The sequence below is a fragment of the Tengunoibacter tsumagoiensis genome, from assembly GCF_003967535.1.
Taxonomy (GTDB): domain Bacteria; phylum Chloroflexota; class Ktedonobacteria; order Ktedonobacterales; family Ktedonobacteraceae; genus Tengunoibacter; species Tengunoibacter tsumagoiensis.
On record NZ_BIFR01000002.1, the window covers coordinates 57,672 to 288,357 of the forward strand.

Annotated in this window: 143 protein-coding genes and 3 CRISPR repeat arrays (2 of these 146 only partly in view); of the genes, 91 read left to right on the forward strand and 52 right to left on the reverse strand. The window is 48.4% G+C overall.

Features of this window, described 5'->3' with window-relative positions:
• From EL628_RS21305 to EL628_RS21320, 4 genes are all read left to right on the forward strand, one after another.
• Window positions 1-1,857, forward strand: partial view of a DUF1720 domain-containing protein gene (locus EL628_RS21305; protein ID WP_126582034.1) — the 3' portion only. The gene continues 258 nt to the left of window position 1, outside the view; the window shows 1,857 of its 2,115 coding nt (coding positions 259-2,115); its start codon lies beyond the left edge, outside the window; it ends in the stop codon at window positions 1,855-1,857.
• A 431-nt stretch (window positions 1,858-2,288) separates the two neighbouring features.
• Window positions 2,289-2,582: a hypothetical protein gene (locus tag EL628_RS21310; RefSeq protein WP_126582035.1), complete on the forward strand. Its 294-nt coding sequence runs from the start codon at window positions 2,289-2,291 to the stop codon at window positions 2,580-2,582.
• Window positions 2,583-2,978: 396 nt separating this feature from the next.
• Entirely contained in the window at window positions 2,979-3,737 is a 759-nt protein-coding gene (locus EL628_RS21315) for a ParA family protein (protein ID WP_126582036.1), read from the forward strand.
• Window positions 3,721-4,479 (forward strand): hypothetical protein, encoded by a 759-nt coding sequence (locus tag EL628_RS21320; protein WP_126582037.1) that lies wholly within the window; start codon window positions 3,721-3,723, stop codon window positions 4,477-4,479. The genes EL628_RS21315 and EL628_RS21320 overlap by 17 nt, the downstream gene beginning before the upstream one ends.
• A gap of 351 nt (window positions 4,480-4,830) precedes the next feature.
• On the opposite strand, the gene EL628_RS21325 is transcribed toward EL628_RS21320, so the two are convergent.
• From EL628_RS21325 to EL628_RS21340, 4 genes are all read right to left on the reverse strand, one after another.
• Window positions 4,831-5,220, reverse strand: coding sequence for a DUF4180 domain-containing protein (locus EL628_RS21325; RefSeq protein ID WP_126582038.1), 390 nt, complete (start codon window positions 5,218-5,220; stop codon window positions 4,831-4,833).
• Window positions 5,221-5,236: 16 nt separating this feature from the next.
• The gene (locus tag EL628_RS21330) at window positions 5,237-5,839 is read right to left on the reverse strand and encodes a PadR family transcriptional regulator (protein ID WP_218028975.1); all 603 of its coding nucleotides are present in this window, start codon (window positions 5,837-5,839) and stop codon (window positions 5,237-5,239) included.
• Between the two features lie 5,245 nt (window positions 5,840-11,084).
• Complete coding sequence (locus EL628_RS21335) at window positions 11,085-11,318, reverse strand: hypothetical protein (protein WP_126582039.1); 234 nt, start codon at window positions 11,316-11,318, stop codon at window positions 11,085-11,087.
• Between the two features lie 155 nt (window positions 11,319-11,473).
• Window positions 11,474-13,117, reverse strand: a complete 1,644-nt coding sequence (locus EL628_RS21340) for a serine/threonine-protein kinase (RefSeq protein ID WP_126582040.1) — start codon at window positions 13,115-13,117, stop codon at window positions 11,474-11,476.
• Window positions 13,118-13,380: 263 nt separating this feature from the next.
• Here EL628_RS21340 and EL628_RS21345 point away from each other — a divergent pair, with 263 nt between their 5' ends.
• The 5 genes from EL628_RS21345 to EL628_RS21365 all read left to right on the forward strand — a co-directional run bounded on the left by EL628_RS21345 (window position 13,381) and on the right by EL628_RS21365 (window position 20,412).
• Window positions 13,381-13,989 (forward strand): DUF1003 domain-containing protein, encoded by a 609-nt coding sequence (locus EL628_RS21345; RefSeq protein WP_126582041.1) that lies wholly within the window; start codon window positions 13,381-13,383, stop codon window positions 13,987-13,989.
• A 177-nt stretch (window positions 13,990-14,166) separates the two neighbouring features.
• Window positions 14,167-14,412 carry a hypothetical protein gene (locus EL628_RS21350; RefSeq protein ID WP_126582042.1) on the forward strand — a complete coding sequence of 82 codons (246 nt, stop codon included), beginning with the start codon at window positions 14,167-14,169 and terminating at the stop codon, window positions 14,410-14,412.
• Between the two features lie 141 nt (window positions 14,413-14,553).
• Complete coding sequence (locus EL628_RS21355) at window positions 14,554-15,396, forward strand: YwqG family protein (RefSeq protein WP_161975658.1); 843 nt, start codon at window positions 14,554-14,556, stop codon at window positions 15,394-15,396.
• 109 nt (window positions 15,397-15,505) lie between these two features.
• Window positions 15,506-16,081, forward strand: coding sequence for an HNH endonuclease (locus EL628_RS21360; RefSeq protein WP_126582044.1), 576 nt, complete (start codon window positions 15,506-15,508; stop codon window positions 16,079-16,081).
• A gap of 704 nt (window positions 16,082-16,785) precedes the next feature.
• A complete protein-coding gene (locus EL628_RS21365; protein WP_161975659.1) occupies window positions 16,786-20,412 on the forward strand; it encodes an ATP-binding protein in 3,627 nt (1,208 codons plus the stop codon).
• A 27-nt stretch (window positions 20,413-20,439) separates the two neighbouring features.
• On the opposite strand, the gene EL628_RS21370 is transcribed toward EL628_RS21365, so the two are convergent.
• On the reverse strand, window positions 20,440-21,369 hold the full coding sequence (locus tag EL628_RS21370; RefSeq protein WP_126582046.1) for a VOC family protein: 930 nt from the start codon (window positions 21,367-21,369) through the stop codon (window positions 20,440-20,442).
• A 310-nt stretch (window positions 21,370-21,679) separates the two neighbouring features.
• Here EL628_RS21370 and EL628_RS21375 point away from each other — a divergent pair, with 310 nt between their 5' ends.
• Window positions 21,680-22,312: a GerMN domain-containing protein gene (locus tag EL628_RS21375; protein WP_126582047.1), complete on the forward strand. Its 633-nt coding sequence runs from the start codon at window positions 21,680-21,682 to the stop codon at window positions 22,310-22,312.
• A gap of 88 nt (window positions 22,313-22,400) precedes the next feature.
• Here the strand turns inward: EL628_RS21375 and EL628_RS21380 are convergent, their stop codons facing one another.
• Window positions 22,401-23,552 (reverse strand): AI-2E family transporter, encoded by a 1,152-nt coding sequence (locus tag EL628_RS21380; RefSeq protein WP_126582048.1) that lies wholly within the window; start codon window positions 23,550-23,552, stop codon window positions 22,401-22,403.
• Between the two features lie 141 nt (window positions 23,553-23,693).
• Window positions 23,694-24,833 carry a hypothetical protein gene (locus EL628_RS21385; RefSeq protein WP_126582049.1) on the reverse strand — a complete coding sequence of 380 codons (1,140 nt, stop codon included), beginning with the start codon at window positions 24,831-24,833 and terminating at the stop codon, window positions 23,694-23,696.
• Between the two features lie 421 nt (window positions 24,834-25,254).
• Here EL628_RS21385 and EL628_RS21390 point away from each other — a divergent pair, with 421 nt between their 5' ends.
• Complete coding sequence (locus tag EL628_RS21390; RefSeq protein WP_126582050.1) at window positions 25,255-26,154, forward strand: PrsW family intramembrane metalloprotease; 900 nt, start codon at window positions 25,255-25,257, stop codon at window positions 26,152-26,154.
• A gap of 639 nt (window positions 26,155-26,793) precedes the next feature.
• The gene (locus EL628_RS21395; RefSeq protein ID WP_126577820.1) at window positions 26,794-27,933 is read left to right on the forward strand and encodes an IS110 family RNA-guided transposase; all 1,140 of its coding nucleotides are present in this window, start codon (window positions 26,794-26,796) and stop codon (window positions 27,931-27,933) included.
• A gap of 364 nt (window positions 27,934-28,297) precedes the next feature.
• Here the strand turns inward: EL628_RS21395 and EL628_RS21400 are convergent, their stop codons facing one another.
• The 5 genes from EL628_RS21400 to EL628_RS30860 form a co-directional block, all read right to left on the reverse strand.
• Window positions 28,298-29,635, reverse strand: coding sequence for an IS4 family transposase (locus EL628_RS21400; RefSeq protein ID WP_126582051.1), 1,338 nt, complete (start codon window positions 29,633-29,635; stop codon window positions 28,298-28,300).
• A 290-nt stretch (window positions 29,636-29,925) separates the two neighbouring features.
• On the reverse strand, window positions 29,926-31,377 hold the full coding sequence (gene gltX, locus EL628_RS21405; protein WP_218028976.1) for a glutamate--tRNA ligase: 1,452 nt from the start codon (window positions 31,375-31,377) through the stop codon (window positions 29,926-29,928).
• A 154-nt stretch (window positions 31,378-31,531) separates the two neighbouring features.
• On the reverse strand, window positions 31,532-31,750 hold the full coding sequence (locus tag EL628_RS21410) for a hypothetical protein (protein ID WP_126582052.1): 219 nt from the start codon (window positions 31,748-31,750) through the stop codon (window positions 31,532-31,534).
• Between the two features lie 112 nt (window positions 31,751-31,862).
• A complete protein-coding gene (locus tag EL628_RS21415; protein ID WP_126582053.1) occupies window positions 31,863-33,794 on the reverse strand; it encodes an NHL repeat-containing protein in 1,932 nt (643 codons plus the stop codon).
• A 315-nt stretch (window positions 33,795-34,109) separates the two neighbouring features.
• On the reverse strand, window positions 34,110-35,501 hold the full coding sequence (locus EL628_RS30860; RefSeq protein ID WP_126582054.1) for a collagen-like domain-containing protein: 1,392 nt from the start codon (window positions 35,499-35,501) through the stop codon (window positions 34,110-34,112).
• Between the two features lie 571 nt (window positions 35,502-36,072).
• Here EL628_RS30860 and EL628_RS21425 point away from each other — a divergent pair.
• From EL628_RS21425 to EL628_RS21440, 4 genes are all read left to right on the forward strand, one after another.
• Window positions 36,073-37,614, forward strand: coding sequence for a PAS domain-containing sensor histidine kinase (locus tag EL628_RS21425; RefSeq protein WP_126582055.1), 1,542 nt, complete (start codon window positions 36,073-36,075; stop codon window positions 37,612-37,614).
• A gap of 66 nt (window positions 37,615-37,680) precedes the next feature.
• Window positions 37,681-38,037, forward strand: coding sequence for a response regulator (locus tag EL628_RS21430; protein WP_126582056.1), 357 nt, complete (start codon window positions 37,681-37,683; stop codon window positions 38,035-38,037).
• Between the two features lie 493 nt (window positions 38,038-38,530).
• The gene (locus EL628_RS21435; protein ID WP_126582057.1) at window positions 38,531-38,836 is read left to right on the forward strand and encodes a hypothetical protein; all 306 of its coding nucleotides are present in this window, start codon (window positions 38,531-38,533) and stop codon (window positions 38,834-38,836) included.
• Window positions 38,837-38,914: 78 nt separating this feature from the next.
• On the forward strand, window positions 38,915-39,727 hold the full coding sequence (locus tag EL628_RS21440; RefSeq protein ID WP_126582058.1) for a hypothetical protein: 813 nt from the start codon (window positions 38,915-38,917) through the stop codon (window positions 39,725-39,727).
• Between the two features lie 10 nt (window positions 39,728-39,737).
• On the opposite strand, the gene EL628_RS21445 is transcribed toward EL628_RS21440, so the two are convergent.
• From EL628_RS21445 to EL628_RS21455, 3 genes are all read right to left on the reverse strand, one after another.
• Window positions 39,738-41,108, reverse strand: coding sequence for a hypothetical protein (locus EL628_RS21445; RefSeq protein WP_126582059.1), 1,371 nt, complete (start codon window positions 41,106-41,108; stop codon window positions 39,738-39,740).
• A 30-nt stretch (window positions 41,109-41,138) separates the two neighbouring features.
• Window positions 41,139-41,672, reverse strand: coding sequence for a hypothetical protein (locus EL628_RS21450; RefSeq protein WP_126582060.1), 534 nt, complete (start codon window positions 41,670-41,672; stop codon window positions 41,139-41,141).
• Window positions 41,673-42,485: 813 nt separating this feature from the next.
• Complete coding sequence (locus EL628_RS21455; RefSeq protein ID WP_126582061.1) at window positions 42,486-44,015, reverse strand: sialidase family protein; 1,530 nt, start codon at window positions 44,013-44,015, stop codon at window positions 42,486-42,488.
• A gap of 435 nt (window positions 44,016-44,450) precedes the next feature.
• Between EL628_RS21455 and EL628_RS21460 the strand changes: the two genes are divergently transcribed.
• The 5 genes from EL628_RS21460 (at window position 44,451) to EL628_RS21480 (ending at window position 51,698) form a co-directional block, all read left to right on the forward strand.
• Complete coding sequence (locus tag EL628_RS21460) at window positions 44,451-46,439, forward strand: NAD(+) synthase (RefSeq protein WP_126582062.1); 1,989 nt, start codon at window positions 44,451-44,453, stop codon at window positions 46,437-46,439.
• A gap of 778 nt (window positions 46,440-47,217) precedes the next feature.
• A complete protein-coding gene (locus EL628_RS21465) occupies window positions 47,218-47,460 on the forward strand; it encodes a hypothetical protein (RefSeq protein ID WP_126582063.1) in 243 nt (80 codons plus the stop codon).
• A 280-nt stretch (window positions 47,461-47,740) separates the two neighbouring features.
• Window positions 47,741-48,559, forward strand: coding sequence for an ABC transporter ATP-binding protein (locus EL628_RS21470; RefSeq protein ID WP_245994355.1), 819 nt, complete (start codon window positions 47,741-47,743; stop codon window positions 48,557-48,559).
• Window positions 48,560-48,575: 16 nt separating this feature from the next.
• Entirely contained in the window at window positions 48,576-49,844 is a 1,269-nt protein-coding gene (locus EL628_RS21475; RefSeq protein WP_245994358.1) for an ABC transporter permease, read from the forward strand.
• A 345-nt stretch (window positions 49,845-50,189) separates the two neighbouring features.
• Window positions 50,190-51,698: a glycoside hydrolase family 30 protein gene (locus tag EL628_RS21480; protein ID WP_245994543.1), complete on the forward strand. Its 1,509-nt coding sequence runs from the start codon at window positions 50,190-50,192 to the stop codon at window positions 51,696-51,698.
• 141 nt (window positions 51,699-51,839) lie between these two features.
• On the opposite strand, the gene EL628_RS21485 is transcribed toward EL628_RS21480, so the two are convergent.
• The 4 genes from EL628_RS21485 to EL628_RS30865 form a co-directional block, all read right to left on the reverse strand.
• Window positions 51,840-53,111: an acyltransferase family protein gene (locus EL628_RS21485; protein WP_126582065.1), complete on the reverse strand. Its 1,272-nt coding sequence runs from the start codon at window positions 53,109-53,111 to the stop codon at window positions 51,840-51,842.
• 3 nt (window positions 53,112-53,114) lie between these two features.
• A complete protein-coding gene (locus EL628_RS21490) occupies window positions 53,115-54,752 on the reverse strand; it encodes a glycosyltransferase family 2 protein (RefSeq protein ID WP_218028977.1) in 1,638 nt (545 codons plus the stop codon).
• 562 nt (window positions 54,753-55,314) lie between these two features.
• Window positions 55,315-56,025 carry a S1 family peptidase gene (locus EL628_RS21495; RefSeq protein WP_126582067.1) on the reverse strand — a complete coding sequence of 237 codons (711 nt, stop codon included), beginning with the start codon at window positions 56,023-56,025 and terminating at the stop codon, window positions 55,315-55,317.
• Window positions 56,026-56,507: 482 nt separating this feature from the next.
• Window positions 56,508-59,159, reverse strand: a complete 2,652-nt coding sequence (locus EL628_RS30865) for a LuxR C-terminal-related transcriptional regulator (protein WP_126582068.1) — start codon at window positions 59,157-59,159, stop codon at window positions 56,508-56,510.
• 272 nt (window positions 59,160-59,431) lie between these two features.
• Here EL628_RS30865 and EL628_RS21505 point away from each other — a divergent pair, with 272 nt between their 5' ends.
• The 8 genes from EL628_RS21505 to EL628_RS21540 all read left to right on the forward strand — a co-directional run bounded on the left by EL628_RS21505 (window position 59,432) and on the right by EL628_RS21540 (window position 73,461).
• A complete protein-coding gene (locus EL628_RS21505; protein ID WP_126582069.1) occupies window positions 59,432-60,067 on the forward strand; it encodes a TMEM175 family protein in 636 nt (211 codons plus the stop codon).
• A gap of 390 nt (window positions 60,068-60,457) precedes the next feature.
• Entirely contained in the window at window positions 60,458-62,551 is a 2,094-nt protein-coding gene (locus EL628_RS21510) for a serine/threonine-protein kinase (RefSeq protein WP_174719973.1), read from the forward strand.
• A 38-nt stretch (window positions 62,552-62,589) separates the two neighbouring features.
• Window positions 62,590-63,954 carry a protein kinase domain-containing protein gene (locus EL628_RS21515; protein WP_126582070.1) on the forward strand — a complete coding sequence of 455 codons (1,365 nt, stop codon included), beginning with the start codon at window positions 62,590-62,592 and terminating at the stop codon, window positions 63,952-63,954.
• A 16-nt stretch (window positions 63,955-63,970) separates the two neighbouring features.
• Complete coding sequence (locus EL628_RS21520; RefSeq protein WP_126582071.1) at window positions 63,971-65,545, forward strand: AAA family ATPase; 1,575 nt, start codon at window positions 63,971-63,973, stop codon at window positions 65,543-65,545.
• Window positions 65,542-66,423 carry an HNH endonuclease family protein gene (locus tag EL628_RS21525; RefSeq protein ID WP_126582072.1) on the forward strand — a complete coding sequence of 294 codons (882 nt, stop codon included), beginning with the start codon at window positions 65,542-65,544 and terminating at the stop codon, window positions 66,421-66,423. The genes EL628_RS21520 and EL628_RS21525 overlap by 4 nt, the downstream gene beginning before the upstream one ends.
• A 486-nt stretch (window positions 66,424-66,909) precedes the next feature.
• A complete protein-coding gene (locus tag EL628_RS21530) occupies window positions 66,910-68,406 on the forward strand; it encodes a hypothetical protein (protein ID WP_126582073.1) in 1,497 nt (498 codons plus the stop codon).
• Window positions 68,403-71,435, forward strand: coding sequence for an HD domain-containing protein (locus EL628_RS21535; RefSeq protein ID WP_126582074.1), 3,033 nt, complete (start codon window positions 68,403-68,405; stop codon window positions 71,433-71,435). The genes EL628_RS21530 and EL628_RS21535 overlap by 4 nt, the downstream gene beginning before the upstream one ends.
• Window positions 71,428-73,461 (forward strand): CHAT domain-containing protein, encoded by a 2,034-nt coding sequence (locus EL628_RS21540; protein ID WP_126582075.1) that lies wholly within the window; start codon window positions 71,428-71,430, stop codon window positions 73,459-73,461. Before EL628_RS21535 ends, EL628_RS21540 begins: the two co-directional genes overlap by 8 nt.
• An 84-nt stretch (window positions 73,462-73,545) precedes the next feature.
• Here EL628_RS21540 and EL628_RS21545 read toward each other — a convergent pair whose 3' ends face one another.
• From EL628_RS21545 to EL628_RS21555, 3 genes are all read right to left on the reverse strand, one after another.
• On the reverse strand, window positions 73,546-74,631 hold the full coding sequence (locus EL628_RS21545; protein ID WP_126582076.1) for a hypothetical protein: 1,086 nt from the start codon (window positions 74,629-74,631) through the stop codon (window positions 73,546-73,548).
• A gap of 467 nt (window positions 74,632-75,098) precedes the next feature.
• Window positions 75,099-76,049, reverse strand: a complete 951-nt coding sequence (locus EL628_RS21550) for a serine hydrolase domain-containing protein (protein WP_161975660.1) — start codon at window positions 76,047-76,049, stop codon at window positions 75,099-75,101.
• A 278-nt stretch (window positions 76,050-76,327) separates the two neighbouring features.
• Window positions 76,328-76,534, reverse strand: a complete 207-nt coding sequence (locus EL628_RS21555) for a hypothetical protein (RefSeq protein ID WP_126582078.1) — start codon at window positions 76,532-76,534, stop codon at window positions 76,328-76,330.
• 212 nt (window positions 76,535-76,746) lie between these two features.
• Between EL628_RS21555 and EL628_RS21560 the strand changes: the two genes are divergently transcribed.
• On the forward strand, window positions 76,747-76,932 hold the full coding sequence (locus EL628_RS21560) for a hypothetical protein (RefSeq protein WP_126582079.1): 186 nt from the start codon (window positions 76,747-76,749) through the stop codon (window positions 76,930-76,932).
• A gap of 133 nt (window positions 76,933-77,065) precedes the next feature.
• Here EL628_RS21560 and EL628_RS21565 read toward each other — a convergent pair whose 3' ends face one another.
• Window positions 77,066-78,529 (reverse strand): condensation domain-containing protein, encoded by a 1,464-nt coding sequence (locus EL628_RS21565; protein ID WP_126582080.1) that lies wholly within the window; start codon window positions 78,527-78,529, stop codon window positions 77,066-77,068.
• 696 nt (window positions 78,530-79,225) lie between these two features.
• Between EL628_RS21565 and EL628_RS21570 the strand changes: the two genes are divergently transcribed.
• From EL628_RS21570 to EL628_RS21585, 4 genes are all read left to right on the forward strand, one after another.
• Window positions 79,226-82,585, forward strand: a complete 3,360-nt coding sequence (locus EL628_RS21570) for an AfsR/SARP family transcriptional regulator (protein WP_126582081.1) — start codon at window positions 79,226-79,228, stop codon at window positions 82,583-82,585.
• Between the two features lie 216 nt (window positions 82,586-82,801).
• Window positions 82,802-83,317: a transcription termination/antitermination protein NusG gene (nusG, locus tag EL628_RS21575; RefSeq protein ID WP_126582082.1), complete on the forward strand. Its 516-nt coding sequence runs from the start codon at window positions 82,802-82,804 to the stop codon at window positions 83,315-83,317.
• Window positions 83,318-83,693: 376 nt separating this feature from the next.
• Window positions 83,694-93,479: a non-ribosomal peptide synthetase gene (locus tag EL628_RS21580; RefSeq protein WP_126582083.1), complete on the forward strand. Its 9,786-nt coding sequence runs from the start codon at window positions 83,694-83,696 to the stop codon at window positions 93,477-93,479.
• A 30-nt stretch (window positions 93,480-93,509) separates the two neighbouring features.
• Window positions 93,510-100,064, forward strand: a complete 6,555-nt coding sequence (locus tag EL628_RS21585) for a non-ribosomal peptide synthetase (RefSeq protein ID WP_126582084.1) — start codon at window positions 93,510-93,512, stop codon at window positions 100,062-100,064.
• A gap of 81 nt (window positions 100,065-100,145) precedes the next feature.
• Here EL628_RS21585 and sbnA (EL628_RS21590) read toward each other — a convergent pair whose 3' ends face one another.
• Window positions 100,146-101,192 carry a 2,3-diaminopropionate biosynthesis protein SbnA gene (gene sbnA, locus EL628_RS21590; protein ID WP_126582085.1) on the reverse strand — a complete coding sequence of 349 codons (1,047 nt, stop codon included), beginning with the start codon at window positions 101,190-101,192 and terminating at the stop codon, window positions 100,146-100,148.
• Between the two features lie 692 nt (window positions 101,193-101,884).
• Between sbnA (EL628_RS21590) and EL628_RS21595 the strand changes: the two genes are divergently transcribed.
• Window positions 101,885-102,787 carry a DUF4097 family beta strand repeat-containing protein gene (locus EL628_RS21595; RefSeq protein WP_126582086.1) on the forward strand — a complete coding sequence of 301 codons (903 nt, stop codon included), beginning with the start codon at window positions 101,885-101,887 and terminating at the stop codon, window positions 102,785-102,787.
• Between the two features lie 152 nt (window positions 102,788-102,939).
• Here the strand turns inward: EL628_RS21595 and EL628_RS21600 are convergent, their stop codons facing one another.
• From EL628_RS21600 to EL628_RS21610, 3 genes are all read right to left on the reverse strand, one after another.
• The gene (locus tag EL628_RS21600; RefSeq protein ID WP_126582087.1) at window positions 102,940-103,530 is read right to left on the reverse strand and encodes a LuxR C-terminal-related transcriptional regulator; all 591 of its coding nucleotides are present in this window, start codon (window positions 103,528-103,530) and stop codon (window positions 102,940-102,942) included.
• 258 nt (window positions 103,531-103,788) lie between these two features.
• Window positions 103,789-106,908 carry an efflux RND transporter permease subunit gene (locus tag EL628_RS21605; protein ID WP_126582088.1) on the reverse strand — a complete coding sequence of 1,040 codons (3,120 nt, stop codon included), beginning with the start codon at window positions 106,906-106,908 and terminating at the stop codon, window positions 103,789-103,791.
• A gap of 177 nt (window positions 106,909-107,085) precedes the next feature.
• On the reverse strand, window positions 107,086-108,294 hold the full coding sequence (locus EL628_RS21610; RefSeq protein ID WP_126582089.1) for an ornithine cyclodeaminase family protein: 1,209 nt from the start codon (window positions 108,292-108,294) through the stop codon (window positions 107,086-107,088).
• A 467-nt stretch (window positions 108,295-108,761) separates the two neighbouring features.
• Here EL628_RS21610 and EL628_RS21615 point away from each other — a divergent pair, with 467 nt between their 5' ends.
• From EL628_RS21615 to EL628_RS21635, 5 genes are all read left to right on the forward strand, one after another.
• On the forward strand, window positions 108,762-108,992 hold the full coding sequence (locus tag EL628_RS21615; RefSeq protein WP_126582090.1) for an MbtH family protein: 231 nt from the start codon (window positions 108,762-108,764) through the stop codon (window positions 108,990-108,992).
• Window positions 108,993-109,024: 32 nt separating this feature from the next.
• Complete coding sequence (locus EL628_RS21620; RefSeq protein WP_126582091.1) at window positions 109,025-109,342, forward strand: MbtH domain protein; 318 nt, start codon at window positions 109,025-109,027, stop codon at window positions 109,340-109,342.
• Between the two features lie 48 nt (window positions 109,343-109,390).
• The gene (locus EL628_RS21625) at window positions 109,391-110,731 is read left to right on the forward strand and encodes an MFS transporter (RefSeq protein WP_126582092.1); all 1,341 of its coding nucleotides are present in this window, start codon (window positions 109,391-109,393) and stop codon (window positions 110,729-110,731) included.
• Window positions 110,732-110,810: 79 nt separating this feature from the next.
• Complete coding sequence (locus EL628_RS21630) at window positions 110,811-112,058, forward strand: acyl-CoA dehydrogenase family protein (RefSeq protein ID WP_126582093.1); 1,248 nt, start codon at window positions 110,811-110,813, stop codon at window positions 112,056-112,058.
• Between the two features lie 83 nt (window positions 112,059-112,141).
• Window positions 112,142-117,460 carry a non-ribosomal peptide synthetase gene (locus EL628_RS21635; RefSeq protein ID WP_126582094.1) on the forward strand — a complete coding sequence of 1,773 codons (5,319 nt, stop codon included), beginning with the start codon at window positions 112,142-112,144 and terminating at the stop codon, window positions 117,458-117,460.
• A 96-nt stretch (window positions 117,461-117,556) separates the two neighbouring features.
• Here the strand turns inward: EL628_RS21635 and EL628_RS21640 are convergent, their stop codons facing one another.
• Window positions 117,557-118,381: a class I SAM-dependent methyltransferase gene (locus tag EL628_RS21640; protein ID WP_161975661.1), complete on the reverse strand. Its 825-nt coding sequence runs from the start codon at window positions 118,379-118,381 to the stop codon at window positions 117,557-117,559.
• A gap of 346 nt (window positions 118,382-118,727) precedes the next feature.
• Between EL628_RS21640 and EL628_RS21645 the strand changes: the two genes are divergently transcribed.
• Window positions 118,728-119,072 (forward strand): NUDIX domain-containing protein, encoded by a 345-nt coding sequence (locus EL628_RS21645; RefSeq protein ID WP_281276583.1) that lies wholly within the window; start codon window positions 118,728-118,730, stop codon window positions 119,070-119,072.
• A gap of 93 nt (window positions 119,073-119,165) precedes the next feature.
• Here EL628_RS21645 and EL628_RS21650 read toward each other — a convergent pair whose 3' ends face one another.
• Window positions 119,166-120,173, reverse strand: a complete 1,008-nt coding sequence (locus EL628_RS21650) for a phosphotransferase enzyme family protein (protein ID WP_126582096.1) — start codon at window positions 120,171-120,173, stop codon at window positions 119,166-119,168.
• 568 nt (window positions 120,174-120,741) lie between these two features.
• Window positions 120,742-121,212, reverse strand: a complete 471-nt coding sequence (locus EL628_RS21655) for an SRPBCC family protein (protein WP_126582097.1) — start codon at window positions 121,210-121,212, stop codon at window positions 120,742-120,744.
• 210 nt (window positions 121,213-121,422) lie between these two features.
• Between EL628_RS21655 and EL628_RS21660 the strand changes: the two genes are divergently transcribed.
• The 4 genes from EL628_RS21660 to pdxR all read left to right on the forward strand — a co-directional run bounded on the left by EL628_RS21660 (window position 121,423) and on the right by pdxR (window position 126,814).
• Window positions 121,423-122,043, forward strand: a complete 621-nt coding sequence (locus EL628_RS21660) for a PadR family transcriptional regulator (RefSeq protein WP_161975662.1) — start codon at window positions 121,423-121,425, stop codon at window positions 122,041-122,043.
• Window positions 122,044-122,843: 800 nt separating this feature from the next.
• Window positions 122,844-123,560 (forward strand): helix-turn-helix domain-containing protein, encoded by a 717-nt coding sequence (locus EL628_RS21665; RefSeq protein ID WP_126582099.1) that lies wholly within the window; start codon window positions 122,844-122,846, stop codon window positions 123,558-123,560.
• 43 nt (window positions 123,561-123,603) lie between these two features.
• Window positions 123,604-124,410, forward strand: a complete 807-nt coding sequence (locus tag EL628_RS21670; RefSeq protein WP_126582100.1) for an alpha/beta fold hydrolase — start codon at window positions 123,604-123,606, stop codon at window positions 124,408-124,410.
• Between the two features lie 898 nt (window positions 124,411-125,308).
• Window positions 125,309-126,814: a MocR-like pyridoxine biosynthesis transcription factor PdxR gene (gene pdxR, locus EL628_RS21675; protein ID WP_126582101.1), complete on the forward strand. Its 1,506-nt coding sequence runs from the start codon at window positions 125,309-125,311 to the stop codon at window positions 126,812-126,814.
• Between the two features lie 26 nt (window positions 126,815-126,840).
• On the opposite strand, the gene EL628_RS21680 is transcribed toward pdxR, so the two are convergent.
• From EL628_RS21680 to EL628_RS21690, 3 genes are all read right to left on the reverse strand, one after another.
• On the reverse strand, window positions 126,841-127,224 hold the full coding sequence (locus tag EL628_RS21680; protein ID WP_126582102.1) for a nuclear transport factor 2 family protein: 384 nt from the start codon (window positions 127,222-127,224) through the stop codon (window positions 126,841-126,843).
• Window positions 127,225-127,271: 47 nt separating this feature from the next.
• Entirely contained in the window at window positions 127,272-128,162 is an 891-nt protein-coding gene (locus EL628_RS21685; protein WP_126583581.1) for an ABC transporter substrate-binding protein, read from the reverse strand.
• 146 nt (window positions 128,163-128,308) lie between these two features.
• Entirely contained in the window at window positions 128,309-129,064 is a 756-nt protein-coding gene (locus EL628_RS21690; protein WP_126582103.1) for an SDR family NAD(P)-dependent oxidoreductase, read from the reverse strand.
• A gap of 347 nt (window positions 129,065-129,411) precedes the next feature.
• On the opposite strand from EL628_RS21690, the gene EL628_RS21695 reads away from it, so the two are divergent.
• The 3 genes from EL628_RS21695 (at window position 129,412) to EL628_RS21705 (ending at window position 135,660) form a co-directional block, all read left to right on the forward strand.
• The gene (locus EL628_RS21695; RefSeq protein WP_126582104.1) at window positions 129,412-130,014 is read left to right on the forward strand and encodes a hypothetical protein; all 603 of its coding nucleotides are present in this window, start codon (window positions 129,412-129,414) and stop codon (window positions 130,012-130,014) included.
• Between the two features lie 220 nt (window positions 130,015-130,234).
• Window positions 130,235-130,645, forward strand: a complete 411-nt coding sequence (locus EL628_RS21700) for a hypothetical protein (RefSeq protein WP_126582105.1) — start codon at window positions 130,235-130,237, stop codon at window positions 130,643-130,645.
• A gap of 2 nt (window positions 130,646-130,647) precedes the next feature.
• Window positions 130,648-135,660 carry a HEAT repeat domain-containing protein gene (locus EL628_RS21705; protein ID WP_126582106.1) on the forward strand — a complete coding sequence of 1,671 codons (5,013 nt, stop codon included), beginning with the start codon at window positions 130,648-130,650 and terminating at the stop codon, window positions 135,658-135,660.
• A gap of 98 nt (window positions 135,661-135,758) precedes the next feature.
• On the opposite strand, the gene EL628_RS21710 is transcribed toward EL628_RS21705, so the two are convergent.
• Window positions 135,759-136,220: a MarR family winged helix-turn-helix transcriptional regulator gene (locus tag EL628_RS21710; protein WP_126582107.1), complete on the reverse strand. Its 462-nt coding sequence runs from the start codon at window positions 136,218-136,220 to the stop codon at window positions 135,759-135,761.
• Between the two features lie 568 nt (window positions 136,221-136,788).
• On the opposite strand from EL628_RS21710, the gene EL628_RS21715 reads away from it, so the two are divergent.
• Both EL628_RS21715 and EL628_RS21720 read left to right on the forward strand, forming a co-directional pair.
• Window positions 136,789-137,343 carry a dihydrofolate reductase family protein gene (locus EL628_RS21715; RefSeq protein WP_126582108.1) on the forward strand — a complete coding sequence of 185 codons (555 nt, stop codon included), beginning with the start codon at window positions 136,789-136,791 and terminating at the stop codon, window positions 137,341-137,343.
• Window positions 137,344-137,987: 644 nt separating this feature from the next.
• Window positions 137,988-139,361: an ABC transporter ATP-binding protein gene (locus tag EL628_RS21720; protein WP_161975663.1), complete on the forward strand. Its 1,374-nt coding sequence runs from the start codon at window positions 137,988-137,990 to the stop codon at window positions 139,359-139,361.
• A 68-nt stretch (window positions 139,362-139,429) separates the two neighbouring features.
• Here the strand turns inward: EL628_RS21720 and fes are convergent, their stop codons facing one another.
• Window positions 139,430-140,707, reverse strand: a complete 1,278-nt coding sequence (gene fes, locus EL628_RS21725; RefSeq protein WP_126582110.1) for an enterochelin esterase — start codon at window positions 140,705-140,707, stop codon at window positions 139,430-139,432.
• A 924-nt stretch (window positions 140,708-141,631) separates the two neighbouring features.
• The gene (locus EL628_RS21730) at window positions 141,632-142,183 is read right to left on the reverse strand and encodes a peptidase inhibitor family I36 protein (protein WP_126582111.1); all 552 of its coding nucleotides are present in this window, start codon (window positions 142,181-142,183) and stop codon (window positions 141,632-141,634) included.
• A 419-nt stretch (window positions 142,184-142,602) separates the two neighbouring features.
• Here EL628_RS21730 and EL628_RS21735 point away from each other — a divergent pair, with 419 nt between their 5' ends.
• From EL628_RS21735 to EL628_RS21770, 8 genes are all read left to right on the forward strand, one after another.
• Complete coding sequence (locus EL628_RS21735; protein WP_126582112.1) at window positions 142,603-143,481, forward strand: phosphotransferase family protein; 879 nt, start codon at window positions 142,603-142,605, stop codon at window positions 143,479-143,481.
• Between the two features lie 30 nt (window positions 143,482-143,511).
• Window positions 143,512-144,111 (forward strand): NUDIX hydrolase, encoded by a 600-nt coding sequence (locus tag EL628_RS21740; protein ID WP_126582113.1) that lies wholly within the window; start codon window positions 143,512-143,514, stop codon window positions 144,109-144,111.
• Window positions 144,112-144,407: 296 nt separating this feature from the next.
• Window positions 144,408-144,998 (forward strand): GNAT family N-acetyltransferase, encoded by a 591-nt coding sequence (locus EL628_RS21745; protein WP_161975664.1) that lies wholly within the window; start codon window positions 144,408-144,410, stop codon window positions 144,996-144,998.
• A gap of 9 nt (window positions 144,999-145,007) precedes the next feature.
• Complete coding sequence (locus tag EL628_RS21750) at window positions 145,008-145,310, forward strand: hypothetical protein (RefSeq protein ID WP_126582115.1); 303 nt, start codon at window positions 145,008-145,010, stop codon at window positions 145,308-145,310.
• A gap of 272 nt (window positions 145,311-145,582) precedes the next feature.
• Window positions 145,583-146,023 carry a hypothetical protein gene (locus EL628_RS21755; RefSeq protein ID WP_126582116.1) on the forward strand — a complete coding sequence of 147 codons (441 nt, stop codon included), beginning with the start codon at window positions 145,583-145,585 and terminating at the stop codon, window positions 146,021-146,023.
• 462 nt (window positions 146,024-146,485) lie between these two features.
• Entirely contained in the window at window positions 146,486-147,001 is a 516-nt protein-coding gene (locus EL628_RS21760; RefSeq protein WP_126582117.1) for a P-loop NTPase family protein, read from the forward strand.
• A 44-nt stretch (window positions 147,002-147,045) separates the two neighbouring features.
• Window positions 147,046-147,546, forward strand: a complete 501-nt coding sequence (locus EL628_RS21765) for a GNAT family N-acetyltransferase (RefSeq protein ID WP_161975665.1) — start codon at window positions 147,046-147,048, stop codon at window positions 147,544-147,546.
• 291 nt (window positions 147,547-147,837) lie between these two features.
• On the forward strand, window positions 147,838-148,458 hold the full coding sequence (locus EL628_RS21770; RefSeq protein WP_126582119.1) for a histidine phosphatase family protein: 621 nt from the start codon (window positions 147,838-147,840) through the stop codon (window positions 148,456-148,458).
• 18 nt (window positions 148,459-148,476) lie between these two features.
• Here the strand turns inward: EL628_RS21770 and EL628_RS21775 are convergent, their stop codons facing one another.
• On the reverse strand, window positions 148,477-149,094 hold the full coding sequence (locus EL628_RS21775) for a hypothetical protein (RefSeq protein WP_126582120.1): 618 nt from the start codon (window positions 149,092-149,094) through the stop codon (window positions 148,477-148,479).
• Between the two features lie 4,316 nt (window positions 149,095-153,410).
• Entirely contained in the window at window positions 153,411-155,186 is a 1,776-nt protein-coding gene (locus tag EL628_RS21780) for an SAVED domain-containing protein (protein WP_126582121.1), read from the reverse strand.
• 74 nt (window positions 155,187-155,260) lie between these two features.
• Window positions 155,261-156,328: a CRISPR direct-repeat array (repeat unit 37 nt; unit sequence CTTACAGTATCCTAAAACGGATCGAAACCTCTCCAAC).
• A gap of 593 nt (window positions 156,329-156,921) precedes the next feature.
• On the opposite strand from EL628_RS21780, the gene cas10 reads away from it, so the two are divergent.
• The 7 genes from cas10 to EL628_RS21815 all read left to right on the forward strand — a co-directional run bounded on the left by cas10 (window position 156,922) and on the right by EL628_RS21815 (window position 165,192).
• On the forward strand, window positions 156,922-158,907 hold the full coding sequence (cas10, locus tag EL628_RS21785) for a type III-B CRISPR-associated protein Cas10/Cmr2 (protein WP_126582122.1): 1,986 nt from the start codon (window positions 156,922-156,924) through the stop codon (window positions 158,905-158,907).
• Window positions 158,907-160,085: a type III-B CRISPR module-associated protein Cmr3 gene (locus tag EL628_RS21790; RefSeq protein ID WP_126582123.1), complete on the forward strand. Its 1,179-nt coding sequence runs from the start codon at window positions 158,907-158,909 to the stop codon at window positions 160,083-160,085. Before cas10 ends, EL628_RS21790 begins: the two co-directional genes overlap by 1 nt.
• A 14-nt stretch (window positions 160,086-160,099) precedes the next feature.
• Window positions 160,100-161,467, forward strand: a complete 1,368-nt coding sequence (cmr1, locus tag EL628_RS21795) for a type III-B CRISPR module RAMP protein Cmr1 (protein ID WP_161975666.1) — start codon at window positions 160,100-160,102, stop codon at window positions 161,465-161,467.
• Window positions 161,468-161,486: 19 nt separating this feature from the next.
• Window positions 161,487-162,389: a type III-B CRISPR module RAMP protein Cmr4 gene (cmr4, locus tag EL628_RS21800; protein ID WP_126582125.1), complete on the forward strand. Its 903-nt coding sequence runs from the start codon at window positions 161,487-161,489 to the stop codon at window positions 162,387-162,389.
• Window positions 162,389-162,781 carry a type III-B CRISPR module-associated protein Cmr5 gene (locus EL628_RS21805; protein ID WP_126582126.1) on the forward strand — a complete coding sequence of 131 codons (393 nt, stop codon included), beginning with the start codon at window positions 162,389-162,391 and terminating at the stop codon, window positions 162,779-162,781. The genes cmr4 and EL628_RS21805 overlap by 1 nt, the downstream gene beginning before the upstream one ends.
• Complete coding sequence (gene cmr6, locus EL628_RS21810; RefSeq protein ID WP_126582127.1) at window positions 162,781-163,608, forward strand: type III-B CRISPR module RAMP protein Cmr6; 828 nt, start codon at window positions 162,781-162,783, stop codon at window positions 163,606-163,608. Before EL628_RS21805 ends, cmr6 begins: the two co-directional genes overlap by 1 nt.
• An 84-nt stretch (window positions 163,609-163,692) precedes the next feature.
• On the forward strand, window positions 163,693-165,192 hold the full coding sequence (locus tag EL628_RS21815) for an SAVED domain-containing protein (protein WP_126582128.1): 1,500 nt from the start codon (window positions 163,693-163,695) through the stop codon (window positions 165,190-165,192).
• 535 nt (window positions 165,193-165,727) lie between these two features.
• On the opposite strand, the gene EL628_RS21820 is transcribed toward EL628_RS21815, so the two are convergent.
• Window positions 165,728-167,077 carry a hypothetical protein gene (locus EL628_RS21820; RefSeq protein WP_126582129.1) on the reverse strand — a complete coding sequence of 450 codons (1,350 nt, stop codon included), beginning with the start codon at window positions 167,075-167,077 and terminating at the stop codon, window positions 165,728-165,730.
• Between the two features lie 166 nt (window positions 167,078-167,243).
• Window positions 167,244-168,095: direct repeats of the CRISPR family, unit length 37 nt; unit sequence CTTGCAATATCCTAAAACGGATCGAAGCCTCTCCAAC.
• A 636-nt stretch (window positions 168,096-168,731) separates the two neighbouring features.
• Window positions 168,732-169,878: direct repeats of the CRISPR family, unit length 37 nt.
• A gap of 945 nt (window positions 169,879-170,823) precedes the next feature.
• Between EL628_RS21820 and EL628_RS21825 the strand changes: the two genes are divergently transcribed.
• From EL628_RS21825 to EL628_RS21835, 3 genes are all read left to right on the forward strand, one after another.
• Window positions 170,824-171,072: a hypothetical protein gene (locus EL628_RS21825; RefSeq protein WP_126582130.1), complete on the forward strand. Its 249-nt coding sequence runs from the start codon at window positions 170,824-170,826 to the stop codon at window positions 171,070-171,072.
• 66 nt (window positions 171,073-171,138) lie between these two features.
• Complete coding sequence (locus tag EL628_RS21830; RefSeq protein ID WP_126582131.1) at window positions 171,139-172,473, forward strand: PP2C family protein-serine/threonine phosphatase; 1,335 nt, start codon at window positions 171,139-171,141, stop codon at window positions 172,471-172,473.
• Between the two features lie 299 nt (window positions 172,474-172,772).
• Window positions 172,773-173,429, forward strand: coding sequence for a carboxylesterase family protein (locus EL628_RS21835; protein WP_126582132.1), 657 nt, complete (start codon window positions 172,773-172,775; stop codon window positions 173,427-173,429).
• Window positions 173,430-173,743: 314 nt separating this feature from the next.
• Here EL628_RS21835 and EL628_RS21840 read toward each other — a convergent pair whose 3' ends face one another.
• Window positions 173,744-174,730 carry a sigma-70 family RNA polymerase sigma factor gene (locus tag EL628_RS21840; RefSeq protein WP_126582133.1) on the reverse strand — a complete coding sequence of 329 codons (987 nt, stop codon included), beginning with the start codon at window positions 174,728-174,730 and terminating at the stop codon, window positions 173,744-173,746.
• 686 nt (window positions 174,731-175,416) lie between these two features.
• Between EL628_RS21840 and EL628_RS21845 the strand changes: the two genes are divergently transcribed.
• The 4 genes from EL628_RS21845 (at window position 175,417) to EL628_RS21860 (ending at window position 184,454) form a co-directional block, all read left to right on the forward strand.
• Window positions 175,417-178,167 carry an AAA family ATPase gene (locus EL628_RS21845; RefSeq protein ID WP_126582134.1) on the forward strand — a complete coding sequence of 917 codons (2,751 nt, stop codon included), beginning with the start codon at window positions 175,417-175,419 and terminating at the stop codon, window positions 178,165-178,167.
• Window positions 178,157-180,592 carry a hypothetical protein gene (locus EL628_RS21850; protein ID WP_126582135.1) on the forward strand — a complete coding sequence of 812 codons (2,436 nt, stop codon included), beginning with the start codon at window positions 178,157-178,159 and terminating at the stop codon, window positions 180,590-180,592. Before EL628_RS21845 ends, EL628_RS21850 begins: the two co-directional genes overlap by 11 nt.
• 131 nt (window positions 180,593-180,723) lie before the next feature.
• Complete coding sequence (locus tag EL628_RS21855; protein ID WP_161975667.1) at window positions 180,724-182,943, forward strand: ABC transporter substrate-binding protein; 2,220 nt, start codon at window positions 180,724-180,726, stop codon at window positions 182,941-182,943.
• Between the two features lie 203 nt (window positions 182,944-183,146).
• Window positions 183,147-184,454 carry a pentapeptide repeat-containing protein gene (locus EL628_RS21860; RefSeq protein ID WP_126582137.1) on the forward strand — a complete coding sequence of 436 codons (1,308 nt, stop codon included), beginning with the start codon at window positions 183,147-183,149 and terminating at the stop codon, window positions 184,452-184,454.
• 7 nt (window positions 184,455-184,461) lie between these two features.
• On the opposite strand, the gene EL628_RS21865 is transcribed toward EL628_RS21860, so the two are convergent.
• The 4 genes from EL628_RS21865 to EL628_RS21880 form a co-directional block, all read right to left on the reverse strand.
• A complete protein-coding gene (locus EL628_RS21865) occupies window positions 184,462-185,268 on the reverse strand; it encodes a HEAT repeat domain-containing protein (protein WP_126582138.1) in 807 nt (268 codons plus the stop codon).
• Window positions 185,269-185,335: 67 nt separating this feature from the next.
• Complete coding sequence (locus EL628_RS21870) at window positions 185,336-186,352, reverse strand: polymorphic toxin type 34 domain-containing protein (RefSeq protein ID WP_161975668.1); 1,017 nt, start codon at window positions 186,350-186,352, stop codon at window positions 185,336-185,338.
• A 31-nt stretch (window positions 186,353-186,383) separates the two neighbouring features.
• Window positions 186,384-186,716, reverse strand: coding sequence for a hypothetical protein (locus EL628_RS21875; RefSeq protein WP_126582140.1), 333 nt, complete (start codon window positions 186,714-186,716; stop codon window positions 186,384-186,386).
• Between the two features lie 354 nt (window positions 186,717-187,070).
• On the reverse strand, window positions 187,071-188,237 hold the full coding sequence (locus EL628_RS21880) for an MFS transporter (protein ID WP_161975669.1): 1,167 nt from the start codon (window positions 188,235-188,237) through the stop codon (window positions 187,071-187,073).
• 199 nt (window positions 188,238-188,436) lie between these two features.
• Here EL628_RS21880 and EL628_RS21885 point away from each other — a divergent pair, with 199 nt between their 5' ends.
• A complete protein-coding gene (locus tag EL628_RS21885; protein ID WP_126582142.1) occupies window positions 188,437-189,300 on the forward strand; it encodes a helix-turn-helix transcriptional regulator in 864 nt (287 codons plus the stop codon).
• A 33-nt stretch (window positions 189,301-189,333) separates the two neighbouring features.
• Here the strand turns inward: EL628_RS21885 and EL628_RS21890 are convergent, their stop codons facing one another.
• Window positions 189,334-189,801 (reverse strand): hypothetical protein, encoded by a 468-nt coding sequence (locus EL628_RS21890; protein ID WP_126582143.1) that lies wholly within the window; start codon window positions 189,799-189,801, stop codon window positions 189,334-189,336.
• A 691-nt stretch (window positions 189,802-190,492) separates the two neighbouring features.
• Here EL628_RS21890 and EL628_RS21895 point away from each other — a divergent pair.
• From EL628_RS21895 to EL628_RS21905, 3 genes are all read left to right on the forward strand, one after another.
• Entirely contained in the window at window positions 190,493-192,301 is a 1,809-nt protein-coding gene (locus EL628_RS21895) for an McrB family protein (RefSeq protein WP_126582144.1), read from the forward strand.
• Window positions 192,276-193,982, forward strand: coding sequence for a DUF2357 domain-containing protein (locus tag EL628_RS21900; protein ID WP_126582145.1), 1,707 nt, complete (start codon window positions 192,276-192,278; stop codon window positions 193,980-193,982). Before EL628_RS21895 ends, EL628_RS21900 begins: the two co-directional genes overlap by 26 nt.
• 486 nt (window positions 193,983-194,468) lie before the next feature.
• On the forward strand, window positions 194,469-194,720 hold the full coding sequence (locus EL628_RS21905) for a hypothetical protein (protein WP_126582146.1): 252 nt from the start codon (window positions 194,469-194,471) through the stop codon (window positions 194,718-194,720).
• 54 nt (window positions 194,721-194,774) lie between these two features.
• Here the strand turns inward: EL628_RS21905 and EL628_RS21910 are convergent, their stop codons facing one another.
• Window positions 194,775-195,992 (reverse strand): MFS transporter, encoded by a 1,218-nt coding sequence (locus tag EL628_RS21910; protein ID WP_126582147.1) that lies wholly within the window; start codon window positions 195,990-195,992, stop codon window positions 194,775-194,777.
• A 53-nt stretch (window positions 195,993-196,045) separates the two neighbouring features.
• Window positions 196,046-197,308: a hypothetical protein gene (locus EL628_RS21915; RefSeq protein ID WP_126582148.1), complete on the reverse strand. Its 1,263-nt coding sequence runs from the start codon at window positions 197,306-197,308 to the stop codon at window positions 196,046-196,048.
• A 237-nt stretch (window positions 197,309-197,545) separates the two neighbouring features.
• Between EL628_RS21915 and EL628_RS21920 the strand changes: the two genes are divergently transcribed.
• From EL628_RS21920 to EL628_RS21930, 3 genes are all read left to right on the forward strand, one after another.
• Window positions 197,546-197,764 carry a hypothetical protein gene (locus EL628_RS21920; protein WP_126582149.1) on the forward strand — a complete coding sequence of 73 codons (219 nt, stop codon included), beginning with the start codon at window positions 197,546-197,548 and terminating at the stop codon, window positions 197,762-197,764.
• Window positions 197,765-197,905: 141 nt separating this feature from the next.
• Entirely contained in the window at window positions 197,906-198,229 is a 324-nt protein-coding gene (locus tag EL628_RS21925) for a hypothetical protein (RefSeq protein ID WP_126582150.1), read from the forward strand.
• 179 nt (window positions 198,230-198,408) lie between these two features.
• Window positions 198,409-199,356 carry an alpha/beta hydrolase gene (locus EL628_RS21930; protein WP_126582151.1) on the forward strand — a complete coding sequence of 316 codons (948 nt, stop codon included), beginning with the start codon at window positions 198,409-198,411 and terminating at the stop codon, window positions 199,354-199,356.
• A 119-nt stretch (window positions 199,357-199,475) separates the two neighbouring features.
• Here the strand turns inward: EL628_RS21930 and EL628_RS21935 are convergent, their stop codons facing one another.
• A complete protein-coding gene (locus EL628_RS21935; protein ID WP_161975670.1) occupies window positions 199,476-200,219 on the reverse strand; it encodes a 4'-phosphopantetheinyl transferase family protein in 744 nt (247 codons plus the stop codon).
• Between the two features lie 299 nt (window positions 200,220-200,518).
• A complete protein-coding gene (locus EL628_RS21940) occupies window positions 200,519-201,343 on the reverse strand; it encodes an FkbM family methyltransferase (protein WP_126582153.1) in 825 nt (274 codons plus the stop codon).
• 528 nt (window positions 201,344-201,871) lie between these two features.
• Here EL628_RS21940 and EL628_RS21945 point away from each other — a divergent pair.
• From EL628_RS21945 to EL628_RS21960, 4 genes are all read left to right on the forward strand, one after another.
• Window positions 201,872-203,464 carry a DMT family transporter gene (locus EL628_RS21945; protein ID WP_126582154.1) on the forward strand — a complete coding sequence of 531 codons (1,593 nt, stop codon included), beginning with the start codon at window positions 201,872-201,874 and terminating at the stop codon, window positions 203,462-203,464.
• Entirely contained in the window at window positions 203,461-205,722 is a 2,262-nt protein-coding gene (locus EL628_RS21950) for a hypothetical protein (protein ID WP_126582155.1), read from the forward strand. The genes EL628_RS21945 and EL628_RS21950 overlap by 4 nt, the downstream gene beginning before the upstream one ends.
• Window positions 205,723-205,882: 160 nt before the next feature.
• On the forward strand, window positions 205,883-206,716 hold the full coding sequence (locus tag EL628_RS21955) for a hypothetical protein (RefSeq protein WP_126582156.1): 834 nt from the start codon (window positions 205,883-205,885) through the stop codon (window positions 206,714-206,716).
• A gap of 90 nt (window positions 206,717-206,806) precedes the next feature.
• Window positions 206,807-208,438: a PP2C family protein-serine/threonine phosphatase gene (locus EL628_RS21960; protein ID WP_126582157.1), complete on the forward strand. Its 1,632-nt coding sequence runs from the start codon at window positions 206,807-206,809 to the stop codon at window positions 208,436-208,438.
• A 130-nt stretch (window positions 208,439-208,568) separates the two neighbouring features.
• On the opposite strand, the gene EL628_RS21965 is transcribed toward EL628_RS21960, so the two are convergent.
• Window positions 208,569-209,591 (reverse strand): LacI family DNA-binding transcriptional regulator, encoded by a 1,023-nt coding sequence (locus EL628_RS21965; RefSeq protein WP_126582158.1) that lies wholly within the window; start codon window positions 209,589-209,591, stop codon window positions 208,569-208,571.
• A gap of 243 nt (window positions 209,592-209,834) precedes the next feature.
• Between EL628_RS21965 and EL628_RS21970 the strand changes: the two genes are divergently transcribed.
• The 5 genes from EL628_RS21970 (at window position 209,835) to EL628_RS21990 (ending at window position 216,656) form a co-directional block, all read left to right on the forward strand.
• Window positions 209,835-211,697 (forward strand): glycoside hydrolase family 30 protein, encoded by a 1,863-nt coding sequence (locus tag EL628_RS21970; protein ID WP_161975671.1) that lies wholly within the window; start codon window positions 209,835-209,837, stop codon window positions 211,695-211,697.
• A gap of 148 nt (window positions 211,698-211,845) precedes the next feature.
• A complete protein-coding gene (locus tag EL628_RS21975; RefSeq protein ID WP_126582160.1) occupies window positions 211,846-213,105 on the forward strand; it encodes an extracellular solute-binding protein in 1,260 nt (419 codons plus the stop codon).
• 159 nt (window positions 213,106-213,264) lie between these two features.
• Window positions 213,265-214,245, forward strand: a complete 981-nt coding sequence (locus EL628_RS21980) for a carbohydrate ABC transporter permease (RefSeq protein ID WP_126582161.1) — start codon at window positions 213,265-213,267, stop codon at window positions 214,243-214,245.
• Window positions 214,245-215,162, forward strand: coding sequence for a sugar ABC transporter permease (locus tag EL628_RS21985; RefSeq protein WP_245994366.1), 918 nt, complete (start codon window positions 214,245-214,247; stop codon window positions 215,160-215,162). The genes EL628_RS21980 and EL628_RS21985 overlap by 1 nt, the downstream gene beginning before the upstream one ends.
• 84 nt (window positions 215,163-215,246) lie before the next feature.
• The gene (locus EL628_RS21990) at window positions 215,247-216,656 is read left to right on the forward strand and encodes an ADP-ribosylglycohydrolase family protein (RefSeq protein WP_126582162.1); all 1,410 of its coding nucleotides are present in this window, start codon (window positions 215,247-215,249) and stop codon (window positions 216,654-216,656) included.
• A gap of 219 nt (window positions 216,657-216,875) precedes the next feature.
• Here EL628_RS21990 and EL628_RS21995 read toward each other — a convergent pair whose 3' ends face one another.
• A complete protein-coding gene (locus EL628_RS21995) occupies window positions 216,876-217,340 on the reverse strand; it encodes an MGMT family protein (RefSeq protein WP_126582163.1) in 465 nt (154 codons plus the stop codon).
• Window positions 217,341-217,798: 458 nt separating this feature from the next.
• On the reverse strand, window positions 217,799-218,749 hold the full coding sequence (sbnA, locus tag EL628_RS22000; protein WP_126582164.1) for a 2,3-diaminopropionate biosynthesis protein SbnA: 951 nt from the start codon (window positions 218,747-218,749) through the stop codon (window positions 217,799-217,801).
• A gap of 371 nt (window positions 218,750-219,120) precedes the next feature.
• Here sbnA (EL628_RS22000) and EL628_RS22005 point away from each other — a divergent pair, with 371 nt between their 5' ends.
• The 3 genes in view from EL628_RS22005 to EL628_RS22015 are tightly spaced (at most 57 nt apart) and all read left to right on the forward strand, a layout consistent with a single transcriptional unit that may run on beyond the window.
• Window positions 219,121-220,383, forward strand: coding sequence for an MFS transporter (locus EL628_RS22005; protein ID WP_126582165.1), 1,263 nt, complete (start codon window positions 219,121-219,123; stop codon window positions 220,381-220,383).
• Between the two features lie 57 nt (window positions 220,384-220,440).
• Entirely contained in the window at window positions 220,441-225,528 is a 5,088-nt protein-coding gene (locus EL628_RS22010; protein WP_126582166.1) for a non-ribosomal peptide synthetase, read from the forward strand.
• A 6-nt stretch (window positions 225,529-225,534) separates the two neighbouring features.
• Window positions 225,535-230,686 carry the 5' portion of a non-ribosomal peptide synthetase gene (locus EL628_RS22015; protein ID WP_126582167.1) on the forward strand. Its footprint extends 1,085 nt past the window's final position, so 5,152 of the gene's 6,237 nt are visible here — the first part of the coding sequence; the start codon lies at window positions 225,535-225,537; the stop codon falls past the right edge of the window.

Here is a 230,686-nt window from a genome sequence, read left to right on the forward strand (position 1 = left end):
AATGTATTGCCAGGTATGACACAATTAGGCTCACATGTGGCAGTAATTAATGTTCGAACAGTTCGTGATCTAGCGGCAAAAATTAATTGGGGTTATGATACCACCCACAAGTACGAGGTTATTTTTTGTGCCCTCAACTTTCTGCATAAACGCCGCGATAAAAAGCAGCTCCAGCTTATCTTCCCTATCGAGCACTATGTAGCGCCAGAGAGCCTGGATGAACTGGACCGATTAATTGCCCATAGCCGCCCTAAAGTTCAGCAGTTTGCAAAACGAGTCCGAGAGCGTCTCCTGCTTACCACTGTGTTGGGGCAGCCATCCGATAAACAAACCTATGGGGTGATTGAAAAACAAACAAGTGATGAAGCTGTACTGCTCAAAAAATTATTGGCTGTCCTGCAATCTGAAGGTATCAGCCCAATCCATGGGCAACGAATCGCCTTAAAGATCAGCAGTGAAATTTTGAGCCAGATCTTGTCACCAGGCCAGAGAGAGGTTCCTACGAATAAACCGGCTCATCAATTATCCTCGCCAAGGCAGGGGCATACTACATGGTCTAGAAACGCTGTAAACGCCCCTACCTCAACCATCCGTCAAATAAGACAGAAACAGCATTCCCAATACCTTCAGCCCCAAGTAACAGGCTACGAGTCTACTCAGCCCCAAGTAACAGGCTACGAGTCTACTCAGCCCCAAGTAACAGGCTACGAGTCTACTCAGCCCCAAACAACAGGCTATGAGTCTACTCAGCCCCAAACAACAGGCTATGAGTCTACTCAGCCCCAAACAACAGGCTACGAGTCTACTCAGCCTCAAGCAACAGGCTATGAGTCTACTCAGCCTCAAGCAGCAGACTATGAGTCTACTTATTCGCCATTCAACGAAAACCAGAGGACCTACTCACTGAACTATGCTACTGGATGTACGATTGGTGAAATTTACAATAAAACAGCACATCGAGATGACAGCCCGGAAACAATTCTTGAGCGCGCCAAAAGAAATAACATTTCGGCTCTGGGACTAGAAATTCTCAGAAAATCATTACAGAGAAATGCCGAATATAAAAAACGTGAGGAGCATTGCACCCCCAGAAGAGAAAAATCATCTCCTCATCAAGAACAATACGAGATACTGCCCTATACCCAGGAAGAACAAGTCTACCCAAAAAATGGCCGGGTAGACCAGAACATTCGACGAAGATACTCAATAGCGCGGCAAGAAGACTTTTCTCATCCAACATTTGAACCAAACATAGACCAGATGCCAGAAAGTCTCCCCTACCAACCACAACAGGAAGACTTTTTGACCGCTCAACCAGTATGTGTAGACAGTGTAGACTTTAGCGTGCAAAAAGTCTCCCCTATCGACGCAGTCATCCAGGAGTACCAGGATCAAGAGCGAAAAAAGTATACTTCTCGTGTACCAAAAACGGTAGACTCATTCTCTGAGTATCCAGAATTACGTAACGTAACGTATAATAATACAATTAAAAATATTATATACACATTACATCAAAACGTTACGTTACGTAAAGAAACACTAGGCACTTTTTTTTCCATCATCTTTGATCACGAATTCACCCAAACCAAATGGTATGACGACTGTATCACCCAGTCTACCGCCGAAGTACTAACACAAGTCTTTCTGGAAATCTTAATCAGCCTGCATGAAAAAAGCGCGAGAACAATCCGCAAACCAGGAGGAATGTTTATCAAGCGTTGCAAAGAATACTCGAAATGTCCCCCAGTCAAACATCCAAAGTTAGACCAGTATGCAGAAATGACCTATAACGATCTTATCAGCTTGCTTGAAGATCATTTCTTGTTCCATTCGGACCAACGCTTGCTTCAAGCATAACAGATTAAAAATCTGAAAAAAGCAGAAGAAGCCAGACAGAATTCTTGTGCATCATAGCAATAAAAAACGGAGAAATCAGAAAGCGCTGAGAAGCACGAGAGAGGCCCTGAAAGACCATGAGCAATGTCATTTATCAGGTTAAAGGTCTCAAGCCATCAGAAAGCCCTTAAAAAGCCATTTTGAGCCAATTAATTGCGAGAATCTTCCGCAAAAATTGCAAATTGCACAAAACGGCTGCACAAAGCATACAATCAGGTGAAACAAAAAGAGAACCCAATGAAAGTTAGCTTCTCTTGTGTATTTTGTTCAAAGAGAAATTGCACAAGACTAGAAAAACCGTACGGTTCTCATGGAGAACCACGACAAGAACACAAACCAGAAATAAAATAGATCAAGCCATTTATTATTGCAATCGTTGAAAGGAACACTGTATGCGTACAAGCGATCAAGTAGCAGCATTAGAACCATTTGAAAACATGTTAGTCGTCTCCGAAGTTGCAACATTTCTGGGAGTAAAGCCGGGGCGAATTCACGCCATGATTGAAGATGGTAGCCTGCTTTCACGTTATGCAACCCTACAAGAGACAGCGCAGCTCCTGGCAAGCGGACGAATTAAGGGCGTGCCAGGAAGCGGTATCCGCCTTATCCCCCATTATGCAGCAGCCTTAGCCGCAGATCGCAGAAAGAGAGGCTGGCCAAAAGGGTTAGCCAGGAAGAAAGCTTGAAATCAACGTATACGTGTACGTATACATCTACGTATACGTTTTGATTAACATATGTGTACGTAAACGTATACATCTACGTATACGTTGATTTTTGAGGCCAAAAAGTAGTGGATTTGAGCTCAAATTGTGTTACAATGCAAGTAGACGCGCGTTCTTTATTAAGAGAGGGGCAGGAAAGGTGGGTAAGAAAGAAGTGAAGAAGAATTGTACCTGCGCGGAAGAGCTTGACTGTTGAGTTAATTTACACTTTATTTTTGCACTTTCATTAAGCTTCTATATAAGGAACGGAAAGTACAGAAAGGAGGGGGGAGCTATACTCATAGTCACCTCATTAAGAGTAAGTAGAGTTGACAAAGATATTAGTGAGATAGAGAAGGAACGGAGAAAAACAAAGTAATGAGAGTATTTGCACTTTGTAATAACAAAGGCGGGGTAACAAAAACAACGACTACGGTTAATCTTGGGTATGGACTGGCACGTGCAGGTCGGCGTGTCCTTATTGTGGATACTGATGCTCAGAGCAATAGTACCTATAGCCTTTTGGGGAATCTCGATCAGGAGCATACTCTATTTGACGTACTGATCCACGGTATGAAAATGGCCGATGTTATTCTTCCAACGAAGCAACCAGGTTTATTCGTTGCTCCAAGTTCAATTAATTTAAGCGCTGCCGATCTATTGATGGCCTCTGCACCAGGTCGTGAACGAAAACTAACACGAGCACTATCCCAGATAAAAGATTTTGATTATGTACTTATTGACACTCCTCCTAACCTGGGAGTATTGACAGTCAACGCATTTATCGCCTGCACTGATGTCATTATCCCGATTGCCCTTACCACTTATGCACTTATTGGTATTAGCATTTTAGAGACAACAATGGAAGAGCTGCGGGAGAACCTGGACGTTTCCCTTCCTATCTTTGGAGTGGTGGCTAATCTGGATGACCACACACGACTCAGCAATGATGTACTGAGTGCAGTCCGCCATCATTTTGGAAATCTTGTATTTGACACCGTTGTGCCACGCAACATTAAAGTAGAAGAGGCACACAATCAGATCGCCTGTCTCTTTGATTATGCACCAAACAGTACAGGAGCCCAGGCTTATCTAAAACTTGTGAAGGAGGTATTGGATCGTGCCGAAGGAAGCTAAGAAATTTATTAACCCATTACTCCGACCCAGTCATGATCCAGAGGCCCGGACAGAGAAGATTATACAAACAGAAAAGAACAACGAAGCTGAAAAAGCCGCTCTCGATGTTGAGCGGCCCAGATCACGTGAGCAAGTGGTTGAGCAGCCGATTATTGCTCAGCCAGAGCCGCCAGTAGAGGCAGTTGTAGAAGAGATCATTCAAAGAAAAGAAGATCAGGCTCCCCCTACTTTATTGGTTGATACTCCCGCGCCTTATACGGTCAAAAAGCAGATGCAAGAGACCACTTTCCTTGAAGAGCGGCCATATTCACTACCAGAGTCAGGCGAGCAAGTTGTACCATCAAAGTCGCGACCAACATACCGGGCTACTCCACGCCAGACAGCCAAAGGAGCTGGTCCCGTTCAAGAGTCAACTCCTAAAAAGAGCTCAGGCAAAGAGGTCGCCAGCATATCTGCGCCTTTAGCCGAGGAACCACACTCAACAGAAAACTTTCAGGCCATAGTTGAAGAAAAAACGAATCCTCTGGTCACTGTTAATCAAGAGGAAGAAGACAATGGCTCTGACACCTCACGTCGTAAGCGTGGAGCTGCAACCTTTGAAAACACCCACGAGCGTGTAACCCTCTGGATTGATAAAAGTCTGAAGCAAAGTTTTGACGACCTGGCATATGAGCACCATCTCTCCAAAGCCTCTCTCCTCAACGAAGCCATTAGCGATCTTTTATTGAAATATGATCGTTAAGCCCAAAAGCCATGATATGAGTGGAGATAGGTCTCTATCTCCACCAATCAGGGGCCAGCACTTATCTATGGGGACATGTTCTGATGGAGGGAGGGGCAGTCTCTCTATTCAGGTTATATAATACGATTTTCAACGTATGATCTCTAAGAGATCTGACTTCCTGACTCTCATCCTCTATATAATTTCTTCTCTTCAGTGTTTCTGAGATAGCCTCGTAGACGAGGCATTGACAGACAAGCTGACGTTTGGGAAAGTAAGCAGCGGTGACACCACTTGCTTTCTCAAACATTAGCTTGATGCATATCCAGTGCTGCTTAATTATTTACCATATAATGACAGGATGTCATTACGCTATGAAAGAAGGCCACGCTGGTACATGAGCTTCAGCCGTCCGTCGAGCTCTTGAAGAGCGGTCAGAAACCACACCTGGATACCATGATTTGTTTCATACACAAAAGCTTTGAGTGCGCGGCTCTCAGCCACGTGCCTGGAGATATCGCCCAGGACCACAAGACGCAGTCTATACGTCACAAATTTCTGAATGACATGACCGGCCAGACCAGTCTTAAGTTGAAAGAAATCGTCTTCAAGCCGTTCTACTGGAACAATAATCCACTCAACACCCTGCGACATGGCTTCGCCAATCAGATCCAGGAAATCACGTTCGTTTTTTAGTTTCTCTCCGTCTGGAGTAAGAACAAGAAACTGCACACTTTGAATCGTGGTAAGCGTGTCAGACATTACACCTCCTCTGGTTTTACATTCCATTGTTACTCAGATCTCCAGCCTGATCGTGGCAAGAGCGGACCTCCTTCTGTTTTCTCTTTATGCTTACCAGCTCTTCGCGCACCTTCTGGATCCATTGCAATTCTTTCTCATAAAACGAGATCCAATTTTCAGAAATCATCTTCCAGAGAGCAGTTTCGCGCAGCGTTCTCTGAGGTGAGTCTGTACGAAGGACTTGCTCTCGGAACACCAGCAAATGAATCCGCACTTGCTCTTCATAGGTTTGAAGTAAGGCATCTACCTCCTCATCTGTGAGTTGATTAGCCCAGGCAAGTTGAAGGAGAAAAGCATTCTTCTGGAGAGGCGCTTCTGGTGTCGAAAGAACCCAACTTTTGAGAGTAGCTAAGCCCTTTTCGGTAATAGTATAAATTTTGCGAGAAGGACGTGCCTCCTGAGGCTGAACCTCGACAGAGACCAGGCCCTCTTTATGGAGCTCAACAAGCGGCGTGTATATTTGATTGCTGTTTCCTGACCAGGACAGAATTGCCGACTCTGCAAACAATTGTTTGAGCTCATATCCAGTCAGTGCTCGCCAGCTCAAGAAGCCAAGAAGAGCATATTTAATCGACATCATATGGCATGCCCCACAAAACCACTCTCCTTGAGACAGAATAGGTTAACAGTAATATAGGTTACTACTAACCTATATTACTGTTATATAATCCACCTGTCAACCCCACCATAGCATCCCACCCTTCCACAATCCAGGCAAAAAATTCCACAGGATCATACCCCCTACCCTTCTTCATTGAGAGCTACTATTTTGCCATAACCAGATCAGCGCCCCAACTCATCCTCATTCTCCTGAGATAAACGAAAGGCATTATGATCCAGAACCACACATTTCGCAGCCTCACCCCTTCCCCATCAAAGCAGCCAATCCATCCATTACAGATGTACCTCAGGCCCACGAACCGGCGACATGAATACAAGAAAGCATAGATAACTAAACATATTCATAAGAGCGGCCAAACACCTAAGCGAAACCCCTGAATATAACACACGTACCACAAAGTGAACGAAACCCAAATCTCACCCCACACAACTACACGTTTACGTACACATATGCACCAGACATATAACTGAAAACCCATCAGAGCAAAAAAAACCGCAAACCCACAACAGACGTTTACGTAAACATCCCATAATGAATTGATTAACAGCGTAAACGCGGAAACTAAAAAAAGCAACACGTAAACGTAAACGTAAACGCCTTATAACACCATCTCTTGGCCAGCATAATTACCCACCTCCCTTCAACTAAATGAATAGTACGTAGCGTATATAGTGAACCGCAATAGACGTAACCATAAACAGTTCAGCGAGCCTGGATTAAAAGCTTAAGTATCCTAATTACTTAATGAAGAGAACGTAGACGTAAACGTAAACGTCCACCTGTTTTATGCGAACCTCTCCTTGCATAATTTAGCAATAACGTTTACGTAAACGGAAAATGTAGAAAATTGAAAACGTAAACGTATTTCACTCAAAAAGCGTATACGTATACATACATTGAAAGCAGAGATATCTCCATACACTCTGGTCAAGGCACGTACACATACTTTCACAATAACCCGAGAACGTAGACGTAAACGTCCACGTTCAAACAAACAACATAACATCGATTATAATACGTACACGTATATGTATACGTAAACGTCCACATGAAAGAGGAATGAGAGGTAAATTAATATTGCGCAAATAGAGACCACTCTATAAACGTCTCCATATCCCGAACTAAGAAGTTAAAACACACACATTAGAAGAAAAAAAACAGAGATGGAACCCGTATACGTACACGGAGCAGGAACAGAGATGGAACCCGTATACGTACACGGAGCAGGAACAGAGATGGAACCCGTATACGTTTACTTAAAGATAACCAGCTTTACGTACACGTATACGTAAACTAATATTAAATAGAAAACGAACCCGTTTACGTATACGGGCCCGGAACTGATGCAACTATGTTTACGTACACGTAATATGAACGAAGTTCTAGTAACGATCACACAGGTATACATGACCTGCGCTGAGAATGATCTCGTCTATGTAACGTATGCGTGATTAGAATAGAGATGGAATCTGTATACGTAAACAGATGCCTGATCAAGAACACTCTCCTAAACCTAAATGGATGCTGAACTAAAAATAACTATGTGTACGTCTACGGAATACGGATTGAGACTGAAATGTGTACGTAAACGTATATTCTGGTAATGATCATATCCGTAGACGTATACGTATATTGAATAGAGGAAGAACCCGTGTACGTATACGGATTCTGAACTGATGTAGTTACGTACACGTACACAGATTTTTAGTAACGTTTGTATCCGTATACGTAAACATGATCTGAGCTGCGACTAATCTCGTGTACGTAAACGTGTTTGTGATAGAAAACTATTCTGTAGATGTACACGGAATATGAATTGAGCCTGAAACGTGTACGTAAACATGATCTTAACTGAGAAAAAATACGTATACGTATACGTATACGTTTGTGTCCAGGAGATAATCAGGTATACGTAAACGTGATTATGAATGAAGATGTATATGTAAACGTGACTAAGTCTGAAAATAAAGACGTAAACGTAAACTGAGCCAAAGATAAAGAGGTAGACGTAAACGTTCTCCCAATACAGGTATGTAAACGGTACCTGAACTGATGTAATTACGTGTACGTACACGACACTGACTTCTAATAACGATTATACTCGTATACGTAAACATGATCTGACCTGTGACTAATCTCGTGTACGTAAACGTGCTCGGAATAGAGAACAACTCCGTATACGTACACGGAATATGGATTGAGAGTGCAACGTGTACGTAAACATGATCTGAGCCGAGAACGAATTCGTGTACGTCTACGTATACAGTTGTTCCCGAGAATTAGCCAGGTGTACGTAAACGGAACATGAGCTAAAGATCACTATGTATACGTAAACGTATTTTTAATAAAGAACAACTCTGTATACGTAAACGGAATATGGATTGAGAGTGCAACGTGTACGTATACGTATGAGTAGTCGAGACCTAATCTCGTGTACGTACACGTAATTATGAATGAAGAACAACCCTGTGTACGTACACGTATGTTCTAGTAACGATCATACCCGTAGACGTACACGTATGTTGAATAGAGAATGAGCTCGTGTATGTATACGTGTACGTAAAGCTAGTGCCGATGATATCCGTATACGTAAACATGATCTGAGATGCACATAACCTCGTATACGTAAACGTAATCTGAGTTGAGAACAAATATGTGTACGTAAACGGAACCTGAGCTAAAGATCACTCCGTGTACGTATACGAAGTTCTAGCAACGTTTATATCCGTGTACGTAAACGTGTTTTTAATAAAGAACAACCCTTGTATACGTACACTGAATATGGATTGAGAATGAAACGTGTACGTATACGTATGAGTAGTCGAAGGCTAATCTCGTATACGTACACGTAATTATGAACGAAGAATAACCCCGTGTACGTATACGGAACTTGAGCTAAAGATCACTATGTGTACGTAAACGTATTTTCTGTAATAATCATACACGTTTACGTACACGTCGATTCAGTAAATAGCTGGAAATTTTACGTGTACGTAAACATATTTCTCAATAACAATCATATCCGTACACGTAAACGTGAACCGAGCTAATGTGAATACGTGTACGGATATAATCTGCTTTGCTTATAACCTCGTGTACGTAAACGTGCTTGCGATAGAGAACAAATCTGTATACGTAAACGGAATATAGCTTGAGACTGGAACGTATACGTATACATGATCTGAGCTAAGAACAAACGTATACGTACACATTCGTTCCCTGAGAATTAGCCAGGTGTACGTATACGTTCTCCCAATATAAGATAACTATGTATACGTAAACGGAAACTGAGTTAAAGATACGTAGAGGTGTACGTAAACGTATGTTTCTGGTAATGATCATACCCGTAGACGTAAACGTGATCTGAGTTGTAAATAATTTCGTATACGTATACGTGCTTGTAATAAAGAACGAATCCGTGTACGTATACGGGACCTGAATGCAGAACAAAATATGTGTACGTAAACGGAATATGGATCGAGGCTGGAATGTATACGTTTACGTGGATTCAATAAATAGCTGGAACGTGTACGTATACATAATCTGGGCTGAAAACAAATGTGCGTACGTCTACGTACACGTTTGTGGTTGAGAATTAGTCAGGTGTACGTAAACTTTCTCCCAATACAGAATAACTACGTAGACGTAAACGGAGTCTGAATCAAAGATCAGGATGTGTACGTAAACGTGATTATGAAGAAGAACAAATCCGTGTACGTCTACGTGATTATGAAGAAGAACAAATCCGTGTACGTCTACGTAGGTTCGATAAATAACAAAAATGCATACGTATACGTTCTGCTCAGACAAAATAATTTCGTATACGTAAACGGACGCCATCCTGATAATGAATCTGTGCCCGTGTACGTATACGGAACTTTAAGCAAGGTGAAATATGTATACGTACACGTATGACTGGTCACGATTACATTACGTGTACGTAAACGAGATAGGAGTTGAAGATAACAACGTGTACGTCTACGTAGTTGTTAAATGAAAGTCTAATCTGTGTACGTAAACGTGCTTTTAATAGAAAACCAATCTGTATACGTATACATAGGTTCAATGAATGGCAAAAACGTGTACGTAAACGGAACCTGGACGAAGATGAAATATGTATACGTATACGGATTCGGATTACTGCTGATAACCAGTCTCGTAAACGTAAACGTGACTTGAGTTAAAGATGCTCAGGTGTACGTAAACGTATTACTAGCGATGATCATCCTGTATACGTAAACGGAAGCTGAAGGGAAGAGGATCCAGGTATACGTAAACGTATCTCTCGTAGTGATCGGGCTTGTGTACATATACAAGTCCTGATTATAGAATGTATACGTAAACGTGGTTTGAACGGAAGTTGGCATAGTGAAAACCTGCTGCAAGTTGTTGTGGTTTGAACCTGCATGGTGAGGCGGTTTTTTTTCTGGCTTTAGCTCTTGCTTCAATAGGGAACAATCCTGCATATGTAAAGAGGGTCTGTTCTGTTAATGCAGGAGTATCCGTGTACGTAAACGGATACTCATTGGAGAAGCAGTACGTGTACGTAAACGTATTTTTAGCAATGATCATACTTGCGTATGTACACGGAAATTGAGCTGAGAATGAATCCGTATACGTAAATGTTGTTCCAATAAATAGTGAAGGTGTGTACGTAAACGTGATATGGGCTGAAAAAGTTCTGTGTACGTAAACGTGATTTGAATAAAAGTACTTATCTGCAGATGGGGGACTGATGAATAAACTTGTAAATGGAGATATGCCTTTGGCGATGAATGAGCCTGTGTATGGATACGGATGTTGAATTGGGAATGAATGAGGAAATATGTTTTCCAACGAATAGTCAATATGTATACGTAAACGTTTTTTCATTATTATTATCCGTAGACGTAAAACGTAATCTGGACTGAGCGTGATCTGCACTTTTGTGGGCAGGATGAATGGGTGGATCAGGCTATCTCGTTTTCAGATTGAGAATGGCTGATCTCGTCTGAAGATGCATAATGTGGCTTGAACTAGCTGGTTATCTTGAATGGTGGCTATCGCTGCGCCGATCCAACGAGAGAGCTGGTCCAGGTAAGCTGTTGAGTTGCTCTGATGTGGAATAAAGCTCTGCAACATTAACTTGTCCAATGTGTGATTGAGGGGTCTCTGTTGCAGCTTTTTTTGAGAGAGGGTACTTGCAAGAGAGGGGAGGGGGAGATCAGTTGGCGCTATTAAAAAGCAGAGGTGCATGAAAGGTGGGGGAGATAGTAGAGCGCATATCAGCTCTACTATCTTTCTTATAGTTACTATGTGCTTTAATAGCGATAGTGATGATGATGATGGTGTCGATGATGATGATATCGATGGCGTGGGCGAGCAGCGAATAAAGGGCGTAGAGCCCATAGGCCCATGGGTGGACGCGATCGATAATAAGGTCGACGACGAAAGCCACGTAACAACATATTTGGGATGCTCAGGATTGCGGCCATTACGAATAGAAAGCCTATAAAAAGGAAGAAAATCATTTCTCTTCTCCTGCATTGTGTGTGAATAGATAGTCTCGGTATTCTATTTATATCAACGCATGTCAGAAGAGAATATCAAATCTTACCCTTTATTCTTTGCGACTGCGATCCAGCGCCCTGAAATGGCTCCCTGATTATGGGGATCTAGTCTGAGTGCTCGGTCATAGGAGTCAATGGCTTCTGCAAATTTGCCGAGCCGGGTATAGTTATTCCCTTTTTCGACATAGAGAGAGATGTTATGTGGATCGAGCAGAATTGCCAGATCAAAGGCTTCATTTGCCTCTTTGTAACGTTTTAGCCAGCTCAGGTTATAGCCTTTGACAATTTGAGCCTGGATATGCTGAGGTTGAAGCTGTAGGGCTTTTTCACAGGCAACCAGTGATTCTTTAAATCTATGAAGTTCGTTCAGGCTATCGGCTTTCCAGTAGTATGCATCGGCAAAATCTGGTGCTAAGTTGATCACGTGCTCAAAGATCCCGAGAGCCTCCTGGTGTTCTTTAAGGCGATGGAGCAGCTTACCCTTTTCAAAATGAGCTGTGATATGGTTAGGCTCTAAACGTAATGCCTGATCAAGGGCTGCCAGTGCTTCAGAATAACGTTTAAGCTCTATGAAATTATAGCTTTGCGCCAGATAGACTTTGATATAATAAGGATCAATCAGTAAGATCTGCTCACAGATCTCCAATGACTCCTCATAGCGCTGCAATTCATAGAGGGCGTCGCTTTTCCAGTAGTAGGCTTCGATCGATTGCGGATCAATACGGATCGCCTGTTCAAAGGGAAAGAGAGACTCTTCGTAGCGTTGTTGTTGATAAAGAACTTTACCTTCTTCAAGCCAGAGCTCTTTTGGTTTTTGAGGCACAATTGATGGTGTCTCGATCACTCTTTTGGGTTTTTGCAGGGCTGCTATGAAGGCTGCAACATCTTCGTGTCGATCCCGCCTCTCTTTAGCAATCGCTTTCAGGATCGCCTGATTGGCATAATCTGGTATGAGTGGATTGATCTGCTGTGGCGGAACTGGCTCTTCTGTGGCATGTTTAAAGCCGAGCGCAATAAAATCGGGGGCACTAAAAGGTGGCTTACCAGTTGCCAGCTCATAAGCGATGCAACCGAGTGAATACTGATCACTTTCACGGCTAATTGAGCCACGAAATTGTTCGGGCGACATATAGAGTGGGGTCCCGGCTACAGTGGTATATTTGATACTACCAGTTGAGAGAACAGTGGCGATACCAAAGTCTGCCAGCACTGCTGTATGCGTATCTGTAAAGAGAATATTATCTGGTTTTAGATCGCGGTGAATAATTTTTTGTTGATGTGCATGTTGAAGAGCCTGGCCCACCTGCGTCAAAATATTCTCTGCCAGATCCCAGGGAAGCGTACGTCCAGTAATCTTTTTTAAGCGTTCTCGCAAAGAGCCATGGGCAGCATAAATAGCGAGAAGGTAGGGATACTCAGCCCCGAAGCCTACCTGTGTAAATCCAACGTCCAGGAGTGATAAAATATAAGGGTGACGCAATTGTTCCAGGAATTGGGCTTCCTGGATAAATTGTTGCCGTTCCTGTTCAGAACCTAAGAAGGTATGTAGAATTTTGATGGCGACTGTCCGCTCGGTTAAAATATGATGTTGGGCCCGATAAACCGTCCCAAAGCCGCCTGTTGCAATCTTCGCAACAATCTTATAATTGCCTATCTCTTTCCCAATAATTCCCTGCTCAGTCGCCATAGTATCCTTCTCTCAGCCTAAAATGGACTCATAGCTTTGCCTACTCTAGTATAGCGTTAATAAGCAGGGGTAGCAAGCGGATTGGCGGCAAATCGGGACATTTGAGCGAATTTTTGTCAAATCTCTTCCTTCACCAGTGGAGCCATTTCTCTCTTCTTAACATTGGTTCCCTCTGAAAATGAAGCCTAAAGAGCCTTTTTTGCGTATTCATCTCAGTGAGGTTCCTGGTTACGTGCGTATTGAGAGTGAGGTTTATTTTTACGATGCCAAAGAGTAGACGAAAAAGTGCCCCTTTACAGAAAAAATATAATCAACAGATTGAACAACAGATTGCTGCTATCGCTGATCCCGTCAATCAGAATATCGAGACAATTGCTCGTATTCACCATCAGATGGAGAGTGAGATTGATCATCATCAGCGCACAATTGAAAAAATTACTGCTCTTTTGAGTCGTCCAGCTTTTCTTTATTTTATTATTGTCGTCATGGTCAGCTGGATAATGGCTAATCTCCTGTTGATTTATGTTGGCCTTCATGCGTTTGATCCTGAGCCGTTTACCTGGCTATTGGAGACGATTAATATTGGCTCCTTCTTGCTCACTACCGTTGTGCTGATTACTCAGAATCGGCAGGGGAAAGTAGCGGAACAAAGACGCCATCTCGATCTGCAATTTTCAATGTTGATTGAGCAGAAAGTCACAAAGATTCTTACCATGCTAGAAGAGTTACGCGATGATCTCCCACAAGTAGAGTCGCGCTTAGATCCAGAAGTTGAAGCTATGAAGCATCCCGTTGATCCACATCAGGTTTTGAATTCTCTCGACCAGATGCTCAAAGAAGATCTTCTTGATGATGAAGAGAATGTTCTGTGATGTCTGGCCTGCTCTCCAGGATCTCTTCAGACAAGATCCTGTCTGAAGTTTATACAATTGCGTGCACCAGAGACAACGGTTGAAATGTTCGGGCATTTTTCTTTTCCATCTTATTCCTTCTGTTGCGTTTTTGTGTTAAAGTACTACCATAGTGAGACAGAAAGGGAGAGCTTCTCTATGCGTTGGGAATATTGCCATCTACGCGATATGGGAAATGATGAGATTGTCTATGTGCTCTATCGCACCCATAATCCGAAGGTGAAACGTATCACTGAACATGATAATCAGACCTGGCAAACGCTGATTGCCGCGTTGGGCGAATTAGGCTGGGAGGCCATTAATATTGCGCTTGATGCTGAAGGGTATCGTACCTGGTTCTTTAAACGTCCTATCCAGCCAGACAATAATTACCTCACCATTTAGTCTGCATTACGGCGTTTAACTGGTTAGTTGGATCATTGATTGCTCTAGCTTATTGGTTGGGATTATTCACAACAATATCTGTGCTGTGTGGATCTATGTTGTGGATTGATGCGTGTTACAAATAAAGTGGCGGAGGTCATCATGGACAAAGCAGGTCTTATCACAGCTCTTACCAATAATGGTTTGACACAGCTAGAGCAGTATAGTCAGCAGATTAGTCGGAGCTCGCTTCGAATCTCGACAGCTTCAACTTCGTCGTTGAAGATTGGCAGTTCGCGTCTTGGTGGGCAGCCAGATCTGCCTCCTGGAACAGATTGGCCGCAATGGCAAGGCAGGCCACAGTCCTTTATTGCGCAACTTCAACTTAGCGATCTGCCTCATATAGCTGACACCTTTCTCCCTTCAACGGGAATGCTCTGGTTCTTCTATGATTCACAGCAGCAAGCGTTTGGTGATAAACCAACTGACCGGGGAGCCTGGCAAGTGTTATTTGCTAAGGACACGCCAGCAACCCTACGGCCAGCTCCAGTTCCAGACACATTGGCCAAACAAGGGCAGTTTAAGGCCAGAGCTTTGACTTTTTCTCCTGAACTGACACTGTCGGCGCAGCCACAGCTTGAAGTGCCTGGACTCTCCTGGACAGATACTGATCAGAAGCGATACGATACAGTATTTGCTCAGTTTCAGGATGAGGCTGGTCAGGCGGCCCCTCGTCATCGCATATCTGGTTTTCCAGATACGATTCAAGATGATATGCGTCTTCAATGTCAGATGATGACCCATGGAGTTACTGATAGTGCTTCTCCACAAGTCGCAGAGCTCCAACGTCATGCAAATGATTGGCAGTTGCTGTTACAGGTCGATACTGATGAGCAGATAGGCATGCGGTGGGGCAGTAGTGGCATGCTTTACTATTGGCTACCAGTGGATGCTTTACGAAAGCAGCAATTTGACCAGACCTGGTTGGTAGTGCAATCCGAGTAGACGTTCATGAAAAGTTTTCACGATTCAACATGAAAATAGAGTATTCAGAAGAGTAGTAAGCAGGCACGATGCAAATTATACCCTTTGATAAGGGACATTGGAGAAAACTATGCGTAAAAATTTCTATGTATTGGCATTTATGTTCTTATTATTGTGTAGCCTGTCAGCCTGTAGCTCAAGTACAGGAGGCTTGTCTGGCGGAACGGGCTCGAACGGAACAGGCTCTGGTGGCTCTACTTCCTCTGGTAGTACGCCTAGTTTTGGTACTCAGAGCAAGACTTCAGGTTGTCAGATCAATGGTCCATTACAAGATACGGCCTGTACTCCAGGTGCCATTTTTTCTGATGCCACAGTAAATCAGATCTGCAAATCGGGTTACTCCAGTTCTGTACGTAATGTGCCAACCAGTGAAAAGAATCAGGTATATGCTGAGTATGGCATTACACATCATAACGCGGGTGAGTATGAGGTTGATCATTTAGTTAGCCTGGAACTGGGAGGCTCAAATGACATTTCTAACCTCTGGCCTGAGCCTGCCAGTCCTACCCCAGGCTTTCATGAAAAGGACAAAGTAGAGAATTACCTCCATGATCAAGTCTGCAATGGTTCAATGAGCTTAAAGGATGCTCAAATCAAAATTGCAACTAATTGGATTGATGTCTATAATAGCATGCCCAATAAATAAGCATGCGTACACATCCTTTTGAAGAGATCACAACGTGATCGTGATAAAAGGATAAACATCAGGTTTTATCAACCATAAAGATAGCTCATCTCTTAAACGTGTTATAAGAGATGAGCTATCTTTATGGTATTCTTGGGTTTAGAAGTATTTCTAGTTATGAAAGAGGTTATTTTAAAGAGTTGAGATGGTTCTTGTATATTTTTCTTGTTCTATAGTACTTTATGTGTAATGCTATTGGCTATTTCGCAAAAGAGGAGTAGTATTCTTAGTAGGGGAGACAAGCAGACAATTACTGCTTTATACACTAGCTCTCGTAAATTTTATGCACGTATGGGGATTTAAAATTCTTTAATCTATTTTGTGAAATGGACTTCTTTGAATTGTTCATCATCATTTTTTTATAGGGTTGGGCCCCTGGGGACTATCATTATCTCTGTCTTTTATAACATGCTCTTCAGAAATTGAGGATTGTTAAATAATGTGGTATTTTCATACCATAATAGATATTACTATGTTCGATTCTCTTGGTAAAGAACGTATTTAAGGAAGCCTTTGTTGTCGGTTGTAAGAAGCGCCTGCTTTTATCATCGCGATTGTACCGATTGTACGTGCGAGCCTTCTTTGATCCAGCAGTAGATATCTTTCATTAGCACGAGAGACGACAGCATGAGAGACGACGGATTGTCATGACAGGAGATGGGACTATGTCACTAAAATCTACTTCAGGTAGCTCTTCGGATGCCGAGCTGCCTCTTGTTCGTGTTGTTTCGCTGGGACCGTTTTGCATGCTACGTCGTCAGGATCAACAATGGAAAATTGTGACCGAGGCTGGCTGGAAGCAACGTGCTGTGCGTTCTCTTCTGGCTTATCTTCTCTGTTGCCCCGAACGGAGGGCCTCGTTGTCACAGGTGAAAGCGGCTCTATGGCCGAAATTGGATGAAGAGAGTGCTACACATCATTTGAATAAAGCTATTCGCTCTCTGGGGAAGGTGCTTAGCCGTTCGACTATTACCCTTCAGCCATTGCAGGTGATCAATGAAGAGCTGTTGTTAGCAGATCAACAGGTGATCTTTGTTGATGCTGACGAATTTGAAGCTCAGGCGGAACTGCTACTGTTATCTTCTCTTCCAGGTGAAGCGGTTACAACTGACCAACTTCAGCAACGTGAACAGGCTTTACAGGCAGTGGATGCCCTCTATGGAGGGAATTTTTTGCCTGAGGAGCACGATGTTGCGTGGGTTCTACCACGTCGACATTCTCTTCGCTATCTCTGGAGCGATATTGTCTTAGAGTTGGCTGAAATCGCTCTTCTTCAACAAGCTCCCACGCGTGCTATTGCTCTCTTAGATCGCTTACTCTCAAGTGATCCTACGAATGAGCTTGCGGTGCAGCAGTTGCTGGTGGTGTTGGCTACGCAAAAACGGCGCGGCGAGGCGTTGCGGGCGTACAAACAATTTGCCAAAGTCCTTCAACGTACACAGGATCTTAAGCCGACTAATCAAACACGTGAGCTGTATGAATGTGTCCATCAAGGGCTTCCTCTGCCCGTTTTTTCGCCTAAGCGTACTTCACATGTTGTCTTTAGTGAGAAAGAAAGCACTTCTCATAGTCATAGCAGGGTTCTGTCAGAAATTGCCCCTTCTGATCATGCTTTGATCAGTTTTCCTCGCAGTCTGCCAGCGGAAATTACGGGACGTGTTCACCTGGGACCTCTGGTTGGTCGTGAGCAGGAGCTGGCGGCTTTGCGCAAGATGGTCATAGACGTTGAAGAACAGGGGCGTCTCCTGGCGGTCGGGACTCATGAGAAAATTGCGCCATTGGAGACACAGCGCCGCCCTCAATGTGTAATGGTGGTTGGCGATGCAGGTATGGGGAAGACACGTCTGGCTGAAGAGATGTCACTAGAGGCTCGCGAGCGCGGCTGGGGTGTAATTGTGAGCCGATTATATATGCAGGAGAGCGGCGTCCCTTATCGACTATGGACTGAAGTGTTGCGCAAAAGTTTGGAGAGTGATTCTGGCCTTTTCTCTATCTCTGATCCTGCTTTACTCCAGCCGCTGGTGGCACTCTTACCAGAATTGCGTGAGTACACTTCTCAGCATCTCTTTGCACAGCCTCTTCCCACGTATATTTTGACTCCTGATCAGGAGCAGTTGCGCTTGTGGGAGGCGATTGCTAATCTGCTGAAAGCTGTCTCTGAGCAGTCGCCACTATTAATTCTCCTCGACGATATTCAATGGGCTGATAATAGTAGCCATGAGCTGCTTGGTTATCTGGCTCGCCATCTTCATGGTTACCCGGTTCTCTTTCTGTGTACATTGCGTGATACTGAGCTTACTAAACACCCTCCTCATCCATTACTGAAATTAATTTATCATATGCAGCGCGAGCATACGATCCAATCACTCCGTCTTGAGCCGCTTTCAAGTGAACAGATTGCTTTATTGGTCTCACGTGTCTCTCCTCTTCCTGAAGCAACGATTAAACATATTCAGGATTATGCAGCAGGCAATCCTATGTTTGCAGAGGAATTTGCTCGTTTAGGGACGCCTGGTGGCATGCCTAAGACCATTGCCGATGTGTTAAAGCGGCGTATTAATAAGTTAAGTGCAGAGTGTCAAAAGTTATTGGAGAAAGCGTCGGTCCTGGGAGGATCTTTTGAGCTTCCAGTTATTTGTTCTATGGAGACTGAACACGAGCAGGTTGATGAGGAGGAGGTACAGGATCTTCTCGATGAGGCAATTCAGGCCAGTCTGATGACTGATGAGGGGACTGGAACACGCATTACGTATCGCTTTGGTCATCCTTTGCTCGTGAGCCATCTCTATGAGAATATCTCGGCGTTTCGACGTGCTCGCCTGCACCAACGAGCTGCGGATGTATTGCATGTTGTCCATCAGGGTCGTGAGGAGGAGGTGGCCGCTACCATTGCCAATCATCTGATTAAAGCTGGAGCTGATCCTAAGACGATTGCTCATTATGCTGAGCTTGCAGGCAATCGTGCATATTCAGTCTTTGCTTTTCCTGAGGCTCAGGATCAGTATCGTCTGGCTGTTGAGTACCTGGATAAGGCCGATGTTTCTTCAGAACAGGCTCATATCGCTGCCTTATTAGAGCGCCTTGCGGCCTGTACGATGATCCGTGGACATTTTGCCGATGGGCGCAAGCTCTATGAACGCGTCTTAGATCTGCGGAGACGCCTCCCAACTGTTCGCCCTCAGTATGAGGCTCAAGTGCAGGCCTTGCTCTGGGCTGAGATTGGACTGGCCAGCCGATATATCGGTGATATTCAATCCGCCCGCGAGGCTTGCGAAAAAGGGGAACAGGTTTTGCTGGCTTCTGAGGTCTCTGGTGGGCCATCCTGGGCACGTTTATATTATTTGCGTAGTAATCTCTCTAAACAGGCTGGCCTGTATGATGAGGCTTTGCAGATGGCTCAACTGGCTCTGAATCTTTTAGAGCAGCCGCAAGATCGTACTGGCGTCGTGGATGATCGGTCTGGCTCAACTATTCGGGCAACTCCTATTCAGCAGATGCTGGCTGGAGATCCGATTCACTCTGGCCGTATCCATCGTTTAATGGGCACAATTGCTCATTCTTTGGGGCAGCTAAGTATGATGCTTACTCACCAAAAATTGGCTCTCGCTGTTTTTGAGCGCTATGGTGAACAACGGCAGATTGCCCACCTCTCTTGTGATATGGGATATATTTTGTTGAAGAAGGCTGAGTATGAGCAGGCTCAACAGGCTTTGCAACGCTCGTATACTCTCGCCGAAAGCATCGGAGATGGGCCGTTGCTGGCCTTACTCTGTAGTAACTGGGGCGAGCTGGCTGCTGCGCGTGGCGATTATCCTGAGGCTGCTCGTTGGTATCGGCGCGCTCTGGAGATGAATGAAGAAGATCGGGAGTATATTAGTCTCTGGAATGCGAATCTGGCCCTGGTTCTTCAACGCTTAGGTCAGACGCAGGATGCTGCACGTTGTATACGAACTGCCTGGAAGGTTGGCCGCGATCTGGATAGTGTTCCTTGTGTGAGCCGGGCTTTAGTTACCTTAGGGATGGTACGTGTCATGCGTGCAGCCGCCTTGAAAGGACGCCCTCACCTGTTGGAGCGAGCAAGGGCGAATATTAAGCGCGCTTTTCAATTGGGCAATATTGAGCCTGATATACGCTTACGAGGGGCGCTTTCTCTTGCTCAATGTAGTCTCCTTGAAGGAAAAATTGAAGAAGCGCGTATTGCTTTACTGCAAGTGATCGCTGATGCTCAGCAACATGAAATGATGCAAGTTGTTGCATCAGCTCAACAATTGCTGGAACAGGTCACAGAATAGTGCCCGTTATCTTCTCTATGCGCAGCCTCAAAATGAGCTGCTGATAATCTTTTGGAGCTCCTGGCTGTCTACGAGCGGTTGAGCTGTGACGATAATGGTGTTTTTCCAGGGGTCGCTGACTGTGATCCCTGTTCCATTACGGGTGAAGGCTGTCTGTGCGGCTCGAAGCCGCTCTTCAAGTTGCGCTAATGCTTGCTCGTCTGGAACTGTGAGCGTAAAAAGGCGTAGGCCAGTTGCATGTGCTGGTGCTGGTGAGGCTCCACGCGATTGCCAGGTGTTGAGTCCAAGATGATGGTGATAGCCCCCTGCCGAGACAAATAAAGCTCCATGCCACCGTTGCATCAGGCTGAAGCCTAGAATTGTACAATAAAATGTTTCGGCCTGGTTGAGTTCGGCTATTTGTAGATGCATATGGCCAATATCTGTCCCCTCGGGGAGGCCATGCCAGTCTAATTGCTCGCTTCTGCCTGCGGCTAAAATACCGTTGGCATCTAAGTGCTCACTGCCCATCTGTACTCCGCCCTCATTCGATCTGGGCCAGGTGGCTCGCGGTCGATCTCTATAGATCTCCAGGCCATTTCCTTCTGGATCGGAGAGATACAGGGCTTCACTGACCAGGTGGTCGGATGCGCCCCCAAGTGGATATCCTGTATCAATGAAATGTTGAAGCATGTAGCCCAGGTTGGCTCGTGTAGGAACGCGAATGGCGATATGGTAGAGCCCTGTTGTAGGTAATGGTCGAGGAAAGGCCTCTGGATCTTGGGTTAGGATGATCAGTGGGGTCTTGCCAGCTCCTAAGATAACGCTCTGCTCTGTCCGGGCTAAAATGTTGCACCCGATAATGGTGGTATAAAATTCTACTTGTTTGGTCAGATCGGCTACGGTAAGCGTTGCCAGGCCGATCAGCGTGTTGTCAGGAAGAAGTGATGTGTTCTGTGTATTGGCCGCTTGTTCCATGGTGATCCTCGATGCTGTTTGTTGGCTAAAAATTTCTCATGTGCTGTCTTTAGAGTACTCTCTTAGCTTACTTTTGTCAAGTTACTATCTTTAAGTAGGTGAGCAATCAGGCCTGAATGTCTTCAATTGCTTCCTGATGGGGGGTTGGGATAATGCATGAGTTTGACAAACTATTAAACACGAGTATATGCTTTAAAAAGCTACAATTTTAGAGAAAAAATATACTTCTTTGCGTTTATCATAATGATGAGGGTTTGTGAACAGGACAGATAACTATGCGCCTGTTTATTATTGAGGAGGAGGATATGATATGGAAGGTGAGGAGTTCGTGTATAGAGCTGGAGCAAGCTGTCGTTGGAATGGTGTTTGTTTTGCCTCTGTCTTGGCCATGTTGCTAAGTCTTTTTTTATTGAGTGGTTGTAATGCTGACCCGGCAGGGGCGACTGCTGGAACTCCTCTGCTTACTCAGACTGTTCAAGTTACATCTCCAACGCAAGCCGCTGGAGGCATTTCTGTAAAGATCTACTTTTCTAAAATTAATAGCCCGGATCTCACAACTGTTTTTCCTGTTAATCGTGTTTCTCCAGATAATGGTGTTGCTACTTTCTCGCTTCAACAATTGATCATTGGTCCTACCAGTGCAGAGAAAAATGCAGGCTATGTTTCACAACTTCATGAATCGATTACAGGCAATTCTACTTGTACTAACCATGTTGATTTCCTGTTAAGCTTGAATAAGAAAGGCACTATTGATCAACAAGGGACTACGACGGTCAAGTTCTGCCGTGTTTTGTCGTCGGCTGGTATTGGCACAGATGCTCGTATGCAGGCCGAGATTACAAAGACGCTGACACAATTTAGCACGATTCAGAAGGTTGTGATTTTGACTGTAGATGGGCATTGTTTGGGCGATGAAAGCGGTCTGGATCGCTGTCTTCAATAGGTTCGTTCTCTCAGGAAGATAAGACGGCTTCGGCCCATTATTCCAGCCGGGCAGAAAAAGCGACTGAAGCCGTCTTCTCAGAGTGTGTTTACGATTGAGATGTTCCTAAGGATTGATCGACTATACTTTCAACCTTTGTCTCAGCATTTTCTAGCTCAATCGGTTCAAAGTGCTCTGGATGGTTAGAGTGCCAGTTGATCCAGAGTGCAATGATAAATGCTTGAATCACACCGGCAACCGGAGAGGCAAAAAGTGCTCCCCAGATACCAAAGAGCTCAGAGCCAGCTACCAGAGCTGCCAGCGAGACAATCGGATGAAGCCCTATTGCTTTTCCAACAATACGTGGTCCGATAACATCACCCTCAAGCACATGCATCACGACAAAGTAGATAAGGACCAGTACAGCAATAAGCCAGCCCTGGGTGAGGGCAATAAGAACACAGATTGCTCCCGAGATGAGGGTTCCTAGCACGGGAATAAACTCCAGTACAAAGGCCAGGACTCCGAGCAGGACCGCATATGGGACATGAAAAGCGAACATGCCACCACCTACCAGGACTCCCACAAGCACTGCAAGTAAGAATTGCCCACGGATATAACCACCAACCACGCGTTGGATTGTGTCGATGAGAAAATCGATACGCGCCAGTTGGGGGGCATTTTGACGCAACCAGTTCGATACATGCAAACCGTCAATGAGCAGATAGATACTGAGTACGGCAACCAGGACAATATCGAGTACAGTGTCGAAGGCTCCTTTTAAAAAGGGGACAGCCGTGTTGGCTCCTCCTTCGAGCGAGTTTGTTAACTGGGTACGAACTGAAGCAATCTGCTGAGATGAGACTCCCCAGGAGTTCAGCCTTTGCTCGATTGGTGAAACCTGACTTCCCTTGCCCGGTGTGAGCAGATTCTGGATCGTATGTGACAGTGCTCCAACTTGATCAATTGCTGTGTTGATGATGATGTAGACTAAAAAGCTAATCGCGCCAAGCACAAGCAGATACATGATCAAGATGGCCAGGAAGCGCGGCATGAAGCGTTGCAATAGTTTGACGGCTGGTGCAAGCGCATAAGCCAGCAGGGCTGCAATCACCAGTATCAAGATGGTTCGCACGATGTGGGCTGCTCCCCAAAGGATGACAAAGGCTACGGCAATCCATGCCAGTATGGCGATAGGCATATCCCGTCGCCGGGCCCATTTGGTTGTAGCTGTCTCTGGGCGAGGAAGAGATGAATACATAGGCTTATTGTTCCCTTGCTTTTGTCACAGTGCATAAGAGTGCTTGCCAAAAACTATTCTTTTGAGAGGACGTTAAAAAATGGAGGAATGTTTCAGAATTATTCTCATCCCAGGCTTCTAGATGGCGTTTTCTTATCATGGTTAGTACGTGTGGTCTGATGAAGAAGTTTCATTACTGTTGATTGAGACAATCTGATCGTATCGTCCGATTTTACATTGTAGAGCTATTCTCTGTTTATGAGCGAAGCGGAGCATCCGTATGTTTATCTTGCCAGTGGAGATAAATGTAGAGACCATTGCGAGCGCCTCTTCAGGGGTAGCGAAGCCCACATCATGCGCTTTTTCAAAATAGACTTCTTCAATGTCTTTGAATTTTAGACCACCTGACCATCCTTTTTCCTTTGTTTCAAGCAACTGAATGTAGGCTTTGTTGAGATTGATAAAGCGAGCCTTTCTGGCTTGATAGAGCTCTCCCTGACTGGTCTGTTTCTGCCATATAAAGTCACTATCATTCACCCGCAGAGGTGGTTTCGTGGTTGCTATAGGTGCCATCTGGTTTCTAATGGCAATGACATCCTGCGTTTGCAATTTCTCCATCTGCTGTGCAAGATTTGCTCTATTTACGCTTTCAGTGCAGAATGAAAATAGTGTCTCCAGTGCCAGCTCTGGTGTGCGAAAGGCTTGATCTATCTCCTGTTCAAATATGGCTATCTTTCCATCTAGAAATTTTAGAGCCGTTTTCCAACCGTTCCAGTATTTATGAGAAAGGAAGAGTTCAGCGGTGATCTCTCCCATCTGTCTTTTTGTCCATGATCGATAGGTTGCCTCTGCCTTTGAGTGGCGATAGAGTGTAAAAATAATTTCGTTCACTTCCAGAATGACTGGTGAGAAATATTTGTCGGGATCAATGGTTGCAGGTCTGGGAGGAACGTTACTGAACGTGGTCGAATTTTGTCCGTTATGACGCATCTCTTCAAACATGCTGCTTACTTGATGGCGATTGGATAGGAAATCTTCAATGGCCAGATGAGCTATCTCTGGTGTGGGAAAGAGTGTGTCATGGTCAAGATGAAGTTGAATCTTGAAGCGGTCATTCAGACGAAGAGCTCCCCACCAGCCCTTGTCTGGAACCTGTTCTAGAAAGAGATCAATAGTTATCTCGTCAATCGTGCGTGAGGCTGATGCTTGATACAATACATAATCAGTACCACGTGCAATCTCATTAAAGAGAAGATCATTGACCTGCAATTGCGATGCATCGTTATTGGCGTCCTTATTCATTGATACTTGAAGTCCTTTCTCTTTCATACGTGCTATTCTGGAGAATGTTTAGCGAATGTCTCAATTTTTGCTCTTTGTTGTAGGGCCAAATACCCTACTATTAGTATATGATATAAATTTCGTAAAAAAGGTTTTAACATCACTAATTATGGATAGCAGAGTTACCTTCTCTTTTCTAGAAACGTATCAGATCTAGTTTAGCTGAAAGGGGAGAGCATTCATTATTTGAGACAGGTAGTGTGTTGTTTTCTGCCTTGCTCTCCTGAGTTGATTCTGTTTGCGATTCCCCTTTTTCTGCTTACTGTTCGTCGTAGGAAAGTAAGGAGCAAGAACCAGTATATATCAGCAAGCACAGACTGGTTCTTGATTTTGAAGCAGAACAATCAGCGCGAGAACTGATCGATTAGAGGGGAGATGTGCAATGGATGAGAATACGTTGGCACCACAGCCTCGGTATATGGCTCATGGCCAGCGGGGCTGCCTTTCAACTTTGTTGCTTGGTATTGTCCTGTTTGTGGCAACAACCATTGTGTTGATTGCTACGGGAAATCCCAACATGTTTCCAACGGTGATTATGATTGGCAATTTCCTCGTTCCGATTGTATTTGTAGTGTTCCTCTATGATCATCAGCATCTGAGTTCGTTGAGTCCGGAGACAATTGGGCGTAGCTTTGCGGTTGGTGGTATTCTGGGTGTACTTGGGGCCTCAATCCTTGAAACCATTTTGTTGCCGCGACCCTCCTCTCCAGATCAGGGTCTGACTCTATCAACGGCCTTATTAGTGGGATTGATTGAAGAAGGTTGTAAGATCCTGGCCGTCATCGTTCTGGCCAGGAAAATGCAGCCGCGATCACAGATTGATGGACTGTTACTGGGAGCAGCCGTAGGGATGGGCTTTGCGGCTTTAGAGAGCACTGGCTATGCCTTTACTGCGTTTCTTGCGAGCGAGGGGCATCTAACGGCCTCGCTTTTTTCAACGATTCTGCGTGGACTACTGGCCCCCTTTGGTCATGGAACCTGGACGGCTATTATCGCGGCGGTCCTGTTTCGTCAGAGTAAGGGGGGACACTTTCGCATCAACCTGCCAGTTATTCTCACCTATCTGTTTGTCTCGCTGTTGCATGGCCTCTGGGATGGTTTTCCACTCTTCCTCTTTCCATTTACCATCGACATCTCTGGCGTGGATATCCCGCTTGCAACTGTCATCATTGGCATATTCGGCGTCCTCGTCCTGACTGCACTGTATCAGCGTGCTATTCGACAGCGACAGCGCATCAACACGGAACAACTACCAACGCTGACTCCTTTGCCCGATATGTAGTGCCGTTATTCACAACCTGAGGATTTATTCTCCATACTAATTGTGGAGCTCCAAGATGTCTGCCTCACCATAGCATCATTGCCCATTTCCCGTTGTCCAATTGAGCAATGGAGGGGCTCACCGAGCGGAGTGGGAGCAGTGGAAAGAGACAAGCGACTTTCCCTACTTAACATAGATCTATATGCGAAATGGAGCAAGATACGACAATACAAGTAGGGAAGGTAGCTTGTCTCCTTCCTAAATTTCCCGTTCCGCCATGCCAGCCCCTCCATAACATCATTGCCCGTTTTCCGTTGTCCCATTGTCCATGGAGGGGTTCACCGAGTGGAGTGGGAGCAGAGGAAAGAGACAAGCGACTTTCCCTTGTATCTTAACAACAAGGAAGGTTTCTTGTATGCTAGAAAGAAGAAGAAAGATCAGTTCAGCACTCAGTGAAGACGAACTTTCCCTTGTTGGCTTTGACCACGTTCAGTAGATCGTTCTCCTAAGTGCTGTTTCCAGACGTCGAGTTCCAACGGTATCAAGGAGCCTTCCCCCACCAGTTGCCCACTGCAAGGAAGAGCCCGCATACAAGGGTGACACCGAGTCGGGACAACTGATCTTGTGAACAGAGTATATCAGAAACAAGGAGGTCTTCCTATGGCGTATCCTCTGCAATCCACCCTGCTTCCTCTTGGTGCGGATGTGTCCAAGCTCACCATCGATCTGCATCTGGGGACCGAAAAAGGCCGTCGTTTCCACAAGCGCATCGCCAATACCCTCTCCGGTTTTCAAGAAGCGCAGCAGTGGCTTGTTGAGCAAGGGGCTCTTCAGGTTCACGTCTGTGCGGAAGCCACCGGAACCTACTCTGATGCCTTTGCGACCTTTATGGATGCTCAAGGCCATCGCATGAGCGTGGTCGCTCCACATAAAATGCACGCATTTCGCAAAAGTGAAGGACAACTGGCCAAAACGGACCCGTTGGATGCCCGCCTTTTAGCGTTGTATGCCGCTCAAAAACAGCCCCCTGCCTGGCATCCTCTTGATGATCTTCATATCCAATTGAAACTGAGCCTGGAGCGGCTCGATCAATTGGAAGGCCTCAAGCAACAGGAGGTGAATCGCCTGGAAAATCAGCGGCTTTCGCCTGCCCTCCGCGAGCAGATTCAAGCGCTGATCGCCTTCGTCGAGCACCAAAAAGAACAGGCGAATGCTCATATGCGCGATCTGTTGAAGCAGATCGCGCAGCAGCAACGCCAGACATCTGAGGAGGCGTTGTCTGCATCCGAGCGGACTACGACCACCCCACCCCCCGCAAAAGAGGAGCCCCTGGTACTGGGGCACAAGAAAGCGGTGGGCCTCGCGTGTGTCGATCATTTTCAGGAGATCAAAGGGATCGGACTGTTGACCGCCGTGCGCATGTACAGCCTGTTGAAGACGATGCAAGAGGTTCATTCAGCGGCTCAGCTGGCTGCCTACATTGGGGTGGTGCCTCATGCTGCCACCTCGGGCACCTCTGTCAGAGGCAAAGCTCAACGGCGAGGAGGCAATGCCAAAGCGCGCAGCTGGCTCTACATGTCGGCGCTCAATAGCAAACGATTTGATCCTGATATGCGGGAGTGGGCGCAGCAACTGCAAGCTCGAGGGTTGTGTCAGAAACAGATTCTGGTCGCAGTCATGCACAAACTGGTGCGTATTCTCTTTGCGCTCTACACGACCGGCCAGCGCTATGATGCGAGAAAAGCCTGGCCGACCCATGGGAGCAAAGATGCGTCATCGGTGATGTCACAGGTGGCCTAACAGCTCGATCCAGGCACATCGTTCCTCGTATTGCTCAACAAGAGCGTCGTGGTTTTCGACGCTCTTGCACATCGGTGTGGGCTCCAGCAGGCCTGTTTTTCTTTCGTTTCTGAGGCAGGCAATGGTCAACCGAAGCCGCAGCTGGTGTCAAGGGAAAACGCAGTGGCCTTGACGCCAGTTGCGGGCTTCGGTTAGGCTTTCAGCCTGTCAGAAACGAAGGAAAAACAGGTCAACAAGAAAAATTGGTCACGTTTCCTCTTGACAATCAAGACGGTATCTACTTAACATAGATCTATATGCGAAATGGAGCAAGATACGACAATACAAGTAGGGAAGGTAGCTTGTCTCACTGACTCCAACTAATTCAAGAATCTTGTTTCTTTTTGCGGGGAAAATTGCCAGCAGCCTTATGCGCATAGCGCGGTTTGCGTTGCCGTGGAAGATCGTCGGGAGGATCACACAGCTCTTCCACGGGAACGTGAAAGAGCTCACGGCGGCTGCGCGTGCTCGAACGAAGGATCTTCATCGCGCTACCCTGGGACAGCACAACGTCAATGGGATCGTATCCCTCTGCAAGCCATCGTGGAACATGACGAACCAGGAGTTCGAGGGACACATCAAACACATCAACATCCGCTTTCTCGGCAATATGCATCTGATACGCATGGAAAAATTGTGCCAGGAGGGCCGTCGCCCAGATTTGGAGCTGGATCACCTCCCATTTCGCGCTCCAGATCCATTTGAGTCCTAAATAATCTTTGAGCAGACGAAAGGCGCATTCGATGTCCCAACGGCGATCGTAGAGCCTGGCAATCTGTGCCACAGAGAGCTGACGAGCATCAGTGACATTGGTGAGGTACTCATACTGTTGGCCTCGATACCAATAGCGCACCAATCGAGCGGTATATCTGGCTTGATCTGCACGAAAGGCTCCGACCTGAACGAGGGCATCGACGATGCCATTGCGATCGTAGATCACGTGCAAAACCTTGTAACTCATGTTTTTCTTGACCCGTCCAATCCACCAGAGGCGGCGGGTCGTCAATTCATCAAACCACTCAAAGCCATTGTAGCCCCGATCGAAGAGGATGAGGGCTCCTGCGGGAATGCCACTGATGAGATCAAAAGCGGCACGTCGGCAATCGGCTACGGTATTGAACACATCGATTCGTTTCCATTGTTGCCGACGGACATCGAAGAGCGCCCCAATGCGGCCAGCCAGCAAGCGTCGATCGCCGATGGGAACCTGTCGCAACTCCGCAATCCAGCGTTTTCTGGGATCCAGCGTACTTTCATCGAGGGCAAAGACATCATTGGCAAACGGAGCCAGGCTGAGATCGGCGCGAAGGTTCATCCGCTCACACAGCCATGCGCTCATATGCTCGAAAAACGCGCGAAAATGCGCATGCGTGTTCTGCGCCAACCGTTTGTAGATCGCCTGGTCGGAGACGCGGACCGGGGGCAAAGTTCCCACGCCGGAAAAGCTGAGGAGTCGCCAGAGGTCCAATTGGGAATTCCAGCCGCGTAGCATGCAGATCAAGATACCAAGGAAGAGAAAGGAGGAAGAAAGGCGTTGTGGTCGACCACGCCTCTTTCCCGGCACCACCAGATCCCGGCTCGCCTCGATCAACAAGGTTTCCAGGGTTTGGGTTGGCTCTGACGACTTGACAAGCTCACGACCAGATGGTGTATCATACAACATAAGAAGGATGTCCTTTCGAGTTGAGATTTTTATTCGGATTGTCCTTCTTTTTTTCCTTTTTGGCAACCGCTCTAGGACCCATGGGGGGCTCCAGAGGACCCATGATCAAGTGCGAAGGATCGGCTTCCCAGGCCTCTCCGTGAATTAGTTGGAGTCACTGTAGCTTGTCTCCTTCCACATCTCGACATTCCACCATGCCAGCCCCACCATAGCATCATTGCCCATTTTCCATGTTCCAATTGAGCAATGGAGGAGTCCAATAGGGAACCCCTCATTGCTCTTTAAGCAAGCTATAGCTTCGTTAATCTGTTCTCTACTTTCTGGTAGCCTAGAAGGTATATTGATTCGAACAGTGGTGGGCTGACGGTACGGCCCGAGATAGCGAATCGTAATGCTAACAATGCTTTTCCAGCCTTCAACTGAGATGCTGGCTCATGTAACAGACCGCGTACTGCCTGTTCGATACTGGGTACATTCCAGTCGACCTTCTTGAGAACTGTAGCAACTCGGTGTAGAAACTCTCTGTGCTCGATAGTAAGAAGATTCTGCATTGCCTGCTCATCATAAATGACCTCTTGAAAGCAGAAGTCTACATATGATGGTATCTCAGCCAGTGTACGTACACGTTCTTGTACCTGAGCCATCAGCTCGACAAACCAGGACCAGCGCGTACGGATCTCCTCTTCAGTAGTGAGATTTGCCTGTATAAGAAAAGGTAGTGCTAACTCTGCGAACTCTTCTTGCGTTTTATGGCGCAGGTAGACGCCGTTCATCCACTTCAGTTTCTCCTCATCAAAAACAGCGGCAGCTCGACTTACCTCGCTGATGTCAAACTCATGTATGATCTCTTCACGTGTTAAGAGATCTCGCCCCTCACCTTCAGGCGTCCATCCTAAAAGCGCGAGATAGTTAAAAAGTGCCTCGGGCAGAATACCTTGTTTACGATAAGAGGTTACTGAGAGATCTCCTTTGCGCTTAGAAGCTTTTTTGCGCTCAACGGTTAGCAAGTTGGCGCAATGAGCAAATTGAGGTGGCTCAAGTGAAAGTGCTTGATAAATGAGTAGCTGTATAGGTGTATTAGAGATATGATCCTCTCCACGTATAACATGCGTAATCTCCATACTTGCGTCGTCAACAACGACTGCGAAGTTATAGAGTGGCATGCCAGTTGGCCGTATAAGGACTGGATCGCTAATAACATTGGATGAGAATTCAATATGTCCGCGAATCAGATCGTCATAAGCAATGATCTGATTCTCTGGCACCATTAACCGCCAACAAGGAATCCGTCCACTGATCTCTTTGCTCTCTCGCTCACTCTGAGAAAGATTGAGGCATTTGCGTGAGTATTTGTAGGGTATTTTGGCTTGATTGGCATGTCTGCGCTCCTCTTCTAACTCCTCGGATGTGCAGTAACAGGGATAGATCATCTGACGTGTTTTCAAACGCTCAAAGTACTCTTGATAGAGCTCCATCCTCTGGGTTTGCTTGTATGGGCCAGACGGACCACCGATGTCAGGCCCCTCCTGCCAGTCCAGGCCCAGCCAGCGCATTTCGTTGATCACCGTCTGCTCATGTCGAAGCTCTGAACGTTGTACATCAGTATCTTCCAATCGCAGGATAAATGTTGCTCCTTGCTTACGAGCCCAGAGCCAGTTAAAGAGCATTGTATGAGCAGTTCCCACATGAATAGGTCCTGTTGGACTGGGGGCGATGCGCAGGCGCATATGGTTGAATGCCATGCTTCAACTCCTTTATATGCTTCCTTTATTATCTTTGCGGAAGTCATATGATGTTTTTGGTATAGAGGCACAATCAGATAGGCGGCAAAGGCTATAGTGAGCGTGCATGCCATTTTTGATCTGATATGTTCATCGGGAAGGACGTTTGTGGAGGTTAGATATCTGGGGAGAGAGATTCAATCCACCAGGAGAGACCGGCTGCATTATCGTGCCTGAGCACAGTGCTGCTTGTGGCGGTTATCTCTCCTGGTGCTTGCCCTCCGGGCACCGCAATCCTGGTGCGGCGTATATGGTTATCAAGAGCACAATACAGCACCCGGTTAGAGATAGAAAAATCCTCTTTTGTGAGAAGAGTGCTGTTGGCGAATCGCACGTTATTGTAGCTCCTGAATAAAAAGGCAGAGACTTAAAAGTTGTATCTATGTTTTATCTATGTTGTATCTATAAGGAATATACTGTAAACCAGGCCAGATTGTCAAGCACTTTTATTGCCCTTTAATAAGCGTTTCAGTAAAAGTACTTGTATAGGTGCCTGAGGCTGTTCCCTGCGGAACCGTCAGTGAGAATGTCGTTGTAATGGTGATATCTCCTGTGCCTGTTCCGCCAGCAGCGTTGTAGTACGTGCTGGCTACAGGTGCTGTAGAGGCAGCGGGCACGGTAATAGGATAGGTGATGCTGTTCGTGGGAACAGTACACGTTTGACCGCTCGTACAGGCGGCACTAACGCCAGTAATCTTTGTTGCAGTTGTTGGCAAGGTTTTTCCATCCGTAGTCGTGAACTGCGTTGAGGTAATAGTGACATGCCAGCCTACCCCTGATTGGGTCGTGTCATTGACCTTAAAGATGTGCTGGGCCACAATTGTGCTTGTCGCCCCTGTTAAAGTAAATGAGAAGGTTGGATTCGAGAGGGGCGTGAAAAGCAATGGACCAATAATGGTAAAGGCATTGGTGTTAGCTGTTCCTACACTGGGATTGGTCGCGGATAAAATATATCCAGTACTGCCCTTATCGATTGAAAGATTTGAGAAGGTGGCCACACCATTGACAGCATTAACGGCTGTCGGGCCACTAAGCGTCGCGCCGGTAGCACCTGTTCCACTCTTAATTGCCAACGTTACTGGTCCTGTAAAATCTGTATAGATACCACCTGAGCCAATATCAATCAGACTGAAGGCGGCGCTAAAAGATGCATTCACCAGCGAGCTGGCTGGCGGCTGAGTATAGACTGCAAGACCTGTCTGGAATTTAAGGACACGATTGTTATTGCTGTCTGCTACATAGAGGGTGCCATCCTGATAAAATGCGCTTCCTATCGGTTGATTCAGACTGGCTGCACTGATGCCTCCATTGTTGGCAGTGCCAGTTGTAAAACTCCCTCCCTGGCCAAACACACGGGTTGCTATGGTGCTATTCGGAGGATAAAAGAGGACACGGTTGTTGCCAATATCGACAAGATAGACGTCATAACTGCTGTCAATATGCACTTCATATGGCTGGCTGAGACTGCTTGCAGTGATACCTCCGTTGTTGGCAGTGCCAGTTGTAAAGTTTCCTCCTTGACCGAAGACACGGGTAGCTGTGGTACTGGTAGATGGATAGTAGAGCATGCGATTATTACTAACATCGCTGATATAGACATTCCCTGAACCATCAACGCCAACACTGACAGGCAGGCTAAGACTATTGGCGCTGATGCCACCATTGTTAGCAAGGTTGGTGATGAAGCTGCCATTCTGGCCATAGACACGCGTGGCGGTTGTGCTGCCAGAGGGATAGAACAGGACACGGTTGTTGCTGCCATCGGCAATGTACAGGTTGTTGCTACTGTCAACGGCTACTCCAACGGGAGAATTAAGGCTGTTGGCGCTGATAAGGCCGTTGTTAGCAAGGTTGGTGATGAAACTGCCATTCTGGCCGTAGACACGCGTGGCGGTTGTGCTTCCAGCAGTATAATAGAGGACGCGATTATTGGCGCTATCTACAATATAGAGCCCACCATTGGAGTCAAGGATCATACCTTTGGGTCCGCTTAAGCTATTGGCACTAACGCCGCCGTTATTGGCAATATTAGTGGTGAAGCTGCCATTCTGACCATAGACGCGCGTGGCAGTTGTGCTGCCAGCAATATAATAGAGAACGCGGTTGTTGCTAAAATCAGAGATATAAAGGTTGCCATTACTGTCGTTGACAACACGTCTGGGCGAATTCAGGCTGCTGGCAGTGATGCCACCATTATTGGCTGTGCTGGCAGTAAAACTTCCACCCTGACCATAAACAGTAACTGCTACAGGGTTAAGTGTAATTGCATGAGTTGTATGGACCGGCTGTAAAACCAGTACAGTAGATGTAAAAATAAATAGAAAGATTAGACGAAAAATAATGCCCTTTATCCATAGGTGTGGCGCTCTGCTCTTCATCACCCTGTTCCTTCTCCCAACCCCTCATCTATAAGCTCTGATGCGTTTTATATTGTGTGAGGTTATGTATATGATATATGCCTTACTGATAGTATAAATCATAGTGTCTAATATATGTTTCATTTTTCATTATTCGCATGGTTAATAGTATGTTTCTTATAATGGAATGTGGCTCTGGTAATAGCAGATTGTTTTATGAGATAGTATGGAATAGGTGGGAATTAGCATCAATAAAACAAAAAAAGTTTTGGCTTCGGTGAGGTCCCATTAGAGAAGGGGCTCACCGAAGCCAAAACTTTTTCTGTCAAGCAGGCCTTATGGTTGTGGCTCGAAAACCAGAGAGGATTTCTGATCTGCCGTCATAGAGGCACCAGGCTGGACCGTTGCCGCTGGAATCTGCCCCGTAGTTGGTGCAAGAGTGCAGACGACCGAAACTGATCCACCACCAGCATTGATTGTGACTGAATCGGTAAGTGGGAGTGTCTGGAAGCCGAACACGCTTCCTCCTGGTGTTGGTGAGCTACCTATCGCTGTAGCTAATTTTGTCCCACCATCTGCAGAGCCATTGACAAATTGGTACTGACAGGTTACCTGACCATGAGGAGTAAGGAATTGAATTGGTACAATCGCGTTGACAACAAAGTTGCCAGCAGGCAATGGCAGAGTGAAGACCGTTGTTGGGTGCGTCGTAAATCTACCCTCATCTTTAGTTGGAGGCATTAATACAATGGCCATGCTCGTAACTGTATCAAAGCCATTGCTTACTCCTGGTTCACCCTGAGGACCTTGCGGACCTTGCGGACCTTGCGGACCTTGCGGACCAGTATCCCCCTTAGGACCCTGCGGGCCTTGAGGACCTGTGTCACCCGGATCACCCTTAGGACCCTGAGGACCAGTATCACCTTTGGGGCCCTGAGGGCCAGTCAACCCTTGCGGACCCTGAGGACCGGTATCACCCTTAGGCCCCTGGGGACCAGCAGGGCCTTGAGGACCAGTATCCCCCTTAGGCCCCTGAGGGCCAGTCAACCCTTGCGGGCCCTGAGGACCAGTCAATCCTTGTGGACCCTGAGGACCAGTCAATCCTTGTGGACCCTGAGGACCAGTCAACCCCTGCGGGCCCTGGGGACCGGTATCACCTTTAGGCCCTTGAGGACCAGCAGGACCCTGAGGGCCAGTTAACCCTTGCGGACCTTGAGGACCAGTATCCCCCTTAGGACCTTGAGGGCCAGTTAACCCTTGCGGACCTTGAGGACCAGTATCCCCCTTAGGACCTTGAGGACCAGTATCTCCCTTAGGACCTTGAGGACCAGTATCCCCCTTAGGACCCTGAGGACCAGTATCCCCCTTAGGCCCTTGTGGGCCTTGAGGACCTTGAGGACCGGTATCCCCCTTAGGCCCTTGTAGACCTTGAGGACCTTGAGGACCTTGAGGTCCCTGAGGACCCGGGAACCCTCGCGGTCCACGTGGGCCTCTTTGATTGTTAGAATGATTATTGTGATCAGAATGATTATTATGCGTAAAATGCTTATAACTGTATGATTCTAACTGGGTACTATAGCCATTATTACATCCCTGATCAAAGTAATAGCAATTAACAACCGTACCTGACTTCGCGTGTGTACTTGCTTCAACTCCAGTAGTTAGAAGCGCGGAACTTCCTAAAAAGCAGATTGCTAGAGAAATTCCTACGTTAATTGGCTTCAACATAGAATGTTTTACTCCATTTTTGCTTACTTCAAAAGCAACCCATGATTCCAGGGATTACTTTATCATGACCAACACTGCTATCCATTTGTCTCTCAGGAACCAGCCTATTGCTGTGAAAGGTTTTTACTGTGAAGATTTTTACCTGTTGTCTTCACAATGTATGTTATCGGTGAGGTTAAGGAATACATTATAGTGAATGGAATACAATTTGGCTATATAGTGTATAGGAATATGTAGATTATTTATGGATTTAATTGTTGGAATATGGGAAATTATAAATTGCAAAAAAAATATAATTTCGACTATATCGTGGATAGTGTAAGGAAAGACTGATCCTGTAGAATCCACTCCGATTGTTGCGTTCATTTAACTATAGTAGGGTAATTATCCCCATTGGGATTAACAAGTTATCCCTTATTGGAGGACCTCTTCCTGAATATGAAGCTATTTTCAAGCGTTCAGACTGTATCCCTGGGTATATTAAAAGTGTATAATGACAGGTATCGGGGTAAGCTGTGCCACTTACTTCTGCATAGGTATTGGATGAGTGTAAAATGGAGAGCTTCTTAGGATGGGTCAGGATGGTTTGTCACACGCTGAAAAACAGTGCTATGAAGAGGAGCTAAGAGCTCTCAAGCAAGAGTTAGAGACAGAAAAGCGTAAGTTAGCTGATATATTTGAGCAGGCCCCTGCATTTATAGCCGTACTACGTGGGCCAGATCATGTCTTTGAGATGGTGAATGGCTCATATTACAAACTGGTTGGGCATCGAAATATTATTGGCAAATCGGTGTTTGAGGCATTGCCAGAGGTTCGTGGTCAGGGATATATTGAAATCCTTGATAACGTACTTACAACGGGCAGACCTTTTATTGGCAATGAGATGAAAATTGGCTTACAACGATCGCCGGGTGCAATCACTGAAGAGCGTTATCTGAATTTTGTCTATGAACCGCTGCGTGATGTACATACTAATCCAGTAGGGATTGTCGCACATGGCTATGATATCACAGATCAGGTTATTGCAAGGCAAAAAGCTGAACAACTGGCACTACAACTAGAACAGCAGGCCCAGCTTTTTGATGTTACGCTCTCTGCCCTCAAAGATTTTGTCTATACCTTTGATACTTCAGGGAGATTTACCTATTCAAATAATGCATTGCTAGAATTATTAGGGCTCTCACTGGATGAGATCATTGGCAAAACTTTTCATGAGCTACCTTACCCCGTAGAACTTGCGACGCTGCTTCAGAGTCAGATTGAACAGGTCGCTCTGACTGGCAAGACTGTGACTGATGAAACGTCATATACCAGCCCCATGGGCGTACAGGGATATTATGAGTATATTTTTGTACCCATTTTTGATTCCAATAAGAATGTGGTCCTGGTTGCTGGCTCAACCCGCGATATTACTGTCCGTAAGCAGCTTGAGACCCAAAAAGATGATTTTATGAGCATTGTTAGCCACGAGCTTAAAACGCCTGTGACTAGCATTAAGGCATTTACTCAGGTCCTGCAGAATCGTTTTGCTCGGGCTGGCGATGAAAGATCCAGTGCTCTGTTGGGAAAAATGGATTCACAATTGAATAAATTAACCTCTCTTATTGGCGATCTGCTGGATGTAACGAAGATTGAGGGCGGAAAACTTCAATTTAATGAAGATTTTTTTCTTTTTGATGAACTGGTTGATGAGGTTGTTGAAGAGGTCCAGCGAACGACCAGTAATCATGTGATAGAGAAACAAGGAGCCACGGAGAGGGTAGTCTATGGCGATAGAGATCGTATTGAGCAGGTTATCGTGAATCTTTTGACCAATGCTATCAAGTATTCTCCCCATTCTGATAAAATTATTGTGAAAAGCTTTCTAGAGCAGGGTTTTATTGCGTTTAGTGTGCAGGATTTTGGCGTGGGCATTCCATATGAAAGACAACAACAGGTCTTCGAACGTTTTTATCGCGTGAGTGGGAATGAAACTATTCCAGGAATTGGTCTTGGATTATATATCTCAGCAGAAATTATCAGGCGTCAGGGTGGAACTATTGAAGTGGTGAGTGAAGAGGGCAAAGGATCGACATTCTGTTTCAAAATACCTATGCACCACGATACTCATTGATAACACATGATCATCTTGACGATGAATTTTGTCTTGAAGGTACTCTGAAAGGATTTTTTCTACCATATGAAGAATAAGGTTTTAGTGGCTGATGATGATACAGGCATTTTGGAAGCAATGCAGATGATTCTCGAAGATGCTGGCTATGAGGTGATCACTGCCCGCGATGGGCTCACTGTCCAGAATATGCAGCATAATCTACCAGATATACTTCTTTTAGATGTGTGGATGTCTGGCATGGATGGGACAGATATCTGTCGCTATTTGAAAAGTCAGGCTCAGACAAAACATATTCCCATTATTTTATGCTCTGCTAATAAAGATACACAGAAGCTAGCTAGAGAATGTGGCGCAGATGATTTTCTTGCTAAGCCCTTTGAAATGATGGATCTTCTCGATAAAGTGGAAAAATATGCTCGTTGATAGAGCCGAAAAATCAAACTATTTCTATTCTCTCCCGTTAAACCTCAAGACAGGGAGCTTCTCAGCTTTATTGAGAATAAGGTAACTCTTCATAAAAATAAATTTGTAATAGGCATTGCATTTTTATTGAAAATAATATATACTATATAGGCAGCACAAGATTTTTGTGGCTGTGTTCTTCAAAGCATGTCTTTTCTACTTCATAGCGCTCAGGTTATATCTCCATCAAAAGTTCACCTTTTGATAGAGGCATATCTCCTCCCCTGCTTTTCCTACCAGTCTTGCTTCGTTTTACTCTCCTGAAAAGGGCAAACGATCTGTAGTTTTGGCGCTCCTTCATTCTGTTTTCCCATTTTTAGTCTGCTTGATAGGCAGAAAATAGGAAATGGAAAAGAGGCAATATAAGGCTTTAGATGGTGTGTAGGATGATATTCTTCCCTTTTCTGTTTTAAAGAGAAGGCCATTTATTCGCATATAGAAATAGAGGACTTCCATGGAGAAACAAAGTATCCTGATCAGTCAGGCTAACGCCTTACAAAAAGCGCGTCTTGAGACTGCAATCCTGTTGCCTCCTCCCAATCGTCTGATTCGCCCACTCATTATGGGTGGCTTAATTGAGCTTGTGACAATTGTTACTTTGATGCTTCTTAGCTCGTCAGCTCGATTTAGTGTCTTTAGCTTTGTTTTAGGGATAATTGGTATCCTGATACCTCTTCTGCTGACTGCCAGAAGTTTCTGGATTATGACAAAAGATGAGGAACATTCGCTGGATATGATGCAAGAGCAGGATAAGCTATAGTATCTTTAGCCTTGCCATTGTATAAGTATTGTGTTGCAGGGCTTTTATGTAGTGGATAGTTTTGAGAGGATGACAGAGATGGAAAAAATTAGTGATAGAACAGTGAAAGCCGATAGCCATGATGAGGGTTCATTTTCGGTACAGTTGAGCGAGCAGTGGTTGTTGGAAAGAACGTATCATGCACAGTTGCTAAATGGGGACCAGCTTTCTACGGTCAATTTTACGAATGCGATGAGATTGCTTACTGATAGCACTGTTCCTCCTTCGCAGCAATCGGCAAGATCACGATTGCCAGAGCATACTCCACAGTATAAGAACAACACTTTTGTTGTGCCCATCTCTACCTGGCAGGAGATCACTCAGGACGAGGCCAATGCTGATTATCAGCAGGGAAAGCCAGTCTTGCTCTATGGAGAACATACATGGAAACACGGCCAGGAGCTGGTTGGAACCTGGCGAGCGAATCGAAATATGAGCCTGCTCATTGATGGCGATACCATATTTCCGTCAGAGGCGACTTCTGGGGTTGAATATGGAGTCTGTTATCTGGATACCAGACGTGGAACCTTTTCAAATATCGCATGGAAGAAATGGTTTTCGTTAGAGTCTGCTCTGCTCTCCCGGCATGATGACCAGTCAATTGTTTTCTTGCGCCCTCTGGTAGAATTCCCCTTTACGACCCATTATACGATCATTTCAGATGGATATAGCTCTGAGTATCCTGGTCATAGCGAAGCTGTTCAGGGATTTGTGGCCTCTCCTTCGCAAGCAATAGGTAGTGGTTCCTACTTCTGCTATTATCACGATGTTGCCTGTTCAGACGGTACCTATCGGCTCGAATTTTTGGGGCCACATATGGATGATCCCGGCTATCTGCGCCATTCAGATTGAGTGACTCTCCTTAATAATGGGTTTCGCCTGTTTGCATATTGCGAGAGACGTCCTCGAGTACATTCTTTATACAGGTGAGTACTTTATTCCCGTAAGATGGCCGGTGTGTTTCCTTGACAAGAGGTATACATTGCTGATGCCAGTTTTGGAGCTCTGTATGATACTGGTGCAGGGCACCTGTTGTTAACCGATCGAGGTAGATAGGTGGTCCTGGCTCCTCGCCTCCTAATGGTTCGAAGTCAAATTCACCCAGGGGCTGTTCAATCTTTGAGAAGTAGAGTCGCTCTAATGCAAACAATGCCTGTACCAGGCCCGTCTGGACTCCTGCTGTTCGAGGTTGAAAGAGCTCTTCCACAATTGGAGGTAAGGCTTCTTCAGGCGTCATGGCAGGATTTTTGAGCATGCTGCCAATGTATTTTGTCATCATCTCGTATTGAGGGTTTACGAGCGGTCCTGCAAAAAATTCATAGGCACTTCCACCATCGGAGGCCAGAGCTGTAATATGCTTACCCGCGATCTCAGCATGAGGTAAAAACCAGCGTAGACGATCCCAGCGTTGTGGAGGAACAATGACGGTGCCCCCCAGAGAGCCAAAGCTGCTATTGAGCGTCTGGATAAGCTGTCTGCGAATAGGGTGGGCGCTGGCAATGGATTGATCTGTTACGTCGGTGATGTAATCTAATGCCTGGCTCATTTTCTGAAGATGTGGAATATCCCCTTCTTCTTTAAATGACATGCCCCAACCACTGACCGAGATCGTCATCTGAGGCCATCTAGTGCGAATATAGGTGGCAAATTCGTTATTGAGGGCTGCATGATATGCCATCTCTCCCAGTTCGCGACAGTTGGGACATGCGCAGCGTCCTTGATCGGCAGATTGCAATTGAAAGCCATCGATCTCAAATTCGCCGATAAAATCGATGATCTTGCGCTGCCATTCCCTGGCAACCTCAGTGCTATAGCACATGACAACGCCATTGTCCTCAAGATACTGGCCCCAGCAGAATCTCCCATTGTTCTTTGCCACTTCAGGATGGTTCCGAATAATCTCTTCAAATCCCCAACTGTAGAGCCCAAGCCCTGCGAGCACACGAACGTCGTGCTTATGAGCCTCCTCTAGCAGCTCTCTAATGGCATTTCGACGTTCTTCGGTGATTGACTGTTTAAGTTCAGGGTTCCAGTTATGATTGATGAACAGACCCCAGATGCAGATTGTATCAAAGCCCGATGTTTTCATCACTGGAAAGAGCTCACGATAATCTTGCATCGTCTGTTCATCTATATCAATAATCGGCCATCGTTTTCCTGTGCGAGGGATACTGGAGATATCATTGATCCAACCTAATAAGACTTTGTGGCGAAAAGGAGAAGACGTTGTCATATCAAGCACATTCCTCAGTGGGCACAATTATTACACAGATGCTGAAGCACTGGCTGCCGCCGCATCTCGTCTCTCAACCACAATATTATACAGCCCCAGTACAAGAAGCAAAGATAGCTCTTGTATCTGTCCTGCCTGTGAGTCGAATATGACTTCTATTTTGCGCGAGAAACTATGTGCCGAGAATTGTACATATGATGTGTTGCCAGCGGCATCTGTCCAGGCTTTTTGTGTGCCCCAGAAATTGCTCTTTCTCCATCTGAATGTACGACCATTGGAAAAGACGAGATTACCGCTTGTTCCTGTCCATGTGCGTTGATAGGTAGCTATAAGCGGACCTCGCTCCATCGCGTAGATTGCAATTTTTTTCCCAGACCAGCCCTCTTTTTTTATAAAGAGCGTCCCTTCAGGAACGGTTGCATTCGCTTTTGACGACCAGTTGCTCATATCCAGGCTTGCAAGTGGGACCGCCTCTGGCCCGATCAGGTCGTAGCGTGTTTTTAATATGGCAGTGGGGGTCCATGTGAGTGTTTGACCAACAAGGTAACTTAAAGAAGAAGTCATTGGTTTACTCTCCATTTTCGTGTAGTCGTAGTTGGGCATTCCTTAAAATGATGAACTGGTTATTAACTAGGATATGTTGCTCTACTCAAGAATAGTGGTATTCTCTGCTGATATTGTATATGTTGTTGCTCACTGTCGCTTGCATATAATTTTTATTAATCTATCTGGTAAGGACGGATACTTCTGATATTTATCCAATGTCCATTGAAAATTGAGGTTTGGTGGAGTTCTGGTGTTGTGGGAGGTGTTGTATTTGGGTTAGGAGATGACTGCCTGGCTCGTTCCTCATGTTAGCTCTTGCCACCCCGTGATGTGAGCTCCTCCATGGCTCAATTGGAAATGGAAATGGGCAAAGGATGCTATGGAGGGGCTGGCATGGCGGAATGTCGAGATGTGGAAGGAGACAAGCAACCTTCCCTACTTGTCTTATTGTATAATGCTCTATTTTGTATAAAAAAACTGTAAAGTAGGGAAAGTCGCTTGTCTCTTTCCTCTGCTGCCACTCCGCTCTGTTCACCCCTCCATGACAGAATTGGAAACGGAAAACAGGAAAGGAAGCGATGGTGGGGCTGGCATGACAGAACGGGACAATTGTGGAAGGAGACAAGCAACCTTCCCTACTTGTCTTGTTATTTATCACATGAAAATAGATATTATGCACCACAAAGTAGGGAAAGTCGCTTGTCTCTTTCCTATATTGCCATCCCGTAATGTGAGCCCTCCATAGCTCAATGGGACAGAGCGCTATGGAGGGCTGCCATGGCAGAGCTTCGCGATTAGGAAGGCGAATAATCTGGCAAATGGTGTACTTAGTTAGTTGGCCTGGTACTGCATTTTTGCCGAAGTACCTTTTTGGACTGCTTGTAAGAGCGTGGTCGCAGGGGGGGTAGCGAGTACTTCACTGGGTATTGATCCTCCGCTGACACACGTGCTGGCACCATACATGGATTGATGAAATGTCTGACCCGTATGAGCGCGAGAGACTGGAATGACGGTTACCGCGAAGTTGGCAGCAATTGAAGTAGAGATGTAATCGCCAGTCATCGCGCCAATGTCGGTCTGTGCCCAGTCTGTGGTAACCATTGGACCTGCCAGGGTCTGGTGCTGGCTCCAGGTTGAGCCGCCATTGGTTGAGTTAGCCGTTCCAACATAGACCTGACATGTAGCGGCACTACAGCCAGCATTGGCCCAGTAATAATACGTTACGGCGAGATGTGCATGATCTCCCTTTGTCGTACTGTCTACAGCGAGACCAGCCGTAAGATGTTCTACGTTGCTTCCAATTGCATCGAGAGGGATGCGCTGCAATGGTGTCCAGCTTAGCCCATCGGTACTGGTGGTCATGACAATGTCATCTGTCTTACACTGAGCCTCAAAGTAGCAGCCAGCCCAGGCAACATAGACTTTGCCTGCCTGATCAATTTCTGCTGAAGGTAAGGACCCTCCTCGATAAAATGAGGCGACTGTTGTGGAATAGGTCAGTGGGGCAATTCGTTGCTGATCGGTCCAACTTGCGCCTCCGTTCGTTGAACGATAGGTGTAGATTCCTTCAACGCCGTTCAAGTCAAAGCCGTAGAGGGGAACAATGACAGTACCATCAGGCTGTACGACTGGCTGCCCACCTTGAGCATAGAATGTCTGGTTGTTCAGGTTTTGTGGTGTGGACCAGGTAAGTCCCCCATCATCGGAGTAGCTCATGAATGTTAACCATGGTGTGCTGGCTCCATCGTCCCATTGCGCATAACAGCGACCAAAGAAAGGGCTGGTTGGATGCTGGTCACACACGATCCAGTCTTTGTCGAAGTTCTGAGTGGAGCTGCTGGCTGCGACAGTAACTGGCTTGCTCCAGGTTAAAGCATTGGAGGAGCGGCTAACGATGACCGCGGTACTTCCTACGACTCCATCAAACGTCGTTTTGGCACCCAGTGAAGAGATGAGCCAGGTATGATGTGCGAGATCGTAGGCGACTACGGCATCACTGGCACGTGCATAGGGTCCGCCATCGTTTATGGTGATCCCCTTTAATGAGCCACCAGTCCAGCTCAATCCGGCATCAAATGAGGTTGACCAGCTGATCCCTGAGGCTCCTCCTCCACTGACAAAACGTCCACTTTGGAAGGCTGAAACGACCGTTGAGCCAACAGAGAATGTATCTGGTTCGACCTGCGTCTGATGTTGAGAGTCGCTGTTCTTATAAGGGTCAGCGCTCACCTGCTTTACAAAGAGGGATGCAGCCTGAGCACGTACCTGTTGCTGATTCAAGAAGGTGAAGGTGATGGTAAGAACTATTGTCAGTAGTAAGAGAGGGAGATTATCCCGACGTAGGAGACGACAAAGCTTCATGCTGTTATCCTTTTTTATTCAAACGTTAAATGTGCATACATGCAATATCTGGGAACGTAGCACGTCGTTATAGCGTGGCCTCTTAAACCACTCTTGTTAGTTTAATCGTTTTTCTCTGTTCTTTACCTCGGTTGGGGGAAAAAAGAGTACTAATTGCCTTTTTTTTGCACTGCTCGCATTGCAATTGTGGAGAATAGTGCTTGATTGATCGGGTAAATAAGCATATGCGATAGTCTGTCGGGATGGCTCCTGAATATTGAAAGAATGGTGGCTTGCTGGTGCTCCTTTGCGGGTGCTCCCCTGCTATGATATAGTGAAAGCCTACCAATAAGTTCATCATCCACTGATGTGCCAGGCCGATGCTGCTCGCAGCCAGTCAGTTGCACAGGATCAGATAAGTGTTATCAGGGCACATGAAGAGAGAAGAGGGAAAGCGTGAGTCAGGAAGAATTCTCCCCTGGAACTCTAGGTTTTCTGCGTGTTGCAGTTGTTGTACCAGATTTGCAGGTTGCCAATATTCGTCATAATACACAGGTGATTAGCGAGGCTCTACGCCAGGCTGCTTCTCATGGTAGCCGTCTTGTTCTGTTTCCGGAACTGAGTCTTACCAGCTATAGCTGCGGAGATCTATTCTATCAGAGAGCTCTTCAGCAGCAGGCAAGTCAGGCACTGCTCGAAATTGCCCGAGCGGCTGGAGATGCTAATGTGGCTGCTGTGGTTGGTCTGCCTTTAGAAGTAGGGGGCAGGCTCTATAATTGTGCTGCCTTTGTCAGTGAGTATGCAGTGCAGGGTATTGTGCCAAAGACGTATCTCCCCAGTACCAACGAATATTATGAAGAGCGCTGGTTTAGTTCAACGCGAGATTGTCCGCCGGGTCTGAACACTGTCTCTATTGCAGGGCAGGCAATTCCTTTTGGCGCTGACCTCCTGTTCACTGCCAGGAACCTTCCAGGTTGTACGATGGGTATTGAGATCTGTGAGGATCTATGGGCAGTTGAGCCGCCAAGTGGTAGTATGGCGCTGGCTGGTGCGACGGTCCTGCTCAATCCGTCGGCGAGCGATGAAATACTAGGGAAAGCGGAATATCGCAGAGCATTGGTGCAGCAGCAATCGGCACGTTGTCTGGCTGCCTACCTCTTTGCGGGCGCGGGGCCCGGCGAATCGACTACGGACATCGTCTTCTCTGGACCAGCTTTTATCTGCGAGAATGGACATATGCTGGCAGAGACTGAGCGACTCCACTTCGAGACTCAGATAGCAACTGCCGACATTGATGTCCAGCGCTTAAATCATGAGCGTTTACGCAATAGTAGCTTCTCCTCAGCTCGACCCAGACAGACCTATCGGACCATTCAGATAGACCTGCCGACTCCCAATACATCATCTGAATCATATAAACTGCTTCGTTCAGATCTCTCGCCAACTCCTTTTGTGCCCGCCAATCAGGCTCAACGGGCTAAGAACTGTCAGGAGATTTTTCATCTCCAGGCCGTTGGATTAGCCAGGCGGCTCAAACATACAGGCTCTACCCATGTGACGCTGGGGCTGTCAGGAGGATTGGATTCCACGCTGGCCTTGCTTGTTACGCAACAGGCTTTCGATCTCCTTTCGCTGCCTCGAGAGGGCATTGTTGCCATTACCATGCCTGGTTTTGGGACCACGAGCCGCACCTTGAATAACTCAGAGCGTCTGGCAGCTTCACTGGGTATTACCCTGAGGCAGGTCCCTATCCGCGAAGCCGTCTTGCAGCACTTTCATGATATTGGGCATGATGAGCACCTGCACGATATTACCTATGAGAACGCGCAGGCCCGTGAGCGCACGCAGATCTTGATGGATATAGCCAATCAAGTGAATGGCTTTATGGTTGGAACAGGCGATCTTTCAGAGCTTGCGCTGGGCTGGTGCACCTATAACGCTGACCATATGTCGATGTATCATGTTAATTCAGGTGTTCCCAAGACACTGGTGCGTTATCTGATTGAATGGTCTGCTGATAGTGTCTATACAGGCGAGACTGCTGAGGTCTTACGTGATATCAGTGCGACGCCGATTAGCCCGGAACTCTTGCCACTGGGTGAGAACGATGTACTTGTCCAGGAGACTGAGGCAACCATCGGACCCTATGTGCTGCATGATTTCTTTCTCTTCTATGCAGTGCGTCATGCCTTCTCGCCACGCAAGATCTTCTGGCTGGCATGTCAGGTTTTTGAGCACCACCATACGCCCGCAGAGATCTTGCGCTGGTTACGCATGTTCTATCGGCGCTTCTTCGCTTCTCAATTTAAGCGTTCGGCGATGCCTGATGGTCCAAAAATCGGTTCAGTGGCGCTCTCTCCCAGAGGCGATTGGCGGATGCCCAGTGATGCCAGTAGTGCCCTCTGGCTGCAAGAGTTGGATGAACTGGAGGATGCCCAGAGATAACGCAGCTCCTCCTTTCCAGTTCCACCATAGCTCAATGGGAAACGAGACATGATGTTATAGAGCGGCTGGCATGGCGGAGCTCCACCATTAGGAAGGAGACGTCCTACTTGTTTTGTCGTATCGTGTTCAATTTCAAGCATAAAACACTGTCAAGTAGGGAAAGCCGCTTGTCTCTTTCCTCAGTTCCCACTCCGCTCTGTGGGCCCCTCCATAGCTCAATGGGAAACGGGAAAAATGGGACATGATGTCATGGAGGGGCTGGCATTGCGGAGCTTCACATTTAGGAAGGAGACGTCCTACTTGTATTATCATATATTGCTCTATTTCACATATAAAAAACTGTCAAGTAGGGAAAGCCGCTTGTCTCTTTCCTCAGCTCCCACTCCGCTCTGGCGGCCCCTCCATAGCTGAATGGGAAACGGAAAATGGGACATGATGTCATGGAGGGGCTGACATGGTGGAACTCCACCATTAGGAAGGAGACGTCCTACTTTTATTATCGCATATTGCTCTATTTCACATATAAAAAACTGTCAAGTAGGGAAAGCCGCTTGTCTCTTTCCTCTGTTCCCACTCCGCTCTGTGAGCCCCTCCATAGCCCAATGAGAAACTGGAAACAATGTGATGGGTAGGCTCACATGGTGGAACATCACAATGGAGTCCGTAAGACATATGAGGGTCCTGCTCGCTTGCATATAAAGTGAAAGCTCTGGCATAATATGAATGAGATTGATCATCTCCTCTACAATATGCAACCCCGTCGGGTAAGGAGCCTCACATGTACAAAGACACCCCTAAATTTCGCTTATTTATCTATCGCCAATTTAGCCATGAATACGGAGAATTAATCTCTGATGGAGAGTATGCGATTAATGAGAGGGTGACGTTCGCTGATGGTCGGGCTAAAGGGGTGGTAGCCTGGAAGTATTTGAAACAAGATTGTGAGCTTGTTTATGTGCTTGAAGACTACTCTGGCTGTCACTTTGAGGTTACTGCTCGTGAGATCATCAGCAAAGCTTAGGTATCGGGCGGCTTCTTCATGCCTGGATTGAGAACCATTGAAGGCTCCTCTTTTGAAAAAGAGGAGCTTTTTTTCATCCTTGCCTACAGGCTTATCTATTAGTATGCAGATGAGCATCTTCCTCTCAAAAGGCAACGATATGTTAGCGCTGTTTCTTTAAATAGTAGTGCAATCTCTTGCTGATGAGCAGGTTTGAGATTTTTAAACTTGCTGCGTATACTAGAGTAGCGTTATATAAAGATAAACTTAAATGCGAAAACACTAGAAGGATAATAAAATTATGCAAGAGCCTCTTTTAACAAAGCCGCCAAAGGGTGAGGTCGCTGCTGAACCAAAAGATGGTGGCAATATGGTTGATGCACAGCATCTTGTCAAGACTTTTGGGAAACTGGAAGTGGTCAAGGATCTCTCTTTTACAATTAGCAAAGGTGAGATCTTCGGCTTGCTGGGCCCAAATGGAGCCGGGAAAAGTACCACCATTAATATGCTTTGTGGCTATCTTGAGCCAACCTCTGGCGATACGCTGATTAATGGGCAATCGATTACGCGAGAGCCGCGCAAGGTCAAGCGGATGATTGGAGTTGTGCCCCAGGAGATAGCTCTTTACACTGAACTCAATTCTTTAGAGAATCTGGATTTCTTTGGGAGCATCTATGGGCTCTCTGCTCAAGAACGGAAGGAGCGATCGGAGGAGCTCCTGCATTTCGTCGGGCTCTACGATCGTCGTAAAGATCCAGTGAAGAAGTTTTCGGGTGGAATGCAGCGACGTATCAATATGGCTATTGCCCTCATCCATCAACCAACCTTTCTGATGCTGGATGAGCCCACGGTTGGCGTTGATCCACAATCTCGTGAGCGTATCTTCGATATGATTGAGCAGCTTCGTACTCAGGGAACAACAATCCTGTATACAACTCACTATATGGAAGAGGCCGAGCGACTCTGTAACCATATTGCGATTATGGATGAGGGACAGATTATTGCCTCCGGGACATTGGAGCAGTTGCTTGCTCTGCGTGACCAGAATCGCGAAGTGCAGCGCCCCCATGGTCTCCAGGAATTATTTATTCAACTCACCGGCAAAACATTGCGTGATTAATCAGTTTGAGAGGACAATGATGAAGGCACTCTGGTATATTGCGAAAAAAGATCTCTTACAAATTATTAAAGATAGAAACGGCCTGATCTTTATGCTGGTGGTTCCTCTGATACTTATCTCGGTCGTGGGGTTCGCCTTGAGTAGCTTCTCGAGCGATAGTGGTAGCCATATTCAGATTCAGGTAGCATTGAATAATCAGGAGACCGCGCAGGATGCATTTATTGGGAAGAGTATTGCCAATGCTCTTAAGATTGATACGAAACAACTGACAATTACAGTGCATACCTATCAGACGGCAGATCAGGTGACCGATCGCGTCTCAGCCGCTAACGATGCCGCCAATGTAGGTATTGTGATCCCTTCAGACGCCAGCCAGACCTTGATTAAGGATATTCAGCAGAACACGACTCCGAAGAACCTTGTCCAATTTTATGCTTTGCCCAATACTACTGATCTGCGTGTTACTGTGGTGCAAAATATTGTCAATAAAGTTGTGCAGTCACAGTTAGCTGGTAGTGCAGGGGTGAGCCAGGTCTATCAGGTCTGTCAGCAAGCAGGTAACCATTGTGCTCAAAATACGATTGATACAGCCGCTATTAGCAGTGCAATTGCAGCCGCTAATACAGAGGCCGATCAGACCGTTGAAACATTGGCTGCTGGTCATGCGACTAAAGTTGGGCCATTTGACCAGACCCTGCCAGGTTATGCAGTCTTCTTCGCTCTCTTTGGGCTGAATGCTGTGGCTGCAACGATCTTGCAAGAGAAAGAGGAAGGGACGTTCCGTCGGTTGTTAATTGCTCCGATCCAGAAATATGCTTTGCTGGGTGGCAAAATGCTGGCGCAATTTATTATGACGATGGCGCAGTTATCGATTATCTTTATCGTTGGCTACTTCATTTTTAAAGTCAATATTCATGACTGGCTGTCGGTTATTCTGCTCTTGATCGGTACGAGCTTTGCTGCGACTGGTCTTGGTATGCTACTGGTCTCGTTGGTCCGGACACGTTCTCAAGTTAGTTCGCTGGTGAGTCTGGTTGTTCTGATTACCTCCGCCATTGGTGGCGCCTGGTGGCCACTCTATCTGGAGCCGACCTGGTTACAGCAACTGGCCAAAGTTGGTATTACAGCCTGGGCCATGGAGGGATTGAATGGCTCTATGCTCCTTGGTAAAAGCTTTATTGAGATCCTGCCTGATGTTCTAGGCCTGCTGGTCTATGGTCTGATCTGTTTTGCCATTGCGTTACGACTTTTCCGTTTCCAACAGAAAACAGCCGTAGTGAAGTAATTGGGAGGCGTATCCCTTCAGGACTTCAAACGAGGTCTTTTGTTCTCGACAATCCACCTCAACGAAATCTGGTAATGAGGCCTCTGCTTCACTTTTAACAAGTTCACCAGAAGGGCTTTGTCATTCTCGCCGCAGAAGCCATGGCCTCTGCGGCGAGAATGACAAAGCCCTGCCAGAAAGGGGGGGGTGTTTGACTTCGGAGATGAATCTAGGTACAATAACTCCACGAAATGGTAGAAAGACCTTTACAGTTTTTTGCTGTGATCTACCGCTGAGCTGAAGACCCAGCGGCAGCTTCTTCTAAATCTTCTAGAAGCTTACTCTGAGGAGAATATTGTGCCCAACATGTTCAAACGGTTTATCAGCGTGACTGTTCCACCTGTCATCTTTGTATTGATAATTATATATATATTTACTTTGAATACACCGCCCCCGCCAGCTGTGTTAGCCTCCAATTCCCCTTCATTCCAATTGCGGGGGACTCCAACTGCCCAGGTTGTCTATCCAAATGTGGCTATTACATTGACGACCACCGATCAACAAAATCGTTTGTCTTCCCAACCTGCGGGCAAATTTAGTGATGCCAGTAAATTCCCCCCACAGACATTTATCGAGATCAATGATCAGAAGAGGTACCAACAGATCCTTGGTTTTGGTGCATCTCTGACAAGCTCTAGTGCATGGGAGCTCGAGCATGGACTGAATCAGCAGCAGCGCGATGCAGTGATGCAGCAATTCTTTGATCCAACTAATGGCATTGGGATTAATCTATTACGTCAATCAGTCGGTATTTCAGATCAAGGGGCTCCTGGTCAGACCTGTTCCTATGACGATAATGGCGGACGGCCAGATGATGCCTCCCTCTCTCATTTCTCAATCCAGACTGATGTTTCCCTCCATATGATTGAACTTCTTCAGCAGGCGATGTCCTATAATCCTCAGTTGCAGATTATTGCAGCTCCCTGGTGTATTCCACATTGGATGCGGGCTACTATCGATGGGTACAGTACGCTTAATCCCGCATACTATCAGCTATACGCTCAATATCTGGCGAAATTTATTCAGGCCTATAAGTCACAAACGCCCTCAATTCCGATCTGGGGCATTATCCCACAGAATGAGCCGCTCTATAGCTATGCAAATTTTGGCGATAATATGACAGCCGCCCAACAGAGCAATTTTATTACCACTGCCCTCGGACCAACTCTGGCTCAGCAGAATCTCAATACGCAAATTCTTATCTATGATCACAACTGGGATCATCCCGAATATGCCGAACAGGTGCTGGCGAGCTCCGCTGCGCCATTTGTAGAAGGTACCTCCTGGCACAAATATGCAGGGGATGTCAGTGCTCAGACGACTGTTCACAATATGTTTCCAAACAAGAAAACTTTCTTTACGGAAGATTCGCCTCCAACGTTTGATAACGATTGGAATGCCTATATGCCTGAGGCTGCAAACCGCATTCTTGATATTCTGGATAATTGGTCTGAGTCTTATATTCAATGGACGCTTGTCTCAAATACAAAATTTGGCCCGGGCCTCTGTAATCAATGTGGCGCGGATGTCTATGTTGATCCTAATACTGGTGCCGTCACTTATTCTCTGGCGTATTATATCCTTGGTCAATTCAGTAAGTTCGTGAAGCCGCAAGCATATCGCATCGATTCAACTGATCAGGGCAATGGTCATGTGAGAAGTGCAGCGTTTGAAAACCCTGATAATTCTATCGCTGTGGTTGTTTATAACGATAGCTCAGCCTCACAAACCTTCGCCCTCAACTGGCGAGGAGAGACGTTTACCTATGATCTCCCCTCCAATGGTCTGGCCACCCTTACCTGGCCCGCCAATTAAGAAAAGTGTTCAGGCAGCATCTCTACACAGATCAATGAGCTCTCAAAAAGAGCAAGTGTAGCGATGCTGCCTGACTGCATATTCAGCGAACGACTTGGATAGTGTTTCCACTAAAAGGCAACCATTATGGGGATTGTACCGTTAAGCTTCAATGTATCTTGGAGAGAGCCGCCCTTCGTGTGAGAAAATATGGCTTAAGAAGCTAACCGGATATTCAACAATCCAGTAACTTACTGAGGCAACCAGTATGAGCATCAGTATAAACGCCAACAATCCTACTGCGAACACAACTGGCGAAGATGCAACAAAATAGTGCCCTAGCCAGCTAAACAATGGCTCATACCACATGAACAGACCATAGGAGATGGCTCCTATATATTCAATGATCCTGCTTACGTGCGTCTTGCGTCTTGGGAACCGTGACAGATTGGCCCAGCCAACGACGATGAAACAGAGGAATAGCGCAATGACTCCCCACATACTCTGATTAAAGAGGAGATTTTCAATCGCTCCCGTGACCGAATATTCACTTAAATAATAGGTACTACCAGCTAAGCCAATCGCTGTAATGAGTGAGATAAATCCTAGCAAGAGATGTCTTTTTCCTCCTTCTGCGACAGCGATCACAATGGCGAGCAATAATCCCAGGCCAAAGCTATCAAGCCATGGAAAGCTATAAAACAGAACAGGATTTGTGATTGGCGTATAGGCAGTTCCCACCAACCAGACTTTATAGAGTAGCCCGAGAGCGATGCAGAGACAACTTACGCTAAGCATGGCGATAATGCGGACTGCCCGCTGATGTGGGGCTTTACATAGAAGATGGATGAGCGATACAAAGCAAGCGAGCATGATAGATAACCAGACCTCTACCGAGATCACCCAGGCTGGCCCGATGGTCTGATAGATATCCTTTGCATCAAAGATCTGAATAAACGTTAAGTGCTCAAGAAGGTCCAGCCACTGATAAGACGCGCCGTTGCCGCGTAAATGAGTAATCCAGACAATGATTACGGCAATATAATAGACTGGCAGCAGACGAATGATGCGGCGGGTCAGAAATGTTCGTGTTGAATAATGTCTTTGTCGCTGTAAAATCGCACGTGCAAAAGGGAGGAAAGAGATGGCCCCATCCAGGACAAAAAACAGCGCTATACTATTCTGAATGCTGAAGAGTGCTGTTTCTATGTGATTGTTGAATAGCAAATGATGATTAATGAATGTTGCTTGATAATAGCAGTAGCCACAGATCATAACTATTGTCACCAGCGTTCGATAAAACTCGAGCTTCCTGGTGGGATCATCTGGCTCGATTGCTCTGTGGCGCATTGTGTTTACTGCGATCATGCGAGCGGCAGTAACTTTAGCCGTGATGGATCGAATTGCGGGAAAAGCGTCAGTGGCATTCGTCATGAGTTAGTTCCCTTTCGCTTGTGGTGCGGATGTGCGTGGAGTCACTTTCCACTCGCGCTCACCGAATGCCTCTTTAAGATGTGCTACACGTGAAATATGATTTTTCCAGGCAGTAAAGAAAAGAAGAGAATAGAGTCCATAGGATATAAACCAGCTTCGATGTTGTTTGATGTCGGGCGCGGCTGCAATATAGGCCAGTAGTATCTGGACCGGTCCTACACATAAGGTAATAAAACTGCTGAACAGAAATGGAGGATAGAACCACTCAATCGTGCCATGCAGGGCCTGAAAGGTCAGAATTGGAATAATCTGGATGGATAGCCACATGTAGAGCTCGCGCCAGAAGAGCAGATGGATCATGCCTAACTTCTGTTTGATCGAAAGGTATGGTGAGCGCAAGGCCGGGATAAAGTGCTTCAATGAGACCTGGAACCAGCCCTGAGCCCAGCGCATTCGCTGATTCCATAAGGCTCCCAGCGTCTCTGGTGCCAGCTCGCGAGAGATAATCATTGGATCATATGCGATCTTATATCCCTGCTGTACAACACGCAACGATGAGTCGATATCTTCCGTTAACATAGAGTGTCGCATACCCGTCTGGCGCAACAATCCTGTTCGCCAATAGCCATTCGATCCACCAAAGACCCCAAAGCCATGCATGCGCGTTCGCCCCGGATGCCCCAATGCATAGATAACTTCGAAATCGACGGCAACCAATCTTGCAACCCAGGAACTCTCACCATTGCGAATGACACAATGTCCCTGTACGACATCGTATCCTTGTGTCAACCAGCGCCAGGCTCGTGTAAAAGAATTGGGTGCGGGATGATGGTCCGCGTCAAATACTCCGACAAAATCTCCCGTCACATCATCGAGGGCTCGATTCACATTCTGAGCTTTAGATGTACTATTCTGCACGCGGAGAAGATGGAGCCGGGAGTCTCTTTGCGCAATGGCCTGGAGCTCGTATTCAACAGGCATATCGCGCGGGGTATTATACGCCAGAATAAGCTGAAATGGCGCAGGATAATGAATCGTATTTAAGATTACATTAACCGTCTCTACAATAGTTGCGGCCTCATTCGGAAGGTATGCAGCAATGATAGCGCTTGCAGGTGGATAAGCCATCACAGGCTCTAAGGGAGGATTATCGATCCGGAGTGCAACCAGTGCCTCTACTCCAATGAGGTAGGCGGTTCCCAGAAGCGAGAGCATCACGATAAAATACATAATATGTGAGATATCAATGCCATATAATGCAAGCGTGTAATAGATGGCAAAAGGAATTGCAAATGCCAGAATAGGTGGCAGTGCCGCCCTCAGAAGATTGATGATTGGCGATGGTTTTTTTGCCTTCTCGGGCGCTGTAGCCTCGACCTGCTTGATGAGAGGCGTTGAGGCACGCACCATTTCAATTCCTGGAGCGATAGTCTGATTTTGCCTTAGTGCATTATTCTGAAATTTGATATAGCCAACCGGCGGAGCATAATACGGTATTCTTGGATTTGCAGCCGTTGGCTGTTGTGACACCTCTATGGGGTGGGTCTCCACTCCCTGTGTTCTGGCTACTGCATCTTGCTGCTGAATGGGGTTGGCCTGCGTTTTCTCTTGTTGCGAGCTGTTTAAGAGGGGTGGCCTCATAAACTGTCTTCCGTTAGGCATGCTTATACAACCATCTTCTCTATAGCATATGTTGTTGTATGCTAAAAAGTACAGATAAAGTGAAAATCTCTTCAGCTCGAAAGTGGAAGGTGGCTTCATTGTCAGAAGAGTATATATGCAGCAGCATCGTGCATAAATTTTATTGGCAGTTTAAATAGGTCGTAGGCTGAAAAGAATCATCTATCAAGAGAAACTCTCTGAACCTCAGGTTCAGGATTTCATCTTTTCATCATTTGTAGCTACCCCTGCCTTCAGGCATAGGGAGGAGCTACATAGTGCCCGAAGGCAGCGCATTAAGGTGTAGGGTACTATATATTATTAATTAATAGCCCTTAATGAGAGTATAATTCCTTTTCCATTTTTGTCAATAAGAGTAGCCATTATCGTGTACTATCTCTTGCCATTTTCCCCACCTTACTCGTATAAATTCCTCTAGTGTGATCTTATAAAGTAGTCTATTCTATGATTATTAGAAAGAGCGGCACTTCAGCCGCTCTAATCAGAAGTATATTTTAGAAGGTAGCCTTGTCTCAGGGCTCGCTTAGTGTGGAAGATTACAGGTCGATTGTATCCATGTAATGAAGCGTGAGATGCGCGTGTAGTGTTCGACGCACCCATAAAGACCTATGGGTCTGTGCCCGGTCTTTTGCCAGGAGCTTATCCCTGCCAGGAGGAAATGCCCTTGTTTTTTAATAAATGCTGGTCCACCGCTGTCGCCTCGTCCAGCTACTCCTTCCAGGAATGTACCGTCTGGAGGCTCATCAAAACGAAATTTTAGCCAGTAAGCATCAGCCTCATCGATAATGTTGGTCGCTTTACGCAGGGATCTATCGGTGCTCCGTGCTCCTCGTAATCCGTTTCCAGATTCTCCAGATCCTAATAACAGGACCTCTTGCCCCTGCTCATCTGAATCCTCATAGAGCCCAAATGGAGCGATATTTTCTACTGCAGTTTCTAACTCAACAAGGGCTAGATCCACTATATTGTGCTCGTCGTCTTCATCTCCTGACAGCCATTCAGGGTCGTAGTCTGGATGAATAATGATGCGTGCAATAGGATAGCGTTTTCCAGCTAACCCAATACTGATGGGTCTGTCTGGTGGGATCACCTGGACAACATGCGCTGCTGTAAGTAACCATTTCGGGGCAATGAGTGTTGCTCCTCCATGCCCACGAAAGAAACTGGTGATGGCTGGCCATTGCGTTTCATCGACCAGCGAATCTCGTTCAGAGCGATCATGTCGGATAATCATTTAATCGATTCCTTTCTTTGCATCTCTCTTGATTATTATAAATTATAATGCATTTTATTTCAATTCAGGTAGAAATGTTTTTCATCAGGTGGAGAGGGCGTTTGCTCCGGACGTGCAAAAGACTTGAGTGGCAGATGGTGAATATTGTCAGGTTAATCGGTGAAGCGTGAGATGCGAGTTATAAAGGTCCTGAAGATCTGGATTAGAGATCGCTTCTGTCGTTTGTGCACTTCAGTGAGGCGATGGTGTTCCAGGGCTTCCTCGATTCTCTGATCATGGATGATTTTTAAGCCTGTGTAAGAAGATGGCCACATACGAAAATCCCTTCTTCTGGTCGCTATGGGTTTGAGCCAGCGTGATTGTTTATCTCGCTGGCCTCGTTTGCTTATGCCATAAGAGTAGCTGATAAGCGGGGGTAGTGTGATCTCCCAAAAGTGGTATTCTCTTCTGTGGATGGTGGTATCTTGTGGAAAGGGAGAGATCTACAGGATTTTGAAGCGGGCCGCCTGGGCCAGGGCCTGTGTGCGGCTGCCCACGCCCAATTTGCCGTAGATGTTACGTGTATGAACTTTGACGGTTCCTGTGCTTAGAACAAGCCGTTGAGCGATCTCACGGTTGGAAAGTCCTCGGGCAATTAAGCGTAGCACTTCTAGCTCTCGCTCGCTCAATGGTTCAAGTAATGTGGTGTGTGGTGTGTGTGCTTCTTTGCCCAGGATGAGTCTGATTGTGTTTCTCAGGTCCTGTGTACTCCCACATTCCCAGGCGATCTGATAGGCCTCTTCGCCAAGCTGGTTGGTTAGATCTACACGTAGACGTGAGATTTTTGGCCAGTGATGGAGCCATCCACTGATCCAGGCTGGTTGTTGGAAGGCCAGTCCCAGTAGCTCGATAGCCATCACCAGTCTGCCCTCATTCGCTAAAGCCAGAGCTTCTATCGCCAGGCAGACTGTCGCCGCAGCGGGATCGTCGGGTCGTTCATGACAGAGTGCAATAGACCTTTGTCTGGCCGACTGATAGTCTGCCAGCCCACAGTCGGCGATTGCCTGTCCCCAGCCCCAACGTGGTGTGCCAGTTTCGTCGTCACTGCCAAAGAATGGTTCCAGTGACATGGCCTGGCCGGTTCTGGCCAGCCTTGCACCTTCTGCATAGGCTTCATTTTTCACGCAGAGCAGAAAGGCCAGGATATCTGCTGAGGATGTGACGCCATCGAGGTTGTTTGTTTCATTGGCGAGGTTGTGCATACGTTCGGCCAGTGTTAGAGCTTTTTGCAGTTCGCCTTTTAAGAGCGTTGCCATACTCAGATTGAATAGAGCGACAAGGATGCCTTTGATGCTGCCAATTTTGTACATTAATGCAAGCGCTTCTTGTGTATAACGCTCGTAGACTTCATAATCTTGCTGCTCAAGTGCAACGTTCGATAGGTTGAGGGTGATCCAGGCGAGGCCGTTGCTATCTCCAATCTCGCGTCGCAGGTCCAGGCTTTGCTGAAGCATTGCTTGATCTGAATGGTGCTCTTCGCTGATGGGCGCTTCACAGGCCAGCCAGGCCAGGACGTCTGCCTGGTAAAAACGATCTCCCAGGGACTCAAAGATAGCCAGGCATTCCTGAAAGAGCATGGCAGCTCTGGTCGGGGTATGGGGACGTTCGCCCTTTGCCTCCCAGATGGCGAGAAGACCCGATACGAACAGGCAGAATCCCACCTCTTCCTGGTTCTGTTGTGTACGTGATACGGTCAGGCAGGTTTCAATCTCTGCTCGCAGATCGTATTCGATGCGCAGGCTTCCCAGCAAAATCAGCCGCGCCAGCCGCGCCTGAATGCGACATACTATGGCGAGCTGTTCCTGAGTGGGGGATGTGGGAAACTGCTCAATTGCTGCCTGGAGTAAGGCTACGATTTCGTGATACCGCCCACGCATATCGGCGAACAGGTGCAAACTCTCTACTGCCTGGGAAAGTGCTACAAACTGTCTCTGCTGAATAGCCAGTTGCCAGGCGTGACGTATATTCTCAAAATTTGCTGCAATGGTGTCCAGGGCCTGGATCTGCTGGTGCGTTTTGATATTCTGCTCAAGCTGTGAGAGTAGCCCGAGATAGTAATCGATATATGCTCTCTGCACTGCCTCTGTCTGACCAATCTCATCCAGTTGTTCGGCACCATATTGTCGTAGCAGTTCATGAATGTCGTAGTGTCCCGCAGCATTCAAACGCAGCATTGATTGGTCGATCAATCCAGCCAGTGTGTGTAGTGATGCTCTCGTGATAGCTTGCGCTGCCTCGCGACTAAATTCACCACGAAAGATCGATACCTTACGGAAGACATCACGTTCGTCTTCGCTCAGGAGCTGCCAGGAGTGACTGAAGACCAGGCGGATATTGTGATGTCTTTCCGACAGGTTGCGCGAACGAGTTGCCAGAATATCTAGATTATGTTGAATCTCCCAGGCAATAGCGGATGGCTGAAGTGTCTTTAGCCAGCCTGCGGCCAGTTCAATGGCCAGAGGCATCCCTTCTACCAACCGGCAGATCTCCAGCACACCTTTTTTATCTGTGGCTAGCTCAAACTTCCCGTGAATCCGATGGGCTCGATCCAGAAATAACTGTACTGCACTATATTCTTCAATCCGCTGGTCATCCGCATGTTCGGGATAGGTAAGACCAGAGACCTGTCGAACCCATTCTTCCTGAATATTGAGGGATTCGCGAGAGGTGGCGAGGATCTTTAGTCCAGTGGTAACTGCTAACATATCAGAAAGAAGCCCCACTCCATCCAGAAGGTGCTCAAAGTTATCCAGCACCAGTAAGATACGTTGAGCCTGCTTTTCGCGAAGATAGGTCAGAAACTGCTCGCGTGGACTGCGGGTATCCTGCGCAAATTGAAATGGGGTAGTTTCGACAATGGCGGGCAATATCTCATCGGCATGATTTAAGGAAGCAAGTGGTACAAAAAAGATCCCATCAGGGAATGATGCACGTTGCTGTAAAGCAACTTCCTGGGCCAGCCGTGTTTTGCCGATTCCCCCTGGCCCAACAAGCGTCACAAGCCTGCAAACTGGATCATCTAGCAGCTCGCTCATCTCGTTCATTTCTTGCAAGCGGCCAAGAAATGGGGTCGGGGTCACTGTAAAATGGTGCATCTTTATTATCCTGATAGTGTTTGTGATTATCTCCTCCCAGTATACGACATCAAGCGTTTTTCTACAGTAGCTGAGATCACAGATATCCTCGATATCTTTTCTGTCTGCTTTTTGATACTATTTAATGACGGTTATATGTAGTGTATATGATGCTGTCTGAAGATATTAATTAATGTTAGCCAACACCTGCAACCTCAAATGTGATTATGCGTACCAATAGATGTATTACCAATAGATGTATACTGAAGGTAGTGACATGATGAGGTTAATATATGATCGAAGAGCGGCATGAAGGAAGCGATGAGAAAGAAACAGGCAGGATTGAAGCATTTAGTGATGGTGTATTTGCGGTGGCGATTACCCTTCTGATTTTTAATGTACAGGTTCCGATTCTGGACAATCCTTATACATCCGAGCACCTTGTGCGATTACTAGTATTGCGCTGGCCTTCCTATCTTGCATTCTTTATCAGTTTCGCTACGATACTGATTATGTGGATTAGCCATCACAACATGTTCAAGCTTATTTATAAGTCTGACATGCTTTTTCTACTTGCCAATGGTTTTCTGCTCTTACTGGTCACTTTCGTGCCATTTCCAACACAATTAATTGCAATCTATCTCACTACCCCAGTAGCCGGGGTGGCCTGTGCCATCTATGCAGGTCTCTTTACGATTATTAATCTTGCCTATAATCTGCTCTGGTGGCGAGCTGTAAGTCGGCACCGTCTTCTTAAAGCACATGTTCCGCCAGCATTGATCAGGACACGTAGCCGCAATTATTTATTGGGCGTTCCCTGTTATCTGCTCGCTCTGCTTTTTGCTTTCTGGAATCCTGCTGTAAGCATGGGTATCTGTTCTATCCTCTGGCTGTTCTGGGCCATCACCAACTTTGAGCCCAGGGCATAGGCTGCAAGCATATGCAAGCCTATTTTCAATGTATACGTGAAAGGCTTCATCAGTTCAGAATAAAGACTTCTCTTTTGACTTAGAGCATACTTCTTCTTTTATAGTGACGGAAAGTCATCTGGCCATACTATGGCCAAAACGGCTAGAAGCACAGGTAATTATACAGTTACCCTGGCAATAAGATATAATAGGAGAAAATAGAGTTACGAGATCCTTTCCGTAAAAGAGGGGATTAGTGATAGGGAGCCAGCCTTAAAAATTTTTCACCAGAGCCGGGCTTCTTCTACTATTGAGCCTGGGACTTATGGCTATTTATATTGAGCCTGGGACTTACGGCTATTTAGCGACTGCATCATCGGACTTCAGGCCACGCCTTTCGGGAGGAAAAGCATGAAGAATAACAATAGCTGGATACGATCTCTCTTCGGCCTTAAAACTACCAGGCAAGCTAAGTTGCCAGCACAGGCTACAGCAGCACCACCAACCGCTTCAAATCTTTCGAAGATCCGTTCAATGAACGTTAGAGATACTGGGCCTGCCATCTGGAAGATTGGTGATATTATCCTGAGTGAGTACGAGGTGACTGGCATAGTGGGCGAAGGTGGCATGGGCATCGTCTACAAAGTCTACCATCGGCCCTGGCGTATGGTTATGGCGGTGAAGAGTCCCCGGCCAGAGATTTTTTCCAGGCGTGGAGGCAAAGAGAACTTTATTCATGAAGCAGAGACGTGGGTGAATCTGAGTGCATATCCTCACCTTGTCCGCTGTTATGCTGTGCATATGCTGGGTGGTATCCCACGTGTCTTTGCCGAATATGTTGAGGGTGGGAGCCTTGCCGATTGGATTCGCCAGAGGCGATTGTATGCAGGTGGGCCAGATCAGGTTCTGGAGCGCATACTGGATATCTCCATCCAGTTTGCCTGGGGTCTGCACTTTGCTCATGAACAGGGGCTGGTGCATCAAGACATCAAACCGGCCAATGTGATGTTGACACCGGAAGGGCTCGCCAAAGTGACAGATTTTGGATTGGCAAAGGCAAGGATCATAGCAGGTGAAGAGCAACAGGTATCGGATGGTAAGAGTGGGCAGAGCATTCTGGTCAGTTCGGGAGGCATGACTCTGGCTTATTGCTCTCCAGAGCAAGCGGCAGGGCAGGCTCTTAGCCGCAAGACAGATATCTGGAGTTGGGGGCTGTCTGTGCTCGAAATGTTTACAGGGGAGGTGACGTGGACAATAGGGATCGCTGCACAGGAAGTGTTGTCGGACTATGAAGGGCTGGACCCTGCCATTCCAAAGCTGCCTGATGATGTTATCAATCTGCTTCAGAAGTGTTTTCAACCTCTACCAGATGACCGTCCTGCAACGATGCTGGAGGTAGCAAAGGAACTGCAATTGATCTATGCTCGTACCCTGGGACGATCTTACTCGCGTATCAGGCCCGAGCCAGCTGCAGTTCAAGTCTCTTCTCTCATTAATCAGGGCTATTCGCTGCTTCAGTTGGGACGGCCAGAAGAGGCAAGAATTTTTTATGAGAAGGCCATTCGCCTTGATCCCAATTCTGCTGATGCTTACTATAATCTTGGAGGAGCCCTTCAAGAGCTTGGGCAGCTAGAAGGTGCGCTGGATGCGTATAGGGAGGCGATCCGTCTGAAGCCTGATGATGTCGAAGCGTATAATCACCAGGGAAATGTACTTGGACAGCTTGGAAGATCAGAAGAGGCACTGCTTTCCTTTGAGCAAGCGATTCGTCTTGGCCCCACCTATGGTTCTGCTTACTATAATCGAGGAATTGTGCTTGAACAGCTTGGACGCCTACAAGAAGCCCTCTCTTCTTTTGAGCAAGCGATTCGTCTGGATGCCAATTTTACTACATTTGCTCCTATCTATCTTCGCAAAGGTCTTGTTCTCAGAGCGTCAGGAAAACCAGCAGAAGCGCTGAGTGCTGTTGAGAAGGCCATCAAGCTTGATTTTACTACTGCGGATGCTCACTATATGCGAGGGAGTCTGCTAAGAGAGTTCGGGCGGTTGGCAGAGGCGCTGATCTCCCTTGAACAGGCTATTCGCCTTAATCCAAAATTGGCGCTTGCATATTATCAGAAAGGTCTTGCATTGGCTGCATCGGGACGTTTCAAAGAGGCCCTGACTGCCTTCGAACAGACCATTCGCCTTGATCCCACCTCTGTTCCTGCCCACTTTAATCGTGGGAATGTTCTTTTAGAATTGGGACAGCTCAAAGAAGCACTCAGCGCTTATGAGCAAACTCTCCGCTTGAGTCCCGACCATGCCAGGGCCTGGACCAATAAAGGCGCGACACTGGCAAAGCTAGGACGATTGGACGAGGCACTGGTTGCCCTTGAGCAGGCGAGCTGTCTTAATCCTAAGGATGCCCTGACGTATATGAACAAAGGGAGCGTGCTCATGCAGCTTGGACGAAGAGGGGAGGCCATGGCCGCTCTTGCACTGGCCGCTCGCCTTCAATCCTGATCGAGCTTTCAATAGAAGAGAAGGAGCCTGTAGACTCTATGCCAGCCAGACTGACGTTGACGATAACCCAGGGGCCAGATATGGGCAAGCTCTTTGTGTTTGATGAACATGATACCTTGCTGTTTGGACGTCGTGCCGATTGTCATATCTGTCTTCCTGATGATAAAACGCTTTCGCGCCATCATTTTCTTCTGGAGGTCAATCCGCCTGATGCGCGGATTCGCGACCTTGGCAGCTTGTATGGAACTTATGTGAATGGACAGAAGTATGGGGGGCGAGAAAAGCATGAGACACCTACAGAAGGTGCCAGAAGGCAGTATCCTCAGGTCGATCTCCATGATGGGGATAGTATCAAAGTAGGCCAGACCGTCTTCAAGATCACTGTGGAGACGGCGACGCTTCCTGCCCAGGAAGTACAGGAAGTACGTTGTCAGCGCTGTGGAAAGAAAGGCCCGGCCCCGGCCAGCTCTGCTGATACCCTTTGTGAACAATGTCGCCAACCAACTGAGCAAGATCCCCTGCCTTTTTTGTTGACACTGCTGCCTCCTTTATCGCAACAGAATCAACAAGGACATCGCCTGCTACAGTATGAAATGGGGAGGCAACTTGGGGCAGGAGGAATGGGAGCGGTCTACCTGGCACTCCATAAGTCTACACGTGAGCAGGTGGCTGTGAAAGTAATGCTCTCTAAAGTGCGCGTGCATGAGAAGGCACGTCGACAATTTTTTCGTGAAATTTCTCTGACCAGTGCATTAGAGCATCCACATATTGTACAGTTTCTGGGGAGTGGAGCTGAAGGGGATCTCTTCTATTTTTTGCTAGAATACTGTACAGGCGGCAGTATGGCTGATCTCATGAAACGGCGCGGTGGCCGCATCCCCATTGACGAGGCTATGCCACTTCTGCTCCAAACGCTGATGGGATTGACCTTCATCCATGAGCGGGGCTTTATCCATCGCGATCTCAAGCCTCATAATATCCTGCTTTCCGGTCAAGAAGGACAATGCATTGCCAAACTCTCTGACCTGGGACTTGCCAAGAGTTTTGTGCAGGCGGGCTTTAGTGGGATGACCGTTACAGGCGGCTTTGCGGGCTCTTTTCCGTTTATGCCACGCGAGCAAGTGATCAATTTCAAACGCGTCAAGCCTGTCAGCGATGTCTGGGCTATGGGGGCTACCTGCTACTTTCTCCTGACTGGAGCCTATCCACGCAATCATCAGCCGGGACAAGATCCACTCATAGCCATTCTACAAGAGGAGAGCGTGCCTATCCGCAAACGCTTTCCCTACATTCCCTCAGGTGTAGCCGAAGTACTTGATCGTTCGCTGGCAACCAGAGAGAGTGAACGTTATCAGACGGCAGGAGAAATGTATCAAGCTCTTTCGGATGTATGGAAAATATGAAATGTAGAGAAAATAGATGCAGTTAGAACAGTTGACCATCGCCCATTATAAAAATTTACATAATTTCACCATCGACTTTCGGCAAAAATCGCAGACAATGGTTCTGATTGGACAGAATGGGGCTGGAAAATCGACGCTCCTTGAGGCACTTATCTTTATTTTCCGCAATCTGGACCTTGGGGAACAGCCTCCATTTAAGTACTCATTGGCCTATTATTGTCAGGGATCTTACATCCAGATTGTAGCTGACCCGAATGAGGCCAGGTTATATAGGATACATATCACTGTTGATGGACAGCCCATAACCTATAAGCGGTTTTATCTTGCAAGCGAGCCACGTTATCTTCCACGCTACGTGTTTGGCTATTACTCTGGCCTGAACGATCATATGTTGAATCTCTTCGATAAGCATCATGAGCGCTTCTATGGCGAGATCGTGCGGGGACTTGAGCATCCCAGCCATCCGCTTATTTATGCCCAGGCCGCATATCGACAGTTCTCTCTCCTCTCCTTCTTTATTGAGCAGGATCAACAATGTATTGATTTTCTAGAGCGCCATCTCGGCATTCTAGAGTTAGAATCGGTATCATTTCTGATTGCAGAGCCCAGTTGGAAAAGTCAGGAAGGCGATAGGCGTTTCTGGAATGCTCGTGGTGCAGTACAGAAGGCACTCAGTTATTTGTATGATGCCGCTGAAGAACCGGTACAGAAAAAAGTGAAGATTCGGCTGGATCATCGAACCGTCATAAGGCGTGATTGCCTTTCCCTTGAGCTACAAAATCAGCAGCGTTTGCAGCGTTTTTATAGCTTTTATCAGAGCCCACAAGCGTTTTTTCATGCCCTCACCTGCATCGAGATGTCAGGTATGCTGGTCGAAGTGAGCGTCCATGTGCGGGTCCGTAATGCTGATGGTTCGGTCGCTTCACGGAGTCTGAGTGAAGGGGAGCAGCAGCTTTTGATGGTGCTTGGCCTCTTGCGTTTTACGCGAGACGAGGAGACGCTCTTCTTGCTGGATGAGCCGGATACACATCTCAATCCAGTCTGGAGCATTCAATATCTTGATCTCATTGAGCAGATGGTTGGCCCACATCATAGTAGCCAGCTTCTCATGTCCACGCATAATCCTCTCTTTATCTCGAGCCTGGATCGCTCACAGGTACGGATTATGAGCCGGAATCCTACAACGCAGAGGATTGAAGCCAGTGAGCCCATGGAGAATCCACGCGGCATGGGTGTTGCGTCCATTCTTACCAGCGACCTCTTTGGGCTACGCTCTACACTTGATCCTCCGACTCAACAACTGGTGGATCAGCGGCGCGAATTAGCGTTGAAGGCAGCTCTAACGGGAGAGAAGTTGAGCCAGGAGGAACGACAGCAGCTTACAGCCTTGAATCAACAATTACAGGACCTTGATTTTAGCATTACCACCTATGATCCGCTCTATCAGCATTATGTTCGCGAGATGACCAGACGTGAGGAGCCACCAATCAGACAGAGCATACAGCTAACTGATGAGCAGCGTCAGCGCCAGAAGGACCTGACGCGCCAGGTCCTGCGCGAACTCCGAGAGAAGAAGGAACCTCGAGCGTGAGATATATCAATCAGCAAAGTATTACCCTTCCACCCGATTGGTCGATGAAAGCAACTCGTGCGCTCAACAAGGCTCGGGACCTTTCCTGTAGCGAGCGAAAGGATTTCATCAAAAGGAGCAATAGTATCTGGAAGGAGCTAAAAGACGAGTTGCTCGCCTGCTCTCATGGCAAATGCTGGTACTGTGAATCCTCTATCTCAGCCACCTCTTCCGGCGATATTGATCATTTTCGACCGAAGAACGAAGTGGAAGAAGCCCCTGATCATGGCGGCTACTGGTGGCTTGCCTTTGACTGGCGCAATTTTCGCTATTCCTGTGAGCATTGTAATCGCATCAACATTGATTCCAGCACAAAAGTCAAAGGTGGGAAGACCAGCCATTTTCCACTCTGTGACGAACAGACACGCTGCTGTACCGAGAGTTCTCTCGATGAGGAAGAGCCCATGCTGCTCGATCCAACCGTCAGCAGAGATCCCCTCTTATTGACCTTCGATATGATGGGCATGGCCTGTCCAGCTCGTAGCCCCGAGCAGAACGTAAAAGAGTATCAACGAGCACGATGTTCAATTGAGATCTATCACTTTAATCGCGTCCACCTGAAAAACCGACGCAAATTTCAGATCTGTGACAGAATCCAGCAATTGATTGTAGCTGGCGATGAATTGTATCAGTATTACGCCATAGAACCCACACAAGCAACCTATAAAAGCTTTCAACGGATCTGTGAAACCCTTCTAGAAATGATTGATCCAGTGGCTGAATACTCGTCTGCTGCTCGGGCTATCTTGTATATGTACAGTGATGACGAGCATCAATGGATACAGGACATTCTTGAAATGGATGAAACGCTCCATTGCAGCAGCTCTGCGAGCGAATGATTTCATGTAGACATAGATCAGCAGCAGTGAGTGTACTTATCAGTAATAATGGATTGACAAAATGAAATATGCATTCTATCATTTTAAGTGTGAGCATGGAGTAAGAATGCTTTATATTTTATTTTTATAAGAATTGTGAGCTTATATACATCTGATAATTGCGTAGTAAATAGAGAGGGTTTTCGGTCTATTTGTAGTGAGCGAACAGGAATATACATGGTGCATTTCTATACAGGAGTGTTGTGAGAAGACAGTGGGGAACGCAAAAATGGCTGCATTGCTGCAGCCACAAATGTCTGAGGGGAGAGGAAATAGTATGCGATCCAAAGTTTGAGAAAAGTTCATAAATGTTTTCTGACTTTGTGCTTTACTCCCCAGCTTCTAATGAGAATGATACGATAATCTCCTGAGAATGTCAATCCTGATCTACTGTTGAAAAGCTTTGTTTTTTCATAAAATAGTGAATGAGAGTGAGTGAAGACCTTCATGCAGGATGAACGGCAGACATGTACTGTCTATGTTGACTACGAAAATCTTGTTGAGTCATTATCCCATCGTCATTCCTTTGATATTGCGACGCTGCTGAATCTTGTTTTACAGCGAGCACGTCAGGATTTTCGCATTCAACGCATCAATATCTTTGGCAATTGGGCCCTCTATAATCTTCCTGAGCAGATTGATCGAACGGGGATTGTCTATCGTTTTGGTGGCGATCCGGGAGGAGATGCTGCGCCAGAGATTGAGAAGAGTATTCAGGATGTGAGCGTAAGCAAGGAGGGGCCTCAGGCCTACCTGCTTATTAGCGGGCAGGCACACTATGCCAAAATTTTGAAGCTGTTGCAGCAAAGGCAGAAGATAAGTATCTTATGGACGCTTGAGCCTCTCAATAAGCCGGATCGCACGTTGTGTAGTGATTATGAACCCCTTTCTCTTCCTTCCTCGCTCCAGACCTCCAAATGGACACGATTGCTATTGCTCCAGGGCCTTGTTCTGGTTGCTGCCCGTCTGACCACGCCAATCTCTCTTCCAGATCTTGTGGCCAGTCTCTCTCTCTATCCCTCGTTCATTGAGATGATTGATGTCTTGCTGCCACTTGCCTTTCGTGAGCATATCTTATTGGTTAGCGAGGATCAGGACCCATTGGAGGGCACACAGGTGAGCCTGAATACTCAGCATATCATCGTCCAGGAAGCTTTGCTTATTGAGCAACGTATCCTGAATACGGCATGGATTTTGCAGGCGAAGCAAGGATGGGTTGCCTTCTCGGTCATGGAAAGAGCTATCAGCACATACTCTTTATTGAGGAATGAGCAGAGACATCGCCATCAGTGGCTTGAGCTTCTGATTGAAGAAGGGCGTCTGCTTTCAGAGAAGCGCTATCGCGAGGGGCGTGCAACGACTGCGCTCTCAGTGGGCCCCGTCTCGGAGGAGATAAGCGTGACGCACGAGCAGAATATGACAACGTTGATCTGTGTTGTGGACGCAGTGGCTCGCCGCAGACAGAGAGGTTGGATCTCTGCTACACAACTGTATCGCGACCTTGGCCTGCATATGACTCATGCCGAGGCTCGGCATATTTTTGAACAAGCGACGGCCCGCCAATTTCTACAGCTGCGGACACGACCAGGCAATCGTGATCCAGATAGCGAGGTCACAACTGTTCAACTCGATCTACAGCAGGCTCAGGTACGTGAGCGGCTGGTTCAACGGAATCGTCTCCTCATCATTACCTATCAACTCCTGATACAGCGCAATCAGAAGATTGTGAAGAGCCTTCTCCTTGAAGAGTTTATGCTCAACGGACAACTTTCTGAACATGCTGCCCGCTATTGGCTCTCTCTCTTGATCCAATCAGAAATCATACAGAGCCTTGTTGTTCAAGATGGCAGAGGTGAGTATATTATCAGCCTGAATCATCATGATCCGCTGGTGCAAGAGATTGAGCTCTTTGAGAAACGGCGTTTATCGGAGGTACAGGAATGAACACTGGCAATGGTTCCAAAGGCAATGATGGAATGGATATCAATCCGATACTCAAAAATCGTCTGGATGCGATCGCATATGCCATTCCAAAGTTCTGGGAGCAACGAATCTATACGCATTTTACAAATCATGGCTATGAACATTCAGAGCGCGTGCTCAATCAAAAAATTGCCCAGCTCGCTCAAGAGCTGCCCTTAGAACGACGCTTGATTGAAGATGAAATATTTATTCTTTCAGCTTCTGCCTGGCTTTATGAAGTTGGGATGCAAAGTCCAAATCTCTCCCCTCTCCTTCATTTTACCTATCAGCCCGGGGTAGAGCTTACCGCAGACCAGCTTCTGGCAATTCGTGCGCAGAAACATAAATTGAGTGGACAGCTAATTATTGATAGCATACGCACAGATTATGATGGCCCGCCGCTCTCTTTTGGCCTGCCTCGCTCCGGAGATGATTATATTCGTGCAATTATTGAGGTCTGTCAATGGTGCTCCAATGAGCCCCTGGAGCATGTTCCAACCACTATGCCCGTGAAAGGAATTGAAGTGAGGCTCCGTCTCATGGTTGCTCTGCTTCGGCTGGCTGACCAACTCTATATTGATAGTTCTCGCGTCAATATTGATCAGTTAAAGGCTTTTCATCTCCCACCCGAAGAAGAAGCGCGATGGTGGGCGTATCATTATACCCAGACGCTGCCAATCGATAGAGGAAAGATTCGCTTTTACTATAGTCTTCCCGATGCACAAAAACAGTACCTGGGACATATTCGAGCATTGATTGAACCACAATTTGAATATGCGCAGAATCCGACTATCCGTTACCTCTATGATGAATATGATATCCGTTTGATCGTGCAGCAGCATCCACAGGTTCGCTTAGATCTGCAAGAAGGATTTGTGAAAGATATTCCACCGCAGATCCAAAATTTTTTGCGCAATACCATTACTCCTATTCAACCAGATAAGGGCAATGGGAAGCCTTCTACGAGTAAACATGAACTTACAGCAGAACGGTTGCCTCTTCTCATCCTCGACTATGAAAATCTTGTCCTCCAATTGGGATTTGATGGATCATTCCCTTCTCTTGAAGAGCTCAAACAACTGATTGCTGAACTGACATCTAAGGCCAGAGATGAGTTTAATGAGCCTCCCAGTGGTTGGATGATTGGACACTGGGATCGGCCTGATATGGTGCAGGTCAGGGAAATTTTTCAGCAGATCTTTCAATATGAGTTAAAGACGTTGGAGGATGGCCGGGACAATGCGCTCTGGCTTCAGGAAGAACTTGCGCAAGTGCTTCAGCGTTCAAATGCGCCAACGCAGACGCTACTGGTGGCTCCCCGTGAAGAATGGAATGGGGTCGCCAGGCCGTTCTGGGAGCGGAGGCAGTCTCTTACTGTCTGGCTCTATGGGCCCCCAACCAGGAGCCTGTTTCGCATGTCAATTCGGAACATAAAATCGCTTGACGAATTAGATCTGCTTCCTGAGGTTCATCGGGTCTCTCCAGAAACATTGGAGGCTTTGCAAGATCTCTGCCTGTTAAAGTTGGAAGATGAGCTACAGAAACGGAAGAGCGAGACTGTAAAGATTACGGCAGTTGCGCCCCTGCTGAATGAGCTTCGTGAGCTGGATGGGCATGGAGAATGGTGGAAGTTGAAGGTATTGAGTGAAGGGTTAATCGTTTCGGATGTGACTCCTGATGAATATGTGGTGAGAATTGATGCCAGTCGAGAGGTCGTCAATCAGCTTCATACAGCCCGAAGCACTGTCATTAAAGCGATGCAGGTCTTGATGAACGGCCAACAGATGGTCCTCAAGGAGGACTTACTTCGTTATCTGGCTCCTCTTCCCGTCTTCAAAGGCAAACTTCCAACTTTCAAAGGTAAAGAGGCAGAGAGCTTCTGCCTCTCTTTGCAGCGTGTGGGTATTCTTCAGATGGTTCCTCGCGATAACCGATCCTGGCGTCTCAATGGAAATAATCCATTTGTTCTGGCTGAAGGGGCCGAACAATCTCTTCCTCTGTTCGTGCTTGGAATCGATCACTTCCTGGCCCGTGAAGGTTATTTTCAGATTCATAAGCATATTCTTGTACCACGATTGACAAACTACATCGCGCAGGATACAACAATGGCCCTTTATGAGCTCGCATTGGAGAAAGGGCTGATCTACAATCGGGTTTTGCAGAAGAAGTTGAGAGGAAGCAATGAAGCTTTAGTTGATGTGATGCTTTCGTATACCCATGAGGAGGTACGGACTATTCTGCATCATCGAAATCTTTTGCTACTGAGACTCTATAAGGCTCCAAAGAGTGGGCTGACTGCCGATGATCTCTGGTTGAACGTACAGAAACCTCACAATGGTCGGCGTTTTACGTTCACACGTGAGACCTTTCAGCTCTGGTTAAATGTATGGCAGCGCGATGGCCTGCTTACCAGGCAGTCTCCGACTACAGGATCAGTTCTCTACCAACTAAACATAGAGTCTCCCCTGGCAATATCTCTGCTTGGTCGCTTGAACATTCTCAACTTAATTCGCACTATGCGTATTATGGGCTGTACAAAGCAGAGTAAGCCTGCCCAAGAAGTTGTGGAACGCTTGCACAAATATGATACCCGTAATCTCCAACTGGCTCAGTTTACATTGCACTATGCACAGAAGGCGAAAATTGTTGTCGGCAGCAAGCAGGTTGTCGAAGAGAAAACGGTTGAATATGTGATGCTCAATGCCAAAAGCGATTTTCTGTATCTGCTGGATGCGCGAAATACGGCTGTTTGTACCAGCTTAAGGCAACTGGTTGAAAGTCTGAGCTCTCGTTATCCAGATGGGCTGGTGCCAGAGCATAAATTGTTGCAAGAGATGCAGAAGGAGTCCCAGTTTGGGCTTGTCGATGAGGAGCATCGCTATTGGATCAATCAAACGATTCACCAGCAGAAGTTATTGTTAGAGCATAGTGGTGATAAATCTGGGAGAGGGCGCGGTCAAAAATCCTATTCAGTGAATTCAGTAGCACAGGAACGGAAAAAGAATGAATGAACATGCCTGTCAATTGACTGAGCCCTGGTCAATTCTTTTTGTGCAGATTGAAGCAGCGTCTCAACGTTTCTGGTTGCAAGCGCCCTATCAAGATCATGGACGGCTACAGGGTCCGGAGATCTGGTCGCAACTGCAAAGAAGAATCTGTGATCTGCTCAATACACTCTTTTGTGCCGCTCCTATCACGCCCTTTGAGTTGTTCCTTTTAAAGGTTGCTACTCTGTATTATGAAGCTGGCTGGCAGGTGCCTGGAGCAGCCAGAAAGTCCATTGAGCAACGTTATCGAATCAGTGGAGACCTGCTGCGTGAGAGCTTTCAGCACAATTCATCGCTTGGAGATCCTGGTTTAACTGTGCTGGAGCCAGGGACTGTAGAGATCATTGCTGCGATCTGTTCGGCATGTGGTCAAAATGATCTCTCGACAGTAAGTCTGGAACAGGTTCCGGGAGGTCAGCAACAGACCGTGCGTATTCGTTATCTGGTGGCTCTGTTGCAACTTGCGGATCTCCTTCTTATTCCTCGTCAGAAAACAACCTATTTTCATCATCTCCGTACGCTCAAAACAGAGGCGGATTGCCGACTGGCCCTTCATCCATATGTATCGTTTGTCTTCTGTCAGCCTGAAAGCCTGATGCTTCATATGACTCTTTCCCACAAAGATAGCGCATTGTTGGAACCAATTGTTGCCTGTATGGAAGCTCCGCTCCGACGCTGGTGGGCTACTAATTGGGAATGGCTTGCCCGAGAGCTTCACATCGTGTATACGCTGAAGCCAACGCAGGTGATCATGGACTCTGCCCTTACTCCAGCGCTAAGTCGGACCTGCCGAGCGCTCCCCGCTTATCTTTCAAGCTATCACCCTGCACCAATCATTGTTCCGTCTCTTGAGCAGATGAAGTCCGTGGCAGTTCCTGAACAGTCCAGGCCAGAGTCAGAAGGAGGCCCTACCATGCAAGCACCATCCGAACAGTATATTGATTTTCACCTTCACATCAACGCACAAGGAGAGGCCCTCTCTCGTTCGATCGAGGGAGAGGCGAAAGAGACGATCAGGCAGGAGATCTCTGCCAGCCTTCAATCGTCTGTCAATCTTGCCGCCAGTCCTTACCCTGGAGCCCTCAACGCCGCTTTAACGAAAAGCTTTGGTCAGGAGCTTTATGAGCTGATCTTTCCAGGGAAAATCCATAATCATCTCCATATCATCGAGGCAATTGCCCGTGAGAGGGGGCATAAGGTTAGAATTCGCCTGAACATTGAGCGCAAAGAGCTGGCATCTCTGCCGCTAGAATTTATATATGGAGTAGATCGTGGGCATTTTTTAGCAATTGATCCGAATACAGTTCTCTCGCGTTATCTAAATGTTCCGCGACCAGGTAGCCGCATACGGCGGCGAACCACTCCTCTTCATATGCTCACTATTGTCGCTGCTCCCAGTGATCAGACGAGGCTCAATGTGGAGGAGTGGAAAGGACTGGTGCTGGAGTCCCTGGCTGAGCCAGTGGCACAGCAGTTGTTAACCTTAGATTTTGCGCTGGCTGGAACGCTCACGGAGATTCAGCGAGCCTTATTGAAGCGGAAGCCCAATATTATTCAGTTTGTGGGGCATGGAATCTACGCTCAGGGGAAATGTTATCTGGCCCTGGTGGATGAGAAGACAGGGATGAGCAAAATGCTCGATGACGAACGTTTTGCTAATCTCTTGTTAGGATCTCTTGATACATTGGGATTATTGTGTCTGGCAAGCTGTGAAAGTGCGACCAGCGATGATCCCCAGGCATTTCTTGGTCTGGCTCCCCAATTGTTGCAGAAAGGGATTCCGGCAGTCATCGCCATGCAGTATAGCGTGAAGATCTCTACTGCCAGAATTTTTTTCCGCACTTTATATGAGAATGTTGCGAGCCAGAAGCCAATTGACTGGGCCGTTCAACAGGGGCGAAACAGCGTCTCGATTGAGAACGGGAATGACAATCGTGAATTTGCCACTCCTGTTCTCTATATGCGGGCCGAAGATGGGACGATCTTTTAAGAAGATTGCACACAATTATTTTTAGCCAGTCCAATCACATTTGCGTGCATCTAACCCTAACAAAGGCAGGGATAGAACTGATATTTATCGTCTCAAATTATTGATGAGGCGTTGCGCGAGAGGAGTGCGGCAGGTAGGAAACACTGGTTGTCTGCCTGAGCGCGTTGCATCCAGGGCCTGGATACACTTCTCAATCTCCTGACAGGTAGCCTGGAGAACGCGATAGTCCTGTTCCTGTTGTTGTACGCGCATAAGGAGAAGATTAAGGGAGTGTCCAATCTGCCACAATTCATGGTCCTCATGGACTGGTGCTCGCGCCGCCAGATTCCCAGCCGAAACCTTTCGGTGGGTCTCCAGAATAGATGTGATCCCTTCTTCTAGCCGTTGTTTCTGTTTCGCAGTGTAAGAGGCCTGCTGACTCAGTTCTTCTCGCGCCTCCGCCAACTCTTCTGCCTGACTGGCGCGGATGAGCGCGTTTTCAACACTCCAGGCATGGAGCCAGGCAAGGCTTGTCCCCACTAGATGGAGTACGAATGTTGACATAAGCGCAACATAGGGATTGCCAGCTATCTGGATCAACTCAATCATCGTTGCGTCTTTTGGGCGCAAGAAAAAGATCAGGCTAATAAGGAGAATCTGTAGCATTCCACTCCAGGGGATAAACCGCTTCGGTAAGATAACCCCTCCCACCAGTACTGCAATAATAAACAGATCAAACGCAGTCATATTGGTACTATTCAGGGCCGGCGTGGGTTTAAAGTAAAAGAAGCCGGTCAGCGCAATATCGATGAGCAAGACATAGGAGACGGAGCTCAATGTTGTATAGCCAGCACGATTACAGAGGGCAATGATCATTCCACCCACAGATAAAATAATGATCGGGATCCAGATCGATGGCGACGATGGGTAGACGCTAGGAACAAGTAAAGCAACAACAAGAACAATAAGCAGCAGCAAGGCGCTCACCAACCGGGCGCGACGAAGTTGCTCCTGCGCAAAGATATTGGCCTCAAAATTCTCTTTGCGTGGCCCGGTAGTGGTCGACCACCAGTCCCATAACCGCTGAAATATATTTTTGGGGGCTGGCGGTGGTGAGGGAACAAAAGAGGGAGCAGTATTACCAGATGGGCGTGAGGGGGGCGTAGAATGTGCCATTGGAAAGGCTTCCATGCGTTAGATGCTCCTTATTTTCTTACTCTTATATTATATGGCATTCATATATCCTTGATCCTTGCCCAGTAGCGCCTGCTAAAAATAGTGACTATTTTTACTTATAAGTTATAAAATAATATTCATAAAAAGGCGTACTATCGGACTAATAATAGCAGAAAAAGAAAGAAAATTCCAGTAAATTCATTAATAGTACCACCTATTTACTATCTGCCCAAAAGGTACGCTTTTTTCAATCATTGTCACTCATAGGACACTTCCCTGAAGCACTTTCCCGTTTCGTGTTGTTTGCGTGGCCGGGTCAGGAGGCACATCCGCTCACTGTGCAGCAGATCCTGTACGACCAGGCCAGACATGTCGCCATCCACTGCGATGAAGTCCTCTCGATACGTCGCTCCCACCAGTAGTCAGATGTTCATAGCACTTTCCCAAGTTTCGAGGGAAAGTGCTGTGGCTGTTAATCTACGTTACGCTTCTTTGATTGCAGGGATGACAAAGAGTGTGGGAATAAACTGCCGATGGTACACGCCGACAGCAGGCTCGTCAGGGGCAAACATGACAATGACCGTGTCAAGATCTGGAAATATGTGCGTGTATTGACCCCCATAGCCAGCTGCATAAAAGCTGTGATGGCCTGCAACTTTCTCTACCCACCACTGATAACCGTAGCCAGTCCCTTCAGGGTGACCACCTCTAGTCTGTTCTTGCGTTGACTCCTGAACATACTCAGTGGGAATAATTTGCAAGTCCTCCCACTTGCCATTGTTAGCATAAAGATAACCAAACTTTGCTGTATCTCGTGCTTTGAGATGCAACGAGGATCCTCCAAACATGTAGCCCTGAGGATCTGCCTCCCAGGAAAATCCTGCTTGTTCGTCTGAATCGATCCCTAATGGGGTAAATAAGTATTGTCTGGCAAAATCCAGCGTACTCATTCCTGTCACCCTGGTCAAGATAACCGAGAGCAGATGTGAGCCGAGTGAGCTATACATAAAAAGCTGTTCCGGATGGGCAAGGATCGGCCTCTCAATAGCATAACGTACCCAATCCTCTGAGGTATCTCCAAAACGCCATGGGCTGGCGAGAAAGTCTGGATTGAGTCCACTGGTCATCTTGAGCAGGTGACGGATGGTAATCTGTTTCTTTTGCAGGCTGGCCTCTGAAAGAAAGTATTCTGAGAGCAGTTCTTCCAATGTCTGATCAAGGCTCTTCAGATACCCCTTCTGAAGTGCGATCCCAACCAGTGCTGAAATGACGCTCTTTGTCTCGGAGTTAAGCAGTTGATAACTCGATTGCTTGTAGTCTTTGTAGTAACGTTCAAAAACAATATGACCATTTCGGACAATGAGGAGGGTATTGAGATACGGACGTGTGGTTTTGATATAGCTATCCAGCTCTGAGAGTCGTATAGGGTTCATGCCTTGATCCTGTGGTGAGGATTCACGCCAGCCCTTTGTCGGCCAATATTCTCTTTGTCTGTGTTTCATCAATATAATAGGCCTTTCTGATAGGTAGTTCCTCTTTTGAAATAAAGGTTTCATATAGAGTAGTGAAACCCTTTCAGAAATGTCTCCTTTCAATATTCTATGAGGATCCTACTATAAAATATAGTGCAGATTTCCTTTCTGATGCCAGGAAAAGGGAGATCTGCACTATATTTTATAGAAGAAGAGCTTCGATATCTGACTTATAGAGACTAGTAAGAAGGTAAGCGATCCAGGAGAATTTGGCTCAGCTCATAAATATCTTGTGCCTGACTATGCTCAAATATTTTTTTTTCCTCATCTGTCAATTGAAAACCATGTTCTTGAATAGCTTGCAGAGGCTCTACTAAAAGTTTACGGGCAAATTGATCATCAAGTGTTGCCAGACCCATAATCTCATTAATGATTTTCCAGGACACTAGATATGTTCCTTTCATCAAAGGCAAACATTGCTTCTCTACTATATTTCTTTGCTGTTCGCAGTGGGTTTGCAGCCTCTTAATGCAGATGAAGTGGACTGCAAACCCACTGCTAACTCAAGCATTGTAAGCTAAAGGCAGAAAGATAAGCACATGGCCCGGTATTTCCTGGGAAGAAGAACCTGTTAGTTTGATAAAACAAGGAGAAGTTCATGTTTACTTTTACTCAGACCTTTTTGCATCTATCATCTTTTCAATTCAATCGCTATGCACGTCTGGTCTTGATTGTGCTGCTCATTGCCCTGGCTATCCTCCTGTTCTGGATGCTGTCTCATCCCCAGATCAATACATTGGCCGCTCTGCATGTTCCAAATGACGAGGGTGGCCCCTGGAGTTAAGCTACTCTCTCGCTGGTAGAACTAACAGCAGTGTAAGAAGATACATGTGAACCATCTCTTAATGGTTGAGTTTTCTTTAACTATTTTTGATGTATGGAAATGGAAAATCTTACAGATATGAATAGAAACGATGTTACTGTTGATTGCAATAAGTCTCTAATGCTGTTTGCACTTTTCTTCCAAGCCATTCGATAGTCTGTTGATGATGAATTGAGCGGCTATAGATCCAGCGCAACGTGAGTCTTCCATCGAGAATATAGCCTTTGCATTCAAGCGCATGATTACGGATTGCCAGTGGATACGTCAGGGCCTGAATAGGGAGTGGACGAAAAAATGATTGTTCATCCGTCAGCTGATCGAGGAAACCCATATAGTTAAAGGTGAGATCTGCATGTGGAAGAGCACGTAGTTCTGCTGGGACAGGCGATCTATCACCGGGCCGTTTCAGCCAGTCTAATGTCCGGCCTTTATTAGGCGCTTCTTCAAGTTGTTGTTGTACCAGGGGAAGGATCTCCGCAAAGCTCTTTTGATGACCAGTATCAATAATGAGATGTCTTGCATGGGCAAGGAAGCCAACTGTTCGGGTCAGATCTACCTCTTTGAAAAGAGTCTGCCGTCCAAGGTCCTGCACATACAGATAGAAGGCCGTTGTCTCTGTCCAGGCTGTACCTACCTGGACAAGCGCTGTAATGAGGAGCTCTAAGATCGTCGCTTGCTGATTGAGGGAAAGCAATGTCTGCGTTGTGGCTGCCGATAAGCAGATCTCAACCTCCTCATTTGAGGCAAACGTTCCATAGGCTCTGATGGATGATTCTGGATCAATAGTAACTCCTTCTGGATGATCCAGTGGGATAGGTTTTAGTTTCTGCCAGGGACGCCTGAGCCAGTAGTGCTGAAGCTCTTGTTGGCCAGTTGCGGAACGGATGTATGCCAGGATCTGTTGTGTAATCTCTTTAAAGGCTGTGGTTCGAGCAGGGAGCGCTGGCTCCTGCCCCTGGGAAAGTTGTTGGTAGACTGTCTGAAAATCCTGAAAGAGAATCTGATTTGAGAAACCATCGGTCAGAAAATGATTGATGATCCATACGAGCCTTGCGGAATGGCCCAGGTCAATGTAGGCAACTGAGAACAGTGCGGTTGCATAGCTGTTAATGCGCCGCTCGTGCTCCTGTACCAGCGCTTCTATGGTTGCTTGCTGTTGCTCAACGGGAACTTCCTTCAAGGAGATCTGTGTAAATGGCGGTTGTGCCTGCTTTAAAATAGTCTGACTCCACTCCCCACCTCGCTGCTGAAGGCGTGTACGTAAGACATCGTGATACTGCATCAGATAGGCTATCGTTCGCTCAAGGAGGGCCGGGTTCAAAGGCATGAGCGGTTCCAGAAAAAAAACCATGTTCCAATAGCTGGGGTGTTCGCCTGTACTCTCTTCAATGAGCCAACATTGACCACTACTAAAAGGAAGGTCGCCAGTGCGGACCTGTTCTTCATCGATAGCTACTGTCTTTACCTCTTTCTTTAAAAGCTGGAGCCTTTGAAGAAAGAGGATACGCTGTTCACTCGAAAGCTCTGCAATTCTTCTGTGCAGGGTAGTATCTTCCATTCTATTCCCCTCATATATTATTATTATCTATAATTTGTACAATGATAGATAGTATCTTATTTATAAATCATATGGCAAAATATGTGTAGTGTAATAATGAGTATATTTGAAGTAGAATAGGAAGGATATTTTTCTCTAAAAAAGGGGTATAGGGAGGATATATTGGGGTGAAGAGTTTTAGAACAGGATAGGCTGATGAAGAAGGCATTTTTTCCCTTTGTGGATGGGGAGATGCTTATCGCATGGATGATGAAGTGCAGTAGCTATTTCTTTTGATAGTGGATAAGATACTGATCTTGAAGTAATGATTCATGAAAAGAAAATATAATAGGTATTTATGGATTTGATCATGAAGTTCCCATCTTTCTATAAGGAGTTTTTAAGTATTTATAATTCTTTTTATCGTTGATATTTGTGTTTTATGGTATTTTATTTTTTTACTCCTTTTTATTATGGAAAAGAAATTTCAATCATTGAAAATGTATGAAATAAGACTTGACTTATATGGATTAATTATCCATAATATAATTTAGATTATAGCTTTGAAGATCTTTGTGCTGAAGTGGATAGGGTGGTATCAGTTACTACGCAGCGCTTCATGACTACCTCGAATCTTGATGAAGCAAAGAGAGAAAGATCAACTGGAATGCTGTGTTTTCTCTGAACAATCTATTGGCAATTGTTGAAGGAGTCCTAATGAGTATCTCCCATTCTACAAGAAAAGTTAGCCAGCCAGCTTTGCCCCCTCAATTTTTATCTCGCCCTCGCTTACTTCAACTGCTTATGACTACAATTCATAGTTCCTCTCCTACTGAGAACTATAAGTTGTTTTTGATATGTGCGCCAGCCGGGTATGGAAAGACAACTCTGTTAGTCGATTATGCACAGCAGACAGCTATTCCTTGTTGCTGGATGCTTTTCGATCAGTCCGATGCCGATCTTGTCACTTTTATTGAGTGCCTCTTCCTGAGTCTGCGTCAGCGTTTTCCTCACTTTGGGCGCGATCTGAATATGCAATTCATCAGTAGCCTTATCCCAGATGCCGCTCACCCCATTCGTGAGCAGGTATTGGATCAATTTGTAGATGCTTTTGCCGCCGCCCTGGAGAATGATATTCTAGAACCCTTTGTTCTTTTCTTGTGCAATTATCATGAAATTAACGATTCCAAGTTCATTACGTATTGCATGAATCGTCTTTTAAAGTATCTCCCTTCACATTGTACAATTGTAATTGAGAGTCGCGCTGTCCCCGCGCTTGATCTTGTGCCTCTTCTTGCTCTCCATCAGTTGTATGGTCTGGGTATCAATGATCTACGTTTTAGTGCTCAGGAGATTCGTGAGTTCAGTCGTCTTCAACCGAATGAACTTTTGTCCGATCAAGAGCTTGAAGATCTGACCGGCTCGTTTGATGGATGGATTGCCGGAATTTTGCTGGGAACCAGAGTTGGAAATATGCGTTTTCTCTCTTCTTCCTCTGCCCACCTGCGACCACAGCCATGGAGTATGCCGGGCTTACAAATGAATCAGCAGACGCTCTTTGCTTATCTCGTCAATGAAGTCTTTCATAAAGAGCCGGAATTATATCAGTTTCTGAAAACAGCCTCATTTCTTCAGCAGATGAATGCTTCATTTTGTAATGAGTTATTCGATATGGTGGATGCAGGAGCACGTCTTACCATGTTAGAACGACAGGGCTTATTTATTACAAAAATTGACGATGGAGCGATGGCGACCTATATCTGTCATCCGATCTTACGTGAGCTCCTGTATGAAGAGGCCTGTCGAGAAGATCAAGCTACTGTGGCCAGCCTGCATCGGCAAGCGTCGCAACTGTATTATCGATGGCATAATTATGCTGCGGCGATCGAGCATGCTCTGGCGGCACATGAAGATATGGAAGCTGCACAGATCATTGGTGAGGTTGCGCAACGAATGGTCTCACAAGGGCATTTAGATACCTTAGCCGGTTGGATTGACCGCCTGAAAGAAGAGGTCTTTGCACAGTCTCCCCAGTTACTTCTTGCCCGCGCCAATATTTATTTAACTATGTATGAGCCAATCAAGGCTCTTCCATTGTTGACAAAGGCTTATAACCTTGTTAATCAGGGGGAAGTAATAAAAGAAGCGGCTCCGACCCTTCAATCGGAGATTCTTATCGCACACAGTACGGCGGTCTTTTATGCCGGGGATTATGCGCAGTCACAGCAATTCTGTCATCAAGCATTGGCTCTGTTATCTGTCGATGTCCGTGAACTTCGAGCGCTTATCTACCACCGTTTAGGGGTTTGTGCAAGCGTTATGGGGGATTGCAATACAGGCATTATGCAGATGCAGCAGGCTCTTCAGCTCTGGGGGCCTCATACTGAAGGTCGGCAGATTGCAAATCTTCATGGAAATCTCGCGAATACGTATATGATGGTTGGAAATTACATCCTGTCTGAACATCATCGCGCTCGTGCGATTGCATTGCATGAGCGATCGGGAAATGTATGGGGGAAGGTCAATAATCTCATCTGGATGGCGATGTTGAAGCGCAATAAAGGTTCGTTTCTTGAGGCTGAACAGATGTTGGAGGAGATTCTCGCGCTCGCTCGTTCCTCGCATTTTAAAAGTGGTGAAGCATACGCGTTGCTCAATCTTGGTGAAACTTATCTGGATCAGGATCTATTAGAAAAGGCTCTTGTGGTAACGGAAGATGGTTTAGCCCTTGCTCGTCAATTGGAAGATAGTTACCTGACCAATCATATTCTCTCGGTCCTGGCTATGATTTATAGCCTTTTAGGTGATACTGCGACCGCTCTCTTATTAGTGAACCAGATCGCGATGAAGTCAGAGCTTCAACAAGGCTACGAATATTCGCTGCGTGAAGTGACACGAGGGACTCTCCTTCTCCTCAATAGGCAATATAGTGAGGCCCTTCACTGTTTTTCGCAGGTTGAGGTCTCTTTAAATACTGCTGCACTGAAACGGTTGTATCTCCGCGCTCTTTTGCGGTTGGCTGTCTGTCATATGCATCTGGATCATCCAGTGGAGGCAGCTCTCTATCTAGAGAAGGCGCAGGCTCAGGATCTGGCGGGGAATCATGAGCCATTGGTAACGATTGAGGTGCGTCGTTTTCCTCTGTTACGGCAGCTTATCTCTCAACATCCGCAGCGCTCTCACTTTGCCTCCTGGTTGGCAGATCCTCCCGTGGCCGTTGAAGTCTATGCCGAAGCAGGTGTTGTCCCTTCCCATAAGGATGTCTCTCTCTCTTCCATCCCCTCTCTTCCATCTTCCGCCGAGGCCGCGATCCCTGAGGTTGAAACTGCAGAAGAATGGAAAGTGCGCATTTTTGGCTTTGGTGAACCATCAGTCACCATTCACGGTGCGCCCGTGAATCGCTGGCGGATGGCTCGCTCAATGGAGCTCTATTTTTTTCTTCTGGATCACAATCGTCCAGTTCATAAAGAGCGTATTATTGCTGCACTCTGGCCCGATGAGAATGATCATGATCAGACCCTCCGTTCAACGGTCTATTACTTGCGTAAAGCCATTGGCGAAACGTGTATTCCCTATCAAGGTGGAGCGTATAGCTTAGATCTGGCGGCATTATACGGCGATAAGATCTGGTACGATGTGCAAATCTTCTCTGAGTTCTATGCCAGGGCTAAGGCTGCTCTTGCTGATGAGAAGACGGAGAGCGCCAAAAAGCTTTTACAGGAGACGATAGATCTGTATCGTGGTGATTATGCTCAGTCGTTTTACAGTGATTGGTGTTCTCTCCGCCGCGATGAGCTGCGGACGACCTATCTGGATGCTCGCCGCGAACTGGCCTTGCTCTTCTGGCGCGATAAGCAGTTGGAAGAATGTATTGTGCAGTGGCAGTATCTGTTAGCTATGGATAATTGTCGAGAGGATGCCCATTATGGGCTGATGCGTGCGTATATGAGTCAGGGGAAGCGTGGTCTGGCCTTACGCCAGTATCAACGGTGTGTGGATCTCTTACAGGAAGAATTGGGGGTCCCTCCCAGTGCTTCCATTCAGAAGCTCTACCAACGCCTGTTAGGGAATGTTTGATCTCTCTGGGGCTCTTTGCTCTCTTGTGTTGAGATAAACCTGTGCTGGCCGGGTCGGGTCATCAGATGCCATCTTGTTTGCATATCTGCGAACATCCTGCGAACCTCACTGCTCTATGCTACAGCTATGTATCTTGCTTTAGCATAGAGAAGGTGGTGGAGTGGCTGAGGAAGGAGAATATGGATGATGCGAACAAGATGAAAGGATGACTTCTCAATGAATACTATAACGGCTATGCCCTCTCTCCATCTGCCCTGGTATGTGCTGCAATGCAAACCGCGTATGGAGGATTTTGCGGCCCATTCCTTGCGTAGTCTGATGGGACTTGTTGTCTATATTCCTAAGCGCAAGGTTCCCTCTAAAGGGCGTACCATTCCTCTGTTTCCAGGGTACGTCTTTATTCAGGCTGATTTGCAAATCATTTCACCGAGCTGTATTAATGCGACGGCAGGTGTGGTCAGACTGGTCTCTTTTTCTGGGGAGCCAGCTATTCTTCCAACAGATGTGATGATGTCCCTTCAGGAAAAGGTGGCTCTGCTCGATGCTTCTGAGCCAGTGGTGCCTGGCTCTGTTGAGCCCCTACGTGATGATGTCTGGCGGGGATTAGAGAGCCTTGTGACCTCTTCGACTTCGCCAATGCATCGTGTGCAGATCTTCCTTCACTTGCTCGGTCGTCAGCAAGAGCTCCACCTTCAGCGCCAGAGACGAGAGCAGCTACTGAGGAAAGGATAAGGTGGATGGGGTTCTGCTCTTGCTGAGCGGGGAGACTCATCCTTTTCACATGCGAAAAATACTCTCGTGTATGATATCCCACAAAAACGAAGCACCGTATACTATCAATAGCCTATCACTCAATAGACTATTCCTCTGTTTTTTGAGATCGGTTGCAAGCTATGAACGATCTGCTTTCTCGCTCTCATTGGAACGCTATGAGACGGGCGGAGCATGGCATGATTCCTGGAAAGTGCATTCTTGAGGTTCTAAAGGCTACCAGGCTCTAATAGTATGGCTTCTCACCATGTATGGCCCATTGTTTATGAGAGGGACAGTATTGTCCCTCTCTTTCTATTGCCAATTGCGCTGATTAGTTGAGGAAAAAGGATCATCTATGACGACATTTGAATTTGTTTCGTACCTTCAAAGGTTGGATATTCGCTTGTGGCGTGAGGGTGAGCAGCTCCGTTTCAGCGCTCCCAAAGGGGCATTGACAACGGCGCTCAAGACGCAGCTGCTTGAGCGTAAAACAGAGCTATTAACGTGGTTGCCCAATCTTGCCGAAGAGCAGCAGTATAGGCCAGGCTCTTTGTCGCCCTTTAGCCGTGAAGGGCTGATTCCTCTGTCTTTACCTCAGCAACGGTTGTGGTTCCTTGATCAATTGGAGCCAGACTCCTCTGTCTATACTATTCCTTTGCAGGTGACGCTTACTGGTCTGGTTGATGTTGCTGTGCTGGAGCGGAGCCTGACGGAGATTGTGCAGCGACATGAAATTCTACGTACGACGTTTTTATTTGAACAGGATCAGCCGGTTCAGCATATTTCTGCAGCCGTCTCTGTTCCGTTGCGTTCAGTCGATTTCAGGCACTTTTCTGAGGCTGAGCGTACAGAGAAGCTACGACTCTGGATGCAACAGGAGGCTCGCGTCCCTTTCCGCTTAGCCGAAGGGCCGCTGTTACGAGCCTCGTTTTTAAAGCTTGCTCACCAGGAGGCGATCCTCTTTCTCGTGGTGCATCATAGTATTTTCGATGCCTGGTCTACCGACGTCTTCCTTAATGAATTGGCGATTGTCTATGAAGCGTTTATGGCTGGGAAGGCTTCTCCTCTGCCTCCATTGCGTATTCAGTATGCGGATTATACGTTGTGGCAGCGTGAGCAACTGCCTCGCATTGAGGCTGAACAGTTGCCATACTGGAGACAGCGTCTTGCGGGTATTCCAACTTTATTAGAATTGCCGTTTGATGCTGCTCGCCCCTCTGCTCGCAATTATCGGGGTTCACACCTTGTCTATACGCTGCCAGCGGCTCTAAGTGAGGAGATTAAGAGGCTTGGTTATCAGCATCAGAGTACTACTTTTATTACGCTGTTTGCGGCATTTAATGTTTTGCTTGGCCGCTATAGCGGACAGCATGATCTGGTGGTGGGTACGCCAATTGCAAATCGGACCCAGGGCGAGCTTGAGCACCTGATCGGATTTTTTGTGAATACGCTGGCCTTACGCACAGATCTGTCTGGCGATCCGAGCTTTGTTTCGCTGCTTCAGCAGGTGCGTGAGCGGGCTTTGGAGGCCTATGCCCATCAGGAGATTCCTTTTGAGCGGCTGGTCGAGGATCTACAGCCTGAGCGAAGTTTGAGCTATTCTCCGATCTTCCAGGTTCTATTTGTGCACCAGGATATGCGCGCTGAAGAGAAACGTAGCTCCCATCTCACGATGCGCTTCCAGGAAGTAGAGACGGATAGTGCGAAGTTTGATCTGACGTTGATGATCTATGAACGAGCTCAAGAGCTGATCTGTGTCTGGGAGTACAATACGGATCTGTTTAAGGCTTCGACGATTACGCGCATGGCAGACCATTTTCACTGTTTGTTAGAGGGGATTGTTGCTCAGCCGAATCAGCCAGTTGGACGGCTGCCGTTGCTCTCGGTGGCTGAACAGCAACGGCAGGTGGTGGAGTGGAATCAGACGCAGGTCCAGTATCCAGCCGTTGCGGGGCTCCATGAGCTGATCGAGCAGCAGGTTCTGCGCTCGCCTGATCGGATTGCTCTGATCTTTGAAGAGCAACATCTGAGCTACCGTGTGCTTCAGGATCGAGCCCGGGCCCTGGCAACCTTTTTGCGTGCGCAGGGAGTGGGACCCGATGTGGCCGTTGGGCTCTGTCTGGAGCGCTCGCTGGAGATGGTGATCGGCCTGCTGGGGATTCTGCTGGCCGGAGGAGCCTATGTCCCTCTCGATCCAGAGCTTCCCACGGAGCGGCTGGCGTTGATGATTGCTGAGGTGGCGATGCCGCTGGTCCTGACGCAGGCGCACCTGGCATCCCTGCTTCCCACAGGCGTCCGACACCTTGAGCTGGATCAGCAGTGGGAGCAGGTCGAGAGCGTGGCTCCTCAGGAGGATGCGCTCCCGGTGCAGGGGGATCAGCTCGCCTATATCATCTATACCTCGGGCTCGACGGGTCGACCCAAAGGGGTGATGAACACACATCGCGCCATCTGCAATCGCTTGCTGTGGATGCAGCAGGCCTATCGGTTGACGGAGCAGGATCGCATCTTGCAAAAGACGCCCTACAGCTTTGATGTCTCGGTCTGGGAGTTCTTCTGGCCATTGTTGACAGGAGCCTCGCTGGTGGTGGCGCGACCGGGAGGGCATCGGGAGAGCAGCTATCTGGTGCAGACGCTGCGGGAGCAGCAGATCACGACGCTGCATTTTGTGCCTTCTATGCTCAGTCTCTTTCTTCAGGAGCCGGAGGTGAGCCAGTGCACGAGTGTGCAGCGCATCATCTGTAGTGGAGAGGCTTTGACGGTGGAGCAGCAGGAGCGCTGTCTGGAGCGGTTGCCACAGGCGCGGCTCTTGAATCTGTATGGACCTACAGAGGCAGCGGTGGATGTGACGGCATGGGAGTGTCGAGAGGAGCCGGAGCGTAGGAGTGTGCCGATCGGCACGCCGATTGCTAATATTGCGATCTATGTGCTGGATGGGTGGATGCAGCCGGTCCCGATCGGGGTGGCGGGCGAGCTGTATATCGCGGGAGTGGGACTGGCTCGGGGCTATGTGCAGCGAGCGGATCTGACGGCGGAGCGCTTTGTGCCGAACCCCTTTGGAGCAGAGGGTGAGCGGTTGTATCGGACGGGAGATCTGGTGCGGCAGGATGAGGAGGGGACGATTGAGTATGTGGGACGGTTGGATCATCAGATCAAACTGCGGGGACTGCGGATCGAACTGGGAGAGATCGAGATGGCGCTGGTGGAGCAGGCGGAGGTGCGAGAGGCGGTGGTGCTGGTGCGAGAGGATCAGCCAGGAGACAAGCGCCTGGTGGCCTATGTGTTGATGCGGCCAGGGGCCGTGGTTCCGACCGGAGCCCAGTGGAGACAGGCGCTGCAGAAGAGTCTGCCGAGCTACATGCTACCAGCGGCGTTTGTGGTGCTGGAACAGTTCCCGATCACAGCCAATGGAAAACTGGACCGCAAAGCCTTGCCAGTGCCATCATATGGTTTTTCTGAAACGTCAGAATCTGCCGCCCTACCAGAGCTTTTGACTGCAACTGAAGAGCTACTCATCGCGCTCTGGGAGCAATTATTAAATAGTGGTCAGGTTGGTCGTATCTACAAAAGAGATAACTTTTTTGAGCGGGGTGGGCATTCGCTTTTAGCTACGCAGCTCGTCTCGCAAATGCGAAGATTCTGGCAGGTTGATCTCAGTGTCAAAACCATTTTTGAGCATCCCATTCTCGCTGAATTAGCTGCTCATATCGATCTATTGACGCATGAAAAGTCTGCCGCGCTCTACCAGCCAATTCCTTTGCGACCCGAGATGCAGACTGCCCTCCCTCTTTCGTTTGCGCAAAAGCGGCTCTGGTTTCTGGATCAGCTTGAGCCAGATGGGGCACTCTATACCATTCCATTTGTCTTGAAGCTGCAAGGAGAACTGCAATTTGACATGTTGGAGCAGACCCTTCTCAGCATTGTGCAGCGGCACGAAAGCCTCCGTACCATCTTTCCGGCCAATGAAGGGCAGCCCGAGCAGTTTATTCACGTTGTACCAGATGTTCCCCTTTCGCTGATTGATCTACGGCCATTCTCAGGCGATGAGCGTGAGCATCAGACCCAGCGTCTGATGCGACAAGAGATCTTGCGGCCATTTGATCTGGCCCATGGCCCGCTCTTCCGTGGGCTCTTGCTGCAATTAGACGCTGATGAGTCTCTCCTGGTGATCAGTATGCACCATATCGTCTCTGATGGCTGGTCGCTCGATATTCTGTTCAACGAAATTGCCGTCATGTATGATGCGCTGGCACGTGGGCAGGAGATCCCTTTGCCCGATCTTACGATTCAATATGCTGATTATGCTCTCTGGCAATATGCACAGATGCCTTTGATTGAAGCACAGCAATTAGCTTATTGGAAGCAGCATCTGTCGGGGGCTCCGGCTGTTCTGGAGCTACCATTGGATCATCCTCGCCCGCTGGTTCAGAAGTATCGAGGAGCGCATGTTGTCCATCGTTTCTCCCCATCTCTCAGCCAGCGGATCAAAGCCTTTAGCCGTCAGCAACAAAGTACGCTGTTTATTACTTTGTTGACTGCTTTTAATGTTCTCCTGGCCCGCTATAGTGGACAGGATGATCTGGTGGTGGGTACGCCGATTGCGAACCGTACACGGACGGAGACCGAGGCGTTAATCGGCTTTTTTGTCAACACGCTTGCCCTTCGTACGGATCTTTCCGGCTCCCCGAGCTTTAACGAATTGCTACAACGGGTACGCACTATTGCTCTGGAGGCCTATGCTCATCAAGAGCTTCCCTTTGAACGACTGGTCGAGGAGCTGCAACCTGAGCGCAGTCTGAGTTATTCTCCCATCTTCCAGGTCATGTTTGTGCTGCAAGAGGAGCGTCAGCAGCAGATACAATTGGCCTCTTTAGCGATGCAGCAGCTCGAAGTTGAAATTGAGGTCGCGAAGTTTGATCTGATGCTGATGGTCTATCCACAGGGCGAGGAGCTTGCCTGTATCTGGGAGTACAATACGGATCTTTTCAAGACAGAGACAATTACGCGGCTGGCAGATCATTTTCACATCTTATGGGAGGGCATCCTGGCTCAGCCAAATCAGCCAGTTGGACGGCTGCCCTTGCTTTCGGTGGCTGAACAGCAACGGCAGGTGGTGGAGTGGAATCAGACGCAGGTCCAGTATCCAGCCGTTGCAGGGCTCCATGAGCTGATCGAGCAGCAGGTTCTGCGCTCGCCTGATCGGATTGCTCTGATCTTTGAAGAGCAACATCTGAGCTACCGCGTGCTTCAGGAGCGAGCCCGGGCCCTGGCAACCTTTTTGCGTGCGCAGGGAGTGGGACCCGATGTGGCTGTTGGGCTCTGTCTGGAGCGCTCACTGGAGATGGTGATCGGGCTGCTGGGGATTCTGCTGGCCGGAGGAGCCTATGTTCCTCTCGATCCAGAGCTTCCCACAGAGCGGCTAGCATTGATGATTGCTGAGGTGGCGATGCCACTGGTCCTGACGCAGGCGCACCTGGCATCCCTGCTTCCGAGAGGCGTCCGATACCTCGAGTTGGATCAGCAGTGGGAGCAGGTTGTGAGCGTGGCTCCTCAGGAGGATGCGCTCCCGGTGCAGGGGGATCAGCTCGCCTATATCATCTATACCTCAGGATCGACGGGTCGACCCAAAGGAGTGATGAACACACATCGCGCCATCTGCAATCGCTTGCTGTGGATGCAGCAGGCCTATCAGTTGGGAGAGCAGGATCGCATCTTGCAAAAGACGCCCTACAGCTTTGATGTCTCGGTCTGGGAGTTCTTCTGGCCATTGTTGGCAGGAGCCTCGCTGGTGGTGGCGCGACCGGGAGGGCATCGGGAGAGTAGCTATCTGGTGCAGACGCTGCGGGAGCAGCAGATCACGACGCTGCATTTTGTGCCTTCCATGCTCAGTCTCTTTCTTCAGGAGCCAGAGGTGAGCCAGTGCACGAGTGTGCAGCGCATCATCTGTAGTGGAGAGGCTTTGACGGTGGAGCAGCAGGAGCGCTGTCTGGAGCGGCTGCCGCAGGCGCGGCTCTTGAATCTGTATGGACCCACGGAGGCAGCGGTGGATGTGACGGCGTGGGAGTGTCGAGAGGAGCCGGAGCGCAGGAGTGTGCCGATCGGGACGCCGATTGCCAATATTGCAATCTATGTGCTGGATGGGTGGATGCAGCCAGTCCCGATCGGGGTGGCGGGCGAGCTGTATATCGCGGGAGTGGGACTGGCTCGGGGCTATGTGCAGCGAGCGGATCTGACAGCCGAGCGCTTTGTGCCGAACCCCTTTGGCGTAGAGGGGGAGCGGCTGTATCGGACGGGAGATCTGGTGCGACAGGATGAGGAGGGGACGATTGAGTATGTGGGACGGCTGGATCATCAGATCAAACTGCGGGGACTGCGGATCGAACTGGGAGAGATCGAGATGGCGCTGGTGGATCAGGCGGAGGTGCGAGAGGCGGTGGTGCTGGTGCGAGAGGATCAGCCAGGAGACAAGCGCCTGGTGGCTTATGTGTTGATGCAGCCAGGGGCCGTGGTTCCGACAGGAGCCCATTGGCGACAGGCACTGCAGAAGAGTCTGCCGAGCTACATGCTGCCAGCGGCGTTTGTGGTGCTGGAACAGTTCCCGATCACAGCCAATGGAAAACTGGACCGCAAAGCCTTGCCCAGGCCGCAGTGGTCATCACCGATTGAAGACTATGTGGCTCCCCGCACATTGGTTGAAGAGGTCCTGGTAGCTATCTGGTCCCACGTGTTACATTCAGAAGACAATGGGAGAGTGATTGGAATTACCGATAACTTCTTTGTGCTGGGTGGTGACTCCATTCGCAGCGTCCAGGTCCTGGCACAGCTAAAAGCGCGGGGCTTTACCTGCAACCTGCAAGATATCTTCCAGTATCAAACAATTGCCGAACTGGCAGCGATCTTGCAAGCGGGTGAGCCATTACTAAAGCAGTTTGAGCCCATAGCGCCTTTTGCACTGATTCCCGAGGAGGATCGTGTGCTGTTGCCAGCCGAAGTAGAGGATGCCTATCCACTGACTGCTACACAATCGGGCATGTTCTATCATCTTCTCCTGACGGTAGACAATCCTATCTACCACAATGTCATCAGCCTGCATATTCGCGGTCAGCTTGATCAAGACCTCCTGAGGCAGGCCATTCAACTTCTGGTCGAGCGTCACGCCAACCTGCGTACAGGGTTTGATCTGGGAAGTTATAGTGAACCCTTGCAACTGGTATATAAGACCGTTGAAGTCCCCTTTGCCGTTGAAGATCTCCGAGGATATGCGAAGTCGGAGCAAGAAGAGATCATCAGCGCATTTGTCAAACAGGAGAAGCATCGGCTGTTCGACTATACTCAACCACCGCTGCTTCGTTATCATATGTTCCTGCGCACCGATGAAACGTTCCAGCTCACCATTACTGAATTTCATCCAATTCTCGATGGTTGGAGCTATCATCTCAATCTCGCCGAGATCTTTGAGACGCACAATGCTCTATTGCAGCAACAACAGCCAGAGCAGAAGCCGATCCCCCTTGCCTTCCGCGATTATGTTGCGCTTGAACAAGAGGTTCTGGCTTCAGAAGAGCATCAGAGCTACTGGACCGAAAAATTGCAAGAGAGCGTATTGTTGCAGGTCCCAAGGTTCCAGGAGTCCAGCCGAGACCTGGAGCCAGCGATAAAAGATCATCACATCCCCCTTTCAGAAGAGCTATCAGCAGGGTTAACGCGCCTGTCCAGGCAATCAGCTTACCCGCTGAAAAGCATCTTATTGGCGGCGCATATCAAGGCCATGTCCATTATAGGAGGCACAACAGATGTGCTGACCGGGCTCGTTGGCAATGGTCGTCTGGAAGAGACCGGTGGAGAAGATGTACGAGGAATCTTTCTCCTCACCATTCCATTCCGGCATCGTGTCTCGCCTGGAAGCTGGCTGGAACTCATTCGGACCGTGTTTGAGAGCGAGCGCGAGCTCATGCCTTTTCGACGCTATCCCCTCCCAGCGATTCAAGAGCTGCTTGGTGGAAAGACCTTGTTTGAAACAGCCTTTAACTATATGCACTTTCACTCCATGGCCGATCTCTTCCAGAATATGGAGATCCTCGATCCTATCCAGGCATTCGAAGAGACGAACTATACCCTCCAGAGCGACTTTACCGTTGATCCAGGCAGCGGGCATATTCAATTAAAGCTTGGCTATGATGAGCATGTATTGAACAAAGAGGCCATCACTACGCTCGGTCACTACTATAAACAGATCTTGCAGGCGATAGTGGATGATCCGGAGCAGCTTCATACAGAGCTTGCAGTCCTTTTACCCCACGAGCGGCAACGTATGCTCCTGGATTGGAATGCCCGTACGACCCCTTATCAAGAGCAAGAGACCGTCGTTCGCCGCTTTGAGTCCAGGGTACAGGCGCAGCCAGATGCGATAGCCCTTATCTTTGAAGAGGAGTACCTTACGTATGCAGAACTGAACCGGCGAGCCGATCATGTTGCTGCACAGTTGCATCGTCAAGGGGTGCAGCCTGATACACTGGTCGGAATCTGTGTCAGGCGATCAGAGCAGATGGTGATTGGCCTGCTTGGTATTCTTAAGGCTGGCGGGGCCTATCTGCCATTAGATCCAGCTCATCCACAGAGCCGTCTCGAGGCTATCCTTGACGATGCTCAGGTTCGGATCGTCCTGACACAGGAAGAGCTGTGCGATCGTCTGCCACAGACGGCTCTTTCGCTCCTCTGCCTGGATCGAGATCGCGATTGGCTGGCTGAAGAGCCAGGCCTCAATCTGGCCCTGCCGTTGCGAGGTGAACATGCAGCTTATGTGATGTACACCTCCGGTTCGACAGGGAAGCCCAAGGGAGTCGTAGTGACGCAGCGCAACATGACCAACTTCCTGGCAGGCATTGACGCCTCTCTACAGACGGAGCAGGCCTGGAGCTGGCTTAGTGTGACCAGCATCTCCTTTGATATCTCCGTCCTGGAGATTTTCTGGACGTTAGTCAATGGACATCGTCTTATCATTCAGCCGTCGTTAGAGGAGACCAGTTTCCATGCGAGTGAAGAGGAGACGACGACACAGACCCCGTCCCATGCTATTCCATTCCAACTGCTCAAGCATCAGGTCACGCATTTTCAGTGCACCCCTTCATTGATGAAGATGCTGCTGCTCTGGCCAGAGATGGAGCAAGCGTTGGAAAAGTTACAGCACCTGTTATTAGGAGGCGAAGCCTTTCCAGCCTCTCTGGGTGAGCATCTCCTCAGCGTTATGACTGGTCAGGTCCATAACCTGTACGGCCCCACGGAGGCGACGGTCTATGTAACCGAGCACGTGTTGGAGGGTGCGAAGCGTATGATCCCCTTAGGTCGCGCACTGCCCAATACGCAGATCTATCTTCTGGACACCTACTTGCAGCCAGTCCCCGTAGGCGTGCCAGGTGAGCTCCATATTGCGGGCGATTGTCTGGCGCGTGAATATCTCAAGCGACCAACTATTACCGCAGAACGGTTTATTCCCAATCCCTGGGGCCGACCAGGCACGCGCCTGTATAAGACCGGTGATCTGGCCCGTTATCGGCCTGATGGAGTGATCGAGTATCTGGGACGCCTGGACCAGCAAGTGAAGATCAACGGGCAACGTATCGAACTGGGCGAGGTCGAGGCCGCTTTAAATAAGCAAGCAGCAGTCCATGAATGTGTGGTGATCGCCCATGAGATCCGGCCAGGTGAAAAGCGGCTGGTTGCCTATGTTGTACCGGCCCAGAGCCAGGAACTTGATGGAGTAGAGCTACGCCAGGCGTTGCAGAGGCTGCTCCCACTGTATATGGTGCCGTCCGCTATCATCGCTATCGAAGCCTTGCCGATGACCGTGAATGGAAAATTGGATCAGCGGCTTCTCCCAACTCCCGAGTGGCAGGGGGAGGAGGCGGAGAATCGTTATGAGGCTCCACGAAACGCGATTGAAGAGACTCTCGTCACCATCTGGTCGCAGGTGTTTGGTGGGCAGCGCATCGGCATTCATGATAACTTCTTTGCCCTTGGTGGCGACTCCATTGTCAGCGTGCAGATCGTTGCTCGTGCCAATCAGGCGGGATTACCAATAGAGATTCGCCACGTCCTGACGAAGCAGACGATCGCTGAGCTGGCGGCAACCCTTGAGAGATAAAGAAACAGTAGAGAAGGGATACGATCAATTATGGCTGATTTAACGCTTGCCCAACGCGCTCAACTGGCACAGCGCCTGACGAAGAAGATACAGAAAAAGCCGCTGGAGACAGCGGCCCCACCTGTACAGCAACGGATTCCGGCTCAGGATCGACCTGAAGAACCGCCACTCTCCTTTGCTCAGCAACGCCAATGGTTTCTGGATCAACTAGATCCGAATAGCTCTCTCTACACCATTCCTATTAGCTTACGCTTGCTTGGTCCTGTTCAGAGTGAACTGCTTGAGCAGGCGTTGCAGCAGTTAGTGTTACGTCATGAGAGCCTGCGCACAAACTTTCCAGCCCGAGATGGTCAGCCCTGGCAACAGATCCATACAGAGGTTCTCTTTAAACTTCCCTGTGTTGATCTCCGGTCCCTTGCAACACAAGAGCGCGAGGGCTATGTGCAGAATATGGTCCGGCATGAGATTGAGCGTCCCTTCCAACTGAAGGATGGGGCCCTCTTTCGTGGGCTGCTTATCCGTTTGCAGGATGAAGACTATGTGCTTGTTTTGAGTATGCACCATATTATCTCTGATGGGTGGTCGCTTGGAATCTTGCAGCAAGAGCTCAGTCTTCTTTATACCGCGCTCTGCCAGAAGCAGCCTCCTGCTTTGCCTCCTCTGCCGCTTCAGTATGCAGATTTTGCCTTATGGCAACGATCCTGGTTGCAGGGAGCGGTGTTGGAGCGGCAGATTGCGTACTGGCGTCGGCAACTTGCTCATCTTGCGCCGTTAGAACTGCCCACGGATCGCCCGCGTCCACCCTTGCAGTCATTTGTAGGGGCTGCTCAGGATCTGCTGTTGCCTCAAGAGCTCAGCCTGAAACTCAAACAGCTCAATCAGAAGAGCGGCACAACCCTCTTTATGACCCTGCTGGCAGCCTTTCAACTCCTGCTTGCGCGGTATAGTGGTCAGAAGGATATTGCGGTTGGCACCCCTATTGCCAATCGCACGCGAATGGAGCTTGAGGGCCTGATTGGCTTTTTTGTGAACACGCTGGTGCTGCGCAGCGATCTAACGGGAGATCCAACCTTCCTTGAACTTCTACAACAGGTTCGCGAGCGTTCCATGGAGGCGTTTACCTATCAGGATGTGCCGTTTGAAAAGATTGTAGAGGCCGTTCAGCCAGTGCGAGATCTGAGCCGCGCCCCCCTTTTCCAGGTGATGTTTGCTGTTCAGAACATGCCCCAGATGCGGCAGCAGATGCAAGATCTCACCATTCAGCCAGTCATCTATCAGACCTCAACCGCCAAGTTTGATCTGAATATGAGCATTAGCGAGACGCCTGAGGGGCTGCACTGTGTCTTAGAATACGCCACAGCCCTCTTTGATGAGCAGACTATTGAACGGTTTTTAAGCCATTGGCAGATACTGCTACAGGCGATTGTCGCTCAGCCAGAGGCAAAGATTCATCAATTCTCCGTCCTCTCAGAGAGTGAGCGACAACAGATTCTCGTTGGATGGAATCGCAGTCTGGCTCCTCGCTCGCCCCTTTTTCTGCATGAGACTTTTGATGCTCAGGTTCGTCAGCAGCCGAGAGCCACAGCCGTCATCTTTGGGCAGGAGCATGTGACATATGAGGAGCTCAATCAACGAGCCAATCAGCTCGCCCATTATCTGCGCCGTCAGGGTGTTGGGCCTGAGAAGCTGGTTGGCGTCTGCCTTAAACGCTCGCCAGCTATGTTGATTGGCCTGCTGGCGATTCTCAAAGCGGGAGGAGCGTATGTCCCTCTGGACCCGGAGTATCCAGAGGCTCGATTGGCGTTTATGGTACAGGATGCTCAGCTCTCAATCGTTCTGACACAGACAAATTGCCTGTCAGTCTTGCCTCTGGCTCAGACGACCTATCTCTGCTTAGACGCTATGTGGGAGATCATTGCCCGTGAGCGCGACGATAATCTCCATACTTCCCTGGCTCCTCATAATCTTGCCTACTTGATTTATACCTCAGGCACAACCGGGACCCCCAAAGGGGCGATGCTCACGCAAGGGGGATTGATGAACTATCTGACCTGGGCGGGTCAGTATTACCAGGTGAGCCGTGGAAGTGGATCGGCTGTCCATTCCTCGCTTTCATTCGACCTGACGATTACCAGTCTCTATCTTCCGCTTATTCATGGAAAGAGCGTCGTCCTGGTCCCTGAAGAGCCAGGGATTGATGCTCTCAAGAGAACCATCGCTGCCCATCCCGAGCTCAGTGTCTTAAAGATCACGCCAGCTCACTTGAAACTGTTGACTGCGGCGCTCTCTCCGCAAGAGATGCACGCGATCAAAAGCACTCTTGTTATTGGAGGAGAAGCATTAACGGGCGCGAGCCTTGAGCCATGGCTCACATATGCACCGTCTGCACGTTTCATCAACGAGTATGGTCCAACTGAAACGGTGGTTGGAAGCTGCATCTTTGAGGTAACGCCGGACACGGTTGAGCCAGGAAACCTTCCCATTGGACGGACTATTGCTAATATGCAGCATTATGTCCTGGATGCGACATTACAGCCAGTGCCAATCGGGGTGATCGGTGAACTCTATATTGGAGGCGAGGGGGTTGCTCGAGGCTATTTAGGGCGGCCAGCTTTAACGGCTGAGCGCTTTATTCCCAATCCATATGGGCTCTCTGCTGGAGAGCGTCTCTACAAAACGGGAGATCTTGGACGTTATCGAGCGGATGGCACGCTTGAGTATCTTGGCCGTACCGATCAACAGGTTAAAATTCGCGGCTATCGTATTGAGCTAGGTGAGATCGAAACAACCCTTGAACAACATCCTGCTGTGCGGGAGTGTGTTCTGCTCTTACGGAAAGACGCAGCGGGCGAGCAACAGCTCCTTGCTTATATTGGCATTGGGGGCATTGGGGGCATTGGGGGTATCGGTGGGCGTAAACAGGGGTATGATCTCACTGAGCTAGAGCTACAACGCTTCTTACATGACCGTCTCCCTCCGTATATGGTGCCTGCACGCCTGATCATACGAGATGCCTTGCCTTTAACGACCAATGGGAAGATTGATCGCCAGCAACTGGCTCAATGGTCATTGGATGAGGAAGAGCCGGACGATGAGATCGCGCAGCCACGAACGGCTATCGAAGAACTATTGATTGGTATCTGGGCACAAGTGCTGGAGCGCAAGCAGATCAATCTGCGGAAAAGCTTTTTTGAACTGGGGGGACACTCTCTTCTGGCGACGCAGGTCGCCTCCCGGCTCAAAGAGGTCCTTCATATTACCTTACCTTTAAAAGATCTGTTTGAGCATCCTACCATTGGACAATTAGCTGCACAGATCGAACGGTTTCAGCATCGTGAGCAAGGCTCAGGATTTGAACAGATTCCCATTGTTGAACGACAGGCGCGTTTGCCGCTCTCATTTGCCCAGCAACGGCTCTGGTTTCTGGACCAGCTAGAGCCTGAGAGCTCTCTCTATACTATTCCCCTCGCCCTGCGCCTGCAAGGTGATCTCCAGCGTGGGCTATTAGAAGCGTGCATTGAACAGCTTGTGGAGCGCCATGAGAGTCTGCGAACGGTCTTTCCTCATGAGCGAGGCAACCCTTATCAATTGATCCAGACGGCTGCTCCCCTGCCACTACGGTTTATGGATCTGCGAACCTCGGCTGAGCTAGAGCGCGAAGCGTATGCACACCAGCTCTTATGGCAGGAGGTGCGGCGTCCCTTTTCTCTAGGCGATGGGCCCCTTTTCCGAGCTCTGTTGCTTCAATTGCGGGACGATGAGTACCTGCTTGTCTTCAGTATGCATCATATTATCTCTGATGGCTGGTCTGTTGGTGTGCTCTTACGCGAACTCAGTCAGCTTTATACTGCGCGTGTGAATGGACAGCCTGACCCTCTGGCGCTCTTGCCGGTTCAGTATGCAGATTTTGCACAGTGGCAACGTAGCTGGCTGCAAGGAGAGGTCCTGGAACGGCAACTGACCTATTGGCGGCAGCGTCTGCATGGCCTGGAGCCATTAAATCTGGCGACAGATCGGCCACGACCGGCAGCGCAGACCTTTGAGGGGGCCATTGTAGAAGCCGTGTTGCCCGCGGCCATCAATCAGCGTCTCTCCACACTCAGCCAGCGCTACCAGGTCACTTTGTTTATGACCTTAGTGGCAAGCTTCCAACTCTTATTAGCACGCTATAGCGGACAGGATGATATCGCCATTGGGACACCGATTGCGAACCGCACACGAAAAGAGCTGGAAGGCTTGATCGGCTTCTTTGTCAATACCCTTGTCCTTCGAACAGACCTCTCGCAAGATCCGACCTTCCCACAAGTGCTTCAACAGGTGCGCGATCGAGCTTTAGAAGCGTATACGCATCAGGATGTCCCCTTTGAAAAGCTCGTTGAAGCTCTGCAACCGGTGAGAGATCTGAGCCGTTCGCCGCTGTTTCAGGTGATGTTTGCCTTTCAGAATCTTCCTCCAGTCCAACCTTCATTACAGGGCTTAACGGTCCAGCCCGTGGATTACGAGACGACAACAGCCAAATTTGAGCTGAACCTGAGCGTAAGCGATCTAGGTCAAGAGGGCTTACACTGCACCCTTGAATATAACAGCACGTTGTTTGAGGCACGTACTGCTCAACGTCTCCTGGAGCATTGGCAGCGGCTGCTTATGGCTATTCTTGAGCAGCCCGAGCAACGGATAAGTCAGTACACGCTGTTGTCCAGCTCGGAGCGTCAGCAGATCCTCTGGGAATGGAATCAGACCGAGAGACAGTATGGTCCTCCTACCACATTGCTTGATCTTCTGACCACTCAAGCCGAACAGGTCCCGGATGCAATTGCTGTCTGGTCCGAGGGTGCCGCGATCAGCTATAGTCTGCTGCATCAGAAGGCTAACCAGCTTGCCCGCTATCTCCAGGCCGCTGGACTGCGAATCGATCAGCCCGTAGGTATCTTAATGCAGCGTTCGCTGGAGATGGTGATTGGCCTTGTCGGGATCATGAAGGCAGGTGGGGCCTATCTACCGCTTGATCCAACCTATCCACAAGAGCGCTTAGAGTACATGCTGCACGATGCACAGGTCTCTCTCTTGCTGACACACCAGGCGGTGCATGAGCAGCCTCCTCAGAGCACAGCTCGTAGCATTGATATCGAGCGGGATTGGCCCATGATCGCCCTGGCCAGTTCCGGGCCGCTGGCTCATCAGCTTCAGCCAACCAGCGCAGCTTATATGATCTACACCTCCGGCTCGACGGGGAGGCCAAAGGGAACAATCATCTCTCATGAAGGGATCTGTAATCGCCTGCTCTGGATGCAAGATGCGTATCAGCTTCAACCATCCGATCGTGTGCTTCAGAAGACCCCTTTTAGCTTTGATGTCTCCGTCTGGGAATTCTTCTGGCCATTGCTTGTGGGAGCACCACTCGTCATGGCGCAGCCAGAAGGACACCGCGATACTGACTACCTGGTAAGCCTGATTGCTGAGCAGGCTATTACCACCCTTCACTTCGTCCCTTCTATGCTGCAACTGTTTCTGGCCGCCCCGGATCTACAGCGCTGTTCCAGCGTACAACGCGTCATCTGTAGCGGTGAGGCCCTACCGTTCTCGCTACAAGAACACTTCTTCCGGCAGATGGATGCACAGCTCCATAATCTCTATGGTCCCACCGAGGCTTCGGTTGATGTCACATACTGGGAATGTCAACGTGAAAGCCCTCTGACAATCGTGCCCATCGGGCGGCCCATTGCAAATATTCAGATGTATATCCTTGATCCTCAACTGGAGCCAGTGCCGGTCGGGGTTCCAGGCGAACTCCTGATTGGTGGTATTGGTCTGGCTCGTGGCTATCATCAGCGGCCTGAACTAACAGCCGAGCGCTTTATTCCTGATCCGCATAGTGATCATCCCGGTGCCCGTCTCTATCGTACCGGGGACCTTGCTCGCTATCTGAATCATGGCGTTATTGAGTATCTGGGCCGCTTAGATCAGCAGGTGAAATTGCGCGGGCTCCGGATCGAACCAGGCGAGATTGAGGGCGCTCTACTCAAGCATCCAGCGATTCAGGCCTGCGTTGTCGTCATGAAGGAGAATGCTGCGGCTCAGAAGCAGTTGATTGCTTACCTTGTTCCATCCAGCGAGACGCCAGCGCCGACCAGCGCTGAACTGCGTAGCCTGCTCTTACAAGATCTTCCCGAATATATGGTTCCGGCGCGAATGCTTTTTCTCAGTGAGCTTCCGCTGACCCCTAATGGCAAGGTTGATCGTAAGGCTCTGCCATTGCCAACTGCTCAGGCAGAGGAAGAAGGAGACAATTTTGTCGCTCCTCAGCTGGAGGAAGAGATAACGCTGGCCAGGCTTTGCGCCAGACTATTAAGGAGAGAGCGCGTTGGGATGCAGGATAATTTCTTCCGTCTGGGTGGAGATTCATTGCTGGCCCTACAATTTGTCGCTCAGATTAATGAGCTGTTCCAGGTCAAGTTAGCAGTTCGTGCTATCTTTGATACCGTAACTCTAGGAGATCTTATGCAGGTCATTGTGCAGGAAATGATCAAGCGAGTTGATCACGAGCAGCTTCAACAACTGCTGGAGGAGATCGAGAACCTGCGTTAATCCGAGTTAATCTGTATAAGAACAATGAAGAGCCGCTTCAACTACTGCGTTGAAGCGGCTCTTCATTGTTCTGAATCGTTCTTAATAGGAGATGGGGTCTAACAGAGGGTGCGTGACTTCAACCAGGCGGAGTTGATGAGGAAATGAAGGAAGGTTATGAGAGGGGAACCACTCATCATGAAAGATAGAAGAAAGATAATTTTCACCACGATCGGCACAGACGCAGACAGCTCGTTTCAGCGTCGGATGAAGAGCGAGATAGCGTGTACAGGCGGCCAGGACTGCTCCACTGGAGCCACCAACCATGAGCCCGGTCTGAGCAGAGAGGGCGCGGCAGAAAGAGAAAGCCTCCTCATCAGTGACCAGCAGATGGGTATCATATAGTTCTGGCTTCAGAAATTGGGAGGGGCGAGAAGAGCCAATGCCTGTAAGCTTGCGTGGAGCAGAGGGCGTTCCAAAGACGACTGATCCATACGCATCGACGCCAATGATCTGTGTCTGAGGGCTGACCTCACGAAAAAAGCGCCCGATACCAGCGAGCGAGCCACCCGTAGAGACAGAGATAAAGATAACATCGACCTTATGCTCCATCTGTTGATAGATCTCAGGGCCAGTCTGTGTATAATGGATGGCTGGATTGGCAGTATTATGGTATTGATTGGTCCAGACCAGAGAAGGGTGTTCCTGACAGAGCTGCTGAATACGAGCAAGTCGTGACAGAAGGTAGCCACCATTGAGATCGGGCTGCGTCACAAGTTCGATCTGAGCTCCAAAAGCCTCCATCTTGGCGCAATTTTCAACCGTTGTCTTGGGATCTACAACCGCAATAAAGCGATAGCCACGAGCCTTACATTGAAAGGCGAGAGCGACCCCCAGGTTCCCAGAGGTAGATTCAATAATCGTTGCTCCAGGCTCAAGGAGACCCCGATCCTCTAGATCCTCCAGGAGCGCATAGCCGGTGCGATCCTTCATTGAACCCGTAGGATTGGCCCCCTCAAGCTTGAGATAGATGAGCTGTTGAGACTGAGCATCCCGATACTCAATTGGTTGAAGAGGGGTATTGCCAATTGTTGAGGCAAAAGCTTTTAGTTGAGCCGCTGGTAGCCCTGCGAGTGCCAGTATATTCACGAATCATACTCCTTCTAGAGAGAAGTAACGGCAAAAGGTAGAAGAGAAGCAGACAGGTGTAACCAGTAAAGAAACAGCTCTATGCCTTTATTCTCAAAGGAGGATAGAGCTGTTTTGCATCTCTTTTAAGAGGGCAATATCATGTTTCACAAAAGGAAAGCATTCATACACAAAAAGTATACTGTCAGACAGATGGTAAGCTCTATCCTCTTACGAAGTATTTCTTGCTGTTGAGAAGAAGGAGGGCCGCTCATAACAATGTGTATTGATCTACATATCATCTGCTTCTGTAAAGCAGAGATAATTACTCTGCAAAAATACTCTATTGGGAGATTTTTGAAGGGAGAAAAAGAATATATACTTATAGAAATGAAGTCGTTCAGCTTTAGAAGCATTGTTCTGGCAGGGAATTGATTATGAAGGAGAGCTTCATACAGTTTTGTAACACATTTGACGTACTTTGGAAGTAGTATGCGAGTATCCTATGAGTAGACCTTCATGAAGGGGGTTCACCACCCGGCATGAAGACTCCGTTTTCAGACGAGAGAAAGAGTAGCCTGATCAGATTGATTCTGTTTGCTGATAGGGCCCTGGAGCATGGCTGTCTCCAGAACTTCTGGCTTTGGGCATGCTATTCTTGAATGGATGCGTATTAGAAGAGATGGATAGATAAGAAAGACGAGAAAGACACAATGTATTCAGAGCAGCAGTCGATGAACGAGACACGCAATACGAATAACGATCCACGTGAGCAGCAGTATTACGCACCTGGATCGACGCGACAGCGAGCCCCGAAAAAGCGTTCTGGGAAGCGTTTCAAGCAGACCTTGCTCGTGATCGGGCTGGTCATCGTCGTGGGACTGGCGATCTTTGCCACCCAGGTATCCTATAATTCTGAGCAGGTGACTCTTCCAACACAGACGGTGCATGTGCAGGGACATAGTACTGTCACCATCTCTGGAGGGATTGGCTCAGTCACCGTCCATACGGGAACCGGTGATACTGTGGTTGTAAAGAGCTCAAAATATGTGCATGGGCTGGGATCGAGATTTGACGAGATGCAGGTCCATGTAGACCAGAATGGGAATAATCTGGATATTCATGCTGACGAAGGCTGGGGCATGTTTGGAGCCCGTGGCATTATTCTTGATGTGACGGTGCCAGCTGATACCGCGTTGTCGGTGCATACCTTCTCTGGCTCAATCACCGCTCAAGATCTTCACGGGGCCTTCCATGCTGATTCATTCAGTGGAAGCATTGATGCCACTAACTTGACTGGCAAAGTAGATATTGCAACGACCTCTGGGAGCATCGATTTAGAGCAGAGCCATCTCCAGGGCGATACCTCGATCAAATCGGTCAGCGGTGCCGTTGCCTTTAATGGTGATCTGGCCACAGATGGAAGCTATACGGTGAATACCGTGAGTGGCTCAATTGCGCTGGTCTTGCCCTCAGATGCATCGTTTACGCTACACACATCGACAACCTCAGGCTCATTGCACAACGCCTTTGAATCGGAGACCGTTGGTAGCGATCCTCATGCTAAAATCGACTTTAGCACTGTGAGTGGGAGCATGGCTATTGATAAACAATAGCCTCTCCGGCTAGAACGCCCTCAAGACGTGCACGAACACGTTTCGAATGTCTGCTCAAACTGGCCCCGGAGTTGCATTCATACGATTTCCTGGAAATCAGATGGATGCGACCCCGGGGCCAGCTTGAGCAGACATTCCTTTTTCAACGCTCTTTAATGCGAGACCTGGAGTTGAGCGGTCTGTTCGATCTGTTCGCGTTTACGAGCGATATTTTTGATATGTGTTTTAAGGGTGGTATTGGCAATATGTAAATGTTTGGCGATGCTCACACGGTCAATACCCGAGCGCAGAAGCGTAACGATCTCGCGCTCACGGGGAGTTAACAGCTCATCCTTGATATAATAGGAATTTTTACTATCAAAGATGCAGCGCATCAACAGTGGCGTGAGTGTTGGCTCAATCAAGAACGACTGCTTGCTGATATGAAGCGATGAGCGCAGGAGATCTCTGGAGGCATGAGGAGTAAGATAGCCCAATGCGCCCGTATCATAGGCTGTCTTGAGATCGGCCAGATTAGGATTATTGGCGATCACGACACACTTCTCTCGATAGATGGAGAGCCGTTCCGTCATTACTGATTGATTGATAATAATTAAATTCACAGTATGTGCATCTTTTTCAACACTGTCGCGGAGCATACTCGCTTCATAGACGGCGGAGACGCTGGGATCATTCTCAAAAATGCTCCGTAATCCAGCTCGGACAATATCGTTTGGCTCAATTATTAAGAGTAGCAATCCCATTTCTTTGAGCTCCTTCTCACTCTAGTGTTTGACATTGTATTGAATGACCGGGCTATTTGACCAGGTCTTGTTAGTAGAAGGATAAAGAAATGAAGTTCAGAAAAAGTTCGCACTGAATTCGCATTCCTGAGCAGGGAGAAGGCCACTTTTTCTCTTCTTCACGCCCCAATAAAAATGACTGGCCCCTCAAACAAGAGGGGCCAGTCAGGTTCCGACACTATTTTGATCCTGTCACGAAATTAGCTGGATCAACCTGGTTTAGCCAACCAGACTCAATGTATCATCAGGAGCTGGTGCGGTCACGGGGGTCCGATCCTCCGTACCCTTCTTGCGAGCGAGCCGATCCTTGATATTCTCCACCGTGACATACAGAGTTGGAACGAGGAGAAGCGTCAAAAATGTGGATGAGCTCAGCCCGCCAATGACGACGATTGAGAGCGGCTTGGAGATAAACATACCCGATGGACTCAGCCCAACCGCCATTGGGAGCAGGGCAAAGACGGTGGCAAGCGCCGTCATCAAGATTGGGCGCAGGCGTTGGGTTGCACCCATGATCACGGCATCATAGGCCGAAGAACCAGTGGCCCGAAAATGGTTCACGCGATCAATCAAGACGATGGCATTTGTCACGACGATTCCAATCAACATTAAGAAGCCGATCATCGCGGGTAAGCCCAGGGCCGTCTGGGTGACAAACATCAGGAGCAGCGAGCCGATGCCTGCGAACGGGATCGCAACCAGTAAGATCAGCGGCTGGACAAAACTGCGGAAGGTCGCAATCATGACAATAAAGACCAGCACTACAGCCGCCCCAAGTGCCAGATAGAGATCGTTAAAAGCCTCAGTCATCTGCTGAGAGGCTCCTCCCTGGCTGACAGTAACTCCGGCAGGGAGCTTCAGAGCATTGATCTTTTGCTGAAGCTCGGCAGTAATTCCTCCCACGTTCTGATTGGTCACCTCAGTACTGATCGTTGCGGTGCGATCACCGTCCAGGTGGGCGATGATGGGAGGCTCCAACGTACGATTGACATCGGCGAGATCGCTTAACGCCACCGTCTTCCCCAGCGGACTCGGAATCTGGAGCGCTCGTAACTGTTCAATGGTGGTAGCAGTGGGTCCTAATTGAAGATCCACATCCAGCTGTGTATCATTGAACGTTACTTTTGTAGCTGTGGCACCGGTATAGATGGCACGAATATACTGTCCAACCTGGGCAGTACTCAGGCCATTCTGACTGGCCTTCTCTGGATTGACATGAATATCGATCAGTGGAGCAGCCCCCGCGAGATCGCTGGTTGAGTTTTTTGTATGTGCAGTATTGCTAAAGGCAGCTAGAATCATCTGGGTCCCTTGTTGAAGTACCGTACTATTGGGTGCCTGCACCTGAAATTGAATCGTGCTATTCTGTGAATCCTGTCCTGCCAGCGTAATTGTGCCAGCTCCCTGGATCTGCTGCAACTGCTCCTGCAATTTTTTCTTGATTGCCACCTGATCAGCATCGGGATCAGTTGTGAGATAGGTTGTATTGACCACGTCACCATTGCCATTCAGGCTCTGGCTCCCCGATTGGGTATAGATCTGATAGGTCTTGACTTCAGGAATTCCTGCGAGCACATCCTCGATCTTTGTTGCCGCCACACTGATCGTTGTCAGATTACTGCCAGGAGGAAGGCTCTGATTAATGGAATAGGTATTCTGGTTCATGGAATCAAGCAGGTTGGTGGGGAGCGTTGTAACCAGAGCAACCGAGCCACCCAGAAGCAATACCGCGATAGCGATAGTGATGATACGATGAGTGATGACCCATTTCAATAAGGGGGTATACCCCTTTTCGAGGAACGAGGGACGTGGGTGTCCATCGGCTGCGAGATGTTTCTGGCGCGTATCAGCCTTTAAGAACCAGTAAGAGAGAAGCGGAATGACGGTGAGCGAGACCAGCAGGGAGGCCAGCAGTGCAACGGCCACCGTAATAGAGAAGGCCTTAAAGTACAGGCTGACAAAGCCACCGGCAAAGCCAATGGGAAGAAAGACGGCCACTGTCGTAATTGTTGAAGAGGTGACGGCCCCTGCCACTTCCTGAACCCCTGCCAGGACCGCGCTCTTTTTCTCCTCGCCCAGATTGAGGTGGCGATAGATGTTCTCCAGGACAACAATTGAATCATCTACGACACGACCAACCGCGATGGTGAGACCCGCGAGCGTCATAATATTGAGTGAATAGTTCTGAACTTTCAGTCCGATGAGGCCGATAATGACCGACAATGGAATCGAGATTGCCGTCACCAGGGTTGAGCGCAACGAAAGTAAGAAGAGCAGAATGACCAGGATGGCAAAACCCGCTCCCAGTAATCCTTCGCGTACCAGCCCATCGATTGACTGTTGAATAGCGGGAGCCTCGTCGTCAACAATCCAGACGTGTGCCCCTGATCCCAGTTGTTGCTCGATGGAGGCAAGTTTTGCACGAATATCATGCGAGATCGTGACCGTATTGCCACTGCTCGTCTTGGTAATTCCCAGTCCAATGGTTGGCTGCCTGTTTGTGCGTGTGAAGGAGGTAGAGGCTTCAACACTCAAGGTCACCGTTGCGATATCGCTGAGCTTCACGGAAAGGGAGCTGCCATCCGATGCCCTGGATGCTTTTTGTCCAACGGTCAGATTCTGAAGGTCTTGCAATGATTGGAATGTATTGCTCACACGGATTGGTGAGCTGCTATTGGTCTCGTCCAGTGAGCCAGCTGGTAGTGAGATATTGTTGTTTTGTAGCGCTCCCTGGATCTGATCAAGCGAGATACCATTGGCCTGCATCTTTGCACTATCCAATTGGATTGCCACGATCTGATGGCGCAGGCCAGTCACATAGACATTGGCAACGCCATTGATTCCTCTGAGCTCAGGCACAATCTTTTGTTGAAGATCATTGGCGAGATTCTCCTGATCGCTCGGGGCAGAGACGGCCAGGTCCATCATGGTCAGAGCATTGAAATCGTAGACCTGCACCTGTGGCGTGGCATCCTTGGGAAGATTCCCTTTTACCTGATCGATGCGTTCCACCAGATCTTGTTTGGCCTGAGCCATATCTGTCCCATAGGCATACTGCAAGGTGATCCCTGAGAGCCCCTCACCTGTACGTGAGCTCAGCACTTTGACTCCGGCCAGCCCTTTAATGCTCTGCTCTAAGGGGATCGTCACATCTTTTTCAACAGTGGTTGGCGAGGCTCCTATATAAGGAGTAACGACCGAGATGACCGGAAAATTGATTGCGGGGAGCGTCTCCTGGGTGAGTTGCGGAATCAGATAAATGCCAACACCCAGAAGAGCCAGCGTGAGAATAATGACAATACTTTTGTTTGCCAGACTGAGCCTGGAAAGGAAAGACATGCGTGTACTCCTTTTATGTGATCATAGCTGGAACAGCAAGAAATAGGTAATCATGGTTGGAACAGCAAGAAGTAGGCGATCATACCAGGAACAGCAAGAAGTAGGCGATCATACCAGGAACAGCCAGAAGCACTCATCTGCTGACTGCTGTAAGGTAGCCGGACAGACTGTGGTGACTCAGCGGCAGAGCTGGAGACCTTTTCCTTGTCTGACAGCCTCCTGATAGATGCGAGCGGCTAAGGCAATATCTTCGATTGCCAGACCAAAAGGGTTGACGAGCAAGATCTCTTCTGGGGTACGTCGTCCTATGCGTTTGCCTGTGATGAGGTCACCCAGTTGCGCGTCAATCTTGCGCGAGAAAGGTCGCTGTTCTTGTTCTGAATCATCTGGTCCGATCAACTGGCCCGCACGATACATTCGTCCCAGGAGCCGCCGGTGATCGCTTTTCACCAGATGCCAATCATCCACAATGACCGCATCGGCCTGCAAGACCACATCCGGCAGGATATCGTCGAGCGAGACATTCACGACAATGGTCCCTGGCGAGAGCCATTGATAAGGGATATAGCCAGTTGTGGTAGTGGTGACCGGTATGACCAATTCTGCCTCAGCAATTGCCATTTGCGCTGACGCGGATTGCTCAAAGGTTACCTGATGTTCATGAAGAAGCCCTGCAATCCCTTGCGCGAAGTGCTGGCTCCGTTGGGCATCCAGATCAAACAGGGCAATCTTCTGTAAGGTGGGAAGACGTTTCACCAGCAGCTCGATATGAGCCTGCGCAAGGACCCCAGCTCCAATGATTGCTACCTTCTTAATGGGTCGGCCCTGAAGCAGATCGACAGCGAGCGCGGTTACGCTTGCCGTTCGTAAGCTTGAGAGATAGGCTCCTTCCAGAATAGCGTTGATCCGTACTGTAATAGGATCAAAGAGCAATGTGAGCCCATTGGCGCGTGGTAGGCCGCGTTGGGGATTAGCTATATTTCCATTAATAATTTTCGTGCCTGCCGCTGTTAGCTCACCACCAACGTAGGCTGGCATATTCAAACTCCGAACGGTTTCGCCAAGCGGATTCTCCCAGCCCAGATAGGCTTCATCTGGAAGAACCGTCTGCTGGAGACTATGTAGCCGAAAAACCTCTCGAATGATAGCTACAGTGTCTATCGTGGAGCAAAGCTGTTCAACATCTTTTCTACACAGGTAGAGAAGAGATTCATCATTGCTACTCAATGGTGCTGACTGCCTTTCTTTCTGCACATTGAGGTCATAGAAAAAGAGGCCTGAATGATGCAGAAGGGGGGGTCTATCTGGAATGAAGACGCTGTTCGAACGATCAAAGCGAGCGATGTGAGAGCGAAATGACCATGCTCCGCCATCGCAATCAGACATGAGCGTCCTTTATTGTGACAGAGAGAAGTATACCGTTCACGACTTGCCAGGGGGAAGCTCCCTGGTGAGTATTTTTTTCGCTCATATGGGAGGAGAAAAAGGAGGAGGAGGACTACCTCCTCTCAAGGCATGCCAGTAGTATCTCCTCCTATTCTCCCTGCCAAAAATCCTCCTTCGGGTGGATTGTGCCCTTCAGGACCGATCAGGTACAGTTATCACTGTATTCGCAGTGACCTGTCATGATAGCGAATGGCGGAGCATGGCCAGCTCCCAGAAGCCCTCTGGCCGATCCTACCCTGTGCTCTCAACCATTTCACCAGATGATCCTCATCACAGCACCATCGCTCTGTCGCATTAGCAGCAACCAGTGTTTGATGATTGCTTCGAATGGAGAAGTGGTGAGACAACCTTGCTAGTACATGTGATGGGTGCAAATAGTCCTCATCATAGATAAGGAGCGTTATACAATGTCCAGCGATGAAAAAAACGATACCATGTTATATACCGTTGTGGCTAATCACGAAGAACAGTATTCCATCTGGTTTGCGCAGAGAGCGTTGCCAGCAGGCTGGCGTGAAGTGGGCAAACAGGGCAAAAAAGATGAGTGTCTGGCCTATATTCAAGAGGTCTGGACCGATATGCGTCCCCTCAGCCTGCGCCAGCAGATGGTCTCTTCATCGACAGAAGTGAATAGATAGCTGAACGATTAACAAGAACAAGGAGATTTCAGATGGATACACTTGTGCAGCGTCTGGCTGAACGTCCGCAGCCAGTGACGGTTGGTGGTCCTCGCCCGAACGTGCAGGATTTTCAACAGCGGCTCGAACAGATAGGCTATGTCTTTATCAAATTCACAGACACTCGGGGTGGAACCGATCTAGGTTTTAAAGTTGATAAGGGGGCCACAGATCTGAGTGGGGCCCACTTTGCTCAGGCGAGCGGAATTGCCCATGTGGAAGGGACCCTGACCCTCAACTATCAGAAAGTGCGTTGCATTGCTGATATTGATCTTGCCACCCTTCAAGGGACAGGAAATCTTGTACTGTAAAAAGGAAGCAGCTATGAAATTCTTTGGAAGCCCGAACGGAGTCGATCAATGGCGGATATGATAGCCAGGCCGGAAGAAGAGCTGGCACCAGCCAGATATCTCCCACTTTTGACGCTCTTTGTTGCAAATTTTATCTCCTTTGCTGGCAGCATGTTGACGATTGTCGCCATCCCCTGGTTTGTTCTTCAGACGACGGGGAGCATTATTCAGACTGGCATTACCGCCTTTTTTACCACGGTTCCAACCGTTCTCTCAATGGCATTGGGAGGTGTCCTCGTTGAACGCATCGGATATAAGCGTGCGAGCGTCATTGGTGATTTTGCGGCGGCGATAGGCGTTGCGCTCATTCCTCTGTTCTACCATACGGTTGGGCTCCCATTCTGGGGGCTGGTCACTTTCGTGTTTATCGCAACACTGCTCAATGGTCCTGGTGGGACCGCCCGGTTAGCGCTTGTACCCGATCTCGCGAAAGAGGCGAAGATGCCCCTTGAGCGCGCAAATTCCATTAGCCAGGGTGTCTCTCACCTGGCTGGCATCATTGGAGCCCCCTTAGCAGGTATCCTGATTGCGTTTTATGGATCAAGTAATCTGCTCTGGATTGATGCGTTGAGTTTTCTGATCTCTGCCATCATCGTTGCCGTTGTGATCCCCTCTCCTGCGCTTCGTCCTCGTGAGGCGGTTAGCAATCAGCCGGAAAAGCAGGCAGAGCCAAAAGCGCCGACGAATTTTCTTGCTGACTTTCAAGAAGGCGTTCGTTTTATTCTCCGCGATAGTGTCACAGCGATGGTTTTACTCACCATTGCCGTCACAAATATGCTCGATGTAGCCCTGACTTCAGTGGTTGTTCCGGTCTATGTCAAGCACTTTTTTAATAGTGCAGTGATATTAGGGTGGTTGAGTGCAATCTTTCTGGGCTTTGCCTTTCTGGGCACCGCTCTCTTTGGCGCGATTGGTCATCGCTTACCACGAATGCTGACGCTGGCGATTGCGTTTGTCATCATTGGCCTGCGCTACTGGGTCTTTGCCTGGACGCCATCTCTGCCCTGGCTACTGATCATCTCTGCCGTCTCCGGCCTGGCCTCAGCCCCTTTAAATCCCATTATCTTTACGATGGCCTATGAGATTATCCCTGACCATATGCGAGCGCGAGTATTAGGGGCAGGCATGGCGGTAACCGCCCTGGGCATGCCTCTGGGGACGCTTGGCAGCGGCTACTTGATCTCCTGGCTCGGCCTTCCCACGAGCCTGATCCTTATGGGAAGTGTCTATCTTCTTGCAACCCTGAGTATGCTGCTCAATCCCTCTTTCCGCAAATTAGAGAAAGTACGGCTGCAAGAGAAACATGCCGCCGAGCCATCCCCGGCCGCCTCAATTGGTTTGCAAGAATAGTCTGCGTTGATGATCTATCCATAGTGTATTGATGAGTCATTCGTGAGTAATTCGCGTGAGTAATTCGAAGGAGAGAGTGATGACAAATGTGCAGACGCGAGGATCGCGCCTTCCTGGACGTAGTCTTGTTCGACCCTCGGCTGCTCGTCCGGTCAATGGACGTTCGGCGAGTGCCCCCACGGATTTTTATCTGTTTAGTCAGCTTTTAACTGACGAAGAGCGTCAGATCCGTGATCGGGTCCGAGCATTCTGTGATCAAGAAGTGATTCCCGTGATTAATGATTATTGGGAGCGTGGCGAGCTTCCGTTTCCTTTACTGCCAAAGCTCGCCGAATTGGGGATTGCAGGCGATACTATCGAGGGCTATGGCTGTCCAGGTATGAGCCGTACTGCCGCCGGTTTTCTCTTTGCCGAGCTCTCGCGGGGCGATGGAAGCCTGAATGCTGTCTTAGGAGCTTCCTGCCTGGCTATGTATGCGATCGCGCTCAATGGCTCTGAGGAGCAGAAGCAGCGCTGGCTGCCAGGGATGGCAAAGCTAGAGAAATTTGGAGCCTTTGCAGCAACGGAGCCAGATCATGGTTCAGATGTGATCAATATGGAAACGAGAGCCCATCGCGAGGGGGATGATTGGATCTTAAATGGCTCCAAGCGCTGGATTAGCAATGCCTCTTTTGCCGATGTGATTGTTGTCTGGGCGCGTACCAATACAGAGCAGGTAAATGCCTTCCTGGTAGAAAAAGGTACGCCAGGTTTTGACGCGCAAGTCATTAAAAGTAAGCTCTCCCTCCGAGCTGCCTGGCCAACCCATATTACTTTGACCAATGTGCGCGTTCCTGCTGCCAATCGTTTAGTCCATGCTCAGAGCTTTAGTGATTCCATGAAGACGCTGAACCTGGGGCGATATCGGATCGCCTGGGCGGCAATTGGGCATGCTATGGCCTGTTATGAGTATGCTCTTGCACATGTGAAAAAGCGGAAACAATTTGGCAAGCCCCTGGCCAGCTATCAACTGGTTCAACAGAAACTTGCGCGAATGCTCTCAGAGATCACGAGCCTCCAGGCATTGTGCTATCGTCTGGGTCAACTTATCGATGAAGGGCAGGCAACGTCGGCGATGATCTCATTGGCGAAGATGCAGACCACATTGCGGGCTCGCCAGATAGCGGCGGATGCGCGTGATCTGCTGGGCGGCAATGGCATTTTGCTTGAAAATCATGTCTGTCGGCATATGGCTGATCTGGAATCTGGCTTTACTGCCGAAGGAACAGATCATATGCAGGCTCTTACCATTGGTCTCGAAATCACTGGCACCCAGGCCTTTTTTTAAGCATGTGTATGGAGGGCTCTTTTCGCAGGCTTCCTCATCGTAAGTGAAAGAGCCTTCTTTAGCCTGAGGAGACAAGAGAAGTTATGATCGAACAACGTGAAATTACTCCGTTCACCCTACCAGCAGAGCATCAGACGCTGATTGATGTGTTGCACTGGCGAGCGAAAACGCAGCCCGATCGGCAGGCTTATATCTTTCTGGCGGATGGCGAGAAGCCAGAGATCCCGCTTACCTATGCTGAACTGGATCGGCAGGCGCGGCTGATTGGGCAGACCCTACAGAGCCGTTTTCCATTGGCTGAGCGGGCTCTATTATTATATCCAGCGGGATGCGAGTATATTACCGCCTTCTTTGGCTGTCTTTATGCAGGCATCATTGCTGTTCCCGCCTATCCACCTCATTCTAACCGCTCTCTCCATCGTATCCAGTCGATTGTTGATGATGCGCAGGTTAAAGTTACACTGACGACCGAGGCCTTTCTGGCGAAATCTGGTCGCTGGTTTACCGCTGTGCCCGAGCTGGCCGAACTCCAGTGGATTGCGACGGATAACTTGCAGGCAACAGATGAAGAGTGGACGCCAGGCGCTATCCAGCCCGAGCACCTGGCTTTTCTGCAATATACATCGGGTTCAACCAGCACTCCTAAAGGGGTTATGGTGAGCCATAGCAACCTCATGCACAATTCAAGCATGATTCAGGGACATTGGGGCCAGAATGAGGAGAGCGTCGGCGTCTCCTGGCTACCAGTTTTTCATGATATGGGGTTGATTCTAGGGGTGTTGCAGGCACTTTACGCTGGCTATCCCGCAATCTTGATGTCGCCCGCAGCCTTTTTGCAACGGCCTCTCCGTTGGCTGCAAGCTATTACACGCTATGGAGCAACAAATACCTGTGCCCCTAATTTTGCGTATGAGCTCTGCGCTCAACGTATTACTCCTGAAGAGAGAGCGGAATTAGATCTAAGCACATTGCAATTTGCTGTGACTGGCGCTGAACCAATCCGTCTCGAAACGTTGCAGCGCTTTGCAGAGGTGTTTGCTCCCTGTGGTTTTAAGCCAGACATGTTTTATCCTGCTTATGGCCTGGCTGAGGGGACGCTGCTGGTAAGTGCGAAGGCCGCTGGTGCCTCGGTAAGTACCAGATACTTTGATAAGATTGATTTAAAGCAGAATATTCTGGTTGAAGTTGCACAAGAAGACCCTGAGGGGCAATGTATCATTGGATGCGGTTCTGCCGAGGCCGGTCAGAAGATTGTCATTGTGAACCCGGAGACGTTAGAAGCATGTGGATCAGATGAAGTAGGAGAGATCTGGGTCTCCGGTCCAAGCGTTGCGCAGGGCTATTGGCAGCGACCTGAAGAGTCTGAGCAGACCTTCCGAGCCTATCTAGCGGGCACAGGAGAAGGGCCATTTCTGCGCACCGGAGATTTTGGTTTTCTGCAACAGAACGAAGTGTTTATCACTGGCCGTCTCAAAGATCTGATTATTATTCGTGGTCAGAATCATTATCCCCAGGATATCGAACGGACGACTGCGTTGAGCCATCCTTCGTTGCGCATTGATTCGAGTGCAGCCTTCTCAATTGAAGTAGCGAGCGGTGAGCATGGAGCTGCTTCTGGCGCGACCGAAGAGCGTCTGGTCATCGTGCAAGAGGTATTGCGCCATTATGATGATGTCAATGACATTTTTGCGGCGATTCGGCAAGCGGTAGCGGAGGCGCATGAGCTGGAAGTCTATGCCATCGTCCTGATTAAATATGGCAGCATTTTAAAGACATCGAGTGGTAAGATTCAGCGTCGAGCCTGTAAAGCGAAGTTTCTTGCAGATGAGTTAGAGACGATTGCCAGTAATGTCTTAAGAAGCTCTGCCCCGATTGCTCAACCATCCCGAAAAAAGTTTTCACGTGATGTGCTAAGTGTTGCCGGATATGAGGAGAGTTATACCCTCTTAGAATACTATATGTTAGACCAGCTCAGCCAGATCTTAAAGGTAGATCGTCAGGAACTGGATACGGATTCGCGCCTGAGCTCGCTAGGAATCGATTCGCTAAAAGCTGCTGAATTAAAAAATCGTCTGGATGGGGACCTTGAGCTAGACCTGCCTATGCCCAGCTTTTTCCAGGATAGCTCGCTGCATGAACTCCTGCTAGAAATTCTTGATGCGTTACGCGAAGCTGCCCCCTTTCAGAAGGGTCCGGCGCTGGTGCGCGTTCCGGATGAAGATACCTACCATCATCTTTCTTTTAATCAAGAGCAGTTATGGTTTCTGGATCAACTGGAGCCACAGAGCTCCCTCTATAATATTCCTGTTGCCCTACGCTTACAAGGCGAATTAGACGTCAGGGCCCTCGAGCGGAGTGTCAACACTATTATAGAGCGTCACGACAGTCTGCGAACCACATTTGAAAACCGCAATGGATCTCCAGTGCAGCATGTGGCGGAGCCCAGGCCGATCCAGATTCCCGTCCTTGATCTGCGCTCATTGCCAGACGACGAACGCGAGTCCAAAGCGTTTCATCGTGCTACTGAGGAGGCTCATCTTCCCTTTGATCTGACCACCGGGCCCTTATTGCGCCTGACACTGTTGCAATTAGCGGCGAATGACCATGTTTTATTGATGACGATCCATCACAGCATCGCCGACGAATGGTCGTTAGGCGTCTTCTTTGAAGAACTTAGCGCCCTGTATGAAGATCCGGATGTGGAGCTGTACGATGTTCCCTTGCGTTATCGTGACTTCTCAAGCTGGCAACGTCACCTGCTCTATTCAGAATATGCAGCCGAGCAACTGAGCTATTGGAAACAGAAGCTACAGGATCTTCCCATCTTAGAAATCCCGATCGATCATCCTCGCCCGCCAGTTCAGAGTCATTCGGGCCGTACCGCTTCCTTTACCCTGTCAGAGGAACTGACAGCGCAGTTGAAGCAGGTGAGCCGTCAGGAAGGGGTAACCCTGTTTATGACTCTATTGGCCTCCTTCCAGATCTTGCTTGCTCGCTATAGTGGGCAGCGGGATATTGTTGTTGGCACGCCGAGCGCGAACCGCAGCAAGACAGACCTTGAGGGGCTGATTGGCTACTTTGTCAATATGCTGGTTTTGCGCACCGATCTCTCGGGATCGCCAGGATTTCTTGAGGTTCTTGAACGTGTGCGAACAGTCTGTCTTGAGGCCTACTCGCATGCTGATCTTCCCTTTCGCAAATTTGTCGAGGAGCTGCAACCCCAGCGCGATCTGAGCCGCAATCCTCTGTTCCAGATTTTCTTCACCGTTGGAAGCAATCTCTCGGAGAGCCTTGTTCTGCCAGGATTGGAGGTAACGACCTTTGAATGGGAGAAGACCACGGCCAAATTTGATCTGGGCGTAAGTCTGGTCGAGGGGATGCAGGGGCTGAACGGTTCGATTGAGTATAGCACTGACCTGTTTGAAGAAGCAACAATCGTCCAGCTCATTGAGAACTGGCAGGTCCTCTTAAAGGCTCTTCTTCTCGAGCCAGAGCGCTCCATCGAGACGCTTCCTATCCTGACCCAGACCGAGCAAGAGACCCTGTTGACCATCTGGAATGCCACCGAGTCTGCCTATCCTGGCGAGAAACCTTTGCATGAACTGGTAGAGATGCAGGCCCAGCGGACACCTGATTCGATTGCAGTCGTCTTTGAGTCTGAATATCTCACCTATCAGGCGTTGAATGAGCAGGCTAATCGCGTTGCTCATCGTCTTGTCGACCTGGGTGTCCAGCCAGAGACCCCTGTCGGACTCTTCCTTGAGCGCTCGTTGGATCTCGTCGTGGGCCTGCTGGCAATTCTGAAAGCTGGTGGCGTCTATCTTCCACTAGAGCCAACCTACCCTCAGGAGCGACTGTCCTTTTTGCTGGAAGATGCTCAGCCCATCGTCATTCTGACCCAGGAAGCGTTTCTTACAGAGCTGCCCTCACAGCGTCAGGGACATCATCTCCTCTGTCTGGATCTCGAGCCATTTGTCCAGCAGAGCGCCGAGCCGATTGGGCGTCAGGTGAGCTCTGATCAACTGGCCTATATCATTTATACCTCTGGCTCAACTGGGCGGCCCAAAGGCGTACAAAACACTCATCGAGCGATCAGCAATCGTTTGCACTGGATGCAGCAGCAGTGGCCGTTGCAAGCTGATGACCGGGTTGCTCAGAAAACGCCCTTTAGCTTCGATGCCTCATTGTGGGAGCTCTTTGTTCCCTTACTGGCGGGTGCGAGCGTTGTGCTTGCACAGCCTGGTGGTCATCAAGATACAGGGTATCTCGTCTCGTTTGTTCAGGAACAAGCCATTACGGTCCTCCAGCTCGTTCCATCCTTATTGCAAGCGGTCTTACAAGAAGAAGGATTTGCGGCGAGTGCCAGCTTGCGCCGTGTCTTCTGCGGTGGAGAAAAGCTGTCATTGGAGGTGGTGCAGCGCTTCTCCCGCACGCTTTCAGCCAGCCTGATCAATCTTTATGGGCCGACAGAAGCCTCTATTGATGCGACGAGTTGGAGCTGCGATGCAGAGGCTGACTTTGTGCCGATTGGCCGACCGATTGCGAATACGCAGATCTATCTGTTGGATGAGCAACTGGCCCCAGTCCCTCATGGAGCCAGCGGACAGCTCTATATCGGAGGGAGTGGCCTGGCGCGTGGATATCTCCATCGTCCAGATCTGACGGCTGAGCGTTTTATTCCGCATCCTTTTTCTGAACAGCCAGGACAGCGGCTGTACGATACTGGCGATAAGGCGCGCTATCATCGAGATGGCTTGATCGAATACCTGGGACGCGAGGATCAGCAGGTAAAAATTCGCGGCTATCGTATCGAGCTTGGAGAGATCGAAGCCCACCTCGCTCAACATCCGGCTGTGCGCCAGGTTGTGGTTGTAGTGCATGAAAATCAGCAGCATCAGCCGCAACTGGTCGCTTATGTTCAGCTCCATGAGAAGGCTTACCCTCAGACGCTGGCTTTCCATCACTTTCTGTTTGAGCGGTTGCCCTACTATATGATTCCTTCGCACTATGTGCAGATTAGTAGCCTGCCCCGGCTGACTAACGGCAAGATCGATTACAAAGCCCTGCCCGAACCAACTGCTCCCCCCTCGCTCACTCCAGTTGCGAGCGAGAACAGCTTGACGCCTGAGGAGGCCTTGCTTGAGGATATCCTTAAGCGCGTGCTGGGTGTGGATGCGGTGAGCAAGCAGGACAATTTCTTTGCCCTGGGTGGACATTCTCTGCTGGCCACCAAAGTAATTAGCCAGCTTCGCGAGCGTATCCAGGTCAGTGTCCCCCTACGCTTGCTCTTTGAAGCCCCAACCATTGGCGAACTGGCCCAACGTATTCAAGAGCTTCGCTGGCTCCAGACGGCTAGCCTGTCTGCTCTCCCTGATGAAGAGCGAGAGGAGGGGAGCCTGTAAGGAGAGGCGCATTTTTCCGTTGCCCGCTAAACAGATATGTTTCATCAGAGGAGAAGAGTACCAGTTATACTCTTCTCCTCTTTTTTATTGTTCCCTTTAAACCTTGCGCCCGATATAGAGGAGATGCCGTGAGGCTCCCACTATCGTCTCATCAGAACTTATTTCTTCTAGCAGGTCGAGCCATAGACCGCGCTGGGGTGCTTGGAGCTTGTTGTAGCTTTCATCATCGGCTGAGATCGCTGGCTCGATGCCAGCAAGTGCGATGGTCTGGATGCCGAGCGTTTCATGCAATTGTTTAATCTCTGAGGCGTGTGCAAAGTATCCTCGAAATCCGCCTCCAGGCTGACCATCGGGACGTTTTCCGTGGTCAAGCAGGGAGCGTGCAACCTCTTTCTGCTCGATCCACTCGGGCATTCTCTTCATGAAGTCGCCGAGTACTCCCAGTCGCGAGATGTGAGTGGAGAACAACAGTCCCCCGCTGCGGAGGCGATTTACAGCCTGACAGATGGCCTCCCGCCGGTCCTCAGAGAAAATCAGATGATAGAGAGGACCCATAAGAAGAACGGCATCGAAAGCTGTGGTCTGTACTGCATGGAGATCTCGTGCATCAGCCACGACAAACTGCGCCGATCCAGGCAATTGCTCCGTTGTGAGTCGTTTTTGACATCGCTCCAACAGGGCCGCTGACAGATCGACCGCCGTCACAGAATAGCCACGTCTGCACAGAGCAAGCGTGTATTTTCCTGTCGCAGCACCGATCTCGAGGATGGAACCTGAGGGTGGTAGATACCGTGTGAGATAGCGCCACGTGAGGTCATATTCAAGTTGATGACGCTCCAATCTCTCATCCTCTTGCTCCACACTATGGTCATAGAATGATGATATATCACTAATATCGTCTATCACGCTCCAATCTCTCATCCTCTTGCTCCACACTATGGTCATAGAATGATGATATATCACTAATATCGTCTATCACGCTTCTGTTTCCTTTCAAGAGCGAGAGATAGAGCCCTGCCCCATCATCTCTTGCTTCGAGTGCTCTCAGGAGAATTGTAAACTTACTCCTTCAACAAGTGCTTCATACGTTATAATAAGTACCAGTTCAATAGTTATCAAGAGGGAAACGATGCAGCGAATCCGCCATGCAGTTGGAGCTATTATACAACAGCGGCAAGAATATCTATTAGTGCATAAAGTGAAAGTGATGGATGTTCCCGGATCTCCGAAAAACATTCCAGGGACGTGGGATTTTCCCAAATGAGGGATTAAAGCTGGCGAAACCGCTCTTGAAGCGGTCTTGCGTGAGATGCGAGAAGAGACAGGAGGAGAGCACTACCACATGATCAAACAGTTCGACGAAACCATCGGTTTTGAGTTTGATGAACAAGCTCGTCACAGTATTGGCTTCGATCGACAGGAAACGACCATGTTTCTTTTTGAGTATCTCGGAGATCGTTTAGCGTTAAGCCCGCTTGATGAAGAGATCGATCAAGTTCACTTCTTTTCAGCCTTAGACGTGTGTGACTATCTTGCCCATCAAGAAACAAAAGAATACTTTATTCGATTGGTATTGCAGAGAGATGTGAAGCGTATGGAGAAATTGACTTAAGCTGGAAACCTCCATACGCAAAATACCTTCCTTAGACATGAGACATGCAAAATATCCGGTACTCAATATCTGCGTTAAGAAAAGGAAACGGATTTACTTCAGCAAAATACCTGTCTTTAGAAAGGTCTCAAAACTCTGAGCGAGCAATGTAATGAATGAGCGGGCATAGGATCGGTCATATCTGATGATAAAGTTTGTACGCCAGAGTTGTTGACCAGCCATAAAGGTATCGATCTGCCCCGGGTATGCTTCAGGCCAGGGTTGCTCGCTCCGATAGCCCTGGATAAATGCGTCTCGCAGGAGTTGATACTCCTTGTTATCTAGCGAACTAAAGAAGAGCAAATCATAGAATGTCTGTGCAATATCCTGGACTGGATAGCCCAGAATGCTATCTTCAAAGTCAAACGGGTAAATAGCTCCACGAAAGACTTTGACATTCTTTTGATGAAGATCAGCATGAATAATCTGTACCCCTTGCCCATCGCGATAGAGTCGCTCATATGCCTGATGGACGTGATCGCGCACCTGCTCAAAAATGGCATAGCTATTGCCAGCAAATAGCTCTCTATTCATTTCATGAAGCTCATCCTTTTCATCACGAACGTAGAGGCCATTTCTGACGCGAACGGTGAGATTGGAGGGAGCTCTCCAGGTTGCCCCATGTTTATGAAGGCGTGCCGCAAGCACCCCAAATTTCACAAAATTTTGCGGAGTAAGCTGTTCGGAAAGCAGGAGACCGGGAATCCAGCTCATCAGGACAGCTCGACGAGGTTCAGGAACTCCGTCACAGGTGACTCTTGTGATGAGCTCTCCCTGCGTATTTAAAAAAAGTCTGGGGACGCCGATTGTAGTATCCTGTGCCAGCATTTGCAACCAGTGTAGCTCTGTCTGAAGCTCATCATCAGTACGCCAGGTTGGATGGCTGATACGCAAGGCATATGTTTCTCCGCCTTCGGTGTCCACACGAAAAATCCCATTTAAATGGTTCGCAACCAGGCGAACCTGTTTGAGAGGAAGGTCATAGTGGGAAAGCGCGGCTACGGCCATGTGGCGCAGGCGCAGTGCCTGTCCACGCTCTGTTAACGTAGAAAAAGGACGCATGTTTTTCTTTTCTCCAGATATTGAGACCACCCTCGCTGAGTTCTACTCATGTTGGCTCAGAACAAAGGAAGGTGAGTCAGATAAAAAGGATTAAAATGAAGGGGTTGTATTCCCGAACAGAAAAACGTGGTCCACTCAGGTGATGAGGAATGGTTGGGGAGAAACTATCAACAACAGCCGGTCTTGAGTGGGATCAAGCCTGGTTTCCTCTTTGTACCCATCCACCTGTGCGGAGAGATCGCTGCTCAGAAATGGTGAACGTCATCGCGATCATATATCCTCCTTTCACTGGGTAAACGGCAAAATAGAACTATAGAACAAGTGTAGTCTACAGTGGCACTTCTTGTCAAGAAGAGATCTTTTTAGATAATGTATCCTTGTCTAAGGGGTTGAGATTCCAGAGTTCAAACACGATCTAATGAGAGGTATCCCACCAGCTTTCGTCAGCCCAGCGAGCATGCAGCCGCCGAGCTTGCAAGTAGATGGTCACTTCAGCTCCTTTGTGACTGTCCAAAGTGACCGTCTGACGAAACTTGCGGCGCAGCTCCCGATTGGTGCATTCTAACTGCTATTGTCTGCTGGCTCGCTGCCGCGCAACAGCTTCCAGGAGATTGAGTTCCTTGCGCAGCACACCTGACATGCCCATTGGAACGAGAATACGTTCGACAAAGCCTTTGAGGCCCGGGCTGGCATCCATGATCACAGCAATCTCGACGCGCGACTTCTGTTCATCTTCCAGAGGAGTCACCGTAAAAATATTGCTCTCTTTCTGCTCGGCGTCAATCTCATCTTCCCGCAACACCCTGCCTGGCTCTGGTTCACTTACGAGATGATGAAAGGATTGTTCTACGCCAAAGAGGCGCGATTTGAAACGAATAATCGTCCCAGCACCATAACCGCCCTGCTCGACCTGCAAATCATAGATATTTCCTGGCGGGATAATGTTGGGATGTCCTTGATGATAGTCCGCGATAGTCGCGTAAACATCTTCTGGTCGTGCGTGAAGCACTGCTTCCGTTCTGACGGTGATCTGTCCCATCGTTTTTCCTCTTCGCTCCTCCTCCTCGCGAAAAAAGTATTCTCATTTCATCCGAGGGGGGTGTTCTCAAATCATATAACTTCAAGTCATATACCTGTTAAGAGTATAGCATCGAAAAGTCCTTATGACAAGAGAACATATGGCTTCTTCGTATATAATAGAGAAAAAAATGGCCTTGAGAGGGAAGTATTACTCGGAGGAGAGACATCAATGGAGCAAGAGGCATACCCCATTACATATGGCGTGCTGGGACTGCTGGCCTTTTGGGGGCCATTGTCCGGATACGATCTGAAGCGTATCTTCGATCATACCCTTGCCCCCATGTGGGGAGCCGCGCAGAGTCAGATCTATAAGGAACTGCGGCGCATGAAAGAATTGGGCTGGGTGGAGATGGAGCGGGAAGAGCAGGAGGCACGGCCAGATCGCAAGGTCTACTCTATCACAGAGCAAGGGCACGTCGCCTTGCGCCAATGGCAGGCCCAGTCGCCGGAAATTTTTCAGTTGCGCGATGAATTGTTGCTCAAAGTCTTGTTTGGTACCTTCGCTGCTCCCGGCGACATCGCTCAACATCTCCATGCCAGCATCGCCACTCACGAGAGGAGTCTGTTGGCCTATCGTCAGAATGCGCATCATATTCCTGCACAAGGCACGTATCCACAGGGCAACCGGCGCCCCAATCCATACGTTGCCGAGCGTGAATCTGATCCTTACTTCGCGCTCATCACTCAATTCGCCATCGATTTTGAGAACACCTATATCCGCTGGCTCTACCAGGCGCTGGAGATCATAGAGCAGAACCAATCAGTCATGCCATCAGATACGTCACAGTAACCACACAGGCCCTTCGCACTGCCTTCCTGTCCGGGTTCCGTATGGTTCGTATGGAAAGCGGCCTCCTTTCCCACCTGGTCACGCTCTTCAGCTTCTTTATCGAGCTTCCTCTCTACTCGTTCCTTCCACATCGTATCCCTCGACGATGGTAGCATTCCCATCGTCTCTGTTCCACTTAAGCCATGGAGGGGCTCACCGAGCGGAGCAGGAGCAGAGGAAAGAGACAAGCGGCTTTCCCTACTTTACATTGTTTATAAGCAGAAGATAACAAAAGAAGTAGGGAAGGTAGCTTGTCTCCTTCCTACTGGTGCCTCTCGATCATGGTAGCATTCCCATCGTCTCTGTTCCCGTTTAAGCCATGGAGGGGCTCACCGAGCGGAGTGGGAGCAGAGGAAAGAGACAAGCGACTTTCCCTACTTTACATTGTTTATAAGCAGAAGTGACAGAAGATAGTAAAAGCAGTAGGGAAGGTAGCTTGTCTCCTTCCAAATGGTGCCTCTCGATTATGGTAGCATTCCCATCGTCTCTGTTCCCACAAAGCGGAGTGGGAGCAGAGGAAAGAGACAAGCGACTTTCCCTACTTTACATTTTTTTATAAGCAGAATATAACAAAAGAAGTAGGGAAGGTAGCTTGTCTCCTTCCTACTGGTGCCTCTCGATTATGGTAGCATTCCCATCGTCTCTGTTCCCACAAAGCGGAGTGGGAGCAGAGGAACGCCCCATGAAACTGGCTACTGTTGAGATCTCTCTGTTTATGCTATCATGGGAAGCGGATTTACCCTGGAAACGGAAGGAAAGACATGATTTTCTTTGATGAGGAAAGGCCGTCAGACTCGCCTTTTGTTGATCGGATCTGGCGCAGCCATAGTGAGGGGACAGCCCCGTTTCTCTCAATTGCCACGAGCCGTTGCGAACTAGTAGTTACCAGACTACATGGTAAGGTCACGATGACCGTACGAGGGCCAGAGACCAGAGCCACATCTGTTGGCGACAGTCCTTCAGAGGGAGAATGGTTTGGTATCCTTTTGAAGTTGGGCACGTTTCTGCCGCATCTGCCAACCAGAAGTCTCCTCGATACAGGAGTGACTCTCCCTGAAGCGACAAATAAGACCTTCTGGCTCTCTGGTTCTGCCTGGCAGTTTCCTACCTTTGATAATGCAGAGCTCTTTGTGAACCAGCTGGCGCGTGCTGGATTGCTGGTTCGCGACCCCGTCATCGAGGCTGCCTTGCAAGGACAGAGCAAAGACCTCACGCCACGCTCCGTCCAGTATCACTTCTTGCAGGCAACAGGTATTACGCAGAACATGGCGCGACAAATCGAGCGTGCCCGTTATGCTACCCTCCTCTTACAGCAAGGCGTCTCGATCACTGACACTATTCTGAAGGCGGGGTATTACGATCAGCCGCATCTAACGAGATCGCTGACGCGCTTTATTGGCCAAACGCCTGCTGAATTGCTCCATCACAGCCGACCAGAGCAGCTTTCGCTTTTGTACAAGACAGACCCTTACACTTGAGGTATACTTCTCCCTGGTAGCACGACAACAGAAGGAGAATTCCATGCAAACAGTAACGTCTCAAGATAGCACTACAATTGCTTTTGACAAGGTTGGGTCTGGTCAGGCTGTCATCCTGGTGAATGGTGCAACGGCGTATCGTGCCTTTGACCCGTTTATGGTAAAACTGGCTGAACTGCTGAGTAACCACTTCACAGTCTACAACTACGACCGCCGGGGCCGTGGCGATAGTAGCGATACCCGGCCCTTTGCCAGGGAACGTGAAATTGAAGATCTGCAAGCGCTGGTCGAGGATGCTGGTGGCAAAGCCATGGTCTTTGGTATCTCTTCGGGCGCTGTGTTGAGCCTGGATGCCGCCGCTGTTACCTCGGGCATTCTTAAAGTTGCCCTATACGAACCACCATTGATTGTCGATGATGGCCGCCAGCCTGTGCCTGCCGACTACACAGAACACCTCACGACGCTCGTGGCAGAAGGAAAGCGCGATGAAGCTGTCGAATACTTTTTGACGCAAGCTGTGGGCATTCCGGCCGAGTACATCGGTGGCATCAAGCAGGATCAAGCAATGTGGTCAGGTGTAACTGGTGTGGCACATACCCTTGCTTATGATGGTGCTTTTGTGGCTGACGTCATGCAGGGCAAGCCACTTCCAACGGATCGCTGGACCAATGTTATCTCGCCTGTTCTGGTGGCAGATGGTGGTGCGAGCGATGTCTGGTTACACCATGGTGCTGATGCGCTGGTAAGCGTCTTGCCAAATGCCAGTCGTCAGACCCTCGCCGGTCAGACCCACGAAGTTGATCCTCAAGTACTCGCCCCGGTCATCATCGACTTCTTTAAGAGAGCATAGCTCGAGCAAAGGAAAGAGAAAAACGACCTTCCCTACTTGAAATTGTTTTATAGGTATAAAATAGCAAAAGATAACAATAACAGTAGGGAAGGTAGCTTGTCTCCTTCCTGATCGTAAACCCCCACGATGTCAGCCCCTCCATAGCCTCATTGCCCGTTTCCCTATGAAGCTATGGGGGGGCTCACATAGTGGAGCAGGAGCAGAGGAAAGAGACAAGCGGCTTTCCCTACTTTACATATTTTTATAGGCATAATATAACAATAAAAGTAGGGAAGGTAGCTTGTCTCCTTCCTGATCGTGAAGCTCCACGATGCCAGCCCCTCCATAGCCTCATTGCTCGTTTCCCTATGAAGCTATGGAGGGGCTCACAAAGTGGAGTGGGAGCAGAGGAAAGAGACAAGCGGCTTTCCCTACTTTACACATTTTTATAGGCATAATATAACAATAAAAGTAGGGAAGGTAGCTTGTCTCCTTCCTGATCGTGAAGCTCCACGATGCCAGCCCCTCCATAGCCTCATTGCCCGTTTCCCTATGAAGCTATGGAGGGGCTCACAAAGCGGAGCAGGAGCAGAGGAAAGAGACAAGCGGCTTTCCCTACTTTACATATTTTTATAGGCATAATATAACAAAAGCAGTAGGGAAGGTAGCTTGTCTCCTTCCTGATCGTGAAGCTCCACGATGCCAGCCCCTCCATAGCCTCTGTTCCCATGAAGTCATAGATGGGTTCACAAAGTGGAGCAGGAAGAGAGGAAAGAGAGAACTGACTTTCCCTTGTAACACCGTGGTGCAGGATGATTGCAGTATACGGGCGAAGTAGCCTTGTCATAAAGGGCAATTTTAGGTATACTGATGGGGTCACTTGGAGAGCATATGCTTATTTCCGAACAAAGGGGAAGATATGCGTCAGCGTCCAGTCTCTCTTCGAGAGCAGCTGCACCTCGCTCACACTTCGGTAGTTCCTCTACATCGCCAGATCTATCTCTGGATGCGCCAGGCTATTCTTGATGGCCAGCTTCAGCCGGGTCAACGCTTGCCATCCACGCGAACGCTGGCCAGTGAACTTGGTGTCTCGCGTAACACCGCCAGTAGTGCGTATGAAGAACTTCAGGCAGAAGAATTTATCGAACGAACGGTGGGCAGCGGGACTGTCGTGGCCCGTGTCTTTTCACAGCAACTGCCCAGAGGCGAGGCTCAATCCTCTCAGGAAACACCATCTCTTCATCTCTCTCCATTGGGTCAGGCCTTGCTTACACAGATGAAAAGCCTGCCCCTCTCCTTCAGGCGGTCTCCATCACAGGAACCGGGCGTCTTCCGCCTTGGAGTGCCTGACCTGGAGCAGTTTCCCTCGGCTCTCTGGAGCCAGCTATTGGCTCGTCACATGCGTCGTTCTCTCTCGGTCTCCCTTGACTATCAGGAGATCGCTGGGTATCCTGCATTGCGCGAGGCCATTGCAGCCCATATCGCCGTCACGCGTGGGGTACGTTGTCAGGTGGATCAGGTGCTGATTACGCCTGGGACGCAGGCATCCCTTGATCTATTGGGACGTATCCTGGTCAGCGCCGGAGATACCGTCTGGATGGAGGACCCGGGCTATCCCCCAGCCAGGGCAGTGCTGGAGGGGATAGGTGCCTCTCTCGCGTTTGTTCCAGTAGATGCGCAAGGATTAGATGTAATTGCGGGCAGGGCACTTGCTCCACGCGCTCGTCTGGCTTACGTCACTCCTTCACACCAGTTTCCTCTTGGTGTGACCATGAAACTGGAGCGGCGGCTCGCGCTCTTGCAATGGGCACGAGAGGCTCAGGCCTGGATTCTTGAAGATGACTATGATAGCGAGTACCGCTTTAACTCGCATCCTGTAGAAGCGTTACAAGGACTGGATCGAGCAAACCGTACCATCTATCTGGGAAGCTTTAGCAAAGTGCTTTTCCCTTCGCTCCGTCTGGGATATATGGTCGTGCCAGAAGCGTTGATCGAGCCCTGTAAAGCCGCGCAGCGTTTTCAGATGATTCATCCTCCCTTCCTTGAGCAGATGGTCCTTGCAGATTTTTTTATGGAAGGACACTTCGCCCGCCATCTGCGCCGGATGCGAGCTCTCTATGCCGCCCGTCGTACATTTCTCCTGACCTCGCTGGAGCGCATGTGCGGTCATCTGCTTACTGCTCATCCCCCGGATGCCGGGCTCCACCTGGTGGCATGGCTCCCACCGGGCGTCTCCGATAGCGAGGTAGAGCAGCATGCTGGAATGCGTGGTATCGAAGTGGTAGCTCTCTCTTCCTTGAGCAGACAGCCTCTCGCCCAGGGTGGACTGGTGTTAGGTTATGCGACAGGAGATGAAGGCGAAATACAGGCCGGTGTACATGTACTGGCCGACATCATTCGTGCGTGCCACAAAGCTCCTCGCTAGTGTGGTCTCTGCTCCTGTTTCCCGAACTAATTCTCCTGATGCTCGACCCATTGAGCTCGCCAGGCAGGTGGCTCGAACGGATCAGCAAAGTATTGTGTCTCGTGGGTAACTTTGCCATCACGAAACTCCATAATGCTGACGGTTTGCGTTGGCTGCTCGTTATAGCTGAGCACATACTCGGTGATCCAGAGATTGCCGCTCCCAAGGATGCGTCGGATGGTAAAGCCCAGCTTAGCTGGATGGTGTCCACGAAGAGCCTGGATGTTGTGGCGACCGCAGATACGCTCGCCCGACTGAGGATACTCGACTAAAACGTCGTCGTGATAGATCTCATGTTCCGCTTCACTATCACCAGCTGCGGAGGCCGCCCAGTGCTGATCCAGAGCCTTGCGAATTTCCTGATTTTCCATGGTTCCTCACTTTTAGCTCGTAAAAAGCAATATATGTATTTCCCTTCTCAACGTAATGTGATATGTTTCTGGTTGTATGTGCGATAAAACGCAGCTGCGGTGATGGTGGCAGGAACACCGAGTTCGGCAGCGACTGTAGTGATCGCTGTAGCGCCTATAGTGAGGTCTGCCTGCCCATCAGTAGTGAAATACGGTGCGATGAACGTCTCGTAATGGGCTCGAATTTCGTCTGCAGTGTGTCGACCGAGGAACGCCTGGAGGTGCCGCACCGTAGTGTCGGGTTCGTTGTGGATCACCTGCAAAGCGCGTCGGTGAGCCTGCACGACGGCCTGGATCGCAGGATCGTCCGGATTGATATAGGTAGGATCGACGGCTATGCCTACAGTGGGAATCTGGAAGTACTCGCCAACCCAGGCCAGCACCTGCCAGCCTCGCTCGGCAGCTATCGCTTCCGGTGCCATGGTGCTGCCAACCAGGGCGGCATCGATCCTGCCGTCGTGCAGCCAGCGCAGGTCCATGCCGTAGTCGCCGGGTGTGCGAACAATGCTACGGATATCACGGTCCGGGTCGAGTCCAACATGACGCAGCACGATCCGAGCGAAGCATCCGGGTGCGGTATGGGGAGCATGTACTGCCAGCCGTTGCCCGGTCAGATTGGACAAGGAAGTCAGGCCGGGGCGAGCCAGGAACCAGAACAGAGGGCGGTGGGTATTGACTGTGAGTGCGACCCATGGGATACCATCGTTTAGTCGAGACAGCAGAGCCCGGCCAAGCCCGATGGTGGCACAGTGGCGTAGCCGCTCATCGTCCCAGGTGCAGCCGTCGTGAAGCGCAACGTGAACACCCTCGTCGGCATAATAGCCCTGCTGATCAGCGATATAGGCCACCAGTTCTTCATGTAGACCTCGTCCAACGTAGGCAAGATCGATCGTATACATGAACGTTTCTCCTTTGTCCTTCATCGTGTCACCATCCATGCGCCTTCGTCGCCCTATGGGGTTTGAGATACTAGCGTGCCGTCCTGGTTCGGCCAACCAGCCATGGCAGGGGCGATCCGGTCTGTTGGCTGAGGAGAGCGGTGATGTCAGTACATAGACATCCCGCCGTTGACCACAGCCGTAGTGCCAGTCATGAAGGCATTTTCCTCGCTGGCATAGAAGGCGACAACCTGAGCGACATCGCCTGGATGGGCCAGACGGCCCAGAGGCGTGGCATCCACCTGTCGTTGCTTATGCTCCCTGTCAAGCACATTTGCCATGCGGGTCTCCTCCACCGGGCCCGGCTCGACGACATTGACCGTGATGCCCAGCGGGCCCAGCTCCTGAGCAAGATACCGGGCAAACTGCGCCAGTGCTGCCTTAGACGTACCCAGTGCTATCATTCCCTCTCGGGGCTGATGGCTGAGACCAGTACCAAGATAGATGATGCGTCCCCAACTCTGCTCAGTCATGGCGGGCAGGACGGCTCTGGTCACCGCGAACGCCGCACGCATCTCGTCATCGAGCTTGCCACCAAGTTCTTCCCACGTCATATCCTGGAACGACTTGATCACATATGGAGTAAGCGCGTTATGCACAAGCACGTCGATGCCGCCCCATCTCACCTGGACCTGCTCGATCATGTTTTTGACCGCCGCAGCTTCGCGTACGTCGGCCTGCACCGCTATGGCCTGGCCGCCTGTATCCTGGATGCTAGCCACAACCTCCTCGGCAGCCGTGTTGGTACGGAGATAGTTGACTATCACGCGCATCCCTCGCATAGCCAGAAGGCGCGCGGTGGCTGCACCGATTCCGCTACTGGCCCCGGTCACTAATGCTACCCTGCTGGTTGCTCCAGTCATGGACCCACCTCCTGCTCATAGTAGCGGGCTGTCGGCATGAACGCTTGGAGTTGTCCATCGTCGATGCCCGGGTGTATTGATTAGATCGCCCCGTATGCAAAGCCTCTCGTCATTACACGACTTTGAGAATCTGTAAGTTACGCAACCAGCAGGAAACCTTCAGGGATGGAAGGCACAAAAGAATCAGGACAGCTCACAAAATGAGAGAATAGAGAGTTTACAGATACAGGAGTGACGCTTCTCTCCCTGTTGTGACCAGTAAAAAGTGCGTGGAAATGCTGAAATTGATAGAAAGAAGGCCTGCTCGTTTATGTAGTAGAAGGTATTTAAATGAGGGAGTAGGCTGAATGTTACAACACCTGGAAATTCGCAATAAACACAGACATATGAAAGAGTGGACTCCATCACAACAGGTATCTCATCTTGCCGAAACATCTCGATTAGGAAAATTTACGGTGTGTGGCAGGTTCACGGACTATCCAGCCAGTAACTTATTGTCAATGCTGATCTTGTTTCCGCTGTATCTGCTGGTTTTCAGCGCTGGCTTTTTTTGGCTATTCTATCTGATCATGCCTGGCAATGTGCTTGGGATTGTTTGTCTGCTGCTCTTTGGTATGATCCCTCTATCTGGACTCGCCTATGTGAGGGGTAAGAAGGCATTGAAAGCGCGTTCTGGAGGATTAACATCAGTATATTTTTATCAGCAAGGCTTCGTCTCTGTTCATGACGAGCAATCTATCGCACTGCGTTGGGACCAGATCGAACGTGTTGAGAGAATTGTTGAGCGAGTTGATGACGGTCCCGTAGGCCGCTGTCAGATACTGTTGATGGATGGTAGCGATATCATTCTGATGAATTGTGGCCGAAGGGATCTGCATGAAGAGATCAGACGACGCGTTATGCGCTCACGTAAAGGATATCAACATCGTAAGAGACCTGTTCGATCCTAGCTATTCCATCGCCTTTCTCATTCTGAGTAGACGTTCATGAAGGGGTTTCACCACCCTGCATGAAACTTTTATTTTCAGAAGAGTTTGTATGTTACAAGGACGGTTTCTTCGCGTTTAGAATGATGAGCAACAATTTCTTTTCTTCTGCACTGAAGGTGCTTTCTGGGTGGCTCACGATAGCCAGATTGGTAGCATAGAGTAAGAGGAGCAGGGACGTACCATGGAGACCGAGCGTACAGAAAAGGTTATTTTTGAGTTTTCTGATGAGGTACATCAGTTTCTTGAAGATCAAGACATTGATTTCTACCAGGAATTACAGCGCGAGCTGCCTGGTCTTCACGTCGTTGTTCAGCGAGATCCTGAGGCTCAACGTGGAAGTAAGGATGTAACGACTATCATTTTAGCCGTTGCTACTCTGGTCAGCTCCCTCACGCCGGTTGTTTTACGCATTCTCAATCAGTTCACTCCTCCAAATCGTTCAGAGTCCTGGCAGATTGAAGAGATCGAGACCCGTCAGCCAGACGGCACGACTATTATTCATCGCAAACGCATTCGTTCGACTCAGGAGAATCGTCTGCCAGAAGCCACAGTCACTCCAACGTCTCCTGATTCTAAAGGGACTGAGGCATAGGGATGACGGAGCCGAAACGCTACGCCTGCCTGCTTGGAGCCAACGGACCTCAGAGCATGCGACTTCAGTATGCAGAGCGCGATGTTGAACGTCTGGCCAGCGCGCTGCAACATCCCCGCTGTTCTTTCCAGGTGGCACCGCTTATCGCTGAGTCGCGCCAGAAATCCCTTGTCCACTTACGCAACACCACCGAAAAGTGTCAGCCACAGGACACACTGGTGGTTCATTTTTCTGGCCATGCCATTTTCGACGAAGAGCTTTTTTTGATCTGTAACGAGACCGATCCCGACGATCTTCTGTCTTCAGGGCTCGAAATTAGTGACATAAAGAAGCTTATTCGGAAATGTAAAGCGCGCAATAAAGTCCTTATTCTGGATTGTTGCCATGCTGCAGGTGCACACCCAAACCTCTTCAAAGGCGTTCAAGACTTCCGGGGTGAGTTAAACCAGGCCCTGCAGGGAAGCGCAAATGTTATCCTCTCAGCCTGCTCTCGACGTGCTCAAGCCAGAGAGGTAGAGGCCCTGGAGGCTGGTTTTCTTTCCTGGGCCGTCAGTGCAGCATGCCAGGAACATTTTCAGGATGCCTCCCCTGACCAGCACAGTCTCTCCCTCGCAGATATATGGAGCTGGGTCAATACAGCACGAGATCAGATGAATCAAACCTACTCTATTCAGCTCCCTCTCCCCGTTTTTATTCAGGAACAAGAAGGCTTTTACAACGATATCTGGTTCTCGCTTCAGCAACGTACTGGCAGCATGACCCGGCAATATATCTCTGCGAATCTGCGTCGCAAATATCTGGAACATCTCTGCAAATACTATAGCACTGTTACGCTCCCGATTGGTCCAGCCGAGGGTTTCTCGCTCCATGCGATTTTTCAACCTTTAGAATTGCGCAGCGAACCCTTAGCAGCGGAGGATCTGGACAAGAGGATGCGCCGTCCTCTTCTAGGAGAGCCAGAGAGAGCCCTCGATGACGTTCAGTCCCAGTTCGAGGCTTCCGAAAACAAAAGGAGTCAACCAACGCGGGTGATTGCAGAGAATAGTGAGGATGCGCTGAAGAAAAGCCCCCACCATCGCGTTGTGATTCTTGGTGGACCGGGCACAGGCAAGACAACGACCCTGAAATATCTGATTGGCCGTCATGCCCAGGAAGCGCTTTTGGATCACCATCTGCCGATCCCGATCTTTCTCTCCTTGCCAGATTTCGTGCGCTTCGATCGACCACTTCGCCACTATCTGGCGGATATGATTGAACGCTTTGGTATAGACGCACAGTTTGCCGAGCTCGTATGGCAAGAACTTGACAATGGACATGCCTTTGTTTGCCTGGATAGTCTAGATGAAGTGAGACCAGAAGCGCGCCCAGGGCTGATTGCGCAGATTAATACCTGGGCTTTAGAGAATAAAAGTACCTGGATTGTTGGCTCTCGCTTCACCGAATACAAAGGTGGACAATTCAAAAGGGGACAATTTGCCGAGTGGGAGATTCTTTCGCTCAATCATGAGCGCCGCCTCGCCCTGGCCCATGCCTTACTTCCTGAGCTTCAGCAACGTTTAGAGATAACACCCTCACCCATACTAACTCCACCCTCTTTCATCGACCTCCTTGAACATCATCCACAAGCAGCCGCCTGGGGAGAGAACCCGTTACTGCTAAGCCTGGCAGCGATCGTCTTCCTCAAAACTAGAGGGCTACCCGCCAGTCGAACTATGCTGTACAAAGAGGTAGTTGAAGCTCTTATAAAAACACGCGAAGCAAGCAGTGTCTGGAGCACGCTCCTCTGGCGCCTTCTGACAGCGCTGGCGCTCTGGCTCCATCAGAACAAAGGGCGCATCTTCAGCATCAACGACCTGTTAACCTTTCTTATCAACGTTCAAGGCAAGTCAGACCAGGAAGCTGCAACCTTTGCTGAACGCATTATCGCCTCTGGGATCATCGAACCAGTAGCGAAAGAGATCTATGGGTTTCGTCATCAAACCTTTCAAGAATACTTAGCCGCAGTCGAGCTTGCCAATGGGCTCGTAAGTCGAGAGGAAAAGACCCGTGAACGCATCAGGCAATTGATCTGGAGCAAACGTAGATATAGCCGCTGGACAGAAATCTTGCGCTTAATGGTAGGAGCTCTTGCCCATTATCATGGATCAAGTGGATGGCAGGAGGCATTCATCTGGTTACAGTCATTGCTCGATCAAAAAGATACCTCAGAAGGCGATATCGGCAATGTAGGTTTATTATTAATAATCTCATCTCTGGTTGAGTTAAGAGACGCACCGCAGAAACCACAGCCAGCGCTAACGGACTTCGAAAAAAAAGCAGTTCTGCAATGGGAAACGCAGTTATTTGCAGCCTCCACGGGAAATAATCAGCAACAAAGATTACTTCATATTATTCGAGAGATCCAGCTATTGAGCAACGAAACAACACTTTTTACTATCAACCAATTTCTCAAGTCAGCACAGCATTTTTCTGGACAGCGCAGAAAAATTGCGATTGAAGCTTTCGGTCTGCTACGAAGCAGTGAATCCATTAAAGTCTTCCAACAGGCTCTGCATGATGAGGATGATAATGTCCGTTTTGTAGCAGCAGAGGCGCTGGGTCAGGTCGGGGAGTTTGAATTCTTGATTGAGGCTCTGCATGATGAGGATAACTTTGTGCGTCATATAGCAGCTCATGCGCTGGGTCAAACTGGGGAAAGGATGCCAATAGAAGCGTTACTGCTTGCTCTGCATGATGACGATGGCTTTGTGCGTCAAGCAGCAGCTGCGGCCCTGGGTCAAGCAGGAGAGCGGATGCCGATAGAAGCGTTATTGCTTGCCCTACATGATGAGAATAGCTCGGTGCGTCGAGCAGCAGCCGAGGCCCTGGGTCAAGCAGGAGAGCGGATGCCAATAGAAGCGTTGCTGCTTGCCCTGCATGATGATGATCGCTCGGTGCGTCGAGCAGCAGCCGAGGCCCTGGGTCAAGCCGGGGAAAGGATGCCAATAGAAGCGTTGCTGCTTGCCCTGCATGATGAGAATCGCTTTGTGCGTAGCGCAGCAGCCCAGTCGCTAGGTCAAGCCGGGGAAAGGATGCCAATAGAAGCATTGCTGCTTGCCCTGCATGATGAGGAGAGCGATGTGCGTCGAGCAGCATCTGAGGCCCTGGGCCAGGCCGGGGAGAGGATACCGATAGAAGCGTTGCTGCTTGCCTTGCATGATGAGGAGAGCGATGTGCGTCGAGCAGCAGCCAGGGCGCTGGGCCAGGCTGGGGATGAGATGCCGATAGAGGCGTTGTTACTCGCCCTGCATGATAAGAATGGCTCCGTGCGTCAAGCAGCAGCCGAGGTGTTGGGTCAAGCATGGGAGCGGATGCCAGTTGAAGCGTTGCTGTTCGCTGTGTATGATAAGGATCGCCCTGTTCGTAGTGTAGCAGCCGAGGCCCTGGGTCATGCCGAGGAAAGGATGCCAATAGAAGCGTTGTTGCTCGCCCTGCATGATGAGGATGGTGATGTGCGTCGAGCAGCAGCCGAGGCGCTGGGTCAAGTCGGGGAAAGGATGCCGATAGAAGCGTTGGTGCTCGCTCTGCATGATAAGGAGCGTGATGTGCGTCGAGCAGCCGCCCTGGCGCTGGGTCAAGCAGGAGAGCGGATGCCGATAGAAGCGTTGCTGGTCGCTTTGCATGATAAGGCGAGCAATGTTCGTAGTGCGGCAGCTAAGGCCCTGGGTCAGGCAGGGGAGCGGATACCGATAGAAGCATTGTTGCTTGCTCTGCAGGATAAGCATGGAAATGTACGTAGCACTGCAGCCGAGGCACTGGGCCATGCAGGGGAGAAGATGCCAATAGAAGCGTTGTTGCTTACCCTGCATGATGACGATTTCGATGTGCATAGCGCAGCAGCCGAGGCGCTGGGTCAAGCCGGGGAGAAGATGCCAATAGAAGCGTTGTTGCTTACCCTGCATGATAAGAATCGCTCTGTGTGTAGCGCAGCAGCCGAGGCATTGGGTCATACCAGGGAGAGGATGCCGGTAGAAGCGTTGATGATCGCCCTGCATGATGGGGAGAGCCATGTGCGCAGCGCAGCAGCCGAGGTGCTGGGTCAAGCGGGAGAGCGGATGCCAGTAGAAGCGTTACTACAGGCTCTACATGATGAGGATGGCAGTGTGCGTAGCGCAGCAGCCGAGGCGCTGGGTCAAGCAGAAGAGTGGATGCCAGTAGAAGCGTTGCTTCAGACTCTACATGATAGAGATAGTTATGTGCGTCGAGCAGCAACTTACGCTCTGGGTCGAGCAGGGGAGCGGATGCCGATAGAAGCGTTGCTTCAGACTCTGCATGATAAGAATAGTTTTGTGCGTAGCGGAGCAGTCGCGGCGTTGGGTCAGGCGGGAGATCGAATGCCAATAGAAGTGTTGCTTCAGACTCTGCATGATGATGATAACAGTGTCCGTAGCACTGTCATTGAGGTGCTGGGTCAAGCAGGAAAGCGAGTGCCTGCTGAAGTATTTTTGCACGCTCTCTATGATGAGGATCGCTTTATTCGTCATGCGGCTGTTGCTCAATTACTTAAGATAGATACTAACATCATCACACGAGAAGAGATGCTGCTTCTCATTACCGACGAAGACGCATCAGTTCGGTCTACTGCATTAAAATTACTTAAGAAACAGTATGGACACGAATTCGAAATGGTGTTGGAGGAAGCCACAGCTATTTTAGAAAAGCGAGCATCTCCTCTGGTGTTCAAACCATTGGCTCAGACTATTGTGGCTGACATTCTAAGTGATATGAAGGTAGCTACTCCTCTGGTGTTTGAAACCTTAGAGGGCATGTTAGTTTCTCCATCATGGCAAGTTCGCGTTCATGCTATACGTGCATTGGAAAATATTCGTCGCTCTATTCCAAATACCATTATTTCACGTCTGATTGCATTATGTTCTGATCCTGATCCACGTATGCGTGTTGTGCGTCGCGCAGCAGACGCGGCCCTGGCAGAGATACTCTCCCTGGAAGCGAGTATTGAAGATGATGAAGTATGAGAAGTTCTCTTAAGAAGTTCTCAGTGCTAAGGCAAAGTCATTGCGATTGAGTGCCAGCTTTTCTAAGAAGAACAGATCGCATCTCAAGACCCTTACAGTTACGATGCGGTTTCGATTAATGCTGCCAGATCCCGTAACGTCTCGCGTAAAAGCTCCATCCGGCTCTGACCCAGATGGGTTGCCCACTCTGCTTCAGTCTGCTTAATAATCTCACGAGCTTGTTGTTCACAGAGGCGACCAAGATCGGTCAGATGAATGATTTTTGCACGCCCATCACTTTTATCCGCCACACGCAGAACATAGCCCTGCTCCTCCAGATATTCAATGAGATAATTTATTGCCTGCTTTGTCATCTGAGCATCTTCGGTCAGGTCACTCAGACGTGACCCCGTGGGCTCAATATGTTGCAGGACGCGCAGATGGCTGGCATGAAATTCGGGATGGCCTTGCTCTACCAGCCCTTGTTGAATGCGTACCGTTAATGCTTGATACGGAATGCGTAGCAGTGCTCCTAATAACCGTTCATTATCAGATAGTGCCTTATTTTCATTGCTTCTCATGTACTATTTACCATATCCTCTACTTGACAAATTCGTCTTTTCATCTTACCATTTTAGTAAAGGCATTTTACCAAAAATATGGATGACATGGGCGGAATGCCTCGTCCATTCTAAGACTACCCTGTATTTTCTCATGCTCTCGCAAACATCACAAGAGAAACACTTCTGGCTGGTGACTCACTCTGGTCCAGCATTTAGACCAGGCACAGAGTGCATTCCAATCTCTTTATTGAAGAGGTTATTCCTGCAGTACGTGCGGCGCTGAACTCGTAAGTGCGTTGCCAGTAGCGGTCCTGTCCATTTTATTCAAGACACTGCCCTTTTGTTCCGTTATACTACGCTCGTTGACGATGAACATCACTGTTTTTGACCGTCTCAACGTTTGCAAAAGCGGCCCCTCGCGAATGAAAAAACAGGCCCTGCGAATCATCGATGCGAGGTAGACCAATGCATGCCAACCGAGCTAGAAACCTGGTGTTCTTTTTCCGAGCAACGTTGTAATCTGTTCGATTGGTCACCGCGAAGCGCGCAAATGAGGTGGTCAAGAACACAACAAAAGGAGCAGCGCATGAGAAAAGTGATTGTCTTTGTAATGGTCACGCTTGATGGTTTCTTTAGCGGACCCGACGGAGAACTCGATTGGCATGTTGTGGATGAAGAATTTAACAACTTTGCCAACGAGCAGCTCGCTTCCGTAGATACACTGTTGTTTGGACGCGTCACCTATCAGAGCATGGCAAGTTACTGGCCAACGTCGGGTGTGCTTGAGGACGATCCGATTATTGCCCACAAAATGAATACATTTTCCAAAATCGTGTTTTCCAGAACACTGGAGCAGGCGGAATGGGAAAATACCAGACTGGTGAAAGATCATCTCGCAGAAGAAATCTTGCAACTCAAGCAGCAGCCGGGCAAAGACCTCATCATCTTCGGGAGCTCCACCCTTTCGGCCTCACTCCTCAATCTGGGCTTGATTGATGAATTGCGAATCATGGTCAATCCGGTCGTGTTAGGCAAGGGCCAGCCCTTATTCAAAGGCATCGAGGAGAAGTTGCCCCTCACACGTTTCGACACCAGAACCTTTCAATCAGGCAATGTACTCCTATTTTACCGGCCAGCATAATCATTGCGATCAGAGCAACCCTTTTTATTCCGTGGCTGATATGAGTCATCCCGGATTTACGGAGGATGCCGTCCAACTTCCCATAGATGCGAGCGCTTGCAAGAGAGAAGAAAGACCATTTCACTGATCGAAGTAGATTACTTCTTCTTTTTGTTCCTGCTGGTGCAGAAAAAGAAAATCCTTCTATTATGGGAAGATATGATCCCAATTCACTCAGTAAAAGTTCCTGCTTTTGATTTCGGAATTGGAAGATAGCAACGCAGCAATGAAGAGATATTCGTACAAGCCGCTTATCTAAGATAATATACAATATGAGATGAAGATGGTAAAGGATTTTTTTCGAATTATTGAGCTATTTCCTGCGAAATCAGCTGAGGATCTTGTTCCTTTTCTTGAAGTATGTCATACTTAGGCTGCATAGATATGAAAGACCTCCTGTACTTACTGATTGCTTTAATTTGTTACAGTGTAGCGCAGGAGGTCTTTTTTGCCTAGTTGAGAGGAACATCTTCGCATTTGTTCCCTAAGATGTTGCTCCCAAATCCGGGATGACTCATAGGTATTGTATTTATTGTCTATTCGGATGTTGAGCAAAGTGAGCAATACAGAAAGCCCAGACCACTATCATCATGCAAGGTTTTAGTATGGCTCAGACCATGATTACCCTGGTTGCTCTGCTCTTTCTTTTGTTCCACTTGGCCTGGTGGTTGGCTCTCATTGCACTTGTTACACCATTACCAGCGTTTTTCTTTAGCACCAAATATGGGTGGAAAGGCTATCGACTTACACGCCACCAGTCGCCTGAACGTCGCCTTTTGAGCTACTTCATGCTATTAATGACCACTGATGCCTACAATAAAGAAATCCAACTCTTCAACCTGAGTGATTTCCTTATTGCTCGTTTCTGGGACCTGGCGACGAAGCTCTATGAGCAAGATAAGAAGCTGGCTCTGCGCCAGTATTTTACCAATTTTGGCTGGTCTAATCTGAGCAGTATCGCCAATAGTGGGATTTATCTCTATGTGGCCTTGCAGGCCATTGCCGGTCGCATTACTCTGGGAGGACTGACCCTGTATACCCAAACGGCCACCCAGGTTGGGTCAAACTTTCGCAGCCTGCTGAACAGTATCTCCAGTACGTACCAGAATGCCCTGTATGTGAACCTGTTGTTTGAATTTCTTGCCTATCAACCAACGATCAAGTCGCCTGCCATTGCTGAGCCCTTTCTGTATCCCGAGCAGAGCCAGGGGCTCTCAATCGAGTTTCGCAATGTCAGTTTTACCTATCCTGGGAAGGACCCTAAAACGCATGCCACGCTCAGACAGGTGAGTTTTACCATTCACGCGGGCGAAGCAATCGCACTGGTAGGACATAATGGGGCAGGCAAGACGACGCTGGTCAAGCTGCTCACCAGATTGTACGATCCAGATGAAGGTGATATCTTGATTGGCGGAAAGAATATCAAGGACTATGATCTGAAGACGCTGCGCCAGCACATCGGAGTTATTTTTCAGGATTATGTGAACTACCAGATGACGGTGCGAGAGAATATTGGTGTTGGCCGGATCGAAGAGATTGAGAATGACGAGTTGGTGAGAAACGCAGCTGGTAAAAGTGGCGTGAATATGATCATTGAGAAACTGCCTCAGGGCTATGATACTACCCTGGGACGCTGGTTTAAAGATGTGCGGGAAAGTACCCAGTTAAGTGGAGGTGAATGGCAAAAGATCGCCCTGGCCCGCGCGTTTATGCGTGAAGCACATATTCTCGTCCTGGACGAGCCGACCAGTGCACTGGATGCACGGGCTGAATACGAGGTCTTCCAGCATTTTCGCGCTCTGATCCAAAAGCGTACCGCTTTGTTCATCAGCCACCGTTTCAGTACCGTCCGTCTGGCGGATCGCATTTTTGTCTTGGAGCACGGACGGATTATTGAGAGTGGTAGCCACAAAGAATTGATGGCACTTGGTGAGCGTTATGCTGAATTGTTTCAACTTCAGGCACAGGCGTACCAGTAGAGGTCTTTTGGTACACAAAGGACTTATGCAAGATCACCATAACTCACATCACTCTAGAACTCAGACAGTTAAAGAGAGAGCAAGGCCAGTAAACCATTTGCCAGCGAACCGCGCCAGCACACATAATCGTGGCCACTGCTATACTCGGTATAAGAGACGAAATATTTTTTTGCACGTAACACATTCCGGAAGTGGCGCGTGGCCGCAAGTTGCGTTGGCCCATCTGGACAAGTGGAGCGGCGTGGATTGTTTTCCAGCAGACCGACATCCAGATAAAAACGTACAGGTAATGTATCATTGGCCACATATTGCCTGGTAAGCCACTCAAAATCAGGGTCATCATCGGGAGTCCAGTAAACAGCCCCCGATTGTGACAGCACATTGCCGAAAACGTCCGAGCGTTTGAGTGCAGCAAAGGAGGCGGCCAGCCCTCCATAGCTTGATCCTCCGACAATTGTCTGTGCAGGATCGGTCGTGATGTGATACTCCTGGCGCAACCATGGGAGAAGCTCGTCCGCTAAAAAATCGACAAAGGGCTGATAACAGGTCAATTCGCGATCGCGGGTTTCCCAGTCAAGGGTACAGATGCTAATAGCGATCATTGGTTGAAGCAAGTGGTCCGCCACCAGATTATCAAGAATAGTTGGCATCGGAATATCGTGGATATAGGTCAGACCATCAAAAACGAGCAGAACTCCATAAGGTGTAGTGTTTTTAGTATAACCTGGAGGAGTGTAGATCCAGATCCGCCGTTCATTGTTGAGAATTGCACTGTGAAAGCGGCGCAATTCAACGTTCCCCCTGGGAACGGACTCGCGAATATCGCTCCAGAATTGTGGTGGCGCATCTGGCAATTCAAGGACGGAATATTCTTCGGCATTCTGGTCACATTCTTCATCCGCACTCAGGACATATGTATGTGGGTTGAGAGGATCTACCTGAAACGTCGCTGTACGCGCATCCCAATCGAGCTCATCGCTATACTCTTCGAGGGTGTCGTTGGGTGAAAGACGGTAGACCATACGCATAGTATTTGGGACTTCGTACGTCCTATACCAGAGGTCTGTATGAGGCAGGTGGCTCATCTGATGATCGCGATACTTCCAACCCAGAGGAGTAGTACCCAGAGCGCTGACTACTACCACTGTCTTTGTTGCTTCACGTTCGCGCCACAAAAAAGTAACGAGAGCGTGCTCAGCGTGTTCGGCACTTTTTTCAATGAGTGGCGTTTTTTGCAGGGTCATCTCTTGCCAGAAACTCGTAAGTGCGCTGTCCACTTCTTCTGCAACAGCCTGTTGTAAAGCTCTCAGCACTGGGCTAAGCAGGGGTTCTTTCTTCTCACTCATAGTCATCTGATTCTATCCACATCCTTCTCACTGATATTTCAAGTGGGTATCTGGTGTTTTTCTTTCTATCGTAAGTATCTCCAAAGCTATTATAGAATAATTTCAAGAGGAATTGTAGCATTGTTGGTTTTTGTCAATGAAAGATCATTCATTGTCATCTCAACGGCATTTTATTACAGCACTGATCAATGTACTATCTCAGTAGAGAAAAAATTTATCCAGTGAGTAGGTGAACATCTCTCTGGATGAGATAGAACTTAGCGCGATTTTTTGCACCAAATAAGCTATTGAGCCCATATTCATTTGAAATTATATAAATATTACAATATAATAATAACACGGATTTTTAAGGAATTTTCATTGAAAAAACATTAATAGATGGCAAGAAAAGCAAAAAAAGTCAAAGACAACTCATTATTGTTGTGATGTGAAATGCACATGGTTTTTATTCGGGCTGTTCTGTAAATGGAGAATGTGATGAAGAAATGCCCTCATTGTCATGGAAAAGGTAGCTTTGCAGCAATTGGAGAGACGTGTTGTTTATGCAATGATGATCGTGAGATTCCAAGTAGCTATAAACCTAATCTTTTTCTTCTGCTTGTAAACATACATGCAGGAAACATAAAATGCCAATCATGTAATAGAAGCAGTGGTTACGGAGAGTGGACGACAAGCCCCAAAGGACATGGCTACTGTATTCATTGTGCCGTACCTACTTTCAATAGCTGCTACTGTGCTTCATGTAACAGCAGTCTAACGTATAAGAGCCAAAGCTATTGCGTGCATTGTGGTACGTCTGTGAAAGACTAAACGATCTGCGTGCTTATAGGGTCACGAGATTATTTGGGACAAAACCCACGCTAAGCCAGGAAGCCGCTTATCAGGCTTAGCGCGGGTTTTGATCGAGGGTTCAAAACATCTTTCTTAACAAGATTCCACCATGGAGGCCGCGTTGTAAACATCGTTATTGCTTGATGTGTCGGACGACCAATGACCCGGGCTTTCGTAATCGATCTTCGAATCATATACATTGTATATTTTTAACGTGTACGGACTGTAATTAATATAAGATCCAAGTCCATCGGTAGGAAAGTAGTTCAGCAACACAAGTGCGCTACTACTATCACATCGATAGGAGGATGACTGAACCTCAGCCCCAGTATACCCTGTGTCATACCACAAGCAGAACCAACCACTTCGGCAGTTACTCGGTCCTGAAGCGACGGAATAGGCCTTCGTCGTAAAGGTCACGATGGTTTTACCATTGTCCAGCGAAACAGCGTTCCAGGCAGTCTGTTTGCTACCAGGCACCTGCTGGAGCAGAGTAGCTACCTGTTGTTGTATACCTGAATGAGCCGTCTGGCTTACGGGAATTGTTGCTGCATGGGCCTGATTGGTGCCGAAGACGCCCGCAGAGAACACAAGGACGAGAAGCATACTTGCGCCAAAACTACAGAGGCGTTGAATCACTTTCATGCGATATTCCTTTCTTGCATGAGTTTTTCTGGCATTTTGTTCGGTTTTTCCTGAGAATGATAGAATGGCCGCCTTTCTCAAACATCTTCTTTGTAGAGAGGGGTTTTTCTCAAATGTACCCGAGGCTATGCCCAGGAGAGCTGTGCAGCCATCTTCAGACACTGAGAATTCTGGCTTACACTACATTAGCTCAGATGTTCAAAGTATACGGACTTAATAACCTTGTAACAAGGGTCACTTTGGGGTATGTTGATGGGGTCACTTTGTAGCCCTGTTTCTAAACAAAGAAACGTGAAATAGTCGAAGGTAAATTGCAGCATATGCTAGAATACAGAAGGAAAAAAAGATAGTGCGCATTTTGTGGCCTCGAGTCTTTGTCAGAAAATTCTTTCCTCTCATCACTGGTTGTAAGGAGCCATATGAACAAGAGCAGTGTCTACCTGGAAACCATACAGCGTCTCTATCCTGATTTTCCTGTATATTCAATACAAACGAACACCGATGGCCAGAACAATGATATCCTTATCGTGAATGATGCCTTTATTTTCCGCTTCCCAAAATATATCGATGGCGTAGAAAGACTTGAGCGGGAATGTGCTCTTCTGAAAGGGATTGGCGACTTCATTACCCTTCCCATCCCGCACATCAGTTTTGAGCAGATAGTAGACCAGACTGTTGGCCAGGTGTTTCTTGGCTATCGCATCATCCCAGGAGTACCACTTTGGCGCGAGACAGTGCAGAACATATGCGAGGAGCACATCCTTACCAGCCTGGCGCTACAACTGGCCCAGTTTCTGCGAGAACTTCATTCGATTCCCAGCGACGTCATTCATGAGCAACCACTCCCCGTTGCAGATACCTATGAAGAGTGGCGTGATATATATACCCGTATTCAGATGAAATGTTACCCTTACATGAGGTTGGATGCTCGTCTGTGGGCAACCCACCACTTTGAAACATTCCTGGCTGATTCGGCCCATTTTGCGTACAAGCCAGTCCTTAAACATGGTGATTTCGGGCCATCGAATATCCTCTTTGATGCAGAAAAACAGGTCATTAGCGGGATTATCGACTTTGGAGGAGCGGGACTTGGAGATCCAGCATATGATTTTGCAGGCATTTTGAGTGGCTATGGAGAAACGTTTCTCCGAAGATTCGTTGCCATCTACCCTGAAATAGAGGCTTTTTGGGACCGCATCACGTTTTATCAGGGCACGTTTGCTCTCCTTGAAGCGCTCTTTGGAATCGAGAACCAAGATCAAAACGCCTTTGAGAGCGGGATAAAAGAGTATGTGTAACGCAACGAAATCTTGTAACAAAGGAGAGGAATGATGCAGAGTCTATCAAAAGTGAGAACGGCAGGTGTCTACGTCAAAGTCGCAGGCTTCTTTCCATTCCAGGTTGGTCCAACGCAGCGTGGTGATACACTTGGCGTTATTCGCCTGGGTGGCCACCGAGAGGCAGATGAAACAGGATGGGAGTGTGCTGCTCGCGAAGCATTTGAGGAAGCGTCTCTCCGTGTCATGCCTCTCCATCCTCCAGCAACATACTGGGTAGAAGTTACAGAACCTCCAGTGTTTCAGGTAGGTTCCTGGAATGCAGGTCCACCTGATGAGGTAGCACCAATCCTGGTCAGCACGCGCAAAGAAGAGTCAATGACACCGATATATCTTGGATATACGCATGATACCCCCCAACCATCCGCGGAGGCAAAAGCCTTATTGTTGTTGCGTCCTGAAGATATTCATCAACTCGTGCTGGGAACGATCACATTAGGGAGTTATCTCGATATGGGAGGAAAAGCGCTGTTCAAAGAAGATCTCCCAACAGATTTTGTGTTGGAGCCTTTTCCTCATCTACGTTTCCTACATCAATTGATCCTAATTCATCCAGAAATCACTCAGTCGTCAGAGCGATCTTACAGGTGAGGAAGATCCTATCCTTCAGAGATTGAAGTCCCCTCGGATGCAGATCTTCTAGCCTGAGAATATCCCTCATAGCCTGATGCGGATTGGATGTTGCGCTTGTGCCTGGACCAACGATCTGGCAGGATGCCACAATGGTTGCTGTTCTCACAATTTAATCTAGAGCAGAGGGTGTGCTCCTCAGCCAGGGTATCTGCCTCAATAGTAAAGGGCATATCATCCAACAGTGTTGCGAGCGCTCTGGCTGTTTCCCACATCTTGCCTGCTGTGAGCAAATGCAGATGAACAGAAGATATTGTTTGTCAATTTATGAAAAAATACAGAAAGAAATCACTGTAAATATGAGCTTAAGCAGCCACCTTCAAACGTTTCCTGTTTTGGATACAGAAAGGTTATTATTACGGCAAATGGAGCAAGAGGACGCGAAAGATATCTATCTCTTTTTGTCCGATGAAGAAACGATGCGTTTCTATGATGCCCCTTTCACCCAGTTTGAGCAAGCAGAAAAGAGTATAGCGCGTCATCAAAAACGTTTTGCTGATCAAGAAGCAATACGCTGGGGGATTACCTTAAAAGGAGAAGACAGGGTCATCGGAAATTGTGGATATTCGTGGGATGCCGAGAACTTTGGTGCTAGACTCAGCTATATTCTTGCCAAACCCTATTGGAACAAAGGCATCATGTCAGAGGCCTTAGCTGCAATTCTTCAGTTCGGTTTTACTTCCTGCCAACTGCATCGTATTGAGGCTGAAGTTGCGCTACCAAATCACGCCTCTGCACAGGTATTAAGAAAACTTGGTTTTCAGGAAGAAGGCCTTCTGCGAGAACGTCTCTATGTGGATAATCAGTTCTACGATGAAAAAATGTTTGCTCTTTTAAATAAGAGGTAAATTTGGGAGTTGGCGGTTGAAGCATTCCAACAGGGTCCGTGGGTTGGCGATGGGGATCAGTCACAGCATGACCCGTCGTCCCAGTATCGCTGGGAAGCGGCCTTTGCGTTAGGACGGTTAAGGCGCGGCACTCGTGAGAAGAACACGTTGCGTCTGCTTAATGCTTTTTTTTCGGATCTGTCAATCGGTGAGGCCGTTATGCGTGCAATGATCGATGTCTACTTTGGAACGTATACGGCAGCCACGTCTTCTCTCGAGGCGTTTCATGAAATCCTTGCGTATCTCACCTCTTCAGATGATGAATCCAGCTAAGATGAGAAGAAATGGGCAAGATCTGATTGGTACTGCCAACTTCTTCTCAGAAGCGATTTAGATATGCAAAGAAGAGAAAGAGCCTCTTTCTTCTTTCATAAAAAATCGGATAAAATAAGATCAGAAAGGATCACGTTGTATTTCCGAAAGATTCCACATGCAGAGGACGTGTCCTTCATTCCTGAACAGCTTTCTCATCTTGAGATGGCGTTTTTAGAATCCTCGTTTCTGCATATATACTTGTCTTATATACATAAAGAAGGAAAGAAAAGATGCAGCCATCGGATATTTCAGGCTTTCAAAAAGACACTTCTGTTGCAACTCTTCTCACTGCGAGTGCCACGACTGGCTGGTTGGACTGGATTCATGGAGAACTATGGCTGTTTCCTCACGGCCTGCTTCGTATTCCACTCGACTTTACAACAACCTATCTGCATGGGGCTGGGCCAACGGTCAATAGAATGCGACGCCCTCAGCGCTCCTTTGATCATACAGTCCTACAAACGCTCTTGACCTCTCCTAAAAATGTTTGGGTTCCGCGCGAGTCCATTCAAAAAGCATATTTGCATCATGGAATCACCTGTGATCGACTCCGTTTGGTTGTCGGAGATCATTATTCTGTCAAGTTCCTCTGGTTTCCCTGGGACGGAGCACGGCAACTTCTTCAGCCTACTTTAGCAGAGTGGCTCGGGAGTGGGTTGATTATTGACTGACGAAGCGTATGTTTTTCAAGAGCAATGAAATTGCCAGGGATGTATAAGAAGCCTCTATCTGATGACAAAACAATGAGCAAGATCAAGAAGAGTAATGTTTCTCCTGGCCAGGGTAACTCAGATGCCAATAATCAGTGCTCAAAAAAAGTTTTCTAAGTGTTTTTACACACAAATATCATTCTGGCTGTGCATAATGATCACTCGAATACACCATCGTTCCTGCGTATTGAATTGAGATCTGCTGGCATAAAGATTCTCACAATGAACTTCATTGTGCTAGCAGCAAAATATGCAACAAATAGCTTTTATGAGAGAAAATCTTGTAATTTACTTTGTGGTTGGGTATACTCGGATGGAAGAAATAGACAGGCCAGCCTATCTGCTCATCAAGAATAGAGGGGTGTGCGATAAATACGTTTTGTCGTTGAATGATCAATTGAGGAAACAGAGTGAGGAAAGCCTATGACCCGTGTGGCAATTATTGGAAACGCTGGCGGAGGCAAATCGACAGTATGTAGAAAGCTTGGGAAAGCCCTCGACTTACCTGTGTATCCAATAGACCAACTGCAATGGAAACCAGGATGGGTTCCTACTTCAGCAGAAGAGTTTCATCACAAACATACTGCGATTCTTGCTCAAGAACGGTGGATTATCGATGGGTGGGGGCCTCCAGAAGAGATTGAAGCTCGTTTCCAGGAAGCTGATACCATTATTTTTGTAGACCATCCGCTCCTCATTCATTACTGGTGGGCACTCAAACGGCAGGTGAAATGCCTCTTCCAACCTCGCCTTGATGGACCTGAAGGTTGTCCCATGCTTCCTATGACCTGGAAACTCTTTCGCATGATGTGGACTCTTCATCAGCAGGGGCGACCATACATTCTGCATCTGGTCAATGGATTGCAGGAAGCCAAACAGATCATTCATATTCGTTCTCCACGAGAACTACAGGCTTTTATTCACACGTATTGTGCGTAATAGTGAGTATTGAGCTAGAGAAGATCAGATCAGAAAGGATCAAGTTGTACTTCCGAAAGCTTCCACATGTAGAGGGCGTACCCTTCATTACTGAACAGGTTCCTCATCCTGAGACAGCGTTTTTGCTTCCGATACTTTCAGACGCTGAGGAAGGTGAGGAGCGCATTCGTGCTGCACTCCTCGATCCAACCTGTACTGCCTATGCATTCTGGTTAGATGGTCGGCTTGCTGGAGCTGCCGTGGTGCGCTGGGAGGAAGATGCATCCGGCGAGATCGTGTATATCGCAGTGGCTCCCGATTTGCGTGGGCGCGGATATGGCAAGCAGATCATTCACGTTTTACAGGAGGAATTGCGCAGGCGTCGAGGGCATTCACTTCTGGTCGGGACGGCGAATGCTGCCCTGGCGAACATTGCATTCTACCAGAAATGTGGCTTCCGCATGTTCGAGATCAGGCGTGACTACTTTTCGTATATTCAGCCGCCAATAGCGGAGAACGGAATTGTACTCCGTGATATGTTAGTTTTGCGTTACGATCTGGAATGAAGCCAGCGGCTTTGTTAAAATTTCCCGCTTACTGAGTGCCCATGTACGTTTCGTATCATCTAGCTTCGTGCTCCATTCCTCCATCTCTGATGTCTTACGAGTGCTCCCTTTCTTCGCAGGTAAGCAGGCACACTTACTATAAGGATGAACCCAAAAAGGTGACCAGTCGCTGGAAAAATTGGTCCACGTAACGACTATACACCAGAAAAAGTGAGTTTGCTTGTTTCGATACAAATACCGAAATTTGATAGAATCTTATAAAGAGAAATACAGCAAAATAGAAAGAGAAGAATGCGCATTTTATTGATACGCCATGGTCAAGATCAGCGGGGGTATCGTGGAGGATGGAGCCAGCGAGGATTGAATGAGCAAGGGATGAACCAGAGCCATACTCTTGCGGATCATCTCCAGACCTCCTGGCAGCCTGTGGATTATCTTCTGGCAAGTGATCTGCGCAGGGCCATGCAAACCGCTGAGGCGATCTCACAGTCGCTCCATTTGCCCGTCCATGAAACGCCCCAGTGGCGTGAGATGAATAATGGAGAACTGGCTGGCATGCTCCACGAAGAAGCATGTGAGCGCTACCCTGGTCTGTTTGCACACACACTGGAAATGGATGAGCCCTATCCTGGTGGGGAGAGCCCACGTCAGTTCTTCCAGCGGATAAGCCAGGCCTTTGAGGAGCTGTGTAGAGCCCAGCTTTCGTGTCATCTTCCTCCCAATATTGCGATAGTGACTCATGGCGGCCCCATCAATATTGTCTATGCTCTCTTGAAGCACATCGAGTGGAGTAACAAAATGCCTTCTTTCCCCATGGCAGCAACGAGTATTCACGAAATTGTTTTTCAAGACGGCAGATGGCAGATCAGTGTAGAAAATAGCAACTGCCATCTGGAAATCAACCCATTGTGAACACGTTCTGAAAGAGTGTTACAAGAGATGGAATAATCCAAACACGCTGACAGTAACGCTGATGGCAATGGCCGTTCCTGCAAGCGCCTGGAGTGGCGTATGGGCTTGCACCCGCCAACGAGCCCACCCTACTATGATAATGAGTGGAAAAAGAAGAAAGAAGACTGGCCCATAGACCAGGCCCACTACAGTGATTGCGCCAGCCATCCCAATGAGATGGAAGCTAATCTTCCAATATCTAGTAATGGCAAAAGCGATTCCGCCGGCGATTAAGACTGCCAGCACAGTTGCGATAAGAGTTATTGATGCGTGGAGCACCAGAAGAATGACAAAAACCAGGCCAGTACAGCATATACTAAAGAGGAGAGGAATCAGCCGCTGCTCGCGCTTGCTTACATGATGATCCGTATAGTGACCGCGACGAACGCCACGAAGAATAAAAAGCAATGGTGCCACCGAAATCCCTCCCACAGTTACCACCCACCACAGAAGCGCATGTCTAAGATCAGGAGCAGTTCGAATGGCAATGAGAAGAAAGGTCGGGAAGGCAATAAGGACTGGATTGGTGATTTCTGAGATGAGATGGGCCAGCTTATCCCAGCCCTTCTGAGAAGAGGCAGCTTGTTTTGTGTTCATGATTGTTCTCGTGATTCATGTCTACGAAAGAGATGACCGCTCATTAACAGTCTGATTTGAGCAGGTAAGATCAACCAGATCCACGCATCGTTTCACATCTCTATTGCTACTTCATTTATTTTTTGAGAGTGGTTTGAGGTCTGGCCTCAACTATTCTTCTTTTCATGCATGGTTTCTCATAAAAAAACTATATAATCATTAAATATAGATAGCCTTTTATTTTCGATGACCCTTACAATATCCAGAAACGGATCGATTTCTCTACAACCTGCTCGCATCAGTGATGACAGTGGGGAGCTCAATTGCGTACAGTATCCTAAAACGGATCGAAACCTCTCCAACTATGGTCCAATTCCCTACCCCTGCGGAATACCCTCCGCTTGCAATATCCAAAAACGGATCGAAACCTCTTCAACTTCTGGTGATTTAGCGCAACGCTGCGTGCTCTATACTTGCAATATCCAAAAACGGATCGAAACCTCTTCAACTTCTGGTGATTTAGCGCAACGCTGCGTGCTCTATACTTGCAATATCCAAAAACGGATCGAAACCTCTTCAACTTCTGGTGATTTAGCGCAACGCTGCGTGCTCTATACTTGCAATATCCAAAAACGGATCGAAACCTCTTCAACTGTATCAGGGTGGAACCAACTGGCCGCTCTCCAGGTCTTGCAATATCCTAAAACGGATCGAAACCTCTTCAACATAAAGCATTCCGCAAGCTCCTCTCCTGTTTTCTGCTTACAATATCCAAAAACGGATCGAAACCTCTTCAACTGATTGTCTGCGATCAATGCGCAAGCGCGATGATTGCTTACAATATCCTAAAACGGATCGAAACCTCTTCAACGTGGCCATCGTACACCACGACATTCCAGCCAGATCCAGCTTGCAATATCCTAAAACGGATCGAAACCTCTCCAACTTGTAGTTTTCTCGTTAGAGATTTTACTTGCGTTTTTCTTGCAATATCCTAAAACGGATCGAAACCTCTCCAACCACCGTACACCCGAGCATATTCGCGAAGTTCTGCGCGACTTGCAATATCCTAAAACGGATCGAAACCTCTCCAACATGATGCTTTCCTCAACCCGATCCTTCACCCTTGCAACTTGCAATATCCTAAAACGGATCGAAACCTCTCCAACGTGATGAGGAAGCCTTACGTGTTTGTTTGCTTATCTCTTGCAGTATCCTAAAACGGATCGAAACCTCTCCAACTTCAGTGGCACCCAGGCGGTGAATAATTCGTCCACTGTGCTTACAGTATCCTAAAACGGATCGAAACCTCTTCAACTCTACATGTTCAGAGAGCACCGGAACCGAACTTGTCTTACAGTATCCTAAAACGGATCGAAACCTCTTCAACTGGGTCGATGCCTGAGCTGTGAGCGTGTCAATGTCGCTTACAGTATCCTAAAACGGATCGAAACCTCTTCAACTCTACATGTTCAGAGAGCACCGGAACCGAACTTGTCTTACAGTATCCTAAAACGGATCGAAACCTCTTCAACTGGGTCGATGCCTGAGCTGTGAGCGTGTCAATGTCGCTTACAGTATCCTAAAACGGATCGAAACCTCTTCAACTCTACATGTTCAGAGAGCACCGGAACCGAACTTGTCTTACAGTATCCTAAAACGGATCGAAACCTCTTCAACGCTGCTGATAAGCTCGGTGCTCATAGGTCAAAAAGCTCTTACAGTATCCTAAAACGGATCGAAACCTCTTCAACGACCCTCGTTTCGTGAAGCTCCGCAAAGGTCAGGGTTATCTTACAGTATCCTAAAACGGATCGAAACCTCTTCAACTTCAATCTGAATATATCTTTACTAGTAACCGACACGAACTTACAGTATCCTAAAACGGATCGAAACCTCTTCAACTAACTCATACAGTCCAGCTGATACCACTATCCAGACCTTACAGTATCCTAAAACGGATCGAAACCTCTTCAACCTCCTGGTTGGTTGAAAATGGTGGTGGAGTGGAAGATTCTTACAATATCCTAAAACGGATCGAAACCTCTTCAACCCCCAACTGTTCGTCCGTCATGAGCGCTTCTCCAGCACTTACAGTATCCTAAAACGGATCGAAACCTCTCCAACGCATCTGAATGCCCGGATGCTGTCGCGACATCGTTACCTTACAGTATCCAAAAACGGATCGAAACCTCTCCAACCTGGGAATAAAATCCTCACAGCCGACTTCTCCAATATCGCTTACAGTATCCTAAAACGGATCGAAACCTCTTCAACCTGTCGTTTCGTCTCTGTCAGCCGCTCTGGTGTCTGGCCTTACAATATCCTAAAACGGATCGAAACCTCTCCAACTTGTAGAAGATAAACCGGTCCGCTATGTCAGACGTGCCTTACAGTATCCTAAAACGGATCGAAACCTCTCCAACCTTGCGGATACAATCGGTGTGAGCAAAGAAGAAGCTGCTTACAGTATCCTAAAACGGATCGAAACCTCTCCAACCCAATATTGCCGTCCCAACGGGTCAAGCATCGCAATCTTACAGTATCCTAAAACGGATCGAAACCTCTCCAACGCTGGTCACCAACTGAAAATTAAAGCCAATACCAGCTTACAATATCCTAAAACGGATCGAAACCTCTCCAACACCCCTATCGCCAGGACAGAATGGATTAATCTAACTTGCAATATCCTAAAACGGATCGAAGCCTCTCCAACACCTATGTGCCGCGAATAGACCCATCTGAGATTGATACTTGCAGTATCCTAAAACGGATCGAAGCCTCTCCAACGTTCTGTAGAGCATATTTTGTTGTTGGCAGAGAAGAATCTTGCAGTATCCTAAAACGGATCGAAACCTCTCCAACACAGCAACGTTCATAATTTAACGTTGCGCTTTATGACTGCTTGCAGTATCCTAAAACGGATCGAAGCCTCTCCAACCCGGTCTGGGTTTTCTTTATGTGTGTGTGGATACCGTGCTTGCAGTATCCTAAAACGGATCGAAACCTCTTCAACGGAATAATGCGCAAATTGGTAAAGCGCTCGGCATTAACTTGCAGTATCCTAAAACGGATCGAAACCTCTTCAACTATCTACACTCAGTCCCAGTCTGGCAGGCTCTGTTAGCTTGCAGTATCCTAAAACGGATCGAAACCTCTTCAACTCCGTATACGATTAGTACCAACGGAGCCAATCCAACCTTGCAGTATCCAAAAACGGATCGAAACCTCTTCAACCGAGAGCATTAGAGAGGGGATAGGGTGACTATTTTGACCTTTTTGCGCTTACAGGCCCTTGTTTTGGGCTCTCTGCGCGACGTTTTTTGTTGTTTCTCTCTTTATAAGTATACCACAACCACAGCCGTTCGAAAACCGTTTTTTGCGCCAAAACGGGGGGGATTTTCGGATCTGTTTTGTTATTATTTACTCCTATACAAATCTTTTGCATGCTTATTATTCACTTATCAGGATACATTTGCCCTGTTTTCTTGTACTGCTGAGAGAGGTTTTCGGAGAATGGTCATTTTCAGGCAGAGAGAAGGCAGGAAAGAGGATCGCTCACCTGAAAAGTGTATCTATGCTCAGGCCAATGTGTCTGTCTGAGAATTTTTTCATAAGTATAAGCAGCCAGATGTTCGACAATTTACCAGCGATAGATAGGCCTCTAGCAGACCATCAGATTGAGACGCTCCTGGATTGAGCCTGGGTCGACACGCCTTTTGATGAACGTAACTATGCTGTGATCTTGCACCGATTTGAAAGAGCTCTATCTCCGACGACGCTCTCAATGCAGCCAACTTACAGTATTCTGAAACGGATCGCGATCTCTGCAACGACTCCATCCACAGGACTTCGAGTTTGCTCAGAATTGCTTACAGTATCTCGAACCGGATCGAAACCTCTCCAATCGAGAGCGTTGGAGAAGGGATAGGGTGACTATTTTGACCTTTTCGCGCTTACAGGCCCTTGTTTTGGGCTCTCAGCGCGACGTTTTTTGTTGTTTCACTCTTTATAAGTAGAGGTATAACTAATTCATTTAATTCATTTGTAGAAATTTGGCTTGCTTACGATTCTCAATTCTAAACCGCTTACCATAAAAGCAAGAGCAACGAATTCAGCAGTGGAATGCTTGCCATTTTTTCTCAAAAGTTCCTTGTGCAGAGTATTCATAACTCAATAAAGCTCAGCAAAGGAGCCTCTTTCTCTGCTACCTGCATCTTCTCTTTTTGACCAGTCTACCATGGACTCCACCCTTCACGCTGATCCACTTGTTCAGCGTTATTAAACCTTCTTTGCATTCCTTCTTTCGGGCCTATTGGTCCATGGTTCTGAATCATCTACGCTCTTAATATGCCGATCGGCGTATAGGCTCCTTCAGTACTGTTGAACTCATAGAGTGTGATGGGGCAGAGTGCATTCAACTGCTGGCCCACCAGGACCGCCAGTTCCACTGGTATCACGACAAACAGATGGATCTGCCTCACCCCGTGTTCATCACACAGCTTCTGACATACCTGAGCAATCTGCCAGGCAACGGAGCGAGCATGAGACGCGTCTCTGATTGATTCACGTGAGAGGTCAGGTGATACAAGCCGGATGTGATAGGCAGGCTGAAGATCAAAGTCGGTGATGGCCTGAGCGACAGACTGTTTGATGGAACGGCCCGATGTCACCTCGATCACGGCTCGCCGCTGATCTCCGTTCTTCGTACAATGCCATTCCGTCAAGAAGGGCTCTGTTTCTGTTGGGCGAGCCTGGGTACTCCAGGTTTCTTGTTGTCCATGAAGTATTAAGGTCATTCCGGTTGTTGCACGTAAGACAAAACCAAGAGCCAGTGCCACTGGAAAAATACTTTTTATGAACAGGTGCAGACGATGACTATGTACAGTTTCGCTGAGGCAGCGTTTCACATCCTGCAATGCTGGCCAGAGGATGTCGTTCCATTCTTGAGGCGTGCATGTTCTTTCCTTGCCATCGATCACTGGCGTCCAATCAAGCCGAAGATCCAGAGAGGTCGTTACTGGCATATAGGGGAATGTCATCAGACAGAGGGTTGGCTCATAGCTGTAATCGGCCTGGACGCGGCGCAAGCGGAGCACCAGGGCAGCTTTTAGGATACGTCTGGCCGCCTTATTGCGTCTTACGTTTTGTTCCGCTTCCATTGGAGCAACCGCCCCATCCTCGGTCAATGACAGACCATTAAAGTCAGAGACATCGCCCAGATTGTGACGAGAACAAAATTGTCGGACCTCCGCAAAGGAGACTCCTTTGAGTACAGGGATGATATGAAAATGTGGATCACGCTCCTGCCGACGCAGTGCTGCGGGCACCTCAACGCGCCAGATAAAGTCGGATTGTAGGCAGGCGGGAGTGAGGAAGAGCGCGAATGCATCAGCCTCTTCGATAGCATGGACGATTGCTTGCTCCGTCTGGCTTCCAAGCTGCATGTCGTCAACGTCATGCCAGCAGCGCATGCCACGAACTTTGAGTCGGAGTTGCATATCCCTGACGTGGTCTGTATCCTCGCGTGCATAACTCAGAAAGATGGTGGCTGGTCGGTCCAGACCAACGATCGGTGGTGACTGATGTGTTGGTGGTTGTTCCATGTGGTTGACCTCCTGCTGGTCCTGTTCCTCTTGTTTCTCTGACAGTTCTTTGAACACCTCGATAACGCGGCGGATGCCCAGTGCCACATCGAGCAAAGCTTCATCTCGATTACGCCAGCTGGTAATCGGTTTCCTGTTGGCTGGTAGTGGCTCAAGTTCGGCAAAGGGTGCGCTTTGCCAATCGACTGGGCGCAGAAGAATAGGAATCACAGTGGCCCGCTGCACCTTATGACGTGCGAGCGCATGCATCATCTCCGTGTGGTAACAGTAATTGCTGGCCAGGAAATCTGAACTCACCAGCAGCAGGATAATCTGAGCCGTGCTAAGATGGGCATCAATCTGCTGGGCTCGGTGCGTCCCTCGCACGACCTTCTGCTGATGCCAGCCTGCTATCAGCCCTTGCTGAACCAGCTGGCTAAGGTGCTTTTCAAGAGCCTCACACAACTCTTCATCTTCCTGCGCATATAAATAAAACACCTGTAACGGACGGTCTGATAGCTCACTCATGGGCTATTGTCCTTCTAACCATGGAGACATCTCTAGGAAAGTTGGACTCAAAACAACTCATTGATGAGCTTGATCTTACAGTATTTAGAAACAGATCGAATCCTCTCCAACAAGTATTCTCGTCTGTGGATGTTACGCCTGTTTTCGCTTACAGTATCCTAAACCGGATCGAAACCTCTCCAATGCCCCGATACTGACTCACCCTATCATCACTTGTGCCACTTACAGTATCCTAAACCGGATCGAAACCTCTCCAAATTCATTCTCGGCATCGCTACGGCGCGGCTTCAACAGTCTTACAGTATCCTAAAACGGATCGAAGCCTCTCCAACACGCTATCCAGGCTGCGCGTTCAATCCAGCGGACCACTTGCAATATCCTAAAACGGATCGAAACCTCTCCAACATGGAAAACAGATCATAGAATATAGCGCTGCGGAGTCCTTACAGTATCCTAAAACGGATCGAAACCTCTCCAACAAGACCCTTCTCTCTTGCCGCTGGCACGGTGTATTCGTCTTACAGTATCCTAAAACGGATCGAAACCTCTCCAACGAACAATCTTGATCTGATGAGTGATTTCTGCGATCCCATACTTACAGTATCCTAAAACGGATCGAAACCTCTCCAACCTGTGTGTCTGCACATCAGCATTAACCAATCATAACTTGCAGTATCCTAAAACGGATCGAAACCTCTCCAACTGTGCCCATTTGTCCAAGTTTCGAGATACCAACCGCTTGCAGTATCCTAAAACGGATCGAAACCTCTCCAACGTACAGGCTCTGGCATGCTGAGTCATTACGTGCGCTGCTTGCAGTATCCTAAAACGGATCGAAACCTCTCCAACGTACAGGCTCTGGCATGCTGAGTCATTACGTGCGCTGCTTGCAGTATCCTAAAACGGATCGAAACCTCTCCAACATGAAGTTGGAGAACTCCGTCTGGCCACAGAGCCATCTTACAGTATCCTAAAACGGATCGAAACCTCTCCAACGACAGTGTATCTGTTTTGTTCGTGTGTGACACGCGCGCTTACAGTATCCTAAAACGGATCGAAACCTCTCCAACTTACGATATAATAGATAACAATCCCCACTGCAATTCTTACAGTATCCTAAAACGGATCGAAACCTCTCCAACCGAGAGCATTAGAGAGGGGATAGGGTGACTATTTTGACCTTTTTGCGCTTACAGGCCCTTGTTTTGGGCTCTCAGCGCGACGTTTTTTGTTGTTTCTCTCTTTATAAGTATACCACAACCACAGCCATTCGAAAACCGTTTTTTGCGCCAAAACGGGGGGGATTTTCGGATCTGTTTTGTCCTTATTTACTCCTATACAAATCTTTTGCATGCTTATTATGCGCTTATCAGGATACATTCGCCCTGTTTTCTTGTACTGCTGAGAGAGGTTTTCGGAGAATGGTCATTTTCAGGCAGAGAGAAGGCAGGAAAGAGGATCGCCCACCTGAAAAGTTATCTATGCTCTGGTCAATGTGTCTGTCTGAGAATTTTTTCATGCTTAATCAGTAAAACTATGTATTGCTTCCTACAAAATTCATACTAAAGGGTAGAATACTTTTCTAGCAAAACATACCGATACTGAATTTTTCCATTGACTATCCTCTTTAATTATGATATGTTTACTCGAATATAACAGGCTTGTGAGGAGGCACTTACTGTTAAAACAGTTTACCTACTTATAAATACATACTTGATTCGCTAAAAATAAATATTTGATATCATCAGACGATTACCAGTTATTTTTTATTAATTTCGATAGGCTGATGGTATTGATATTAGTGTATGGAAACTTAAAAAAAATTTTGGTGAGTATTTACGGTCTTTGTAGTGTAGTGGTAGGAGTTTATATCATGTCCTATCTTTTTCTCGTAACTATTGGTCCAGTTCAGCCTTTTATCAAAAGCGCACGCCGCACTCGTGATTTATTTGTTGGCTCTATGCTTTTGAGTGAGCTTTCAAAAGCTGTCGCTCTGGCTCTTATAGATCCAGAGACCCATCTTATCTTCCCTGCCCCAATCTCAGAAAATCAACTCCAGCCAGATACAAAGCTAAGTGTTGCCAACAAAATCATTGCAATAATTGGTCATGAGCCTCAGGAAATGGCAAAAAGAGCAAGAACAGCGCTTTTTGAGCGACTCTATAGTATAAGAAACCAGGTGTTCGACAGTTTACCAGCGATAGATAGGCCTCTAGCAGACCATCAGATTGAGACGCTCCTGGATTTCGCCTGGGTCGCCACGCCTTTTGATGAACATAACTATGCTAAAACAAGATCTCGTCTAGAAACTCTCTTGAGTGCCAGAAAGAATACCCGCTATTTCGTTCCTTTCATCCATACCACAACTTCCAGTAAAAATCCTCGCTATAAATCTTCTATTGATGGACAGTTAGAGTGCGTCATCCCTGAGAAGTACTATGATCGATCAAAACCTGCACAACTGCGGGCACGTGATCTGTACCAACTCTATAAAGCTGGACCTGGGGAACAACTCTCTGGTGTTGACCTTGTCAAGCGTCATGCTAAATTTCCAGGATTACCAGTTATTTTAAGCACTTCACATATTGCCACTCTTCCTTTTCTTAAACGCCTGAACTCAATAACAGACAGCAATAGTAGAGATAAATTAAAAAATGCCTGGAGTGACTATATAGAAAAGATCGATGAACAGACACCATTAACGGAAAAAATTAAAGGAGCTAAACATACCATTTTAGGGGATCGCGATGGAGCGTTGCTGTTTGACGAACGGCTTTTGATAGATTTTACTCGGGAACAATATACAAAAGCCCATCAATGCCTGGAGACATTCTGGAAAGAGGTAAAAGAAGCTACCCATAGCTCTCTACGACCAGGTCCGTATTATGCAATTATTCATGCTGATGGCGACAATATGGGTCAACTGATTAATCACATGGCTGAAAAAGGCTTTGCGCAACATCAGGAGCTTTCACAGCGGCTTGACGCCTTTGCTCAAGGAGTAGGAGACATTGTAACAGCTTATGAAGGGGTACCAGTCTACTCTGGTGGAGATGATGTGTTGGCATTTGTGCCTTTGCATACAGCGCTACCATGTGCTCATGCACTAGCCGTGGATTTCGCTCAAAAAATGGTATTTAAGGAAAGCGATGTGCCCAGACCAACGCTCTCAGTCGGTATTGCCATCGTTCATCACCTTTCCTTGCTACAGGATAGTCTGGATGCAGCAAGGGATGCCGAAACGTGCGCCAAAAACCATCCGCAGAAAAATGCTCTGGCGATCACTGTGCGGAAACGCAGTGGTGAACCTGTTACCACAGTAGGTTCCTGGTCCACTATCTACCCCTGGCTCAAAGTACTTATCGAGCATTTTCAGCAGCAGCATATTCCTCAAGGAGCTGCCTATGAGTTGCGTGAAGTGTATCAGTCTCTCTTTCTCCCTGGCGAAACAATGTCTACAGACCTCATGCACGTGCTGCAATACGAAGCTTACCGTATTTTGAAACGCAAGATTATGCTGAATCAGCAGATGAGTAAGGAAGCAAAGGCTGCTACCCTCAAAGATATAGTGGATCGTTTGCGGATCGAACTATCGCCGCAGACTGGCCCAATCATTCTTGAAGAAACGGATATCGCTTCATTGATTAACGAACTACTAGTAGTTCAGCCTATTGTGGAAGCAGTCAATATGGCCTATGGACAAGAAGAGGGAAAAAAATAATGCCTATCTGGATCATTGAACCATATGAGCCATTGATTTTTCGTGACGGACGTCCATTCAATACGCAGCCTGGTACGCGCGCCCACTCACTCTCTTTTCCTTTTCCGAGCACGCTGGCTGGAGCGTCACGAAGTAGAGCGGGATGGGAAGGTGAGCACTTCACAAGCAACCTTACATTATTGAAGCAGCTACGCATACGTGGTCCATTACTTGTTGAGCTATCCAAAGAAAAGCGTGACATCAGCCAGTGGCTATTGCCAGCTCCTCATGATGCCCTCTTCTTTAAAGAAAAAATAGCAGGAGAGAGATACTACCGAAAAAGAGCGCTACCTATCAATGTTCAAACAGAGGATGCCAGTGATCTTCAAGAGTTGCAATTACAGCCTGCTGGAGCAAATACCCCTGAGGGATATAAAGCAGTTGACTCTGCAATTCGTTACTGGCCCTGGGCAGATCTAAAGCAATGGTTGTGGAAACCAGAAGATATTGAAGTGGAACAGAATAAGCGTGATACCGTCGCTCCTCAACGTGAGCAACGGGTACATATCAGTTATGACGGCGAAGCTCATATGGCCAGAGAAAGCATCTTATTTGAGACAAGTGGGCTGGAATTCACTTTTTCGCCCCAATCACTGGTGATACAACGGCTCGCGCTTGCTCTTTTTGTCGATGACACATCATCTTTCCGTCTATCGACAGATGGTCCTGACACTCTCGGTGCAGAACGTCGTCTAGTTTACTGGCAGAGCAGTAATGATAAACTGCACCTCTCTAAGTGTCCTCAAGAAATCACTGAGCAGATCCGTCAGGACAAAGCTTGCCGTGTGCAGCTACTTACGCCTGCCTATTTTGAGCGTGGTAGCATCCCAACCTATCTGACTGAACCAGGAGAAGGTGTTACTCCACAACTCATTAGTATTGTTTCTCAGACTCCACAGATTGTCTCTGGCTGGGATATGGTACTCCGACAGCCTAAACCAGGTCGCCGCCTTATACCAGCAGGTGCAGTCTTTTTCCTGAAACTGCATGGCTCATCCAAAAATATTCGGAACTGGGTAGAAAGAACCTGGTTTCGTAGCATCAACGATAGAAAAACCGAAGAAGAACAGCAATTTGTCAACGATGGCTTCGGTCTGGCGATGCTTGGAACCTGGAATGCTGATAGTCCAAACCAATAATGATAGGAAAAAAGATGCGAAGGCAACAACCAGCCAAACACCTGCAACCCCTTGTTCCTGAGGTTTGCAGGCCAGTGGAGCAGACAATCACGCTCGTACGCTCTTACCAACTACTGACGCCACTCTTTGGTGGCAGCCCTGATCCTACAGCTTTAGATCCGACATCCTTTGTACGTGCTACGGGGATACGCGGTCAGCTGCGTTTCTGGTGGCGAGCCTGTTATGGCGGAAATTACACTACCATTGCTGCGATGAAAGCTGATGAGGATGCATTGTGGGGAAAAGCGCATGTGAAAGGCGAAGATGGCCCTCAATTTCATGAAACGATACAACTCTTTATTACAAACCTGGTGGGGAAAGTCGTTCCAGCCTTTGAGTATCAGGATCTAGGAGATAGAAATCAAAAAAAATGGAAAGAGAGCGCCAAAGACATCCCTCCTTATGCAGCATTCCCTTTACAAGCCACGAATAAAGAGTTAAATAGCTCGCAGAGACCAGTATCAAAATCTATCCTCGCGAATGTCGCATTTGATTTGAACATCCAATATCCATCCTTTGAAAACAAACAATTTGAGCGAGAGATCCATGGAGCCCTGTGGGCCTGGGAGACTTTTGGCGGTATTGGTGGCCGGACACGACGTGGCTTTGGGTCGATAGGAGCTATGCAAAAAGGTCAATCAGATACGGATTTTTTGCCAGCTAATCCTTCACAGGTGACTTCCTGGATTCAAAAAAAATGTGACGATTTTCATGTCTCTAAAAACCCTGCTCCGGGTAATACTCCCTGCCTCGCCTCTCTTGTGAAGGCGAGCAGAACACGCATGACATTAGAGCTGGAAAATAAACCTATTCTGGGTATTATCCCTTATCAAAAATCTGCTTACATTGCCTGGGCAGACATGATTAATAGACTCAAAAATTTTCGTCAGGTACAGGGCAATACTCCCTGGCCAGATACCAGCGCAGTCAAAAAAATTATGCCACAGAACCTTAACACCTTCTCCATAAATAATCCGCAGGAGTATGCTTTTCCCAAAGCATCTCTAGGCCTCCCTATCATTTTTCATCAAGCAAAAATGGACAAAGATCTGATCCTTCAGGGTCCAGATGAGGGCAGAGAACGTTTTGCCAGCCCGCTGATTCTTCGTCTATTGTACTGCCAGAATCAACAATATGTTGGCATGGCTCTGGTGCTAACGAATCGCGAGCTTCCGGCTCAACGGCTCATGCTGTTTGGACAAAACAATGCGGATAAAAAAGGCAGTAAAGAACTTGGTCTGGTTTCAGCAGATGTGCCAGATAATGATGCCCGACTCAGAGAATATTTGAAGGATGAAGATGATGTGGCGCTGGCTTTTATGAAACGAAATTTTACTAATTGAGAATAGGAATTCACACTAAATGGACGCAAATATAGTATTCATTCATGCTCTTACGCCTCTCCATGCTGGTATTGGTCAGGGAACAGGAGTAATTGATCTCCCTATTGCCCGCGAAAAGGCAACTCGCCTTCCTTTTTTTCCTGGTTCTTCCATTAAAGGTGCTCTACGTACACAATGCACTGATAAAAAACATGCCAGGATCTTTGGCGGCGATCCATCCGATGCGACAGATAATCGCGCAAGTTCAGTACTGTTTTCAGATCAACGTTTACTCCTCTTTCCTGTTCGAAGTCTGGCTGGAACATTTGCCTGGGTCACCTCTCCCTATATTCTTCGCCGTCTACAGCGTGATTTGATAGATGCAGGTATTACATCACTGCCTGATGTGTTTCCTCTGGTGACTGGTACAAACTGTGTTATTACGCCAGATAGCAAACTTGCTATTGAAGTTGACGAAAAAAAACTGATCTCTATTGAAGATCTTGATCTACCAGTAAGTACAGACTCTGCAAAGGCGCTTGAGAAATGGGCAGAATGGTTAGGTAAGCAGATTTTTCCTGGCAAGCATGATACTTTCTGGCAACAGATGCTTAGAGAAAAGATCTGTCTGGTTCCTGATGATGTTTTTCGATTTCTGGCAGAACAGGCAACACAGATTGCTACCCGTATCAGACTGGAAGAGCATTCAAAGACAGTTCAGCAAGGTGGCCTCTGGTATGAAGAGATGCTCCCAACTGAAACGATCCTTTCTGGAATGGTTATGATTTCACCGACCACTGATAAAGATGCTCCACGCCTCTCGGTCAACGAAATTCTTACTATCCTCAATGGGCTTTGCCAGAATATGTTACAACTGGGAGGCATGGCTACCGTTGGACGTGGTTTCTGCCATGTTCATCTGCTCAATAAAGAGGTGCGGTAATGCAAACACTGGATCAACAATATGCAACGAATGTGCTCAAAAAAGTCGAACTGGTGCGCAAAGATGCAGACTATAAAAAATATGGCGCCATATCACACTCTTTACCAATCCTTATTCATAATGCAGGCCTGGCTCAGGCATTGTCATTTGTCGACTCGCGCAAAGAACCTATCTTCAAAACCTTTTTGAAAGATCTTTCACAGACAGTCGTAGGAGACGAGACGCTCCTACAAAAATCAAGAGAGAGCGATCTTATCTCCTACATGCAACTCACCCATCGAGTATTGAACGCACTTCTGTGGTACAAACGTTTTGCTCAATCGATCCTGGAGGTAGAGGCTAGTGAGGATCTTGAAGTTCGAGATACACCCAATGAGAAACAGGAACAGTAATGAGCACGACACCATATAGAAAACAGCTCATAGCAGTTTATGAGCAACTTCGCAAGCGGGATGAACTACAACAGGTTCATGCCGGTTTATGGCTTGATAAAGCTTTGCAGGAACATATCGATGGCAAAAGTAAGCTCATAAAAGAGGCCTCAACGATAGGTCTACCAGCAGACTATCCCCAAATCTATACTGCCTGGGAACAACGCCTTCTTCAACAGGCAAACATCAGCACTCAACATGCTCAGGCTGTAAGTCGTATCATCATTGGTCTGGGAAATGAAAGTGTTCTGGAAACAGGCATCACACTACACCATACCTACGGAGTTCCTTATTTACCAGGAAGTGCTTTGAAGGGTCTGGCCTCCAGCTATGCTCGCCAGCAGCTTAAAGGAGAGTGGCGTCAAGGAGGCGAGCTGCATCGTGTCGTCTTTGGCGATACTGACAATGCAGGCTTTATAATCTTTCTTGACGCTTTATATATTCCTCCTGCAACGCCCGAACCAATGCTCTATCAAGACGTAATCACTGTTCACCATCCAGCGTACTATCGCAATGAACCCGGGGCTGCCCCAACTGATAGTGATAGTCCGACGCCGCTTCCTTTCGTAAGCACAAGAGGCTCTTACCTCTTAGCCCTCTCTGCTCCTGATCTGGATGACCCTGATCCCTGGTTAGAAGCGACCTGGCGTCTGCTTGAGCAGTCACTCCAACTCATGGGCATTGGTGCCAAAACGTCGAGCGGTTACGGACGTATGACATTCATCTTGTCTCCTGAAGAAGAAAGGCAACGAAGAGCATTACAACTGGAAGAAAGAGAACTACAATAAGCACGCAGTGAAGTGGCTACATTGGAAGGCCTGCCATCAGCAAAAATGAATTCAGAAAAAAGCAAATAGAGGAGAAAATAGATCATGGGTGACCAGAACGCTCCACGCATAAATGGCGATGACTTTCAACATCTCTACTCCTGGCAGTTAATACTTGCATTAAAATTTCCAGAAGAAAAGGTACGCAAAGTCGTTCTTGAAGATGGTGAAGCAGGCTCAGTCGATGATGTTACAGTCTATCATGAGATTGATACTAATCTAGCTGATCAATTTTACCAGTTGAAATACCATCAGGATATGGGAAAGACTTATTCAGCCAGGGCGTTAATAGAAGTACCAAAAAATAGTAAAAGCTTATTAAAAAAATTTTGGCTCACATGGCATATGTTACGGAAAGCTCAGCCAAATAGAGCAATAGAATTACATCTGGTAAGCAACTGGGGCTGGGATTCAAAGGAAAAACCAGAACGGTGGATTGACTTTGATACAAATCAAATCAGACATGACATATTTATGAGTACTCCTTCTAACGAAATAATAGGAATAATAAGGCAGCAATGGCAAAATCATCTTGAGATAGGAGATGAAGAATTTATTGAGTTTATCCGCTGTCTTTACCTCGATCTTGAATTAAGCCATCGCTACATAAAAAATGATGCAATCGTTCAGCGTATGAAACGATTGGGTTTGAAGACAGATAACACAACCCTTCTAGCAATTTCAGCGATTGTTCGTAGATGGATTGGGTCAAAAGAGCACAATATTTTTCTTTCAACTTTAAATGACACATTAATAAAATATGATCTTTACTTGCCTCCTGTTCAGGAGGAATGCGTAACGATTTATCTCGAAGGCTATGAACAAAGAAAGTATGAGAGCGAACCTGACTACATTCTCAACTGGTCTCAACATTTCATTAGTCGAGGGCATGGTAAAGGTCATCAATTAGTTGAACCAGAAGCCTGGAATAAAAAATTACTTCCAGAACTTTACGATCTAAAAACCACCATCAAGCAAAAGACTGCTTGCCGCTTAATGAAAGTGCAAGGGCAATCACAGCTTTCGCTCTGGTTTGCTTTTGGCTATGTTTTCTCAAGCGTAGCAGGATATACACTTTCTGTGGAACAAAACCACCAATTTTGGAGAACCGATGCTCCAGAAAACACAGATTTTTCTTTAATTACGAATAATAAAAACCCTTCTGCTATAGAAGGAGAAGTATTAAGTGGTGAAGGGGAGACAGTGGCAGTTGGAATTAGTGCACAAGGATCAATAAGTACATTAGATAATGATGTCAAAAAATATCTTAGCAGTCAAGCAGATAAAGCAGCTGCGCTATTGTTACTTCATTCTAACACAGATATTTTGAAAAATGCGGGTGATGCCGTTGCTCTTGCCAGACTCACAAAAATTTATGCAAGTGCATTCGTTAAACACTGGGGTGCACAGAAGTTGCTTTTATTTTATTTTGGCCCTTCCTCAGGGGCCAGTTTCATTGGATATAGACTCAACAAAGTAAGCCCTACTATTCAAATTATGGAATATCAACATCCAGGTTATGCACCTTCTTTTCTTTTTGAGTAGTAAAGTGATTGAATGTAATCCCGACCAGTGAGCTTGTCCCGTTTTCGTGGCACTGCTGGCAAACTCCGGGGGCGTGTTTGGTTTGAGTTTGCCAGGATGTGACCTTGATGCCAGTTTTCGGCAGTTCCAGACCCCCCAGAACAGCTTTTTGACCAGTGAATTCGCATTGCCCTGCCTGGGAATCGGCCTCAAGACCAGAATTTTGTCCCCTGATTGGCCCAAAAGGCGAAAAAAGCAGTAAAATCGCAGTTTAAGCTGAACAATGCAGTGCCCTCACCCTTTGAGCTCAAAATCTTTGCTGAGCTCCCCCAAGACGTCTCAGGCTGAAGTTTTATGAGCAGACATGGGATAAATATCTTCGAAACAAAGCTTCAGCCTGAGGGTTGGATGGAGAGTCTATGTTCGGTATAGCAGTGATGGCTATGGCACCTCTGTTGAAACCTCGCCACGACCTTCTTGACATATACCTGCTCCCATTACCCATTGATGAAATGCAGGGGTAGAGACAGAGATTCAGGACCAACCAGGGGCGCACTCAAACAGTTTGCCCACCTAACAAGAAAGCTGTCAGTTTATGTTGTGTGATAGGTAAACCATAGATCTCCATCAAATTCTGCCGGTACTGCCAAAGGGGTTCGCAGCGCAACACGACACGAAGGGCCTCTTTCTGCTCTGCTGATAGGGCGGCGGCACCTTCCCGCTCATAGCGCTTTGAAAGATTTTTGGCTTCATCTTTATCGTATCCCCAAACACTGACCAGCAAATCATTGGGTTGAGGAGGATATGAACTGGTGACCATGTAGTTCAATCCGAAAGTAGCCTCGCCCTGTGAGAGATCTGGAATGTCCTCAATTTCATCGAGGTCTGGTGGCACGCCGTCATTTAGCTCAAAGGCTTTGAGTACTGCAGAACTATACCTTTTGCTGCGATACTGCCATTCACGGTTCTCGACCCATCCCCCAAAAAACACCATATCCAGTACTGCTTCGGCCACGCGTATGGTATCGAGCAAAATCCAGTTTGTGGCCCCTCGTTCAAGCAAGGTGATGAGTGCCTGCCAACCCCTTGGCATGCCTAGCAGACTGAGCACCTGGAGATTCAATGAGTATGGCTGGAGCATGTATTCTACCAGCATATCGATGATCTCTGGTGTCGCTTCGTTGGGGTGATATTTCGCGAAGGTCTCGGCGGCAGCAAAGCGCACGGAGCCAGGTACTTGATCTCGCGGGAGTGCAAGCAGTCGTTTGTACTCCTCCCACTCTGGCGCTTGTTCTGTGAGTAGATCGCCAAGACTGCGCAGAGCAAGCCCTTTCAGTTCTGGATCTTCTACCACTAAGATGAAGGACATCAGGGCAGGAACAATCTCCTGGTTCAGTTCTTGAAAAGCGGAGAGCAGGATGAGGGTTCCGCGCACAATTTCCATGTGCGTTGATTGCAGTAACGAGAGAAAGACTGGTATCCCATCGCCAACACACGCATGGGTCACCCACTCAGGAGTATGATCACTATTGTCTTCGTGCAGAAATTGCCCGGAGGATTTCCAGACCTGATGGGCTGTATCAAACATGCTTAGCCTCACCAGATCACGTCCAGCAGCCCAGTACCGTCCAGACAAGCTATCAAGCAGGTCAAGTAAAGGCAGCTTCTGTTCATCTGGCACTTGTGCAAGAATCTGGGTCAAGAAAGGGGCCGCCGCAGCCGAGGCTTCATAGACACTGCCCTGGTGGCAAATGGAAGCCCAAAGATGTTCTAGTGCTTTCTCCCGTTCCCTTTGATCTTCCGAGAGTAGTGCGAGCAGGTGTATAGGGGTGTCAATTGCAGGTCCATAGGCATGTCGGAGCGATTTCCAGGGAATCTGGTTCAATTGCTCTTGCAGTGAGGACATGATCAAACCTTCTTTTCGTAATGATGTCTCGTAGTGGATTGATGAGGTTGATTATATCAGAGCAGGAGCAGGCTAGTCTACATGCATTGGAGCAGGAACATGTGTAGAAACGGATTGAATCCTCTCCAACGGACCTGGCATTTTGCAGCCTGGTGGAAGAACAGCGCTTACAGTATCCTAAAACGGATCGAAACCTCTCTAACAATATCAGCGAGAATTGTGTCGTTCTCAAAATGAGTCTTGCAATATCCAAAAACGGATCGAAGCCTCTCCAACATCAGCAAGCTAACAGAGAGTGGGCGAATGTCGCAATGACTTACAATATCCTAAAACGGATCGAAACCTCTCCAACATCAGCAAGCTAACAGAGAGTGGGCGAATGTCGCAATGACTTACAATATCCTAAAACGGATCGAAACCTCTCCAACTTCGCACCTGGTAGCTATCCAATTCATGAGCAATACCTTGCAATATCCTAAAACGGATCGAAGCCTCTCCAACCGAGCGCTGGAGCAAAATTGAGGTAGACACCCATGACCTTGCAATATCCTAAAACGGATCGAAGCCTCTCCAACTCATTATGAGATGATGGGCCACTGGGAAGGGCAAGAATCTTGCAATATCCTAAAACGGATCGAAGCCTCTCCAACGTTACTACCCCTTTGTTGAAGTATATACTTGCAAACTTGCAATATCCTAAAACGGATCGAAGCCTCTCCAACTCATTATGAGATGATGGGCCACTGGGAAGGGCAAGAATCTTGCAATATCCTAAAACGGATCGAAGCCTCTCCAACGTTACTACCCCTTTGTTGAAGTATATACTTGCAAACTTGCAATATCCTAAAACGGATCGAAGCCTCTCCAACTTACGCCTATCTTACTCACGAACTACGCGCCCGTGATTCTTGCAATATCCTAAAACGGATCGAAGCCTCTCCAACGTTTGAGGATAAGCGAGCCAGCCACATCTTATTAGACTTGCAATATCCTAAAACGGATCGAAGCCTCTCCAACCGAGAGCCTTGGGGGGAGGATAGGGTGACTATTTTGACCTTTTCGCGCTTACAGGCCCTTATTTTGGGCTCTCAGCGCGATGTTTTTTGTTGTTTCTCTCTTTATAAGTATACCACAAACACAGCCGTTCGAAAACCGTTTTTTGCGCCAAAACGGGGGGGATTTTCGGATCTGTTTTGTTATTATTTACTCCTATACAAATCTTTTGCATGCTTATTATGCGCTTATCAGGATACATTCGCCCTGTTTTCTTGTACTGCTGAGAGAGGTTTTCGGAGAATGGTCATTTTCAGGCAGAGAGAAGGCAGGAAAGAGGATCGCTCACCTGAAAAGTGTATCTATGCTCAGGCCAATGTGTCTGTCTGAGAATTTTTTCATAAGGATAAGCAGCCAAGATGTTCGACAATTTACCAGCGATAGATAAGCCTCTAGCAGACTATCAGATTGAGATGCTCCTGGATTGAGCCTGGGCCGCCACGTCTTTTGATGGACGTAACTATGCTGTGATCTTGCCCCGATTTGAAAGAGCTCTATCTACGACGACGCTCTCAATGCAGCCAACTTACAGTATTCTGAAACGGATCGCGATCTCTGCAACTTAGAAGTTTGATACTCCTGCCAATCGAAATATGCGGATCTTACAGTATCCAAAAACGGATCGAAACCTCTCCAACCGTCAATTGACAGATCGAGAGACCCGCGACGTCATGCCTTACAATATCCTAAAACGGATCGAAGCCTCTCCAACTCTCTATATTCGCCACAAAACTGGTCTTTGCTGGCATCTTGCAATATCCAAAAACGGATCGAAGCCTCTCCAACTTCCGCATCAATATGATGCCATTGTTAAAGATTTTCTCTTGCAATATCCAAAAACGGATCGAAACCTCTTCAACCTACACTGCAACCAAATTCGCAAGCCGATTTATTGTGTCTTGCAATATCCTAAAACGGATCGAAACCTCTTCAACTTAACCGAATGGCTTATCTCAATTTCGGGAAATTATCTCTTACAATATCCAAAAACGGATCGAAACCTCTTCAACTATGTCTGACACACTACTTACACCGAAAATGACCACTTGCAATATCCAAAAACGGATCGAAACCTCTTCAACGAGATGTTTAGCCGATATCAGCAATCGAACCAGCAGTCTTGCAATATCCAAAAACGGATCGAAGCCTCTTCAACGAGCTACTCAACAGTAGCATTCAGGCAATTACGCCACCTTGCAATATCCAAAAACGGATCGAAACCTCTCCAACCAACCTTTAGCTCTGGAGTGTGCGTGGTTCTTCCTGAAACTTGCAATATCCTAAAACGGATCGAAACCTCTTCAACCGTCTCGATTGAATTTGCATCTAGGAATGTTTGAGATCTTGCAATATCCTAAAACGGATCGAAACCTCTTCAACGAGATATAATCTTTCATTTCGAGGTTATCAATTAACTTGCAATATCCAAAAACGGATCGAAACCTCTTCAACAGAGCAAGACATCCTGCCAATCCTCTAACAGATCCTCTTGCAATATCCTAAAACGGATCGAAACCTCTTCAACAAGAACAGATCAAGGCGTTGGCTACGCGGTTAAAGTCTTGCAGTATCCTAAAACGGATCGAAACCTCTCCAACACTCATCTCCAACGGTGGAGTCAAACATGCAACGAGACTTACAGTATCCTAAAACGGATCGAAACCTCTCCAACTGGTTATTCGACATAGTCCGAAATGGACAATTATTAATTCTTACAGTATCCTAAAACGGATCGAAACCTCTTCAACCGAGAGCATTAGAGAGAGGATAGGGTGGCTATTTTGACCTTTTCGCGCTTACAGGCCCTTGTTTTGGGCTCTCAGCGCGACGTTTTTTGTTGTTTCTCTCTTTATAAGTATACCACAAACACAGCCGTTCGAAAACCGTTTTTTGCGCCAAAACGGGGGGGATTTTCGGATCTGTTTTGTTATTATTTACTCCTATACAAATCTTTTGCATGCTTATTATGCGCTTATCAAGATACATTCGCCCTGTTTTCTTGTACTGCTGAGAGAGGTTTTCGGAGAATGGTCATTTTCAGGCAGAGAGAAGGCAGGAAAGAGGATCGCTCACCTGAAAAGTGTATCTATGCTCAGGCCAATGTGTCTGTCTGAAAATTTTTTCATAAGGATAAGCAGCCAGATGTTCGACAATTTACCAGCGATAGATAAGCCTCTAGCAGACCATCGATTGAGACGCTCCTGGATTGAGCCTGGGTCGCCACGTCTTTTGATGAACGTAGCTATGCTGAAACAAGATCTTGTCTAGAAACTCTTTTGAGTGCAAGCTCAAAATCTTTGCTGAGCTCCCCCAAAACGTCTTAGGCTGAAGTTTTATGAGAAGACATGGTATAAGACTTTTCACAATCTTTGTTCTGACATTGTGATACATCCTTTTTGTCGATTGTCTGCCTTGTATGTGGACGTTGCCACGGATGCATGTATCCTCTCTTTTCGTTTAGAGCATCTTTTTGGGGGTAAGAACATTGGGAGCCAACATAAAGTACTAGAGGCTATAGTTATCACAACAACGTAATGCATGCTGGCCCATACTGTATGCTGAAATAGTGAGTGCTTCTTTCCGTTCTTTTGTAGAGCCAATGTCGGTAGGTTGTCTCTGGAGCTTTGAACGAGTGTAGCATGTTCGTGTGTACTCCGGACCCTCTGTAAAGGGCCAGAGAGGACGTTTCGAGGATGTCTCAGAGTGAAGTTGCACAGTTTCGGCAGCAGATCGAAATTGAACTGACAGCTATGCGGCGTGGACTCTATGGTGTGGCCGCAGGAACGGCTCGCCATGCGTTTATTCATGCACGCATGGAAAACATTGGTCTCTGCCAGGATCAACTCGCACATACGGTGGGCGATGCTGAAGCGCGTTTGTTGGTCTGTGAATTATATATGCGCACAATGGAACACGATGAGCCTGAACTGGTTGGCATATAATGCATCTTGTTTCACGCTTTTTAGGGTTTGTTTTGTTTGCCGCGCTACTTAGAGGAGCGATGTGGCATGTTGGCAGAGTTTAAGAACCTTTACGCCATTCACCACTGGTTAAGGTATGTGACCTGGGCGGGCTTCTTTGGCGTTGCGCTGTGTATGCTCTTCTTTGGTGGTGCCCCCCTGCCATCTGCCTGGTGGTCTCTGGCTACTGTGATCTCGCAAGCGCAGCATCAGTGGTCACTCTCAGGTGCAACAAGCCTTATGGCGTTGGTCGAGCCACTGTTCTGGTCGCTCTTCTGGCTCTTACTCTGGCTCCTCTGGCTTCTGGGGGTGCTTAAGCTCATCAGTTATCAGAGGGTCATATCTACAAATCTCACGGGGCAAAAGCGGGCGCACTGGGTCTCGTCACAACGCCTTTCCCTGGCTACTGCTGGTAGTTCGTTCACGATTGATGAGAAGATTTCGGCTGCTCCTCGACTCCACCTTCCTCATAGGTCAACGGATGTGGTCCCAGATCAGCGTTCGGAGCCGTATATGACGCTCCTGAGGCGCGCCGAGAAGATTCAAGAGATTCCAACGCGACCAATCCCCCTTCTTCCTCGACCCGACGAGCAGTATCGTACCGCACTGGTTCAGCCTCTGCAGATCGGGGTTGGCTGGGATACTGGTCTGGCTCGCCGTTCTGATCCTAATGAAGATAATCTCTGTGTCTTCCAGGCAACTTGTACCTATCGGGGAATGCTTGTTCCGTTTGGCCTGTTTGTGGTTGCCGATGGGATGGGCGGCCATGACCACGGTCAGGAGGCCAGTCGGATCGCTGTTCAACATATGATGCATACTGTTTTGCAGAATGTGATGATGGGGAGCGATCTGAGCGATGAGTTTCTGCTGGATATGTTGATTGGTGGAGTGGAATGGGGCAATCTAGCAATCTATGGATTGGGACAGGCACACGGTTCTGAGATGGGGACAACGCTTACCGCTGCCTTTGTGGTTGGCCGTAAGGCATATATTGCGAATGTGGGTGATAGTAGAACGTATCTGTTTCGCGAAGGTGAGGGGTTACGACCTATTACGCATGATCATTCGCTGGTGGCTTCTCTCGTGAAGTTGGGCCAGATTACTCCTGAACAAGTCTATACGCATCCTGAGCGCAATAAGGTCTATCGGAGCCTTGGCAATAGCGATACACTCAAGGTGGATACGTTTGTTGTACCATTGCTGGCCCATGATCGCCTGATTCTTTGCTCAGATGGTTTATGGGAGATGGTGCGTGATCCACTTCTGGAACGAATTGTTCGCAGCAGCAATGATGTCATGTTTGTCAGTGCCTCCCTTGTACAGGCCGCTCTAAGCGGTGGTGGCGCGGATAATATTAGTGTGATTGTTGTGCAAGTGCCTTAACCTATCAGGTCTTGCCAGGGCCGGTTGAGGATAGTATAGCGTGGCAGTGATTCGTTCCAGAAGCAAGAAGGCACGCTCCAGGAGTTCACGATATATCATGAACTCAAGGAGCGTGCCTTCTCGCTTCTAACGCAGGGCGGATGTACATGCGCTGACCTGTACTATTCTCAGGAACCTTTCTAAAAAATGTTGATGTGATAAATAGTATTACCTTCCACACCTTGATTATTTTTTTTATAATGATAGATAATCTCTGTTGAGTAGAGATATTATTTTTTTAGACAATGAGGATATACCTTATGAGTAGTGAACAGCAAGAAGGTCTATTTGAGTGTCAGATTACGCGGCGTCTGCCGTATCTACTTACCCTTCCAGCGGGATATACATCAGAACAGCGTTATCCGCTGGTTCTCTTTTTGCATGGAGCTGGCGAGCGAGGCAATGATGTCAATAAATTGAAGATCCATGGGCTCCCAAGAGAGATTGAAGAGGGGCAATCATTTCCGTTTATTACTGTGGCTCCGCAGTGTCCGGCTGGTTCCTGGTGGACGGTTGAGCTGGAGGCTTTGACGGCTCTTCTAAACTTTATTGAAGAGACATATGCAGTTGATCCAGATCGCATCTATCTAACCGGTATGAGCATGGGAGGAATGGGCACATGGGCCTTAAGTATGGCTCTGCCAGAGCGTTTTGCTGCTCTCTTACCGATCTGTGGTGGCAATAATCCTGATACCGTTGATCGTATCAAGCATATACCAGTCTGGGCTTTTCATGGAGCAAAGGATGATGTTGTTCCATTGGAGGCTTCGACTAAAATGGTGGAGGCTCTCAGAGCAGCTGGTGGGAATGTGAAGTTTACGATCTATCCTGAGGCTGATCATGATTCATGGACTGAAACATATAAGAATCCAGCTATATATTCCTGGCTTCTTGCGCAAAAGAGATCTCGATTGTAGGAAGAGCAGCAATAAAAAGCGTGAATGCAAGGCAGGTCTCAGCCTTAGTGAAAAAGAAGGTAAAAAGGTACAGAGAAATGAAGATTGGCTGGACACTTCGCTTAGAAGCGTCCAGCCAATCATTACGATTCAGGAAGTCTGGCACTCAGGCTAGGCTTCTTGATCCCCATTATCGTAATGGCTCAAATGTTTTCTCCCCATTTGCTCAGGCAAGCCTGAAATAGTATCCTGTTGTGAGCGTAACAGGATGAGCTGTCGTCCGCTAAACATGGATTCCCCCCTCCAAGGAGCAGACGTGCCTCTCTCCAACAGACTTAGCTCAGAAAATCCTGTAGACGTTTGCTACGACAAGGATCATCGAGTTTTCGTAGTGCGCGAAATTCTACCTGGCGGACAGCTTCATGGCTTAAGCCTAACTTCTTTCCCGTTTCAGAGAGGCTATGTTCGCCATTACCCTCCAGGCCATAGCGCAGTTGGAGTACGCGTCGTTCGCGTTGAGACAGGTCTTCAAGAAGATTGCGAATGTGTTCCTGCAAGGTCTGGCTGATCACTACGCGCTCGGGCGAATAGATGGGATCATCTTCCAGTACCTCGCTCAATGAGATATCGTCCTCACCCCCTTTGCGTGGCATATCCAGGCTGATGGTCTCCTGATGAGTCGAGAGCAGTGAGATGACCTGCTGAACGCTGACCTCCATCTGACCAGCCAATTCTTCCAGGGTTGGTTCACTCTCGAGCCCTTGTTCTTGCTGCAAACGGCGGCGCACGCGCCCCAGGCGCTTAATCTCTTCCACTTTGTAGAGTGGAACGCGAATAAGATGGGCCTGCTCCACAAGCGCCCTGGTTACATACTGACGAATCCACCAGGTCGCATACGTGCTAAAACGATACCCTTTGCGATAATCAAATTTCTCTACAGCATGCATCAACCCAATATTCCCCTCTTGTACGAGGTCCATCAGGTCGACTCCAAAGCCACGATACTTTTTAGCGATATGTAAAACCAGGCGTAGATTGGCTTCGATCAACTGGCGTTTGGCCTCTTCAGCGTCGCGCGTTGCCTGGGTCTCTTTCGCATCCCGGGGGAGACGTACCATTCCACGCTGTTTGCGAGCCGCTGCTTTGGTACCAGCTTTTGCTCGCTCGATCCGCTCTGCTAATTGCTTTACCTGGTCAGCTGATAGAAGATCAACCTGACCAATCTCATAGCGATAGAAGCGGGTCGAATCTTGAAGGCTGAGTACTTCGGGATTAGCTGGAATGCTTTCAAACTGAGTTTCTGAAGCGATCATTGTAGTCATCTGGACTTCCCTCCTACTTTAAATATTGGGTGTGTCTGGCCTCTTGTTGTTGACAGTATACGTAGATGGGATTTTCGCTATCTCCCAGTGGTCTTCCTCTAACATCGCTGCCCTCCACGATGTATTTCTGTGCCAGATGGATGTTTCTTCTTCTGTCCAGCTCTGCGTAAGGTGCTGTCCAATGAGCAGGAGAAGCGGGAAGTGGGTAAGTTGGGCGTGTTATGCTGGTTGTGAAGGGATAGGTGAAATGCAAATGATTGTGCACGCAAGTATGCTATTTTGTAGAAACTGTGCAAGAAAAAAATGTCTTATACTGTCTTAGAATATGCTCTTCAGCCTAAGAAATTTTCACGAAAGATTTCTCTTTACTTATGTAGCTGTGCCTGATAGGAGATGGTGCACTGTAGGAGCGTTTTGCCTTTGCTCGCTTTCTGCCGTAAAAATTCGCGTTGCTCGCAACGTTTATCATAATATGACCGGTATTGGGGCACTTTATGGCAGAGTTAGTGGTTGTGAAACCATGATCTGTTACGCAGCATTCTCTCATCCATAGCTCATCCTCTTGAAGAAGACAACTGGCAGTAGTGATCTATCAGTATCTTGTGGTGAAGTTGCTGCTTTTTTAATTGCTGTTCATCGCTATGATTGGGTGCTCATTGCTATGATTGTAGGAAGGATCTCTCTTTATGGATAGCAGAGTCGACCTCTTTGAAAGATATGTGCAGAGCGCGATCAAAGGTATGTATGAGATCTATGAAACAAAAAATCAACTCACTCATCAGGATACGCTCAATCGCTATTATGCGACTTTTAAGGCTCGCTTTGGACCAGATGTGCTGGAACAGTGGAAGAGCTATGACGATAAGCGCCTTCTACAAACTCTCTATCATCCTGGCCGGACAGATAGCCTTATGTCCTGGTTGCAGCAAAGAGAGACTGGAACAGAGTATAAAAGTGCGGATTTCGACTCATCTGTCTTTGGAAGCTTTTCTCTAAAGGATGAAAAACACCTTGATCTCTTTTATATGGATGACAAAAGATCTCCCAATGGACAGAAATGGCATACCGGTTCTGTGAAGAATCCTACCCCGATTGCCGATCTGGAAGCTGAGAAAAAGGCGCGAAAACATCTTCTACAATTACTGGGGGCAAATCAGGTCCTCTCCCAGTTCTCAGGTGAGCGAGATGAGGACTATACGTTCTTACAGCAGCGTCTGGAGCAGGTTGCACCAGATCTGGTCCAGACGGCCTGGGCCCATAAATATTTTTGTATTCTCTATCATAATTATCTGGTCGATTACCACTTTTTTGAGCAGCAACGATTTCATCTGATTAAGGCGCTCATTCATCCTCCCGCAGGCGAAGATCAGCTCTATCTGGCAAATGGCCGTTTTGCTGAGCTGACGAAGCAGCTCAAGGTGCCTCTTAATACGCTAACACGCTTACTAAGTAGAATGAATACGCAGGTGCATAATTATTGGAGGGTCGATGTGCGGCCTGCCAGAGAGGCAGGAAAATGGGAAACCATGCTTGATGGCGAATTTTGTGGCGCAGATTTTGATGGTATTGGCAGTATGTCCCGGCTTGCTGATGATGAACCTTCGCGTGTGAAACTGAATAGTCATATCAGTGAGCTACATGCAGATTATACGCCGCGCCAAAAGTTTTATCTCGTTGAACAATTTATTCATTTTTGTACAGGGATTACTGAGGGCGATCTGATCCTGGCTTCATGCAGAGATGAGATTCTAGCGGTTGGACATGTGGTAGGCGATTATAGCTATGAGCAAGGGACGGATTTTCCCCATAGACTTCCTGTCAAATGGGATTGCAAGCATGCCTGGTACTTGCCTGACCCGGAGAGTACAGAAGGGCAGGGGACGCTGGTTTATAAGCTGAGAGATGCTTCGATTCTTCTTGAGACGGAGCGCCAGTTGTTGACTGCTTTTCATCCAGAAAGATTTGCTGCAACGTTTGAGGATCAGAAGCTGGCGGCCATACCTGAGCGAGCGTTGCGACAACGTATGGAGCTGTTACGGCAGTCTCTCTTATTGGATGATGAGGTCCTGTCTCGTATCTATCGCGCGCTCTTGCAGGGCCATGTGATTCTGCATGGTCCTCCGGGAACGGGGAAAACGCAGTTAGCAAGGCTTATTCCAGAAATTTTGTGGCAGCCGAACCTGGAGAATAAGACTGTAAGCGCTCCCAATACATATACTTCATATACAACGACGATTGCTACTGCTACAAAAGAGTGGAGCTCCAGTACGCTTATTAGTTCGATTGTTCCTGAAAGTGAGGGTGGCCTGCTGAAATACTATACGCGTCATGGCTATCTCACAGGAGCTATTCTACGGAACTGGGGCTTTTCTGGTATCAATATCTCCGCCTTACAAGCAGATGCATTAAAGAAACGTTTTTATGTGGGGGGACAGGGATCTGATCGTCCAGAGCAGTTATATCGTGGACATTGGCTTGTCATTGATGAGTTTAATCGTGCAGATATGGATATTGCGCTCGGTGAGGCGTTAACTGCCTTGAGTGATGGCCTCCCGTTACAGGTTCCCATTGATGGAAAACTGGTGAGCGTTCCGTTGCCACAGGATTTTCGGATCATTGGAACGATTAATACTTCCGGCCCACATCTGACACGTCTCAGTGAGCCTCTGATGCGCCGTTTCTCATTTGTGGAGATCAAGCCGCCAACGCGTCGATGGCGGCGCGAAGAGATGGCAATTGTGCTTTATAAGGCCCTGGAGCGGATCTCTCATCTCGATCTCCAGCAGAGTATTCAGGTGGAGTCAACAAAAGCTAGCTGGCAGAATGTCATTGCCGTACGGTTAGAGGCGAGTGGCTATTATCGTTTGGATGAAACACAACAATGGGTTGAGAGTGCGTTGTTTTTGCACGTGTTTGAGCAGATCTGGAATTTTTTTGAGGTCTTGCGCATTTTTCATCAATTTGGTACTGCTCAAGCCATTATGCTCCTGCAAAATGCGTTGCTTCAGGTGGTAAGTTTGCAGAATAGGACGCATGAAGAGTGGTTCCATGCGTTTGATACGGCCTTTTGTGATACTCTTTTTGATCAATTACAGGCTCTTGGTGTAGAAGATATTGAGATTCTGTTGCATTATCTCAACGGACAGCCAGATATGTTCGAAGATGTCTATACTCAATTTCTTCAAGGGTCTCTCCCGAAAGAAGGGGGACGTCGTGCTGTATCTCAGGAAGCTCTTCGCGCCCATGCCAGATCGTTGTATAGAGCACAATCAGAGGTTCTTTCTGAGCAAGATCTTACCCACCTTTTTGCCAGGAAAGGGTTAAGTAGTCAGACGATTGCAGAACTCTTTCATCTTTCAACTATGGTGCCACTGCGACTGCCAGAACTGAAGCGTCGTTTATTGCTTGCTCAAATGGAGTATCGCTATGAGTACTAACACTATGCTTTCCCCTGAGTCTCATTCGTCTATTGTATTACAAAAGCTGCTTCTAGCGCATCTCTCTACCCAATTGTCTTTCTCTGATCTCAGCAGATTCTTGATGCCAGACCAGTTTCACCAGGCTCCTCTTTCTTTCTCTGATCTCAGCAGATTCTTGATGCCAGACCAGTTTCACCAGGCTCCTCTTTTACAGTGGTATGAATGTGTCACGCAGACGCTTGCTCTGTTGCCTGCTATTCTTCAGTCTCTCGCCAGCATTGATGCATCCTCTCAGGAGCAGTTACAATGGTCAAGGCGAACAAGCATGAGCCCTTCGAGCATTAAAGTTGATCAGCGAGCGACCATGAATCGTAATATTGCAGGACAACCTCCGATCCTCTTTGTCGGAGATCAGCAGCTCACTCAAGAGTATGCAAAAGAGCGGCTGTATGGAGCGGCTCTGGTCTTCCAGTACAGGGAGCTTGTGCAGACATTGAAGCAGATAGGAGAGCAGTATCAAGTTCTGTCAGAGCCTCTAGCTGCTGAGCTTGCTCAAGCAGTAGCAATCTTACAAAAACATCAACTCTCTTTTGAAGCGTTATCAGAGCGGGCTCGCTATTGTGATATCGGGGGACTTGTTCAAGAGTTGGGGCAAGCTCTGTCGCAGCAAGGGGCAGAAGGATATCGCAAATTGCTCAGGATCTGGCAGCAGGTCAGACCTTTATTTGAGACGAGAAAAAAATTATCGGCCCGGCTCTTATCTTTTCCCGACGACGAGGGAGTATACCCCTGGCTGTATGAGCTCTGGATTCTGCTAGAATGCCTGGCTTTTTTGGAGCAGAAACAGAAGTTATTGCCAGGAGCTATCAAAGTGCGTCCTGGCAAACTGCTCTGCCGTTTCTCGTGGGAGAACCAGTCTTATTGGCTCGAGTATGTGGCCTTACCGCCTGCGCCAGTGCAGATCGTGAGCCGACCGACACCAGGATTGCGTTCGGGCCTCTTTATCACACGCAAACGTTATCCACAGAGTACGGTTGTGATCAAGGGAAAGACGATCTGGCGTGAGCCTGCTTTACGTATTGCCACATCTTATCGTTATGAAACGGCCTATGAAGAGCTACTGAGAACCTTTGCCGAGCTTTCTGTGCAAGAAGCCCCCGTTGCTCTTCTCTTTTATGCGGCAACAGAGCAGGAGATGAAGGTGAAGCTATCAGGAGCAGTGCGCTTACGGCCTGATCTCTATCGTACCAACCAGCGTCTGGCAAGCCTTGTTGACCCCTCTCAAGGAACTGAACGCGGACCACAGGTTATTCCCTATCTCTTTGTACCAGCCCTCTCTACTGCTGAGCGCACCAGGCTATGGCAGCAGGCATTTGAGCAGCTTGAAGTCTGCTTTCCAGATCGTCCAGCACCAACCTGTCAATATATCTTTGTTGATAATGAGGCGCGCGCAGATGAGGTAAATCTTTCGCTTGATTATGATCTGATCTGCCCGAAGCCACATATTGGCCCACAGATCTTTGATCTTGTCAATCGTGCAAGGCATTGTCTACAGGACCCGCGCTTCTGCCATGTGATTGGGACAAAGTTTGATCTACCAGTAAAGCCCATAAAAAATGCACTGGACTTAAGCCGAGAGATCGCTTATCACCGACAACATCTAGAAAAACGTCTGGACAGCATGGCAGATGAAGAACACTATCAACTTGCTGTTGATCAAACTATTGAGCGGGTTGGCACAATGATTAATTTTTATATACAGACGCGTTCAGATACTGCTCATGTGATCGATCAATTTAAGCGCTGGCCTTTTGGTCGCTATTGGGATCGTAAAGCATCCTTTTGCCTGGATGAGCAGGTGCGCTTAAGTTTGATGGGTGGAGAGTATGTGTGGAATCAGTATGTAGACCTCAATCAACAGGATATCGACTGGGCCGCCGCAGCTATCCAGTATTGTCGAGCCTTTGAAAGAGAACTTATGCTCCGCCTCTTCGATCCTCTGCAATCAGCCTCCACTGAAGGGCAAGCTGATAAGGAAACAAAACAATTAAAAAGTTCGAATAAGGGACGAAAAATGGAAAACATTGTCCTGGGTGATTATATACGGGCTTTCTCTGCACGAGAGAATGATCCTGGGAAAGGTGATTATTATCATAAAGCTAACTGGTTGCTCTGGTTGGAATATGTAGATACAGTTGTTAAAGGAGAATGGAGAGAGAGAGACGGCACTGTCTCGGCGAAAGAAGGTTTTACGAACCTGATCGGAGCAATCAAAGCACATAATCTGCATCAAAAAAGAAATGAACTGGCGCATGGTGAACGTGTTTCAAGAGAGGCCGCAGAAGAGCTCAAAGACCTGATTCTTGGGACTTCGTTTCAAAAAGGCCTCCTCTGTCTGCTGATTGAGAATATTCCTAGAAAGGACAAGAATATGGTCATTTGATTTATCAAGGGTGCGTAAAATTACTTATTGACCCTTGAAAAATTGAAGAAAGATAGCTATTTCAGGTATGATAAAACCCGGGACGCTTTTTTTCTTACTCATCATAGCACCATTTTATGAGGAGAACATTTATGAGCAGGAGACATATAAGATTAACTATCAATTATGAGGGTAGGAGCGCTCCACAACAATCTGATAAGCCAGAAAGTTATCTCTATCTATTCAAAGAAACGTATGAAGTGAGAGATGGGAGAGATGGGAAATCTCATGATCCCTGGCCACCAGAAGAATTTGCTCGCGAACAATTTTCTGATCGGGAAGGCGATGAGCGAGAGCGTGGGACGAGGTTATTTAAATATCTGTTTGCAGATAATATGAAGTATTATTATGATTATGCCATCAATGAGTTAAAAAGAGCAAAAAGAGACCAGCAAGAAGTGCGCTGTCTGTTCAATCTCAAGAACCTTCCTCCGGAATTGCAGCGTTTGCCATGGCACCTGCTTTATGATAAAGATTATCTCAATGCTACAGGAGAAAAGGGAGCCTTTCTTTGTTCCGAGCCTTTTCTTCAAGTAAAAGTGAATGGGAGACGGCAGAAAAAAAATCCTCAACGCAATGATCGCTTTATGAACTCAGCCGTATGGCGGTTTTCCTCCAGCTTGCCGGGGCGTGTGCTCTCTGTAATTATTGTGATTGTATTGCTGGCATCCTTCTGGTATTTTAATCCGTTGCTCTCTTTTATAGGTTATCAGACACCATCACCGGCTCCTACAACCTTTACAAATTTTTGTCGAACACATGCTGCGACCAACTTTGTTGACCCTGTCCCATTGCCACCTCCTGTCCTGTCTATCGGTGCAGAGCCTCCTCCTGCGACCAATCATTCCTTGATGGTAGGCCTGAGCGAAGGAACCTTTATCTATGATACTGAGCGAGTGGGAGAGAGTGCTGAGGTTTCTGGGAAATTGAGCGCGGCCCAGGATGCCTCTGCTGGTCGTTACCAACTTGCGTCAACGGAGTTTCAAAACTTAAGCGACCCACATGCGCTTGCTTTCGCAGGATCAAACGATGCTGAGGCGCGTATCTATGCAGAAGATCAAAGTATCTTTGCTCAGCGAGAGCCATATATTACAATTATTGTTGGGGTCACTTTTGACCAAAGCGATCAGGGAAGCTCGCGTGATACATTACAAGGAGCATTTTTGGCACAATATTCGTGTAATCATGTAAAAGAGGTGAAAACGCACGTGGTCCTGATGATTGCGAATGAAGGAGTATCTGGCAATGATTATGCGAGCAGCGAAAACGAGGACCGTATCAGGAGTATGATTCAGCAGCAAACTGCCAATGATCGAACGATTGTGGGAATCGTTGGCTGGAACGTGAGCTCAGTCACGACAAAAGTGGTGAAAGAGTTGAATATGCCTGCTGATGTATGCAAGATCTCGCTTCCCATGATCTCTCCATCTGCTTCTAGCGATTCTCTCAATAATATGTGTGGCTTCTTTCGTATTACGGGTTCGGATAGAGAACAGGCTACTTTAGCTGCTGACTATATTCAGGGGAAATTTCCTCATCATGTTGTTATCTTTTATGATCCTAAAGATCCCTATTCGCAAGATCTGGATAGCACTTTCAATACCCATATGACGGGTCAGAATCCTCAACCTCTGATTGAGGCGGAAACGTATACGGTTGGGGATAGTGATTCGATCAAACAAGCGTTTGCTGATGAGATAAAGAAAGCAACGACACAACCGCCGCTGGATACAATCTATTTTGCAGGCTATCCGGCGGATCTTTCCATTATGCTGCCTCAGATAGCAACTTCTCCTACAATTACCACAGTGATAGGCCCTGATGCTTTCGCAACCTTTAGTGATTATAGGGCAAATGCTACAGATTTCAATAAAGTCTATTACACCACTTTTGCATCGCAAGGTGAATGGACGCGTAATCATCTGACTGAGGGGACCGCATTCTTGAAAAACTATATGGACACCTTTGGACGACCACCTGTGGGAGGTATACAGGCAATTGATGAAGACCCTATTTTGAGCTATGATGCCATGCAGGTCCTGCTATTTGCCTGCTCAAAGACGCCATCAGATCTCTCTGCGACAAAGGTTGTCAATGCAATCAAGCAGATTACCGTTGTAGCCCCTTTTCAGGGATTGAGTGGACGGATTGCATTTAACGACACTAATTTTACGAGTAATCCAGTGTATAAAAGTATTCTGATTGAACATTTTAAAGATGGGGTGCCGCAAAATGATGACCCAGAGAAATGTTTCTTAGCCAATGATCCAGATCAGGATTGTGCTACATTCAATCCTGCGCTGGATCAATAAAACCCTCCTGCGTTTTGGTATCTCTTTTCGCCAGATGACAAAGATCGGAAGCGCTGTGCTGTGCATACTGCATCATAAATGCCATACAAAGAATAAAGTGAGTGGATTGATTAGACCCTCATGATTTGAGCTTTGATGGTCGATATTCGTTTATCTATAGAGATATCTTTAATGCGGTCCTGTTTTGAAGAGGGAGAACATGCATGAAGCTGCGATCCTGGATCTTTGTCAGTCTGGCACTTCTGTTCCTATTGGGTTGTGTGGGTCTATTCATGTGGGGCATCTCTCGATTCGGATGGGATTGGACAGGGTTCACCGACTATACTCCACCAAACTCGCAGTATCAACGTGGCAAAACCCTGTGGGATTGGTTACAGCTCTTGATTGTTCCTGCCATCCTGGCTGCGGGTGCAGGGTTCTTTACGTGGTGGAGCGCACGCACAGAACGGCAAATTGCACAGAGGCGCTATGATCAGGAACAGAAGATTGCAGATCAACGTTATGAGCAAGATCAGGAGCTTGCTTTAGGGAAGCAACGGGAAGATCTCCTCCAGGCGTATCTGGATCGCATGGCCGAATTGTTGCTTGAAAAAAGGCTTCGTGACTCAAAAGACGACGATGAAGTACGCAAAGTAGCTCGAACGCGCACGATCAGCACGTTGGTTCAATTAGATGGCAAACGGGCACGTACTATCTTTGTCTTTCTACGTGAAGCCCAGTTGACAGAGAAATCTAATCCCATCATCTCTTTCGCTGGTGCTGATCTCAGAAATGCCAAGTGGAGTGAGGTCAATCTCAGCGGAGCCGATCTCAGCGGGGCCGATCTCAGCGGGGCCGATCTCATAGGGGCCAATCTCATAGGGGCCAATCTCAGCGAGGCCGATCTCTGTGGGACCTCTTTCAGTGCGGCCGATCTCACAAGGGCTAATCTCAGCGGGGCTGATCTCAGCGGAGCCGATCTCATCTGGGCCGATCTCAGCGAGGCCAATCTCAGCGAGGCCAATCTCAGCGAGGCCAATCTCAGCGAGGCCGATCTCAGCAAGGCCAATCTCAGCAAGGCCGATCTCAGCGAGGCCAATCTCAGCAAGGCCGATCTCAGCGGAGCCAATCTCAGCAATGTCCGATATCTGGAATCTGCGCACCTCGAGAAAACCATTTTGCATGGAGTCACAGGGCTCACGCCTGAACAGTTGGTCTATTGCAAAGCTAGCGGCGCTATCGTTGATGAAGAGGTCACACCACCAACCTCCCAATCGCCAAGCGCCGCTCCCCCGTCTTCCCAGGCAACCACGCAGCACGCCTCTGCCACCGCAGGACAACCTGCTCCCTCAACCGATGTACAGGAGGCGACCTTAAAGGCTGCACACTTGCAAGAGCATACTGCCATTGCGAACAAGGCCACACTCCCAACGCCTTTATCACCAGGCTGTGCGACGTTACCTTCACAGGAGGGAACTCTCTCGGCACCGCTTCTGCAAGGTGACGCCACGATCGCATCACCTTCCCAATAAAGAGCTTTTATGGCTGAGGGAGCTGTCCTTCAATCTCTCTGCTTTGCTGAGCTGTGAGGGGCCAGCGTGTGGCGACATCCTGAAGTGCCGTACGAATACGCGAGCCATCGGCCCGAAGCAGTGCTGGCGGACTATTCTCGACAACTGCCTGGATCTCATTGAGCAGAGACCAGCTTTCCTCCTCGTCTGCATGCTGTACCAGATTAAGCAGTGGCTCAAGATACAGCGATCCTCCTCCCAGTCGATAGCCAGCGGCGAGCAGGGCAGCATGAACCTGTGGCTCCCAGGACTGTTGAGCAATCAGCGTGTCCAGGGTGGGAAGATAGGTGGCATCAGCAAGCTGTCCAAGCGAACGAGCGACGTAGACCTGCACTTCAGCTTCTTCCTGAGCATTATGGAGCACCTTTTCCAGTTCGGGTATAAGGGCTGCATCCTGGTAGTTTCCCAGTGCTTCGGCTGCTGAGGCGCGTACCAGCCATGAATCATCGTTATGTAAGATCGTTATAAGCTGAGGAATAGCTGGAGGATAGATGACCAGCCCCAGTGCCTCAACCGCCTCATCACGAGCCAGCTCGTTTGAATCGTTCAACAGAGGCAGAAGTAAGGGACCCAGGCTTTGTGCTTGAGATGACCCCAGATAGCCCACAGCTCGCGCAGCTTCAGCCCGCACTTGCTCATCAGGAGAGGCTAGAAGAGGCGTGATAGCGGGCAGGCTATCCTCATCGTGAAGCTTGATCAGTTCAAGCAAAGCTGGAAGCTGTGCATCGGGATCGCCCGAATGGCAAGCGGTGCGCAGAGCTTCAATATCAGACATATAATTTCTCCTTCACTTGCATACTTCTGCCATATCCTATCTTTTGTATATATCGAAGCATCAAGTGCTAATCTCCACCTTTATGTCGGCAGCCGTATTTCTTCTGAGTTGCTTTGATCCTTTGTTGACGTTTGGTATCCTTTGCACCTTTGGCCGCATCCATCAAGTTAGCGAGAGCCTCACACATACTTGCGGCAGCACCTGCGGCGATGAGAGCGCGAGCCTCATTCTCGATACCCGTATCGCCAACATTTTTATTGCCACCTTTCGACATCGGGTGCGTTGAAATTCCCTGAATCTCTCCTACAGTATAGATTGCTATTGTGCCAAGTAACCAGATGAGCAGATCAGCTCCAATCAGAAAAAGGATAACTTCAAGTGTCTCGGCAATGAGTGCCGCCCCACCACCGAGAATGAGTATTTCTCCAGGGCCGGTCTCAACACCTACTACGGCTACAATGGCAGTGACGACAATCTCCAGTACAACAACGATCGTACCTGCAACGATAATATCTATCAGCGCCTGTTCACAGATCTGGTTGAGCCGAGCCTGCGCTCCATCGCCCTCAAGCGGGACCGTCAGATTGTTAATGCCCCCCGAGAGCGAGGTAAATGAGAGCTGCATGGACGCGACACTCTCCCCTTGCCAGGCCATCTTCCCCGCTGGATCGCCCATTTGCAAAGCATCGAGCTTTGTTTGCATAGTCTGGATCGTGGTCTGGTGCACAGAGGCAACTGCCTGTGACCTGGTCGTACTCCCCTTGAGAGCCTGTTCCAGTGGAGCAATCGCCTGTTTCACTTTTTTCTGTGCGAATCCCGTCAGTCCATAGGTCATAATTCCAGATGCGAGCTCTCCTAGCGTGCTGCCGACTTCTCCGCCCATGCTTTCAATTTTCGAGCATAAGTGGCTAATGGTTGTGACAGGATCTTCGCCCGCATCGATCAGGAAATGGACCAGCCAGCCGATATCGCCCCCGATACTGATCCCCAGCGCCTCCAGATCATTGAAGGCATGGCTGGCTAATGACTCCATATCATTCTCAACACGTGTGATGCCATTGATAACAGCAGAGAATAAGCCCATGAGGTGATTCCTTCCTCCTAATAAAATGTTTTTAGCTCTGGTTCCCTTCAAAGCCATTGGCAATCAACTTATCTTCCAATCCCATACTCTGGGCGGCTGTATCAATCATAGAGGCCAGATCATGCAGAGCTTGATAATGGCTGGCATATTGATTGTGATAATTCTCCAGTGCACTTGCCAGCTCGCTTGCTTTGCCTCCCATACCTGGAATAACATTGGCAATAGCTTGTAAAAGAGTGGTATGTGAATCAGAATTATTCAGGAATAGTGCAGTATGCTGCTGCCATTGTTCATCAAGGAATGTGGTCAGACTTTTGGAGGTGGTAGACATATCGTCAAAAGGATAACTTGTAATCTCTGACATAAGATGCGCCTTTCTTACGATTCTGGTAGCATTGCGTTTACCAGGAGTCGACAAATGAATGCTTTTAGTCGATATGGAGCAGTGCAGTGTGCTGGTTGTAGAATTGATGTATTAAGATGTCTGAGTGATAGCTGGAAGATCTCTGAACAATTGATGAGCATAGCAGGTGTGTTGAGAGGCTATCATCTACTTCGCTATGCGCAAGGAATGTGACAGATAACTCACCTGGCACGTAAAATGTCAAATGCATTATACTATAGAAGTATAGCCCATGACGTTAATAATTGCAAAGTAGATACTAGTATGTACCTACAGTACCATGGAGAACCGCAAAAAGAGACGCCCTACATTAAATTATATGATGAGCGATGCTTGCGCAGCCCGATGACCTGAGAACCAGAGGCTACTAGCAAATAGGATCAGGGCCACGATGGTCAGGAACGCACTCGCCGGTGCCAGTGTGCCGATTGAGCTATGCATCAGGATAATGCTGCCAAGCGCTGATCCACTGGCAATACCCAGATAAAGGGCGGAGCTATTTAGTGCCAGCATAATTGTTGGTAAGGTTGGAGACAATGATAGCAGGCGATGTTGCTGTGGAGCAAACAGGAGATTTCCACAGGTCCCCCAGATAGCCAGGGCTAGCATGGCTCCGATAAGCGTCGTTGCAGTGAATGGTAGCGTCGCATATACGATAATCAGAATAAACAGGCCGATGATGATTGGACGCGCAGCACCAAAGCGATCAACTAGATACCCTCCCAGCCAGCTTCCCAGGACTCCACCTGCACCATAGATGAGGAGCATGAGGCTGGGATCAGTTATATGGGTGTAGGAACTCAGGAATGGAGCTATATAGGTGTAGGTGGTAAAGCCGCCAAAGGACCAGAATGCGATTGGGATCAATGCCAGAAGTAGCTCAGGCTTTAAAAGGGGTGCCAGACGTGCTTTTAAGCTCACCGCAGGTGGATTGGCAATATGTGGAAGGCGGAATGCCAGTAGCGCAAGAAAAGCCAGACATCCCAGTGCAGCTACAAGTAGAAAGGTCGCTTGCCAACCGAAGTGTTGACCGAGCCAGCTTCCCAGGGGCACACCCAGGATTGTCGCAGTCGTCAGACCACCAAGGACGATGGCTAATGCCTGCCCTCTTCGTTCGGGAGCAGCCAGGGAGGCGGCAACAACCGCAGCGGTTGGTGTGTAGAGTGCAGCAAAGCCAGCGGCAATGATACGCGTGAGCAGCAGGATTGGAAAGGTTGGTGCAAGAGCTGAGAGGACATTGGCCAGACCAAAGCCAGCCAGCACAACCATGAGCAACGTCTGTCGCGGAACTCTATTGGTGAAGGCCGCTAGAACGGGAGCACAAAATCCATACATGAGCGAGAAGACGGTGATCAGCAATCCAGTGCTGTCAATGCTTACAGCATACTGGTGTGCGATTGCGGGCAAGACTCCCGCTATCACGAAGAGATCGGTGCCGAGGGCAAATGTGCCCAATGCGAGTAAGTAGATACGTGGGTTCAATGCACTATTCTCCTTCTTTATATCCCCTATTTTTGCGGATCTGTCGTACAATAGGGAGTATGGTGGCTTCCCTGAATACGACCTTTTTGAGAGATTGTCATATGATATGGAGAGTATGCCTCAAGTCACTGCAATGAACCATTCCTGAAATCAGACTGGTAGAAAATGTATCACCTTTGTGTTGAGAAGAGGTCCAGCTATGAATGATGAACAGCGTAGATCGGAGCTTGCCCACTTTCTGCGTAGCCGCCGTGAACGTCTCAAACCCTCCCAATTTTCGCTGCCTGAAGGCGCAAAGCAGAGGCGTACACCAGGGCTCAGACGTGAAGAACTGGCCCAGGTGGCGGGCATCAGCCCGATCTGGTATACCAAGCTGGAACAGGGACGACCGATTCAGGTCTCGGCTCAGGTGCTGGAGAGTCTTGTGCGAACCCTGCAATTGAATGATCAGGAGCGTGAGTATCTCTATGTTCTGGCACGCGAACATCTGCCTCTGCCTGCTCAGCACCATACTTCATCGCTTAATGCGCAACAGCAAGGGATGCTGGACGCACTCAATCCGCATCCAGCTATGATTCTCAATGAGCGCTGGGATATTGTGGGTTGGAATCAGAGTGCGGCGCAGGTTTTTACGGATTATCATACCCTCCCGGCCTGGGAACGGAATGTCCTCTGGATGATGTTTACTCGTCCGGAACAGCGTACGTTGTATGCTCATTGGGAGGAACTGGGCAAGCAGATTCTGGCGAACTTTCGCGCGAGCAGTGGAAGTAGCACTGGTGATCCCTGGTGGATCTTGCGCCGGGATCGCCTGATGCAGGTGAGCCCGGAGTTTCGACAATGGTGGTCACAACACGATATTGGGACGATGAATGTAGAGCGGAAAGAACTGAATCATCCCCGAGCAGGATTGCTGGTCTTGCAACCTACAACGCTGGTACTTGCAGATGATCCCAATCTCAAGCTGTTCCTCTATACCCCTCTGGCACAGGCCGATACAGCCAGAAAACTTGCCTGGCTGGCCAATGCGGGATCGCATCTGCTGGCCCGTTCAAGCGGCTGAAGATATTGGGACGAGCTATAGAGCCGGGTAGCTTTATTCCTCATCCTCATCCTCATCTCGCCGTGCATTTGGGGTTGAGGCTCCAAATATGCTCCCGAGGGTGCTGCCAATTGTGCAGAATAATAAACTCCCCACGCCCACTATGATCAGGCCGCTGCCGTGATTGTTTGTCAGCGAAAAATTCATGATCAGGGCAGAGAGGAGCCCGCCTACAAGGCCCAGGCAGAGCCCACCAATGATGCCTGGTAGCACCTGCTTGCTGCGATTCTGGATGAGGATGCCTAGCAAAAGGCCGCCAATTCCCCAGATGCCGCAGGCCCCCAATAAGAGGAACCATAATCCCCCAGACAGTCCTGCCTGGCTCTGATCGCTGATACTGGGCCCCAGCATCCAGCTATAGGTGAGGGTAATAAGAAGGAAGAGGGCACTGAAGATGCCTATGAGCTTGAGGTGTGGGAACAGGCTCCGACTTCGGATTGGGCCTGATGAGAGGTCTGCCATAACGTTTATCTCGATCCTTTATGCTTGCCACCAGGAGAAAACTTTCCCTCGCCTGGCCGGGGCAGGTCATGTTCAAGATCCTGCCCTCTCTAGAGTTGTATTGTATCTTTGCTCATTATAGCTGATTCGGGGAGGATGGGCCACTGTCACTGCGAGAGAGTGCAGGGCTTTCTAGTTCTTGCATGAATCGGGGAAAAGGAAGAGAGGCGGGTGGGGAAGCTCAGCGGACGCGACTGCGGTCGGGTCCCTGTCCGGGGGGACAATGAATTGAAAGGGTTCGGGATCAATTGATTGTGGCTGACGACAGGGGCTCGACCGCAGTCGCGCCCGATAAATTGTATATTACACAAATTACCCCTCATGAATCCGATGCCAGGAGATGAAGTGCTTCTGCATCCCCTCCTGTGATGAGAGATGAGCCGGGGTTATTGATCGCAAGACCGGGCTTGACAAGCAGATCAATCCCACCTTAGAATAAGGCTGCAAAGGTAGATATAAGGTGGCAAATTTTGCGATATACGCGTTTCGTTCTCAGCCCTTCAAGACACTGCACAAAGAACTTGTGCTGCCAGCATCCTGATATAATCTGATGGCCTGTTTTCGCTGCATCTGTCCATCAGATAGCCCATCAACCTGGAGCTAACCCGTATTGATAAGCTAAAATACTGGAGTAACAGTAAGGAATCGCTACATGAATGCGTATCTTCTCCCAACCAGTAGTTCGGAATTGAGCATAAAAAAGAACTATGCCCTGAAAGCAAGATATACGATAGGCATATCCAGAGATGACGACCTTCCTGTTCAGGTTGATGACATGATCTATCTTTTTCAAACCACCGAGAATGCTCTTCTTCCCTACCAATTCACCGTTAGCAGCATCAATCGCGATGCAACAACATTTGTAATCTCTGTCTCAAAAACCTACAGGAATGCTTTGCTGCTTGATGGATTGAGGCCAGTCTGGGTTATTGGACAGGTAGGCAGGTTAAATCCTCAACCTATACAAGAGTGGGTAAATGGACAGAGTCCTCTCCATCCCATCCATCTGACATCTTTGCAAATTGGTATGCTCGAGCAACTACTGGATATCTCATCCTTTATTCTTAGCGACTCTTCTCCATCCTCAGAAGCTCAGGCAGTCATCCAGAAGGCAAGCCAATTCTTTGACAGGATCGCGGCTCAGCTCCAGAATATGCAGCAGCTTACACAACAGCAGCATCAGGAGAACCTGACGCAGAATGAGGCTCTTTCCCACTTTGCCAACACCTTTTCTGACCGGGCGCTTGCTGTCCTGTTTGATATTGCCAAGGCGTTAAGCAGTCAGAATGAGACGCTGAGCCGTCTTGTCGCAACCTACGAGGGGACTACTCCAGCGAGATTGGTTCAAGAGAACGAAGAACCTTATCAACCCGTTATCGAGTTCGAGCATGAAGAACCTTCAGCACTGGAAGATTGGCCGGAGGATGATGTCCTTGATCTGGTGAAGACGCACATTCACGAGCGTGGCTTCTACTTTGAGGATGAGCAGATTCTCAATTATCATATCTGTCTCAAGACGCGTCCATTTGTGATTTTATCGGGCCTCTCTGGAACCGGCAAATCGCGGCTGGCGCAGCTCTATATGGAAGCTCTGGGTCAGGGCGAAAAGCAGTTTGAGCGGCTGGCTGTACGGCCCAACTGGAATGATGATCGCTATCTTCTTGGTCAACTTAACACCTTTACAGGTGAATATCTTGTCGAGCCAGCGCTGGCTTTTATTCTCGAAGCCATCCAACATCCCTCTCGTCTCTATAGTCTCTGCCTGGATGAGATGAATCTTGCCCACGTCGAGTATTATTTCTCCCAATTTCTCAGTGCGATGGAAGAAGAGCAGCCTGCAAAACGGCGCATCAAGCTCTTCACCGATCAGACCTTCCAGCAGCTGCAGCGCTCTGGCAAGCATCCAGGTGTGCCAGCCGAGATTCATCTCCCGGCGAATCTGCTGATCACCGGCACCATCAACGTCGACGAGACGACGCAGCCGATCAGCGATAAAGTGATTGATCGCGCCAATACCATCGAATTCTTCCACGTTGATCTGGATCGACTCCCTACGGGCCCAGCGCCTGAGGCGTCAGAGCAGGCTTCGGAGCCCTTACTGGTCCCTCAACGCATCTGGCAGAGCTATCGAGCAACGCAACCTGATCCAGGTTATCGTCCGCTCATTAAAGAGATCAGCGCACTCTTGCAGAAGGCCCAATTAGGATTGGGCTACCGAACCGTTCGTGAGATAGAGCTCTATCTTGCCAACAGCAAGGGACTGCTTAAGCCACAAGACGCCTTTGACCTGCAATGCAAACAGCGTATCCTGCCACGGATCAGAGGAGGGCAGAATATTGAGAGCACACTCACAAATCTCTCAGACCTCTGTAAAGCGAACGGTCTATCGCGAACTCAGCAGCGGCTGCAAGAGATGAAAGACAGGTTGAAGAGCGATGGCTACACCACCTTCTGGCGTTAATACCTGGCTGACGCTCAATAACAGGCCCCTGCTCTTTGGACCCGATGAGCAGAATTTTGACATCCAGGTTGGAGAGCGTAAGAACGCCATTTTTCGTGTCACAAAGCATGCACCAGAAGGTCTGACCATCATCGTCGAGGATGTAGAGCTAGAGACCGAGCGCTGGGGCTACTGGACATGGTTTCCTAAAGACTATGCCGGACTGTATGAAGTGCGGATACAGGTCCCTGAGCAAGAAGGATATAGAACCAGAGTCCGCGTCTTCGCCGAGAAAATTGAGCAGGCTAACTACGATGTCATGCAGAAAGAGCTGATTGCCATAGCCCATGATCTCTTCTTTCAGCTGCGCTCGTTAGTCACTGAACGCGTTGCTCTGGCTCAGAATGCAGAAGAGGCATCCGCCTTAAATGATTATCATAAGGTCAGAAAACTAATGGACGATTTTGCCAGTATTCTGTCCGCAATCCGCCATGATCCGCATCGCGTTCTTAAGCAACAAGAGCTTCAGACTGGCTGGCAGCACTTGCGAACAGTGGATAATAATTGTCAGCCCGTTGGCCACGATATGATTCGGCTCTCCCGGCGTGCAAGCCCTATCGCCACAACCTGGCGTACGAGCCATCCAACCCTCTCCTATGATATGTACGAGAATCGGCTTGTCAAGCACTTTCTCTCTCAACTGTTGCCCGTAAAGCTTGAAAGTATTCGCCAACGAGCTGAGAGCGAGGTTCTGTTGCGCCGACCGGTGCTCTTGCATAAGCAGAAGATGGGATATAATGATGCTCTTGATGAGGAGAAGGATATTCAGGCGTTAGAGCAGGTGGTGTTGTGGTGCGAAGCAATGAAACAGCGTTGCTGGCACTGGCGCAACGAAGCCTTTCTTAAAGAGGTCAGGAGCGAGGTTGCTAGCAGTAAAGCCACCCAGCTCTTGCTCAAGCACCCCTCATATCGATGTTTTTATCAACTTTATTTAAATTTCCAGCAGCAGTTTCAACTCAGTTTCGACACCCAGAGCTATGTCACCGAGATTGGTCTACGGAAAACCTCCGAGTTATACGAGATCTGGAGCGTCTTTAAGCTCACTGAGATTGTCGTTCGGCAACTAAAAGAAGCTGGTTATCGGATTATCGCAGGCGATCTTGCCGATCAGATCGACAAAAATTATTTCCAATTTCGTGTTCGCAAAGATCGTTCGAACCTTATTCTTGAGCGAGCTAACCAGAGGGTTGAGATTAAATTTGAACCAGTCTATCCCAACACTGCCAGTACCAGGCCGCAAACAATCGTCTCCGTCATTGGCAACAACAGGCCACAGACCCCCGACATGTCCATCGAGGTCTATCAAGCAGGAGATAGCAAGCCGAAAGTTTTAGTCTTTGATGCTAAATATAGCTGGGAACGACAAAAAGATGGAACCTATCGGCCCGCACACAAATCACTCGAGAAAATGGCCTTTTACCGCCAGAGTATCCGCTACAAAACCTCGTCAAAGTCAGCTCGAAGACGTGGAGATAACGAAATCGAGATCGTCGCTATCTCCTATGCACTCTATCCAGGCCATTACGTTGAAGGTGGCGATGCCGTAGGAGCCCTGGCCCTTTACCCCAACATGCCCGCCAAAATCTATCAAGAGACCTGGGATGAAGTGAACAGCATTCTAAGCGACACCTCCGTTATCTAGCTAATCACCACAAAATAAGCAATGTACCAAAATAAATTATAAAAAACACAATAAGCGATTTATCGCATAAAGGAGGTAGGGCCCATCATTCATGATGGCCGTGGGACCCTCTCCACGATGTTCCCCCCATTATTCTCATGATGGCCGTGGGACCCTCTCCACGATGTTCCCCCCATAATCGCATGATGGCCGTGGGACCCTCTCCACGATGTTCCCCCCATTATTCTCATGATGGTCGCGGGACCCCCCACCCTGTTGGCCGCCTAAACCCCATGATCACCTTTATGAATAACAACCTTTCGGGTTTTATCTATTCTACACGTAGATTCATCTTTTTTGTAGAACAGCAAAGAAAACCATAGTACCAATTCGTATACTTTTCTGCCCTGATAGGAGTATAACTAGCAGGTCCCTAATTTTTTCATGGTCTTATAGAACAGTCCTTATCTGATTGTATATTAATGTACCAATGGAGTTATCTGTAGTATGACCAGCGAGCAAACCCATTTTATTATCAATATGTTTGGTTCAAATCCGATCAGCGAGCGTTTCAACGAACTGACGTCGCAGATGGAGTATTATCTCTCCGATGGAAGTATCCTCTTCCTGGGCGATGAGACAGTAACCTATGCCGAACCTGGCTATCCGCTTGTACAGACTGCGGTAGCGAACATGCTCCCTCCCGAACTCAAAACGTCAACGATTCGCCCATTCATCAAACTGCCGTTCCTCTCGTAGAGGGCGGCCTTTTTTATCCCGACAGACCCTCTATTCGATGGCGCTTCCCCATCTCTAAGGACATGATTTTCGCGTCAGACCTCGCCAGAAGCTCCTGTTGCATGTCGTGACCAGAGCAACCAGCGCCAGACCTCCAGCCGTCAACAACACAGTTGGAGCAACCGCAACCCTTTCAATCAACCAGCCTGTGATTGCCAGCCCTACTGGTTGCCCACTATATGCGAAGAGACGGAAGACACTATTTACCCGCCCCTGAAGGGCATCTGGAATGATTGAGAGCCGATAACTCATCTGGATACTATTGGCAAGCGGCCATGAGAGAAAGAGCACAAAAGAGAGCAGCCCCAGCACAAATGGGTTGGGAGCAAGCAGATAACAGGCCGTAATGAGCGCCCACAACCAGAAACAGCCAATCAGGAGAGACTGAAAAGAGAGCCGTTTTTGCAAGAACGGTACCAGCAGTCCTCCAAGCACCCCTCCAATGCCCCCGATCGTAAAAATCAGACCAATCTCGAACGTTGTGGCATGCATATGTTGAGCCAGGACAACCAGTATTAGCAGATAATTGGCCGAAAGCAGATTGCTTATGCCAGCGATCAAAGCCAGAAAACGGATCTGCGGGTGTCCCCAGAGCCATTGCAGACCCTCGAGCAGATCTTTTCTAAGCGTACGAGTACTCTGTTCTCGTGGCTGTCGAAAATGTCGTTTGAGAAAGGCAAGCGTAAAGACAGAGATAGCATAGGAGATCGCATCAACCATAAAAGGCACCATTTGCTGAAGAGAGAACAGAGCCCCCCCCAGTGCAGGGCCGATGAGCGTCGTCATAGCCGTACTAACTTCATTGAACGCAGTCGCGTCAGGAAGTTGTGGATAGGGGACGATTTCTGAGAGACTGGCGACCTCTGCCAGATTAAAGATAACAAACAGGCTTCCCTCAATCAGCGCAACCAGATAGAGTTGCAGGAGACCGGGCTGCCCATAGATGAACGCAAAAGGGATGCTGGCCAGGCAAAGAGCCCGACCAACATCGCACCAGAGCATGAGCTGTTTACGGTCCCACCTATCGACCAGGACACCAGCAGGGAGACTAAAGAGCAGATAAGGCAGGACACGTAGCGCTCCAATCAGACCGGCATCGGTCGGCGAGTGAGTGAGGACTAAGATGAGCAAAGGGAAGGCTAGCTGAGAGACCTGCGAACCTGTAGCAGAGATTAGCTGCCCCATCCACAACAGTTGATAATTAGGGTTACGCCATAGTGGCTCTTTGCTCATCCTTTATTTCTCCCTTTGTCACAGGTGATAAAAAAGAACGACCGCAGATGCACTTAACACAAGACGAGATTCGCACCTAGCTGCTGTACTGGACGCGAGAGACGATAGCTACAGCGATCTGAGGTCAACTGATGATAGAGATTTTTGATCAGGGTAATATTATTAACCGAATTAATCCCCTTACAGACTTTTAACGCATTAAGGGCCGTCTCTGTTGCGACCGCATACGAGCCCTGTCCAAACCAGACCTGAGAACGTAGAACAGAGATCCAGGCATGGCGGCGTGTCTGATCCGGACTAATGAGCTCTTCCGCTTGATCCAGCTCACTATCAGCCTCATCATATTCTTTCAGCGCAATCAAAGCAGCAGCCTTTCCCAGGCTATAGCGGCCAGTATTAATATTGGCAAAGAGATCAACGAAGCTCCCGTCTTCCATCTTCCCTTTACTCAATAGACGTGCGGATTTATCAAGGCTCAAAGAGGCTGCACGTCGCTGCTTCAGCAGAGCTTGAGCCAGCGCCAGATCGAGTAAGATGGCCGCTTCCAGGCGAGGAACCGAGAGCGGGATTGCCTGCTCAAAGTCCAGCATCGCCGCCTGTACATAGTCGGGATCAAGAGGATCAATCCCCACAGTACCCTGCTGAAGATTGACAAAGCCACGCTGATAAAGAGCCACGGCCTGCATCTTCTTATTGCCCATATTAGTTGCCAGCTTCACACAGGTATCGGCATACTCAAACGCCTTTTTATGATTTAGCTGGTCATTATAAATCGTAGAAGCCAGCGGATAAAAGCCACACAGGAGCTCAAAAATGCGATTCTGCTCATTTTTTGGCACCTGTGGCGCAATGGTCCGCAGATCATTAATCATCGACTCAATATCTCTCAGCGAGCCCTGGGCTGTGCTCGTATAGTCCAGTTGCCAGTAGAGATCTAAAAATGTGTCATATCTCTGAACATGATTGCCACTGGCAGCCATCTGGGGAAGAGAGGCCGCCTGTGTCGTTACAGGTGCCAGATCCGTCAGAGAACCCAGTCCAAATAAAATAGGCGGAATGCCAAGTATCCCGGCCAGGACGCGGCGGCGCTGCTCATCTTTGGGTATGAGATTATATTTTTCAGCCATCGTAACCCACCTTTCACTTACCGGCTCGCCCTTAAAGTGCTTGCCGTACTCAACCGCAACCTGTTTGGCAGTCATCTTCTGTGCTTTACGCCATGCTCTCATGACCTCGCCACGATGAGGCCAACCATCTCCTTGCGCGGAGTAGGGGCCATACTCACTATGAGGTCCCCAAAAGAGTTTTTCAGGCATCCTTTCCATTCTCCCACTGTTTATATTAACGCATACGAAGCGTACTTCAAGTATAATCAATAATGCGTAGGCTGTCTAATAAGGAAAATATGAAAAAGGAAATAAACAGTTCGTAAATTTAAAAACGTAGTAACTATTTCTCTCTCTTACTGGTATGATTTTAGTAGAGTACACTAAAGGTTACATATTTTGTAGAGTGATAAATGTATATAGAATAAGAAAGGGCGTTCTAGGAATATGGCACAAAGCGAGGTTGCACGTCTGCGAAGACAGATAGAAGCGGAATGTGAAGACTTTAAGCGCATGATGACTGCTTATGCTGCTGTTGCGTCACACGATAGCATTAATCGGCGTTATCAGCGTTTAACGGCCTCAATGAGTCAGCTAGAGGCTCTGATTGATCCACGCGAGGCGCAGAGAATTGTCTGTGAGACCTATATTCAAATTGTTGGCTAGCAAATTGTTGGCTAGCAGGTTGTTGGCTAGCAGATTGCTGGCTAGCAGATTGCTGGTTAGCAAATTGCTGGCTAGCAGATTGTTGGATAGACCAGATGGAATTGATCATGCAGGTTAGAAGATGGACAGAGGAGCGAATCGGTGCAATCATCTTTTCATTATCCCCACGCATTGGCACAGACAGAGGCAGTGACTTGTATTCGTACTCCTCCCTATCCTTTGCAATGGGGAAGGCGCGTAAGAGTTTTATTGGAGCTGCATGGCTGCACTTTTATTAATGAAGGTAGTTCCTGTTTAATTGAATTTCCAACGATGACTATCAAGCAGGAGATCTGGCCGCGTGCCCTGTGCGTACGTTATTTAATAACGCTGCCAGATGGATATCAGATTATGGAGGAGCAGCCTCCAGGTGAGGGATATAGTAGCCTGGGCTTTTCAGAAAGCGATCTGATCAAACCACCATAAACAGGCATCAAGGCTGCCCGCCCTGGCAGCCTTTTTTCCATACGAGGGCCATCTGCGCTATCCTTTGGTACAGAGAACAGGATCAAGGGAGGACTCAGGGAAAAAAAGATGTTATAGTACAAAGACCACTCTTCTAAAAAGTGGATTTTGGAGCAACATTTTTTTGAGGTGATAGTAGTATGCTCGTAGTGACCATTGTCCTTGTCTGTTTGATCGTTCTCTTTGCGCTTCTGATAGCGCTTTGTTTTTATTTCTATCATTACGCGATTGCCCGTAAGCCCAAAAGTGCATTGGATGGGAACTCGGTCTTAGAGACCGATCCCAATGCAGAGCTGGCTACATTTGATCAGGGCTGGTTTGACCAGCAGAAATTTGAGCAGCTTGAATTAACGTCTTATGATGGCCTAACCTTGTGTGGATACTACCTTCCTGCCAAGGTCCCTACCACTAAAACAGTCTTGCTGGCTCATGGCTATACCAGCCGCGCGATTCCTGATATGGGCTCATTTGCAGAGCTCTATCATGAAGCATTAGGCTACAATGTTTTGCTGCCAGATGATCGTGGGCATGGACTCAGCCAGGGAAAGTATATTGGCTTTGGATGGCATGATCGCCTGGATTTCTTAAAATGGATTCACAAAGCCATCCAGATCGTTGGCCCAGATGCTCAGATTGTGCTTCACGGTCTCTCTATGGGGGGAGCCACTGTCCTGATGACGAGTGGAGAGCAGCTGCCAGAGCAGGTCAAGGCCATTGTGTCGGATTGTGCCTATACATCAATTAGCGATATTCTTACCTTCCAACTTAAGCAGACCTATAAGCTGCCACCTTTCCCTTTTATTCACCTGACCAGTCTGATCTGTAAGTTACGGGCGGGGTATCTCTTTGGCGAGGGATCAGCGGTCCGGCAACTGGCGAAAAATACGCGACCAATCCTCTTTATTCATGGATTAGAAGACGATTTTGTGCCGACTTCGATGGTCTATACCCTCTATGATGCATGTCAGGCTCCCAAAGATCAGTATCTGGTGGCAAAAGCGGGTCATGGCCTGGCTTTTGCGACAGATACCCAAACCTATACACAAAGGGTAGAGGATTTTCTCACGAAGTATATCTCGACCATATAGATTAGACTTTTACGTAACAGACCACAGCAGCCCAAATAAAATAGGTCTGTACCATGTAAACTCAATGTAACAGACCACAGCAGCCCAAATAAAATAGATCTTGCCTCTTTTTATTTGGGCTAGAGCGAGATAAAATCTGCCACGTTAAAGTCGAAATAGCGCACCGTTAGCGATTGACCCTCAACCGCCAATGCCCCTACATAGTTGCTATCAATTTCAATATGCTGCAATGACCAGCGAGCTGGTTCCTCTGGCTGATCTTGAACATGAAGCAGGCGAGCTTCTTCATGTGGTTTGAGTGAGACATCAAATTTATCGAGGGGGAATGAAAGGCCCATACCACGAGCCTTAATATACGCCTCTTTGCGCGTCCAGCAGCGGAAAAATGCCTCGTGCCGTTCAGCTTCAGCCAGCGTTTGTAGTTCTGCATATTCAAATGCGGAGAAGCTAAAGCGAGCAAGCTCTTCATAATCGATTGTCCGCTGCATATATTCGATATCGATGCCTATCTCTCTTGTGAGACTGAAGGCATAGATTGCCAATTCTTTTGTATGTGAAAGATTAAAGTACAGTGGGAGTGGGGCAGAGAGATAGGGTTTCCCATAGTCGTTGAGCGTGAAATGAAAGGTATGGGGTGGTTGGGAGAGATACTGGCTAAGGAGGAGTCGAAGTATGCCACGAGCCGCGATCCACAGCGTACGATCTTTCTCAAAGTGAAAGCGTTTCGCACGTACATCCTCGTCAGCGGATAATAGCGTCTGCAAATGTTGGAGCGTTGGAGCGGAATAGACTAAAGGTGCACGCCAGACATGTATCTCCTGCTCTGTCAGGGAGAGGGGCTTGGATTTAACCTGCTGCCACATAGCTATACATAACTCCATAAAATGTCTATCTCTAACAAACGATCGTAAAAGCGATTTGCAGATATTCTAGCACAAATCGTCTTCTGTATCATTATTGTATCTTTTTTTAGATGAGTTTTACAAGGTATTGAGACTGTCTGCAAGGGTATTCTCGTTCCAGGCTGGCCCTCTCTCGCGTTCGAAGAGGGGCTGACAGCGAGAAGCAGAGTCAAGAAAGGAAGAGGAAAATGCTGGATGAGGCTCATTTGAACGTGCATCTCTGCATTGCCCTCACCCTTCCAAACATACGGCCTGCCGATTCAGGAGGCACGCCAGCCATAGAGGTAGCCCTGAGGCGAGCAGCGGTCCCAATCAAGCAGCGTGGTAAAACCAGCTCTGGATAAGAACGACTGAAGTTCTTGATGAGGATAGGGCGAGAGATGATCATGAAAAGAGAAAGCTAGCTTGCGCACTTTTTCGAGAGTCTGTTGTGACATTGAATGAATAATAGTTCCCTCGGCACCTTCACAGCTCATTTTGAGAAAATCAATCTGCTCAAGTTGATAGTGTTCCAATATGGCTGAAATTGTTAAGGTAGGGATCGTCAGGGTCAGATCCAGGCGTGATTGAGTCGGGTGAACGTCGGTAAAATGTGGTGTGAAATAATAGTGTACAGGTTCTGATTTATGAAGGATTGGCAGTCGATTATATTGTCCATCGTCGGGATCGAGGAGCAGCAAGGAAGAACCAATCTTGTGAGAGATTGCACAGCGATGAGTCGTTACCTGTGGAAGATAGGAGATATTTTGCTGAAGTAACGTAAAGCTTTTGGGTGTTGGCTCAAAGGCATAGATTGTGTTCTGTGTATATGTAGAGGCAAAGAGCGAAAAGACTCCATAGCCAGCACCAATATCGACAACGATATCATTTTGTTCGATCGACAGAGGGGCAGGAGTATAGATCTCCTCAAAAAAGATCTTGCGGACCTGTGAGCAGAGGCCAGTTGCACCAGTGATCTGCTGGCCATTTTTTAGGACAATTCTCGTTGGTTCTTGTTGTCTGGCAAGCAAAAATACTACTTCAGCCCAATTATGATAGGCACGCGTTGCCAAGAGAGCATTGCCTAGAGTAGATCCTAGCTTCATACCCCCCTCCTCCTTCTGACTGCAAGCAAGTTATTATCGTATGGTTAAGCCCCAATAGTGTCCTTGTATGGGAACAAGCTATGTTGGCTACCCTCTCTTTATCATACAGAAAGAAACAAACGGTAAAAGACATCGCCAAATTTTTGGATGTGTATCGCCTCTTTTTACGTCAATTCCTCCCAAATTGAGAAACTATTGCCGGAAGGTACCGTCAATTTATGCTGATAATTACTAGATGATTCTGCCTCTTAACTGAAAGTATTTAGGTATACTTCATTTAGGGTGTACAGGTGATAACAGAATGATAGAGTGCAGCTTACTAGATGTGTTGCCATTCAGATGATGCAATCTTTTCTCGATTGCTTCACACACGGTATGCCGCTTCCTACCGCGTGCACACTGTCTCCTGTTTGCAGTGCTGTTCGCTACAACTGTGCTGCCGTCTGGCACCCTTGACTCGATGAAGATAAGAGATCTTGCGCTCAGAGATAGAAAAGTTGAGCACTGTTCATATGAGGTTTTGCGGGTATGAAGAAACTCAAAGTCATTGCCAGTCTCGCGTTTCTCCTCAACACGCTCCTCTTTGGCTCCTATTATTCCGTAGCCAAGGAAGTGCTCGGGCGTGTTGATCCGATTGTCTTTACCTTTTTCACTATGCTCACTCTTGTCCCGCCAGCGATCTGTATTATTGCCTTCCATTGGAAGCATATGACGAAAGAGGCGGTGAAGAGTGGTTTTGTGTTGGGAAGTTGTCTCTGTTTAGGCTTATTTACGCTGGCAGTGGCCTTAAAATACAATAGTGCCACGGGGACGGCCTTCTTTCCTTCGTTAAATGCGCTGCTGGCAGTCTTTTGTACCTGGCTCTTTTTGCGCCAGCCAATGGCCAGGGCGACCTGGTTTGCCGGAGCGGTCTCGGTCGTTGGGGCGATTCTCTTAATCACGAATGCATCGATTGGCGGAGCTCGGGGAGCTCTGATTGCCTTTATTGGCGGACTTTTCTGTACGTTTTATGTTTTTTTATCGGATCATGAACAGAAGGACCCTGCAATCTACTGGCCTTTATTTGGGGTGGAACTTCTGACGATGGCCCTATGGGCTAATCTGATTGCGCTCCTCTTTGGGGATTGGCAGATGGTCAATTTTACGTTTCCCAAAGATGTCTGGGTCGTGCTCTTTATTGGCCTGGGCACGATTTTCTTACCTACTTTGATTAGCCTCTTGCTTCAGAAATATATCTCGCCAATTACGGTCTCGTTTATTTATATTCTTGAACCTATTCTGGGAACGATTGTTGCTGCATTCTATCTCCATGAGATCTTGCCGCTGGATGGCTATCTGGGAGGTGGTCTTATCGTAGCTGGGGCAGTCATTCATACCTGGGGAACGATTGAGCGTCCCAACAATACTCTGGTGCTCCGTCGGCAGTTGTTTATTGCTGGAGAGCGTATGCATGCCTCTTTAATTAGTACGCTTCTTTATCCAGTGCTTTGCTGCGCAACTGGTATCTTTATTGTTTATAAGCTTGGAGGATTCCCTCCACAAGTCTGGTCTGATCTCTATCTCCTCGGGCCACAACTGCCAGCACTGATGAGAGATGGGCAGGGATTTGCCGTTTCTCTCCTCCTGGCTCAATCAGCATCCTGGCTCATTGCATGGATCTCGATTGTTGTGATGGGGGGAATTGCAACGTATCGGGCCATAATGAGGGTCTATCATTTTTATAAACCAATTGAGAGTACTGTTGATATACGGACATTGCGCCAGCTTGGTTACACTCCATTTTCGCGTTCGGCGGCTCGGAGGCGTGTAGATAAGCCTCTGGTGCTGCAACGGCGGCAACGCAGGCAGGATCGATTGCATCTTTCGACACGCCGTCAGCAGACTTTTCGTGTTAAGCAGCCGCAGAGGTCCATGCCAATGCTTGATGAGATGGAATGGGTGGAGCAGCAGTCTGCTGGATCACTTGTCCGGCTGCCTCGCACGCGGTTGATCGGGTTAGCCGATCATGGGCGTTCAGAAAACAGCGTATACAATGCAGCGATCATGCAAACAGATGATACCTGGGGGAATCACTGGGTCTATTGGGATGAGCTCGGAAATGCAGAAATGAGGGAACAATGAAAAGAAATGATTCAGGTGATTTCAGTGTGCTCTATGTAGAGCCGGGTGATGAGAAGGCCAGCCTCTTACAAGTTATTTCCGGTCAGAAAAAGCCGGTTGTGATTATGTTAGCAGAGCAGAGCCGACTGTTTCAACGGCCAGATGATTTTGCGACACTCAAGCATGTGAAACGGCAGTTGGACCTGCCGATCGTTTTTGTGATTCCTACCAGCACCCATCTGGCGCAGCTTGCGGCGCGTAATGGTTTCCCGGTCTACCTGTCTATGGACTCGTTGGCAGATGCTTTGAGCGCAGGTCAGCTGGGGCGTGCGCGTACAAATGGGAAGACCGACAGCTTACCACGGCCAGAGGCTACGAATCGAGGAAATGCCGAAGCGGTCCGCCAGCTCTCCTCACCCAAGAAAACGGTCCCTTTACCACTGTTGGAAGAGACCACCAGGAGGAAGCAGACGGAGCCACTCCATCCACGGGATGTCTCACAATTATTTGCCGCACCTGCGCAGCCATTGAGCCCACCACCTCCTGCTGCCCCGCAAGAATCATTTCCTGCCGTTCGCTTCAATTCGCTCGGTGGGGTTCCACCCTCGTGGGAGGACGCACATGTCGATGAGGATGAAGATGAAGCATCAGCTTTCTGGACTCCTCAGCAGATCAAACAGCCGACCGGCAACCTGCGTTCGCCATCGTTGCAGCCCTCAGGTTCACAGCCAAAGCTTGCCCCGCAGGTGCCCAAACAGCCCTCGGGAACGCAGTCTGTCCTGGGCGCGAATGCTCCAGGGCAACAGTCAGGGGCACTGAGAGTTGGTCTGCCCAAGCAGCCCTCAGGAGCACAGCCAGCTCTGGGAGCAAGAGGCGTCAGACAGCCCTCTGGTGAGCAAGCAGCACTGCGCGCTCAACGTTTGCGCCAGGCTTCTGGTGCACAACCAAAGCTCAAAACTGCACCTCTTCAGCCTCCGATGACTTTTCCTCAGCCACCTCAAACAAAGACAGGAAAAGGGCGGCCCTTTCCATTGCTTCTGGTCATTCTAACCGGTGCAGTAGTTTTTGCAGGGCTGGGTCTGTTTCTTATGTTTGCTCATACGTTGCCGTCCACCAGTGGGAATGGTTCACAGGCTGTTGCCACCACTACCGTAGGGCATATCTCATTTACCAGCAGCGAGCAACTGAGCGAAAATACAAGTAATGGGATTGAGGATCAGGTTGTCGTCGATCTGAATCATCTTGTTCCGCCCGCCCCACATAAAAATTATTATGCCTGGCTCCTGGGTGATCGAGCACAGAACGATCCAACCTCGATCCCATTGGGTGCGCTCTCTGTTACCAATGGGACTGCCCATCTCTTTTATGGAGGGGATGCGCAGCACTCGAACCTGCTTCTGTTAGCCAGCCGCTTTCTCGTAACCGAAGAAGATGCCGCCATTCCCCCCATCTCTCCTTCGCTCGATACAACGACCTGGCGTTATTATGGCGAATTCTCGACCACGCCAATTAATAGCCCGGATAACACGAAACACTTTAGCTACCTGGATCATCTGCGCCACCTGCTTGGTTCTGACCCGACTTTAAATGAGCTCGAGCTGCCTGGTGGATTGAATAACTGGTTCTATCGTAATTCTGGCAAAGTACTTGAATGGGTAAGTAGTACTCGTGAGACCTGGAATGATACCAAGGATACAGCTTTCATTCGCCGTCAGACCATGCGTGCGCTTGAATATCTCGATGGCACTTCGTTTGTCTATCAAGATATTCCCGCCAACACCCCTTTGTTAGTGGATGAGCGCCTTGCCCGTATCGGGCTGCTCGATGTGAATGGCGCCAATCAGGACCCACCATGTTATCTGACCCATATTGAAAATCACTTGAATGGGCTCTTGCAGTCTGGAGCAGTGACCCCCAATCTACGTACAAACGCTTCCGGGCTGATTACCGCCCTCAACAATGTGCAGTTCTGGCTTGGCAAAGTGCGTCAAGATGGGAAAAAAATTATGAGCATGAGCGATGATCAGTTAAAGCAGGGCGATACGCTTACAGTGCTCAATGACATGATCGATAACACCAATCATGCCTATAGTGGTCAGTTGGATCCAAGCACCAATACAATGCGCAATGGCGCAGTCTGGGTTCATGATCATATGCAAACATTGTCGCAACTGACCATTACAAAATACACCCTTCCTCAGGGAACCTCTCATCAGATGGTGCCCATGGCTCCTAGAGTCTTTGTACCTTTTAGAAGGGAAGATGACGTTCTGCAATAAATTATATACACTTTGTTTCTTGTATAGGTTTTTTGCTCATTGAGGGTGGATTGGTTCAGCCAGAGCGTCTGATGACCTCATCTCTTTAGAGATAGTTGAAATGTAATGTTTGTTTCATGAAACGTGTAGCAGCGTTGAAGACGCAGAAAGGAGTGCTCGTATGGATAAAAGAGTCTGGCTTGGAATAGGGTTAGTCGTCATTGTCATAAGTGGATTAATTGCTGGTCTCTTTTCGAATGATATTCAGCGAAATCTGACGATATCGATGTCTTCAATGATGCACACAGGTAGCCCGGCGAAGACTCCGCAGGTTCCAGGCACCCGGCCTGGGATGAAGACTCCTCAAGCCACTCAGGCAGCGCAGGGTCAGCAGCAAGGACAGGGCCAGGTCAATCTTCTTGCCCAGGACACGTTCCAGCGTACCAGTCAGGCTCTGTGGGGAACAGCATCAGATGGACGATCCTGGAGTGGTGATGCCAACAAGAGCGCAGCCTTTTCGATTACAAACGCCTCCGGTCAGATTAAGCAGACCCAGGCCGGACAGGGCACTTTTAACGCACTGCTGGGACCTGCGAACGAAAACACAGAGATCGTGATGAGCGGAATGGTCAGCGCATTTGGCAACGCCACGAATCTGGGTGCAGTTGTCCGCTGGAACGATGATAACAACTGGTATAAAGCCTTTATCGATGGGAATGCACTCACAGTCGTCAAGCATGTCAATGGAAATGCAGTTCAGCTCAAAAGTGTCCCCTTCCAGGCGCAAAATAATATGCTCTACCAGATCCGCTTCCGGGCCTATGGCGCGATGCTTTTCGCCAAAGCCTGGCGAGCCGATGGAATTGAACCCACTAATTGGATGATTGTGGCTGGCGATAATTCCTTTACGAATGGTCAGGCAGGAGTACGTGTCGTCCTTCAAGCGAATACGGTTGTGAATATTACCTCATTTGCTGCTACAATCGCTGCCATGGATAAAAATAGTGCTTTATAGTTTGAGTTATAGTTTGCTTTATAGTTTCATCGTCATCGTAGTCATCTTTTAAAATGTATGTAAAAAAATAGAACCGCAGAGGCAAGAGAGATGGAGAACATAAAAGCAGTCTATGCAGAATATGGTTGGGCCAGAGTGTTCGCACTGATTGGTCTTCTGCTCTGCGGTCTTCTATTATATGGCCTGTCAGGTGGGATGCCGCCCTGGGCCTGGCGTTTTCTCTGGCAGATTCTGCCACAGATCTCCACACTGATGGCCTCTCAGAGTCTCTCATTGCTGGGTCTTCTGTTATTGTCCATCTCCCTTCTCATTTTGTGGGCCGTTCTTTTGATCCTGGTATGGCGGGTGAGCATGCACTGCTGGCAATTTTTTTATGAGCGGCAACACTTTCAGTTTGATCTGGAGGAGGCTGAACGGATGGCAGATGCTAATGTAGAGGCGCAACAACGGGCGGAGCTACAGAATCAGATGCAAGCCTCACTTGCAGCTAATCGGCCAGTGCCTCAGGCTCCCCAGCAGACCGCTCAGCGTCACGCAACCGAGAACCTGAACTTTGCCGCCACGGGGGGCTATGCAGCTTCACAGGCATCGCATGCGGTAGGAGGCATGCGTATCTATGCTGGCCCATCGACATCAGATCTGGGTTCAGTAAACTGGCAACCGCCAGAGCGTCCCACACGCGTACTGCCAGCTCCATCATCTCAGCAGACCATTGAAGAGATCAATCAATCAAAGTTAATGCGTAAGCAACTGCGTCTGGTCTCTAATCCGGCCAGAGAAAAGCAACCTTATGAGCCCGTTGCTGCGATCGCAAACCAGACCGAGGACCTGGAGGACATGCCCACATTACCAGGGCTGAACGAGAAGCATGATACTCATCCTCATGCCCGTTTAGAGAGGATCAGGCCTGATGCAACCGCATTGCGATTAGTGGTTGGCATTGGCCTTGATCCTGGAATTGTGCGACGAAATTCGCCAAATGAAGACAACCTGTTTGCGATTCAGGGTGTACGAATGACGGATAGAGGTCCTATGCCCGCCGGGCTCTTTGTGGTCGCGGATGGCATGGGCGGCCATGCCAACGGACGCGAGGCGAGCCGCTCTGCGATTCATTCGATTAGCGATGTAATTGTTCCAGCACTATTGCGCGATGTCAGTGGTCGTGGTTCAGAGGAAGAAGAACATATCTTCGCAGATATGTTAAAAGATGGCGTTCATCGAGCGAACCTTGCCATTTACCGGCGCAACCGCGATCTGCCTCAGATGATGGGAACCACGGTTACCAGCGCACTCATTGTGGATAATACGGCCTATGTCGTCAACGTGGGGGATAGCCGAACGTACTTATATCGGGCCTCTGAAGGGCTTCAACAAGTAACCAGAGATCACTCGGTCGTGGCTCGCCTGGTGGAGTCGGGCGCTATCCTACCAGACGATATCTACACCCACCCACAGCGCAACCAGATCTATCGCTGTCTTGGTGAGCATGCATCGGTCGAGATAGATTCATTCATTGTCCATCTCAAGCCCGATGATATTCTCATCCTCTGCTCCGATGGACTCTGGGAGATGGTGAGGGATGGAGCAATCGAGAAGATCGTAGCCAGTGCCGCACATAATCCTTCTCAGATCAGCTCAATCCTGGTCCACGCTGCACTCAGTCGAGGGGGCGTTGATAATATCAGCGTCGTCGTGGTTGGTATTGTAGAGACTGAGGATTGATTTTCTTCTATTCGTAGAAGCCATAGAGACCTTGTTCCACCCCGGAGATCCAGGGTAGAACAAGGTCTCTATGGCTTCTACACATGTCATCATGATGGCAGAGGTCTCCTGGTATTCCAGCCCCCTTTAGCTAGGTTGACTCTCGTACAATCAATTGGAATGGCAGAACCTCATCGCGGCCAGTTTCGGGGGCCTGACCATTCAAGCGTTCAAAGAGTAACTCCGCTGCCCTTTTTCCCAGATTCTCTTGAAATTGAGCAATCGTCGTCAGCGGAGGAGTGAGTAAGCGGGCGATAGGGATATCATCGCAGCCAATCAATGCAACATCTTCAGGAATACGAAGCCCCATTGCTTTGGTCGCAGTTAACACACCTATAGCCAGGACATCGTTCGCAGCAAAAATAGCCGTCGGAGGCTCTGGCAGTGAGAGAAGCGTCTGTGCACCTTTATAGCCGCACTGTTCAGTAAAATCGTCTTCATATATCAACTGTGGTTCAAACGGCAGACCGGCCTCTGTAAGGGCCTTCTGATAGCCTTGTAGCCGCTTTGAAGCTGGTCCAAAGCGGCCATTCACCAATCCAATTTGTCTATGTCCACGTTCAATCAAATGAGTCACAGCCGTATAAGATGAGGCCACATCATCTAACGACAGGCAGTCAACGGGCAGAGATGAAAAACTATGTTCAGCATCTTTGAGGCAAGCGATCGCAATATTGCGCTCAGTTAGAGGGCGCAGATCCTCTGCGGTAATGTGAAATGAAACAAGAATAATACCATCGACACGATTCTGTTCAAAGCTTTTCAGGCCATGGCGCTCCTTCGTCGCGATACCATCAGTATTATATGAGATCAGATCATACCCACGTTGCTCCGCAATAGATTGAATCCCACGCTGAAACGTTGGATAAAAAGGATTGGTAATATCTGGTAGAATGCTTGCGATAAGATAGGATTTGCGCGTGCGTAAACTTCGCGCCATACGATCTGGTACATAGTGAAGTTTGCGCACAGCCTCATGAACGCGCTGTTGTGTCTCTTCGGGAACAGACGTGCTACCATTTTCTCCCAGAACTAAAGAGACGGTTGATTGAGAGACCCCCGCAAGCTTCGCCACATCGGCTTGCGTAGGATTCCTTTGAGCACTTTTTCGCATAGCGTCAGGTTTCCTCAATTCCGATACGTATTACTATTACGAATGAGCATAGCGCTTTTCCCTTAATATTGTCAAGTTCAACCTATTGACAGGGTATAATTCATATGCTATTCTTACTTTGTAATTCGAATTAGTAATTCGAATTACAAAGTAAGAATAGGAACGATAAACATCGTTGTTCTTGATCTTCCATTGATGTTGTAGAATTTGATCTGCAACGTTCCTCACAGAGGAGGATATCTGGTGAAGACACACATTGCCCACAGGTGGAGATTGGCATCTCTGTCCACGCTCATTATTTTGGTAAGCATCAGCATTCAAAGTTTTTTACCCCGTTCAATTGCTCATGCTGACACCATTGCTCAGATCTCATTATCCAATACCCATCAGACTATTGATGGATTTGGGGGATCGGGTGCACAACTTGGTGCATATGATTTGCAAAGCCTTCCCGATGCGACACGCACACAGATTCTGGACCTACTTTTCTCACAAACGAATGGAGCAGGGCTTTCGATTGTGCGTAGTGAGATTTGTGGTGGTGCAGATTATAACACGGACAATTTCGAATGTAAATCGATTGAGCCGCAGCAGGGGACATGGAACTGGTCGAGCGATGGTGAAGAGATCTGGTTGATGAACCAGGCGAAAAACCGTGGCGTTTCTACCTTTATGTCAACTTCCTGGAGCCCACCGGCCTGGATGAAGACCAACAACAGTACCGTTGGTGGCACATTGAGCTCTGACAAGTATCAGGCCTATGCCGATTATCTTACTCAGTATGTGCTCAATTATAAATCCCGCTTTGGTATTGACATGTATGCACTTTCTCCTCAGAATGAGCCGGATTCAAACTCTACCTGGCCTTCTTCACTTATGGATGGCAATCAGCTTAAGGATTTTATCCATAACTATTTGAAGCCGGATTTTCAGCAGAACAATATTACGACGAAGATCATCATGCCAGAAGTTGGGAATTGGAGCAACGTGCCAAGTTATGCGAATCCTATTCTCACGGATAGCAACACCAGCAATGATGTTGATATTATGGCTGGACATTCGTATGACGGACACTATGATCCACTTGCTAACACACAGGGGAAGCCTATCTGGGAGTCAGAGGTCTCTAGCGGCGATCCCAATGATAGTGGCATGGGTAGCGGATTGTCCTGGGCAATGAAAGTGCACAATTTCATGGTGACGACGCAGGCCAGTGCCTGGCTCTACTGGGAATTTATCTCACAGCGCTGTTGTGCAGATCAACAATACTCTCTCATTAGTGTTGATTTTAACAATAATACCTACATCGCCAATAAGCGTCTCTTTACGCTTGGAAACTATAGCCGCTTTGTAAGACCTGGCTATCAGCGTATTGATGTCACGGAGAACCCCACTTCCGGGGTATATCTCTCAGCTTACAAAGATCCTGCCAGCAGCAAAGTGGTGGTGGTCGCAATCAACCAGAATGGTGGTGATCAGGCTTTAAGTCTGCAAACGAGCGATTTCCAGTCCAGCTCACTGACGCCATATGTCACTTCTTCGACCCAGAATCTGGCGCAGCAAACCCCGGTTACTGCAACGGGCAATACCTTTGCTGTGACACTGCCTGCACAAAGCGTTACAACCTTTGTTGGCGATGTGTCTGTTGGCGGTACCTCCAATCTGGTACAGGACCCTGGTTTTGAAAATCAGACCAATAGTACGCTCAGCAGTCCCTGGTCGCGTCTTGAAGGTTCAGGCAGTGTTGGCGTAGATTATCACCTTGCCGGCTATCCTCATGGCGGCAATAACGATGGCTGGATTAGTAGCGCTTCTGGCTGGACAAGCATTGGACAGAGCATCTCTGTTACTCCAAATACCAACTATACCCTCAGTTGTTGGGAACGAGATTCGAACAATATTACCGGTTATCTAGGAGTGTACTACACCAGCAGTAAGACTGCGGGGCCAAAAACGGAGACGAGCTTTAGTGGCTCCAGCACCTATACACTACGAAGCGAAACGTTCAATAGTGGATCGAATAACTCCGTGACGATGTACATTGGCTATCCCGGAGTTGCTAATTCCTACCTGGTTGCTGATGATTGTAGTGTAACTGCATCCTAGCTTTCAAATGTCCTTTCCATCTTGAGAATGTGTGTAGAGGGAGGCGCTCCTCTGTTCTTCCCTCTGCCTTTCTATACATTTCCTGTGCATCTTCTTAGAACATTTGTACTTTTCTGTATTGTCGTAGTTCCTTTTGGGAGTTGAATGTATGAAGCAGCGTCTTGCGCCAATTTTCGCAGTATTTACGATCCTTGCAATGCTTTTTCTGAGCGCATGTGGTGGTGATACAAAGTCATCTGGTCCAGTGCAGCTTACCTTCTGGTATAACGAAGGTAAAAATGAAGAGGCCGCCGTTCTCAAAGTTGTCAATGATTTTAATACGAGCCATCCAAACATCCACGTTAAAGCTGAGTATATTGACTTTAATAGTGAGCATGATAAGTTTGTGACCGCCGCCGCAGGTGGATCAGGTGCCCCTGACATTATTCGTATCCAGCCCGCCTGGACCTCGGAACTTGCCAAAAAAGGCTTTTTGCTGAACCTGGATGGGAAGATTGATGGTGTCGATGATTTCCTTCCTTCTGTGATGTCCTATGGCAAATATAATGGAGGCCTCTATAGCCTGCCTGAGGTTACTGACTTCCTGGCCATGTGCTATAACAAAGATCTGCTGCAAAAAGCAGGGATTGCCAATCCACCGACGACCTTTGATGAGCTTCGCGCTGATCTGAAGAAGCTGACAAATGCTCAACAGAACAAATACGGTTTTGCTACATCGGGCGGTTCCTGGTTTGTGCTTCCATTCATCTATGCCTATGGTGGAGATCAGATCTCTAATGATGAGTCGAAAATTTATATCAACCAGCCTGCGTCTGTTACTGGCTTCAGTTCTCTTGTAGATATCTTAAACAAAGACAAAACTGCGCAGCCCCTTGACCTGACCAATGGCTACAACAATATGAACACTGGCTTCAAAAATGGAGATGTAGCGATTATCTTCCAGGGCCCCTGGCAGGTTACTGATCTGCTGACAGGTCCAGCGTTTCAGGGAAGCAATAGTGGAAACTTTGGAGTCGCTCCTATTCCTGTGGCTTCTGCTGGGGATGTGCCCCGGTCTCCGATTGGTGGACAATCCCATGCGATTTATGCAGGAACGGCCCATCCTGCCGAAGCACTTGAGTTCCTCAACTACTTTGACTCCAAGGATAGCCTGGCCGCAATCGCTAAAGCTAATGGAACACTGCCCGCTCGTCAATCTGCGTATACTCCTGAGGTGTTACAGAATCCAGTTGTCAAGGCGTTCAATCCTCTGATCTCTACAGGAAAGAATGTGCCTATTAATCCAGTCTCACCCCAGTTGAATACTCCTCTGGATAAAGATATTCAGAATGCACTTGCTGGCAAACAAGATCCAGCCGATGCGCTGAACCAGGTGGCGACCGATTGGAAGCCCTTGATTAATCAATAGTCGTTATCTTACCGTGACTGAGTTCTGTGGGTTGCAGATGTTGCATCTGCAACTCCACTTAAAGAGAGCGATGCCGCAAAATCCTGCAAGGGCGTCCAGGGCTGTTTGAGGGACTCATGAGCTATCCTTGTGCTATTAGTTTGTGTGGAGAAAAAATCTATGGCTTTGAGATTGATGGACGATCGTCACGTGCGACAAGATCAGTCTGTGCGGGCTAGACCGAATATGTGGAGAAAAAAAGTATTCCCTTATCTCTGCCTTGCGCCTACCGTTATTTTGATGGCTGTGCTTATTGTGTACCCTCTGTTGAATGCAATGGAGTATAGCTTTACCAATGCGAATGACGGGAATATTGAACGACATATTGGTGTCATAACTATTCCTGCTACCTATAAATTTGTGGGTTTACAAAATTTTATTAATATTCTGGCGGGCAAAGCCTACAGTATCTCCTTTGGAACACTATTGCTCCAGACGGTGTTATGGGTGGTCGTCAGTGTTGTATTTCATTTTATTATTGGCCTTGGGCTGGCGCTGCTTCTGAATCGTCATATCCGTTTTCGCGGTGTGTATCGTGCAGCGATGATGATCCCCTGGGCTATGCCTCAATATGTTACGGCCTTTGGCTGGAGCTTTATCCTCAATCAGAATTACGGCATTATCAATCAGGTCCTGCTAGCTATTGGAAGATCACCAATTCCCTGGACGCTTGATGTGGGTTGGGCTCGTTTTGCCCTTCTGGGCGTTAATATCTGGTTGGGCTTCCCTTTTTATGTCGTAACGCTGTTGGGTGGGCTACAGAATATACCAGTCGAGCTATCGGAAGCGGCCGTCATCGACGGTGCAGGTTTCTGGCAGCGGCTGCGTTATATTATTGCTCCCCTATTACGCCCGGTGGCCAGTCTTACAGTGCTTCTTGATATCATCTGGACGTTTAATTTCTTCTCAATCATCTATTTCATTACGAGAGGTGCACCCAATGGTGGAACGGATACCATTACCTCATTTGCCTATGAAAATCCGATCCAATCCCACTTCTTTGGCTTAGGATCAGCCTATGCCATGCTAATCCTGATTATTTTGTTGATAATCACCGTTCTCTATGTGCGGTTGTTGCGGATACAAAAAGGAGTTGAGTAATGAAAATGTCTGTAGCCAGCCGGTCTGTAGGTGGATATGAGCGGTATAGCGATCAGCAAAGGCAGGTCAAACGGCAGTATCGTTCGCGAGCGGTAAAAACTCGCTTGCAGGCTTTGGGCATACATGGTCTCTTGATTTTTGCCTCTCTCATTGCTCTTTTCCCTCTCTTCATCATCATTATGACCTCTTTCAAACCTGCGGAGGAGATATTTACCACTAAAATTCAGGTCTTTCCGATTCATTGGACGATCGACAACTATACATATGTGTTGAACGATGGGTTCTTCTCGTATATGAAGAATAGCGTGATTGTCTGTCTGGGGACGACGTGTATCTCGCTACTGGCTGCATTGCCCGCAGCATTTGCGCTTTCTCGGTATGAATTCCGGGGCAAGCTTGGACTTCTGATGTCGTTTCTGGTGACACAGATGTTTCCAGCCCCTCTCTTGATTGTGCCTCTCTATGCTCTTTTTATTCAGATACACCTGCTGAATAACCTGTTTGGCCTGATTATTGCAGGAGCGACTGGAGCATTGCCGTTTAGCGTCTGGATGCTCAAAGCGTTTTTTGATGCCGTTCCTCAGGAGCTGGATCAGGCGGGCCTGCTGGATGGTCTTGGTCCTTTCGGTGTGTTTTACTATATTGCCCTTCCTCTGACTTTACCGGGTATTGCAGTAGTCTGGTTTCTTAATTTTATTAGCTCCTGGAATGAGTTCTTTTTCGCAAACCTGTTCATTTCAGATAAAGATATTGAGACTTTGCCGCTTGGCCTGACCCATTATGTGTTTCAGACCGGTCAGCATTGGCAATGGCTCTGTGCCTATGCCGTCTTAGTCACGATACCAGTCGTGGTCGTATTCTATTGGGCGCAGCGCTATCTTGTTGCGGGTCTTACAAGTGGGAGTATGAAGGGATAATGGTTGTGTAGAGAGCAGGGCAAATACAACGCTGCTAACAATGGTTAATTGTGTCAATAGATAACGAAGGGATAAAGATTGGCTATGGCCGGGTGGACTACTCTTGTAAAACTTATTCAGGAAGAAATCATTCAGAGAAGTGAGGAAGGATGCGATATCAGTGGGTTTGACCTGCTGGTTGCAGAGGCTCAGCACGATAACGCTCGTTTGATGGAAATCTATCATCTGTTGCAGGCGTTGCCAGTGCGCGATGATTTTCCCTATGTCGAACCATCGGATCTGGCTGCTATTCGCAGTGAGCGACCAGAGGGGCCACGCCAATTGGTGCGTAGCCATGAGGAAGCTGTCTGGCAAGATAAATTCTTTGGGGCATGGCTTGGACGCTGTGTGGGATGCGCTCTGGGCAAACCGTTGGAGAGTACAGCCTTTGCTCATGGGACGCCAGAAATGCCAGGATGGCGGGGGCGCGCTCAGACGCCCGGCTGGAAAAATATCAAGACCTGGTTTGAAGCTGCAAATATGTGGCCGATCACAGGCTATACCCCTGGTCAATCGCCAGCGAAGGATCTGCCTGGCATGGCACTTCACTCCGAAAGTGGCTTGAGTGAGCGTGAGCGCATTGCTTATATGCAAAGCGATGATGATATTCGTTACACCATTCTTGGCTTGCTCATGATCGAAGAAAAAGGAGTGAATTTTGATAGCTGGGATATTGGCAAGTTATGGCATCGCGTCCTTCCCTACCAATTTGTCTGTACAGCCGAAACCCAGGCGTATTTGAACTTTTCAGCCATTACTTCGCATATGGAGGGAGGCAGACCACACGATTGGAAGCAGCAATTGGAGTGGGTACGTACCTATTTAAATCCATACCGCGAATGGATTGGCGCGCAGATCCGTGCCGATGGCTGGGGCTATGCTGCCGCTGGTCGGCCAGAACTGGCTGCTGAACTGGCCTGGCGGGACGCTTCATTCTCGCACGTTAAAAATGGTATCTATGGAGCTATGTTTATAGCCAGTATGATCGCCGCCGCCTTTGTTGAAGAGGATATCGAGCGGATCATCCAGATTGGATTAAGTGAGATTCCACAGAATTGTCGCCTGGCCCATGATGTACGGACCGCTATCGCAATTGCTCATAGTACGGATAATGTGGAAGCGCTGATGGAGGCCCTGTGGTCTGCTTTTGATCACTATCATCCCGTTCATACGAATAATAACGCTGCTCTGGTCGTGGCTGCGCTCATCTTCTCAAAGGGCGATTTTGAGCGCGCGATTACAACGGCTGTACTGGGAGGCTGGGATACTGATTGTAATGGGGCGACCGTTGGGTCGATTATGGGAGCAAGGCTTGGGGCGAAAGTTCTCCCTCAATCATGGGTTGAACCATTGCATGATACGCTCTATGCAGATCTCATAGGCTTTGACCCCATTGCTATCTCAGAATGTGCACGCAGAAGCTATGCCGCCTCTTTTGTTCATTCGTCGATATAAATTCAGTCATAAGTTCATCGATAGTAACCATATTATTTACTATCTTTTTCATTCCACTGTATAGTTGGTGAAAGATGATTATAGAGACTACAACCTATAATCATCTTGTCAAGCCAGTAAGAAGCGACCTGAAGAGGTATTGAACACCTATGCAATGCCATACGCGAGGGTGGCGTCAAGGATATCTTGCCGACTCTGCTGCAATCGCAAAAGAAGCACTCAAGAGCCCTTTTTAAAGGGTGAGGCAGGATCGTTTTGCATTAAACTCATCAGGCGTGGGCTGGCCTGTTCAGATGCATCATCGACCTCCCTGAAGATCTCCTCGATCTGTGCCTGGCTTAGATCACGCGTGGGGTCCCAGCCGTAGCGTTTGAGATCAATCCGTTCTTCGCTACTAAAGATAATCCCCTCGGACTCTAGTAAATGGCGCATCCGATCTGGCTCCCCAAACGCCCAACTTCCACTCAACTCTCCCTTACTATTGACCACGCGCTGTGCAGGAACACCTGGACTGGCCTCATTCATCATCCAACCAACCATTCGTGCAGCTCTGGGATATCCGATTGCTTTTGCAAGTGACCCATAGGTAACGACACTTCCTACTGGGCAAGCACGAACTAATGCAAAAACGCGTGTTTTGAGTAAGGAAATTTGATTATATGTGTAGGATGGGTTATCGGCCATGAAAGGTACCTCTTGGTGGAACTATCCTCTATTTTTATGGAGTTGTGCTAATTTCTTGTGAGAAAAAGCGAACTCGTATGAATCTCATCCTGGTGGATGATTAAGTATATCACATGAAGATAATGCCCCTGCTATCGTGCAAAGGATCTCTACATAGAAAAAAGTCAGGAACGGATTACTAATCCATTCCTGGCAGGAGTGTGTCTGTTTACAGCTCGCGGGTGAGACTAGCCCATAATCGTGTGGACATAGTGCTGTGTCTCTTCTCAGCGGTTATCGCATAAGGAGGTCAAGCCCTTTCTTCATGATAGCTATCGCGACCCACGCGTCCCTGTTACATTCTCACGACCAACATGGAACCCTCAACGGCCAGGAGCTCTGCCTTGTATCCTGCTTTAAGCATAAGGCAGAGAGCGATAAGTTAGGCACGATGTGTGTCACTCTTCACATAACCCGCATCATGACGGCAATTGAGCAACCCATTTTTCATCATAGATCATATTGATATAGCGATCGCCTCGATCAGGCAGGAGCGTGAGCAAGGTCTGTGGTTGTAAGGATTGTTGAAGTATCTTTTGAATGGCTGCCACCACCGATCCCGATGAGCCACCGGCCAGTATGCCTTCATGCAGAACAAGATCCTGACAACCCTGAACAGCCTCTCGATCGGTCACATACCATACCTCATCAATCTCATCTGGTTGAAGGATTTCCGGAACGCGACTGGCCCCGATACCAGGTAAAAACCGGGGAAGAGGTGGGCCACCGAAGATAATCGACCCAACGGCATCAACAGCAATCACGCGGAGATGAGGATACTTTTCTCGCAAACGGCGTGCAAGGCCAAGTAGCGTGCCGGTCGTACTTACAGCAATAACCAGTGTATCGATGGGATGGTCCTCGACCTGGCTGATAATTTCCGCAGCCGTCATAAAATAATGGGCCTGCCAATTAAGTTCATTTGCATACTGATTGATCCAATAGCTATGAGGAATGGATTGCCTTAGTTCTTGTACTCTCTGTATACGTGAGGCCAGGTAGCCACCCTGCGCATCCACCTGCTTTACCATTTCAATGTTGGCTCCTAACTGCCTTAAGATCTGTAAGTTCACCGGCGAGATATTTGGATCGACAACACAGGTCAGGGCGAGATGATAAATACATGCAACCATGGCTAGAGCAATGCCAAAATTGCCCGATGTGCTTTCGATGAGATGAGTGGTTGGGGTAATAATTCCTGTCTGGAGACCCTGGTCGATGATAAATTGTGCTGGTCTATCTTTGACGCTTCCCCCAGGGTTAAGGCATTCTAGCTTGGCAAGCACATGAATACCTTCTTGCGGAAAAAGTCTCTGTAGGCGTACCAGGGGCGTCCCACCAATACAGTCAAGGACTGAATTGTAAATCATCTTTTTCAATCTTGCCCTTTCACTCTCAAATAAGACCGCATAAGCAGCAGTGGTACAAGGATAGGCAATAACAATTATTCTCCACCAAATTATCATACAACAAATTTTGTTTAATTAAAACCCTTGTATTTTTAAATATTACAATTTACAATTAACTACGATAGTTATTACGGAGTTACTAACTATCGCCTTATAAGTTAAGGATTATTAGAATCAATAATAACTTTAAATTATGAGTTTTTGAAACCAATGCTCTATCTATGAAATTTATCTATTATATACCCAATTTTTAGAATAACTAAAAATCTAGGATATGATATGTTCTGTATATTTTGTAGTAAGCGTGCGCAAAGTACGTGAAGGAGTAACCAGTGGTTTCAACAGATGAAAGTGTCAGTAAGCCGACTAAACAGCGTCCTGAGCCCCTATGGCGTAACAAGGATTTTATGCTTTTGTGGAGCGGCCAGTCCCTCTCCACGATTGGGACAGGCATTACCCAGTTTTCTTTCCCATTACTTATCCTGTATTTAACCGCCTCGCCAGGCACGGCTGGTCTGGCTGCTGCGTTCACTTCTCTCCCTTATCTGTTTCTGAGCCTCCCGGCAGGTGCACTTATTGATCGGTGGGATCGCAAGCGCGTGATGATTATTTGCGATATCTGCCGCGCTATTAATATTTTTAGTGTTCCTGTTGCCCTCTATTTTCATCGTATTAGCATCATTCAATTATTTATTGTGTCCTTTCTAGAGGGCTGTTTCTTTGTCTTTTTCAACCTGGCGGAGGCTTCGTCTCTCCCTCGCGTAGTCTCGACTGAACAGCTTCCGCAGGCGACGGCTCAGAATGAGATTACGACGAGCATAACGGAGCTCGTCAGCCCTTCTCTCGGTGGTCTGCTCTTTTCGATCTCTCTGACTTTGCCGTTTCTAACGGATGCAATCTCCTATGCGGCCTCTGTTGGTTCGCTTCTTTTGATCAAGACAGGCTTCCAACAAGAGCGCAAGCAGACACAGGTGAATCTATGGGAACAGATTCGTGAGGGATTGGTCTGGCTCTGGCAGCAGCCACTGGTGCGGTTTATGGCTTTCCTGACTGGCTTTGTGAACCTGTTTACGGCTGGCAGTGTGCTTGTTGTGATTGTAATGGCCCAACAAAAGGGTGCTCCTGCCTATGCGATTGGTCTAATCTTTGCGATTGCCAGTATCGGCGGCATTGTGGGGTCGCTCATTGGTGGGGTGGTGCAGGAGCGTTTTCGCTTTGGGACGGTGATTATTGGCTCGTGCATTGCCATTGCTCTGTTATATCCGCTCTATGCTCTCGTGCCTAATCCCTTTTTGCTGGGGGTTGTTAATGCTGGCATCTTTCTGGTGATCCCTTTATATAATGTGGTGCAGTTTAGTTATCGGCTCTCCTTAATTCCAGATGAGCTGCAAGGGCGCGTTAATAGCGTTTTTCGTCTGCTTGCCTTTGGCTTTATGCCGCTTGGACAGGCAATGACCGGTTTTCTGTTACAGACGACTGGTGCGACGGTGACGATTATTGTGACGACGATCGGTCTGGCTACTATTGCTCTCCTGGCATTCTTTAATCCTGCTATCCGTAATGCCAGAGCATTGGCAACGCAAGAGGAGGAGTAGCCGCTCTTTTCATTGGCACGTTGTTGTGTGTGTGGAAGATCACATGGAAACCAGGAGATGATGATGGATCAATGGTCTGAGAACTTGAGCATGCTTCCAAAAGATAGTGATCCCCCATTTACTGCGTTATTTGAGCAGCAGGCCAGGTTGTATGCTGAAAAACCTGCTCTGGTGTTTGCTGATCGATCCCTTTCTTATCGTGAATTGAACGGCCAGGCAGATAGCCTGGCACGTTCTCTTATAGATCAGGGTGTGCGTCCGGAGATGCGTATCGGGCTCTATTTTCAGCGCTCTCTGGAGATGATTATTGCTCTGTTAGGTGTTTTGAAGGCTGGGGCGGCTTTTGTTCCCCTTGATCCAGCTTACCCCCGAGAGCGTATTGCCTTTCTGCTTGCAGATGCTCATCTCTCTTTTGTTCTGACGCATTCGACTCTTCGTGCTGAGCTTTCGTCCGTTGAGGCGACGGTTCTGTCTCTGGATACGCTTGCGCCAGTAGTAGACGCTACTGATGGGGGGGCATTTCACGTTGAGCCGGAACAGAGTGCCTATGTGATCTATACATCGGGGTCAACGGGTGTGCCTAAGGGGGTGGTGGTGACGCAGCGCGGATTGAGTCATCTGGCTCATGCGTTTGTTGCTGCCATCGCTCCTGTCGCGACTGATCATATTCTCCAGTTTGCGTCTTTGAGCTTTGATGCTTCTCTGTCAGAGATTGTGAGCGCTTTCTCCGTCGGGGCGACGCTCTATCTGGCTGAGAAGGAGGATCTTATCCCTGGTCCAGCTCTGGAGGCAACGCTTTTGCGCAATGCGATCAGCGTTGTGACGTTGCCGCCCTCTATTCTCGCTCTTTTGCCTCAGAGAACCTATCCAGCTTTGCGTACGATAGTGGTGGCGGGTGAGGCCTGTCCTGCCAGTCTGGTGGAGCGTTGGGGCTCGCATGTTACCTTTATTAACGCCTATGGGCCAACGGAGATTGCGGTCTGTGCGACCACAGTCCAATGTCATCCCCAACAGCCAGTGACGATTGGATCGCCGCTGGCGTCGACTTCTGTCTATCTGCTTGATGAAGATCTGCAGCCAGTGCCTTCGGGAACGGTGGGCGAGCTCTATCTGGCCGGCCCAGGTCTGGCGCGTGGGTATCTTGAACGGCCCGCTCTAACTGCGGAGCGCTTCCTGCCTGATCCTTTTGCGGCTAAACCCGGTGCACGCATGTATAGGACTGGCGATCTTGGTCGTTTGGCCGGGACGGGAGAGCTTGAGTTTCTTGGTCGGATCGATTTTCAGGTCAAACTGCGCGGTTTTCGGATTGAATTGGGGGAGATTGAGGCTGTCCTGAGTCAGCATCCTCTGGTTCAGGAAGCTGTGGTGCTCTTGCGAGAGGACCGTCCTGCTGATCCGCGCCTGGTGGCTTATCTCAAGCTTCATCCAGAGTCGCCTTTTTCCTGGCATCAGCTTAGAGCAGATCTTGCGCAACGCCTTCCCGTCCATATGGTGCCTGGCACCGTGGTTGTTGTGGAGCAGTGGCCGCTGACTCTCAATCAGAAGATTGATCGAGCAGCTCTGCCAGCTCCTGCCAATGCGGCTGCTTCTGTTGATGAACGGTATGTTGCTCCGCAGACGCCCATTGAGGAGTCACTGGCTGAGATCTGGTCCTCGGTGTTGCATGTGGAAAGGGTTGGACGCTTTGATCATTTTCTTGAATTAGGCGGAAATTCGCTGCTTACAACTCAGGTGCAGGCGCGTATTCGCGATGAGCTCAAGTTGGAACTTCCCCTGAAGGTGTTGTTTCGCCAGCAGACTATTGCTGAACTGGCTGAGAGCCTGGTTGTCGAGCAGGCGCAAGAGGTACAGCCGCTCTCTCTGGGACCGCGCATATGCCATGAATCTGTGCCTCTGTCATATTCACAGGAGCGTGTCTGGTTTCTTCAGCAACTTGATCCATCAAGTAAGGCCTATAATGCTCAGGCAGCCATTCGTCTCAGTGGTCAACTTGTGATCGAAGCATTTGAACAGAGCTTGAGCGAGATTGTGCGGCGTCATGAGATCTTTCGGACGACCTTTTCGGCTCACCATGGCATTCCTGCTCAGACGATCCATCCTCCTTTCTCGGTGAACATTCCTCTTATTCATCTTGAACACTTGAGCCCGGACGAGCAAGATCGCTCCCTGTCTCAAGTGATGCAAGAGACCTTTAGCCAGCCTTTTGATACAGCGCAATTGCCGCTTGTCCGGTGGATTCTTGTCTGCCTCTCTGACACAGAGTCTGTGTTCCTCCATGTTGAACATCATTTTATACACGATGGCTGGTCGTTTGCAGTCTTTTTGCGCGAGCTCTGTACACTCTATGCGGCCTTTGTGAAAGGCGAGCGCTCTCCTTTACCTCCTTTGCCCTTGCAGTTTGCTGATTTTGTCCTCTGGCAACGAGAGTGGATGGAGGGGACAGAAGCTGCAAGCCAGTTGAGCTACTGGTTACAGCAATTAGCAGATCACCCTGCGCGCCTTGAACTTCTCACCGATCGCCCGCGCCCTCTTGTTCAGACCTTCCGAGGCAGCGTTGAGCGAATTACGCTTTCCGATAGTCTTTATCAGCAGGTGAGGGCTTACTGCCGGCAAGAGCATTGCACCTTATTTATGTTTCTTTTCAGCGCCTTTCTCCTCTTGCTCTATCGCTATACGGACCAGGATGATCTCTGTATTGGGACTGGTATTGCGAACAGACGTTTCCGCGAGATTGAGTCGTTGATAGGCATGATTATTAATACGGTCGTGCTGCGTGCCCATCTTTCAAAACAGTTGACATTTCGCGAACTGGTCGAGCAGGTCAGACAGGTAACGTTGGATGCATACGCCCATCAGGATCTTCCATTTGGAAAGGTGGTGGAGGCGTTGCAGCCTGAGCGTAATGCCAGCTATTCTCCATTGTATCAGGTGGCCTTTAGCTTTCATGATTCCCCTCTTCCTCCACTGACCATGCCAGATCTGACCCTGGAATTGAATGAAGGCCTGAGCAATCATACGGCGAAGTTTGATCTTAACGTTATCGTGATTCCACGAAGGGAACAGTTTGTTGGGCAGGCGGCAGCAGAGCAGAATCAAGCGGTTTTTCTCCTCTGGGAATATAATACTGATCTGTTTGATCGCTCTACTATTCAACGCTTCATTGCTCATTATGAGCAGATTCTAACCTCGGTTCTGCAAGACGACCACCAGTCTCTTCAGTCGGTCCCACTACTAACCCGGACTGAACGAGAACAGATCCTGGTGACGTTGGGCCATACGCAGGGGCCAGCAGTTCGGGAAGAAGCGACGCTGCAACAAGTGTTTGATGAACAGGTCCAGCGTAATCCGTCGGCACCAGCGCTCCACTTTGCCGATGAACAGCTCAGCTATGGGGAAGTCAATCAGCGAGCGAATCAGCTTGCTGCTACCCTGCGGATGCATGGGGTTACCTTTGAAACGCCGGTGGGCATCTTTATGGAGCGTTCGGCATCAGCCATTATTAGCATGCTTGCAGTTTTGAAGTTGGGGGGAACCTATCTTCCTCTCGATCCCGATTATCCACTTGAACGGTTGCTCTTTATGCTCCAGAATGTCAACGCTCCATTTGTAGTGAGCCAGCAGGAGCTTTATGAGCGCTTAAGCGGTTATCAAGGAACGATCCTTTCGTTGACTGACTTCTGGTCAGAGCCAACGGAGTGGAGCGGCGAGAATATCGTCACGTCCTGTCCCGCAACAGCATTGGCCTCGATTCTCTATACCTCGGGCTCAACTGGACAGCCCAAAGGGATTGGGCTTACCCATCAGGCGATGATTGCCACTTTTTATCAGGAGACGACGTACTTCTCATATACTCGTCCGCAACGTTTCTCTCAGATCTCTAACCTGGCCTTCGATGCCGCAGCCTTTGAGATCTGGGGAAGTCTCCTGAATGGTCATCTGTTGGTTGGGATTGAGAGAGAGCAATCGCTTTCTGCCCCTGCACTCCAACGCATTATTGAAGACCAGCACATTGAGACCTGTTTTTTGACGACAGCGCTTGTCCATCAATTCGCTCGACAGACCCCAGCCTTCTTTAAGCAGCTCCATACCCTTTTTACAGGCGGAGAAGCGGCAGAGGCTCGCCTGATCAATGCTATTTTTGAGCAGGGTGGACCCGCTGCGCTTATCAATTGCTATGGGCCGACCGAATGTACCACCTTTGCGACCACCAAACAGCTTTTCCCGCAGACATTTGTGAGTGTGCCGATCGGGCGACCTGTTGGATCAACCCAGGTGGTGATTCTGGATGAGACCCTCTCTCCAGTTCCCATAGGTGTTGCCGGTGAGATCTATCTTGGCGGGATCAGATTGGCTCGAGGCTACCCTGGACGTCCCGATCTGACGGCTGAGCGCTTTATCCCTAATCCATTTAGCGCTTTACCAGGCGGTCGTCTCTATCGAACGGGGGATCGTGCACGCTTCCTCAACAATGGAGATATTGAGTTTCTTGGGCGTCTGGATTCTCAGATTAAACTGCGCGGTTTTCGCATCGAGCTGGCAGAGATCGAGAGTGTTCTGGAGCAGCACCCTCTAGTGGCCAGCAGCCTGGTTATCTTAACCCATAATCCTGCAGGTGAGAGCTGCCTGATCGCCTATCTGGTCTTGACTGCTGATGCCGCTAGCCTGGCTGAAACTATCTCATGGCGTAGCTATCTACTTACCAGACTACCAGAGTATATGATCCCGGCGCAGTTTGTCGTGTTAACAACCTTTCCACTCACCGCCAATGGAAAGATTGATCGCCGCGCTCTTCCAGCTCCTGATTGGGAGCAGTCGAACAAGGGTGAACAGGAGGAGCGGGATCGAACGCAACTTGAGGAGGCGATTGCCCAGATCTGGGAAGAGGTATTGGGCCGAACAGGGCTCAGTCTGTTTGCGAATTTCTTTCAGCTCGGTGGTCATTCGCTGCTTGCAACTCAGATTGTGACACGTGTAAACGAGGCGTTACAGCTCCAGGTGCCGCTCCGGACGCTTCTCATTCATCCGACGATCGCTGATTTCGCCTCTGCCATCTTGCAGGAACAGCTTGAAGAGCTAGATCAGGAGCAATTTGCCGAATTATTAGCCGAACTTGAGTTGCCGTTAGAGACAGAATCACGAGAGTAAGAAGACATGACAGCCGATAAACAAAGCAAGCTCGCTGGACTCTCTGCACAGGCTCAAGATCTGCTGTTCCAGCGCCTGCAACAAAAGAAAAAACAGAGCAGACTACCTGAGACGATTCCTGAACAGCCTCGAACGGGCTCATCGTTTCCACTCTCTTTTGCACAGGAGCGGCTCTGGTTTCTCGCGCAGATGGAGCCAGAGACGGTGCACTATACGATCTGTCGCGCTGTACTCATCCAGGGAGATCTGCTCATCTCAGCTCTTGAACAGGCCATAAACAGGCTTGTTGAGCGGCATGAGATCCTCCGGACGACCTTTCGACAGGATGACTCCTTGCCTGTGCAAATTATTGCCCCTTTTCGCTCCATCTCTCTTCCTCTTATCCGGCTGGAGGCTGGAACTGAAGAGGCTGCATTCGCCTGGGCTCAACAGGAGGCCAGGCGTCCCTTTCAGCTTGAGCAAGACCCACTGCTGCGTTTTCACCTGCTCTGTCTGAATGATCAGAAACATCTGCTCGTTCTTACGATTCATCATAGCATCATTGATGGCTGGTCCCTGGGGCTGCTCTTTCAAGAACTGGCAGCCTGGTATCAGCGCTTTCAGCAAGCAGATCTCTCGCCTCTGCCTGCCGTTGGCATTCAATACGCCGATTATGCGCTATGGCAGCGTCAATGGCTGGCTGAAGGGAGAGAACAGAGACAGCTAGCGTACTGGAAACGCCAGTTAGCCGGTGCTCCTGCTGTGCTGGCTTTTCCAACACGCTCAGATGATTCATTCATCAACGAGGAGCGTCGATCAATTGTGAAGCGCAGCGCTTCCAAAAGTCTGGCCGACCGTCTCCAGACCTTGAGCCAGCAGGAACAGGTCACACCTTTTACCAGTTATCTGGCGGCCTTCTTTCTCTTACTTGCCCGTTATACCTTGCAGGATGATCTCCTGGTAGGAACGCCCATTGCGAATCGTCAGAGGCGAGAGTTGGAGCAAGTAATTGGGTATCTGGCAAATACACTGGTGCTGCGTGCTCGTATCTCAGGTGATCTGACCTGGCACGAGTTTGTTCAACAGGTTTCTGCCACGACTTTGGATGCCTATGCTCATCAGGATCTCCCGTTCGAGCGGCTGGTTGAAAGCTTGCAGCCCGAACGCTCTCTTAAACAGACGCCACTGATCCAGGTCTTATTTTCTTTTCACAGCGACCCGGAAGCAACGTTCAACTTACCGGGCCTGAGCACACAGACCTACCAGATTGACCCTGGTAGCGCGACTTTTCTGTTGACGGTGGCGGTTGAGGTTCGAGAGCAAGAGTTGCATCTCAGTGCACAGTATCAGCAAGAACAACTGAGCCCTGCCATGGTCAGCCAGTTCTTGCGCCATTATGAGCTCGTATTGGAGCAGATTGTTGCCCATCCAGAGGCGCAGATTAAAGCCTTCTCTCTGTGCACCGAAGAGGAGCGCTCACAGCTCATTAGCAAGCAGATTTCGACAGCCTTTCCTGCTCAGAGTAGCATTCAGGAGCTCTTCGCCGAATATGTTCAACGTACGCCTGATGCCATTGCGCTCCGTTCTGGCTCCCAGACGCTTACCTATTGGCAGCTTGCTCAACAGTCTGATTGGCTGGCTCAGAGCATAGCTGAACAGGGCGTCGGGCCAGATGTTCCCGTTGTTCTATTTGTTGAGCGCTCTTTAGCCTTTATTATTGCGCTCTTAGCCATTCTGAAGGCCGGGGGGGCCTATGTTGTGCTGGAGAGCTCCTGGCCTCTAGAGCGAAAAGCCTTTGTCATCGATCAGCTTCGACCCCCAGTGCTGGTGACATCTTCGCATCTGCTCTCGCAGCTTCCTCCAATAGAGGGCCGGGTGCTGTATCTGGATCAGTTGCCTCTCCTTGAAGGAGGGCCATGGCGAGGGCCAGACTGCGATGCCCGGCAACTGGCCTACATTAGTTATACCTCTGGCTCAACGGGGTGGCCCAAAGGCGTCATGGTCAGCCATCAGAACGTAGTGCGGCTGATTCGTAATACCAACTATGCGCAATTGCACCATGAGCGTTTTCTCCAATTGAGTGCTGTCGCTTTCGATGCCTCGACCTTTGAGATCTGGGGTGCGCTCCTGAATGGGTCTGAGCTGGTCATTGCACCGGCTCAACAACTGTCATTACACGAGATTCGAGCCCTGGTAGAGCGCGAGTATATTACAACCCTCTGGTTAACAGCAGGACTATTTCAACAGATGGTCGAGCATGAGCCAGAGACCTTCCGCTCGCTGCATCAGGCCCTGGCGGGTGGGGATATTGTGGCACTTCCGCCCGCCCTGAAAGCGCTTCAGTATCTGCCTGCGGAATCAGTATTGATCAATGGATATGGTCCGACAGAGAATACGACTTTTACAACCTGTTATCGTTTACCGGGGCAGAGCCAGGGGCTGACTGGATCTTTTCCAATCGGGTCCCCCATTGCCAACACGAGCGTCTTCATTCTCGATCCCTATCTACAACCTGTCCCAACTGGATTGATTGGAGAGCTATACACTGGTGGAGCTGGCTTAGCGCGTGGGTATTGCAATCGTCCAGATCTGACCGCCGAGCGCTTTATCCCCCATCCTTTTAGCTCCCAACCAGGCGATCGTTTATATGCAACCGGTGATCTGGCGCGCTATCGTGTGGATGGTGTCATCGAATTTATAGGGCGGCGAGATAATCAGGTCAAGATCCGTGGCTTTCGCGTTGAGTTAGGTGAGATTGAGAGCGTTCTCTGGCAGACACAACTGGTGCGTTCGTGTGCAGTGGTCTATGTGTGCCCGGTAGGGTCACAAGAGAAAAGCCTGGTTGCTTATATTGTATTGCGGGACCAGGTGTTGCGGAACCAGACGTTGCAAGCCAGAGCGCAATTGCAGCAACAAGTTCAGCAGGTGCTTCCAGATTATATGCGTCCGGCGATCTGGCTTTTTAAAGAACAGCTACCATTAACGGCCAATGGAAAGGTGGATCGTCGTGCCTTGCCGCTGCCTACGGTCCAGGCTAAGGAGCTCGAATCTGTTCAGGATCACGGGCAACCAGTCGATCCAATTCAGGAGTATCTCGTGCAGCTCTGGGCATCGCTATTGAAGCAGGGGCCGATAGGCATTCATGATAATTTTTTTGCGGCTGGTGGTCATTCTCTTCTGGCAACCCAGTTGATTGCTCGTATTCGGGCTACCTTTCATCAGGATCTTCCCCTGCGAGCAATCTTTGAGGCTCCTACGATAGCGCAACTTTCCGAGCGGATTATTCATCAACAACAGTCGTCTCAAGCCCATGAGCGTCTGACTGCCATCTCTCGTCAAGAGCGGCAGGAGCGGCTCCCTTTAAATAGAGCGCAGAGGCGGCTCTGGTTTTTACAGCAAGTAGAGCCAGAGAATATAGCGTATCATGTCCCCTTTGCCCTGCGCTTTGTCGGGCAACTGGATCACCAGGCTCTGGACCAGAGCTTGCAGGAGATCGTCAGGCGGCATGAAGCGTTGCGAACAATCTTTTTGCAGCAGGATAACGAGCCATTTCAGAGGCTCCTTCCCTCTCTCGTGCTCTCCTTGCCGATTGACGACTTTAGCCAGCTTCCACCTGCTGAGCGAGAACAGATCGTGCAAGAGGCGCTGGTCGCAGAGGCCAGAGTGCCATTTGATCTGCAACTGGGACCACTCATACGAGCTCACCTCTTTCAATTGGCAGCAGAGGAACATATTCTGCTGATAGTAATGCATCATATTATCACTGATGGCTGGTCATTAAATGTCTTCTTTACAGAGCTCGCTCAACTCTATACTGCCTATGTTCAGCATCAGCCATCGCCCCTCCTTGAATTACCAGTGCAGACAATCGATTATGCTTACTGGCAGCAAAGCAGAGTAGTGGATAGCCAGCTCGCATACTGGAAGGAGCAGCTAGCAGGAGCTCCAACCGTTTTTGAGCTCCCCTATCGAACCGTACGTCCACCAGTGCAGAGTTATCGAGGTGCACGACAGCTATTCACACTTCCAGCCTCTTTGCTTCAGCAGCTTCAGATTGTCGCCATCAATGCCGATTGCACGCTCTTTATGGTCGTCCTGGCCGCCTTTGACGTCGTGATGGCGATGTATAGTGGGCAGAGCGACTTCCTCTTAGGCATGCCAATTGCCAACCGAACGCGCCCGGAGATTGAAGGACTCATTGGATTTTTTGTGAATACATTGCTCTTGCGTGCTCAGTTGACTGAGGTTCAGACGCTTCCACACTTATTGAGCAAGGTACGAGACGTTGTTCTGGGTGCCTCCGCGCATCAGGATCTTCCCTTCGAGCAGCTTGTTGAGGTCCTGCAGCCGCACAGAGATGCTTCGCGTAACCCTTTATTTCAGATTGAATTTGTTTTCAACAATGTTGTTTCCCTACCACGTGATCTCCCCAATCTCACAGTTGAGCTGCTGCGCGTGAGCAATGGGACCGAGCAATTTGATCTGACCTGCGCTATTGCTGATACGGGATCAGGTCTGCAAGTGCTGTTTGAATACAACAGTGATCTCTTTGAAGCAGCGTTCATCCAACGTTTAGCTGAACAGTATAGAGCGGTATTAGAGCGAATGACTCTCGATCCTGCTCAGTCGCTCTCAAGCTTGATGGTGATCACCGAAGAACAACTGGAACATCTGCGCATCTGGGGTGGTTGGCAGTCATCGCTCATTCCTTCCGAGCTCTCTTTCTTTAACAACTGGCATCCATGGAGCGAGCTTCCAGCAGTGATAGTATCAGGTCAGGTTGTCACCTATCAACAATTGTTCTCAGCGGAGCTTCCAGCAGCCATTGAAGAGCAGAGTGAGAACCATGAACTCCTTATGCAGATCAGGGCACTGCTTCAAGCGCTTACAGAGGATGGGCATTATTCCTTCTCGAGCCCTGGCACGCAATCCTTTACGCTGTCAGTTACCGATCTTCTCAGGCAGCTTACTCTTCTAACCGCAGCTTACCAGAACCATGCTTTGCTTCATCAAGAGGGAGAGCGCATCCTGTTGCTGGCACCGCTGTATACTATCGATCTCCTTGAATTTGCCCTGCCAGCTCTCAGTCGAGGTGCAACCCTTGTGCTTGTGTCGGCCAGTGAACGTTTACGTATACGTGATCACCTCTCAGATTTTCTTAGCGAGCAAGCAATTTCCA

What these genes read in the sequence shown, in the direction of transcription:
- EL628_RS30865 (WP_126582068.1), bottom strand. Translation starts at nt 59,159, where the DNA reads ATGCACCATTTTACAGTGACCCCGACCCCATTTCTTGGCCGCTTGCAA.
- EL628_RS21360 (WP_126582044.1), top strand. Translation starts at nt 15,506, where the DNA reads ATGCGTAAAAATTTCTATGTATTGGCATTTATGTTCTTATTATTGTGT.
- EL628_RS21475 (WP_245994358.1), top strand. Translation starts at nt 48,576, where the DNA reads ATGATGAAGGCACTCTGGTATATTGCGAAAAAAGATCTCTTACAAATT.
- pdxR (WP_126582101.1), top strand. Translation starts at nt 125,309, where the DNA reads ATGCGTCAGCGTCCAGTCTCTCTTCGAGAGCAGCTGCACCTCGCTCAC.
- EL628_RS21905 (WP_126582146.1), top strand. Translation starts at nt 194,469, where the DNA reads ATGACCAGCGAGCAAACCCATTTTATTATCAATATGTTTGGTTCAAAT.
- EL628_RS21935 (WP_161975670.1), bottom strand. Translation starts at nt 200,219, where the DNA reads ATGTGGCAGCAGGTTAAATCCAAGCCCCTCTCCCTGACAGAGCAGGAG.
- EL628_RS21375 (WP_126582047.1), top strand. Translation starts at nt 21,680, where the DNA reads ATGGAAGGTGAGGAGTTCGTGTATAGAGCTGGAGCAAGCTGTCGTTGG.
- EL628_RS21380 (WP_126582048.1), bottom strand. Translation starts at nt 23,552, where the DNA reads ATGTATTCATCTCTTCCTCGCCCAGAGACAGCTACAACCAAATGGGCC.
- EL628_RS21690 (WP_126582103.1), bottom strand. Translation starts at nt 129,064, where the DNA reads ATGACTGGAGCAACCAGCAGGGTAGCATTAGTGACCGGGGCCAGTAGC.
- EL628_RS21830 (WP_126582131.1), top strand. Translation starts at nt 171,139, where the DNA reads ATGTTGGCAGAGTTTAAGAACCTTTACGCCATTCACCACTGGTTAAGG.
- EL628_RS21805 (WP_126582126.1), top strand. Translation starts at nt 162,389, where the DNA reads ATGCAAACACTGGATCAACAATATGCAACGAATGTGCTCAAAAAAGTC.
- fes (WP_126582110.1), bottom strand. Translation starts at nt 140,707, where the DNA reads ATGAGTGAGAAGAAAGAACCCCTGCTTAGCCCAGTGCTGAGAGCTTTA.
- EL628_RS21640 (WP_161975661.1), bottom strand. Translation starts at nt 118,381, where the DNA reads ATGAGAGATTGGAGCGTGATAGACGATATTAGTGATATATCATCATTC.
- EL628_RS21450 (WP_126582060.1), bottom strand. Translation starts at nt 41,672, where the DNA reads ATGACTTCTTCTTTAAGTTACCTTGTTGGTCAAACACTCACATGGACC.
- EL628_RS21330 (WP_218028975.1), bottom strand. Translation starts at nt 5,839, where the DNA reads ATGATGTCGATTAAATATGCTCTTCTTGGCTTCTTGAGCTGGCGAGCA.
- EL628_RS21715 (WP_126582108.1), top strand. Translation starts at nt 136,789, where the DNA reads ATGAGAAAAGTGATTGTCTTTGTAATGGTCACGCTTGATGGTTTCTTT.
- EL628_RS21370 (WP_126582046.1), bottom strand. Translation starts at nt 21,369, where the DNA reads ATGGAACAAGCGGCCAATACACAGAACACATCACTTCTTCCTGACAAC.
- EL628_RS21895 (WP_126582144.1), top strand. Translation starts at nt 190,493, where the DNA reads ATGAATGCGTATCTTCTCCCAACCAGTAGTTCGGAATTGAGCATAAAA.
- EL628_RS21580 (WP_126582083.1), top strand. Translation starts at nt 83,694, where the DNA reads ATGACGACATTTGAATTTGTTTCGTACCTTCAAAGGTTGGATATTCGC.
- EL628_RS21585 (WP_126582084.1), top strand. Translation starts at nt 93,510, where the DNA reads ATGGCTGATTTAACGCTTGCCCAACGCGCTCAACTGGCACAGCGCCTG.
- EL628_RS21470 (WP_245994355.1), top strand. Translation starts at nt 47,741, where the DNA reads ATGCAAGAGCCTCTTTTAACAAAGCCGCCAAAGGGTGAGGTCGCTGCT.
- EL628_RS21545 (WP_126582076.1), bottom strand. Translation starts at nt 74,631, where the DNA reads ATGGAAGCCTTTCCAATGGCACATTCTACGCCCCCCTCACGCCCATCT.
- cmr1 (WP_161975666.1), top strand. Translation starts at nt 160,100, where the DNA reads ATGCGAAGGCAACAACCAGCCAAACACCTGCAACCCCTTGTTCCTGAG.
- EL628_RS21630 (WP_126582093.1), top strand. Translation starts at nt 110,811, where the DNA reads ATGACAAATGTGCAGACGCGAGGATCGCGCCTTCCTGGACGTAGTCTT.
- EL628_RS21655 (WP_126582097.1), bottom strand. Translation starts at nt 121,212, where the DNA reads ATGGGACAGATCACCGTCAGAACGGAAGCAGTGCTTCACGCACGACCA.
- EL628_RS21490 (WP_218028977.1), bottom strand. Translation starts at nt 54,752, where the DNA reads ATGAGGCCACCCCTCTTAAACAGCTCGCAACAAGAGAAAACGCAGGCC.
- EL628_RS21365 (WP_161975659.1), top strand. Translation starts at nt 16,786, where the DNA reads ATGTCACTAAAATCTACTTCAGGTAGCTCTTCGGATGCCGAGCTGCCT.
- EL628_RS21920 (WP_126582149.1), top strand. Translation starts at nt 197,546, where the DNA reads ATGGCACAAAGCGAGGTTGCACGTCTGCGAAGACAGATAGAAGCGGAA.
- EL628_RS21755 (WP_126582116.1), top strand. Translation starts at nt 145,583, where the DNA reads ATGCAGCCATCGGATATTTCAGGCTTTCAAAAAGACACTTCTGTTGCA.
- EL628_RS21705 (WP_126582106.1), top strand. Translation starts at nt 130,648, where the DNA reads ATGACGGAGCCGAAACGCTACGCCTGCCTGCTTGGAGCCAACGGACCT.
- EL628_RS21480 (WP_245994543.1), top strand. Translation starts at nt 50,190, where the DNA reads ATGTTCAAACGGTTTATCAGCGTGACTGTTCCACCTGTCATCTTTGTA.
- gltX (WP_218028976.1), bottom strand. Translation starts at nt 31,377, where the DNA reads ATGGCATTCAACCATATGCGCCTGCGCATCGCCCCCAGTCCAACAGGA.
- EL628_RS21875 (WP_126582140.1), bottom strand. Translation starts at nt 186,716, where the DNA reads ATGTCAGAGATTACAAGTTATCCTTTTGACGATATGTCTACCACCTCC.
- EL628_RS21940 (WP_126582153.1), bottom strand. Translation starts at nt 201,343, where the DNA reads ATGAAGCTAGGATCTACTCTAGGCAATGCTCTCTTGGCAACGCGTGCC.
- EL628_RS21465 (WP_126582063.1), top strand. Translation starts at nt 47,218, where the DNA reads ATGTACAAAGACACCCCTAAATTTCGCTTATTTATCTATCGCCAATTT.
- EL628_RS21825 (WP_126582130.1), top strand. Translation starts at nt 170,824, where the DNA reads ATGTCTCAGAGTGAAGTTGCACAGTTTCGGCAGCAGATCGAAATTGAA.
- EL628_RS21550 (WP_161975660.1), bottom strand. Translation starts at nt 76,049, where the DNA reads ATGAACCCTATACGACTCTCAGAGCTGGATAGCTATATCAAAACCACA.
- cmr4 (WP_126582125.1), top strand. Translation starts at nt 161,487, where the DNA reads ATGGACGCAAATATAGTATTCATTCATGCTCTTACGCCTCTCCATGCT.
- EL628_RS21840 (WP_126582133.1), bottom strand. Translation starts at nt 174,730, where the DNA reads ATGACTACAATGATCGCTTCAGAAACTCAGTTTGAAAGCATTCCAGCT.
- EL628_RS21635 (WP_126582094.1), top strand. Translation starts at nt 112,142, where the DNA reads ATGATCGAACAACGTGAAATTACTCCGTTCACCCTACCAGCAGAGCAT.
- EL628_RS21435 (WP_126582057.1), top strand. Translation starts at nt 38,531, where the DNA reads ATGGAGAAACAAAGTATCCTGATCAGTCAGGCTAACGCCTTACAAAAA.
- EL628_RS21950 (WP_126582155.1), top strand. Translation starts at nt 203,461, where the DNA reads ATGAAAAGAAATGATTCAGGTGATTTCAGTGTGCTCTATGTAGAGCCG.
- EL628_RS21695 (WP_126582104.1), top strand. Translation starts at nt 129,412, where the DNA reads ATGTTACAACACCTGGAAATTCGCAATAAACACAGACATATGAAAGAG.
- EL628_RS21870 (WP_161975668.1), bottom strand. Translation starts at nt 186,352, where the DNA reads ATGGGCTTATTCTCTGCTGTTATCAATGGCATCACACGTGTTGAGAAT.
- EL628_RS21975 (WP_126582160.1), top strand. Translation starts at nt 211,846, where the DNA reads ATGAAGCAGCGTCTTGCGCCAATTTTCGCAGTATTTACGATCCTTGCA.
- EL628_RS21780 (WP_126582121.1), bottom strand. Translation starts at nt 155,186, where the DNA reads ATGAGTGAGCTATCAGACCGTCCGTTACAGGTGTTTTATTTATATGCG.
- EL628_RS21595 (WP_126582086.1), top strand. Translation starts at nt 101,885, where the DNA reads ATGTATTCAGAGCAGCAGTCGATGAACGAGACACGCAATACGAATAAC.
- EL628_RS21310 (WP_126582035.1), top strand. Translation starts at nt 2,289, where the DNA reads ATGCGTACAAGCGATCAAGTAGCAGCATTAGAACCATTTGAAAACATG.
- EL628_RS21775 (WP_126582120.1), bottom strand. Translation starts at nt 149,094, where the DNA reads ATGAACACAAAACAAGCTGCCTCTTCTCAGAAGGGCTGGGATAAGCTG.
- EL628_RS21865 (WP_126582138.1), bottom strand. Translation starts at nt 185,268, where the DNA reads ATGTCTGATATTGAAGCTCTGCGCACCGCTTGCCATTCGGGCGATCCC.
- EL628_RS21625 (WP_126582092.1), top strand. Translation starts at nt 109,391, where the DNA reads ATGGCGGATATGATAGCCAGGCCGGAAGAAGAGCTGGCACCAGCCAGA.
- EL628_RS21515 (WP_126582070.1), top strand. Translation starts at nt 62,590, where the DNA reads ATGCCAGCCAGACTGACGTTGACGATAACCCAGGGGCCAGATATGGGC.
- EL628_RS21790 (WP_126582123.1), top strand. Translation starts at nt 158,907, where the DNA reads ATGCCTATCTGGATCATTGAACCATATGAGCCATTGATTTTTCGTGAC.
- EL628_RS21890 (WP_126582143.1), bottom strand. Translation starts at nt 189,801, where the DNA reads ATGGCAGACCTCTCATCAGGCCCAATCCGAAGTCGGAGCCTGTTCCCA.
- EL628_RS21985 (WP_245994366.1), top strand. Translation starts at nt 214,245, where the DNA reads ATGAAAATGTCTGTAGCCAGCCGGTCTGTAGGTGGATATGAGCGGTAT.
- EL628_RS21325 (WP_126582038.1), bottom strand. Translation starts at nt 5,220, where the DNA reads ATGTCTGACACGCTTACCACGATTCAAAGTGTGCAGTTTCTTGTTCTT.
- EL628_RS21390 (WP_126582050.1), top strand. Translation starts at nt 25,255, where the DNA reads ATGGATGAGAATACGTTGGCACCACAGCCTCGGTATATGGCTCATGGC.
- EL628_RS21680 (WP_126582102.1), bottom strand. Translation starts at nt 127,224, where the DNA reads ATGGAAAATCAGGAAATTCGCAAGGCTCTGGATCAGCACTGGGCGGCC.
- EL628_RS21980 (WP_126582161.1), top strand. Translation starts at nt 213,265, where the DNA reads ATGGCTTTGAGATTGATGGACGATCGTCACGTGCGACAAGATCAGTCT.
- EL628_RS21845 (WP_126582134.1), top strand. Translation starts at nt 175,417, where the DNA reads ATGGATAGCAGAGTCGACCTCTTTGAAAGATATGTGCAGAGCGCGATC.
- sbnA (WP_126582164.1), bottom strand. Translation starts at nt 218,749, where the DNA reads ATGATTTACAATTCAGTCCTTGACTGTATTGGTGGGACGCCCCTGGTA.
- EL628_RS21485 (WP_126582065.1), bottom strand. Translation starts at nt 53,111, where the DNA reads ATGACGAATGCCACTGACGCTTTTCCCGCAATTCGATCCATCACGGCT.
- EL628_RS21835 (WP_126582132.1), top strand. Translation starts at nt 172,773, where the DNA reads ATGAGTAGTGAACAGCAAGAAGGTCTATTTGAGTGTCAGATTACGCGG.
- EL628_RS21350 (WP_126582042.1), top strand. Translation starts at nt 14,167, where the DNA reads ATGCGTTGGGAATATTGCCATCTACGCGATATGGGAAATGATGAGATT.
- EL628_RS21915 (WP_126582148.1), bottom strand. Translation starts at nt 197,308, where the DNA reads ATGCCTGAAAAACTCTTTTGGGGACCTCATAGTGAGTATGGCCCCTAC.
- EL628_RS21455 (WP_126582061.1), bottom strand. Translation starts at nt 44,015, where the DNA reads ATGAAGCTTTGTCGTCTCCTACGTCGGGATAATCTCCCTCTCTTACTA.
- EL628_RS21565 (WP_126582080.1), bottom strand. Translation starts at nt 78,529, where the DNA reads ATGGAAGATACTACCCTGCACAGAAGAATTGCAGAGCTTTCGAGTGAA.
- EL628_RS21945 (WP_126582154.1), top strand. Translation starts at nt 201,872, where the DNA reads ATGAAGAAACTCAAAGTCATTGCCAGTCTCGCGTTTCTCCTCAACACG.
- EL628_RS21540 (WP_126582075.1), top strand. Translation starts at nt 71,428, where the DNA reads ATGAATGAACATGCCTGTCAATTGACTGAGCCCTGGTCAATTCTTTTT.
- EL628_RS21615 (WP_126582090.1), top strand. Translation starts at nt 108,762, where the DNA reads ATGTCCAGCGATGAAAAAAACGATACCATGTTATATACCGTTGTGGCT.
- EL628_RS21720 (WP_161975663.1), top strand. Translation starts at nt 137,988, where the DNA reads ATGGCTCAGACCATGATTACCCTGGTTGCTCTGCTCTTTCTTTTGTTC.
- EL628_RS21850 (WP_126582135.1), top strand. Translation starts at nt 178,157, where the DNA reads ATGAGTACTAACACTATGCTTTCCCCTGAGTCTCATTCGTCTATTGTA.
- EL628_RS21440 (WP_126582058.1), top strand. Translation starts at nt 38,915, where the DNA reads ATGGAAAAAATTAGTGATAGAACAGTGAAAGCCGATAGCCATGATGAG.
- EL628_RS21965 (WP_126582158.1), bottom strand. Translation starts at nt 209,591, where the DNA reads ATGCGAAAAAGTGCTCAAAGGAATCCTACGCAAGCCGATGTGGCGAAG.
- EL628_RS21710 (WP_126582107.1), bottom strand. Translation starts at nt 136,220, where the DNA reads ATGAGAAGCAATGAAAATAAGGCACTATCTGATAATGAACGGTTATTA.
- EL628_RS21760 (WP_126582117.1), top strand. Translation starts at nt 146,486, where the DNA reads ATGACCCGTGTGGCAATTATTGGAAACGCTGGCGGAGGCAAATCGACA.
- EL628_RS21425 (WP_126582055.1), top strand. Translation starts at nt 36,073, where the DNA reads ATGGGTCAGGATGGTTTGTCACACGCTGAAAAACAGTGCTATGAAGAG.
- EL628_RS22010 (WP_126582166.1), top strand. Translation starts at nt 220,441, where the DNA reads ATGATGATGGATCAATGGTCTGAGAACTTGAGCATGCTTCCAAAAGAT.
- EL628_RS21400 (WP_126582051.1), bottom strand. Translation starts at nt 29,635, where the DNA reads ATGTTGTATGATACACCATCTGGTCGTGAGCTTGTCAAGTCGTCAGAG.
- EL628_RS21665 (WP_126582099.1), top strand. Translation starts at nt 122,844, where the DNA reads ATGATTTTCTTTGATGAGGAAAGGCCGTCAGACTCGCCTTTTGTTGAT.
- EL628_RS21670 (WP_126582100.1), top strand. Translation starts at nt 123,604, where the DNA reads ATGCAAACAGTAACGTCTCAAGATAGCACTACAATTGCTTTTGACAAG.
- EL628_RS21820 (WP_126582129.1), bottom strand. Translation starts at nt 167,077, where the DNA reads ATGTCCTCACTGCAAGAGCAATTGAACCAGATTCCCTGGAAATCGCTC.
- EL628_RS21700 (WP_126582105.1), top strand. Translation starts at nt 130,235, where the DNA reads ATGGAGACCGAGCGTACAGAAAAGGTTATTTTTGAGTTTTCTGATGAG.
- EL628_RS21815 (WP_126582128.1), top strand. Translation starts at nt 163,693, where the DNA reads ATGGGTGACCAGAACGCTCCACGCATAAATGGCGATGACTTTCAACAT.
- EL628_RS21560 (WP_126582079.1), top strand. Translation starts at nt 76,747, where the DNA reads ATGTTTACTTTTACTCAGACCTTTTTGCATCTATCATCTTTTCAATTC.
- EL628_RS21960 (WP_126582157.1), top strand. Translation starts at nt 206,807, where the DNA reads ATGGAGAACATAAAAGCAGTCTATGCAGAATATGGTTGGGCCAGAGTG.
- EL628_RS21495 (WP_126582067.1), bottom strand. Translation starts at nt 56,025, where the DNA reads ATGATTATCCGACATGATCGCTCTGAACGAGATTCGCTGGTCGATGAA.
- EL628_RS21430 (WP_126582056.1), top strand. Translation starts at nt 37,681, where the DNA reads ATGAAGAATAAGGTTTTAGTGGCTGATGATGATACAGGCATTTTGGAA.
- EL628_RS21650 (WP_126582096.1), bottom strand. Translation starts at nt 120,173, where the DNA reads ATGCGTCCTTTTTCTACGTTAACAGAGCGTGGACAGGCACTGCGCCTG.
- EL628_RS21445 (WP_126582059.1), bottom strand. Translation starts at nt 41,108, where the DNA reads ATGACAACGTCTTCTCCTTTTCGCCACAAAGTCTTATTAGGTTGGATC.
- EL628_RS21600 (WP_126582087.1), bottom strand. Translation starts at nt 103,530, where the DNA reads ATGGGATTGCTACTCTTAATAATTGAGCCAAACGATATTGTCCGAGCT.
- EL628_RS21770 (WP_126582119.1), top strand. Translation starts at nt 147,838, where the DNA reads ATGCGCATTTTATTGATACGCCATGGTCAAGATCAGCGGGGGTATCGT.
- EL628_RS21855 (WP_161975667.1), top strand. Translation starts at nt 180,724, where the DNA reads ATGAGCAGGAGACATATAAGATTAACTATCAATTATGAGGGTAGGAGC.
- EL628_RS21930 (WP_126582151.1), top strand. Translation starts at nt 198,409, where the DNA reads ATGCTCGTAGTGACCATTGTCCTTGTCTGTTTGATCGTTCTCTTTGCG.
- EL628_RS21910 (WP_126582147.1), bottom strand. Translation starts at nt 195,992, where the DNA reads ATGAGCAAAGAGCCACTATGGCGTAACCCTAATTATCAACTGTTGTGG.
- EL628_RS21385 (WP_126582049.1), bottom strand. Translation starts at nt 24,833, where the DNA reads ATGAATAAGGACGCCAATAACGATGCATCGCAATTGCAGGTCAATGAT.
- EL628_RS21340 (WP_126582040.1), bottom strand. Translation starts at nt 13,117, where the DNA reads ATGGCGACTGAGCAGGGAATTATTGGGAAAGAGATAGGCAATTATAAG.
- EL628_RS21510 (WP_174719973.1), top strand. Translation starts at nt 60,458, where the DNA reads ATGAAGAATAACAATAGCTGGATACGATCTCTCTTCGGCCTTAAAACT.
- cmr6 (WP_126582127.1), top strand. Translation starts at nt 162,781, where the DNA reads ATGAGCACGACACCATATAGAAAACAGCTCATAGCAGTTTATGAGCAA.
- EL628_RS21605 (WP_126582088.1), bottom strand. Translation starts at nt 106,908, where the DNA reads ATGTCTTTCCTTTCCAGGCTCAGTCTGGCAAACAAAAGTATTGTCATT.
- EL628_RS21900 (WP_126582145.1), top strand. Translation starts at nt 192,276, where the DNA reads ATGGCTACACCACCTTCTGGCGTTAATACCTGGCTGACGCTCAATAAC.
- EL628_RS21730 (WP_126582111.1), bottom strand. Translation starts at nt 142,183, where the DNA reads ATGAAAGTGATTCAACGCCTCTGTAGTTTTGGCGCAAGTATGCTTCTC.
- EL628_RS21520 (WP_126582071.1), top strand. Translation starts at nt 63,971, where the DNA reads ATGCAGTTAGAACAGTTGACCATCGCCCATTATAAAAATTTACATAAT.
- EL628_RS21860 (WP_126582137.1), top strand. Translation starts at nt 183,147, where the DNA reads ATGAAGCTGCGATCCTGGATCTTTGTCAGTCTGGCACTTCTGTTCCTA.
- EL628_RS21395 (WP_126577820.1), top strand. Translation starts at nt 26,794, where the DNA reads ATGGCGTATCCTCTGCAATCCACCCTGCTTCCTCTTGGTGCGGATGTG.
- EL628_RS21995 (WP_126582163.1), bottom strand. Translation starts at nt 217,340, where the DNA reads ATGGCCGATAACCCATCCTACACATATAATCAAATTTCCTTACTCAAA.
- EL628_RS21735 (WP_126582112.1), top strand. Translation starts at nt 142,603, where the DNA reads ATGAACAAGAGCAGTGTCTACCTGGAAACCATACAGCGTCTCTATCCT.
- EL628_RS21620 (WP_126582091.1), top strand. Translation starts at nt 109,025, where the DNA reads ATGGATACACTTGTGCAGCGTCTGGCTGAACGTCCGCAGCCAGTGACG.
- EL628_RS21315 (WP_126582036.1), top strand. Translation starts at nt 2,979, where the DNA reads ATGAGAGTATTTGCACTTTGTAATAACAAAGGCGGGGTAACAAAAACA.
- EL628_RS30860 (WP_126582054.1), bottom strand. Translation starts at nt 35,501, where the DNA reads ATGTTGAAGCCAATTAACGTAGGAATTTCTCTAGCAATCTGCTTTTTA.
- EL628_RS21955 (WP_126582156.1), top strand. Translation starts at nt 205,883, where the DNA reads ATGGATAAAAGAGTCTGGCTTGGAATAGGGTTAGTCGTCATTGTCATA.
- EL628_RS21990 (WP_126582162.1), top strand. Translation starts at nt 215,247, where the DNA reads ATGGCCGGGTGGACTACTCTTGTAAAACTTATTCAGGAAGAAATCATT.
- EL628_RS21740 (WP_126582113.1), top strand. Translation starts at nt 143,512, where the DNA reads ATGATGCAGAGTCTATCAAAAGTGAGAACGGCAGGTGTCTACGTCAAA.
- EL628_RS21685 (WP_126583581.1), bottom strand. Translation starts at nt 128,162, where the DNA reads ATGTATACGATCGATCTTGCCTACGTTGGACGAGGTCTACATGAAGAA.
- EL628_RS21660 (WP_161975662.1), top strand. Translation starts at nt 121,423, where the DNA reads ATGGAGCAAGAGGCATACCCCATTACATATGGCGTGCTGGGACTGCTG.
- EL628_RS21345 (WP_126582041.1), top strand. Translation starts at nt 13,381, where the DNA reads ATGCCAAAGAGTAGACGAAAAAGTGCCCCTTTACAGAAAAAATATAAT.
- EL628_RS21355 (WP_161975658.1), top strand. Translation starts at nt 14,554, where the DNA reads ATGGACAAAGCAGGTCTTATCACAGCTCTTACCAATAATGGTTTGACA.
- EL628_RS21535 (WP_126582074.1), top strand. Translation starts at nt 68,403, where the DNA reads ATGAACACTGGCAATGGTTCCAAAGGCAATGATGGAATGGATATCAAT.
- EL628_RS21610 (WP_126582089.1), bottom strand. Translation starts at nt 108,294, where the DNA reads ATGTCTGATTGCGATGGCGGAGCATGGTCATTTCGCTCTCACATCGCT.
- nusG (WP_126582082.1), top strand. Translation starts at nt 82,802, where the DNA reads ATGAATACTATAACGGCTATGCCCTCTCTCCATCTGCCCTGGTATGTG.
- EL628_RS21530 (WP_126582073.1), top strand. Translation starts at nt 66,910, where the DNA reads ATGCAGGATGAACGGCAGACATGTACTGTCTATGTTGACTACGAAAAT.
- EL628_RS21885 (WP_126582142.1), top strand. Translation starts at nt 188,437, where the DNA reads ATGAATGATGAACAGCGTAGATCGGAGCTTGCCCACTTTCTGCGTAGC.
- EL628_RS21505 (WP_126582069.1), top strand. Translation starts at nt 59,432, where the DNA reads ATGATCGAAGAGCGGCATGAAGGAAGCGATGAGAAAGAAACAGGCAGG.
- EL628_RS21570 (WP_126582081.1), top strand. Translation starts at nt 79,226, where the DNA reads ATGAGTATCTCCCATTCTACAAGAAAAGTTAGCCAGCCAGCTTTGCCC.
- EL628_RS21415 (WP_126582053.1), bottom strand. Translation starts at nt 33,794, where the DNA reads ATGAAGAGCAGAGCGCCACACCTATGGATAAAGGGCATTATTTTTCGT.